The 229,460-nt window shown below is 61.5% G+C and carries 202 protein-coding genes, 8 tRNA genes and 1 other RNA gene (1 of these 211 only partly in view); 83 read left to right on the plus strand and 128 right to left on the minus strand.

All coding sequences use genetic code 11. The annotated features are described in order from the left end of the window. Nucleotides 1-16: 16 nt before the first annotated feature. On the minus strand, nucleotides 17-1,924 hold the full coding sequence (locus LNV09_RS12025) for an acyl CoA:acetate/3-ketoacid CoA transferase (protein ID WP_263557543.1): 1,908 nt from the start codon (nucleotides 1,922-1,924) through the stop codon (nucleotides 17-19). A 212-nt stretch (nucleotides 1,925-2,136) separates the two neighbouring features. Then, nucleotides 2,137-4,299 (minus strand): S46 family peptidase, encoded by a 2,163-nt coding sequence (locus tag LNV09_RS12030; RefSeq protein ID WP_263557324.1) that lies wholly within the window; start codon nucleotides 4,297-4,299, stop codon nucleotides 2,137-2,139. Between the two features lie 197 nt (nucleotides 4,300-4,496). Between LNV09_RS12030 and LNV09_RS12035 the strand changes: the two genes are divergently transcribed. Then, entirely contained in the window at nucleotides 4,497-4,760 is a 264-nt protein-coding gene (locus LNV09_RS12035) for a hypothetical protein (RefSeq protein WP_263557325.1), read from the plus strand. A 60-nt stretch (nucleotides 4,761-4,820) separates the two neighbouring features. Here LNV09_RS12035 and LNV09_RS12040 read toward each other — a convergent pair whose 3' ends face one another. The 6 genes from LNV09_RS12040 to LNV09_RS12065 form a co-directional block, all read right to left on the minus strand. After that, nucleotides 4,821-5,192, minus strand: coding sequence for a hypothetical protein (locus LNV09_RS12040; RefSeq protein WP_263557326.1), 372 nt, complete (start codon nucleotides 5,190-5,192; stop codon nucleotides 4,821-4,823). Between the two features lie 110 nt (nucleotides 5,193-5,302). Further along, entirely contained in the window at nucleotides 5,303-5,872 is a 570-nt protein-coding gene (gene dcd / locus LNV09_RS12045) for a dCTP deaminase (RefSeq protein ID WP_263557327.1), read from the minus strand. Nucleotides 5,873-5,913: 41 nt separating this feature from the next. Beyond that, a complete protein-coding gene (locus tag LNV09_RS12050) occupies nucleotides 5,914-8,973 on the minus strand; it encodes an efflux RND transporter permease subunit (RefSeq protein ID WP_263557328.1) in 3,060 nt (1,019 codons plus the stop codon). Between the two features lie 10 nt (nucleotides 8,974-8,983). Then, the gene (locus LNV09_RS12055; protein ID WP_263557329.1) at nucleotides 8,984-10,189 is read right to left on the minus strand and encodes an efflux RND transporter periplasmic adaptor subunit; all 1,206 of its coding nucleotides are present in this window, start codon (nucleotides 10,187-10,189) and stop codon (nucleotides 8,984-8,986) included. Nucleotides 10,190-10,331: 142 nt separating this feature from the next. Beyond that, entirely contained in the window at nucleotides 10,332-10,763 is a 432-nt protein-coding gene (gene rnhA, locus LNV09_RS12060; protein ID WP_263557544.1) for a ribonuclease HI, read from the minus strand. 86 nt (nucleotides 10,764-10,849) lie between these two features. Further along, nucleotides 10,850-11,635: a class I SAM-dependent methyltransferase gene (locus LNV09_RS12065; protein WP_263557330.1), complete on the minus strand. Its 786-nt coding sequence runs from the start codon at nucleotides 11,633-11,635 to the stop codon at nucleotides 10,850-10,852. Nucleotides 11,636-11,673: 38 nt separating this feature from the next. On the opposite strand from LNV09_RS12065, the gene gloB reads away from it, so the two are divergent. Then, nucleotides 11,674-12,456 (plus strand): hydroxyacylglutathione hydrolase, encoded by a 783-nt coding sequence (gene gloB / locus LNV09_RS12070; protein ID WP_263557331.1) that lies wholly within the window; start codon nucleotides 11,674-11,676, stop codon nucleotides 12,454-12,456. Nucleotides 12,457-12,467: 11 nt separating this feature from the next. Then, complete coding sequence (locus tag LNV09_RS12075) at nucleotides 12,468-14,126, plus strand: transglycosylase SLT domain-containing protein (protein ID WP_263557332.1); 1,659 nt, start codon at nucleotides 12,468-12,470, stop codon at nucleotides 14,124-14,126. Nucleotides 14,127-14,194: 68 nt separating this feature from the next. On the opposite strand, the gene LNV09_RS12080 is transcribed toward LNV09_RS12075, so the two are convergent. Genes LNV09_RS12080 through dnaX form a run of 4 tightly spaced genes read right to left on the minus strand, consistent with a single transcriptional unit; the run spans nucleotide 14,195 to nucleotide 17,671 of the window. Beyond that, on the minus strand, nucleotides 14,195-14,590 hold the full coding sequence (locus tag LNV09_RS12080) for an MAPEG family protein (protein WP_263557333.1): 396 nt from the start codon (nucleotides 14,588-14,590) through the stop codon (nucleotides 14,195-14,197). 37 nt (nucleotides 14,591-14,627) lie between these two features. Beyond that, nucleotides 14,628-15,209, minus strand: a complete 582-nt coding sequence (gene recR / locus LNV09_RS12085; protein WP_411969273.1) for a recombination mediator RecR — start codon at nucleotides 15,207-15,209, stop codon at nucleotides 14,628-14,630. 14 nt (nucleotides 15,210-15,223) lie between these two features. Then, nucleotides 15,224-15,550 carry a YbaB/EbfC family nucleoid-associated protein gene (locus LNV09_RS12090; protein ID WP_263557335.1) on the minus strand — a complete coding sequence of 109 codons (327 nt, stop codon included), beginning with the start codon at nucleotides 15,548-15,550 and terminating at the stop codon, nucleotides 15,224-15,226. Nucleotides 15,551-15,580: 30 nt separating this feature from the next. Then, nucleotides 15,581-17,671 carry a DNA polymerase III subunit gamma/tau gene (dnaX, locus tag LNV09_RS12095; protein ID WP_263557336.1) on the minus strand — a complete coding sequence of 697 codons (2,091 nt, stop codon included), beginning with the start codon at nucleotides 17,669-17,671 and terminating at the stop codon, nucleotides 15,581-15,583. A 120-nt stretch (nucleotides 17,672-17,791) separates the two neighbouring features. On the opposite strand from dnaX, the gene LNV09_RS12100 reads away from it, so the two are divergent. The 4 genes from LNV09_RS12100 to LNV09_RS12115 all read left to right on the plus strand — a co-directional run bounded on the left by LNV09_RS12100 (nucleotide 17,792) and on the right by LNV09_RS12115 (nucleotide 20,855). After that, complete coding sequence (locus tag LNV09_RS12100; RefSeq protein ID WP_263557337.1) at nucleotides 17,792-18,919, plus strand: AIR synthase-related protein; 1,128 nt, start codon at nucleotides 17,792-17,794, stop codon at nucleotides 18,917-18,919. Nucleotides 18,920-18,998: 79 nt separating this feature from the next. Then, nucleotides 18,999-19,095: signal recognition particle sRNA small type (gene ffs, locus LNV09_RS12105), an RNA gene on the plus strand. Nucleotides 19,096-19,221: 126 nt separating this feature from the next. Next, a complete protein-coding gene (locus tag LNV09_RS12110; protein ID WP_263557338.1) occupies nucleotides 19,222-19,881 on the plus strand; it encodes a class I SAM-dependent methyltransferase in 660 nt (219 codons plus the stop codon). Further along, nucleotides 19,878-20,855, plus strand: coding sequence for a GlcNAc-transferase family protein (locus LNV09_RS12115; protein ID WP_263557339.1), 978 nt, complete (start codon nucleotides 19,878-19,880; stop codon nucleotides 20,853-20,855). The genes LNV09_RS12110 and LNV09_RS12115 overlap by 4 nt, the downstream gene beginning before the upstream one ends. 30 nt (nucleotides 20,856-20,885) lie before the next feature. Here the strand turns inward: LNV09_RS12115 and LNV09_RS12120 are convergent, their stop codons facing one another. The 22 genes from LNV09_RS12120 to LNV09_RS12225 form a co-directional block, all read right to left on the minus strand. Further along, nucleotides 20,886-21,554: a hypothetical protein gene (locus LNV09_RS12120; protein WP_263557340.1), complete on the minus strand. Its 669-nt coding sequence runs from the start codon at nucleotides 21,552-21,554 to the stop codon at nucleotides 20,886-20,888. A 10-nt stretch (nucleotides 21,555-21,564) separates the two neighbouring features. Then, nucleotides 21,565-23,328, minus strand: coding sequence for a putative porin (locus tag LNV09_RS12125; RefSeq protein ID WP_263557341.1), 1,764 nt, complete (start codon nucleotides 23,326-23,328; stop codon nucleotides 21,565-21,567). A 56-nt stretch (nucleotides 23,329-23,384) separates the two neighbouring features. Then, a complete protein-coding gene (locus LNV09_RS12130; protein WP_263557342.1) occupies nucleotides 23,385-24,101 on the minus strand; it encodes a TonB C-terminal domain-containing protein in 717 nt (238 codons plus the stop codon). Between the two features lie 23 nt (nucleotides 24,102-24,124). After that, nucleotides 24,125-24,526, minus strand: coding sequence for an ExbD/TolR family protein (locus tag LNV09_RS12135; RefSeq protein ID WP_263557343.1), 402 nt, complete (start codon nucleotides 24,524-24,526; stop codon nucleotides 24,125-24,127). Between the two features lie 18 nt (nucleotides 24,527-24,544). Further along, nucleotides 24,545-24,958, minus strand: a complete 414-nt coding sequence (locus LNV09_RS12140) for an ExbD/TolR family protein (protein ID WP_263557344.1) — start codon at nucleotides 24,956-24,958, stop codon at nucleotides 24,545-24,547. 50 nt (nucleotides 24,959-25,008) lie between these two features. Then, nucleotides 25,009-26,721: a MotA/TolQ/ExbB proton channel family protein gene (locus tag LNV09_RS12145; RefSeq protein WP_263557345.1), complete on the minus strand. Its 1,713-nt coding sequence runs from the start codon at nucleotides 26,719-26,721 to the stop codon at nucleotides 25,009-25,011. A 65-nt stretch (nucleotides 26,722-26,786) separates the two neighbouring features. Then, entirely contained in the window at nucleotides 26,787-38,783 is an 11,997-nt protein-coding gene (locus tag LNV09_RS12150; protein WP_263557346.1) for a filamentous hemagglutinin family protein, read from the minus strand. Between the two features lie 85 nt (nucleotides 38,784-38,868). After that, nucleotides 38,869-40,578: a ShlB/FhaC/HecB family hemolysin secretion/activation protein gene (locus LNV09_RS12155; RefSeq protein ID WP_263557347.1), complete on the minus strand. Its 1,710-nt coding sequence runs from the start codon at nucleotides 40,576-40,578 to the stop codon at nucleotides 38,869-38,871. A gap of 110 nt (nucleotides 40,579-40,688) precedes the next feature. Then, nucleotides 40,689-41,840, minus strand: a complete 1,152-nt coding sequence (locus LNV09_RS12160) for a PEP-CTERM sorting domain-containing protein (RefSeq protein WP_263557348.1) — start codon at nucleotides 41,838-41,840, stop codon at nucleotides 40,689-40,691. Nucleotides 41,841-42,067: 227 nt separating this feature from the next. Next, nucleotides 42,068-43,552 carry a hypothetical protein gene (locus LNV09_RS12165; protein ID WP_263557349.1) on the minus strand — a complete coding sequence of 495 codons (1,485 nt, stop codon included), beginning with the start codon at nucleotides 43,550-43,552 and terminating at the stop codon, nucleotides 42,068-42,070. Between the two features lie 106 nt (nucleotides 43,553-43,658). Further along, nucleotides 43,659-44,417 carry a PEP-CTERM sorting domain-containing protein gene (locus LNV09_RS12170; protein WP_263557350.1) on the minus strand — a complete coding sequence of 253 codons (759 nt, stop codon included), beginning with the start codon at nucleotides 44,415-44,417 and terminating at the stop codon, nucleotides 43,659-43,661. A 374-nt stretch (nucleotides 44,418-44,791) separates the two neighbouring features. Then, nucleotides 44,792-45,646 carry an XrtB/PEP-CTERM-associated transcriptional regulator EpsA gene (gene epsA / locus LNV09_RS12175; RefSeq protein ID WP_263557351.1) on the minus strand — a complete coding sequence of 285 codons (855 nt, stop codon included), beginning with the start codon at nucleotides 45,644-45,646 and terminating at the stop codon, nucleotides 44,792-44,794. A 132-nt stretch (nucleotides 45,647-45,778) separates the two neighbouring features. Next, entirely contained in the window at nucleotides 45,779-46,405 is a 627-nt protein-coding gene (locus LNV09_RS12180) for a type II secretion system protein (protein ID WP_263557352.1), read from the minus strand. Then, a complete protein-coding gene (locus LNV09_RS12185; RefSeq protein WP_263557353.1) occupies nucleotides 46,392-46,784 on the minus strand; it encodes a type II secretion system protein in 393 nt (130 codons plus the stop codon). The genes LNV09_RS12180 and LNV09_RS12185 overlap by 14 nt, the downstream gene beginning before the upstream one ends. An 11-nt stretch (nucleotides 46,785-46,795) precedes the next feature. Further along, on the minus strand, nucleotides 46,796-47,275 hold the full coding sequence (locus tag LNV09_RS12190) for a type II secretion system protein (RefSeq protein ID WP_263557354.1): 480 nt from the start codon (nucleotides 47,273-47,275) through the stop codon (nucleotides 46,796-46,798). A gap of 4 nt (nucleotides 47,276-47,279) precedes the next feature. Beyond that, complete coding sequence (locus LNV09_RS12195; protein ID WP_263557355.1) at nucleotides 47,280-49,460, minus strand: secretin GspD/PilQ domain-containing protein; 2,181 nt, start codon at nucleotides 49,458-49,460, stop codon at nucleotides 47,280-47,282. Between the two features lie 53 nt (nucleotides 49,461-49,513). Further along, complete coding sequence (locus LNV09_RS12200) at nucleotides 49,514-50,080, minus strand: hypothetical protein (RefSeq protein ID WP_263557356.1); 567 nt, start codon at nucleotides 50,078-50,080, stop codon at nucleotides 49,514-49,516. After that, a complete protein-coding gene (locus LNV09_RS12205) occupies nucleotides 50,077-50,691 on the minus strand; it encodes a hypothetical protein (RefSeq protein ID WP_263557357.1) in 615 nt (204 codons plus the stop codon). The genes LNV09_RS12200 and LNV09_RS12205 overlap by 4 nt, the downstream gene beginning before the upstream one ends. Continuing rightward, nucleotides 50,688-51,344: a PilN family protein gene (locus tag LNV09_RS12210; protein WP_263557358.1), complete on the minus strand. Its 657-nt coding sequence runs from the start codon at nucleotides 51,342-51,344 to the stop codon at nucleotides 50,688-50,690. Before LNV09_RS12210 ends, LNV09_RS12205 begins: the two co-directional genes overlap by 4 nt. A gap of 8 nt (nucleotides 51,345-51,352) precedes the next feature. After that, complete coding sequence (locus tag LNV09_RS12215) at nucleotides 51,353-52,138, minus strand: hypothetical protein (protein ID WP_263557359.1); 786 nt, start codon at nucleotides 52,136-52,138, stop codon at nucleotides 51,353-51,355. Beyond that, nucleotides 52,119-53,654: a GspE/PulE family protein gene (locus LNV09_RS12220; RefSeq protein WP_263557360.1), complete on the minus strand. Its 1,536-nt coding sequence runs from the start codon at nucleotides 53,652-53,654 to the stop codon at nucleotides 52,119-52,121. Before LNV09_RS12220 ends, LNV09_RS12215 begins: the two co-directional genes overlap by 20 nt. Further along, nucleotides 53,651-54,853, minus strand: a complete 1,203-nt coding sequence (locus tag LNV09_RS12225; protein ID WP_263557361.1) for a type II secretion system F family protein — start codon at nucleotides 54,851-54,853, stop codon at nucleotides 53,651-53,653. The genes LNV09_RS12220 and LNV09_RS12225 overlap by 4 nt, the downstream gene beginning before the upstream one ends. A 236-nt stretch (nucleotides 54,854-55,089) precedes the next feature. Between LNV09_RS12225 and LNV09_RS12230 the strand changes: the two genes are divergently transcribed. After that, nucleotides 55,090-56,940: a S8 family serine peptidase gene (locus LNV09_RS12230; RefSeq protein WP_263557362.1), complete on the plus strand. Its 1,851-nt coding sequence runs from the start codon at nucleotides 55,090-55,092 to the stop codon at nucleotides 56,938-56,940. A gap of 259 nt (nucleotides 56,941-57,199) precedes the next feature. On the opposite strand, the gene LNV09_RS12235 is transcribed toward LNV09_RS12230, so the two are convergent. The 15 genes from LNV09_RS12235 to LNV09_RS12305 all read right to left on the minus strand — a co-directional run bounded on the left by LNV09_RS12235 (nucleotide 57,200) and on the right by LNV09_RS12305 (nucleotide 69,555). Further along, nucleotides 57,200-58,267, minus strand: a complete 1,068-nt coding sequence (locus LNV09_RS12235; protein ID WP_263557363.1) for a hypothetical protein — start codon at nucleotides 58,265-58,267, stop codon at nucleotides 57,200-57,202. A gap of 209 nt (nucleotides 58,268-58,476) precedes the next feature. Continuing rightward, nucleotides 58,477-58,552, minus strand: a tRNA-Lys gene (locus LNV09_RS12240). Nucleotides 58,553-58,671: 119 nt separating this feature from the next. Further along, nucleotides 58,672-58,747: transfer RNA gene (locus tag LNV09_RS12245), tRNA-Lys, on the minus strand. Between the two features lie 39 nt (nucleotides 58,748-58,786). After that, on the minus strand, nucleotides 58,787-59,590 hold the full coding sequence (locus tag LNV09_RS12250; protein ID WP_263557364.1) for a tRNA threonylcarbamoyladenosine dehydratase: 804 nt from the start codon (nucleotides 59,588-59,590) through the stop codon (nucleotides 58,787-58,789). Nucleotides 59,591-59,693: 103 nt separating this feature from the next. Continuing rightward, complete coding sequence (gene ybgF, locus LNV09_RS12255; RefSeq protein WP_318023291.1) at nucleotides 59,694-60,485, minus strand: tol-pal system protein YbgF; 792 nt, start codon at nucleotides 60,483-60,485, stop codon at nucleotides 59,694-59,696. 1 nt (nucleotide 60,486) lies between these two features. Then, on the minus strand, nucleotides 60,487-61,032 hold the full coding sequence (gene pal / locus LNV09_RS12260) for a peptidoglycan-associated lipoprotein Pal (RefSeq protein WP_411969275.1): 546 nt from the start codon (nucleotides 61,030-61,032) through the stop codon (nucleotides 60,487-60,489). 114 nt (nucleotides 61,033-61,146) lie between these two features. Then, nucleotides 61,147-62,424, minus strand: a complete 1,278-nt coding sequence (tolB, locus tag LNV09_RS12265; protein WP_263557546.1) for a Tol-Pal system beta propeller repeat protein TolB — start codon at nucleotides 62,422-62,424, stop codon at nucleotides 61,147-61,149. 126 nt (nucleotides 62,425-62,550) lie between these two features. Beyond that, the gene (rng, locus tag LNV09_RS12270; RefSeq protein WP_263557366.1) at nucleotides 62,551-64,038 is read right to left on the minus strand and encodes a ribonuclease G; all 1,488 of its coding nucleotides are present in this window, start codon (nucleotides 64,036-64,038) and stop codon (nucleotides 62,551-62,553) included. Between the two features lie 51 nt (nucleotides 64,039-64,089). Beyond that, complete coding sequence (locus LNV09_RS12275) at nucleotides 64,090-64,704, minus strand: Maf family protein (RefSeq protein WP_263557367.1); 615 nt, start codon at nucleotides 64,702-64,704, stop codon at nucleotides 64,090-64,092. 20 nt (nucleotides 64,705-64,724) lie between these two features. Continuing rightward, complete coding sequence (gene rlmH, locus LNV09_RS12280; protein ID WP_263533410.1) at nucleotides 64,725-65,192, minus strand: 23S rRNA (pseudouridine(1915)-N(3))-methyltransferase RlmH; 468 nt, start codon at nucleotides 65,190-65,192, stop codon at nucleotides 64,725-64,727. A gap of 14 nt (nucleotides 65,193-65,206) precedes the next feature. Further along, nucleotides 65,207-65,959 (minus strand): ribosome silencing factor, encoded by a 753-nt coding sequence (rsfS, locus tag LNV09_RS12285; protein ID WP_263557368.1) that lies wholly within the window; start codon nucleotides 65,957-65,959, stop codon nucleotides 65,207-65,209. Nucleotides 65,960-65,966: 7 nt separating this feature from the next. After that, nucleotides 65,967-66,590, minus strand: a complete 624-nt coding sequence (gene nadD / locus LNV09_RS12290) for a nicotinate (nicotinamide) nucleotide adenylyltransferase (protein WP_263557369.1) — start codon at nucleotides 66,588-66,590, stop codon at nucleotides 65,967-65,969. After that, nucleotides 66,581-67,516, minus strand: a complete 936-nt coding sequence (hemF, locus tag LNV09_RS12295) for an oxygen-dependent coproporphyrinogen oxidase (RefSeq protein ID WP_263557370.1) — start codon at nucleotides 67,514-67,516, stop codon at nucleotides 66,581-66,583. The genes nadD and hemF overlap by 10 nt, the downstream gene beginning before the upstream one ends. Then, nucleotides 67,513-68,793 (minus strand): phosphoribosylamine--glycine ligase, encoded by a 1,281-nt coding sequence (purD, locus tag LNV09_RS12300; RefSeq protein ID WP_263557371.1) that lies wholly within the window; start codon nucleotides 68,791-68,793, stop codon nucleotides 67,513-67,515. The genes hemF and purD overlap by 4 nt, the downstream gene beginning before the upstream one ends. A gap of 36 nt (nucleotides 68,794-68,829) precedes the next feature. Then, entirely contained in the window at nucleotides 68,830-69,555 is a 726-nt protein-coding gene (locus tag LNV09_RS12305; RefSeq protein WP_263557372.1) for a YebC/PmpR family DNA-binding transcriptional regulator, read from the minus strand. Nucleotides 69,556-69,643: 88 nt separating this feature from the next. On the opposite strand from LNV09_RS12305, the gene LNV09_RS12310 reads away from it, so the two are divergent. The 5 genes from LNV09_RS12310 (at nucleotide 69,644) to LNV09_RS12330 (ending at nucleotide 75,678) form a co-directional block, all read left to right on the plus strand. Beyond that, nucleotides 69,644-71,170, plus strand: a complete 1,527-nt coding sequence (locus LNV09_RS12310; RefSeq protein WP_263557373.1) for a helicase HerA-like domain-containing protein — start codon at nucleotides 69,644-69,646, stop codon at nucleotides 71,168-71,170. 109 nt (nucleotides 71,171-71,279) lie between these two features. Continuing rightward, nucleotides 71,280-71,807 carry a DUF6622 family protein gene (locus LNV09_RS12315; protein WP_263557374.1) on the plus strand — a complete coding sequence of 176 codons (528 nt, stop codon included), beginning with the start codon at nucleotides 71,280-71,282 and terminating at the stop codon, nucleotides 71,805-71,807. 4 nt (nucleotides 71,808-71,811) lie between these two features. After that, nucleotides 71,812-72,978, plus strand: coding sequence for a sensor histidine kinase (locus LNV09_RS12320; protein ID WP_263557375.1), 1,167 nt, complete (start codon nucleotides 71,812-71,814; stop codon nucleotides 72,976-72,978). Beyond that, the gene (locus LNV09_RS12325; protein WP_263557376.1) at nucleotides 72,975-73,802 is read left to right on the plus strand and encodes a LytR/AlgR family response regulator transcription factor; all 828 of its coding nucleotides are present in this window, start codon (nucleotides 72,975-72,977) and stop codon (nucleotides 73,800-73,802) included. Before LNV09_RS12320 ends, LNV09_RS12325 begins: the two co-directional genes overlap by 4 nt. 88 nt (nucleotides 73,803-73,890) lie before the next feature. Then, entirely contained in the window at nucleotides 73,891-75,678 is a 1,788-nt protein-coding gene (locus LNV09_RS12330) for a glutamine--tRNA ligase/YqeY domain fusion protein (RefSeq protein ID WP_263557377.1), read from the plus strand. A gap of 10 nt (nucleotides 75,679-75,688) precedes the next feature. Here the strand turns inward: LNV09_RS12330 and LNV09_RS12335 are convergent, their stop codons facing one another. From LNV09_RS12335 to LNV09_RS12375, 9 genes are all read right to left on the minus strand, one after another. Next, nucleotides 75,689-75,937: a hypothetical protein gene (locus LNV09_RS12335; protein WP_411969276.1), complete on the minus strand. Its 249-nt coding sequence runs from the start codon at nucleotides 75,935-75,937 to the stop codon at nucleotides 75,689-75,691. A gap of 176 nt (nucleotides 75,938-76,113) precedes the next feature. Further along, nucleotides 76,114-77,550: an ATP-dependent RNA helicase DbpA gene (gene dbpA, locus LNV09_RS12340; protein WP_263557378.1), complete on the minus strand. Its 1,437-nt coding sequence runs from the start codon at nucleotides 77,548-77,550 to the stop codon at nucleotides 76,114-76,116. Between the two features lie 25 nt (nucleotides 77,551-77,575). Beyond that, nucleotides 77,576-80,152, minus strand: coding sequence for an ATP-binding protein (locus tag LNV09_RS12345; protein ID WP_263557379.1), 2,577 nt, complete (start codon nucleotides 80,150-80,152; stop codon nucleotides 77,576-77,578). A gap of 14 nt (nucleotides 80,153-80,166) precedes the next feature. Beyond that, nucleotides 80,167-80,766, minus strand: a complete 600-nt coding sequence (locus LNV09_RS12350; protein WP_263557380.1) for a YfiR family protein — start codon at nucleotides 80,764-80,766, stop codon at nucleotides 80,167-80,169. Next, nucleotides 80,763-82,847, minus strand: a complete 2,085-nt coding sequence (locus tag LNV09_RS12355; RefSeq protein ID WP_263557381.1) for a TonB-dependent receptor plug domain-containing protein — start codon at nucleotides 82,845-82,847, stop codon at nucleotides 80,763-80,765. Before LNV09_RS12355 ends, LNV09_RS12350 begins: the two co-directional genes overlap by 4 nt. Nucleotides 82,848-82,969: 122 nt before the next feature. After that, nucleotides 82,970-83,362 (minus strand): translation initiation factor Sui1, encoded by a 393-nt coding sequence (locus tag LNV09_RS12360; RefSeq protein WP_263557382.1) that lies wholly within the window; start codon nucleotides 83,360-83,362, stop codon nucleotides 82,970-82,972. Next, nucleotides 83,359-84,306, minus strand: a complete 948-nt coding sequence (locus tag LNV09_RS12365; protein WP_263557383.1) for a tRNA dihydrouridine synthase — start codon at nucleotides 84,304-84,306, stop codon at nucleotides 83,359-83,361. The genes LNV09_RS12360 and LNV09_RS12365 overlap by 4 nt, the downstream gene beginning before the upstream one ends. Next, nucleotides 84,303-84,812: a M48 family metallopeptidase gene (locus tag LNV09_RS12370; protein WP_263557384.1), complete on the minus strand. Its 510-nt coding sequence runs from the start codon at nucleotides 84,810-84,812 to the stop codon at nucleotides 84,303-84,305. Before LNV09_RS12370 ends, LNV09_RS12365 begins: the two co-directional genes overlap by 4 nt. Nucleotides 84,813-84,819: 7 nt before the next feature. Next, the gene (locus LNV09_RS12375) at nucleotides 84,820-86,700 is read right to left on the minus strand and encodes a M3 family metallopeptidase (protein WP_263557385.1); all 1,881 of its coding nucleotides are present in this window, start codon (nucleotides 86,698-86,700) and stop codon (nucleotides 84,820-84,822) included. 77 nt (nucleotides 86,701-86,777) lie between these two features. On the opposite strand from LNV09_RS12375, the gene LNV09_RS12380 reads away from it, so the two are divergent. Then, nucleotides 86,778-87,068 carry a 2Fe-2S iron-sulfur cluster-binding protein gene (locus tag LNV09_RS12380; RefSeq protein WP_411969279.1) on the plus strand — a complete coding sequence of 97 codons (291 nt, stop codon included), beginning with the start codon at nucleotides 86,778-86,780 and terminating at the stop codon, nucleotides 87,066-87,068. Here LNV09_RS12380 and LNV09_RS12385 read toward each other — a convergent pair whose 3' ends face one another. From LNV09_RS12385 to LNV09_RS12395, 3 genes are read right to left on the minus strand one after another with little or no spacing between them, the layout of a single operon-like run. After that, nucleotides 87,069-88,223 carry a coiled-coil domain-containing protein gene (locus LNV09_RS12385; protein ID WP_263557387.1) on the minus strand — a complete coding sequence of 385 codons (1,155 nt, stop codon included), beginning with the start codon at nucleotides 88,221-88,223 and terminating at the stop codon, nucleotides 87,069-87,071. It lies immediately after the preceding gene. Nucleotides 88,224-88,241: 18 nt separating this feature from the next. Beyond that, nucleotides 88,242-89,150, minus strand: coding sequence for a response regulator (locus LNV09_RS12390; protein ID WP_263557388.1), 909 nt, complete (start codon nucleotides 89,148-89,150; stop codon nucleotides 88,242-88,244). A gap of 4 nt (nucleotides 89,151-89,154) precedes the next feature. Next, entirely contained in the window at nucleotides 89,155-89,688 is a 534-nt protein-coding gene (locus LNV09_RS12395; protein ID WP_263557389.1) for a hypothetical protein, read from the minus strand. Nucleotides 89,689-89,941: 253 nt separating this feature from the next. On the opposite strand from LNV09_RS12395, the gene LNV09_RS12400 reads away from it, so the two are divergent. Both LNV09_RS12400 and LNV09_RS12405 read left to right on the plus strand, forming a co-directional pair. After that, nucleotides 89,942-90,532 (plus strand): 1-acyl-sn-glycerol-3-phosphate acyltransferase, encoded by a 591-nt coding sequence (locus LNV09_RS12400; RefSeq protein ID WP_263557390.1) that lies wholly within the window; start codon nucleotides 89,942-89,944, stop codon nucleotides 90,530-90,532. Continuing rightward, nucleotides 90,529-90,780 carry a VF530 family protein gene (locus LNV09_RS12405; protein WP_263557391.1) on the plus strand — a complete coding sequence of 84 codons (252 nt, stop codon included), beginning with the start codon at nucleotides 90,529-90,531 and terminating at the stop codon, nucleotides 90,778-90,780. The genes LNV09_RS12400 and LNV09_RS12405 overlap by 4 nt, the downstream gene beginning before the upstream one ends. 2 nt (nucleotides 90,781-90,782) lie before the next feature. Here LNV09_RS12405 and minE read toward each other — a convergent pair whose 3' ends face one another. From minE to minC, 3 genes are all read right to left on the minus strand, one after another. Continuing rightward, nucleotides 90,783-91,040 carry a cell division topological specificity factor MinE gene (minE, locus tag LNV09_RS12410; RefSeq protein ID WP_263557392.1) on the minus strand — a complete coding sequence of 86 codons (258 nt, stop codon included), beginning with the start codon at nucleotides 91,038-91,040 and terminating at the stop codon, nucleotides 90,783-90,785. A 10-nt stretch (nucleotides 91,041-91,050) separates the two neighbouring features. After that, complete coding sequence (gene minD / locus LNV09_RS12415) at nucleotides 91,051-91,866, minus strand: septum site-determining protein MinD (RefSeq protein WP_263557393.1); 816 nt, start codon at nucleotides 91,864-91,866, stop codon at nucleotides 91,051-91,053. 69 nt (nucleotides 91,867-91,935) lie between these two features. Next, complete coding sequence (gene minC / locus LNV09_RS12420; protein WP_263557394.1) at nucleotides 91,936-92,799, minus strand: septum site-determining protein MinC; 864 nt, start codon at nucleotides 92,797-92,799, stop codon at nucleotides 91,936-91,938. Between the two features lie 648 nt (nucleotides 92,800-93,447). Between minC and LNV09_RS12425 the strand changes: the two genes are divergently transcribed. From LNV09_RS12425 to LNV09_RS12445, 5 genes are all read left to right on the plus strand, one after another. Then, nucleotides 93,448-93,645 (plus strand): hypothetical protein, encoded by a 198-nt coding sequence (locus tag LNV09_RS12425; RefSeq protein WP_263557395.1) that lies wholly within the window; start codon nucleotides 93,448-93,450, stop codon nucleotides 93,643-93,645. Nucleotides 93,646-93,796: 151 nt separating this feature from the next. Next, entirely contained in the window at nucleotides 93,797-95,842 is a 2,046-nt protein-coding gene (gene metG, locus LNV09_RS12430; protein ID WP_263557396.1) for a methionine--tRNA ligase, read from the plus strand. 11 nt (nucleotides 95,843-95,853) lie between these two features. After that, the gene (locus LNV09_RS12435) at nucleotides 95,854-97,545 is read left to right on the plus strand and encodes a SulP family inorganic anion transporter (RefSeq protein WP_263557397.1); all 1,692 of its coding nucleotides are present in this window, start codon (nucleotides 95,854-95,856) and stop codon (nucleotides 97,543-97,545) included. A 32-nt stretch (nucleotides 97,546-97,577) separates the two neighbouring features. Beyond that, the gene (locus LNV09_RS12440; RefSeq protein ID WP_263557398.1) at nucleotides 97,578-97,781 is read left to right on the plus strand and encodes a DUF3460 family protein; all 204 of its coding nucleotides are present in this window, start codon (nucleotides 97,578-97,580) and stop codon (nucleotides 97,779-97,781) included. Nucleotides 97,782-97,841: 60 nt separating this feature from the next. Further along, entirely contained in the window at nucleotides 97,842-98,720 is an 879-nt protein-coding gene (locus LNV09_RS12445; RefSeq protein ID WP_263557399.1) for a segregation and condensation protein A, read from the plus strand. A gap of 15 nt (nucleotides 98,721-98,735) precedes the next feature. On the opposite strand, the gene LNV09_RS12450 is transcribed toward LNV09_RS12445, so the two are convergent. Together LNV09_RS12450 and LNV09_RS12455 are read right to left on the minus strand one after the other, a co-directional pair. Beyond that, entirely contained in the window at nucleotides 98,736-99,479 is a 744-nt protein-coding gene (locus LNV09_RS12450; protein ID WP_263557400.1) for a response regulator, read from the minus strand. A gap of 168 nt (nucleotides 99,480-99,647) precedes the next feature. Beyond that, nucleotides 99,648-100,286: a nucleotide-binding protein gene (locus LNV09_RS12455; protein WP_263557401.1), complete on the minus strand. Its 639-nt coding sequence runs from the start codon at nucleotides 100,284-100,286 to the stop codon at nucleotides 99,648-99,650. A 106-nt stretch (nucleotides 100,287-100,392) separates the two neighbouring features. Between LNV09_RS12455 and LNV09_RS12460 the strand changes: the two genes are divergently transcribed. Then, nucleotides 100,393-100,827, plus strand: coding sequence for a DUF1841 family protein (locus LNV09_RS12460; protein WP_263557402.1), 435 nt, complete (start codon nucleotides 100,393-100,395; stop codon nucleotides 100,825-100,827). Nucleotides 100,828-100,866: 39 nt separating this feature from the next. On the opposite strand, the gene LNV09_RS12465 is transcribed toward LNV09_RS12460, so the two are convergent. From LNV09_RS12465 to flgA, 3 genes are all read right to left on the minus strand, one after another. Beyond that, nucleotides 100,867-101,268, minus strand: a complete 402-nt coding sequence (locus LNV09_RS12465; protein WP_263557403.1) for a hypothetical protein — start codon at nucleotides 101,266-101,268, stop codon at nucleotides 100,867-100,869. A gap of 121 nt (nucleotides 101,269-101,389) precedes the next feature. Beyond that, nucleotides 101,390-101,719 (minus strand): flagellar biosynthesis anti-sigma factor FlgM, encoded by a 330-nt coding sequence (gene flgM / locus LNV09_RS12470; protein ID WP_263557404.1) that lies wholly within the window; start codon nucleotides 101,717-101,719, stop codon nucleotides 101,390-101,392. 213 nt (nucleotides 101,720-101,932) lie between these two features. Further along, nucleotides 101,933-102,679 (minus strand): flagellar basal body P-ring formation chaperone FlgA, encoded by a 747-nt coding sequence (flgA, locus tag LNV09_RS12475; RefSeq protein ID WP_318023292.1) that lies wholly within the window; start codon nucleotides 102,677-102,679, stop codon nucleotides 101,933-101,935. A 199-nt stretch (nucleotides 102,680-102,878) separates the two neighbouring features. On the opposite strand from flgA, the gene flgB reads away from it, so the two are divergent. The 14 genes from flgB to LNV09_RS12545 all read left to right on the plus strand — a co-directional run bounded on the left by flgB (nucleotide 102,879) and on the right by LNV09_RS12545 (nucleotide 118,911). Next, the gene (gene flgB, locus LNV09_RS12480) at nucleotides 102,879-103,292 is read left to right on the plus strand and encodes a flagellar basal body rod protein FlgB (protein ID WP_263557405.1); all 414 of its coding nucleotides are present in this window, start codon (nucleotides 102,879-102,881) and stop codon (nucleotides 103,290-103,292) included. Nucleotides 103,293-103,320: 28 nt separating this feature from the next. Next, a complete protein-coding gene (gene flgC / locus LNV09_RS12485) occupies nucleotides 103,321-103,737 on the plus strand; it encodes a flagellar basal body rod protein FlgC (RefSeq protein WP_263533451.1) in 417 nt (138 codons plus the stop codon). A 22-nt stretch (nucleotides 103,738-103,759) separates the two neighbouring features. Next, on the plus strand, nucleotides 103,760-104,416 hold the full coding sequence (locus LNV09_RS12490; protein ID WP_263557406.1) for a flagellar hook assembly protein FlgD: 657 nt from the start codon (nucleotides 103,760-103,762) through the stop codon (nucleotides 104,414-104,416). Nucleotides 104,417-104,452: 36 nt separating this feature from the next. Beyond that, nucleotides 104,453-105,826 (plus strand): flagellar hook protein FlgE, encoded by a 1,374-nt coding sequence (gene flgE / locus LNV09_RS12495; protein WP_263557407.1) that lies wholly within the window; start codon nucleotides 104,453-104,455, stop codon nucleotides 105,824-105,826. A gap of 148 nt (nucleotides 105,827-105,974) precedes the next feature. Then, entirely contained in the window at nucleotides 105,975-106,700 is a 726-nt protein-coding gene (flgF, locus tag LNV09_RS12500) for a flagellar basal-body rod protein FlgF (RefSeq protein WP_263557408.1), read from the plus strand. A 24-nt stretch (nucleotides 106,701-106,724) separates the two neighbouring features. After that, nucleotides 106,725-107,507, plus strand: a complete 783-nt coding sequence (flgG, locus tag LNV09_RS12505) for a flagellar basal-body rod protein FlgG (RefSeq protein WP_263557409.1) — start codon at nucleotides 106,725-106,727, stop codon at nucleotides 107,505-107,507. Nucleotides 107,508-107,515: 8 nt separating this feature from the next. After that, entirely contained in the window at nucleotides 107,516-108,214 is a 699-nt protein-coding gene (locus LNV09_RS12510; RefSeq protein WP_263557410.1) for a flagellar basal body L-ring protein FlgH, read from the plus strand. 43 nt (nucleotides 108,215-108,257) lie between these two features. After that, complete coding sequence (locus LNV09_RS12515) at nucleotides 108,258-109,400, plus strand: flagellar basal body P-ring protein FlgI (RefSeq protein ID WP_263557411.1); 1,143 nt, start codon at nucleotides 108,258-108,260, stop codon at nucleotides 109,398-109,400. Nucleotide 109,401: 1 nt separating this feature from the next. Then, nucleotides 109,402-110,256 (plus strand): flagellar assembly peptidoglycan hydrolase FlgJ, encoded by an 855-nt coding sequence (gene flgJ, locus LNV09_RS12520; protein WP_263557412.1) that lies wholly within the window; start codon nucleotides 109,402-109,404, stop codon nucleotides 110,254-110,256. A 25-nt stretch (nucleotides 110,257-110,281) separates the two neighbouring features. Beyond that, nucleotides 110,282-112,279 carry a flagellar hook-associated protein FlgK gene (gene flgK / locus LNV09_RS12525; RefSeq protein ID WP_263557413.1) on the plus strand — a complete coding sequence of 666 codons (1,998 nt, stop codon included), beginning with the start codon at nucleotides 110,282-110,284 and terminating at the stop codon, nucleotides 112,277-112,279. Nucleotides 112,280-112,306: 27 nt separating this feature from the next. Beyond that, nucleotides 112,307-113,515: a flagellar hook-associated protein FlgL gene (gene flgL / locus LNV09_RS12530; protein ID WP_263557414.1), complete on the plus strand. Its 1,209-nt coding sequence runs from the start codon at nucleotides 112,307-112,309 to the stop codon at nucleotides 113,513-113,515. Between the two features lie 47 nt (nucleotides 113,516-113,562). Beyond that, entirely contained in the window at nucleotides 113,563-114,744 is a 1,182-nt protein-coding gene (locus tag LNV09_RS12535) for an EAL and HDOD domain-containing protein (protein ID WP_263557415.1), read from the plus strand. Nucleotides 114,745-114,782: 38 nt separating this feature from the next. Continuing rightward, nucleotides 114,783-118,202, plus strand: coding sequence for a PAS domain S-box protein (locus LNV09_RS12540; protein WP_263557416.1), 3,420 nt, complete (start codon nucleotides 114,783-114,785; stop codon nucleotides 118,200-118,202). Between the two features lie 109 nt (nucleotides 118,203-118,311). Continuing rightward, a complete protein-coding gene (locus LNV09_RS12545) occupies nucleotides 118,312-118,911 on the plus strand; it encodes a response regulator (RefSeq protein ID WP_263557417.1) in 600 nt (199 codons plus the stop codon). Here the strand turns inward: LNV09_RS12545 and LNV09_RS12550 are convergent. Beyond that, nucleotides 118,890-120,515 (minus strand): sensor histidine kinase, encoded by a 1,626-nt coding sequence (locus tag LNV09_RS12550; RefSeq protein ID WP_263557418.1) that lies wholly within the window; start codon nucleotides 120,513-120,515, stop codon nucleotides 118,890-118,892. The genes LNV09_RS12545 and LNV09_RS12550 overlap by 22 nt on opposite strands. Nucleotides 120,516-120,847: 332 nt before the next feature. On the opposite strand from LNV09_RS12550, the gene LNV09_RS12555 reads away from it, so the two are divergent. The 3 genes from LNV09_RS12555 to LNV09_RS12565 are packed head-to-tail and all read left to right on the plus strand — an operon-like array spanning nucleotide 120,848 to nucleotide 125,394. Continuing rightward, nucleotides 120,848-121,252, plus strand: a complete 405-nt coding sequence (locus tag LNV09_RS12555) for an Hpt domain-containing protein (RefSeq protein WP_263557419.1) — start codon at nucleotides 120,848-120,850, stop codon at nucleotides 121,250-121,252. Further along, nucleotides 121,249-123,501 (plus strand): putative bifunctional diguanylate cyclase/phosphodiesterase, encoded by a 2,253-nt coding sequence (locus tag LNV09_RS12560; RefSeq protein WP_263557420.1) that lies wholly within the window; start codon nucleotides 121,249-121,251, stop codon nucleotides 123,499-123,501. The genes LNV09_RS12555 and LNV09_RS12560 overlap by 4 nt, the downstream gene beginning before the upstream one ends. Nucleotides 123,502-123,510: 9 nt before the next feature. Further along, complete coding sequence (locus tag LNV09_RS12565) at nucleotides 123,511-125,394, plus strand: GGDEF domain-containing protein (protein ID WP_263557421.1); 1,884 nt, start codon at nucleotides 123,511-123,513, stop codon at nucleotides 125,392-125,394. An 18-nt stretch (nucleotides 125,395-125,412) separates the two neighbouring features. Here the strand turns inward: LNV09_RS12565 and LNV09_RS12570 are convergent, their stop codons facing one another. The 19 genes from LNV09_RS12570 to LNV09_RS12660 all read right to left on the minus strand — a co-directional run bounded on the left by LNV09_RS12570 (nucleotide 125,413) and on the right by LNV09_RS12660 (nucleotide 143,696). Then, nucleotides 125,413-126,789, minus strand: a complete 1,377-nt coding sequence (locus LNV09_RS12570) for a methyl-accepting chemotaxis protein (protein ID WP_263557422.1) — start codon at nucleotides 126,787-126,789, stop codon at nucleotides 125,413-125,415. Between the two features lie 45 nt (nucleotides 126,790-126,834). Next, nucleotides 126,835-127,548: an RNA polymerase sigma factor FliA gene (locus LNV09_RS12575; protein WP_263557423.1), complete on the minus strand. Its 714-nt coding sequence runs from the start codon at nucleotides 127,546-127,548 to the stop codon at nucleotides 126,835-126,837. An 18-nt stretch (nucleotides 127,549-127,566) separates the two neighbouring features. Further along, complete coding sequence (locus tag LNV09_RS12580; protein ID WP_263557424.1) at nucleotides 127,567-128,376, minus strand: MinD/ParA family ATP-binding protein; 810 nt, start codon at nucleotides 128,374-128,376, stop codon at nucleotides 127,567-127,569. Nucleotides 128,377-128,408: 32 nt separating this feature from the next. Continuing rightward, nucleotides 128,409-130,088: a flagellar biosynthesis GTPase FlhF gene (gene flhF, locus LNV09_RS12585; protein WP_263557425.1), complete on the minus strand. Its 1,680-nt coding sequence runs from the start codon at nucleotides 130,086-130,088 to the stop codon at nucleotides 128,409-128,411. Beyond that, on the minus strand, nucleotides 130,085-132,181 hold the full coding sequence (gene flhA, locus LNV09_RS12590; RefSeq protein ID WP_263557426.1) for a flagellar biosynthesis protein FlhA: 2,097 nt from the start codon (nucleotides 132,179-132,181) through the stop codon (nucleotides 130,085-130,087). The genes flhF and flhA overlap by 4 nt, the downstream gene beginning before the upstream one ends. Then, the gene (gene flhB / locus LNV09_RS12595; RefSeq protein WP_263557427.1) at nucleotides 132,178-133,350 is read right to left on the minus strand and encodes a flagellar biosynthesis protein FlhB; all 1,173 of its coding nucleotides are present in this window, start codon (nucleotides 133,348-133,350) and stop codon (nucleotides 132,178-132,180) included. Before flhB ends, flhA begins: the two co-directional genes overlap by 4 nt. 206 nt (nucleotides 133,351-133,556) lie before the next feature. Beyond that, nucleotides 133,557-134,192 (minus strand): protein phosphatase CheZ, encoded by a 636-nt coding sequence (locus tag LNV09_RS12600; protein WP_263557428.1) that lies wholly within the window; start codon nucleotides 134,190-134,192, stop codon nucleotides 133,557-133,559. An 18-nt stretch (nucleotides 134,193-134,210) separates the two neighbouring features. After that, on the minus strand, nucleotides 134,211-134,603 hold the full coding sequence (gene cheY / locus LNV09_RS12605; RefSeq protein ID WP_263557429.1) for a chemotaxis response regulator CheY: 393 nt from the start codon (nucleotides 134,601-134,603) through the stop codon (nucleotides 134,211-134,213). A gap of 26 nt (nucleotides 134,604-134,629) precedes the next feature. Continuing rightward, nucleotides 134,630-135,580, minus strand: a complete 951-nt coding sequence (motB, locus tag LNV09_RS12610) for a flagellar motor protein MotB (protein ID WP_263557430.1) — start codon at nucleotides 135,578-135,580, stop codon at nucleotides 134,630-134,632. Between the two features lie 267 nt (nucleotides 135,581-135,847). Then, nucleotides 135,848-136,708, minus strand: a complete 861-nt coding sequence (gene motA / locus LNV09_RS12615) for a flagellar motor stator protein MotA (RefSeq protein WP_263557431.1) — start codon at nucleotides 136,706-136,708, stop codon at nucleotides 135,848-135,850. Between the two features lie 140 nt (nucleotides 136,709-136,848). After that, nucleotides 136,849-137,607 carry a class I SAM-dependent methyltransferase gene (locus LNV09_RS12620; protein ID WP_263557432.1) on the minus strand — a complete coding sequence of 253 codons (759 nt, stop codon included), beginning with the start codon at nucleotides 137,605-137,607 and terminating at the stop codon, nucleotides 136,849-136,851. A 31-nt stretch (nucleotides 137,608-137,638) separates the two neighbouring features. Continuing rightward, nucleotides 137,639-138,175, minus strand: coding sequence for a flagellar transcriptional regulator FlhC (gene flhC, locus LNV09_RS12625; protein WP_263533479.1), 537 nt, complete (start codon nucleotides 138,173-138,175; stop codon nucleotides 137,639-137,641). A gap of 157 nt (nucleotides 138,176-138,332) precedes the next feature. Beyond that, nucleotides 138,333-138,656, minus strand: coding sequence for a flagellar transcriptional regulator FlhD (gene flhD, locus LNV09_RS12630; RefSeq protein ID WP_263533480.1), 324 nt, complete (start codon nucleotides 138,654-138,656; stop codon nucleotides 138,333-138,335). Nucleotides 138,657-138,856: 200 nt separating this feature from the next. Next, entirely contained in the window at nucleotides 138,857-140,104 is a 1,248-nt protein-coding gene (gene fliB, locus LNV09_RS12635) for a flagellin lysine-N-methylase (RefSeq protein WP_263557433.1), read from the minus strand. Between the two features lie 59 nt (nucleotides 140,105-140,163). Next, on the minus strand, nucleotides 140,164-141,213 hold the full coding sequence (locus LNV09_RS12640; RefSeq protein ID WP_263557434.1) for a tetratricopeptide repeat-containing glycosyltransferase: 1,050 nt from the start codon (nucleotides 141,211-141,213) through the stop codon (nucleotides 140,164-140,166). Between the two features lie 15 nt (nucleotides 141,214-141,228). Continuing rightward, nucleotides 141,229-141,765 carry a flagellar transcriptional regulator FlhC gene (gene flhC / locus LNV09_RS12645; RefSeq protein WP_263557435.1) on the minus strand — a complete coding sequence of 179 codons (537 nt, stop codon included), beginning with the start codon at nucleotides 141,763-141,765 and terminating at the stop codon, nucleotides 141,229-141,231. A 40-nt stretch (nucleotides 141,766-141,805) separates the two neighbouring features. After that, a complete protein-coding gene (gene flhD, locus LNV09_RS12650) occupies nucleotides 141,806-142,129 on the minus strand; it encodes a flagellar transcriptional regulator FlhD (protein WP_263557436.1) in 324 nt (107 codons plus the stop codon). Between the two features lie 208 nt (nucleotides 142,130-142,337). After that, on the minus strand, nucleotides 142,338-142,796 hold the full coding sequence (locus LNV09_RS12655) for a hypothetical protein (protein ID WP_263557437.1): 459 nt from the start codon (nucleotides 142,794-142,796) through the stop codon (nucleotides 142,338-142,340). 564 nt (nucleotides 142,797-143,360) lie between these two features. Then, the gene (locus tag LNV09_RS12660) at nucleotides 143,361-143,696 is read right to left on the minus strand and encodes a hypothetical protein (protein WP_263557552.1); all 336 of its coding nucleotides are present in this window, start codon (nucleotides 143,694-143,696) and stop codon (nucleotides 143,361-143,363) included. On the opposite strand from LNV09_RS12660, the gene LNV09_RS12665 reads away from it, so the two are divergent. The 8 genes from LNV09_RS12665 to LNV09_RS12700 all read left to right on the plus strand — a co-directional run bounded on the left by LNV09_RS12665 (nucleotide 143,611) and on the right by LNV09_RS12700 (nucleotide 152,151). After that, the gene (locus LNV09_RS12665) at nucleotides 143,611-144,450 is read left to right on the plus strand and encodes a flagellin N-terminal helical domain-containing protein (RefSeq protein WP_263557438.1); all 840 of its coding nucleotides are present in this window, start codon (nucleotides 143,611-143,613) and stop codon (nucleotides 144,448-144,450) included. The genes LNV09_RS12660 and LNV09_RS12665 overlap by 86 nt on opposite strands. Before the next feature lie 1,003 nt (nucleotides 144,451-145,453). Beyond that, entirely contained in the window at nucleotides 145,454-146,293 is an 840-nt protein-coding gene (locus tag LNV09_RS12670; protein ID WP_263557439.1) for a flagellin N-terminal helical domain-containing protein, read from the plus strand. 406 nt (nucleotides 146,294-146,699) lie between these two features. Next, nucleotides 146,700-147,545, plus strand: coding sequence for a flagellin N-terminal helical domain-containing protein (locus LNV09_RS12675; protein WP_263557440.1), 846 nt, complete (start codon nucleotides 146,700-146,702; stop codon nucleotides 147,543-147,545). 312 nt (nucleotides 147,546-147,857) lie between these two features. After that, nucleotides 147,858-148,703, plus strand: a complete 846-nt coding sequence (locus LNV09_RS12680; protein ID WP_263557441.1) for a flagellin N-terminal helical domain-containing protein — start codon at nucleotides 147,858-147,860, stop codon at nucleotides 148,701-148,703. Nucleotides 148,704-148,835: 132 nt separating this feature from the next. After that, complete coding sequence (gene fliD / locus LNV09_RS12685; protein ID WP_263557442.1) at nucleotides 148,836-150,275, plus strand: flagellar filament capping protein FliD; 1,440 nt, start codon at nucleotides 148,836-148,838, stop codon at nucleotides 150,273-150,275. Between the two features lie 275 nt (nucleotides 150,276-150,550). Further along, nucleotides 150,551-150,931, plus strand: a complete 381-nt coding sequence (gene fliS / locus LNV09_RS12690) for a flagellar export chaperone FliS (RefSeq protein WP_263557443.1) — start codon at nucleotides 150,551-150,553, stop codon at nucleotides 150,929-150,931. 65 nt (nucleotides 150,932-150,996) lie between these two features. Beyond that, nucleotides 150,997-151,296, plus strand: a complete 300-nt coding sequence (locus LNV09_RS12695) for a flagellar protein FliT (RefSeq protein WP_263557444.1) — start codon at nucleotides 150,997-150,999, stop codon at nucleotides 151,294-151,296. Between the two features lie 171 nt (nucleotides 151,297-151,467). Beyond that, nucleotides 151,468-152,151, plus strand: coding sequence for a flagellar brake protein (locus tag LNV09_RS12700; RefSeq protein ID WP_263557445.1), 684 nt, complete (start codon nucleotides 151,468-151,470; stop codon nucleotides 152,149-152,151). 35 nt (nucleotides 152,152-152,186) lie between these two features. Here LNV09_RS12700 and fliE read toward each other — a convergent pair whose 3' ends face one another. Next, nucleotides 152,187-152,510, minus strand: a complete 324-nt coding sequence (gene fliE, locus LNV09_RS12705; protein ID WP_263557446.1) for a flagellar hook-basal body complex protein FliE — start codon at nucleotides 152,508-152,510, stop codon at nucleotides 152,187-152,189. Between the two features lie 200 nt (nucleotides 152,511-152,710). Between fliE and fliF the strand changes: the two genes are divergently transcribed. From fliF to fliR, 13 genes are all read left to right on the plus strand, one after another. Next, nucleotides 152,711-154,405 carry a flagellar basal-body MS-ring/collar protein FliF gene (gene fliF, locus LNV09_RS12710; RefSeq protein ID WP_263557447.1) on the plus strand — a complete coding sequence of 565 codons (1,695 nt, stop codon included), beginning with the start codon at nucleotides 152,711-152,713 and terminating at the stop codon, nucleotides 154,403-154,405. A gap of 38 nt (nucleotides 154,406-154,443) precedes the next feature. After that, nucleotides 154,444-155,439, plus strand: a complete 996-nt coding sequence (gene fliG / locus LNV09_RS12715) for a flagellar motor switch protein FliG (RefSeq protein WP_263557448.1) — start codon at nucleotides 154,444-154,446, stop codon at nucleotides 155,437-155,439. An 18-nt stretch (nucleotides 155,440-155,457) separates the two neighbouring features. After that, on the plus strand, nucleotides 155,458-156,300 hold the full coding sequence (locus tag LNV09_RS12720) for a FliH/SctL family protein (RefSeq protein ID WP_263557449.1): 843 nt from the start codon (nucleotides 155,458-155,460) through the stop codon (nucleotides 156,298-156,300). Further along, a complete protein-coding gene (gene fliI / locus LNV09_RS12725) occupies nucleotides 156,300-157,763 on the plus strand; it encodes a flagellar protein export ATPase FliI (protein ID WP_263557549.1) in 1,464 nt (487 codons plus the stop codon). Before LNV09_RS12720 ends, fliI begins: the two co-directional genes overlap by 1 nt. 73 nt (nucleotides 157,764-157,836) lie before the next feature. Further along, entirely contained in the window at nucleotides 157,837-158,307 is a 471-nt protein-coding gene (gene fliJ, locus LNV09_RS12730; RefSeq protein ID WP_263557450.1) for a flagellar export protein FliJ, read from the plus strand. Between the two features lie 35 nt (nucleotides 158,308-158,342). Beyond that, a complete protein-coding gene (locus LNV09_RS12735) occupies nucleotides 158,343-159,779 on the plus strand; it encodes a flagellar hook-length control protein FliK (RefSeq protein WP_263557451.1) in 1,437 nt (478 codons plus the stop codon). 153 nt (nucleotides 159,780-159,932) lie between these two features. Then, the gene (locus LNV09_RS12740) at nucleotides 159,933-160,535 is read left to right on the plus strand and encodes a flagellar basal body-associated FliL family protein (protein ID WP_263557452.1); all 603 of its coding nucleotides are present in this window, start codon (nucleotides 159,933-159,935) and stop codon (nucleotides 160,533-160,535) included. Between the two features lie 28 nt (nucleotides 160,536-160,563). Then, nucleotides 160,564-161,568 carry a flagellar motor switch protein FliM gene (gene fliM, locus LNV09_RS12745; RefSeq protein WP_263557453.1) on the plus strand — a complete coding sequence of 335 codons (1,005 nt, stop codon included), beginning with the start codon at nucleotides 160,564-160,566 and terminating at the stop codon, nucleotides 161,566-161,568. Then, the gene (gene fliN / locus LNV09_RS12750; RefSeq protein ID WP_263533502.1) at nucleotides 161,558-161,995 is read left to right on the plus strand and encodes a flagellar motor switch protein FliN; all 438 of its coding nucleotides are present in this window, start codon (nucleotides 161,558-161,560) and stop codon (nucleotides 161,993-161,995) included. The genes fliM and fliN overlap by 11 nt, the downstream gene beginning before the upstream one ends. Before the next feature lie 59 nt (nucleotides 161,996-162,054). Next, the gene (gene fliO / locus LNV09_RS12755) at nucleotides 162,055-162,432 is read left to right on the plus strand and encodes a flagellar biosynthetic protein FliO (RefSeq protein WP_263557454.1); all 378 of its coding nucleotides are present in this window, start codon (nucleotides 162,055-162,057) and stop codon (nucleotides 162,430-162,432) included. 85 nt (nucleotides 162,433-162,517) lie between these two features. Then, nucleotides 162,518-163,255: a flagellar type III secretion system pore protein FliP gene (fliP, locus tag LNV09_RS12760; protein WP_411969283.1), complete on the plus strand. Its 738-nt coding sequence runs from the start codon at nucleotides 162,518-162,520 to the stop codon at nucleotides 163,253-163,255. 11 nt (nucleotides 163,256-163,266) lie between these two features. Further along, nucleotides 163,267-163,536 (plus strand): flagellar biosynthesis protein FliQ, encoded by a 270-nt coding sequence (fliQ, locus tag LNV09_RS12765; RefSeq protein WP_263557456.1) that lies wholly within the window; start codon nucleotides 163,267-163,269, stop codon nucleotides 163,534-163,536. 79 nt (nucleotides 163,537-163,615) lie between these two features. Continuing rightward, nucleotides 163,616-164,380, plus strand: a complete 765-nt coding sequence (gene fliR / locus LNV09_RS12770; RefSeq protein ID WP_263557457.1) for a flagellar biosynthetic protein FliR — start codon at nucleotides 163,616-163,618, stop codon at nucleotides 164,378-164,380. Between the two features lie 24 nt (nucleotides 164,381-164,404). On the opposite strand, the gene LNV09_RS12775 is transcribed toward fliR, so the two are convergent. From LNV09_RS12775 to LNV09_RS12830, 12 genes are all read right to left on the minus strand, one after another. After that, nucleotides 164,405-164,491, minus strand: a tRNA-Leu gene (locus tag LNV09_RS12775). A gap of 97 nt (nucleotides 164,492-164,588) precedes the next feature. After that, nucleotides 164,589-164,664 (minus strand) — tRNA-Gly (locus LNV09_RS12780). 57 nt (nucleotides 164,665-164,721) lie between these two features. Further along, nucleotides 164,722-164,797: transfer RNA gene (locus tag LNV09_RS12785), tRNA-Gly, on the minus strand. 363 nt (nucleotides 164,798-165,160) lie between these two features. Beyond that, nucleotides 165,161-165,234, minus strand: a tRNA-Cys gene (locus LNV09_RS12790). Between the two features lie 71 nt (nucleotides 165,235-165,305). Continuing rightward, nucleotides 165,306-165,381, minus strand: a tRNA-Gly gene (locus LNV09_RS12795). A 157-nt stretch (nucleotides 165,382-165,538) separates the two neighbouring features. Continuing rightward, the gene (gene lon / locus LNV09_RS12800; RefSeq protein WP_263557458.1) at nucleotides 165,539-167,947 is read right to left on the minus strand and encodes an endopeptidase La; all 2,409 of its coding nucleotides are present in this window, start codon (nucleotides 167,945-167,947) and stop codon (nucleotides 165,539-165,541) included. Between the two features lie 110 nt (nucleotides 167,948-168,057). Beyond that, nucleotides 168,058-169,326, minus strand: a complete 1,269-nt coding sequence (clpX, locus tag LNV09_RS12805; RefSeq protein ID WP_263557459.1) for an ATP-dependent Clp protease ATP-binding subunit ClpX — start codon at nucleotides 169,324-169,326, stop codon at nucleotides 168,058-168,060. Between the two features lie 146 nt (nucleotides 169,327-169,472). Next, entirely contained in the window at nucleotides 169,473-170,081 is a 609-nt protein-coding gene (gene clpP / locus LNV09_RS12810; protein ID WP_273601926.1) for an ATP-dependent Clp endopeptidase proteolytic subunit ClpP, read from the minus strand. A 215-nt stretch (nucleotides 170,082-170,296) separates the two neighbouring features. Then, nucleotides 170,297-171,610, minus strand: coding sequence for a trigger factor (tig, locus tag LNV09_RS12815; RefSeq protein WP_263557460.1), 1,314 nt, complete (start codon nucleotides 171,608-171,610; stop codon nucleotides 170,297-170,299). A gap of 23 nt (nucleotides 171,611-171,633) precedes the next feature. Next, a tRNA-Leu gene (locus tag LNV09_RS12820) sits at nucleotides 171,634-171,720 on the minus strand. 178 nt (nucleotides 171,721-171,898) lie between these two features. Beyond that, on the minus strand, nucleotides 171,899-175,054 hold the full coding sequence (locus tag LNV09_RS12825; protein WP_263557461.1) for an efflux RND transporter permease subunit: 3,156 nt from the start codon (nucleotides 175,052-175,054) through the stop codon (nucleotides 171,899-171,901). Nucleotides 175,055-175,069: 15 nt separating this feature from the next. Further along, nucleotides 175,070-176,215: an efflux RND transporter periplasmic adaptor subunit gene (locus LNV09_RS12830; protein ID WP_263557462.1), complete on the minus strand. Its 1,146-nt coding sequence runs from the start codon at nucleotides 176,213-176,215 to the stop codon at nucleotides 175,070-175,072. 260 nt (nucleotides 176,216-176,475) lie between these two features. Here LNV09_RS12830 and hpnC point away from each other — a divergent pair, with 260 nt between their 5' ends. From hpnC to hpnE, 3 genes are read left to right on the plus strand one after another with little or no spacing between them, the layout of a single operon-like run. Beyond that, nucleotides 176,476-177,348 carry a squalene synthase HpnC gene (gene hpnC / locus LNV09_RS12835; RefSeq protein ID WP_263557463.1) on the plus strand — a complete coding sequence of 291 codons (873 nt, stop codon included), beginning with the start codon at nucleotides 176,476-176,478 and terminating at the stop codon, nucleotides 177,346-177,348. Next, the gene (gene hpnD, locus LNV09_RS12840) at nucleotides 177,345-178,193 is read left to right on the plus strand and encodes a presqualene diphosphate synthase HpnD (RefSeq protein ID WP_263557464.1); all 849 of its coding nucleotides are present in this window, start codon (nucleotides 177,345-177,347) and stop codon (nucleotides 178,191-178,193) included. Before hpnC ends, hpnD begins: the two co-directional genes overlap by 4 nt. Then, nucleotides 178,190-179,476, plus strand: a complete 1,287-nt coding sequence (hpnE, locus tag LNV09_RS12845) for a hydroxysqualene dehydroxylase HpnE (protein ID WP_263557465.1) — start codon at nucleotides 178,190-178,192, stop codon at nucleotides 179,474-179,476. Before hpnD ends, hpnE begins: the two co-directional genes overlap by 4 nt. Here hpnE and LNV09_RS12850 read toward each other — a convergent pair. After that, nucleotides 179,473-180,555 (minus strand): TIGR03790 family protein, encoded by a 1,083-nt coding sequence (locus tag LNV09_RS12850; RefSeq protein ID WP_263557466.1) that lies wholly within the window; start codon nucleotides 180,553-180,555, stop codon nucleotides 179,473-179,475. The genes hpnE and LNV09_RS12850 overlap by 4 nt on opposite strands. A gap of 108 nt (nucleotides 180,556-180,663) precedes the next feature. Between LNV09_RS12850 and LNV09_RS12855 the strand changes: the two genes are divergently transcribed. Beyond that, the gene (locus tag LNV09_RS12855) at nucleotides 180,664-181,431 is read left to right on the plus strand and encodes an IclR family transcriptional regulator (protein ID WP_263557467.1); all 768 of its coding nucleotides are present in this window, start codon (nucleotides 180,664-180,666) and stop codon (nucleotides 181,429-181,431) included. A gap of 75 nt (nucleotides 181,432-181,506) precedes the next feature. Here the strand turns inward: LNV09_RS12855 and pbpG are convergent, their stop codons facing one another. The 6 genes from pbpG to LNV09_RS12885 all read right to left on the minus strand — a co-directional run bounded on the left by pbpG (nucleotide 181,507) and on the right by LNV09_RS12885 (nucleotide 188,828). Further along, nucleotides 181,507-182,526: a D-alanyl-D-alanine endopeptidase gene (gene pbpG, locus LNV09_RS12860; protein ID WP_263557468.1), complete on the minus strand. Its 1,020-nt coding sequence runs from the start codon at nucleotides 182,524-182,526 to the stop codon at nucleotides 181,507-181,509. Nucleotides 182,527-182,683: 157 nt separating this feature from the next. After that, entirely contained in the window at nucleotides 182,684-184,225 is a 1,542-nt protein-coding gene (locus LNV09_RS12865) for a 2-isopropylmalate synthase (protein ID WP_263557469.1), read from the minus strand. Between the two features lie 168 nt (nucleotides 184,226-184,393). Continuing rightward, entirely contained in the window at nucleotides 184,394-185,242 is an 849-nt protein-coding gene (gene pssA / locus LNV09_RS12870; RefSeq protein WP_411969281.1) for a CDP-diacylglycerol--serine O-phosphatidyltransferase, read from the minus strand. An 83-nt stretch (nucleotides 185,243-185,325) separates the two neighbouring features. Further along, complete coding sequence (ilvC, locus tag LNV09_RS12875; RefSeq protein ID WP_263557470.1) at nucleotides 185,326-186,342, minus strand: ketol-acid reductoisomerase; 1,017 nt, start codon at nucleotides 186,340-186,342, stop codon at nucleotides 185,326-185,328. A gap of 47 nt (nucleotides 186,343-186,389) precedes the next feature. Then, on the minus strand, nucleotides 186,390-186,881 hold the full coding sequence (ilvN, locus tag LNV09_RS12880) for an acetolactate synthase small subunit (RefSeq protein ID WP_263533520.1): 492 nt from the start codon (nucleotides 186,879-186,881) through the stop codon (nucleotides 186,390-186,392). A gap of 156 nt (nucleotides 186,882-187,037) precedes the next feature. Next, on the minus strand, nucleotides 187,038-188,828 hold the full coding sequence (locus tag LNV09_RS12885; protein WP_263557471.1) for an acetolactate synthase 3 catalytic subunit: 1,791 nt from the start codon (nucleotides 188,826-188,828) through the stop codon (nucleotides 187,038-187,040). Nucleotides 188,829-189,085: 257 nt separating this feature from the next. On the opposite strand from LNV09_RS12885, the gene LNV09_RS12890 reads away from it, so the two are divergent. The 5 genes from LNV09_RS12890 to LNV09_RS12910 all read left to right on the plus strand — a co-directional run bounded on the left by LNV09_RS12890 (nucleotide 189,086) and on the right by LNV09_RS12910 (nucleotide 191,863). Next, nucleotides 189,086-189,652, plus strand: coding sequence for an RNA polymerase sigma factor (locus LNV09_RS12890; protein WP_263533522.1), 567 nt, complete (start codon nucleotides 189,086-189,088; stop codon nucleotides 189,650-189,652). 17 nt (nucleotides 189,653-189,669) lie between these two features. Next, the gene (locus tag LNV09_RS12895; protein WP_263557472.1) at nucleotides 189,670-190,107 is read left to right on the plus strand and encodes a DUF3619 family protein; all 438 of its coding nucleotides are present in this window, start codon (nucleotides 189,670-189,672) and stop codon (nucleotides 190,105-190,107) included. Between the two features lie 132 nt (nucleotides 190,108-190,239). Beyond that, a complete protein-coding gene (locus tag LNV09_RS12900; RefSeq protein WP_263557473.1) occupies nucleotides 190,240-190,986 on the plus strand; it encodes a DUF3106 domain-containing protein in 747 nt (248 codons plus the stop codon). Continuing rightward, nucleotides 190,983-191,486: an RDD family protein gene (locus tag LNV09_RS12905; protein ID WP_263557474.1), complete on the plus strand. Its 504-nt coding sequence runs from the start codon at nucleotides 190,983-190,985 to the stop codon at nucleotides 191,484-191,486. Before LNV09_RS12900 ends, LNV09_RS12905 begins: the two co-directional genes overlap by 4 nt. Continuing rightward, nucleotides 191,483-191,863, plus strand: coding sequence for a diacylglycerol kinase (locus tag LNV09_RS12910; RefSeq protein ID WP_263557475.1), 381 nt, complete (start codon nucleotides 191,483-191,485; stop codon nucleotides 191,861-191,863). Before LNV09_RS12905 ends, LNV09_RS12910 begins: the two co-directional genes overlap by 4 nt. A gap of 6 nt (nucleotides 191,864-191,869) precedes the next feature. Here the strand turns inward: LNV09_RS12910 and LNV09_RS12915 are convergent, their stop codons facing one another. Then, the gene (locus LNV09_RS12915; RefSeq protein ID WP_124452671.1) at nucleotides 191,870-192,208 is read right to left on the minus strand and encodes a P-II family nitrogen regulator; all 339 of its coding nucleotides are present in this window, start codon (nucleotides 192,206-192,208) and stop codon (nucleotides 191,870-191,872) included. A 36-nt stretch (nucleotides 192,209-192,244) separates the two neighbouring features. Then, nucleotides 192,245-193,942 carry an NAD+ synthase gene (locus LNV09_RS12920; protein ID WP_263557476.1) on the minus strand — a complete coding sequence of 566 codons (1,698 nt, stop codon included), beginning with the start codon at nucleotides 193,940-193,942 and terminating at the stop codon, nucleotides 192,245-192,247. A 22-nt stretch (nucleotides 193,943-193,964) separates the two neighbouring features. On the opposite strand from LNV09_RS12920, the gene LNV09_RS12925 reads away from it, so the two are divergent. Continuing rightward, nucleotides 193,965-195,137 carry a GNAT family N-acetyltransferase gene (locus LNV09_RS12925; protein ID WP_263557477.1) on the plus strand — a complete coding sequence of 391 codons (1,173 nt, stop codon included), beginning with the start codon at nucleotides 193,965-193,967 and terminating at the stop codon, nucleotides 195,135-195,137. A gap of 52 nt (nucleotides 195,138-195,189) precedes the next feature. On the opposite strand, the gene ppa is transcribed toward LNV09_RS12925, so the two are convergent. Next, nucleotides 195,190-195,729, minus strand: a complete 540-nt coding sequence (ppa, locus tag LNV09_RS12930) for an inorganic diphosphatase (RefSeq protein ID WP_263557478.1) — start codon at nucleotides 195,727-195,729, stop codon at nucleotides 195,190-195,192. Between the two features lie 247 nt (nucleotides 195,730-195,976). Between ppa and LNV09_RS12935 the strand changes: the two genes are divergently transcribed. Both LNV09_RS12935 and LNV09_RS12940 read left to right on the plus strand, forming a co-directional pair. After that, complete coding sequence (locus tag LNV09_RS12935; RefSeq protein ID WP_263557479.1) at nucleotides 195,977-198,127, plus strand: sodium-translocating pyrophosphatase; 2,151 nt, start codon at nucleotides 195,977-195,979, stop codon at nucleotides 198,125-198,127. A gap of 120 nt (nucleotides 198,128-198,247) precedes the next feature. After that, on the plus strand, nucleotides 198,248-199,102 hold the full coding sequence (locus LNV09_RS12940) for a J domain-containing protein (RefSeq protein WP_263557480.1): 855 nt from the start codon (nucleotides 198,248-198,250) through the stop codon (nucleotides 199,100-199,102). A gap of 6 nt (nucleotides 199,103-199,108) precedes the next feature. On the opposite strand, the gene LNV09_RS12945 is transcribed toward LNV09_RS12940, so the two are convergent. The 6 genes from LNV09_RS12945 to LNV09_RS12970 form a co-directional block, all read right to left on the minus strand. Beyond that, entirely contained in the window at nucleotides 199,109-199,696 is a 588-nt protein-coding gene (locus tag LNV09_RS12945) for an ABC-type transport auxiliary lipoprotein family protein (RefSeq protein WP_263557481.1), read from the minus strand. Continuing rightward, the gene (locus LNV09_RS12950; RefSeq protein WP_263557482.1) at nucleotides 199,697-200,665 is read right to left on the minus strand and encodes an MlaD family protein; all 969 of its coding nucleotides are present in this window, start codon (nucleotides 200,663-200,665) and stop codon (nucleotides 199,697-199,699) included. Nucleotides 200,666-200,682: 17 nt separating this feature from the next. Continuing rightward, nucleotides 200,683-201,534 carry an ABC transporter ATP-binding protein gene (locus LNV09_RS12955; RefSeq protein WP_263557483.1) on the minus strand — a complete coding sequence of 284 codons (852 nt, stop codon included), beginning with the start codon at nucleotides 201,532-201,534 and terminating at the stop codon, nucleotides 200,683-200,685. Beyond that, the gene (locus LNV09_RS12960) at nucleotides 201,535-202,701 is read right to left on the minus strand and encodes an MlaE family ABC transporter permease (protein ID WP_263557484.1); all 1,167 of its coding nucleotides are present in this window, start codon (nucleotides 202,699-202,701) and stop codon (nucleotides 201,535-201,537) included. Between the two features lie 526 nt (nucleotides 202,702-203,227). Beyond that, on the minus strand, nucleotides 203,228-204,157 hold the full coding sequence (locus LNV09_RS12965; RefSeq protein WP_263557485.1) for an alpha/beta hydrolase: 930 nt from the start codon (nucleotides 204,155-204,157) through the stop codon (nucleotides 203,228-203,230). A gap of 107 nt (nucleotides 204,158-204,264) precedes the next feature. After that, nucleotides 204,265-205,740, minus strand: a complete 1,476-nt coding sequence (locus tag LNV09_RS12970) for a cryptochrome/photolyase family protein (protein WP_263557486.1) — start codon at nucleotides 205,738-205,740, stop codon at nucleotides 204,265-204,267. Nucleotides 205,741-205,784: 44 nt separating this feature from the next. On the opposite strand from LNV09_RS12970, the gene LNV09_RS12975 reads away from it, so the two are divergent. The 6 genes from LNV09_RS12975 (at nucleotide 205,785) to LNV09_RS13000 (ending at nucleotide 210,615) form a co-directional block, all read left to right on the plus strand. Further along, complete coding sequence (locus LNV09_RS12975) at nucleotides 205,785-206,363, plus strand: YqgE/AlgH family protein (RefSeq protein WP_263557487.1); 579 nt, start codon at nucleotides 205,785-205,787, stop codon at nucleotides 206,361-206,363. Then, nucleotides 206,360-206,761: a Holliday junction resolvase RuvX gene (ruvX, locus tag LNV09_RS12980; protein ID WP_263557488.1), complete on the plus strand. Its 402-nt coding sequence runs from the start codon at nucleotides 206,360-206,362 to the stop codon at nucleotides 206,759-206,761. The genes LNV09_RS12975 and ruvX overlap by 4 nt, the downstream gene beginning before the upstream one ends. A gap of 328 nt (nucleotides 206,762-207,089) precedes the next feature. Continuing rightward, on the plus strand, nucleotides 207,090-207,590 hold the full coding sequence (gene pyrR / locus LNV09_RS12985) for a bifunctional pyr operon transcriptional regulator/uracil phosphoribosyltransferase PyrR (protein WP_263557489.1): 501 nt from the start codon (nucleotides 207,090-207,092) through the stop codon (nucleotides 207,588-207,590). 3 nt (nucleotides 207,591-207,593) lie between these two features. Beyond that, nucleotides 207,594-208,556, plus strand: coding sequence for an aspartate carbamoyltransferase catalytic subunit (locus LNV09_RS12990; RefSeq protein WP_263557490.1), 963 nt, complete (start codon nucleotides 207,594-207,596; stop codon nucleotides 208,554-208,556). Then, entirely contained in the window at nucleotides 208,553-209,875 is a 1,323-nt protein-coding gene (locus LNV09_RS12995) for a dihydroorotase (RefSeq protein ID WP_263557491.1), read from the plus strand. The genes LNV09_RS12990 and LNV09_RS12995 overlap by 4 nt, the downstream gene beginning before the upstream one ends. Then, on the plus strand, nucleotides 209,875-210,615 hold the full coding sequence (locus LNV09_RS13000; RefSeq protein ID WP_263557492.1) for a lysophospholipid acyltransferase family protein: 741 nt from the start codon (nucleotides 209,875-209,877) through the stop codon (nucleotides 210,613-210,615). Before LNV09_RS12995 ends, LNV09_RS13000 begins: the two co-directional genes overlap by 1 nt. Nucleotides 210,616-210,636: 21 nt before the next feature. Here the strand turns inward: LNV09_RS13000 and LNV09_RS13005 are convergent, their stop codons facing one another. The 3 genes from LNV09_RS13005 to LNV09_RS13015 all read right to left on the minus strand — a co-directional run bounded on the left by LNV09_RS13005 (nucleotide 210,637) and on the right by LNV09_RS13015 (nucleotide 214,896). Further along, nucleotides 210,637-212,274, minus strand: coding sequence for a response regulator (locus tag LNV09_RS13005; RefSeq protein ID WP_263557493.1), 1,638 nt, complete (start codon nucleotides 212,272-212,274; stop codon nucleotides 210,637-210,639). 86 nt (nucleotides 212,275-212,360) lie between these two features. Beyond that, a complete protein-coding gene (locus tag LNV09_RS13010) occupies nucleotides 212,361-214,055 on the minus strand; it encodes a bifunctional metallophosphatase/5'-nucleotidase (protein WP_263557494.1) in 1,695 nt (564 codons plus the stop codon). A gap of 373 nt (nucleotides 214,056-214,428) precedes the next feature. After that, nucleotides 214,429-214,896 (minus strand): hypothetical protein, encoded by a 468-nt coding sequence (locus tag LNV09_RS13015; RefSeq protein ID WP_263557553.1) that lies wholly within the window; start codon nucleotides 214,894-214,896, stop codon nucleotides 214,429-214,431. Between LNV09_RS13015 and LNV09_RS13020 the strand changes: the two genes are divergently transcribed. Then, nucleotides 214,793-218,029, plus strand: a complete 3,237-nt coding sequence (locus LNV09_RS13020) for a TonB-dependent receptor (RefSeq protein WP_263557495.1) — start codon at nucleotides 214,793-214,795, stop codon at nucleotides 218,027-218,029. The genes LNV09_RS13015 and LNV09_RS13020 overlap by 104 nt on opposite strands. 242 nt (nucleotides 218,030-218,271) lie before the next feature. Here LNV09_RS13020 and LNV09_RS13025 read toward each other — a convergent pair whose 3' ends face one another. Further along, nucleotides 218,272-218,943 carry an energy transducer TonB gene (locus LNV09_RS13025; protein ID WP_263557496.1) on the minus strand — a complete coding sequence of 224 codons (672 nt, stop codon included), beginning with the start codon at nucleotides 218,941-218,943 and terminating at the stop codon, nucleotides 218,272-218,274. Between the two features lie 50 nt (nucleotides 218,944-218,993). After that, nucleotides 218,994-220,484, minus strand: coding sequence for an NAD-dependent succinate-semialdehyde dehydrogenase (locus LNV09_RS13030; RefSeq protein ID WP_263557497.1), 1,491 nt, complete (start codon nucleotides 220,482-220,484; stop codon nucleotides 218,994-218,996). A 150-nt stretch (nucleotides 220,485-220,634) separates the two neighbouring features. Between LNV09_RS13030 and alaS the strand changes: the two genes are divergently transcribed. Together alaS and LNV09_RS13040 are read left to right on the plus strand one after the other, a co-directional pair. Continuing rightward, entirely contained in the window at nucleotides 220,635-223,265 is a 2,631-nt protein-coding gene (gene alaS / locus LNV09_RS13035; RefSeq protein WP_263557498.1) for an alanine--tRNA ligase, read from the plus strand. 91 nt (nucleotides 223,266-223,356) lie between these two features. Next, nucleotides 223,357-224,073: a UPF0149 family protein gene (locus tag LNV09_RS13040; protein ID WP_263557499.1), complete on the plus strand. Its 717-nt coding sequence runs from the start codon at nucleotides 223,357-223,359 to the stop codon at nucleotides 224,071-224,073. Nucleotides 224,074-224,081: 8 nt separating this feature from the next. Here the strand turns inward: LNV09_RS13040 and LNV09_RS13045 are convergent, their stop codons facing one another. Then, nucleotides 224,082-224,606, minus strand: coding sequence for an SET domain-containing protein (locus LNV09_RS13045; protein WP_263557500.1), 525 nt, complete (start codon nucleotides 224,604-224,606; stop codon nucleotides 224,082-224,084). Nucleotides 224,607-224,909: 303 nt separating this feature from the next. Here LNV09_RS13045 and LNV09_RS13050 point away from each other — a divergent pair, with 303 nt between their 5' ends. Further along, nucleotides 224,910-225,434 carry a GNAT family N-acetyltransferase gene (locus LNV09_RS13050; protein WP_263557501.1) on the plus strand — a complete coding sequence of 175 codons (525 nt, stop codon included), beginning with the start codon at nucleotides 224,910-224,912 and terminating at the stop codon, nucleotides 225,432-225,434. A gap of 31 nt (nucleotides 225,435-225,465) precedes the next feature. Here LNV09_RS13050 and LNV09_RS13055 read toward each other — a convergent pair whose 3' ends face one another. The 4 genes from LNV09_RS13055 to LNV09_RS13070 all read right to left on the minus strand — a co-directional run bounded on the left by LNV09_RS13055 (nucleotide 225,466) and on the right by LNV09_RS13070 (nucleotide 228,873). Next, nucleotides 225,466-225,771: a hypothetical protein gene (locus LNV09_RS13055; protein WP_263557502.1), complete on the minus strand. Its 306-nt coding sequence runs from the start codon at nucleotides 225,769-225,771 to the stop codon at nucleotides 225,466-225,468. Between the two features lie 159 nt (nucleotides 225,772-225,930). After that, on the minus strand, nucleotides 225,931-226,941 hold the full coding sequence (locus LNV09_RS13060) for a cytochrome d ubiquinol oxidase subunit II (protein WP_263557503.1): 1,011 nt from the start codon (nucleotides 226,939-226,941) through the stop codon (nucleotides 225,931-225,933). Beyond that, complete coding sequence (locus tag LNV09_RS13065) at nucleotides 226,938-228,284, minus strand: cytochrome ubiquinol oxidase subunit I (protein WP_263557504.1); 1,347 nt, start codon at nucleotides 228,282-228,284, stop codon at nucleotides 226,938-226,940. Before LNV09_RS13065 ends, LNV09_RS13060 begins: the two co-directional genes overlap by 4 nt. Before the next feature lies 1 nt (nucleotide 228,285). Continuing rightward, the gene (locus LNV09_RS13070; RefSeq protein WP_263557505.1) at nucleotides 228,286-228,873 is read right to left on the minus strand and encodes a GbsR/MarR family transcriptional regulator; all 588 of its coding nucleotides are present in this window, start codon (nucleotides 228,871-228,873) and stop codon (nucleotides 228,286-228,288) included. 216 nt (nucleotides 228,874-229,089) lie between these two features. Between LNV09_RS13070 and LNV09_RS13075 the strand changes: the two genes are divergently transcribed. Then, nucleotides 229,090-229,460, plus strand: the 5' portion of a protein-coding gene (locus LNV09_RS13075) for a dienelactone hydrolase family protein (protein ID WP_263557506.1). The gene runs 523 nt beyond the window's last position; the window shows 371 of its 894 coding nt (coding positions 1-371); it begins with the start codon at nucleotides 229,090-229,092; its stop codon lies beyond the right edge, outside the window.

The following is a 229,460-nucleotide window of genomic DNA, read 5'->3' on the forward strand; positions in this document are numbered from 1 at the left end:
CATAGCTTGATGTCAATCAGCCCCCTTGGCCGCCAAGCTTGACCTCCAAAAACGCCTGCTCGGCCGAGTCATAGATCTGCGGCTCCACGCCACGCGCCGCCAAGGCTGCGCCCAGCAAGCTGCGATTGAAGCCGGCCGTGCCGTAGCGAGTCACGTTCTCGTAGAACTGATCACTCAACTCGCGCACCATCGCCGCATAGGCGTCGGCCACCTGCGCGTCGAGATGGAAATGGTCGTAGTTGACCACGCACCAGACGCGTTGCCCCTGCGACACCAATGGCTCAAGGCGGCGCTCTACCTCGGCCCGAATCGCTTCCACATCGTCCAAGCTGCGCACCGACAGACGCTCGAAATTGAGAAAGAACTGCCGCGTCGCCGCGTCATAGCTGAACCGGTCGGCCAGCGGCAGCATCAAGAGCCGGGCGCGCAGGCCAATTGCGGCTTCGCCGAACAAGGCGGCGTCCATGGCGCGCGGCGGGCTCGGCATCAAGGGCCTGAATCCCATCAAATCGAGCACATCACGCTGCAGATCCAGCCCCGGCGCCACTTCACTCAGGATCAAGCCCTCGGGGCCGAGCTGCAGCACGCAGCGCTCGGTCACATAGAGCACCTGCTGGCCGCGCCGGCTCGCCTCACGTCCGGAGAAGGTGCGCTGCTCCACTGCGGCCAAGAACTTGGGCTTGCCCTCGCTCAAAAAGCTGCCGACAAAGATCAGTCGCTTGGCGTTCTGGCTGATATTGATGAAGCCACCGGCGCCGGCCAGGCGCGAGCCAAAGCGGCTGACATTGACATTGCCCTGCGCGTCGGCCTGTGCCAAGCCCAGCACCGCCAGATCCAGGCCGCCGCCGTCATAGAAATCGAATTGATAGGGCTGATCGATGACGGCCTGTGTGTTGACCGCCGCGCCAAAATTCAAGCCCCCGGCCGGAATGCCGCCGATGACGCCGGGCTCGGCGGTCAGCGTGATCAGGTCGATGATGTGCTCTTCCGCCGCCACCGCCGCCACGCCTTCGGGCATACCGATCCCGAGGTTGACCACATCGTGGGTTTGTAGCTCCAGTGCCGCCCGCCGTGCAATCACCTTGCGCAGACTCAGGGCCATTGGCTCCACCGCGGCCAAGGGCACTCGCAACTCGCCGGCAAAGGCCGCGCTATAGGGCTCGACAAAGGTCTGCATATGGAATTCGGGCTTTTCCGCCAGCACCACCGCGTCGACCAAGATGCCGGGGATCTTGACTTGGCGTGGATTGAGGCTGCCACGCTCGGCCAGCCGCTCGACCTGCACGATCACAATGCCGCCGCTATTGCGCACGGCCATCGCGATGGCGAGTGAATCCAGCGTTAGCGCCTCGCGCTCCATGGTGATGTTGCCGTCGGCATCCGCCGTGGTGCCGCGCAGCAAGGCCACATCAATCGGGAAAGCCTTGTAGAACAGATAAGGCTCGCCGTCGATCTCCATCAAGCGCACCAAGGCCTCGGTGCTGCGCGCGTTGACCGCGCCGCCGCCATGGCGCGGGTCGACAAAGGTATCCAGCCCAACCCGGCTCAGATGGCCGGGCTTGCCGGCGGCGATATCGCGGTAAAGATGACTGATCACGCCTTGCGGCAGGTTCCAGGCCTCGATGTCGCCGGCGAGTGCCAGCTTTTGCAAGGCCGGCACCAGCCCCCAATGCCCGCCCACCACACGCCTGAGCAGGCCTGGGTGGCCGAAGTGATTGAGGCCGCGCTGCTTGCCGTCGCCTTGGCCCGCCGCATAGACCAGGCTCAGGTCGCGCGGCCGGCCGCTGCGCAAATAGCGCGCCTCCAGTGCCACCGCCAGGTTCTCGGCGAAGCCGATGCCGACAAAGCCCGAGGTGGCGAGGCAGTCGCCGTCGTGAATCAACGCCACCGCCTCGGCAGCGGCCACCACCTTGCCATGTTCCATGGTCTGCAGCGCATGCAACTGCGCCAGGCGCAGCGAACGTGGGCTGTCTTCGGGCGGGCTGTCTTCGGGCGGGCTTTGAACAGGCTGTGTCATCGATGCTCCGGCTGGCTGCTGGCTGCAGTGTCGCTGCCATGGCTGCAATTGGAGCCCTGCCCAAAGCCCGCCGGCCTAGGGAGTTACGCTAGCAATCTGCCGGGCCAGCACGCGGCGCCTTACAGCGCATTCATCTCCCGCAGCAAGTGCTCGGCCTTGTCCACCACCTTCATTTGCCAAAGCATATAGCGCGCATCCAGACAGATGCTGCGTGATTTCTTCAGATCGAAATCCCAGCTGTCGATGACGCTGTCCAGCGTGCCGTCAAACAGCAAGCCCACCAGTTCGGCTCGATCGTTCAAGACCGGCGAGCCGGAGTTGCCGCCGGTGGTGTCCAGCGTGGCCAGGAAGTTCACCGGCACCGAGTCCAGGCTGGCAACCGCATATTTATCGAATTGACGCGCCTTGATGGCAGCCAACTGCTGCGCCGGTGCATTGAATTCGCCCTCGCCGGTGTGCTTGACCGGGATACCGCGCAGCGTCGTGAAGGCCTGCCAATCCGAACCGTCGACCGCGCCCTTGCGGCCCTGAACATGCCCGAAAGCGACCCGCAAGGTGCCGTTGGCATCCGGGTAGACCGCCTCGCCCTTGCTGGCCTTGAAGGCAATCATGGCCTTCATCGTGCTGGTATAGGCTTGACCGAGTTGGCCGCTGATTTCCTTGTCGCGCGCCTCGCGCGCTTCGTCATCGGCGTACAGCGCCACCGCGGCTTTGATAAAGCTGTCATCACTGGCCTTGAAGGCCGCCACATCGCGCTGCAACCAGGCCATGCGCTGGGCTTGCTGGTTCAGCTGGCTGGCGCCATAGAGCTTGGCCAGGCGGGCCTTGATGGCCACCTCGTCCATGCCGGCTTGCAGGCCCAAGGCGGCCAGCAAAGGCTGGTTCAATTGCGCCGCTGGTTTGGTCAGGTACTGGGCCAAGAAATGAGCGCTCAGGCTTTTATCCACCTGCTCGTCATAGCGGCGCTGCAGGGTTTCCATGCTCTGACTCAGGCGCAAAACATCACGGCTTTGGTAGCCGGGCTTGCGCTGTGCATCGGGCAAGGCTTGCTGCTGCGCATGCTCATAGAGCGTGCGAGCAGCATCGAGCAGGCGCGGCGAGGTGTAGGCCAGCAATTGCTCGGCGCGGGCAATCTCCTGACGCTGCGCCAACAAGCTTTCAACCCGCGCCATGTCCGCGCCGTAAAGCGCTTGCCGGCCGGCGTCGGCGCTGACCCATTGCTTCAGCTCGGCAAAGGTCTGCGACTTGCGCGCCAAGATGTCGCTGCCTTCGAAGCTCGTCTGTTGACCCTGCATATTCTTGTAGTAATTGCCGATGCCGGCGACCCGGTCGGCCAGCGCAATTTCAGCGTCGCGGCGGCCGGCGGTCGCGGTCTTGATCAGCGCCAGTTGTTCGCCCATCAGTTTGATGCGACTGGGTTGCTCCCACGAGAAGGTGAAGTCCACCTCGGCCGGCAGGCGGTGCCGATTGGTGCGGCCGGGGTAGCCGGTGACCATCAAAAAATCGCCCTCTTTGAGCGGCTGGGTCGCCAGCTTGAGGTGATGCTTGGGCTCAAACGGTTTGTTGCTCGGGCTGAAATCGGCCGGTCGTCCGTCCGGGCCCACATAGGCGCGGTAAAAACTGTAGTCGCCGGTGTGGCGCGGCCACATCCAGTTGTCGGCGTCGCCGCCGAACAGGCCCACCCCCAGCGCCGGCGCATGCACCAAGCGGACATCGCGCAACTCCATCTGCTTGATCAGCTGGTACTGCAAGCCGCCATAAAAGCTGGCCACCTGGCAGCGATGTCCGGCGTCGGCCTCGCAGGCCGCCGTCAAGCGCTTTTGGCTCGCCTCGATCGCATCAAAGCGGGCCTTGCCACTGAGTGCCAGCGTCTTGGCATCCAGCACTTGCTCGCTGACATCCGTCACCGCGACCGTCACATAGACGCGGCTGCCCGGTGCTGCGGGCAACTCTTCGCTCAAGCCGGCAGCCAAAAAACCGTCTTTAAGCAAATCACGCTGCGCGCTGGAGTTGTACTGGATGCTGCCGTAAGCGCAGTGATGATTGGTCACGATCAAACCCAGCGGCGACACGAATGAAGCGGTGCAGCCGCCCAGGCTGACCACCGCCCCCATCGGGAACTCGGTCAGCTGCGACAACCGGCTGGGCTCGATCTGCAGGCCGGCGGCGCTCAGCGCCTTGGAAATTTGCGGCAATTGCTGCGGCATCCACATGCCTTCGACAGCCTGAGCGGGCAGCTGCGCTATGCAGACAAGAACCGCTGAAAGAGAGATTAACTTCATTTTTCTGATGCGCACGAGAACCCAGCCTTTTCAAAGAGGCCCGCAGCCTACACCGTGGGCAGCCCCCTGCCAAAAGTAAGGCTCTAGGGGTTTTCACAGCCGGTAGCGCGCTTCGACTGGATAAACCCCCAGCCTTGACCGATTGCCAAGCTGACATGAAACTGACAGCCACTCACCCGCATGCACGGAGGTTTGCCATGACCCTGATCCAACTGACTCAGATCAAGCGCTGGCTATTTCTGCACGGGCGCCGGCACCCGCTGGAGTTGTGTGCCTGGGACATGGTGCTGACGGCTTGGGTACTCGGCTGGGTGGCGCTGCCCGCACTGCTATTACTGCATGCTTGGCCGCTGCTGCCCTTGTGCCCGGCGGGCTTTTTACTGCCTGGCCTTTATGCCTCGTGGCGAGTCCGGCTGCACCGCAGCGGGCGCCTGCGCTGCGACTGGCTGACGGCACTTTGACGCCGGAAAGCAAAAAGCCCTCTGGCGAGGGCTTTTTTTACAAAGAAGTCGGACGCTGAATCAGTGGATCAAGCCGATCCATTCCCCGGCTTGCTGATAGCTGTTGAACATGTGCATCGCCAACTCACGCAAAGCCACATTGGCGCTGGCGTGGCCCTGGGCCAAGCGCTCGCAGGCATAGAGGCGGTCATAGAGCATGCGGGTCGGCTGCAAGGCCAAGCCTTCTTGCGCCATCAGCGCGTGAAAGCGTTGCAGATCACCGCCGTCCACCGGTCCGACAATTGGCGAGCCGAATTCGAGCGAGGACTGCGGGCGCAGCGCCGGGTCGAAAGAGTGCCCATCCAGCAGGTAGTCGGGCGAGGCTTCGCGCAGATCGAAATAGATCGGTGCGCTGATCGGCAGATCTGGATTCAGGCGGTAGACGTTGCTCATGGCTTCCTCGGCTTGGGGCTTGGATGGCTCCATGATGCCGGCCTAAGCAAAAACTTAAATTCGAAAAAGCCGGCCTTTCACCCGCTGATTCGATTCAAGTTTCCCGGCACTCAGGTCTTGGGCAGCGTCACGCCGCGCTGGCCCTGGTACTTGCCGCCGCGGTCCTTGTAGCTGGTCTCGCAGACTTCGTCGCTCTCGAAGAACAGCACTTGCGCACAGCCCTCGCCGGCGTAGATCTTGGCCGGCAGCGGCGTGGTGTTGCTGAACTCCAGCGTCACATAGCCTTCCCACTCGGGCTCAAACGGCGTCACGTTGACGATGATGCCGCAGCGCGCATAGGTGCTTTTGCCCAGGCACACCGTCAGCACATTGCGCGGAATGCGGAAATACTCGACCGTGCGCGCCAGGCAAAAACTGTTCGGCGGGATGATGCAGAAGTCCCCCTCCATGTCGACAAAGCTCTTCTCATCGAAGTTCTTCGGGTCGACGATGGAGCTGTAAACGTTGGTGAAGACCTTGAACTCGGGCGCGCAGCGGATGTCATAGCCATAGCTGGAAGTGCCGTAGCTGACGATTTTCTCGCCGGCCGCGTTGGCGCGCACCTGGCCCGGCTCAAACGGCTCGATCATGCCGTGCTGCTCGGCCATACGGCGTATCCACTTGTCGCTCTTGATAGTCATCTGAATTCCCCCGGGATTTGACGCCACATTTTAGGGGCAGCTCAAGGCGCCAAGGCCGGCGTCGTGATCTCGCCCGGCGTGCTCTTGCGCGCAAACAGCGTGTACATCGTTGGCACGACAAAGATGGTCAGCAAGGTGCCCAAGCTCATGCCGCCGACGATGACCCAGCCAATTTGCTGGCGGCTCTCGGCGCCGGCACCACTGGCCAGCGCCAAGGGCAAGGCACCCAGCACCATCGCACCAGTGGTCATCAAAATGGGTCGCAATCGCAAGGCGGCCGCCTCGATCACCGCATCGTGCACGCCGCGCCCCTGCTGACGTAACTGATTACTGAACTCGACGATCAAAATGCCGTGTTTGGTGATCAGGCCGACCAGCGTGATCAAACCGATCTGCGAATAGACGTTCAAAGTGCCACCTGACCATTGCAGCGCAGCCAAGGCGCCCACCATGGACAAGGGCACAGACAACATGATGACCAGCGGGTCGACAAAGCTCTCGAACTGCGCCGCCAAGACCAGGAAGATGAACAGCAGAGCCAACACAAACACCAGACCGAGCGCGCCGCTGCTGGATTTGAATTCGCGCGAAACGCCGTTCAATTCGGTCGCATAACCGACCGGCAAGACCTTGGTCGCCGCCTGATCCATAAAGGCCAGCGCTTCACCCAAGGCATAGCCGGGCGCCAGATTGGCGGTAAAAGCAACCGAGCGGCGCTGGTTGAAGTGATTCAACTCGCGCGGGCTGACCGCCTCGTTGACCTTGATCAGGCTGGACAAGGGCACCATGGTGTCACCCCGGCCGCGCACGAACAAGCGCTCGATCTGCTCGGGCGTGGCACGCCCCGCAGCCTCGGTCTGCACCAGCACATCGTATTGATCGGCGCCGCGCTTGTAACGGGTTACGGCCCGGCTGCCCAACATCGTCTCGACCGTGCGCGCCACAGCTTCCACTGACACACCCAGATCGGCCGCGCGCTCGCGGTCGATCTCCATGAACAGCTCGGGCTTGTTCAAGCGCAAATCATTGTCCGGCTGACTCAGACCCGGGTTCTTGCCCATCTCGGCCATCATGGCCTGCGTGACCTTGGCCAGGTTGGCATAGCTGTCGCTGGTGACCACGACGAAGTTCACCGGCCTGGCGGTAAAGCCCTGGCCCAGGCTGGCCGGCGTGGTCGGGAAGGCCTGCACACCGGGCAAATTGCTGACCTGTGGCAGCATCAAACGGGCGATTTCCTGCGTGCTGCGCTTGCGCTCGGACCAATCGACGGTACGCAAAATCGCCAGCCCCGAAGACACACCGCCGCCGCCGGAGAACAGAAATGCCCGGTCGAACTCAGGGTACTGCGCCGCGATGCGATCGACCGCATCCAGGTAACGCGCGGTAAAGGCCAGCGTGGAGCCGTCCGGCGCGCTGATCGGCATCACGATCACGCCTCTGTCCTCCATCGGCGCCAATTCGGACTTCATGGTGTTGAACAAATACCAGCTGCCCGCGCCCGATGCCAGCATCACCAGCACCACCAACCAGCGCGCTCTCAGCACATAACGCAAGACACGCGCATAGCTGTCGGACACCCAGACCAAGACCCGCTCCATGCCGCGGTCAAACCGGCTTGGATTGGCGTTATGGCGCAGCAATTTGCTGCACATCATGGGCGTCAAGGTCAGCGCCACAAAGCCGGACACGATCACCGCCCCCGCTAAGGTCAGTGCAAACTCCACAAACAAGCGGCCGGTACGCCCCGGCGTGAAGGCCAGCGGCGCGAACACCGCGGCCAGCGTCAGCGTCATCGCCAAGACCGCAAAGCCGATTTCCTTGGCGCCCTTCAGCGCCGCCTGGAACGGCTCCAAGCCCTCTTCGATATGGCGAAAAATGTTCTCCAGCACCACGATCGCATCGTCCACCACCAGGCCGATCGCCAGCACCAGCGCCAGCAAGGTCAAGGTGTTGACGGTGAAGCCGGCGGCGGCCATCAACGCGAAGGAGCCGATCAAGCTGATCGGGATCGTCACCAAAGGAATGATGGAGGCGCGCAGCGTGCGCAAGAACACAAACACCACCAGCGCCACCAAGACCACCGATTCGACAATGGTGGAGTAGACCGACTTGATCGAGCGGTCAATGAAGACCGAGTTGTCATTCGCCGGCAGCACCTTGATGCTGACCGGCAAATCGGCCTGCAGCTTGGGCATCATCTCGCGCACCGCAGCAGATACTTCCAAAGGGTTGGCCGTGGCCTGGCGAATCACGCCCAATGACACCGACAACACGCCGTTCAAGCGCACGCGCGAGCGCTCGCTGGACGCCGCTTCCTCGATCCGCGCCACGTCCTTCAGGCGCACAGCGAAGCCACCGGTCTGCTTCAGAATAACTTCGGCAAACTCGGCCACCGTGTTCAGATCGGTGCGGGCCGTCACGCTGAATTCGCGCTGCTCGCTTTCGATCCGACCGGCCGGCACTTCCAAGTTTTGCCGGCGCAACGCATCTTCAACATCCTGCACGGTCAGCTTGTAAGCAGCGAGCCGGTCCGCATCGAGCCAGATCCGCATGCCGTATTTACGGTCCCCGCCGGTCTGCACATCGGCGACGCCGGGGATGGTCTGCAAGCGCGGCTTGACCACGCGGTTGACCAGATCGGTGATCTCCAGCGGGCTCAAGGTCTCGCTGGAAAAGGCGATCCAGATGGTCGGCTGCGCATCCGCCTCGACCTTGGCCACGACCGGCTCATCGGCCGCATCGGGCAGGCGCCCACGCACCCGGGCGACGCGGTCGCGCACATCGGCGGCGGCGTCATCGGGGTTCTTTTCCAGTTTGAAGCGGGCGGTGATCTGGCTCGATTCGGTGCGTGAACTCGAGGTCAAGACCTCGATGCCGTCGATGCCGGCGATCGAATCCTCCAGCGGCTTGGTGATCTGGCTTTCGATCACTTCGCTGGAGGCGCCCACCAAACGCGTGCTGACCGTCACGACCGGCTCATCGATGCGCGGATATTCACGCAAGGAAAGGCGCCCGAAGGCCACGATGCCCACCAGGATCAAGAGCAGCGACATCACCGTCGCGAAGACCGGGCGACGGATTGAGATTTCAGAAATGCGCATCGAAGGCCTCTCAGCGGCTGGCCGCGCTGGCTGCAGTGGCCGCACTCGCCGCATTCAGCGCGTTCACTGCTTCGCGAGAAATGCCCTGCTTATCGACGTCGATGATTTTCAAGACCTGACCCTCGCCGCGCATCAGCTTGGCCTGGCCGGCCGTCACCACGCGCTCACCGGCCTTCAAACCTTCCAAGATTTCCACCTTGCCGGGCAAGCGCAGGCCCAATTTAGCCTCGATACGCTGAGCAGTCGGCGGCGCGCTGCCGTTTTCCAGCAGTTTGATCACATATTGTTTGCCGCCCTGCGGCACCAAGGCCTCCTCGGGCACCAGCAAGGCGTTTTGATGGACCGCCAGCAACACCCGCACGCGGGCGAACAGGCCGGAGCGCAGCTCGGGCGTGCCGGCGGGCAACTTGGCCCGCACCAGCAGTGAGCGGCCATTGGCATCGAGCTGGGTGTCCAAGGCAGCGATTTGCGCCGTGAAGGCCTTGCCCGGCAGCGCGTCCAGCATCACTTCGACCTGCTGACCCATCTTCAGGCGCGGCACAAAGCGTTCGGGCAGGCGGAAGTCCACCCACATCATCGAGGTATCCTCAATGCTGACCAGATCACTGCCGTCCTTGACGTAATCCCCCACATTGACGCTGCGGATACCCATCTCGCCATCAAATGGCGCGCGCACCTGCATGCGCACCAGTTGAGCCTGGCTCAAGGCCACTTGCGCCTCGGCCACTTGCAAAACCGACTGCGCCTGTTCGACCGCGCTGGCGCTGACAAAGCCCTGCGCCAGTAACTCGTTATTGCGCTTCAGGCTGGAGCGCGCGATGCTGGCCTGCGCTTGTGACTGCTGCAGTTGTGCCGCTTGCAAGCTGTCGTCGAGTTGCACCAGCAACTGGCCCTGGCGCACACGTTGACCATCGGTGAAGCCGAGCTTGACGATGCGCCCGCTGACCTCGGGTTTGAGCAAGGCCGACTGGCGCGCCTTCAAGGTGCCGACGGTTTGTGCATCGTCGGGCAGCAAAACGGACTCGACCGAGCCCACCTCGACCGGGATCGGGCCACTGGGCTCCTTGCCAGTCGCAACTCCAGGCGCTTTTGCGGTCGGCTTCGCCTCGACGGTCAACGCCTGAGTCGGCCGGTGCTGCCACCAATAAGCAGCGCCACTCAGCCCAACAAGGGCCACGAGGGCCACCACGGTGTGAAATTTTTTATGAACAGTCATGCGAGTCTCCGGCGCGCACTCTAGCGGCAGTTTGCGCACCTCGCTGGGCCAAATGGCTCGAAATACGCTTTAAGGGCTGTGAGCGACGAGGCCGGTACGCAGAACGCACAAATTCAGCCCGGACCCAGCCCGCCCGCAGACTTCAGCGTGAAGCCGCGTTGACGCCTTGGTTGGCCAGCGCGTCGGCACGCTCATTGCCGGGGTCGCCCGCATGACCCTTGACCCAGCGCCATTCAACTTGATGCAGCTTGCGCAAGGCGTCCAGGCGCTGCCAGAGGTCGGCGTTCTTGACCGGCTTGTTGTCGGCCGTCTTCCAGCCACGTCGCTGCCAGCCGGCTATCCATTCGGTCATGCCCTTGCGCACATATTCGCTGTCGGTGAAGACGGTGATGTCGCAGGTCCGCTTCAGCGAGGCCAGGGCCTCGATCACGGCCGTCAGCTCCATGCGGTTATTGGTGGTGTTGGCCTCGCCGCCGAACATTTCCTTCTCATGCCCACCGGCACTCAACCAGGCGCCCCAGCCGCCGCGACCCGGGTTGCCCTTGCAGGCGCCGTCGGTATAGATGACGACCACCGGTCTGGCGATCTTTGCTGCCGGTGCTGCCGGTGCTGCCGGTGCTGCCGGACTGGCCGAGCTAGGGGAAGGAGTCACTGCTTGATTCATGGACCTTGTTCTTTATGTTGTTGCTGCACCGCGACCGCCGGTGCAGCGCTACGCCGAGCGCTGCGCTTGCGCTCAAGCCCGATCAAGCGCATGCCGTGCACGCGCTTGACCGCTTTGATGAAATACACCGCCCCCAGCACCGGCCACCAGCGCGCGCCGATAGGTTCGACCCAGTCCCAGCGCTGCAGCCAAGCGGCCGAGCGCAGTGGCGGGCAGTAACAACCGAATTGCGCGGCCTCGACCTCGAAACTGAGTAATCGCAACCAATCACGCAAGCGCCAGTAGCCGATGAAATCACCGTCTTGTGGCAGATACAGGCGGGGGCCGCCCGGCAGCACTTGGCCGAGATTTTGCCTGAGTCCCCACAGACTGGCCGGATTGAGCCCCAAAATTACCAAGCGCCCTTCCGGCCGCAAGACCCGCTCCACCTCGCGCAGCGTTTGGTGCGGATCAGGCGCCAACTCCAGCGCGTGCGGCAGGACCACCAGGTCCAGGCTATTGCTTTCAAACGGCAGGCTGTCAAACTCGCAGTGCAGCGCCACGCCAGGTGCGCTCAAAGCCGTGGACTGCATCTGTTCGGGATGCTGCAGCGCCAGCCAGCGGTGCGGCATGCGGTTGCTGCGCAGCCCCGGCAATTCGGGCAGGCCGAGTTGCAGCGCGTGAAAGCCGAACAGATCCACCACGGCCGCATCCATTTGGGCCTGCTCCCAGGCCAGCAAATAGCGCCCGGGTGGGGTCTGGAGCCATGCGGCCAACTCTATAATCGCGGCTTCACCGGCCATGGACGTGAATGAGTGAAAACAGATCTGGGTTTGACTGCATGAAACTTGAGGCCATCGCTGCCTTTGCGGACAACTACATCTGGATGCTTCACGATGGAGCCGAAGCTCTCGTGGTCGACCCGGGTGACGCCCTCCCGGTACTGGACGCCTTGGCGGCGCGCTCGCTGCGTCTGACTGGCATTCTAGTGACGCATCACCACGGCGACCATGTCGGGGGTCTGGCCGCTTTGCTGCCGCATCTGGACGGACCAGTGTTCGGCCCAGCGCATGAACAAATGCCGGTTGCCATAACGCCCTGCCAGGATGGCGACAGCTTCAGTCTTTTGGGCCAGCAATTTCGCGTCATCGACGTGCCCGGCCATACCGCCGGCCATATTGCCTTCTATCTTGAACAAGCCAGCGACGCGGCGACGCCGCTGCTGTTTTGCGGCGACACCTTGTTTTCAGGCGGCTGCGGGCGCTTGTTCGAGGGCACGCCGGCGCAGATGTTTGCTTCTTTGCAAACGCTCGCCGGCCTGCCCGGCGCGACACGCGTCTGTTGCACGCACGAGTACACACTGGCCAATCTGCGCTTCGCACGCACGGTCGAGCCGGACAACCCAGAGCTGGCGAACTACCAGCATTGGTGCGAACAGCGCCGCCGTGATGACCTGCCCACCCTGCCCTCCAACTTGGGCCTGGAATTGCAGATCAACCCCTTTTTGCGCTGCAGGGAGCCGGCCGTGACGGCGGCCGCGCGTGCTTTCGCTGGCGACAGCCAGATCAATGACCCGGTCGCAGTGTTCACCCAATTGCGCCGATGGAAGAACGACTACCGATGATAAAAATCCAAATGCCTTCGCTGCTCGAGCGGGTGATGCCCAGAACCGTCGCGCTGCTCGTCGCCAGCCTGCTGGGCGCCTGCGCCAGCACCACGCCGCAGCAGGACCTGAGCCCCGGCACTGATCGCAATAGCCTGCCGAGAAATTGGGCCCAGGGTCCGAACCATGCCGCTGCAACTGCACCTGCATCTGGGTTCGCAGACGCTGCCAATCCCGCTGAGAAAGCCCATCCGCTGCTGCAGGACAGTCTGCAACCGGGTGTCGCCATCGATCTGAATGAGGCCCGCGCCTCGGCGGACTTGTGGGTGCGCCTGCGCAGCGGCTTCGCCATGCCCGAACTCGACAACGACGGCGTGCGCCGCGCCGAAGTCTGGTACAGCAGCAGGCCCGACTATGTGCAGCGCATGACCGAGCGTGGCGGCCGCTACCTCTATCACGTCATTGAAGAGGTCGAGAAGCGCGGCATGCCGACCGAACTGGCGCTGCTGCCCTTTGTCGAGAGTGCTTTCAACCCGCAGGCAATGTCGACCGCCAAGGCCTCGGGCATGTGGCAGTTCGTGCCGGCCACGGGCCGGGATTTCGCCTTGAAGCAAAACATCTTCCGCGATGACAGGCGCGATGTGCTCGCCTCCACCCGCGCCGCGCTCGACTATTTGGAGCGCTTGAACAAGATGTTCGGCGGCGACTGGCAACTCGCTTTGGCGGCCTATAACTGGGGCCAGGGCAATGTGCAAAAAGCCATCAACCGCAATAAGTCAGCCGGCCTGCAGACCGACTATGACAACCTGAAAATACCGGACGAAACGCGCTACTACCTGCCCAAGCTGCAGGCGGTCAAGAACATCGTGTTGGCGCCGCAGAAATTCGGCCTGAGCCTGCCGGCCATGTCCAACCACCCCTACTTCCTGAGCGTGACGCTGGACCGCGACATCGACGTCGATCTCGCGGCGCGTCTGGCCGGCATGAAGGTTGATGAGTTCAAGCAATTCAATCCGCAGATGAACAAGCCGGTGATGCTGGCGGCGGGTAGCAACCAGATGCTGCTGCCCTATGACAATGCCAAGTCCTTTGCCGACGGTTTGGCCGCGCACCGCGGCCCATTGGCGAGCTGGACCGCCTGGACCGTCACACAGACCATGAGCCCGGCCACTGCGGCCAAGCAAGTCGGCATGGACGAGGCACTGCTGCGCGAGATCAATATGATTCCGCCGCGCATGTTGGTCAAACAAGGCTCGACGCTGCTGGTGCCGCGTGCCGCTCACCGCATCGAGGATGTGTCCGAGCATATGGCCGAAAACGCTTCGATTAACTTGGCCGCCGACACGCCGCCGCTGCGCCGCGTCAGTTACAAGGCCGGCAAGGGCGATACAGTGGAGAGCATGGCGAGCCGTTACCGCGTTAGCTCAGCGCAAGTGGCCGAATGGAACAAGGTCAGCGTCAAATCCAGCTTCAAGCCCGGCCAGACCGTGGTGATGTACCAGGCCTTCGCGACCAAGCGGCTGGCGATGGCCAAGCAAAGCAATGCTGCAGGCAAACCGGCCACCGCCGCCAAGGCAACACCCAACGGCAAGGCCAACAGCAAACCCAACGGCACGCGCACGGTGGCGGCCAAGTCAGGCGGTGGTGGCTTGACATCCGGCACAGCGGTGCATCAGATGAGCAAACGCTGATTGCTGTTAAGCACGCCCCCGAGGGAGAACAAGCAAACTTGGGGCGGCCGGCGTTTACCTTTGAATGCCTAAGGGGCAATGAAAAACAGCGCCGCGCTGCAGATCACACCGATTGTCCAGATGCCCGAGCGCAAATTGGCCAAATCGGCCAGATAGGCGGCAATATAGGCTACGCGAGCCGCGATAAAGCTGAGCGCCAAGGCATCCACCAAGCCTTGGGACGCATGCATCTGCTGCGCCACCAAGACGCCCGCAATGAACAGCGGCAAGGCCTCAAAACTGTTCGCTTGAGCAGCATTGGCGCGCGCCTTGCGGCCGGTCAAATGTGCGAGCCAGGCGCGCGGATCGTGGTTGTCGTAACCCCCTTCGCGACGCGGCCGGCCAAAGCTGCCCGACTTGGCCAGTCCGGCACAAACAATCGGCAAGGCGCAAGCCACCAGAATGCAGTAATTGGCAATCGTCATCGCGAATCCTCGGTGTTAGAACGAATCAAACGGCAGCTCAGCGCCGGTCAACCAAAGCATGGGCAATCGTGCCCAAATCAACATATTCGAGCTCACTGCCGACCGGCACGCCGCGCGCCAAGCGGGTGGCGCGGATGCCGCGCGAGCGCAAAGCCTCGGCCAAGACATGCGCCGTCGCCTCACCTTCGGCCGTGAAGCTGCAAGCGAGTATCACTTCCGCCACGCCGGTTTCGGCCGCACGCAAGAGCAATTCGGCCGCGCCAATCTGAGCTACCCCGACGCCGTCCAGCGGGCTGACCCGCCCGAGTAGCACAAAGTAATAGCCCCGGTAGGAGTTGGTGCGCTCAAGCGCCGCCTGATCGGCCGGCGACTCGACCACGCACAGCAGCGCCGGATCGCGACTGACATCGGCGCAAATATTGCAAATCTCCGTCTCGCTGAAGGTGTGGCAGCGCCGGCAATGGCCGATCTGCTCGGCCGCCGCACGCAGAGCCAGCGACAAACGCGCGGCGCCATCCCGGTCATGCTGCAAGAGGTGATACGCCATGCGCTGGGCCGACTTCTGGCCCACGCCAGGCAGGCGCTTGAGCGCCTCGATCAGGGTTTCGAGTGCAGTCACCAATCAGGTCAGACTTAGAACGGGAACTTCATGCCGGGCGGCATCGGCATACCGGCGGTCAACTTGCCCATCTTTTGCGAGCTGACTTCTTCGGCGCGGCGCACCGCGTCATTGAAGGCCGCGGCGACCAGATCTTCCAGCATGTCTTTGTCGTCCGCCAGCAAGCTGGGGTCGATGGTGACGCGTTTGACGTCGTTTTTACAGGTCATCACGACCTTGACCAAGCCGGCACCCGATTGCCCCTCGACCTCGACCAGCGCCAGTTCATCCTGCGCCTTCTTCATATTGTCTTGCATCGCCTGAGCTTGTTTCATCAGACCTGCGAGTTGACCCTTCATCATCTTCGTACTCCTTTAATTTCCAAAATAGATTCAGTGAGACCGGATCGAACCCGGCACGATGCGTGCCGTTCTGAACTGGGCCAGTAATTGTTGTGCCAGCGGGTCTTGGACCACGATCTGCTCGACCGCGCGCTGCCGCGCCTGCACCTGGGCAGCGTCGCGCAGGGCCGGCGAATCATTCGCTACACCCGCTTCCAATTCGATCAGCACTGGACGCTGCAAAAATGCCGCCAGCGCCGCCTGCAATTTGTCCTTGAGCGCAGGCTGACGCAACGATTCACGCTCGACGCGCAAGCGCCAGAGCAGCACGTCGCCCTGCTCCTCCACAGCCACGCATTCCGACCTGACCGCCAGTTCCCGCGTCAGCGCCAGCAAACCCATTGGCCGGATCTGCTCGGCCCAGCGCTCACCCAGGGCGGTCGGCTGCAAGGCCACATCGGCACCGGCGGTCGAGGCATAGGCTTGACCCTGTGCGGACTGGCCTTGTGCAAGCGAGTCATCCGAATCTGCTTCGGTCTGGTCGAAATACGGCTCATCCTGGGCGAAGCTTTCAAGGCCTGCTCCGCCTTCATCGTCTGCGGGCGGCGCATCCATCCAGGGCGGCATTTCATCGCCGCTGGACTTGCTTGACTTGGCCGGCGCTGGCGCCACTGCGGGTTCAGGCTTGGCCTCGACCGCCCGGGGGCGCAGCCGGGCGCTATGGCCGCCGGCGGCGGGCTCGCGCGGCTGCGGCGCTGGGGTGGCCACTGGCGCCATCACAGGCGTCATCACGGGCGCCAGCACAGGTGCAATCACGGGCGCAATCACGGGCACCTTGACGGTCGCTATGACGGGCTTATCCACGGGCGCAGCGAGCACGCTTGGCGCTGCAGGCTCGGCTGCGACATGCTCCACCGCGAGAGCTGGCTCAGCCGCCCGCACCGGCGCACGCATGGTCGCTTGAGCAACTTGCGGCCGCAGCAAGGGCGCGCTGGACGCTGCCGCCTGTGCTTTGGGCTTACTCGGCTGCGCGCCAGCCGCCGCAAGCGGCCTGAAGCTCAACATCCGCAGCAAGACCATCAAAAGCCCCGCATATTCATCCGGCGCCAAGGCCAACTCTTGGCGGCCATGCAAAGCCATGCTGTACATCAGCTGAATTTCATCGGCAGGCAACAGCGTGGCCAAACGCTCGGCTTCAGCGGTATCCGGGTCTTGATCGTCCAAGGCGCCCGGTGCGGCTTGTGCCACCGCCATCTGCTGCAACAGACCGGCCAAATCCTCCAGCGTGCCGGCGGCCGAAAGCCCCAGGCTGCGCAAACCATCGGCCTGTGCCACCACCTCGGCGCCATTGGACGCGATCAAAGCATCCAGGATCGCGATCACATGGCCGCGGTCCACGCTGCCCAGCATCTGCCGAACACCTTCTTCGACCAGACTGCCAGCGCCAAACGCGATCGCCTGATCGGCCAAGGACAGCGCATCTCGCATCGAGCCACGCGCCGAGCGACTCAAGAGCCGCAAAGCACCTGCGTCGGCCGGCACGTTTTCGGCCTGCAGCACTTGGCGCAAATGGCTCAACACAGTTTGCGGTGCCATCGGGCGCAGATTGAACTGCAGGCAGCGCGACAAGACGGTGACCGGCACTTTTTGCGGATCGGTCGTGGCCAAGACAAACTTCAAGTAGTCAGGCGGCTCCTCCAGCGTCTTCAACATCGCATTGAAAGCGGTGTTCGAGAGCATGTGGACTTCGTCGATCATATAGACCTTGAAGCGGCCCATCACCGGCTTGTAGACCGACTGATCCAGCAACTGGGAGATCTCCTCGACGCCGCGGTTCGAGGCCGCATCGAGCTCGATGTAGTCGACGAAGCGGCCCGCATCAATGTCGCGGCAAGCATCGCAAACGCCGCATGGCGTGGCCGTGATGCCGCCCTGCCCGTCGGCGCCGGTGCAATTCAGGCTCTTGGCCAGGATGCGCGAGACCGTGGTCTTGCCGACACCTCGCGTGCCGGTAAACAGATAGGCATGATGCAGACGCTGCTGCGTCAAGGCATTGGCCAAGGCCTGCACCACATGCTCCTGACCCACCAGCTCTTCAAAACTGTGGGGGCGATATTTGCGGGCAAGGACCTGGTAGCTCATGGGCGAGGATTCTACGGTCCTCTCAACAAAGTCGTTGGCGAGATAGGCTCAGCGGCTGCTCAGAAACTATCGACAACACGCGCGGGGCGACACTCTCAGCTTGACCGATAATCCTGCCCCATGAGCACGCATGAAGCCCCCTCCTCCGCCGACACCCTCAGCTACAGCCAAGCCGGTGTCAACTACGACTTGATCGATCCTTTGAAGATCAGCGCCCAGCGCGCCGCCGCCGCCACCGGCGCTCACCTCGGCGCCCACGGCTTCACCGAAGTGCTGGCCTCGCGCGGCGAATCGGCCTATGTGGTCGACGTCGGCCCGTTCTACATTGCCTCCATCGTTGAATGCCTGGGCACCAAGACCCTGGTCGCAGACGAAATGCGCGAGCTGACCGGCAAAAGCTATTACGACAGCATCGCGCAGGACACCATCGCGATGGCGGTCAATGACCTGATTACCGTCGGCGCCACCCCCTTGGTCGTGCAGGCCTACTGGGCCGCCGGCGGCTCGGACTGGTTCGCCGACAAGCAGCGCGCGCAAAGCCTGGTCGAAGGCTGGAAGCGCGCCTGCGATACCTGCCAAGTCGCCTGGGGCGGCGGCGAGACTCCGGCCTTGGCCGGCATCGTCGAAGGCGGCCGCATCGACCTCGCGGCCTCCTGCACCGGCCTGATCAACCCGAAAGAGCGGCTGTCCGTCGGTGACAAACTCGGCGCCGGCGACGTCATCGTCTTGCTCGCCTCCAGCGGCATCCACGCCAATGGCCTAAGCTTGGCGCGCAAGCTGGTTGAGCGCCTGCCGCAGGGCTATTTGACCGAAATTGCGCCCGGCTTGACTTATGGCGACGCACTGCTCGCGCCCACCACGCTTTATTCGCCGGTCACCGAGGCGCTGTTCAAGGCCGGCATCCTGCCGCATTACTGCGCCAACATCACCGGCCATGGCTGGCGCAAACTGCTGCGCCATCAGGCTCAGTTTACTTACCGTATTCACAGCGTACCGCCCGTCACGCCGGTGCTGCGCTTCATGCAAGAGCAGGCCAAGCAAGACGACCGCGAGGCCTATTCCACGCTCAATATGGGTGCGGGCTTTGCGATCTTTGTGAAGGCCGAAGATGCGGCTCGCACGGTCGAGGTCGCCAAGGCCTGCGGCATTGATGCCATCATTGCCGGCCAACTCGAAGAGGGCCCCAAGCAGTTGCTGATCGAGCCGCTGAACATACGCTTTAGCGACGACGATTTACAGCTGCGCTGAGAGGCTGTTCAAGCCTTTTTGGAGCGGATTCCCAACAGCGAGCCAAAGCCCAAGCAAGGCATCGTTTACAATCCGCTTTGACGGGCCTCCTCGCATGGAAGCGCGGCCAACCGGGTCAGGTCGGGAACGAAGCAGCCCCAACCGTTGTGACCAGTGCCGGGGTAAGGCTCGTCAACCCTCTCATCAAGATCCAAGCCATGAAACCTGCCAACGAGCAGGTTTTTTGCTTTTAGCCGGCCTCTTTGCCGGTGTGCAAGCGCCGTCGTCAAACTGCCGTCACATGAATTGCCGACAATGATCCGATGCCCGGATCCTTTGTCGTCTTCGATTCCTTGGTGGAAAAACTCATTGCGTCGATTGCACCGCAAACTGCGCTCGACATCGGCTGCGGCGCAGGCAAATATGGCCAACTGCTGAGCCGCTTGGCACCTGACTGCAAACGCAGCGCCATCGAGGCGGAAAGCAGCTATATCGAGCGCTTCGGCCTGCGCGAGCTTTATCACGAGCTCCACATCGGCACCGCAGCCGACTGGCAGCACCAGGCGCTGGACCGCCAATACGACTTGGCGATTCTGGGTGACTGCATCGAGCACATGCCCAAGAGCGCGGGCCTCGACTTGCTCAATTTCCTCGCCTATCGCAGCGCCTACACCCTCGTCATTTCGCCTGAATTCGTGCTGCAAGGCATTGTCGACGGCGTGATCTCCGAGGCCCATGTGTCGGTCTGGAGCGAGCGCGATCTGGGCTGGCATGACCTGTGGGCCTGGGACAACTGCCGCTCGGTGTCGATTTTTCTCTTGCGCGGCTATTTGCCCGCGCCTGTGAGCCTGAAGCAATTGGTGGAGCAAATCAACGCGGACGCCGTGCCCATCCATGAGTTCCACGATCCGCAAACCCTGGTGCGGCCCGCACGTCTGCGCCTGGTCAACCACTGGCGCGAAACCGTCTACCGGCCGGCGTGAGCAATACATCCGCCGGCGCCTTGGGGCAGGACAGCATCTTCATCAGCATCGCGTCTTTTTGCGATCCGCTGTTGGAGTTCACCATCCGCAGCGCCTTGAGCCAGGCCAGCCGACCGGAGCGGGTCTTCATCGGCGTGGTCGATCAACAAATGCCCACCCTGCGCTTGCAGATCCCTGAGCATTACGCGCAGCAGCTACGCATGGTGCACCTGCATCCGCTCGAAGCCCGCGGCCCTTGCTGGGCGCGTGCGATCGCGATGTCGCTCTACCAAGGCGAGCGCTGGTTCCTGCAGGTCGACTCACACACCTGGTTCGAGCCCGGCTGGGACGAGCGCCTCGTGCGCTGGGGCCATGTCTGCCAAGCCCTCAATCCGCGCTGCCTGATCACCGCCTATCCCAACCCCTTTCAGATGCAGGACGGCCAACCAGTGGCGCAGCTGGTGTCCAAGCAAGTGCTGGCCCATGTGGTCAAGACCGATTGCGTGTTCACTGCGGACCATCCGGTGCTGTATTTCGAAGCGGTGCCAGTGGCCAGCAATCAACCGGTGCTGGGCCTGCACATCGCAGCCGGCTGCTTGTTTGCGCCGGGTGAGCTGGTGAATGCCCTGCCCTATGACCCATTTCTGTACTTCCACGGCGAGGAGCAAGCCTTCGCGTTGCGCGCCTGGACACATGGCTGGGACATCTTCCACGTACCCGCCGTGCCGCTCTATCACCACTATGTCGGCCCCGGTGGGTCGGGCCGGCCCATGCATTGGTCGCCCGAGTTGGACGCGCAGCGCCAGCAGCGCTCCGGCGTGCTCAGCGAGGCCGCCAACCACCGCCTGGCTAATTTGTTATGGCATGGCAAAGACTTGGGCGCCTATGGCTTGGGGCAAGCGCGCAGCCTGGCCGACTACGCCACCTTCAGCGGCATCGACTACAGCGCTCGCAGCATCGCGCCACTGAGTTACAAGGCGCGCTTCGGCTATTGAAGATAAAAAGCGTCGCCGAGTACGTCAGCGTCACTTCCCGTTCGCTTGCGCCGTAGTCATCACCCGCTGCGCATCCATCTGCCCACGCAACTCCTCGGCGACGTTCTCCAGGCGGATGTCATTCCAGCCAAACAGCGGATCATTGATGCCGGTGATTTCGGACGGCGTGCGGCTCAGATAGCGTTTGATCGCTTCTTCACCCACCGCAAACAGCTTGCGATTCTTGGCCTCGGCGTCTTGCAGCGCCAGCGTGCTGCGCTCCAGTAGGCGCGCGGTGACCTGCACCGCTTGCTGACGTTCACCGCTTTCGCGGCGGGCCGCTTGCAATTGCTGCTGCAACTCCTTTTCCCGCGTCCCAGCACTGGCCTCCAGCGCCGATTTCGCAGCCTCAGCGGCTTGCAAATCGGCTTGCAGCTTTTGCGTCAGCTGCTCCAGCGCCTTGAGCTTGGCAGCTTGACCCGAGACCTGCGCGCGTGCCTTGCCGGCGTCTTGCTCGGCGAGCAGTTTCTCTTGCTCCAGCTTGGCCTTCTCGGCACTCAGACTGGACTGCTGCTCTTGCGCAGATTTCAGCGCTGTTTGCGTCCGGCGCAAGGCCTCGCGTTCCTTGGAGGCCTTGGCGTCCTGGGCTTGCGCAGGCAAGGCCGCACACAGACCAGCACAGCAGGACAGTAAAAAGAGCTTCTTCAAATATGGCTTCATGCCCAACCCCTTAGAAGCGCGCATTCAGATCAAGCTGAATCACGTCGATGCGCAGCGGCGCGCTGCTCAAATTGCCGCTGACGGAAGTCGGGTCGCCCGGCACCGCCAAGAAGCGCACTTTGTCATCCAGATTGCGCGAGCTGGTCCAACGCCCGCTCAACCAGAAGTTGCGATCAAAAGCGTAGTTAGTGCCCAGCGACCAGCCCTTGTAATTGGTGCCGCCCAGATGCCAGGTGGTGTCGGTGAAGGCGTCGACCCAGGCATCACGCTCCATATAGCGGTAGGTGATGAAGCTCTGCCAGTCGCCGCGCTTGGCCAGCTTGGCGCTACCGGCTTGCACGCGCGCCTGTACGGCCAGGGTTTTGGCCTCAAGCTTGGACGATGAGTCGCTCAGGCTCATGCCGGAGCGGGCCCGGATGTCGGCCAGATCGAATGCAGTGTTTTTCACCACATCGAGATTGAAATTCAGCATCACCGGCGCCAAGGCATCCAGGCTCAGACCTGCCGTCACATTGACCGGCCGGAACTTCGGCGCCAGCCCCCAAGTCGGCGCGGCCACGCTGGTCGGGTCATTGATATTGATCAGCGTGTTGCCCTTTTGGCGCCAGCCCGCCGAGTACTGACTGCTGAAGTAATTGACCGTGCCGGCGCGTGGGCCGCTTGGCGGCGGATCGGTCTCGCGCACACCCTCGATATGTTTGAAGTCATAGATGGCCAGACCCAGTTTCAGCTGCGTGCCCTTGGCCAGCGTGAATTCGCCGCCGACCTGCGCACCCAGCAACCATTTGTCGCGGCTGCTGAGGTTCAGCTCTTCCAGCGCAAACAGCCCCGCGTTGGCGAAGAAGCCCTGCTGCGGAGAAACATAGTGCTTCATATTGGCGGCAACGCCGTCAAAGTTCAGATCATCCGACCAGGTCAGGTCGCTGCTGTAAAAGGGATTGGGCATGCGGCCAAAGTCGGCACTCAAACCCTGGAAGCCGACCGGAGGCTGCCAGTGCAACCAGGCGCGGTCCAAGGTCAAGCTGTAGCGATTGAAACCACCGCCATTGCCTCCAAGGGTTTGGCTGGTGGAGGTCGGCCCGGTCAGGCCGCCGGTCGACAAACGCATGCCTGCCTGCACCTGCTCAGACAAGAGCGCATCCACATCCAGGCGCGCACGCAAGGTCATGCGCTCGCGGTTGGTGTTGGTGTTGCTGAGATCGGGCGCCCAGGCGGGTGAGCTGGTTTGCGCGCGGTAGACCGAGGCCGGCACATTGCCGTCATCAAACATATCGCCCTGTGCACGTACGCGCATATCGCCGCCGATGCGGATGCGGCCCAGCCAGTCGGGCATCGCGCCCGGCTCACCCCAGCGCTCACTCTTGGCCTGCGCCAGCACCTCGGTCTTGATCTCGTCGCGCATTTGCTGGCGTGCGGTCTCGGGCACATAGGGCACGCGCACCACTTTTTGCGCCGCGCCCGCCCCAGCGGCCGCGCCGGCCGTGGCCGCCAACGGCGTACCCCATTGAGCAGCGCCAGGTGCCCCTTGTTGCTGCGCTTGCTTGACGATCGCGTCGGCGCGCTCGCGCGTGATCAAGCCCTGACCCACCAAGGCTTCAATCAGCGCCTGGGTGGTGGCGCGCAGCGCCGCGAGTTCTTGCTTCTCATCTGCACTGATGCTTTGTGCTTGGGACGGCAAAGCGCAGCTCAAGGCGGTGGCAAGGGCCAGCGCGGAAAGAGGCCAGACGCGGGGATTTTTTGGAGAGCACAGCGTGCTCTGCTTGGCTTTGATCATGATGGGGAACAAAAAAGGGGGAAAGAGTTTTGCTTGCAGGTATTCGTCCTCAAGCGTCAAGCTTGGGGGCGCACACTGAGTCGAAAGCGCATCGGTTGGGTCAGCGCCGGCGGCGGCGGCAGCTTGAACTGGCGGCTGGTTTCGTCCAGCGCCAATCGCATCGCGGTGTCATTGCCGTTGTCGCCGCTGGGCGTCAATTCATAACGCTGAATACTGCCGTCACGCTCCAGCCAGATGGCAAACGTGGCGGTCAGCTGCGCGGCATCGCTTTTAAGCCGACGCTCCAGTTCATCGCGCAAAAGCTGCTTGGCGCTGTTGGCATAGAAGCGCTCTTGCGCACGGTCGGAGGCTGTGGCGCCGCCGCCGGCTGGGCCGCTGGCCGGCGTGCCGCCGCTGTAGTCTTTGCCGACCGAGCCGGCCGCAAAAGCGCTCGGCCCGTCGCCGGCCGCGCCCTCCATCTTCAGCGGCTCATTGGCAGGTTTGGGCGCCTCGGCCTGTTTGATCTGCTCGTCACGCATCACCTGCTTGGGCTCGTCCTTGGGCGGCTCGGGCTTCTTCAGCTCGGGTTTTGGCGGCGGGGGTGGCGGAGGCGGGCTGTCGGGCAAGATGCTGATTTTGGCTACTTTCTGCTTGGGCGCGTCATTGCTCTTGAGCCCCTTGACGGCCCAGATGCCGGCGCCCACGACGGCCAAAAATGCCAGCGCCACGCCCAGCCTGATCAGCCATTTGCGGCTGGGCGCGTCGTCCAGATGGTCTTCTGCGAGTCCACTCATTTTTCAATCACCTCAAGTGCAGTTCAAGTACCAATACGGGCCGTCACCAAACCCATATTGACCTGCAGCTTGTTGCACAGATCGATCACCGCGACCACGCTGGCGTACTGCGTGCGTGCGTCGCCCTTGATCGCCACCGACATTTGCGCGTCGCGACCCTTGGCCGCCAGCAGTTGCGCCTCCAGCTCGTCCAGCGTGACACCCACGCCATTGATCAACACGCCGCCGCCCTCCATCACCTGCACGATTTTCAAATCATGCTTTTCGGTGCTGGGCTTGTTGCTGGGCTTGGGCATGGTGATTGACATGCCCTGCACCGAGGCGGTGGTCATCAAGATGAACACCACCAGGAGCACATAGGCCAGATCCAGCATCGGCGTGACGTTGATCGTGTCTATCGGCTTGACTTCGTTTTGTACTTGCATGGCTTGTGCTTGCTTCTTTTATTCGGGGGCGGCGCGCTTGGTGACCAGGCCAATCTCGGTGATGTCCAGCTTCTTGGCCACCTCCAAGACCTGCATCACCTTGTCGTACTGCGCCGCGGCGTCGGCCTTCAAGACCACCGGCAAAGCCGGATTGCCTGCTTTGTACTGCGCCAATGTGTCACGCAACTGATCCATGTCGACCGGGTAGGCATCTAAATACACGGCGCCATCGGCGGTGATGGTGATGGCCCGCGTTTGCGGCTTGGCCAGATTGCTGGTGGCATGCGTGGTCGGCGACTTCACCTTGACGCCTTGCACCGAGGCGGTGGTCAAAATAATGAACACCACCAGCAGCACATAGGCGAGATCCAGCATCGGCGTGACGTTGATGTCGTCATAGGGTTGGTTGTCACTTTTGACATCGGCCGACATGTTGTTTGCTCCGGATCAAGGCAAGGATGAAATCGGGGACGCGATGCAGTTCAGGGCGCGCCGTGCAGCTCGGCCACGCGGGTGATGAACTCATCGATAAAGATCTGCATGTCTGACGACACGTTCTTGATCTGCGCGGCCAGGTAGTTGTAGGCAAACAGCGCAGGGATAGCCACTGCCAAGCCCGCCACCGTGGCCAGCAAGGCCGAGGCAATGCCCGGTGCGATCGCGTTGACGTTGACGTCACCGGCGGCCGCAATCGCGGCAAACGTAATCATCACGCCGACCACCGTGCCCAGCAGGCCCAGGAATGGGCCGCCGGCAATCGCGATTGTCAGCAGCACCATATTGGAGTTCAGATGCGCGTTCTCACGCACAAAGTCGGCATCCACCGAGGCCTTCACCGCGTTCATGGCCGGGCCACTCAAGACCGGGCCACCGGCATGGCCGACCTTGCGCTTGTCCAGCTGCTCGATGCCGGCTTCATACAGACGGAACAGTGGCGAATGCTTGTGCTTGGCGGTCTGCGCCAAGGTCAGCAAGTCTTTGTCGGCAGCGCGGAAGCGCTTCAAGAAGCTCAGATTGTCCTTGGCCGCGCGGCTCACCAAGATCGCCTTGCTGACCGTGACCCAGAAGGCAACCACAAACATAATGCCCAAAATAATGATGACGATCCAGGCATCGGTGGTCAGGTTCTTGACCAAAATGGCGAAGTGCCCGGCATGTTCTTCACCGCCACTCTCGGCCGTCTCGCGTTGCGAAGCCACCAAGCGGCTCTCGGCACCTTGCGCGCCGGCCGACACCGCCAGCCACTCGGCACTGCGCAAATTGCTGGAGACCTGCAGCTCATCCAACAAGCCCACCGCGCCCTCGCCGACCTTGAGGCTGCTGCCCAGCAAGGGCGTGGCCATATCGCCCTGCGCCACTTGCACGCCGCCGACGAACAAGGTCGCCTTGCCCAAGCCCAGCCGCAGGGCCAGATGGGTCCATTTGGCGGCCGCGATCTCACCGCCCGCCAATTCGGTCTTGCCGCTACTTGCGACCAATTTGCCGCCCTTGACGTTCAGGTTCAAACCGCCCCAATTCAGGACGCCAGCACGCGTCACGTCATCGAGCTTGACCCACAGGCTGACGGTCAGCTGATTGCCGCCGTCCACAATGGTCTTATCACTCAAGGGGTAAACAATCGGCGCGCCGCTGAGCTTGGCGCTGGCCGCCAGCAAGCCGTTGGCTTCAACCGTGATGGGCAATTCCGGCTTGACGCCGCCTTGATGGTCAGCACCTGCTGGCGCCTTGTCGCTGAAGTGAAAAGCCGCCACGGTAGCCGCGTCAAAGCCGGCCGCCGCGACCGAGTCGCCCGGTTCGGCAGCGGCCTTGGCATTGCCCGCATAGACGTAGAACTGATTCTTGTCGCTGCCCGGCAGCACATTGGGCACTTGCACCCACAGCACCGCCAACTCGTTGACGCCGTCAAAGCGCTCGATGCTGAACTTCAGCGGCGTCTTGTCGTCGGCCGCGATCACGCGCAGGTCCGAGCCATCTTCCTTGGCGGCCGTGAAATCAAAGTTACCCGAGTGCAAGCGCACCGCCACGGCCACATTGCTGGCGGCCTCCTTGGTCTCGGTGCCCTGCGCCGAGGTGTTCAAAGTGATGCGGGTGCGGCCGCTCCAGTCGGCATTCCACCAGGCGTGAGCGGCGCCCGGCAAGGCGGAGCCGATCAGAGCGAGGGCCAGCAGGCCGGTACGAAAACTTGCTTTGCGCATTTTGATGATCCAGAAAAATTTGACTGAAAGCGTGACTGTGTGAATGGGGGCAGGCTGGGGCCGGCTCAGCTATTGCCGAAACCGAGGAATTCCAGCAACAGGTTGCGGCGGCTGCGGCGGCGCTTTTTCTCGTCGTCGTCCTTCTCGGCGCTGTTGAGGCCGGAGGCAGCATTGGTCACCGCGTCGCTGGCCGGCAGCGTGATCGGTGCTGCCGCGACCACCTCAGGCGCCGCACCGGAGCGTGCGCCGTCGACCTTGATGTCGTTCGCGTTGACCAGCCGCTCAGCCCCCAGGAAGGCGTTGCCCTTGGAGCGAATGCCCGCCTCGCCGGCATTGATTTCACCGGTTGGCGCGTGCAAATCAAGATCGCTGCCGGCGCTCAAGACGGCGATGCCGCTGCCGCTGAAGGAGCCCGAGGTGTCAAACACCAAGCGGCCTTCGGAGTCCAAGCGCAAGACTGGGGCGGGCGCGCCGCTGACGGTCTTGGCACCGCGACCGGCGTCGATATTGCCTGTCGAGGACCACATCAAGACATTGCCCTTGCCGAGGGTGAAGACGCGCGAGGAGTTGACCTCGAAGTTGCCGGCCACCACCGTGTTGATATCACCGCCATTGACCGTGACCAAACCCAGTTCGGTGGCGCTCTTGCCGCCCGCCTTGACCGACTTGGCCACCAGGTCCCCGGCCACCGCGCCGCCGCCCGGATTGATGACGGTGATGTCGGCCTTTTGCATGGTCTTGATTTGGCTGGACGACATGACGATGTTCGCCTTCGGTCGATCCTGCGGCAGCAAAATGTCGATAGCCATATAGGCGCTGCCATAACGGCTCCATTTCTCGTCACCTTCGAGCTGCAAGGCAGCACGGCCGGCCGAGCGCAATTCAGCCATCAGGACGCTGTTCAGCCATGGCATCTGCCGTTCGACAGGCAAGGCCTCAAAGCGTGCCAAGGCCTGCTCGGGCGCGATGGTCAAGGCCTCGCCGGTGTTGATCTGCACATAGCTGGCCAAAGCCTTCAGCTGCGCCGGATCGCCCAGAGCTTGCAAGAGCGCAGTCCGCTTTGATGCCGGCAAGGCGCTGAGCTGGGCGAGCAAGATTCGATTAACCGCATACGCGCGCTGCGTCTCGCTCAGCTCGACGCTAAACTTGAGCGCCTGAGCCGCACTGAGGTTTGACCAAGCGGGTTCGACCAAGCTGCCAACGTCTTTTAAGGCCGCATCCACCGCCGCATCGGCAACGGGCTTGCCCAGCAAGTTGGCCATGCGCAGGCGCTGTTCGGCCACATTGGGGCGCGCCGGCAAGCCGCGTACATAACTCACCAGTGCAGCGTCCATACGCGCATCGCCGAGCAGCCCGCGCAGCGCGTCCATTTGAGCCGGACTGCTCAGGCGATCGAAATCAGCCTCGGTTCCGCCGAGCAACTTGAAGGCCAAGCCCTGTTTGCCGGCTAAGCCGGATGCACCCAGCACATGGAAGCCCTGCTGCGTGGCCGCGCGGTAGTCGGCGCCATCTTCTCGCAGGCCAGCCACCACGGTCACATTGCTGCCCTGCGCGGGCAGCAAGACGCTATTGGCAAGATTGCCATTGGCGACGATGCCGGCACCGCCCCCTAAGTCGATGTCGCGACCTGCCAGCACCAAGAGTTCACCTGGGCCGGCGATATTGATGCCGGCGGTCGAGTTGCTGCTGCTGAAAGCCAGATCACGACCTGCCTTGATGACCGAGCTTTCCTGCGCCATCCCCTCAGCGGCCGGATGATGCTGGATTGAAACCTGACCGGACTGGGCAAAACGTACATCCCGACCTGCCGTCAGCTCCAAAGGCCGCGCCGAAACCAGCACACTGTCAACCCTCACATCGCCGCCACCCGAGACCAGTTGGACAGGAACTCGATTGCTCTGATCCAAAGTTGCCAACCGATTGGTATCGCGAATGAAGGTGCGCGCCTCTTGCAAACCCAGTGCCAAGCTGAGCATGTCAGAGCCGGCTATGGCAGCCTGCCCAGGCTGAGCCGCCAAGGCCAACACCTCAAATCGGCCCAAATCCAAGTCTTGCTCGGCCGCAAGTACAGTGCGGGCCTTGCCAGGGTCGGCTGCTGCGCTCCATTGCAGCGACGTGCCCATATTGACCAAGCCCTTTGGCGCCAAGATGCGCAGATCAGCCGGTAATACATAGGACACTTCATTGCCTCTGACCCCGGTTGCCCGCACCTGATCGGCACCCAGATAGTTAATCGACCCACCGGCGCTTTGCAAGAACAAGCTGGCATTGAAATCAAGCGCCGGCAGGCTCAGGTCGCGGCCCAAATTGTTGTCGGGGTTGATATAGGCATAGGCAAAGTTGCGCACGCTGGCCACGGTCGCATTGCCGCCAGTCTGCACCCGCACCTGGCCGTCCTGATAAATCAATTGCAACCCGGGATCCAGATTGGTGCTGAGCGCGGTGTCGCTGCGCACCACGCCGCCCGCCTTCAAATCCAGGCCTTGCCGCGCCGCCATGAACTGCCCGCTGATCACGTCGCGCCCAGCCAGTACGGAGACGGAGCCGCCGCCGAACTGCTGGTTGATCGCTGTCGCGCCTGCAGCTTTCATCGCAGCAGCGGCATCTGCAGACAAACCGGCATAGCCGCTGCTTGCAGCAGCCACGCGCAATTGCGATACATCACGGCCCGCCTCGGCCCTGATATTGCCGCCACCCAGCGTCGCAAAGCCCTGCTGGAACTTGTCGGCGCGGGCAAACCAGGCCCGGTTCACATCGCTGCTACGGGCACGCCACAGCCAATCGCTGACGTAGCGCTGCGACTCCACCGGTGCCGCACCCTTGATATCGCGCCCAGCCTGCAAGGTGATGCCTCGCCCACCCTGGGTGAAGGGACTGACACCGCTGCTGCCCAGATCTTGACTGATACCTTCGAGGATGAATTGATGGGTCGTGACCGGCAAGGGGTCGATGACGACTGGCGGCGTTGTTGGGCTAGGGGTGGGCGCCACGGTCGGTGACTGGGTTGGCCCGGGTGTCGGCGTCGTCGTGGGCTCCGCCGTCTGCCCCGGTACAGTCGGAGGCGCGGGAGGCTTCACATTGCCCGTGCTGTTGCCATTGCCGGTCGAGGGCTCAGTTGCGTCGCCCTCGGCCAAGATAACGGCGTTAGCGGCGGCCTGCGCGCGCAATAGCGAACCGGCGGCGGCCAAGCCCTCGGCGCCCGCATCGGACGGTGGCAGTTCGGGGCTTGTCGGATCGGTGGGTTCGACCACCACGTCCAGCACGCCGACCGGCGCGCCCAGACTCAGCACGGTAGCGCCAGGGTTCAACAACTGAATATCACGCGCAGCCGCGAGTGAAATGCGCCCGACCGTGCTGCGCAGCTTGACCGCCGCGCCGGAAGTCTGGCCAATCAAGAGCGAGCCCTTGGCTTGCGCCTGCGAGTCCAGGGCCTGGATTGCCATCGGGTCAGCGCTGCTCAAGTCGGCGCCGGCCACCAGGCGGATCGAGCCGGCGCGTTCGGACGTGCCGATCAATCCCTGACCCTCGATCGGCGAGGGCCGCAGGCCAGTGCTCAAATCTGCCTGAAGCAACAGATCTCCGGCCGCCCGCAACGTGATCGCCGCCTCGCCGGCATGTGGCGCTTGTTGAATTTGCGCCTTGCTCAAGACCGGCATGGCCCAGTTGTCTTGCAGCTTTAGATCCTCTGCCGCACGGATCTCGACACCGGGGCGCACCAGCAAGATGCGCTTCAGGTCGGTGTTGCCATTGCTGATCCGGGCAGCAATTGTTTCGGCGCTGCCAGCGTCGGTGCCCATGAAGGCGCGGTTGTCGGCCACGACCTGGCTGAGAGCCAGCATTGCTGGATCGGCCGGTGGCGTGGTCGGTTGCACGGTGGGTTGAACGGTCGGCGCCACGGTGGGACTCAGGGTAGGCGCCACCGTTGGTGCAACGGTTGGGGCAATCGTCGGTGCGACCGTGGGTGAAACAGTCGGAGTCACCGTTGGGACGACCGTTGGAGCGACTGTCGGGCCGACCGTTGGGGTCGAAGTCGGTGCGACGGTTGGGGTCGCAGTAGGAGCCACCGTCGGGCCGCCGGTTGGCGCGACGGACGGTTGGGTGGGTGGTGCCGGCGGCTTGACGTTGCCGGTCGTGCCCCCATTGCCCGCCGAGGGATCGGTCGGTGCGCTGGTTGGCGCCAAGGTAGGCAAGGTCGATGGCCCGGTCGGCGGTGCTGGCGGCTTGACGGTGCCAGTCGTACCGCCATTGCCGGCCGAGGGGCTGCTGGGTGCAGCCGTCGGTGCAACTGTCGGAGCAATGGTTGGTGCGACCGTGGGTGAAACCGTCGGGGCGACCGTTGGGGAGGTCGTCGGTGCAGCAGTCGGTTGCACAGTTGGCGCCACGGTGGGAGCCACTGTCGGAGTGACCGTTGGGCTCGCGGTTGGTGCAACAGTCGGCGCAGCCGTAGGTGCAACAGTCGGCGCAGTCGTGGGTGCAACGGTCGGCGCAGCCGTAGGTGAGGCAGTGGGCGCTACCGTCGGCCCGGTAGGTGCGGGCGGCGGCTTGGTATCCTTGGTCGTTCCTGGCGTTCCCGACGAGGGCTGGTCGCCCGAGCCGGGGACACCGGCATCGCTGGGCTGAGCGGACAGGCCGGGCGCAGGCGTTGGCGACACCGGTGGCTTTTCGTTGCCGGTCGTTGCGCCATTGCCGTCGGACGGCACAGTTGGCGGAGTTGTGGGTTCTTTGGTCGGCCCTGACGTTGGCGCCAGTGTCGGTCCCGCAGTAGGCGCCTTGGTCGGCCCCGCCGTAGGTACCAAAGTGGGCGCGAGGGTCGGCGCAGCTGTTGGCGCAACGCCGTCATACAACTGCTTGACGCCGTCATAGACCTTGAAGGCCTCAACGTCGACGCGACTGACACCGGTCAAACTGGATTGGATTGCCGAGACCCGCACATCCTGTCCCTGGCGTGCGGCGCGCAACAAGAGTTCACCGCTGCCGGTCTGGCCGGCAGCATTGGACACATCAATGCTCGCGCCGGCCTGCAAATTCAGCCAGCCTTGCTGGCTGTTCAGGCTGACCGTGCCACCCTCGCCTCCCTTGGCGCTCAGCTTGGCACCTGCCAGGACGGTAATGTCATCTCGGGCATTGAGGGCGATATAGCCCGCCTCGGCGGCAGATGCATTGCTCAGGCTACCGGCAACCGTCAAGGCCCCGCCATCCGTCGTCAGCGCAATGCGCTGGGCGCTAAAGCTTGCCGCTGTGGGCAGGATCTGAGCACCAACGCGATTGCGCACCGCAATGCTTTCGGCAAAGGCGTAGTTGCCGGCCTGCTTCAAAGCCTGACTCAAGTCCGCCAGATCCAGCGCGACGCTGCTATCCAGACTCAAACTGCCACCACGCTCGGCGGAACCCGCCGCCGCGCTCAGCTCACCGCGCAGAGTCAAGCCACCTTCCGACGCACTCAGCTCGAGCCGCCCGGCATCGCCGCCCTCGGCGCCAAATGCGCGTCCTGAGCCCGACAAATCAAACAGCGCACCGGCGCGCATTTCGATATCACCATGCTCGCTGCGAGCCGTCAGGCTGCCTGCGGCCACTTGCGCCACCGGTGCGTTAGGCGCCGTGCCTATGGCCACACTGCGGCCGGCCACATTTACTCGCGCCGAGCTGTCAAAAACCACATCAGCGTCTTGCCCAGTCGCCTGCAGGCTCAGCTGCCCCGCCGGCAAGTCAATCAAAGTGTTCAGGCCCAGCGATGCAGCCTTGATGGCCAAACGGCTGGCCACAACGGCGTCGGCCGCCGAAAGGCTCACGCTCGGCTGCGCGGGATGAGCCAAAAGACTGGCAGCACCGCGCACCTGCCAATCGGCATCGGCCAGCGCGCTGGCCTTCAGCACGGGCGTGCGCACCAGCAAGTCGCCGTCCACGTTCAGGCGGCTCTTGCCGCTGAGCAGCAAGGCGCGCTCGGCCGACACTTCAGCCTGCGCGACATGCCAACGTTGCTCGCCTGCGGCCAGCATCACGTTGCCGCGGTCCTTGCTGGCCACGACGCTCTCGCCAGCGGTCAGCAACAGCTTGCCTTGCGCTGTTTCGACCGGTGTGGGCGCCAGCAGACCCGTGCTATTGCCCAGCACCAGACCGGCGGCTTGCACGCGGCCAGCTCCGGCATTGGGATCGCCTAACACTTGCAGCAGCGGTGTATCCAGGCTCAGCTGACCCAGGCTGGCCGAACCCAGGCTGGCGCCGGCCAACAAGTCGATGCTGGAATAGCTGCGCAGCATGAGTTGATCGGCTCGGCTGACCTTGGTCAACAGAGCGCCGTCCAACAGCAGGCTGTCGCTGACCACGGCGGCAGTGCCGCCAATCTGGATGCGCGGTGCGCCAATGCCGATGTGGGATGCAGCCAGGTTCACGCCGCTGCCGAAGCTGCTGGAGAAGGTGGCATCGAGCAGCAGGCTGCCAGAGCTCGCAGTTAAGCTCACGCCATCGGCGATGCTGAGGCTACCGATCTCGCGCTTGGCCTCGCTGCGCGTCATGCCAGTGGAGGCATTGCCGCTCAGCAAAATGGCCGCACCGTCACCAGCGACGCGCCAATCCTGGCCTGCGGATGAATTAGAAGAAGTTGCGCCCTCGGGTACGAAAGCGCTGATGGTGGCGCCCTGGCCCAAGCTCAAACTGTCCTTGGCCAGCAAGAGCAGCGACTGCGTGCGCAGCGGCTGGGTGGCGTCGCTCGAAATATTGACCGTGCTGCTGCGAACGTTCAGCTTGAGCGGCTCGCTCAAACTGGCCGGTGCGGCACCCAGTACCAGGCTTTGCACGCCCAGGTCGGACAGTTGTGCCGGGCTCAGCCACAGCATATCAACGTCCTGCGCCGACGGCGTGCCGCCGACCTGGATACGATCGGCAGCAAAAAACGCCGCCCCGCCGCTGCCTTGCAAGCCTGCCTTGTTCTTGGCCGCGTCAAAGCGCATCGCCCCTTGCAAGTCAACCCGCTGAGCGGTCACCACCAGGCTGCCGGCGTCGCGGCTCAGCGCCGGTGTGACGCGGTCCTGCTTGGCCGCCAAGGCGCTGAAGAATGAGTCGGCCTCGGCCATGCGGATCTCGCTGGCCTTGCGCGCCTGCGCGGGGGTCAGGACTTGCCAGGTGCTGCTTTGAGCGTCCAGCACTTGCGTGCCGGCTACACCTAACTTCGCACCCACCAGCACCGTGCCGTCATCACGCTTGAGCGCCGTGCCCAGCGCCAGCGGCGTACCCGCTGCTGCAGGGCGCAGCAAGAACGCACCGTCCAGCAAGGCATAACGAGCCGGCAAGAGGGTGTAAGTCCCGGCAGGAACCGGGCCGCCGGTGCCGATCGTGATCTGGCGTCCAGAACTTGGCGCTGTGGATGCTTCTGTCAGTTTGACGTCGGCGTGGCCGCCGCTGGCGACGGCCGGCACGATGGCAAAAGCGCCGTCACTGCCGCTGAACACGTCGGTAGAGCCTCCGGGGCCGGGCACAAACTGCCAGGCCTGCAAGCTGCCGCCGCCGCTCAAATCAAGCTTGGCGCCGGCGTCAACCCGAACCTTGCCTTGAGCCGAGCTCAACACCAGCGACTTGGCCGGCGCGGCGCTGGCCGTCAGCACGGCCGACTCGGCACCTGGTGCAAACCATTTCTCACCCGACCAATTGCCGAACAGCAAGTCTTGGCCGGCGGCGCTGACGCTGGTCTCACTGCCGCTGAGCAAACCAACGCTCTTGGCGCCCTGCAACTCGATGCGGCCGGCGGGCGCGCGCAAGCGCCCGCCCTGCACAATCATGTCAGCCTGTGCCAGCAGCGAGCCGCCTGCGCTCCAGGGAGCGGCAGGCGTGGTTGTGCCTTGCAGGCCAAATTCAATGCTGTGGCCGCTGGCAGACAACTGGAATTGGGTATCTGTAGCGGGGAAGATTTGCGCTGCGTTCAGGCGCACATCGGCCAAGGTCGTCAAGCTGCCGAACAGCAGACCTTGTTTGTAGCTATGGCTCTGCAGCAGCAGATCACCGCCGCTGAGCAGGCTCAAATTGCCCAGACCTTGGGTGACCAGTTCGCCGTCCAAAAGCAGGCGCTCGCTGGCCTGCAATGTCAGCTTGGACGCGCCTGTGCTGGCTTGCGGCAGCGGTCGCTTACCTGCAGTGGCTTCCACGATCGCCTGGGTATTGGCCCAAACCAGATCGGCGGCAGACAAACTGGCCGCAGTGTCGCCAGACATGGCCACCACCGGCGCATCCAAACTGATGGCGCGCGCCAGATTAAGGCTAACGCCGCCATCGACGGCGATACGTTCACGCGCGCTCAGGCTCAGTTCGTCCGCCCCCGACGCTTGCAAGGCGGCGGCCGATAGAAGCGCCCTGCCCTTCAATTCGGTCGCTCCCTTCAACTGCTCGGGGCTGAGATTGGCAGAGATTTGGGTCTGTTGCTGGCCCACGCGCAACTCGCGCAGCGGCGGCAACTGATCGGTGTTGCCGGTGAGCGTGCCGAGCTCAAGCCGCACAGACACTTTGCCGCCGGCCTGATCTTTGGCGCCGGCAAAAGCGCGCAAGTCCCCTTCCAGCAACAAGTCCTGATTGGCACGCACCGTCAGGCTGCCGGCGCCACTGGCGACGGTTTGCCGCGTTAGCTGCTCGCTGCCCGCCACGCGTTGCTTGAGGTCCAGTTCTCCCACCGCCCCGCTGATATCGATCTTTCCGCCGCTCTGCCAGACAAGGCTTGAGGCCAAGCTGCCTGCGACCTCCAAATTAACGCTGCCGCCGGGCAAAACTCGACCCTGCAAGAGCCCGTCGTTGCTGGGCTGCATTTGCCGCTGGCCGGCCACATCGATGCGGCTATTGCCACCCAACCACAAATAGCGGGGGGTGTTGACGTCCTGGACATTGGTGTTGCGGCTCAGGCGCAGATTGACTTGGCCGCCGGTGGCCGTCAGGCTGCCGTCCACCATCAGGCTCGTGCCTGCAGCCAAATTCAGCTTGGCCGTCGGGGCCAGCGAGATGGCGCTGCCAGTGGCCATATTCAGCTGCCCTTCCGGACGGGCGACGCCGAGTCCACTGGAGGCCAAACTGATGTTGACAGGTTTGGCGAAGCCGGTGGTCTGCGAGCCGGCCTGCATCAGCGCTTGCACCTTGGTGCTGTCCGCCGTGCTGGCCGCCACGCGGGCCGCGGGGGAGGCCTGCCAAAGTTGCAATTGCGGCTTAAGTTGAAAGCCGCCTGCGATGGTCAGGAAGCTGCGGCCATCCAACGTGTAATTTTGAAACCCGCCCTGGCTGAAGAACTCGCTGCCAAGCTGCAGATTTGCGTCCGGCTTGCTGCCAACACCGTCCGTCAGCTGAACCGAGGCGGCAACCAGGCTCAAGCTGCCGCCCTGCGTCATCGAATATCCGCGCAGCGCAGCATTGCTCAAATCCAGCCCGCGCGCAGCCGCGTCTTCGGTAAAGCTGGCCACACCGCTGCTCAGCACAATGGCACCGGCCGCCGCGCCGCAAATGCGATCGGCGGCGCAATCGCCCAATTTGAGCGTGCCCGTCATCAAGGCCCCGCCGGACACGTCCAGCACCGCGCCTTGGCCCAGCTTGACCGAGCCACCAGACTGCAGCGTCAGGCTGCCACCGGCCAGTCCTTGTAGCGGCGCCTGCGAATCCTGCGCAGCATTGACCCACAGCCCCGACACATCGAGCTTGATCGTCGGCGCCACCTCAACCGCTCCGCTCAGGCTGCGCAGCGTCAGCGCCCCTGCCGGCGCACGCACATTGGCAGCCGCCCTGACCAAGCCTTGCTCCGACAGCAAACTCAGCTTGGCCCCACTGGCCAGCGTCAAGTCCTCACTCAAACCGACGTCTTGCTGTGCCGCCACCACCACATCGCCAAAGCCAGATGCCATCAGACGCGAGGCCGACAACCCTGACTGCGCGCTCAGCGGCGCTTGCAAATCGACGCGCAGATCAGCCCATTGCGACTCGCTCAGCCGAGCGGCGCTGGCGCCCAGCGCAAAGCGCTCAAGAATCGCGCCGTCATAGCTGCCGTCACCAAAATCACTGACATGCTTGAGCGCACCCAGGCGCAATTGCCCGGCCGCTGCCAGCGCATCCAGGCCGGCAGCCTGCCGGCGCCCAAGCACCGTGCCGCCCACCAAGCCACCGTCCAGCGTGACGCGTGGGGCGATGATGGTCAGGTTGCCGCCCGCACGGCCTTCCACATAGCCGGCCTCCAGTTGAGCCGACGACACGCTGTCAAAAGCCACCACCGCGCCCCAGCGGTCGTACTTCGCCTTGTTGACGCCGGCATTGCTGATGCCCGTGTAGAGCAGATCCTTGGGCGCATTGTTCAGCGTGTAGGCCTGGCCATTGCTGCCGAACAGCTGCGTCGGCCGGACCTCGGCTCCGACAAAGTTGACCTGCCCACCGGCCACCGATAGCGTCGACGTGGCATGGCTATAAACACCCTCGCCGGCCAGCAAACGCAGGCTGCCGCCGCTCGCCAGGCGCTCACTGGCGCCGCGCTGCACGCCCTTGCGGTAGCTTTCCAGATCGCCCAGGATGGGCGAGCTTTGGCGGATATCCAGCGTCACCTTGTTGCGGTAAAGCAGGCCTTCTTTTTGCAGCGGCGCATCTTTCAAATCATTGCTGCCCAGCAGCTCGGTGGTGACGAAGTTGCGCGCCACGCTGAGCTCGGTATCGCGGGTGCCCGAGACGTCGATACGGGCTGCAGCATCGATCACGATGCGGCCGCTTTGGTCGCTCATGTTCAGGCGCTGTGAGTCCACCAGCCCGGCCACATAGTTGGGCGTCTTCAGCGCCTGCAGTTGCGCCAACGCGCCGGGTGCAACGATCTCGGCAGCCTGGCCGATGCTGATATTGGCGCCGGCCAGATCCAGGCGCGAGCGCACAAAGGTCGCGTTGTCGTCCGCCAGCAGGGGCTTGCCGTCGGCACCCTGGCCGTCCGCCAAGATCTCGGTACGGCTGCCTGCACCTATCAGCAATTTGCCGCTGGTAGACGCGCGTTTATAGCGCGGGTCCCCGGTGCTGATGCCGTCAGCCGCCGCGTCCAGCGCGTCGCCCTGGGCCAGCAGCATGATAGAGCCGTTCTGGCTGACGCTGGTGCTGGCGCTGATGCGGCCGGACTGATTGACCGCCAGGCCGACCAGGGTGGTGTTGCCGCGCGGTGTGTTGATCACGCCGCCAGCTTTGTTGATCGCCTCACCCGCGCCGGTGGCCATGCCGGCCTTGCCCACCTCGACCAGCAAGCCACGCAAGGCCGGCACATTGGTATTCACCTCTGAGGCATAAATCGCCTCATCCTTGGGCTGCTTGTAGTACACCTCGGCGCCACCGGCCAAGACCACCTGGCCGCCTGGCGCCGTCAGCTTGCCTTCGTTGATGACCTGCTTGGCGAACAAGAAGATGCGCCCACCTTCAGCCGTCTTCAGCTCCGCGCCCGGTTCCACATGAACAAAGCTGGAATTGGCGACATAGGGAGCGCCGTCTGCGCTGTCATAGCGGAATGCCGCCGAGCCGCCGGTGATATTGCCGACAAAGCCGTTCAGATAATCTGCGTTCTTCGGGCTCAGCGTGGTGGCCAGCAAACTGCCCACATCCACGCTGGACTTGGCGCCGAACAAGATGCCATTCGGGTTGTAGATCAGCAATTCGCCGCCATTGGTGGCTTTGAGCTTGCCAAAGATCTGGCTCGGCGCCGTGCCGCCGACGCGGTTCAAGGCGCTGGCGCCCGGCTGCGCCATGTCGAAAGTGACAGAACTGGTTTCGCCGATATTGAAACTCTGCCACTTATAGATCGCGCGCTGGCTGCTTTGCTCGATGCGCATATCGCGCCCACCGAGATTGTTGTTGACGCCGACAGGAAGCCCGGCTTGGCCCTGCCCGCTGACGCGCCACCCGGCCAACGAGTTGACCGGCACCGGCAGCGCCGTTGGCAGTGGTTTAGCCTGTGCCAAGGCCTGCAGCGGCAGCGCTGTCGACAGCGCCGCTACCAGCGGATGCAGCATCCACCGGCCCCATGCGCGACTGCGCGCCGAAGCCGGTGCGGACTTGTGGTTCGGTGTCGTGATGCGTGTGGAGGCCATGGTGGGTGTCTTCTTTTTACTGCTGCTATCGATGCGTTGAATTCAAGGTGCTGGCGGATCGGCGCTGGGCGCGGGGTTCAAGCGCCTAAAAGCGCAGGCCCGCCCGCACATGCACATGCTCTGAAGACGCCGCCGGGTTGCTCGGCAGCGGCTTGTGGCGCTGCGCCCAGTCAAAGCTCAGACTCAGGCCCGGCTGCACCGCCAGACGAAAGCCCAGCCCGGCGCCCAAGAGCGGCGTGCGCCCTTGCTGGCCCGGCTCGGGGTTGTACAAATTGACCTGCGCCGCGTCGGCAAAGCCATAGAACACAATCTCGCTGAAGGCCGGCATATTGACGCCTTCAAAAGCGCTCAAAAAGCCCGGCGCCAGATTGCGGCTGCGCAACTCCATCGACGCCAACAGACCCCGGTCACCAGCCACCGCGCCCTCGTCATAACCGCGCACCGTATCGGCGCCGCCGACTGAGAACTGCTCGGCGCTGGTCAATGCCTGGTTGGCCAATTGGCCGCTTAGGCGCAGGCCCACTTCGGCCGGGCCCAAGCGCTGGGTAGCGCGCCAATCGGCGCGCAAGGTGGCGAAGCCGCCGTCGGCGCCGCGCCGCTTGCAGGCGAATTGATCGGCCTGGCCAAAGTTTCCGTCCAGCAACTGGCAGTCGTCACGAGTCTTCTGCAAGAGCGGGCGCAGGCCCAGCACCGCCGTCACGCTGAGCTGCTGCTGCAGCGTGTTGCCCCACCAAGCGCCGTTGTAGCCGGCCTGAAAAGGCATGTATTGCAGCGGCGAGGCGATCACGCCGCCGCTGGTGCGCACGTCCTCGGTGAGGTTTTTATAGTCAAATCCCAGGCTCAAGGAATGCACCGAATCGGCCAGGGGCCGATTCATGCCATAGCGAAAACCCAGCGTGGTGCCGCGGCCGAGCACGCGGGTGCCGCCCAGCGACTCGAGATCACTGCTGGAGTCAATTGCCGTGAAGTTGAGGCTGTCGCCATCGGCCAGCGGTGCGGTGTAGTTGAACACCAACACGCGCGACTCTCTAGGGCTGAGCGGCGCGCCCATCACGCTGAGCGACACCACATGGTCGCGCTGCAAGAAGTTGTCGTAATGCAGATTGACGGCCATGCGCACCGGGTCGGTGCCGACCGCCGCCGCATTGCTCATCTCGATGCTGCCGCCTATGGGCAGTTTGTCCTCAACTTTTAACTCGGCCTCGACCGTGCCGGGCGCGCGGCCGGGCTTCAGCACCGGCTGCACGCGCCGCTCGTCACCCCGGCTGACCGAGGCGATCTGCTGCTGCACGGTATTGAAGTTAGGCACCTGGCCGGGGGCCAGCTCGGTCACCGCCGCGCGGATGCGGCCTTGGGCGTAGTACTGCGAGCCGGTCACGTAAAGCGCACCGACGCGGCCCTCCAGGACCGTCAGGCGGATCACGCCGCCGTCGACGCGCTGCTCGGGCACGTCCACAAACACGGTCAGGTAGCCCGCCGTTTGATAGGCTTTCTCCAGTGCCGCGCGAGCCGCTTCGACCTCGGCCATGCCCAGCTGCGGGCCCAAAAAGGGCAAAACGGCGGCCTCGATCTGCAACTCGCTCAGGCGGGTGTTGCCATCGATCTCGAATTCAAAGATGTCGAATTTGGGGGCCACGATGGCGGGCGCAGCGGCCTGCGCTGCCGGCTGCTGCGCCTGCACGGCTGCGCCGGCCATACACAGGCCAGCCGCGCACAGCAAGGCTGCAATTGCGCGCAGCTCAAAACAAAACCGCGCCCGGTAGGGGGCGCGGATCTTTTTTAATAAGACGTCCATGAACGCAGTGTCACCAGGGCCGGTGAATCCGTTGTGAAAAGACATGAGCCGTTCGGCTCATGTCGTACCCTCTTATCTTGAGGGTCAGTGGATGACAGTCGGCGCTGCGGTCAAGCCTGGCGAGTCGCCTGACGCCTACGCCAAGCAAGCGCAGCCAAACCCAGGCCGAAGAGGCCGTAGGTGGCGGGCTCAGGCACCGCGTTGACCTGCAGGCCAGCGCTTGGCGTCCAGCCGACAAACTCATTCACTGGAGCCGTCACGCTGCGCACGCCGCCGTAGAGGGCCCAGAAATCGGTCAGATTGCGGCGAATCGCACCTTGACTTGTACTGAGCCCAGTCAAATGCGCTTCCATGTTGAAGCTGAGAATGTATTTGGGGGGGGCAGTTGGGTTGGGATCGTCTTTGACGGTCGCCATCCCCCAAAAGCCGTCATGACTCAGGTTGTCAAATTCGTCGATGTCAATCACGCCGTTCGCGCTTTCGCTCGACGGCTTCAAGCTATAGAACCAAGACGAACTGCCGACCGGGTTGAAGGTACCGAGCGTCCCACCAAGATTGCTGGGCTCACCCGATGGCGAGAAAAAGACGCCGGCGTAACTTGGGGAACTCTCGTCATCGAAACTTGAACCCTGCAAATCGTAGTTTGCTTGCGTATGTTCGGTATTCGCATTGCCATGACTATTGTTCGGGTTCGAATTGCCACCAATATTCAATTCATTCACATAGCTAACCCAGTTCGCGGCAGCATTTTGCGCAACTGCATTTTTATATTTTGTCAGCGCGTTGTATTCGGGGTTGACCACCTTGCCTGGACCGCCCGTGCTGTCGTCGACTCTCAGCGTGGTGTAAAAGTTAGTGGGTACAAAACCGATTGTGCCAACTGAGTAGCCCGCATAGACGCCCCAGACTTGTTTGGTAATGTCTGTTGATTTATCCAGGAATTTTTGGAAGTTAGGGTCCGAATTGAGCGGGTCGAAAAATTTTTGATAGCCGCCGTCCTGTTGAGCCTGAACAAAGAGATTCTTGGCGGGATCAAGCACGGGGACGCCCTCCTCCCAGGGCTTGTTAGGCGCCACAAGCAAACCCAGGTCCTTGGTATAGGAAACTCTTTTGACCGGATCAAACACCACCAGCACCAACTCCGGAAAGACGCCGGCTTCGGAGGTTCCATCACCAGAAATCAGTGCATGTGAGGCACTGGGTACCAGGATTGCCACGCTCAGAACTGTGGCTCGGAGCAGGGGTTGAGCAGGTTTTTTCATGGTCGGCAACTCGATCAGTCAATCAATCAAACAAACGGTCAGTCTTTCAAACAGTCGTTGCGATGTGGGTTTCGCATGCCGCGACCACAACACCCAAACTGTTCATTGAAGTCGAGAGCAATGACTTCAATGACGGCAAAAAAGGGGCGAGCAAAAAGCCAGGCTTGCGCTCGCCCCTGGGTTCAGATCAACTGAGCTTGTGCGGCAGTTGATCTAGCCAACAAAAATCAAAACTGAGTCGTCACTGCTGTGCAAGAAGCGGCGGACTTGCGCGAGGAGTGCGATGTGAAATCGCGCTCGGCTTTTGGCAGGTCAGCCCAAGCGCCGGTGAAGCTGGTAGGCACAGCGGCCAGACCGGCTTGGAAGTCAGGATCCAAACCAGCCAAGATCGTTGCCTTGCCCATGTTGTTGCGCAACAGTTGCAGCAAAGTCAGCTTGTCGCCGGTCGGTGCGTTGGCGCCGCTCTTGGCCCATTGCATGGTGGACTCGAACACAAACTCGTAGGAACCATCGACAACGTTGGCACGCTCAGGAGCGACGTTATTCAGCTTGACATAGCGGTAGCCCTTGTCGCCCACAACGCCATTGACGGTAGGCGTTGGGTTGTTCTCACGACCGATCACAGCCAGGCCGTATGCGCCGGCGATGTTCTGCACCGTGGTGCCCAAGCAGGTTTCAACCAAGCCAGTGCTGGTATCGGCCTTGTAGGCAGCGGAACCCAGTGCGCCCAAGACGCCGGTCGTACCACCCGTGGTGGCTGTCGGGCCAGCCACTGGATACTTGTCACCGCCGCCGCATGGGTTTTGGGAGAAGAATGCGTTTGCAGCGGCTTGCGTGCCCGAGCTGGCGGCGCGGCGGCAGACGTTGACCTTCTTGTTCACGGCATTGGCGTCAGCCGCAGCGTCGACAACCAGATTCCAGCCCTTCTTGGCAGTGGTGCTGCCCTGGAGTTGGCCGGTCAAGACACCACGCACAAATGGGATTGGCAGGCTAGGCTGCTTGGCAGCAGATTCGTCGATGGCGGTAGCAGTAGGGTCAACCAGACCCTGGGTTTTTTGCAAAGCCAGGTACAGATTCTTGTTGACGGCGACGCCGAAAATGTTCTGCACAAAGCCGACGGCTTCCAGATTGGCAACCGAGCGACCCAGGCCGCCGTTGATGGTGTTCTCCAGCAACGATGGCTCAACGTCGGACAGGCCGGCGTCAGCCAAGCCAGCAACCGTGCCTGAGCACAGGAAACCTACTTTTTGGATGTCGGTCGCTGGCGAAACGCTGCCCGCTGGTGTGGTGCAAGTTGCATCGACCTTCATGTGCGTTTGGGTCGCATCGGCCGTGATCAGCGGGCCAACGCCTTGGCCGGAACCGCCTGCATCACGCTTGGTGATCAAAACTGGTGTACCGACACCCCAGCCGCCGACGGCAGTCTTCAGCAAGAAGGAGTAAGCGCGGTGATTGGCGCCGGTGGCGTCGTTCCAGAACACGTCCAAGGACTTTTGGCCAGCCTTGGGGTGACCGTCAGGATAAACACCGGCCAAGTCAGCCTGGATGAAGCCACCCAGAGCGAAACGCAAGGCGGATGCGCCGGTGATCTTGATTTCTTTCAAGGTGCCATCATTGCGCGCGGCGACGACTTCAGCTGGGGTCAGCGCGTGGGCCGAACCGAGGGCAGCCAAAGCGGCCACGGCGATCAGGGAGCTGCGAAATTTCATCATGATGTTTGCTTCTCTATCGGGAGTTAAGTTCAGAAAAACTTGGCAAGGCTGCGCCCAAGACATGGCCAAATGGCCATGCCTCAGACTTCAAACCAGACTTGGGAAATTAAGCTTGGCGGCGGCGAGCAACGAAACCAACAGCGCACAGACCGGCGATCAACATCGCGTAGGTGCTTGGCTCTGGAACTGCAGCGGTCGCAGCAGCGGTGATGTTCGAACCGTCAAAATTAACCTTGACCGTTGTGAACGGAACCACCAGAACCTTTTGGCTGGCGAACGAGCTCGAGCTTGTCAGGTAGACGATGTCGGCAGCTTCACCGACGGCGCTGCTCGCACCGTAGGTATTGCCCAGGTTGGTGTAGCCATTGGCGTAGTCTTCGGTGCCGACCAAACCGGTCCACTCGATGTTGTTCACGCCTGCATCAAGACCGATGCCAGCGTTGTTGGCCGACAGGTCTGATTGAACGAAGAAACCAGCCAAGTTTTGCGACGCGTTGTTGAACAACGAGTTGATCAGGTTGTTGGCAACTTGGCTGCTGTTCTTGGTGATCCAAGTGTTGATTTCGTAAGGGTTGGCACCAAAGTCGTTTTGGTTGGTCGCTTGCAAAGACCAGACCGTGCCTGTGCCGCCCAGCGCTTGGAAGCGGCTGTACTCGCTGCCCAGTACGCTCACATTGAGGCCTTGAGCCAGGAATTGGTTGGTCGTGATGCCCAGATCCTTGGTGAAGGAACCCTTGTCGTTATAGGCAATGAACACCAGCTCGGCTTCACCCGTAGCGGCTTCCCAGCCGGTGGCGATAGTCGCGAATGCAGGCGAGAACGAGGCTGCAGCCAAAGCGGCCAGGGCGATTTTCTTGATTTGCATAATTTTCTCCGTTAGGAAATAAAAGAACTTCTTACAAAAAGACTGGCAGAGCAACGGGACCTTCCCGCGTCTGCCCGCTACGCCTGTGCCGCCTCCCCTGAATCGCTTTTTTTCGACCTTCTCTTAAGCAAGAAGGTCGCTGCGATTGGCGGTGACTTTGGGCGCCTGGGTCGGGTGACCCGCAAACAAAGAACGAATGAAGAGAAAGCTCGCTTCGAAAAACAGCCCTCTCAGGAACAAACAGGACTTTGACCGATCAACGTGACACCGTTTCGGTGCTTCGGTACTAATTCACAGTCCAAACGGACTAGGGTGAAGTCATGATTGAATTCAGCCCACCCCCCATTTGGGTGTTTCGATGGCTATTCGAGCCTTCAGACGGCTGCTGCAGTGGTGGTGGCCGTCTTGACCATTTCCAGCGGCGCGCGGTCCAGCAAGTTCATCGACATCGCCCGTGCAACGGCCTGTGCGCGGTTGGCGGCATTGAGCTTGCGCAAGATTTTTTGCACATGGTTCTTGACCGTCAGCGCACTGATACCCAAGACTTCGCCGACTTGTTGATTGCTCATGCCCTCGCGCAGCCAGGACAAGATTTGCCGCTCGCGCTCGGTGATGCCGGTCTGACGCGCGCCGTTGACGGGCGCCGGCTGCGGCGAGGCGTTGACCTCGCGCTCGACCACCTGCACACGCTGCCAGGTGGCATGGATATGCGGCATCATCAGCTCCAGATAGCTGCTGTGCTGGGGCAATAGCTTGGCGTTTTGCAGCGCAAAGACGAAGAAGCTCTCAATCTCGCTGGGCCGCTGCGGGCGCGACACGCCGTGCACCAACAATTCCAGAATGCCGGCCGCGCGCAGGCCGGCGAGTTGCGGCTGCAAGGCCTGACCCTCCAATTGCTCCACCGTCACGCGCACCGGCTTGCAGCGCGCCTCCAGCCACAGACCTTGCAATTGCTGCATCAGCACACAGCGCGGCGCGGTCAGACTGAGCAGCACCTCGTCGGCGATGGTGACATTGTTGAAAGCATCGAAGACCAATTCCCGCTGCGTGCGCTGATAGGCGCCGCAGATGGCGATCTGATGCGGGATCAGCAGTTGCAGATTGCTCTGCGTCCAGACGAAAAATTGGTAGCGGCGGCGCACGTCCAAAGACTGTTCGGCCGCCCGCACGATGGCTTCGATATGGCTGTTGCTCAGCAGCACAGCGTCGTTCATTTCAGAGTTGTGCATGGTGGGTTTTGCGTGGACAAGGCAAAGATAGAAAAGCGCGACCGATGAGACTTGGAGGTGCTCGGCGCGTGGACTGTAGTGAGGCCAGATGACCGGGTGTTGAAAAAAGCTTTCTTGTATGAGCCGTTCGGCTCATTCGGATGCCAGAACTTCGGTTTGGGCGGTGAATTGCAGTTCGGACACCCTGGGTTTGCGCGCCTTGGCGGGCGAACTTGCAGCCTCAGCGACACCGACTACATGGCCGGTGGCCAGCAATATCGCTCGCGAGCGGCTGCTGACGCCGACGATGCCGCTGACCATGGGCGCGCCTTGCTCCTCGCTCACGGCGGCGCTGCCCAGTTGCCCTGGCGGCCCCGGCAGCTTCTTTTTCTCCAGCGCTTCGCTCGCTGCCTCATCCTGATCCCTTGGCTTCTTGACCGCCACATGGCCAACAATGAGCTGCCAGTCGGCCCGCCCGGTGAAAGGGTCGGCGTAGAGGCGGCGCAGATGTCGCTGCACAGTGCCGCTGCGCCGGTCTTCCAACAAATCTTCGAGCCGCTGCGGCAAGCTGTTAGCTCCGGCCGGGCTCGCCCGCATATAGCCGCCAATGGCCTTGGCAATCGCCTCACCGCGAAAGCGCAGCTCGGCTTCTCGTTCACGTTGTTGGACCAGTTGCTGGCGCTGACCCAAGGCAGCCAGTGCGACACCGCCCAACGCCACCATGAAGAGCAGCCACAGATAGGTGAAGCCGCGACAGCCTGCAGGCCTACCAATCCGCATACAAGCTCCCGTCCGGCGCCCGCCCCGCCTTGCCGCTGCGCACATCGAAAACTTGCCCCGGGGTCTCTAACTCTGGCGGCGGCGTCAGCGCGAGCCAGGTCGATGCGCTGCTGGTCAGCGGGTCTTCGGGGATCAGGCGCAGATAGCGGGCATCGACCAGTTCTTGCAGTGATTCGGGGTAGCGCGCCTTGTCGGCGACGAAATGATCGATGGCACCGCGCATCACTTGCAGCGAACTGCGCAGGCTGTTCGCGCGCGCGCGCTCGACGCTGGCAAAGTAGCGCGGCGCGGCAATGCTGGCCAACAAGGCGACGATGGCCATCACCACGATCAACTCGATCAGGGTGAAGCCGTTTGTTCTAGCTGCGCGAGGGCTCATGGGTCGCACTTTCACCAGTCGCGGTAGCGCGTGCCGTCCAGGCCCAGGCCGCTGGCTTGCGAATAAACGTCGAACACATCGCGGCCAGGCTGCGGCGCGTCGGCCGGGCTGTCATAACTGCGCAAGCCCCAGGAGCGCGCGGCCGGCAGTGCCGGGTCGGCCAGCGGGTCGCGCGGCAGCCGACGCAGGAAGTAGATCTTGCGGCCCTTGGGATCTTTGGCATCGGGCACGCCCTCGACCAGTGCGCTCAAGTTCGGCGGGTAGCCGCTGGCGTCTGCCGCCACCACGATCTGCCCGTTCAGACTCGCTTGCTTGTAGGCATCCAGCGCCAGCCGCAGCGTGCGCAGGCCCTGGCGCAGCTCGCCTTCCTTGTGGCGCTTGTTCATCCAGACGCTGAGCGGCTGGGCAGCTGCGGCCAGGATCCCGACGATGGTCACCACGGCCAGCATTTCGACCAGGGTGAAGCCATATATGGCACGCACGCGCGCCATGGGCCTAGTTGCCGGTGACCGACACACCGGTATCTCCTTCAAGCTGGACCGGCAAGGCTTCGCCCTGCGCGTTGAGCGCGACCAAATTATTCAGCTCGATGTTTGAGTTTCGCCCTGCTGAGCCAGGGCGCGCGCGCAAGATGACGACTCGCTCGCCATGGCCGGCCAAGTCGAACTCAATCAAACCGTTGGCACCTGAACTGCCGGCAGACCCAGCCTCGGCCAGCATGAAAATGCTGACATCAAAGCGCATTTCGCCCCGCAGCTTCAACGCCGACTTGTTGTGCAAGGTGACCGCCAGCGTATCGCCGACCGAGGTGTTGTTGGTGGTTTGAATCTCCAGTTCACCCTGCAAAACCGGCGCATCGGCAGGCGTTTGACCGTAGGTCTTGCCGACCCCTGGCGCAGGTATCGAAACTGGCGCTGTCAGATTGATCCCACTCGCCCCGCCGCCGCCCGTCATCGGCAAGGCGACTGCCGCGGCCGGCCGCAGCCTGGCCCCCTCGGCGCCGGGGTTGCTGTCATAACCCGAAGACAAGACTGTCCGACTCGCCTCCGGCAGATTCAAATTGCGCAGCACACGCGGCGTGATCAGCAAGACGATTTCGCTCTTTTTGCGGTTGTCACCCTGCACACCGAACAAGCGCCCCAGCAGCGGCGCCTCGGACAGATAAGGCAGGCCGCTGATGCTCTTGCGATCTTCGTCGCTGATCAACCCGGCCAGCACCTGCGTCTCGCCATCGCGCAGCCGCAGCGAGGTGCTGGCCTTGCGCGAGCCGATGCGGTAGGCGCTGGTCGGCTGGGCGCCGCCCGAGCTTTCCTTCAGGCCGAGGTTGCTGACCTCCAGATTGACCTTCATCACCACCTCGTTGTCGAGCTGGATGCTGGGTTCCACCTCCAGCGTCAGGCCAACGTCGATATAGGTCACCGAGGTGGAAACGCCGACATTGGCGGTCGAGGTGCTGGTGAACACCGGCACCTTGTCGCCAATCTGGATCTTGGCTTTTTCTTTGTTGCGGGCACGCAGCTTGGGGTTGGCCAGCACATTGCTGGCGCCAGTGCCGCCTTTGAGCTTGGCCGTCAGCACCGGATTGGCCACCATACTGCGAAAGGCACTGCGCTGGCCTAGCTCCACCAAACCACTGACACCGGGCAGGCCGTAGCTGACCTCGGACGGCCATTGCAGGCCGAACTGGTCGTCGCGGTTGGTCTCGATCTCCAGCACCTCGACATCCAGCATCACCTCGGGCTCGGGCAGGTCAAGACCGGCAATCAGCTGCTCTATCATCGCGATCACCTCCGGCGTGTCGCGCGCCACCAGCAGGTTGAGGCGCTCGTCGATGAAGATGTCGCGGGTCTTGGCCATCATGCGCACCAAGGCTTGTGCCTGCTTGACGTCGGCGTTATTGAGGTAAAAGCTGCGCGTCACCAGTTCCTGATGCTCGCGCTGCTTGGCCTGGGTATTGGGGTAGATCAGCACCGATTTGTCGTTCAGCAGCTTGCGCTCGAGCTGCTGCGTGGACAGGATCACCCGCATCGCCTCGTCCAGCGTGACCTCTTTCAGGTAAATCGTGACCTTGGCGTCGCCGCGCACGTCTTTGTCGAACACGAAATTGACGCCGGCGCCGCGCCCCATCGCCTCGAACACGGTGCGCAGTGGCGCATCGCGGAACTCCAGGCTGATCGGTTTTTGAAAAGCTTCTGCCAGCGCAGAAGGCAGCGGCGGCGGCGCATATTTCTGCCGCAGCTGCTGATTCAGCGCCAGCGCGCCGGATTGGCCGGGGTCTTCGGCCAAGACCTGCTGCACCGATGCGCGCGCCAGGTCAAACTGCCCGGCCTTCAACTGCTGGCTGGCTTGGCGCACCTGTGCTTCATGCAAACGGGCGCGCTGGATCGACTGGCGCAGGCCCTTGGTCCGGGGCGACTGCGCGTCGACCATTTCCATGCGCTGCACCAGCGCCTCGGCCAGATCGAGTTGCCCGACCGCGCGGGCGGTCTCGGCTTGTGTGGCCAAGGCCAAGAGGCTGCGTTCGGTCTGGCGTGCGTAGGCCAAGCGCAAAGACATGTCCTGCGGCGCGGCCGCGCTGGCATCGCGCAACATGCGCCAAGCGGCCTCATGCTCGCCGCGCTGCAGCAGCGCCTCGGACTCGCGCAGCGCCGGCGCGGCACAAGCGGCCAAGATCATGACAAGGCTCAGGCCAGCGACATGCCGAAATGAAGGGACTGGAAACGTCATTTTTAGGGGCTCGAAAAGGCCAGGTTTTGTTTTTGTCCGCCAGGCAGCCAAAGCAGCTGTGCACCGGAGGGGTCGATGGCCACGATCCGCCATTGCTGATCGATCACTTCACCCACGCCCAGCACCAGCGTGCGCTGCGCGTTGCTCAGCACAATGCGAGGCCGGCCGGCTTCATCCATGCGGCCGACCAGGCTGTAGGCGACAGGCGGCGCTGCGGGCGGCGCTTGCTCGGCTTCAATATCGGCCTTGGCTGAGCGGGCATTGATGGGCGGCGCTGCCTCAGCAATTTGCGGCGCAGCACTGGCGGCCAGGCCCCAGCTTTGCCGAGCGATCGCGCCTGGCTCGGCCCAGGCCGGGCCCTCATGGGCCGCAGCCAACACCAGTGCAGCCGGCCAGCCGGCTGGCGCGACGTGCAAGGCCGGCTTGGCAAGCGCGGGCCGAGACGGGCCCTGGCTGCTGGGCTTGTCCGAAATCGACTCTTGCTCTTCACGGCTGGCCACCCAGGCGGTGGCAGCCAGGCTCAGGGCCAAGGCGGCCATCAGCAAGCGGCTGCGCAGCGGCGCGCTCATGGCCGCTTCTCCAACTGGGCTGAAGCCGTAGCCGTGGCCGGATGGGGCATTTGCATATGCAAGACCCAGCTCAGCTCGGCCGCCAACTCCGGCGCGCCTGGCTGCAGACGGCGCAGCTTGATCAATTCCAGACTCAGCGCCGGGTCCAAGCGCAGCGCCTCGCTGACATAACGCCTTATTTGTTCGTAATTGCCGTTCACATTCATCGCGATGCGGTATTGGGCCAGGGCCAAGCCCAGCCCCGGCTCGGCCGTGTAGCGAAACTCGCTGCGCGGCCAGGGCAGGCCCAACTCGGTGGCCAGCGCCAGCAGCGCCGCCGTGCGGGCCTGGCGCTCGCTGTCGGGCGGGAAGCTCTGCACAAAACGCTGCGGCGACTGCTGTTCGCGCCGCAACTGCTGCTGCTTGAGCCCCTGGCGCTGCGCAGTCAATTGTTCGCGCTGCTGGGCCAGTGCCCGCTCTTGCGCCGGCAAGAACCAAAGAACGCCCAACAAGGCCAAGAAACTCAGCAAAGCAGCCACAAGGCCCGGCCAGCCCAGGCGCGCGAGCAACTGCCGCGCGGGCTCCGGCAAACGATCCACTTGGGCCTGGAAAAGCAAGGCCGGGCTGCTCATGAACGCAGCCCGGTGGCACGCCGGCGCACCACTTCAAAGCGCAAGGCATTGCCAGCATCGGCTGACTCGCCCACGGCCTCGGGCCGCTGCAAACGCGTCAGCACCACCTCCTGCCTAAGGCTTGCAGCTGCGCCTGTGCCTGTGCCCGTGCCCGTGCCCGCGCCTGAGCTTGTCGCCGCAGCGGGCTGACTCGCCGCCTGCATGGCCAAGCTGTCCACCAACTGCATCACCAGATCGGCCGTGGGCGCCAGCCCTTCCAAACGCAGCGACGCACCCTCCATCTCCAGCGCCTGCATTTGCAAGCCCGCCGGCAAGGCCTGCTCGACCGCCAGCCAGCGGCTTGCCCAGTCCTCGCCCTGTTTGGGGTTGAGTTGAGCATGCAGGCCCCAGGCCCGACGCTGCAGCTCGGCCGCGTTTACAGGCGCCTCGCCGCTCGCCACCCGGCTCTCAACAGCGGCCAACTGATGCAACAGAGCGGCCTGTTCGTCCAACACGCTGCGCTGGCCTTGCAAGTCCTGCCACCGCCAGGCCAAGGCCAGCAGCATCGCGGCTGCGACCATGAGCCAAACCCACATCCACACCGCCGGGCGCTGCGGCGCGGGCATGAAGTCGGGGCGCGGCCAGCTGCTTGGGCTTGCTGATCGTTTCGCCATCCCAAACATCAGTGCAGGGCCTCCGCCGCCAACCAATGGGCGCTTTGTGGGCCTTCAGAAATCGAGTCCAGCGCCAGCTCGGCCATGCCGCCGCCCCAGCCCATCAGCTTGGGCGCGTGGCTGTTGCCGGTGGCCGGCTGCAAGCGCTGCAGCAAAGCCTGCAACTCGGTGCTGTCGCCTTGGTCCAGATAGCGCTGCTGCACATCCACCACCTGCCCGCGCGCCAAGCTCAACCAACTCAGCATGCGCCCCTCCAGCAGACCCAAGCCCGAACTCTCGGCCTGCGCCCAGACGCTGTCGGTTGCCGCAGCTTGTGCCAAGGCATGGCTCCAGGCCGGGCGCACCGACAAGATGCGCACGCCATGCGCCAGCGCTGCGCTGGTCAAGGCATTCAGGCTCAAGCCAGCCTGTTCCTGCAGCGCCACCGCATTGCGCTGCTGGCCTTGCGACCAGACCGCCAAGGGCCAGGCTTGCGCGGCTGCGCCAAAGTAATGCACGAACTGCAGGCGGGCGTAAGACCGGACAGCCTGCGCATCGGCCAGGGGCATATCGGCCGGCACGCTGACGTTGTGCACCCAGGCTCCGCCGACCCAGATGCGCACTTGCTGGCGCGGGTGCGCGGCGCACCATTGCTCGAAGTCGGGCCAGCGCTGGCCCGCGCCCTCTTGCTCATAGCTCCACAGGCCCGACTCGCCCCAGTACAGCGAAGCGACCGGCAAGCTGCGCGCAAGCTGCCAAGCCTTGAGTTTTTGCAAAAAACGGGAAAAAACGGAATCAGTCTGCAAGCGTGACACGATCGAGTTCCTCCAGGGTTGATTCGCCGCGCCGCACCAAGGCCACGGCGGCCTCGCGCAGCGTGCGCATGCCGCGCTCGCGCGCGGCCTCTTTGATGCGACTCATGGGCGCTCGCGCCGCGATCAGGTCGCGCAATTCATCGTCCAGGCAAAGCAGCTCCGAGACCGCGCGGCGGCCCTTGTAGCCGGTGCCGCGGCAATGTGCGCAGCCGCTGCCCTGCATAAAGTTGTCACCTGCCTGCGGCTGCAAATCCTGCGCTTGCAACTCGGCCAAAGTTGGGCTGACTGGGCGACGGCAATGCAGGCAATTGATGCGCATCAGGCGCTGCGCAAGCACACCGTTCAAGGCCGCCACCACGTTGTAGAGGTCCAGCCCCATATGCATGAAACGGCCGACCACGTCGAAGGCGTTGTTGGCATGCACGGTGGAAAAGACCAAGTGGCCGGTCAGCGCCGCCTGCACCGCGATCTGGGCGGTTTCGGCGTCCCGGATCTCGCCCACCATCACGCGGTCGGGGTCGTGTCGCAAGACCGAGCGCAGGCCGCGCGCGAAGGTCAGCCCCTTTTTTTCGTTGACCGGGATCTGCACCACACCGGCCAGCTGGTACTCGACCGGATCCTCGATGGTGATGATCTTGTCTTGTCCGGTGTTGACCTCGGAGATCGCCGCGTACAGCGTGGTCGTCTTGCCGCTGCCGGTTGGGCCCGTCACCAAAAGCATGCCGTGCGGCTGCCGCGCCAGCGCCCGGATGGCCAAGCGCGCCTCGGGTTCGAAGCCGAGCGAATCCAGCGTTAGCGCGCCCTGCGCCTGGATCTGCGCCCGGTCCAGCACGCGCACGACCGCGTCTTCGCCGAACACGCTGGGCATGATGGACAGGCGGAAATCAATTTCTCGGCCCTGCATGCGCAGCTTGAAGCGGCCGTCTTGCGGCAGCCGGCGCTCACCGATATCCAGCTCGGCCATCACCTTCAGGCGCGACACCAGCTGCTCGGCCGCCAAAGTGCCGTCGAGGTTCTTGATCTCCAGCATCACGCCGTCGACCCGAAAGCGTACCCGCAGGCCGCGCAGATGGGTCTCGAAATGGATGTCGCTGGCGCCGTCTTGCAGCGCGTCATACAGCGTCGCGTCGAGCAGGCGCACGACCGGGCTGGCCTGCTCGCTCAGGTTCAGTGCCGACAGCTCCTGCGCTTGCTCTTGCGCAGTGCCGTCGGCAAAGCCTTCGCCCAGGTCTTGCAGCGCACGGAAATCCTGCTCGCCGGCGCCCAGCGCCGCGTCCACATCCTCGGCCGAGCCGCTGACCCAGCGCAGCGCGCGCTGCAGCCTGGCCTCGATGCGCTGCAGCAGCATGGCGTCATGTTCACGGTCCGCCAGCAGCGCCAGCCGGCCCGCCGCCGACACCGCCAGCACCGCCCGCCAGCGCTGCGCCTCGGCCTGCGTCCATTGCTCGAAGCTAAAACCCCAGGGGGCTTCGTCGTTAGGAAGCCGACCCAGCGCCAGCGTCAATGCCGCGCTCAATTGACCTGCTCCACCAGCTGGAAGATCGGCAGGTACATCAGCACCACCACGGTGCCAATCACCAGGCCCATCAGCAACATCAAGACCGGGTTGATCAGGCGCGTGACCAGGTCACTCAAACGCGTCAACTCCTCGTCGTAGAAGGCCGCTGCCTGCGCCAGCATCGAGCCCATCTCGCCGCTGCGCTCGCCGACCCGCAGCATGCGCAGCGACACCGGCGTGCTCAGGCCCTCACGCTCCAGCGTTTGCGACAGGCGCTCGCCGGTGCACACCGAAGCGATGCAGCGGTCCAACTGCGCCTGCAAATGGCCGGCTATCACGCCGCGCGCGGTCTGCAGCGCCGGTACGACCGGCACACCGGCCAGCAACAACATCGCCAGACTCCGATAGAACTGCGCCAAGGCCAGCAAATGCAGCTTCGGCCCCAACAAGGGCAATTTCCATAAACGCGACAACAGCGCTTGGCGCAAGCCGCGCTGCCAGGCCCAGACCGGACCGGCCAGCATCAAGCAGCCCAGACCCAGCACCACCCAAGGGTTCTCGCCGCAAAACTGGCCGACGGCGATCAGCATGCGCGAAGCCCAGGGCAAGTCCCCACCCACACCTTCGAGCAAGCCGGCAAAGCGCGGCACTACAAACACCAGCAAGAACATCACCACCGCCGTGCCCGCCGCGATCAAGGTGGCTGGGTAAATGGCCGCGGCCACCAGCTTGCTGCGCAGCTGTTCGGCCCAGGCCAGGTAGTCGGCCTGCTCGGCCAGCGCATGCGCCATCTGGCCACTGCGCTCGCTCGATTCGACCACTGCAATAAAGAGCGCATCAAAGGCCTGCGGCTGGCTGCGCAAGGCAGTCGAAAAGGCCTCGCCGAGCTGGATGCGGGCGATCACGCCGTCGAGTGCTGCCGTGCTGCTGCCCCCGCCCTGCTCTTCTTTTTGTTTCAAGGTGACCAAGGCCTCCAGCAAGGGGATGCCGGCCTTCAACAAGACCGACAACTGCTGCGCGAATTGGCGCAAGGGAAAGCCCTGGCCGCTGCGTGCCTGACGCAGCTGGCTTTCGCCGCCACCGAGCGGATGCACCGAGATCAGCGCCGCCGGCGCCACACCCAACGCTGCCGCCACGGCCTGCGCATCCACGGCCGCCACCTGCGCTTGGGCAGGACGGCGGGCGGAATCGAGATAGCTGACGAGGTACTGGGGCATGGCGGACAAGAACGCTGAAAAAGGCCGACAGCAATGAGCCGAAGGAGCTACGAGTGGCGCGACTGTATTCATCTGCTGTGACTGCGCCGTGAATGACAGTGATGTGACATTGACAAGCCAATCAGCACCCGATCTGCTGTTTGTTTTTTGCCCGCCATCAGTCAAAACCAGCCAAACATGAGCCGAATGCCTCATCTGTCACAGGCCTTTCACGGCGCACCGCTAACTTGCTCGCCATGCGTACCAATACCCTCCTTCCATTGCGCGCCGCCGCCGGCCGCGCGCGTCTTCAACTGATCGCTGTTGCCGCGAGCAGCCTGCTGGGCCTCGGCGTTCAAGCGGCTTCCCCCGTCACGCCGACCCTGGCCCCGGCACAGGCGAAGCAGTTGCAAGGCTCCGGCCTGCTGCTGCAGTTGAGCGCATCGAAGGGCTCGGCCAAGCAAGTCCAGGCCTTGTTGGACGAGCTGAAGCTGGGCCTCAACTATCAGCGCAGCGTGGGCTCGGGCTGGCACTTGGTGCAAGCCCAGCAAAACTTGAGCCAAGCGCAGACCAAGGCGCTGAGCGAGCGTCTGCGCGCCGACAGCCGCGTCGCCTTTGTCACCGTCAATGCGCGCGAGCAGCGCGCCATGGTGCCGGACGACACCTTGTTCCGCGCCCCGGACGCCAAAGACGCTCAGTGGTGGCTGGATGACTACAGCGCCAGCACCAACCCGGCCGCCGCCAACTTCACCAAGGCCTGGGACATCAGCACCGGCGCGGGTTCGCCCGTCGTGGCGGTGTTGGACTCCGGCTTGGTCGATCACCCCGAACTGCCCCCGGGCAAGCTGGTGGCCGGCTACAACTTCGTCAGCAAGCCCGAGTACGCCAACAACAACGGCGTCGGCCGCAGCGCCAACACCATCGACCCCGGCGACGCGCTGACGCAGGCCGAGTTCGACGCCAACAAGGCGCTGTGGGACGGCTGTCTGGTGAACGAAAAAAGCAGCTGGCACGGCACCCTGGTGGCCGGCCAGATCGGCGCCTGGACGAATAACAAGGCCGGCTCAGCCGCCATCAACTGGAACGCACAAGTGATGCCCGTGCGGGTATCCGGCAAGTGCGGCGCGGCGGTGGGCGATATGGTCGACGGCATGCGCTGGTCGGTGGGTTTGCCCGTGAGCGGCGCGCCTGCCAATCCTCACCCGGCCAAGGTACTGGTGATCGGCTATGCCGGCCTGACCTCTTGCGACATCAACGACCCGGACAAGGATGTGGCCGCTGCTGCCAAGCTCTACAGCGACACGATTGCCGAGTTGCGCGCCAAAAACGTGTTGATCGTTGCAGCGGCCGGCAATCTGCGTGGCGCGGTCGGCCGGCCGGCCAATTGCGCCGGTGTGATGGGCGTGGCGGCCGTCAACAAGCAAGGCTTCAAGACCATTTATTCCAACTTCGGCAAACAGATTGCCTTGGCCGCGCCGGGCGGTGACCGCGACAGCGGCGCCACCTGCGACAGCTTGCTGGCCGACAGTGGCATCGTCTCAACCTACAAACCCAATCTCGCCAGCACGCCACCGTCCTATCACGCGGCCGTCAGCGGCAGCAGCTTCGCCGCACCGCAAGTCGCAGGCACGGCCGCGCTGATGTGGGGGCTGAATCCGACCTTGACACTGAACCAAATCGAAGCCGGCCTGAAAGCCAGCGCAAGGCCGCATGTACTGGCCCCCGACTTGGGCTATTGCACGGCCAGCAACAAGAGCCGCTGCACTTGCACCGCCGACACCTGCGGCGCCGGCTTGCTGGACGCCGCAGAAGCGCTGAAGTTTGCGCAAGCACCGAGCACATACGCCGCACCCAAGCGCGACGCCGTGGTCCTGAGCAGCCCGGCGCTGAAAAGCTGCGGGGCATTGCAAGGCAGCACCGCTTTCACGCCGCCCGCCCCCACACCTACGCCGACCCCAACTCCCACGCCCACGCCTACGCCAACACCGACGCCAGAGCCTGCGGCAGACGGCGGCGGCGGAGGTGCAGCCTCGCCGCTGTGGGTGGCCGGCCTGGGCTTGGCGGCATTTTTGCTGCGCCGCCGGCAAACGCCGCTGAGCAGCAGCTAGTGGCCTGGAAGATTGAGATGGGAGTTGAGGACCGCGGCAAGGCAGCTTGTATCGCTTGGACTGCAACTTCTGACTTGATGGCTACGGGTCACTCGTTCGTTCGGTCTTGACGGCAGCCTAGCGCTGCTGGCCGCACGCCACTCTGAACCCAGCTGAAACAAAAATCGCGCTGTCCATTGCTGGGTAGCGCGATTTTTTCTTGGCAGGCCTTGGCCCCAAAAGTGGCGGCAAGCCTGCTGGCCGGCCGCAGGCGATTGCCCTATAAAGCCTTCAATGTCAGTTCGCTGAGGCGCTCCGCACGGCGCACTTCCAGCGCCAGCATTTGCTCCTGCAAAGCAACCGCACGCTGCTCATGTCGATAGCTCAAGAGCAAATCGCCCGCGCCGTCGCGTTTGAGTTCGATCAGCACGCCATCAGTGCTGCGCCATTGGCCAAATGTATCGCTTTCGCTGCGCAGCGGGCTGCCATATTTCTTGCGCAAACTGTCCTGCAAGCGCTGCAGGGTTTGGCTCGCAAACGCCGCCTCCTGAATCCCGAAGCGATAAGTCACGTGAACCGGCACCAGCAATTGCGAGCCCGCCTGCTTGCCGTATTGCAAGCTCATTTGGCGCGCACCGGGCAGCATCTTGCCGAGCGCGTAGATCTCGCGTTCCGCACCGGCGCTTTGCTCTTGCTCTCGCATGCCCAACTCCGTCAGCGCACTGCGCAGTTCACCGCGACCCATGCAAAATACCGGCAAGTCGAACAGGGCAACCTGCGCATGCTCACGGCATTCCTTGCTCTGCTTGAGGCTGGCGAGCAAGACCTCGGCCTTGGCAACGCCGTCTTTTTGCGCCTCGGTCAACAAGACTTCGGCCCTATCCGGAGCGACGGCTGTGCCGTGGCCATTCAGGCCGTGATAGGCCCAAATCATCTTGCCGAGTGCATCATTGAGCTTGGCAGCGGCTTCGGCATGACGGGCACTCAAGGCCATGGCTGCGGCATCGCTGGTGTCGCGCAGCATGCTTGCAACAGCCATGCTGGAATTGGCCTTACCGGCCAAGGCTTCGGTTTGCGTGAACTCGCTGCACAGGGCTAAAGCCTTGTCGAATTGGCGCTCACGCACGGCCGACTCGCAACTGGCGGCATAGCGCTTGGTCAAGGCAGCCGTTGACTCTGGCGCGCTGCCAGCAGCAGCGACAGGCGTAGCGGGTGCCTTGGTCGCTGGGGCCGAGGCCTTGGCCTGAGTCACCCAGACGGTACCCGCGATTCCGGCCAACAATACGCCGCAGGCCACCGCGATCGGCAGTGCTGCACGACCCAACTTGTGCCCTTGCTCAAGAATCATGACGCTCTCCATTCGAGTTTCTACTGAGCCCGAACTGTCGCAATCCTCGGTGACGCCGTAATTAAGTCACGGTGCATGATGCACGCCATCCGGACTATCTCGCATGGGAGAGCTAGTGAAATACGCGGCCAATCTCTTTGAGGTGCCTGCGCAATGAAAAAAGCACTTAGAACCTTGCGGCGCTAAGTGCTTGATTTCATTCTTATTTTTGGTGGGCCCTGAGTGACTCGAACACTCGACCTACGGATTAAGAGTCCGCTGCTCTACCAACTGAGCTAAGAGCCCTACACTTTGCGTAAATCGCACAAATCAGCACGACTTACTAAGCTTCGCAGTATAGCCTATTTTTCGTACATATTAACTGTTTAGCCAATACATACTTATATTTTTAGACTTGCTAGATCTGGTGGGTCGTGCGGGACTCGAACCTGCGACCTACGGATTAAAAGTCCGCTGCTCTACCAACTGAGCTAACGACCCATCAAGCGAAGCTCACTATTCTAATCTGAATTTAGGATGTCACGCAATAGACTTATGCGGATTCTTTAAAAGAATCTTGATCAACTCTGCCGCGGCAGCCATGCCAAAACTGGCCGTGACGGCGACGCTCGATCCATAGCCGTGGCAGTTGAGGCTGCCGTCGACCGCGCAAGCCTCGGCGCCTTCGGCTGCAAAGGGGCGATGCACCGGCTCGCGCGAGAACACACAAGCAACTCCCAGCTTGCCTTTGCGCGGCGCTGCATGATGCTGCCGGAGGCGTTGGCGCAAACTGGCCAGCAAGGGGTCGTGACTGGTGTCGGACAGGTCCTCGATACTCATCAGATGCGGTTCGCGCTTACCGCCGGCCGCGCCCACCGCAACAAAGGGCAGGCGCTGCTGCATAGCCCACGCCGCCAAATGCGCCTTGGCTCGAACTTGGTCACAGGCGTCAACCAGGCCGTCGAGCGGCGTTGCGGCGCCGTCCAGCATACCGGGCCAATTTTGCTCATCAACGAACTCTTCAATTACTCGAACGCGGCAGTCGGGATGAATGTCTTGAATCCGCAAGCGCAGCGCTTCGGCTTTGGCCATACCCACCGTTGAGCCAAGAGCCTGCACTTGACGATTGATATTCGATTCGGCCACCTGATCAAAGTCGATCAGGGTCAAGGCCGCGACCCCGCTGCGCGCCAAGGCCTCAACGACCCAAGAACCCACGCCGCCCAGCCCCACGACGGCAAAGTGTGCCCCTCGCAAGCGCTGGTAATCCGCTTCACCATAGAGACGACGCAGACCACCGAAGCGCCGTTCGGCATCTGCCGTGATGGGAAAAATGTCTTGCATAGTTGGACTCGGGAGGGCCAAAGGCTGGGTGATGACCAAGGTCGCGAAGATAAAAAGGCCCCGCAAGCAGGGCCTCTTCACAAACAGACAAAAGGCTTGCGCCCTACTTCAACGCCGCCAGCCGCTCCTTGCCCGCTTGCGCAGCCTCGGTGCCAGGGTAGGCCTTGATCAGGTCTTCCAGACTACGGCGCGCCAGCTTGACGTCTTTCAACTCAATTTGGCTATTCGCCAAGGCCAGCAATGCTTCGGCAGCCTTGGGATGCTGAGGGTTGCTGGAAATAAAGGTTTTGAAAGTTGCAATTGCGTCCTTGTAGTCGCGTTTGCCATACTGTGCATTGCCGAGCCAAAAGCGCACCGAATCAACATATCCGCTGGCCGGAAAACGACGCAGAAAACCCGCCATCGCAGTCGCCGCCTCGGCAAAATCACCGCGACGAATCAAGCCCATCGCGGCCTCGTATTGCCGGCGCTCCTCGGGCTCAACTTGAAACTCTTTGCCGTCCAGCTGCACTTTTTGCGGCTCCAGCGGCTTCAAGCGCGAATCCAAAGACTGCGCCTGATCACCCAACTTGCGCTGAGTTTCCGCCAAGTCGCGGGCCAGTTGTTCGTTTTGGCCGCGTAGCTTGGCAATTTCTAGACGTAGCGTGTCGAGCTGAGCATTCAGATCGAGCATGCTGCGACGCATCGGACCCAATTGCTCCTGTGACTGTGCGGCGAGTTGCTCGACGCGAAGTCGCTGGGCGTCTTCACTTTGCTGAACCCGGTTGCGCAACTCAAGAATCGCCTTGCGTGCCTCGTCATCGTCGAACAAGGCGGCCTGCGCCGACAAGCTGAACAGCACGCTCGCCGCCATGGCCGCCAGAGTTCGGCAAAGATGCTGACGCTGCAGCCTCACTTCACTTGTCCTTCAGCTCAACGCGGCGGTTCTTAGCCCAGGCTGCTTCGTCGCTGCCTTGAGCTGCGGGCTTTTCTTTGCCGAAACTGACCGGCTCGACCTGCGCCGCGCCCACGCCCATCAGGCTCAAAGACTTGGCCACAGCCTCAGCACGACGCTGGCCCAGGGCCAGGTTGTACTCACGTCCACCGCGCTCGTCGGTGTGGCCTTCCAGGCTGAGTGCCAGCTTGCGGTCATTGGCGAGACGCTTGGCATGGGTTTCGACCAAGCCACGATATTCATCCTTGACCACATAGCTGTCGAAGTCGAACAAGACCACGCGCTGGTTGGCAACGGCAGCGGTCAGCTGAGCGCCCAGATCAACGGTCGCGACCTTGGACTCGGCCATAGGCATGCTGCTGGCACCGCTGGTTGCCGAGCTATTGGGTGCCACGGGGCGTGTTTCCACAGGCGCCGGCTCATCCAGCTTGACAGGCGAACTGCATCCGGCCATCACGGCCAGCACCACCAAGCTCATCGCAAAACGACTCATCTTCATTCGGGTCACTCCTTCAAAAACGATCACAGATCCATACCCATATGGCCCACCGCGCGCCAAGCACTCAGCGGACTACAGTGGCGATTATCCAACAAGTTAGCATCAAGGCTTGACAGCCCGCCCTCAACGGCCAAAGGGGCCCCAAGTCGGCTCGCGCACATCGGCCAAGGTCGAGATCAATTTGGCCTTGATCTTGCCGTCCAAGGTGCTGGTCATCAGCACATCTTTGCCGCCCGCCCGCGAGGCGTAGACGAGCAGCCGCCCATTCGGCGCAAAGCTCGGGCTTTCGTCATCGTGGCTATCACTGATCTGCTGCACGGTACCGGAGGCCAAGTCCATCACGCTCAGGCGAAAACTATTGCCGCCCTGCCGAGTGATAAAGGCCATGGTGCGGCCGTCCGGGCTGATGGCCGGGCTGATGTTGTAAGCGCCGTTAAACGTCACACGCTCGGCCGTGCCGCTTTGCCCGCCCACCGCCATGCGGTAGATCTGTGGTCCGCCGCCACGATCGCTGACGAAATAGATCGATCGGCCGTCGGGCGAAAACACCGACTCGGTATCGATCGCCGAGCTTTGCGTCAAGCGCCTCAAGCCGCTGCCGTCCCGGTTCATGATGAACAGTTGCGAGCCGCCTTCACGCGACAAAGTGAGTGCCACTTGCTGCCCATCGGGCGAGAAAGAAGGCGCGCTATTGGTGCCGCGGAAGTCCGCCAGCACGCGGCGTCGGCCGGTTTGCACATCCTGAATCCAGACCACCGCCTTGCGCGTCTCAAACGACACATAGGCCAGCTCTTTGCCACTCGGCGACCAGGCCGGCGAGATGATCGGGTCAGGGCTTGCCAGCGCGACTTGACCGCCTTCGCCGTCGGCGTCGGTGATGCGCAGGCTGTAGCGTCCGCCGGCCTTGGTGACATAGGCCATGCGGGTTGCAAAGATGCCGCGCTCACCTGTCAGTTTTTGATAAATCGTGTCCGAGATGCGGTGCGCGCCCAGGCGCACATCCTCGGGCGCCACCGCATGCGCCTCGCCGCCCAGGTCCTGGCCCTTGACCACATCCCAGAGCTTGTAGCGCAGATCGACCCGGCCGTCGGCCAAGCGTGCCGCGGAGCCGGCCGCCAGCGCATCGGCATTGCGCGCCCGCCACTCTGACCACACCGGCTGACTGCCCTCGAACATGCCGGTCGGGGCGTCAATGATGCGGAACTGTCCGCTGCGCTCCAGGTTAGAGCGAATGATCGCCGCGACCGGCTGAGCCGCCCGCGCTTCGTCGCGAAAATCCGGCACAGCGATCGGCATCTGAGTGCCCCCGACACCGGAAATATCGACACGGAATTGTGCGCTGGCCAGCGGGCTAAAGCCGAGCAAAGTCGCCGAACAAGCGCCGACCGTTTGCCGCAGCATGCCGCGCCGCGAATGATGATTCAGGGAGTTCTGCTCAGGCATTGTTTTCGCAATCAACAGTGGAAATTTTTCGCTGCGGCATTTTGCCTGAGCCTGCCCGGCAGCGACGCCGGCAGGCTCAGCGACTTACAGCAACACGATGTCGTAATGCTCGGTCTGATTGCTCGGCTCCGCGGTCAAGGAGATAGGCTTGCCGATGAAGTCCGACAGCCCGGCCAGATGCTGGCTTTCCTCGTCCAAAAGCATCTCCACCACATTGGCGGCGGCGACGATGCGGAACTCCTTGGGCGAGAACTGGCGCGCCTCGCGCAGGATCTCGCGCATGATGTCATAACAAACCGTTCGAGCGGTCTTGACCTGCGCCCTGCCCTCGCAGGTCGGGCAAGGCTCGCAAAGCATTCTGGACAGCGATTCACGCGTGCGCTTGCGGGTCATCTCCACCAAACCCAACTGGGTAAAACCGCCCAGCGTGACCTTGGTGCGGTCCTTGCTGAGTTGCTTGCGGAACTCGGTCAGCACCGCCGATTTGTGCTCCTCGCGCGTCATGTCGATGAAGTCAACGATGATGATGCCGCCCAGGTTGCGCAGGCGCAGCTGGCGCGTGATGGCCCCGGCCGCCTCCAGATTGGTCTTGAAAATCGTGTCGTCAAAATTGCGCGCACCGACAAACCCGCCGGTGTTGACGTCCACCGTCGTCATCGCCTCGGTTTGGTCAAATATCAGGTAGCCGCCCGACTTCAAATCGACGCGCCGCGCCAGCGCTCGGCTCAATTCAGCGTCGATATTGTTCAAATCGAAAATCGGCCGCTCGCCTTTGTAGTGCTCGAGCTTGGCGGTCGCCGCCGGCATGAACAGCTCACCGAAGCCATGCAGCACGTCGTACTGCAGCTTGGAGTCGATGCGGATCGAGCCGGTACGTTCACTGACCAGATCGCGCAAAACGCGCTCGACCAGGCTCAGGTCTTGATGCAGCAAACTGCCGGGCGGGGAATTGAAGCCCTTCTCGCGAATGGCGGCCCAGGCCTTGCGCAGATAGGCGATGTCTGAGGCCAGCTCCTCGTCACTGGCGTCCTCGGCATTGGTGCGCAAAATAAAGCCACCGCCGCCGCCCTCCTCGGGCTTGCCCACCAACACCTGCATGCGGGCGCGCAGCAACTCACGCGCCTCGGGAGAGCCGATCTTCTGCGAGATGCCGATGTGCTCATCCTGCGGCAGAAACACCAGCATGCGCCCGGCAATGCTGATCTGGGTCGACAGGCGTGCGCCTTTGGTGCCGATCGGGTCCTTGATCACCTGCACGGTCAAGGTCTGACCTTCAAACACCAGGCGCTCGATCGGGGTCGCTACACCGCCCTCGGCATGCTGGCTGCGAATATGGCTGGGCGCACCATTGACATGCAGATCGGCCACATGCAGGAATGCCGCGCGCTCCAGGCCGATATCGATAAAGGCCGACTGCATGCCCGGCAACACGCGCGCCACCTTGCCCAAGTACACATTGCCGACCAAGCCGCGCTCCAGCGCGCGCTCGACATGCAGCTCCTGCACCGAGCCGTTTTCAACCACGGCCACGCGCGTCTCCTGGGGAGACCAGTTGATCAGAATATCTTCCATGGCGCTAATCTCGAATGTTGACGCATATCGGCAGCCTGGGGCCGATATGCGTCAAAACTGAACGTTCCACTGCCGCAGCAATTGCGCCGTCTCGTACAGCGGCAAGCCCATGATGCCTGAATAGCTGCCCTCGATGCGATAAATCCAGGCTGCCGCCTGACTTTGAATCGCATACGCCCCGGCTTTGCCGAATGGCTCGCCGCTGGCGATGTACATGCGGATCTGCTCGTCGCTGAGCGGCGCAAAGTCAACCGAAGACACATTCAAGGCCACACTGCGTCGCTCTCCCAAACCCAGCGCCACGGCCGTGATGACGCGGTGGCTGCGGCCGGCCAACAAGCGCAGGGTACGAAACGCGTCATCGGCATCCAAGGGTTTACCGAGAATCTGCCGATCGACCGCTACCGTTGTGTCTGAACAAAGCACAGGCGCTTGAGCCAAGCCGCGCGCCTTCATTCTGGCCAGAGCAGCGTCGAGCTTGGCCTGGGTGACGCGCTCGACATAGACCTCGGGCGACTCCCCCGCGATCTCGTCCTCCAGCTTTTCCGCATCCTCTTCAGGACCGGCCAAAAGCAGATCGTGGCGCACACCGAGTTGCTGCAGTAGCTGGCTGCGGCGCGGGCTCTGGGAAGCGAGATAGATAAAGTCAAAAAAAGCTGCGCTCATGGGCTCAAATCACTGGCAAATCATTCACGGTGATAGGGGTGGCCCGTCATCACCGTCCAAGCGCGATACAAGCCCTCGGCCAAGAGCACGCGAGCAAATGCATGGGGCAGCGTCAAATCGGACAAACGCAAGGTTTCATCGGCGGTGGCCTTCAGCGAAGGCGCCAAGCCGTCCGGCCCGCCGATGATCAGCGCAACATCGCGGCCGTCCCCCATCCACAGCTTCATCCGCTCGGCCAACTGCATACTGGTGCGGCGCTCGCCGCGTTCATCCAGAATCAGCCGGCGCACACCGCGTGGCAAGGCCGCTTCGATGCGCAGCGCTTCGGCCGCCATCAATTGCTCGGCCGTCTTGCTGCCGCGCGTTTCGGCCTTGACGGCCTTCAACTCCAGGCGCATTTCCGGCGGAAAGCGCTTGGCGAAGTCTTCATAGGCCGTATCGGCCCAGGCCGGTTGGCGCTGGCCCACGGCCACCAAAAGCAAACGCATGCCTGAGGGTTGACTTAGGCGTCGCTGCTCTTCTTGCTGGCGGCCTTCTTGACCGCAGCCTTGACGGCCGGTTTCGGTGCTGCCCGCTTGACACCGACGGTCTTGGTGACGGCTGACTTCTTGGCGGCAGCCTTCTTCACCGCAGGCTTGGCTGCGCCAACCTTCAAGGTGCTGGTGGCGGGCGTCTTGTGATCCACCTCGCGGCTGCTGGTGGATGAGCGATCCACCGGCTTCTTGGCGGCTGGCTTCTTGACAGCAGGCTTTTCGGCCGCGGCCTTGGCGGCGACCTTTTTGCCCACGCCCGGCTTGCCCGGCAGCGAAGCGGCAACTACCTTCTTCGCTGCAGTCTTCTTGGCTGCCTTCTTGGGCGCAACGTCTTCCTCGTCATCTTCTTCCGAAGCCTTGACCAATTTGGTCTTGCCGTCGCCCAGCGCCATCTTGACGGGCTTGCCGCCCCACAGCTCTTCGAGATGGTAGTAATCACGGATCGCCGGCTGCATCACGTGCACGACGGCGGCGCCGCAGTCAACGATGATCCACTCGCCGTTTTCCTCGCCCTCGCAGCGCAGCACGTCCATGCCGCGCTCCTTGACCGTGACACGCACGGCCGAGGCCAAGGCCTTGGTCTGACGGTTGCTGGTGCCGGACGCGATGATCACGCGTTCGAACAGCGGTGTCAGGTGCTCGGTGTTGAAGACCAAAATATTTTGGGCCTTCACATCTTCCAAACCATCGACGATGGCGCGTTGCAGCTTACGAATGTCCATTCAGTACCTACTCACTGTAAAGACGGTGGAGGGCAATATACCCCGCCACCGCGTCGCCCACCAAGGGGCTTAAATCCTCGTTGCGCGAGGCCAACTCGCGCACTTGGGTGGATGAAACCTGCATCGCCGGCATCGCCAGCTTCAGCATTTTGTTGGGTTCGGCGAGGACGATTTCCATGACTTCGGCCGAACCCTGAACTTCTTGACCCGCGCGTGCCGCTACCGCCAGCGTCACCAAACCTAACAAGGCCCGCCAGTCGCGCCAGGTGTGGAAACGCTCGAATTGATCCTGGCCAATCACCAGGAACAATTGCTCACGTGGATACACGGACTGACGAGCCCGCACGGTGTCGATGGTGTAGCTCGCCCCATCGCGTTCCAACTCGCTGTCGTCAACCGAAAACCTCGGCTCGCCCGCCACCATCAACTCGGCCATGGCACGCCGGTGCAAAGGCGCGGCCAAACCGCGGCCAGTCTTTTGCCAGGGTCGCCCGGCCGGCATCCACAGCACTTGATCCAAACCCAGCTGAGTCAAGGCGCAATGCGCCAGGCTCAAATGCCCCAGATGAGGAGGATCAAAACTCCCGCCAAACAGGCCGGTGCGGCCCGTTCCGCCGAGCTTTACAGCCATAGATGGGTGGCTGCTTCATGCGCCCAATCGCGCGGCCGCAAAAAGTCGCTGTACAACTTGGCTTCTTGCGTACCGACCTCGGGCACCCACTGATAACGCCATTTTACGATGGGCGGCATCGACATCAAAATCGCCTCGGTTCGACCACCCGATTGCAGGCCAAAAAGGGTGCCACGGTCGAAGACCAGATTGAACTCGACGTAACGACCGCGCCGGTAGGCTTGGAAGTCACGCTCGCGCTCGGTATAGGCCAGACCTTGGCGGCGTTCGACGATGGGCAGATAGGCCGGCACAAAAGCATCACCGACCGAGCGCAGCATCGCAAACGCGGCCTCGAAGCCACCCTCGGCGTAATCATCAAAGAAGATGCCGCCTATGCCACGCGGCTCGTCCCGATGCTTCAGATAGAAATACTCATCACACCAGGGCTTGAAACGCCCATACAACCCGTCGCCATGCGGCATCAGCGCCGCTTCGCAAGTGCGATGGAAGTGTTGCGCGTCACGCTCAAAGCCGTAGTAAGGTGTCAGGTCCATGCCGCCTCCGAACCACACCACCGGCTCGGCATCGACGGGGAAGGCCGCGAACATGCGCACATTCATATGCACCGTCGGCACGAACGGATTGTGCGGATGGATCACCAGCGACACGCCCATCGCCTCGAACGGCGCACCGGCCAGCTCGGGGCGATGCTGGGTCGCCGAAGGGGGCAAGACCCGACCCCGCACATGGGAGAAGTTGACGCCGCCGCGCTCGAATACCGCGCCGCCTTCGATCAGACGCGACAAGCCGTCACCCTCTAGCCGGCTGCCCGGCTCGCGGGTCCAGCCGTCACTTATGAATTCGCCGCCATCAGCCGCCTGCAAGGCCGCGACAATGCGCGCCTGCAGGTCAAGCAGATAGTCACGTACGAGTTGCGTATTCAACGCTTCACCGCCCGATAACCGATGTCTTGGCGGTACTGCTTGCCTTCGAACTGGATATTGACCAGGCTCTCATAGGCCAGCGCCTGCGCCTTGCGCACCGACTCGCCCAAAGCCGTCACGCACAGCACGCGCCCACCCGAGGTCAGCAACTGACCATCGACTTCGGCGGTGCCGGCGTGGAACACCATATGGTCCTCCGCATCGGCCGGCAAGCCGCTGATCGCGTCGCCTTTGCGGGGGCTGAGTGGGTAGCCGCCGGCGGCCATCACCACGCCGAGTGCGACGCGCCGATCCCATTGCAGTTCGACCTGATCCAGCGTGCCGTCGGTGGCATGCAGCAGCACCTCGAGCAGGTCGCTTTTGAGCCGCATCATGATGGGCTGCGTTTCGGGGTCGCCCATGCGGGTATTGAACTCGACCGTCCGCGGCTGGCCGGCCGCATCGATCATCAAGCCGGCATAGAGAAAACCGGTGAAGGGGATGCCGTCACGCGCCATGCCTTGGATAGTCGGCATGATGATCTCGTGCATCGCCTTGGCATGGACATTGGGCGTTACGACCGGCGCCGGCGAATAGGCACCCATGCCGCCGGTGTTCGGGCCTTCGTCACCGTCCTTGAGGCGCTTGTGGTCCTGGCTGGTGGCCAGCGAAACGACGTTCTTGCCGTCACACAAAACGATGAAGCTGGCTTCTTCGCCTTGCAGGAACTGCTCGATCACGACCCGCGCGACGCCTTCGTTGTGCACGACACCGAGCTTGTTGTCTGCCAGAATCCAGTCGATCGCCTCATGCGCCTCGGCCAGCGTCATCGCGACGACCACGCCCTTGCCGGCGGCCAAACCGTCGGCCTTGATGACGATCGGCGCACCCTGGGCATCCACGTACGCGTGGGCTGCAGCCACATCGCTGAAGACCTCGTAGGCCGCAGTCGGGATGTTGTGGCGCTTCATGAAGTCTTTGGCGAAGGCCTTGGACGACTCCAGCTGCGCGGCAGCCTTGGTCGGCCCAAAGATGCGCAGGCCACGGGCCCGAAACTCATCGACGACGCCGGCGGCCAGATAAGCCTCCGGGCCGACCACGGTCAGCGAGACCTTTTGCTCGACAGCAAAGTCGGCCAGCGCCTTGACATCGGTGATGGCGATATTGGTCAAACGTGAGTCACGCGCGGTGCCGCCGTTGCCGGGCGCCACATAGACCTGACTGACCCGCTCACCCTGAGCCAGCTTCCAGGCCAGCGCATGTTCGCGCCCGCCATTGCCAATTACCAAAACCTTCATGCGCAGACTTCCCTTTTCATTCGATCGGTCTAACGATCATTCGTTGATGTTGGCATTGCTGTAAACGGCCTGAGCATCGTCCAGATCTTCCAACATATCCAGCAGCTTTTGCATCCGCACCGCGTCGTCACCGCTCAACTCGACGGTGTTTTCGGCCCGCATCGTCACCTCGGCCACTTCGGCCTTCAGGCCGGCGGCTTCGAGTGCGTTCTTGACAGCCTCGAAATCGGCCGGAGCGGTCAGCACCTCGATGGCGCCGTCATCATCGGTGATGACATCCTCGGCGCCGGCTTCCAGCGCCACTTCCATGATCTTGTCTTCCGAGCTGCCGGGCGCAAACACCAGCTGACCGCAATGCTTGAACTGGAAGGCCACGGCGCCCTCGGTGCCCATATTGCCACCGCATTTGCTGAAGCAATGCCGCACTTCGGCGACGGTACGCACCTTGTTGTCGGTCATCGTGTCGATGATCACCGCCGCGCCGCCGATACCGTAGCCCTCATAGCGGATTTCGTCGTAGTGGATGCCGTCCAGATTGCCGGTCGCTTTGTCGACGTTGTACTTGATGCGGTCGGCCGGCATATTCGCGCCCTTGGCCTTTTCCACCGCCAAGCGCAGGCGCGGGTTCTCCTTGATATCGCCCCCGCCCAGCCTGGCGGCGACGGTGATCTCACGGATGATGCGGGTCCAGATCTTGCCGCGCTTTTCGTCTTGGCGGCCTTTGCGATGCTGAATATTGGCCCATTTGGAATGACCAGCCATGTGGCTCTTGCTCCTGCTGGGTCTGCTTTTAAGCGACCCACATTAGTTGGATAGACTGCAATTTTAGCTTTGAGCTCAGGGAACCCTCATGTCAGACCCGATTTTGCTGGCCAGCCACGGCCAAATTGAATGCCATCTGCTGCCAGCGTTAGCAAATCGGCACGGCCTGATCACCGGCGCCACCGGCACCGGCAAGACCATCAGCCTGCAAACCCTGGCCGAGAGTTTCAGCCGCATCGGCGTGCCGGTTTTCATGGCCGATGTGAAGGGTGACCTGACCGGCATTTCGCAGGTGGGCGCCCCCAGTCCCAAGCTCTTGGCAACGCTCAAAGAGCGCGGCATCGACGCCCCTGCCCCGCTGGCATGCCCGACCACGCTGTGGGATGTGTTCGGCGAGCAAGGCCATCCGGTGCGAGCCACCATCTCCGATATGGGCCCGCTCTTGCTGGCTCGCATGCTGGCCTTGAATGAAACCCAGCAAGGCGTCCTGCAGATGGTCTTCAAGATCGCCGATGACGCCGGCCTTTTGTTGATCGACATGAAGGATTTGCGCGCGATGCTGCAGCATGTCGGCGACAACGCCGCTCAGTTCACCACCCAGTACGGCAATGTCTCGGCCGCCAGCATAGGCGCGATCCAACGCGGTCTGCTGCAGATCGAGGCTCAGGGCGGCGACAAATTTTTCGGCGAGCCTATGCTCAATATCGCCGACTTCATGCAGACCGAAGCGGGCCTGGGCGTCATCAATGTGCTGGCCGCCGACAAGCTGATGAATGCGCCGCGACTGTACGGCAGCTTCCTGCTGTGGATGTTGTCCGAGTTGTTCGAGACCCTGCCAGAGGTCGGTGATCTGGATAAGCCGAAGCTGGTGTTTTTCTTCGACGAGGCGCATCTGCTCTTCAAGGACGCGCCGGCAGCCTTGATTGAAAGAATCGAACTGGTCGTGCGCCTGGTTCGCTCCAAGGGCGTCGGCGTCTATTTTGTGACGCAAAACCCGCTCGACATTCCGGACGCCGTGCTGGGCCAACTCGGCAACCGGGTCCAGCATGCGCTGCGCGCCTTCACGCCGCGTGACCAGAAGGCCGTCAAGGCGGCGGCCGACACCATGCGGGCCAAGCCTGGGCTGGACATCGCGACGGCCATCACCGAACTCGGCGTCGGTGAGGCGCTGGTCAGCCTGCTGGACGAGAAGGGCCGGCCCAGTGTGACCGAGCGCGTGTTCGTGCTGCCGCCGGGAAGCCAGATCGGCCCAATCTCGCCCGAGCAGCGCCAGGTCTTGATCAAGAACTCCTTGGTCGCAGGCGTGTACGAGGCCTTGGTCGACCGCGAGTCGGCGTTTGAAAAACTCAAGGGCGGGCCAGCCAACACGACCGGCACGGCCGCAGCGCCGGGCGGCAGCCAGTCCGCACCAACAAGTGACGACGATGGCGGCATGCTCGGCGGCCTCAAAGACTTGCTATTTGGCACCACCGGCCCGCGCGGCGGCCACCATGCGGGCCTGGCCGAGACGGCTGCCAAATCCGCGATGCGCACCATGGGCAGCTCGGTCGGCCGCGAAATTGTGCGGGGCGTGCTGGGCAGTTTGCTGGGTGGCAGCAGCAGTCGGCGCCGCTGAGCGGCGCTTCGCGCTGAGCGGCCGCGTTTGATCGCAAGCGGCTGCCCTTGCGCTGCCGCTGACTCAACAATGCGGGCATTGCCAATACAAACCAACGCCCAGCTCAACCATGCAAACGCCTGCCATCAGTGACATCTTCAGCCACATCCCCGCCTTTGTCTGGGCCATCTTGGCCTTGATCTTGGTCATGGGCCTGCTGCAAAGCCGCGACCAATGGATGGCCAGGCGCCGCTTGATGGGGGTGCCCACGATCTGGCTGGCCTATGGTATCTGGGGCGTCGTCAGCAGCTTCGGCTATTCGGCCACTGCGGTCTTGCCCTGGGTTTTGGGTCTGCTGGCCAGTCTGTCGGTGGTGCGCCGCAGTGGCTGGCCGACGGGCAGCCGCTTCGACAGCGCCCGCGGCCAGTTCTTTGTGCCCGGCAGCTGGCTTCCCTTGGTGCTGATGATGGGCATCTTCTTGGCCAAATTTGCCGTCGGTATGAGTGCGGCCATGCATCCGGACTTGCTCGGCAGACCCGAATTCATGGCCACTTTCAGCGCCACCTTTGGGGCCTTTGGCGGCGCATTTCTAGGCCGCTCGCGCAATATCCTCAACCGAGCAACTTCATCACAAAGCGGACAACTTGAAACACCCTGACCCCATGCCGACTCAGCGTACACCTGCCCCCATCGCCAGCAGCAGCTCAATTTTCAACTTTTGTAGCTACGCTGGCAGACGCGGCGTCTGGCTGATCCGCCAAATCTTGCTGGTGCTGGGCATTGCCTTGGCCTTGACCTCGGTCTTCATGCTTGTGGAAGGTGTCACCTGGTCGCGGATAGGCCGGCAATTTGCAAACGAATTTGTCTACACCCTGATGATCAGCGCCGCTTGTTCGAGCATTATCCAGACGCTGACCCATTTGGCCTCCTTGCTTCAGGCCCGTTGGCGCGCACGCAAGGATTTGCCACCCATAGCTTGGATAGGCTGGCCGGCCATGCTGGCCATCTTGCTGTGCGGCACACTGGCCGGCTACACCCTCGGTTTGGACGCAGCCAATTGGCTGATGGGCAACAACTACAAGAATCCTTTCAGTGAAGGCCTGCACAAAGGGCTGATCATGCTGATCATCGCTCTGGTGCCAGGATTGGCGATCACGTTTTTCTTCGTCACACGAGGTCACCTGGACGCCGCCAATCTGCGTGCCCAAACCGCGCAGCGCGTCGCCGCCGAGAGCAAACTGCGCCTGCTGGAGTCGCAGCTTGAGCCGCATATGCTGTTCAACACCCTGGCCAATTTGCGGGTGCTCATCGGCATAGATCCGTTGCGCGCGCAAGCGATGCTGGATCAGCTGATCGCCTTTTTGCGCGCCACCCTGAGCGCTTCGCGCAGCGCCAGCCATTCGCTGCGCGACGAATTCGCAAGGCTGCAAGACTATCTGGCACTGATGCAGATTCGCATGGGAAGCAGGCTGCGACCAATCCTGGACTTGCCGACTGAACTCGGTGACCTGCCCATCCCGCCCTTGCTCCTGCAGCCATTGGTAGAAAACGCGATCAAACATGGGCTGGAGCCTGCGATCGACGGCGGAGAGCTGCGCATTTCGGCTCGCCGTGAGGGTCCGGTGTTGCTGCTGGTCGTGCAAGACAGCGGCGTTGGCCTGACCCAGGCGGCAAGCGCCAGCAGTTCAAACGAAAGCACGCAGTTCGGCCTGCACCAAGTGCGCGAACGCCTCGCGACCCAATATGGCGCCGCAGCCAGTTTGGCGCTTGCCCCAACCGCCGACGGCGGCACCATCGTCACCATCCAGATTCCGATCCAAATCGCATGAAACCCACTGCCCTGATTGCCGAAGACGAATCCCTGTTGGCCGAAAGCCTGCGTCAGGAACTAGCGCGCCTGTGGCCGGAGTTGCAAATCGTCGCGATGGCCCCGCATGGCCAGGCGGCATTGGACGCCGCACTGCGCCTCTTGCCCGACATCTGCTTCCTCGACATCCGCATGCCGGGCTTGAGCGGCTTGGAGGCGGCGCAGGCGATGGCCGAGGACTGGCCGCAAGAGCAGCCATTTCCCCTGCTCGTTTTCGTCACAGCCTATGACCAATATGCTCTGCAGGCCTTCGAGCGCGCCGCCGTCGACTATGTGCTCAAACCGGTGCAGCCCGAGCGCCTAGCGCTGACCTGCCAGCGTCTGCAGGCGACCCTGGCCCTGCGGCCGGCCCACAACGCGGAGCAGCCGGCACAGCAAGCTGATGACAAGATCAATCAAGCCGTCGAGCAATTGCGCCTGCTGCTCGGCGCCACAGCACCAGCTGCTGCAGCGCCGCAGCCGCCCTTGCGCTTGCTGCAAATAGCGCAAGGCAGCGTCATCAAAATGCTCCCGGTCGAAGAGGTGCTGTACTTCGAAGCGGCGGACAAATATGTGCGCGTCTTGACCGCCGAGAAAGAGCATTTGGTGCGCATATCTCTGCGCGAGCTATTGCCCCAACTCGACACCACTCGTTTCTGGCAAGTCCACCGCAGCGTGGTCGTTCGCAGCGACGCGATTGACCGGGCCGTGCGCGACGAAGCCGGCAAGCTAAGCCTGCACCTGCATGGCAGCAAAGACCGCTTGAGCGTCAGCCGCATGTACACACATTTGTTCAAAGGCATGTAGCCCTGGACGGGGCTTGACGCTTAGACCGATAAAATCGGTGCAAACCTGCCACTTTGACGGCGCAGCCCCGCTGCCCTGCCCCTACCCGATGTCTCATCCGTCCGACGACAACAAGCCCGCCCTCAGCAACAACTTCCTGCGCAGCATCATCGAGCGGGACTTGGCACAGACTGGGCAGCCTGAGCGCCACTTCGCCGGCACGCCCGGCGACGCCGCCCACCACGCGGCCGGCCCGCTGGATGCGGCCAAGATCCGCACCCGTTTCCCGCCCGAGCCGAACGGCTATCTGCACATCGGCCACGCCAAGAGCATCTGCCTGAATTTCGGCATGGCGCGGGACTATGGCGGCATCTGCCATCTGCGCTTTGATGACACCAACCCGGAAAAAGAAGAGCAGGAATATGTCGACGCGATCCAGGAGATGGTCGCCTGGTTGGGCTGGGACTGGAACGCCGGTGGCACCTCGCACCTGTTCTTCGCGAGCAATTACTTCGACTTCATGTACCGCGCGGCGGAATATCTGATCACGGCCGGCCTGGCCTATGTCGATGAGCAAACGCCCGAAGAAATGCGCGCCAACCGCGGCGACTTCGGCCGCCCCGGCGTCAACAGCCCGTTCCGCGCTCGTAGCCCGGCCGACAACCTCGCCCGCTTCCAGGAAATGCGCGACGGCAAGCATGCGGACGGCGCCATGGTTTTGCGCGCCAAGATCGATATGGCCGCGCCCAACATCAATCTGCGCGACCCGGCGCTCTACCGCATCCGCCGTGCCACCCATCACAACACGGGCGATACCTGGTGCATCTACCCGATGTACACCTTCGCGCATCCGATCGAGGACGCGCTGGAGCGCATCACGCACAGCCTGTGCACGCTGGAGTTCGAGGACCAGCGGCCGTTCTACGACTGGTTGCTTGGCCATTTGGCCGAAGGCGGCTTGTTGGCCCATCCGCTGCCGCATCAGTACGAGTTTGGCCGCCTCAACCTGACCTATGTCGTCACCTCCAAGCGCAAGCTGCGTCAATTGGTGGACGAAGGCCATGTGGACGGCTGGGACGACCCGCGCCTGCCGACCCTGGTGGGCATGCGCCGGCGCGGCTACACACCAGCGAGTATTCGCAATATGGTCGAAGCCACCGGCGTGACCAAGAGCAATGCCTGGCTCGATTACTCGGTGATGGACGGTTGCCTGCGCGCCGATCTGGAAGGCAAGGCCGCGCGCGCCTGCGCGGTGCTGGATCCGCTTAAATTGAAGTTGACGAACTGGGCCGAACTGTTCGGCAGCAGCGACCATGTGGAGCGCAGCAGCGCACCGGCACACCCGCAGCTCCCAGAGCTAGGTCAGCGTGAATTCGGTCTTGGCCATGAGGTCTGGATCGAACGCGATGACTTCATGGAAGTGCCGGTCAAGGGCTATCACCGGCTCTTCCCCGGCAACAAAACGCGGCTGAAATATGGCTATGTGATCGAGTGCACGGGCTGCGAGAAAGACGCAGCCGGCAATATCACCGCCGTGCTCGCCACTGTCGTGCCCGACACCAAGAGCGGCACACCAGGCGCCGATGCGGTCAAGGTCAAGAGTGCGATCACCTGGGTCAGCGTGCATGAGGCGGTAGCAGCGGAAGTGCGCTTGTATGACCGCCTGTTCACTGTCGAGCAACCGGACGCCGGCGACGCCGATTTCCTCAGTTTCATCAACCCGCAAAGCCGCCGCGTAGTGGCCGGCTACCTGGAGCCTTCACTGGCCCAGGTGGTGGCCGGGACTCACTTCCAGTTCGAGCGGCATGGCTATTTCGTCGCCGATCGCATCGATCATCAATCAGGCAAACCGGTCTTCAACAAGATCACCGGGCTGAAGGACGGCTGGTCGAAGTAGATCGGCTGATTCAATCCTCGCGAACCTGAATCACCGGGTTCGCGTACTCATGACCGACCACGGCACGGGCGAACAGATAGTTCTCCAGCGCCCTGGCGCTCAGCACATCCAACATCACATCGCCATGCGCGTCGCAGGGGAAGGCCAAGGCCTTGCCGGAATGAAAGAGTGACTGGAAACGCAATTCAAACTGGTCGTTAGATTGCGGAGCTTGAGCGATTTTTTGCTTGATGCTGCTTTGCATGAATTGGGTGTCCATCTTGTGTACTCCGGAGCTGTCACCATGATCTCGGTCTGCATGTTTGAAGACTAGACCCCATCTGAGGGGGTGACCATGTGCATACGTCTCGAAATAACGTCGGATGAACACTTGCGGTGGACTAGGACTTTCGCTGACAAAAAAATGTCACACAAGCGGGCAGCAAAAAAAGTCTATCAGTCGGCCAGATCGGCCAAATCAGCCATGCGGCGCACCTTGGCCTTGCGCCCCTTGATCTTGCCCTCGGACAGGCGCTTGACGGCCTCGCGGGCAATGCTGCGCTCCACCGCCACATAGCTGTGGAATTCGGTGATATTGATCTTGCCGACCTGCTCGAATTTGAACCCGGCCTCACCGGTCAGCGCACCCAAGATGTCACCAGGCCGGATTTTCTCCTTGCGCCCGCCCAGAATCTGCAGCGTGTCCATCGGCGGCTGCATGACATTGCCGGGAGCGGGGATCAAGGTATCCAGCTTTTGCCAGACGAAGGCATAACCCTGCATCTGTTCGATGCGGCCGATGCGGCCCATCTCGTCCAGGCTGGCCAGGCTCAGCGCCAGACCATCGGCGCCGGCGCGGCCGGTGCGGCCGATGCGGTGGGTGTGCACCTCCATATCGGGCGTTACTTCGACGTTGATCACACATTCCAGCTGGGCAATGTCAAGGCCGCGTGCGGCCACATCGGTCGCCACCAAGACTGAGCAGCTGCGGTTGGCAAACTGAATCAAGACCTGATCGCGGTCACGCTGCTCCAAGTCGCCGTGCAAGGCCATCGCGACGAAACCCTGACCTACCAACACATCGACCAGATCCCGGCATTGCGCCTTGGTATTGCAAAACGCGATCGTACTGGCCGGGCGGAAGTGATTCAGCAGCAACGACACCGCATGCAGGCGCTCGTCTTCCCTAACTTCAAATGCCAGCTGACGAATACTGGTCGGCGCCTGTAGCGCAGACGCATTGAGCTTGACCTCCTTGGGGTCACGCATGAACTGCGCGCTCAATTTGGCGATGCCTTCCGGGTAGGTGGCCGAGAACAGCAGGGTCTGGCGCTTCTTCGGTGCTTGTTTGGCGACCGTGACGATGTCGTCAAAAAAGCCCATGTCCAGCATGCGGTCGGCTTCGTCCAGCACCAGCGTGTTCAGCGCGCTCAAGTTGAGGCTGCCGCGCTCCAGATGGTCCATCACCCGGCCCGGCGTGCCCACCGCAATGTGGCAACCAAAGCCTAAGCTGTCCATCTGCGGCTTCATCGGCGAGCCGCCGCAAAGCGTCAGGATCTTGATATTGTCGGCGGCACGCGCCAGACGGCGGATCTCCTGCGTCACCTGATCGGCCAACTCGCGGGTTGGGCACAGCACCAAGGCCTGCACGTCAAAACGCGCCGCGTCGAGCTTGTGCAGCAGCGCCAGGGCGAAGGCGGCGGTCTTGCCGCTGCCGGTTTGGGCCTGCGCGATCAGGTCCTGCCCCGCCAGCGCGAGCGGCAGGCTGGCGGCCTGGATCGGCGTCATTTCGGTGTAGCCAAGCTGGGCCAGATTGGCCTGCATGGCGGCGCTCAAGGGAAGTTGAGCGAAGGATAGCTTATCGTTCGAGGATACGTTCAGAGGTGCGTTCATCGCCCGATTATCCCTGCTCCCCCATTCAATGCGGGAAATCCCGGTATTGCGATGCTTGAGGGGCAACGCAGGGCAGATCCAAAGTGAATTTGCAGCCCGCACCGGGCGCACTTTCAACCGAAACACGCCCGCCCAGTGACTTGGTGACCAGACTGAACACCGTATGCAGGCCCAGACCATTGCCGCCTGAACCCAAACGCGTGGTGAAGAATGGGTCGAATATGCGCGGCAGGCTTTTAGGGTCAATGCCCTGGCCGTTGTCGGCGACCACCAATTGCACCCGTTGACCGGCGTCGTACAAAGTGGCGCTGATCACCGTGCAGCCCGCTTTTTCAAGCTGATGGGCATGCACCAAGGTATTGCCGACGAGTTGGACCAAAACCCGCTCCAAGTCACCGGGCCAGCTGTCCATCACGATGCCCGCCGGGATTTCGGCAACGAGTTGGTGAGGCGTGACGCGGAACTGAGGCTGCAAGGTTTCCACCAACTCCTCCACCGTCGAGCGCAGCTCGAACTGCCGGCGCTGGCCGCTGGTTTGATCCCCCGCGATTTGTTTGAAACGGGACACCAATTCTGCCGCACGGTGCAGATTGCGCATCAACAAGGCACTGCTTTCCCTGGCCATTTCAAGATAGCTCGTCATGCTGGAGCGGCGCACCGTGCCCGCCTCGACTTCCATAGCCAGCGAGCCTGCACCGTCCTGCAGCGTCGACGCCACCACCAAGCTGTTGCCAATGGGCGTGTTCAGCTCATGCGCAACGCCGGCAACCAAGGCGCCCAGTGAGCCCAGCCGCTCATTGCGGACCAACTCGTCCTTGGTCTTCTGCAGGGTATCGAGCGTCTCGCTGAGTTGCTGATTGGCGTCGGAAAGCGCGGCCGTGCGCCGCGCCACCCGCAGCTCCAAGTCCTGGTTGAGCGAGGCCATCGCGCGCTGCGCCTGTACCCGGGTTGATATGTCAATCAAGCTGAACTGGACCAAAGTTGCGGTCTCGGAATCAAAGCGATCCAGATGCACTTCCGCGTCCCAAGGCGGCTGCCCCGCGCGCAAGAACTGCATCTCGAACACGCTGAGCTCGCCCGCCAGCGCTGCCGCTATGCGCTGCTCCAGCAAGCTTGCCGAAAGCTCGCCATCGGCCTGCTGCAAGGGCGCGACCTCGGCCGGCGTCAAGCCCAAGAGCTGCTGAGCTTGTGAAAAGCCAAAAACCTCAACCGCCACCCTGTTGCAATCAACAAAGCGCATGGTTTGCGGATCCAACACACCTTGCGGCAAACAGGACTCGCGAAACAAGAGCTTGTTATAGGCATTGCTGGAGCGCAGCAAGCGTTCGGCACGCCGGCGCCGGCTGTCGCGTTCAACCAGCGCCAGCAAATCGGCCAATTCGCCGGCCACCGCAATCTCGTCGCTGCTCCAATGCCGCCTTGCCCCGCGCTGCTCCAGGCAGACAAAGCTCAGTTGAGCGGACTGGCTGGAACCGGCCGCCACCCATAAAAATGAATGTGTGCCCTGTGCGCTCAGATCCGCGACCTGGCTGCGACTGAGCCGTGTTTCATGGGCCACATCGTTCACCTGCACATAGCGCTCGCCACCTAAGCGCCAGGCAGCCAAACCGGCCGCAGCCGCGGCCGAGCAACTGCCCGCCGGCGCCAGCAGCGCGCCGTCACAAAAAACCGCCAAAGCCAGCGGCGGCGACTCCTGTTGCGCCGACTCCGACTGTTCTGCATGCTCTGCCTGCATACACACACTGACGCAGCTTAGCGCCAAGAGCTGCGCAAAAGTCGCCGCCGCCAACTGCGCCAAAGCCTCAACATCGGCATCGTTTGCGGCGGCGGATTTCGCCAGGCTCGACAGCGCCATTTGATAGCTACGAGCGCGCTCAAAGCGGGCCAAGGCCGCGCGCCTGCCGGCCTCCAATTCGACGTTTTGTTGCTCGATGGTGTGGATCAGCAAATTGAAGGAACGCGCCAAGTCCATCAGCTCCAAGGGTCCCATCTCACCGGCTCGCAAGGCGTAATCACGCCGCACCACGATCTCGTTCGCAACGGCGCTCAACTCAGCCAAAGGTTTCGAGATCAAACCCTGCATGCGCATGGCCACCCCCAGCGCCAGCAGGGCCGCCAGCAAGACCACCCCGCCTTGCAGCTTGACTTGATACCAGATGCGCTGATGAACCGCATCCAGCGATGACTCGATCACCAGCAGCGCCAGCTTTTGATCATCCAGCTGGATCGCATATCGAACCCGCAGTGCATCCGCCTGAGAAGTCAAAACCTGCTCATCCGAAGCGACATGCACCGGGCAAGCCTGATCATGGCGACGACTGAAGCTGGCAAACAGCTCGCCCGCGTCGCCATACAAGCAGGCCGAGTTGACATGTTTGACCGCTTGCAAGGCGGCCAGATTCTCTTGCGCGGTCTTGCTGTCATCGAAGGCGATCGCTGCGGTGCTGCGATTGCCCAGCAAGGCGGCAATGCTGCTCAACTCATCGCCCAGCGCCTCACGCGCACCGCGCGCCTCGTACCAGATGTGCATCACGCTGGACAGCAGCAATGTGCCCACACATACCGCCATGATGAGCGAAACGCTCAGGCGGCTGATCGGCATTCTGGCCAGGGCCTTCAAGGCTGCTCCTTGGCACTGCCGACCAGGCGCGCGGCAACTTCCAGCAGCTTGGCACTGGGCCTCAAATTGGCCCTTCTGAGCACCTCGATGTTGATCTCCATACGCAACTTGCCGCCCTCAAGTATGAAGCCGACACCGCCGCCATAATCAACAAACTGCTCGGCAGCACTGACCGTCAGCACCGGCAGATCGGCCAGACTGCTCGCCAGCTCGGTGACGGTCTTCTTCGCTGCCGCATCGAGATAAACAATCTGGCAAGCCCTGGCTTCACGCGCAGATGCCGGGTATTGCAGCGCGATGGGCCGATTGCCATGCTGTCGGGTCGCCAGTTCACGCAGGCTTTCGCCGAAGGGATTGCTGCCCAGCACGCAAATCGTAAAGGCACTGTCCGCACCGCCCGCAGCCGGCTGCGGCCACTCGACAAACTGGCTGATGCGGTAGAGAAAAGCCGCCTTGAGCCTGTACTCGCTATAGCCGGCTTGTGCCTCTGGCGCTGCGGCCGCCGGCAGCACCGGGCAACAACACAGCCCGGCGGAAAGCAAAACACCCAGGCCGCGACGCAGGCCCTCGCGGCGGCCATCGGCGCTAAGACTCAAAACGCCATCCGGAAATCGACCCGCCATTCCCGCCCCGGCATCGGTGAGTCGCCCTGTACGGCGGTCGAATCCGTCGGCTCCGTGGCCAACGCATCCAGAGCATTTTTCAGCCCCAGGGAAGCGGACCAGGCCGCTCCCGGCGTTTGCCAACGCAGGCCCAGGTCCAGCAAGGCGTAGGCGGGCAGCTTGGCGCGCAGGTCACCGCTCTCGCGCGGCCGCGCCCCTATCCAGCGCGCTTGACCATTGAAAGTCAGCGGCGCAATCAAGCGCTGATCGAGGCTCAGATTGACGCTGTGACGCGGCGCGAACGGTGCCGCCTGACCTTGCCCGTCGCGGGCGCGTTGATAGGCGTAGTTGAAACCCAGACGAGACTGTTCGCCGGGACGCCAGTCCAATTCCAACTCGACCCCGGGTGCAGACAATTCGCCAACATTGCGGTAAACGCCTGACACCAGCCGAATCAGGTCCTTCATTTGGTAATAGAACACCGCCAGGCGCGGATTGAAGCTGGGGCCCAAGGTCCAATCGGCCTGCCATTCAATGGTGTCAACGATCTCGGGCCGCAAGGTCTTGGAGCCCAGATTGACCGGATTGGAGGCGACATATTGCTCCTTCATCGACGGCGCGCGGAAGGCACGACCATATAGCCATTTGCTCACCAGGTCGGGCGAATGCCGCCACACCAGGGACGCGCGCGGATTGACGGTGGAGCCAAAATCGCTGTAATGATCGGCCCGCACACCGACGGTCATTTCTGCCGCTTCGTTCAGACGCCAAACGTCTTGAATCGACGCATAGCGATTATTCCGGCTGAGGTCGGGCGCATACACATAAGGCGTGTCAGTGACGTCGACGACCACGCCGGCCTGACCGCCATTGCTGAAGTTCTTGGCCTCCCAAGCATGAAAGGTCTGTCGGCTCGCCCCCAGCGCCAGCCGCAGGCGGTGGCCGTCCCAGCCGGCGTAATGCGATTCCCAGTCGAGCCGGTAACTGTCTTCGCCCGAGCCCGGGTTGCCGATCACGCCGTCAACAAATTTGTACAGCTGGGTTTCGCCGGGGCCAAACAAGTCACCCCGGGCAGTGACCGGCAAAACCGCGCCGGCCGGGAAGACGCGGTACTTGGCATCGAACCAGTAATTCATCCAGGATGCCCGCAGCACCGACCGCAGCAGCTCGCTGCTGCCCGGCAACTGCCAGCGCAGCTCGCCCAGCGACTGGCGCACCTCGGTGTTGGAGCTGGGGTCCAGCGCGCCACCGGCGCCCCAGGCATTGCCCATACGGTCGGCGCGGTAGTGCCACAAGCGCAGTTGCAGATCGGGGCGCGCAAATTCGGCATGCAAATTTGTCAAGCGGTATTGGGTGTCCAAGGCACCGGGTGCCAGCGAGGCCTGGCTGCCGAAGATGGCATCAAAGTCGGTTTGCTGATCGCCGCTGACGCGTCGGCCCCGGTCGCCATCGGTGCGCTGCGTCTCGGCCGCCAGCATCACACCCCAGTCCGCAAGTTTGCTGGTCTTGCGCGCCCATGCTCCGCTGGACCCAAACGCACCGCCGTTGATGCCGGCCGCTGTTTCCGGCTCGTGCAAAGGGTCGCGCGTGACGATATTGATCACACCGGCGAACGCATCGGCGCCGAAGACGGCCGAGCCCGGTCCCCGCACAATCTCAATCCGGTCCACGCCCGCCAAGGGCATGCGCACACCGGCTCCCAAGGCGCCGGTAAACACCTGGTTGATCGGCACATCATTGAGCGTCACCAAGACCTGCGGATTGTCAAAGGTGTACATGCCGCGAATGGAGAACAGCGGCTGCCGATTCTTCGGCGAGATATGCAGGCCGGCCACGCCTTGCAGCGCCTCCTCGAGCGTCAGGGCGCCCATCGCTTCGATCTGCGCGGCGGTGACGACCGAGACGATCGCAGGCGCCTCGCGGGCCGTCATCTTGAAGCCGGTGGCGCTGCGCACTTCCAGCTGGGACAAGGCGTCGATGTCCAGATCCAGCAAAGAGGCGGCGTGAACCTGTTCTGTAGTCGTCACAGCCAGACCGAGCAAGCCGATCAACTGCAGCAATCGATGGTGCTTCATGATGGACCAACCTCGACGAAGAGCCAGAGGCCAAGTCTATAGCGCCAGCCAGCAAAGTGGTAAAAATACCTTTGAGGTCGCAGTCAGCTGCTCGGCCGAGCCCCAATGCAGGCTTGACCGCATCAACCGCCGGCGCGTTTCACCTGCCACTTGGGCTCTTTCTTCTTCAACAACTCGAGCACCCGCTCGCAGTGGTCGCCCTGCACCTCGATCACACCGTCCTTGACCGTGCCGCCGGAGCCGCAGGCCGTCTTGAGCTCTTTGCCCAAAGCCGTCAAACCGTCGGCGTCCAGTGGCACGCCCTTGACCAGGGTGACGCCTTTGCCTGCGCGGCCCTTGGTCTCGCGCGAGACGCGCACGACGCCGTCGCCTTTGGGAATGACCGGCCGGCCGCAGCGGCAATCGGCTTTGGCCTGGCGGCAGTCGGGGCAAGTGCGCCCCGCATCAGTGGAATAGACCAGGCCGCTGAGTGCGCCCAATGCGCCCAGGCCGGACAAGGTTTTGGTGGGTTTCATGGTCTTGCCTCCGCTGGCTTGCCGAACAGCTGCAGATGCAGCTCAAAGGGTGAATTGATGGTGCGCACGCGCAGATAGGCTTCTTCGGCCTCGGGGTAGCGGCGACGCAGATAGTGCAACCATTGCTTGAGCCGCCCAGCCTGATGTTTGGCCGGCATATGCACCATCACCTGACCCCAGAACAGCTGCATCAAGGGCAGCAAGGCCTGCCAGCTCAAGGCCGCTGCGCCGGGCGAGCATATTGCCAGAGCCAAGCCAGGATCGGCCACCATGCCGCGCCCCAGCATCAGGGCGTCGCAGCCGGACTGCTGCAAACAGGCTTGCGCGTCGGCCGCCGTCCAGACCTCGCCATTGGCGACCACGCTCACCGCCACACACGCCCTGACCGCATTGATGCGATCCCAGTAGGCAGGCGGCTTGTAGCCATCGGCCTTGGTGCGGGCATGGATCACCAATTCCTCGGCGCCGCCGTCCACCATCGCCTGCGCACATTCGAGCGTGCGGGAATCGTCCATATAGCCCAGCCGCATCTTGGCCGACAGCGGCATGCCCGCCGGCATCGCACGCTTGACCGCACTGACGATTTGCAAAATCAGCTCGGGCTCATCCAATAGCACCGCCCCGCCCCGATGCCGGTTGACATTCTTGGCCGGGCAGCCAAAGTTCAAATCAATCCCGGCCGGCTTGAGCGCTGCCAATTTTGCTGCGTTCTCCGCCATGCAAACCGGATCCGAACCCAGCAGCTGCGCGCGCACAGGCACACCGGCCGGCGTCAAACCACCATTCAGCAACTCGGGCACGATGCGCGTGAATACGCGGTTAGGCATCAGGCGATCGGTGATGCGAATGAACTCGGACACACAGCGGTCGATGCCGCCGACGCGCGTCAGCACATCACGCAGCATATGGTCCAGCAGGCCCTCCATCGGTGCCAACAAAATCATGTCGCCTCCTGGGCGGCAGAGATGTCTTGCTGGGTCAGATACAGGCGCAGATCGAATTCCAGCTGCCCGTAACTGGGCTCCATATGCTGGCAGAGCTGATAAAAAGCCTTGTTGTGATCGAGCTCCTTCAGATGCGCCAATTCGTGCACGACGATCATCTTCAGGAACTCGGCCGGAGCCACTTTGAACAGGCCTGCGATGCGGATTTCGCGTTTGCTCTTGAGCTTGCTGCCCTGCACCCGCGACGCGCGGGTATGCGTGCCCAGCGCATGCTGAATGACCTTGAGCTTGGCATCAAAGCAGACCTTGTTCAGCGGCTCTGCATTGCGCAAAAAACGCTGCTTCAGCTCCTGCGTGTAGTCGAACAAGGCCTTGTCGCTGCGCACGGCGTGGCCCACCGGATAGCGCCGATTCAAAACCTCGCCCAGGCGCCCTGCGTCAATCAAGGCCTGCACCTGCTGCAGCGTTTCGGCCGGGTAACCGACCAGATACTTCAAAGGCTTCACGCAGACCTCAAGTGCTTGCGGCTACCGCGTAGTTCTCGCCCACCCAGGCCTCAAAGCGCGCGCACATGGCGGCTTCACCCGCGCTGCTGTCGGCCAGCAACTGCTCGCCGTGGACGATACGAATCTGCGCATCGAGCGCCGCCGGCACCGCCTCGGGATAGTGGCGCGTCGCCGCAGCGGCCAAGCTGGCCTGCGCCTGGGCCCAGCAAGACTCGACCGACTGGTTGCAGGCCTCGGCCAGATAGCGGGCCGAGAAGCCCTCGCCGGTCAGGCTGCGCAGCGTCGCGTCATGATCGATGCTATTGCCCGGTTGCCAATAATGCTGGGCCAATTGCGGGCCAATCGCCACGTTATCGGTCAAAAAGCCATGCTCGCGCAAAAAGAAGGCTCGGGTTTGATAGACCGCCATATGGGCGAGCAAATAGCCCTGGTAGCTGGCGGCAGACTCTTGATTGAGCAGATGCGGGATCGCCAGCATCGGGCGTGGGCTGACGACACCCAAGACCCTGATCTCGGTCGCGCGAGCCAAGGCCAGCACGGCCTCGGCCGTCAATTCCTCATCAGCCATGGCATAGAGTGCGGCTTCAAAATAAGGCACGACCGCAATCGAGCGCTCATCAAATGCGCGCATCGGCTGGCTGCTGGCGATGCGGTCATGGATCAGCTGATCGGGTATGGCTTCACCGGCCGCATTCTTGGCATAACGCTTGAGCCAATCGGCGTCGCCGAGCAGGCTGTCGCAAAACATCGACTGTGTCTCGGCATAGGCCATCGAGGTTGGCGCGAACTCTTGCGAGAAGCAAGGCGAGTTCTGCGCCACATTGGCGAAATGCGCGGCATGCCCGCCCTCGTGGAACAAGGTGTTGATGGCGCGCAGCCCGCTGCCCATCTGATCGGGCTTGGCCTCGGCGGTGAAATTGATCTGGCCCGGCACCCATTCGCCCCGCTCGTTCACATAGCTGGGCACAGGGCCATGGCAAAAGCCGTTTTGATACTTGCCCTTGCGCTCCAGCAGATCCAGCTGCATGGTCGCCCCCCGGTACTGAATGCCCAGGCGCCGAAACGATTCGACCCAGCGCCGCAGTGCCGGCCCGAAAGGCATGTATTCGTCCATGCGGCGCACAACATCGCCGCTGGAATAAAAACGCAGATTCCAGGGCGCCAGCGCGCCCTCGCCATGGGCGGCCTGCAAATGACTCAGTGTGCGGGCATGCGCCTCGTCAGTGCGTGCAACAAAGTCATCCAGAATGCCTGTCAGCTGCGCCGGCGTCATGCGCTCGTTCTTGCGCAGCTTGAGTTCAAAATAGTTATCAAAGCCCAGCGCACGCGCAAAGCGATTGCGCAGTTTGACCAGCTCTAAAAAGCCATTGGCCAAGACCCAATGCTCGATCTCTTGAAATCCCGCAAAAGAGCTGCGTCGGCAGGCCTCGACCGGGTTGGTCGCCAGATTGGTGGCCAGCATGGTCAGCGAGGCCACCTCTGACTGGCCATGCTGATTCAGATGTGTAGGCTGCAACTCGCGCTTGTTGGCAAACAAGGTCGCCTCGGCTTGGATGATCTCGCTCATCAAGGCGCGCGCGGCGTCGTTGTCGATGATATTGGCCTCAAACAGCGCCAACCAGCCATTCAAACCTTTCAGCAGTTGCGGATCCTGCTCGGCCTGCGGCAGCGCTTGCAGTTGGGCGAGATGGGCCCGCGTTGCACTCAATTTGGCCGGGTCGGAGATGAAATTCTTATAGGCTTGTTCGGCCGCGGCAAAGCCAGCCTGATCAGCACTGGTGGCCATATAGGTGGCCCAAAACAAATCCTCTTTGGTCTTGTGAACCGCGTTGTAGTCGGTATTGAGTTGCTGGAAAAATGCGCGCGCTGTTTGTGGGCCGGTCTGCATGGAATCTCTGCTCTTGTGGAGTCTGCAAGGGCCGAGAGCATAGCGCCTGCGACGCCCGACCGGGCTTTTCTGAGATGATGGCCGCCATGGCAAAGGGTTTCAAAATCACGCTGGCGGGCGAATCAATCAGTTTCTGGGCCGAGCCTGGGCTGACGATCTTGCGGGCTTCTTTACGAGGTGGCGGCGGATTGCTGAGCTCCTGCCGCAACGGTACTTGCCGCGCTTGCCGCTGCCAACTGCAGGCAGGCGAGGTCAGCTATTTGATCGAATGGCCTGGCCTGAGCGCCGAAGAGAAAGCCGCGGGCTGGATCCTGCCCTGCGTCGCCCAAGCACACAGCGATCTGATTTTGCTGCGCCCCGCAGCTTAGTTAGGCGACAGGGTCAGGCTGCTGTGCCGGCGGCTGTATGGACGTTTCTTGCGCAGCAAGGCCGGCCGCCAGTGCTGCAGCTTCTTCTTCGCGCTGTTTGCGGGTTTCGGCCAGGTAGTGCTCTTCGATGAAGTTCTTTTCGACCAGGTTGCGGTGCAAGGAGTCTTCCAGCTCTTCCACCCGGCCATTCAACTTTTCGATCTCCTTCTCTAGACGCTTGCGAGCGTCTTCGAGATCACTGGGTTGGTTCTGCTCGGACGCGTCCCCATCGTGCTGTGGAGGATCGGCCGACAAGACCGCCAGGTCACGGCGCAGTTTCTCAATCGTCTCGCCGGCTTCCGCCAACTGCTCGCGCTGAGCCTTGGCTTCGCGCTCGAGCTTTTTCAAGGCGCCGGGGTCGGCAGCAGCGACCGCGGCGCTGGGCGCGGCCGCCGCCTGCGGGTTCAGGGCCAGGGTCTCCAACTCACGCTGCAAGCGAGCTGCGGTACGTTCGGCTCGCTCGGCACGGGTTTCGGCCATGCCGTGCTTCTCCTGCCACTGCTGCATTTGTGTGCGCGCTTGTTCGGCGCGCTGACGCGCGGCATTGATCTCGGCCTGGTCGTTGAGCGTTTGGCTGGTGCGGGAGCGAAAGTTATTCAACAGCCGCGAGCTTTCTTCCAGCCGCTCGCGTGCCTGCGCCAGCTCCAGCTGCACGCGGCGGCGCTGCGCCACCATGCGCTCGACCTCGTTGCGATGGCTGCGCTTGAGCGCCTCCAGGCCTTCCTCATTCATATCGCTGGCATGTTCGGGCCAGGGCAGGCGGTCCGGCCCTTCTTTGCCTGCGTCTGCGCCGTGCTCCATGCCGAAGGTATTGAGCAATTGCCGCATCAGCAATGGCAGCTCGGTCAAGCCGCGCATATCCGCCGGGGACAAAGGATCGCCGCCACCTGAGCCGCCCGAGCCCAGGCCGCGCTCGGCCGCCCGCATCAATTCATTTGAGGCCGACTTCATTGCACGGCCGGCTTCGCGGGTTTCGCGCAGCGCATTGACGATATGGATGTGGTTGCTTTCCTCGTAACGGGTCATGCGCCAATAGGTGGCTATGACCACAATGATCACAATCACATTGGCCAGAAATAGCGACAGCGCCGCGAGGTTCTCAAGCGTGAGCGACATTTAGCAAGTCTCCCGGGGTCAGATCAGCACAAAGGCGAGGCGGCCTTCGCCGTAGCCCGGTACAGAGAGGCGGTAGTCGCTGCGCCCATGGCCGCGCGCCATCAAAGTGCCCATCTTCTCGAATGGCTTGCTCATCAAATTGGCCACCTTGAGGCCTACCTCGGGCGAGTCTTTGGATTTCACCAAAAGACCAGCGGCGGAATGCATGAACTGATCGGCAAACTTCATCATCTCGGCCGTAGGGGCGCCCACCTGCATCGCCGCGCGCACCGGCGCCGGTTGCATCTGCGCGCCGCCACCACCCAAGATGCAGCAGCAGTTGACATCCAGCACACCCAGCGCATGCGGCGTTTTGTGGCCGGCCGCCACATACATGGCGAGGTTGTGAGGCAGCTTGAGATCGCTCATTTGCTGCCCTGGGGCGGCGATCAGACGAAACGGAATGTCGTGCAAAAAGGATTTGATCAAGCCACTCAAGGCCTCGACCGAGACCAGGGCCGGCGCTGGGCCGGGCGGTGCTTGCAACTCGGCAAGACGCGGCGCCAGCGCGCTTTTGACTTCGCGCAGCAAGTCCTCGTCCTTGAAGGGCTTGTTGATCACGAACAGCGCGCCATTGCTGCGCGCTTGATCCAGATGGCGGGTGGCCGTTTCGGTGGTCACAAAGCCGACCTTGATTTCATGCCGGCCAATCTGGCGCAGCGTCTGCAACAGCTCCAAGCCGCCGATCTTGGGCATATGCCAGTCCGAGATCACCAGGTCGGGCTCAAACGCGCTTACCAGGCGCAGCGCTTGCTCGCCGTCCATGGCAAGTTCGATCAACAAGGGCCCTAGACCCGCCGTCTGCAAGACCCGCTGGATGATGGCTTGTATGGCCCGACTGTCATCAACAATCAGGACACGCAGCGGAGCATGTGTGGCTGTTTGCATGGCTTTAGTTCTCGCTAGAAAGGCCGCCCGGCTGACTCAAATCACCTGTCATTGAGTCGTCCCTTTGGGCATGGATATCGGTCAACATCACGGCCAGGCGCTGCGCCTGGTCTGCGGAAACAAACAAAGCGCGCGTTTCGCCCGCATGACTGAAGGCTTGCCATTGCGGCTGGCTCAGCATCTCGGGCAGGCCAAGGCTGGTCAAGCTGGTGTCTTCCAGGCATTGCAGCAGGCAGGCGCTGAGGATATTGCACAGCTCCATGCCGGCATCTTGCACATCGGCGGCCTGCAACTGCTCACGCGGTAAGCCAAACATGGCTGCGGCGAGCGCTTGCGCATCGGCCGCACCCAGCATCAGCAACACCAAGGCATGCGGATGGCTGGAAAACCCGGTGATGCAATCGGCTATCGGCAAGGAAAAGCAGGCGTCATCGGGCCGCAAGCTCGGCAAACAAGGTGCCGCGACAAAGGGGCAGGTCTTGCCGCTCAAGCCCGCCCATACATCGGTTAATTTTGTGGCTACGACCGTTGCTTGCACGCGAACACTCCGTGGCGATACCGCACAGTGTGCACCGAATCTGAGCTCCCGCAAGCGCTAAGGAGCCGGGGCCTAGTTGGCCTGTTCATAGTTTCATGGCGCATTCGCCCACAAATACTTGAAAACACTCAATCTTTCATGAGTTGCCTGAAAAGCGCTCAGCGAGTCCGGTGAGCGCGGGATAATCCGGGGCAGTTGCGTGGCCAGCAAAGTCTTGTGGCCCCGCTGATCTGAATGCCAACAGGCTCGCTTCATGCACCGAACCATCTTCACCACGCCTGTCATCAACAGCTTGTTGCGCGCTGCATCACTGACCTTCCTCAAGCTCAAGGGCTGGAAGATCGAAGGCAGCCTGCCGCCCGGTCAGGCCAAATGTGTTTTGATCGCCGCACCGCACACCAGCAACTGGGATCTCCCCTACACCTTGATGGTGGCCTTCGCTCTACGGCTAACGCCGTATTGGATGGGCAAGAGCCAGATTTTTCGCTGGCCCTTTGGCGGCCTGATGCGCTGGTTAGGCGGCATCGCGGTGAACCGGGAGCAATCCACCAATCTGGTCGCGGCCTCGGCTGCGGCGCTGGTGGCGGCGGATGGCCAAGTGCAACTGATCGTGCCGCCAGAGGGCACGCGCAGCAAGACCCGTTACTGGAAAACCGGCTTTTATTGGATCGCCCACACCGCGCAAGTCCCTATCGTGATGGCCTATATGGACTACCCGCGCAAGCTCAGCGGCCTCGGGCCGGTGTTCAACCCGACCGGCGACATCGAAGCCGACATGGTCAGCATCAAGGCCTATTACGCGCAATTCAAGGGCAAAAACTGGCAACAGTTTGATCACCAATGAGCGAACAACAAGCCATCAAATCCAAAGACCCTTTGCACGGCCTGACGCTGGAAGCCATCGTGACCGGCTTGGTCGATTATTTCGGCTGGGAAGAATTGGGGCAGCGCATCGAGATCCGCTCCTTTGTGATCGACCCGAGCGTGGCTTCAAGCCTGAAGTTCTTGCGCAAAACACCTTGGGCGCGCGCCAAGGTGGAGAGCCTGTATTTATTCATGCTGCGCGAGCAAGCTCGCGAGCAACGCAACTAAATTCAGCGCCCGTCGGGCAGCTCGATCTTCAGCTCAAGCACATCCAGATCGCCCTGATGCTCAAGACTCACCTTGATGTCGTCCGGGTCGATCTTCATGTATTTGGAGATCACCAACAACAACTCATTTTTGAGCTGAGGCAGGTAGTCCGGGCTGGCCGTGCGGCCGTTGCGCTCATGCGCCAAGATCAGCTGTAGGCGCTCTTTGGCGACATTGGCGGTGGTCTTCTTCTCGCCCAAGAAGTAGCTTAAAAATCCCATCTCAAACTCCTCACTTGCCGCCAAACAAGCGCTTGAACAAGCTCGGCTTGATCGCCTCGACAAAACGCATCGGACGCTCCTCGCCCAGGAAGCGGCGCACCACGTCCTTGTAGGCCTCGGACACATCGCTGCCCTGCATATGAATGGCCGGCGAGCCCTGGTTGGAAGCCTGCAAGACGATCTCGGACTCCGGGATCACGCCGATCAAGGGTGTGCGCAGAATCTCGTGAATGTCTTCCAGCGACAACATATGGCCGCCCTCGACCCGGTTCGGGTTGTAGCGCGTGATCAGCAGGTGCTCCTTGACGGGCTCCTTGCCTTCGATGGCGCGCTTGGTCTTGCTATTGAGCATGCCCAGGATGCGATCGGAGTCGCGCACCGACGAAACCTCGGGGTTGGTCACGACTATCGCTTCATCGGCGAAATGCATGGCCATCAAGGCACCGGTTTCGATGCCGGCCGGCGAGTCGCAAACAATGAATTCGAAGTCCATTGCCTTGAGTTCTTCCAGCACCCGCTCGACGCCTTCAACCGACAGCGCGTCTTTGTCGCGCGTTTGCGAAGCGGCGAGGATGAAGAGCTTGTCCAGTTGCTTGTCCTTGATCAGCGCCTGGTTGAGCTTGATCTCGTCATTGATGACGTTGATCAGGTCATAGACCACACGGCGCTCGCAGCCCATGATCAGGTCCAGGTTGCGCAGGCCGACGTCAAAGTCGATCACGCAGGTCTTGTGGCCCCGCAAGGCCAAGCCGGTTGCAAAGCTGGCACTGGTGGTGGTCTTGCCTACGCCGCCCTTGCCCGAAGTCACCACGACGATTTTTGTCATCGAATCAAATCCTTAAAAAAGATATTTCCTTGAGCCGCCGAAAAATTCGGCGCCTTGATTGCATTCATCTCAAAACTTGAGCGGCTCCATCACCAACTTCTCGCCGTCGAGGCGGATCTGCGCTGGCTTGCCGAAGACTGTGTCTGGCAGCGGGTTCTCGGTTGTGCGGTAAGTGCCCGCAATCGCGATCAACTCGGCCTCCATGCTGGTGGCAAAGATGCGCGCTTCGGTATTGCCTTTGGCGCCAGCGATCGCTTTGCCGCGCAGCGGCGCGTAGACATGGATGCTGCCGTCGGCAATCACCTCGGCGCCGTGGTTGACCAGGGCCAGCACGACCAGATCGCCGCCCTTGGCATAGATCTGCTGGCCCGAGCGCAAGGGCTTGTCAATGATCATGGTCTTGGCGGCCTCCGCCGGCACCGCAACTTCACGGATCACTTCGCGGACCACCTCGACCCGCACTTCCCTGACGACTTCAGCAGGTGGAATTTGGGCCGTAGCCAGCGCCGAGTTGCCCTGCGCGAAATCAGGCTCCGGAGAGTCCGCCAAGCCCAGAGCCAAAGCCTGTGCCAACTCGGCTTCATTGGCGCCCAACACCGCCACCGGCTGCATATTGTAGGTTCGCAGCAACAGCAACAAGGCGGCCAAATCGAGCGCGGCACAGACCGGCGCCTCCTCCAAGCTCATTTGCGCCGGCACGGCAGCACCGAGCTCAAACGCCGGTTCAGCACGTACCAAATGGCTCAGGTCAATCAGCAAGGGCTCATGGTTGAACATGTTCGGCGTATCGCCCAAGCGCTCGTGCAGAGCCTCAGCCAGCACACGCAAATCCGCCGACTTCAGGACCAAGGAGAGCAGGCTCAAAGAGGCGCTCTTCAACTCGAATACATCGGCTATTTTTATCGCCGTCTTACCTTGCTGTGCCTGAGACATCGAGTGCTGCTGTTGTGCAAAGGGCGCGATTTTAGCCGTGGAGAATGCAATCACTCCTAGGCATTGCCCCCAACACGCGCAAACAAGCTGCGACAAATTCAGGCACCGCAACAAAGTGCCAACGCAATCAAGCACTTAGCGCGCCTTTGCTGCAGCAACCCACATGAATATCCACAGGCGCTGTGGAAAAAACGGTCGATTCGGCACCGGGTTTGTCACCACTTTTCGTGACATTTGCCACTGCAGCCTTGACTTATCCCCATTTCAAGCAGAGGTCAAGGGTCGGGGCAAGATTTTTGTAAGAGCCCGTAGGCACCCGGGGCAGCTCTGCTAAGTCATTGATTTATATAAGACTGCGCTCAGTGCTTCGAAAAGAGGCAGGCTAAGCCCAAGAGCCTTATTTCAAGGGCTTGGCGCCAGTCGCCCAGCCTTGTCCACAAAGTTATCCACAGCAAAAGTGGATAGCCTTTGAAGGCCTTAAAAATCATAGACTTAAGGGCCACTCCTCAACTCAAATAGGGCAATCACGGCTAAGTCAAGCGCTCCCGATAGCAGCATGCCAACAAACAATGGCCGCAGGCACAAGTCCCCGCAGCGGTTACAGTGAAGGCAAATCCGCGTCTCGCGGACTCTTGCAGGAGCACAGCATTGGCAACACCCAACTACTCATACGAAAAGCGCCAGCGCGAATTAGCCAAGAAGCGCAAGGTTGAAGAAAAACGCCAGCGCAAGATTGGCGGCAAGGTTGATGGCGATGGCCAGCCCGTCGAAGGCGGCGAAAGTAGCGAAGGCGAGGCGGGGTCCGAACCGGCCGGCAGCCCGGACACGCCGCCAGCGGCCATCTGAACGTTGGCCCTCGGCGGCAGTCAATTGGCGATTGAGGCCTGGCCCAAAGCTCGTTGGCCCGAAGTTTTAGCGCGGGCGCTCAAGGGTCATGCTTACGCAGGCCCTAAAATGCCGGCCTGCCCGGCGCTGCTGTCGGGACCGCAAAGACACCATGACCCGTAAGCTCTTCGTCACGACCGCCCTGCCCTACGCCAACGGCAACTGCCATATCGGCCACATCATGGAATGGACCCAGGCCGATATCTGGGTTCGCTTTCAGCGTATGCAGGGCCAGCAAGTGAATTTCGTCTGCGCCGATGATGCCCACGGCGCGCCCATCATGATTGCGGCCGAAAAAGCCGGCATCACGCCGCAAGCCTTTGTCGCCAATATCGCCGCCGGCCGCAAGACCTATATCGACGGCTTTCACATCAGCTTCGACAACTGGCATTCGACCGACGGGGCCGAGAACCACGAGCTGAGCCGCGATGTCTACCGTGCGCTGCGTCGCAATGAGCTGATCGATGTGAAAACCATCGATCAGTTCTTCGACCCCGAAAAGCAGATGTTCCTGCCCGACCGTTTCATCAAAGGCGAATGCCCAAAATGCGGTGCCAAGGATCAGTACGGCGACTCCTGTGAGGTCTGCGGCGCGGTCTACACGCCGACGGAGGTGAAGAACCCGTTCTCGGTGCTGTCCGGCGCTACGCCGGTGATGAAGAGCTCCGAGCATTACTTCTTCAAGCTCAGCGACCCACGCTGCGTCGCCTTCCTTGAAGAATGGACGCAGACCCCGGGGCGCTTGCAACCCGAGGTCTTCAACAAGATCAAGGAATGGTTCACCAAGGACGAGGACGGCAAGGGTGGCCTGGGTGACTGGGACATCAGCCGCGACGCGCCCTATTTCGGCATTGAAATTCCGGACGCGCCGGGCAAGTATTTCTATGTCTGGCTGGACGCGCCGATCGGCTACCTGGCCTCGCTGAAAAACTATTTCGCCAAGACCGGTGGAGATTTCGATGCCTATATGGCCGACGAGACAGTGGAGCAAATCCACTTCATCGGCAAAGACATCACCTATTTCCACACCCTGTTCTGGCCGGCGATGCTGCATTTCAGCGGCCGCAAAACGCCCAACCATGTCTATGTGCATGGTTTCATGACCGTCAACAACGGCGAGAAGATGAGCAAGAGCCGCGGCACCGGCCTCGACCCGCTGAAGTACCTGGGCCTGGGCCTGAACGCCGAATGGCTACGCTACTACATCGCGGCCAAGCTGAACGCCAAGGTCGAGGACATCGACTTCAATCCGGAAGATTTCTGCGCCCGCATCAACAGCGATCTGGTCGGCAAATACATCAATATCGCCTCGCGCGCGGCCGGTTTCCTGGCCAAGCGTTTTGACGGCCACTTGTCGGGCGACCTCGGCGTCGAGGGTCGCACGCTGCTGGACGGCTTGCGCGCGCAAGCGGGGGTGATTGCCGAGTTGTACGAGGAACGCGAGTTCGGCAAGGCACTGCGCGAGATCATGCTGCTGGCCGACCGGGTCAATGAATATGTGGACCAGAACAAGCCCTGGGACTTGGCCAAGAAAGAAGGCATGGACGCCGTGCTGCACGACGTCTGCAGCGTCTGCATCGAGGCCTTCCGCCTGCTGACGATTTACCTGAAGCCGGTCTTGCCGGAGTTGGCGGCCAAGGTCGAGGCCTTCTTGCGCATCGAGCCCTTGCAGTTCGCCGACGCTGCGCGCGCGATGGGCCCGCACCAGATCGGCAGCTACCAGCATCTGATGCAGCGCGTCGATGCCAAGTTGCTGGACGCCTTGTTTGAAGCGCCCGAGGCGCCCAAGGTGATCCCTGGCGGCGAAGAGCTGGCGCCCGAAATCAAGATTGATGATTTCAGCAAGGTCGATCTGCGCATTGCCAAGATCGTCAAGGCGGAACATGTGGAAGGCTCGGACAAGCTCTTGCGCCTGACCCTGGACGCCGGCGAGGGCCGCATGAGGAACGTCTTCAGCGGCATCAAGAGTGCCTACAAGCCGGAGCAGTTGGAAGGCAAGCTGACCGTGCTGGTGGCCAATCTGGCGCCGCGCAAGATGAAGTTCGGCATCAGCGAAGGCATGGTGCTGGCAGCCTCACACGCCGATGAAAAAACCAATCCCGGCATCTTTGTGCTGGAGCCTTTTCCCGGTGCACAACCCGGTATGCGGGTGCGCTGAAGTAGCACGTCATGCCAGAGAGCTCGGGCCGCCTGCATCATTTGCACCGCTTCCGCCCGCGCTCGCTGAGCTTGGCTGAGGGCTACTCCCGGCAAAGACTGATTGCCGATGTTGGCGCAGGATTGACGGTCGGCATTGTTGCCCTGCCCTTGGCGATCGCGTTTGCGATTGCCTCGGGCGTGAAACCCGAGCAAGGCATCTTCACCGCCATCATCGCCGGCTTTTTGATCTCCGCCCTGGGTGGCTCCAGCGTGCAAATCGGCGGGCCGGCCGGTGCTTTCATCGTCATCATCTACGGCATCGTGCAGCGTTATGGCCTGGCCAACCTGCTGATTGCGACGATCCTGTCCGGCGCACTTTTGGTTTTGATGGGCGCTTTGCGGCTCGGCGTGCTGGTGCGCTATATCCCTGTCAGCATCGTGATCGGCTTTACCAATGGCATCGCGGTCTTGATTGGTCTGTCGCAGCTGAAGGACTTTTTCGGCCTCAAGATCGCCCAGATGCCGGCCGACTTTTTCAGTCAAATTGCCGTGCTCAGCGCACATTGGCGTGAAACTGAAGCCTGGGCGCCGCTGCTTGGCGCCGCCTGCATTGGTATCGTCGTGCTGTGGCCCAAGACCTACGAGATGCAGCGCGACCAGCGCTCCTTGCGCGCACGCACGCAGCGATGGATGTCTCAACTGCCAGGCACCATGGTTGCACTGGCGGGTGCAACTGCAGCCACCTACTGGTTTTCTCTGCCGATCGAGACCATTGGCAGCCGCTTTGGCGGCATCCCGCAAGCCGTGCCTGTCTTTGCGCTGCCCGACTTCAGTTGGGCCACGGTCAAGTTGCTCTTGATCCCGACTTTGACGCTCGCCATGCTCGGTGCGATCGAATCCTTGCTCTGCGCGCGCGTTGCAGACAACCTCAGCGAACAACCCCGCCATGACCCGAACCAGGAGTTGATGGCCCAAGGCATCGCCAATATCGTGACGCCCTTCTTCGGCGGCATCCCGGCCACCGGCACCATCGCCCGCACCGTCACCAATGTGCGCGCCGGTGCAACCAGCCCTGTCGCCGGCATGGTGCATGCACTGAGCCTGCTGGTCATCATCTTGCTGGCCGCGCCCTTGGCCGCACACATTCCCTTGGCGGCCTTGGCCGGCATTTTGCTGGTGGTCGCCTGGAATATGGGGGAATGGCATGAATTCGCCCGCTTGCAGCAGTTCAACCTGCCCTACAGGACGATTTTGCTCGGCACTTTCATTCTGACCGTCGTGTTTGATTTGACAGTGGCGGTCGAGGTCGGGCTGATGCTGGCCTGTGTATTTTTCATCTACCGCATGAGCCAGCTTTTCAGGGTTGAGTCGGTGCCGCTGCTACAGCAGGCGCCCGACACGCAGGTGATGAAGCTGTATGGCTCGCTGTTTTTCGGCGCCGTCGGCAAGGTCGAAGATCTTGCCGAGCAAGTGCCCGCAGAATGCCGAAACTTGATGCTGGACATGCATTTGCTGATTTCGATCGACACCTCGGGGCTGGACGCCTTGATGCAATTGCAACGCAGCCTCGCGCGCCAGCAACGCCGGCTGCTGCTGTGCGGCATGCAAGCCCAAGTCGCCAGCCTGGTGCGCCGTGGCGGTCTGGCCGAAGCCTTGGGAGAAGACGGTATTCATGCCGATTTACAGGCCTGGCTGGCCTCGTCCAGCCCTACTCAACGGTAAACTCCTCGCTTTAACGCTTTTGACCCTACGCCATGCCATTGTTCTGGAAGCCTTACAAGTCCGAAGTCAGCAGCTTCATCGATGAGCTGAAGGCCAAAAAGCCGACGCTGGAGCAAGAACAACGCGCCGGTCGTGCGCTGCTGTGGGAAAAACCCGTGGACCGCGCCGCACAAGCCGACTTCCGCGCCGCCCGCGTGGCTCAGCAGCCTTACGTCTATCAGACCAGCGCCAAATAGGTCTCCCAACAGGTCACCCAACAGTTCGCGAAACAGTTTGCCAACAGGCCGCCCGGCTGAATGAGCGCCATGTCTGACAGCAACGTGTCGGCAGTGCTGAGTCTGCCCGCTCTCGACCCCCTGGCGCCAGCGGTGCCCGGGCTGCCAGAGACGGTAGACAGCGTCGCTGTGGCGCGCCTGTACGGCGAGCCGCTGTTTCAGATGCCGCTGGATTTGTACATCCCGCCGGACGCACTGGAAGTCTTTCTAGAAGCATTTCAAGGTCCGCTGGATCTGCTGATCTACCTGATCCGGCGCCAGAATTTCAATATTCTGGACATCCCGATGGCCGATGTGACGCGGCAATACCTGAGCTATGTCGACCAGTTGCGCAAGCACAATCTGGAGTTGGCGAGCGAGTATTTGCTGATGGCGGCGATGCTGATCGAGATCAAATCTCGCATGTTGCTGCCGCCCAAAAAGACCGACGACGGCTCGGAGCCGGAAGACCCCCGGGCCGAATTGGTGCGGCGCTTGCTGGAGTATGAGCAGATCAAGTTGGCTGCGGCTCGTTTAGGCGCATTACCAGTGGCCGGGCGCGATTTTCAGCTCGGGCAAGTGCATATCGAGCAATCACTGCAGCCCCGTTTTCCCGACGTCAATGCAAATGATTTACGCGACGCCTGGGCCGACATCCTGCGCCGCGCCAAGCTAAACCAACACCATAAGATTACCCGCGAGCAGTTGTCGGTGCGCGAACATATGAGCATCGTGCTGAGGCGCCTGCAGGGCCAAAAATTCCTGGAATTCGAGCATCTGTTCGACGTCAGCCGCGGCCAAGCCGTGCTGGTCGTGACCTTTATCGCAATGCTGGAATTGGCGCGTGAGCGCTTGCTGGAAATCACCCAGGCCGAGGCCTTCGCACCGATCTATGTGCGCCTGGCTTACAGCCCTAGCTGAGCAGCGCGCCCAGGCTCAAGACGTGGCAGCCCCGCGCCAGGTCGAGAACATCGCTTCCGGTTGGTTTTGCACCATCTGACCGACTGCCAATACCGCTTGGGTTCGCGAGCCCACGCCGAGTGCCTTCAAGACGGCGGCGACATGATCCTTGACCGTCTCAACGGTAATGCCCAATTCACGCGCAATGATCTTGTTGGGCTTGCCCTGCAACAGCAGCGCCAGCACATCGGTTTGACGTGGGGTCAAGGCCAGGCTTTCCAGCCCGGTCGTGACTTGATAGTTGGAGGACATGGCCTGCTGCTGAATTTGCACCAGTTTGGCCTGCGTGTTGCCCGCCTTGCCACTTGGAGCCGCGCCGGGCTCAACCCCTAAGTTCATCGGCGGCACATAGATGCCACCTGACATCACCAGCTTCAAGGCTTGAGAAAGCAGCTCGGTGCCGGCTCTTTTGGGCACAAAGCCCATCGCGCCTTGATCGATGGCCCGGATCACATCGCTGGCGCGGTCCGAGGCTGAAATGACGACCACGGGCAAAGCCGGGTACGCGGCGCGGAATTCATCCAGCACATCAAAGCCACTGGCGTCACCGAGCTGCAGATCCAGCAGCACCAAATCAAAATCAACGTGCTGGCCCAACTCCAGTCTGGCGGCGGCGGCACTGTCGGCGCCGATCACCTCGACGCTTTCGTCCAAACCCTCAATCACGGTCGTCAGAGCCGACAAAATCAGCGGGTGATCATCGATGAGCAAGACCTTCATGATCGCCCTTTCTGGTTGTGCATCAGTGTTTTCATATGATTGCAAATCATAGGACAGGCGAACAGCTTTTGAGTCTCGCCCTCATGGGTGATATGCAGGGCATTTGGGCCTAGCAACAGTGGCTGGTCGACAAACCCGACCTGCCTTGGCAGGCCGGCAACTACATCTTCAAGCCACGCCTTCAAGCCAAGCCGTCAACGCCTGCCATTGCTGCAAGTCCCGCTCGACGCGGCTCGGCGCCACATCCCAAATCGTCAGGCCGCGCGCGGCCAACTGCACATAGTTCTGGGTGTCACGCAACAAACCCAAAACCGGCACCGCCAATTCGGGCAAAAAGTCCTGCAGTTGCTGGACCGACAGAGTGCCCTCTTTCGCGCGCATACCGACGATGGCGACTTGCGGAACCTTGTCGGTAGCCGCGCCCTCTGCACGCAGTTCTTGCAGTCTTTGCACGAAGTCGTAGGTCGCCTGGATATCGAACAAGCTCGGCTGCAAAGGAATCAAAATCTTGTCCGCCAATTTGTAGAGCGCGCGCAATTTCTTGCCGCTCAAACCGGCCGGGCTGTCCATCACCACATGGCTGACACCCTTGGGTGGCTTGACGGTCTGCTCACCGTCGAAATCCCAGCCCTGAATCCGGGGCAAGTCGGCCGAGCGAAGCGCCAACCATCGGCGCGCTGATTGCTGCTTGTCCACATCGCCCAACATCACCGCATGACCGCGCCGGGCCAAATAACCGGCGGTATTGGTGGCGACCGTGCTTTTACCCACGCCGCCCTTGGGATTGGCGATCAAGATGACAGGCATGACAACAACTCCTTGCTTCGAATTCAGGCCGGCAATGTTAGCCGCCCCGGGGGCTGATGCGCCCGACATGCGGCTTGGCAACCTCAGACGCTGCGACAATCAGGCCATGTTTGCCCCTTCCCAACTCGACGTTCGGCGTTTTTTTTGCGCCACTTATCGCAAGCTGCGCGAGCAATTGCCCTTGATCCCCATGGAGGCGATCGCGGCCGAATGGATAGAGCAGCATCCGGAGTATCACGCGGAGCTGGCCGATGAGGCGGCGGCGCTGGCGGCCGTCTACAGTGTCGAGGACGGTCGTACCAACCCGTTTTTGCATCTATCGATGCACCTGACCATCAGCGAGCAGCAGTCGATTGATCAGCCGCACGGTATCAATCAAGCGATCAATTTGCTGGCCGCCAAACGCAACTCCTTGCATGAAGCGCAGCATGCCGCGATGGAATGTTTGGGGGAAATGATTTGGGCCTCGCAGCGCAGTGGCCTGCCGCCCGATGGCCATCAATATCTGGACTGCGTCAGCAAAAAAGCCACGCTTCGCTAGCGTGGCTTTTGAGATTGGGCCTTGCGCCCCAGGGGCAACTCAGGCTTGAATGGAGCCGCCCAGCGCCTTGCGCTCGTTCTTGCCCGTGGCCGCATACAGGCCCGTGTTTTCGCCAGGCATCAGCACATCAATGGCCCGATCCAGCGCGGCCGTAGCACGCGCCAGCGACTCGCGCTGCGCCGCTACACGCCCCCCGGCCAGCGCCAAGCGATGACGCAAGTTGGGCGGCACGGAGCCACTGCGGGCCGCGTCACTGAAGCGTGCAATCGCTTGAGCCAAGGCTTGGTGCAACTTTGCTGCATATTGTTCGATCGCGCCGGTATCACGGCGCAGCAAGGCGTCGCCGAGCAAATTCAAGCAGCTCTCCACCTCCAACAAGGGCTGTTCAAGCTGCTGGCTGACCGCCGCGGCGTTTGGATCTGAGCTGGGCAAAGCTTGCATGACAATCCCCGCCATAAGGCGTTGAGAACGCGCTGGTTCAGCGTTCAGGTCAAAGAGAAACTGGACTCAAAGTGCCAGGGCTTGAACCATGGCAAGGCCTTCAGGCGGCCTTTTTGCGACATCAATGCGGGGTCATTCGCCCAAGCATTTCTTGCGCATTGGCGATCAATTTTTCGGCAATCACATTGGCGTTCACGGTGAACTTGCCTTCCGTGATCGCCTGAGAAATGCGTCCGACCTTGGCTGCATCAAAGCTGCCGTCTTCGGGCACACCTTGCAAAAGCTGGGTCGCGTTGGTGGACAACTCAAGCTTGGCACTTGCCTCGGGAGCCTGTCTGCCCGCGATCGCCGTGCTGCCACCATTGGCCGATGTCCGTCCCGTTTTGGCCGCAGCGGGTTTGTCTACCCCCACCGGGGATGACGACACTTCAGGGCTATTACCGATCTTCATGGTGCTCTCCATAGACTTGGCAAACGCCCAAGCCTTTCCAGGTTTTGATCAAGCAAGCGCAGATTCTCTCGAAACTGAGCGGCTTTTTCGGTATATCGACACGGGAAAAGAATACTTTAGAACTTTCGACAAAATAACACCCCTGCGTCATGACAAGCAAGCCATGGCGACGAGACTGCCAAGCCGGCGGCAAAAGCTTCAGGAGTGTTGCATTCATAGCAGCATCTCCACATTGCGCTCACCGACCACCCGGCCGGAAACGATCCGGCCATTCTCAAAACGAACTTTGACGCTTTGTCCTTCCAGTCCCGCCGTCAATGCTTGGCCTTCCCTGGCCACCGTATAGCCCGAGCCCACGGCTCGCACCATCACGGTGTCACCAGCAGCAAACCACTGACGCACCTTCAAACTACTGCTGCGTACAGCTTCCCCGGCCGCCAAGGGGCGGCTGAGCGTACGTCCGACCAAGCTGCTGGCATCTGAAAATACCGCACCCGCCTCGGCCGCTATATCTATTTCGGCCGAGCTCAGCAGAGCTTGAGTCAGCAAAGCCCCTGCCGGCAAGGCGTCGGCCGCGACCAGCGCGCGAGCAAAGACCTTGATGGTCACAGGCAGGCTCACATTCCAACGCACCGCGCCGTCAAGGCAACGGATGCCGACGCGGGTTCGGCCCCACATCTGCAGACCCGGCGGCAGATAGGGCTGCGCCTGCAAACAGGGTGCGAGCTTCAACCTGGGGTCAAGCCGGCCGACCTGGACCTCGACTCGGGCTTGCGCAGGCATTCCTGCGCGGGCTCCAGCCTGGGCTATCAGTTGTACTTGCGCGGTCATTTCAGCATTCAAACCACCGGCCTCCTGGGCCTGAGCAGCAAACGAGCCGACGAGCAGCGCCACGACCATACCCGAGGCCCGGACCAAACGGTCGGCGCTCTGGGGGGAAGGTGGGCGAAGCTGGCACATGTCTGAACTTTAGACCCAGCCCCGCCCTTGCCTTACCGCGATATGCACAGCAAAGCGCCTGCTTATTTCGCTAATGTTTTCAAAGCCCGCCCAACACAATCCGTTCACATCGCCTATTCCCTCTTTCGGACTCCGACTGGAGCAAGGAATCAAGGGCCCGAGTTCAAGCTTGAGCCGACTGCGATAAAGAGGAACCAACATGCTGAACCGCCTTACTGATGGCTTGAATTTCCAGACCCAGGCACTGACCCTGCGGTCGGAGCGACAGCGCCTGCTGGCCAGCAATATCGCCAACGCCGACACGCCGGGTTTCCAGGCCAGGGACATGGACTTTGCCCGCGCCTTGCGCGAAGCAAGCTCCGAGAATGCTCAGCCTGGCGCCCTCAGCACGACCCAAAGTGGCCACATGGCGCCGCCGGCCGGTGCACGCAGCGAGTCGCAAAAACTCTACTCCACCGCAGCCCAAACCAATCTGGACAGCAATACGGTGGACATGGACCGTGAGCGCGCCAACTTTGCCGACAACTCGGTCAAGTACGAGGCGACGCTGCGCTTCATCAGCAGTTCGGTGCGCACCGCACTGGACGCGATGAAATCGCACAACGCAGCCTGATCCGGCTTTTTGAGGACAGGAGTACCCGATGTCAATGTTCCAAATCTTCAATGTCGCCGGCAGCGCGGTCAGCGCCCAAAGCCAGCGCCTCAATGTCGTCGCCAGCAACCTGGCGAATGCCGAAACCGTGGCCGGCCCCGACGGGCAGGCCTACAAAGCGCGCCAGGTGGTATTTCAGACCGCTTTGATGGGCGCTGGCAACGACCCGGCCAGCGCCGGCGTGCGCGTCAGCACCATCAGCGAAGACCAGACGCCGGGCCGCCGCGTGCATGACCCCAAACATCCCAAGGCCGATGCCGAAGGCTATGTGACCTACAGCAATGTCAACACAGTCGAAGAGATGGTCAACATGATTTCGGCCTCACGCTCCTACCAAAACAATATCGAAGTGATGAGCACAGCCAAAAGCCTGTTGCTCAAAACCCTGCAACTCGGTCAGTCCTAAGGGCTGAAACAGAAAGCACATCATGGCTGTAAGCGCTGTCACCAACACCACGACCACCAAGGCTTCCACCGATTCTCTGATGCCGCAAGGCAGCAAGAATGCGGCCGAGACGCAGGACCGTTTCATGAAGCTGCTGATCGCGCAGATGAAAAACCAAGACCCGATGAACCCGATGGACAACGCGCAGGTCACCAGTCAAATGGCGCAGATCCAGACCGTCACCGGGGTCAGCAATCTGGATACCAGCATCAAATCACTGTCCTCACAGTTCGTGCAGATGCAGGCGCTGCAAAGCGTCTCGCTGGTCGGGCGCGACGTCAGCGTCGAGGGCAATCGGCTCCAAATGGACCAAGGCACCGGCACCGGCGTATTCGAAATCGCCGCCCCCGCAGACGCCGTCAAGCTGGAGGTCCTCAGCCCGGGCGGCAATGTGATCGATACGGTGCAACTGGGCGCCCAAGGATCGGGACGCCACAACTTCGACTGGCAGTCGGGCAACAACGATCCGACCGCCAAATACAACTTCCGCATCACTGCCACCAAGGGCACCGCCGCTGTGCCCAACACCAGCTACAGCCTCGACAAGGTGATGGCCGTCAATACCAGCGGCGCCAAGCTGCAGTTGCAACTCCAAAACGCCGGCCTGGTTGACTACAGCAGCGTCAAGACCTTCGACTGATTTCACTCCCAACGCACCACAGAACAAGGAACCATCATGAGTTTCCAACAAGGTCTATCCGGCCTCAACGCCGCCGCCAAGAATCTCGATGTGATTGGCAACAATATTGCCAATGCCGGCACCTACGGCGCCAAGTCCTCGCGGGCCGAATTCAAGGAAGTTTATGCCGGCGCACTCAGCGGCGCCGGGGGCAGCCCGATCGGCATCGGTGTGACGCTGGGCTCGGTCTCCCAGCAATTCACTCAAGGCAATATCACCTCCACCGACAACCCCATGGACATGGCGATCAATGGCGGTGGCTTCTTTCAAGTCGGCGACGGCAAGAGCCCGGTGTCCTATTCCCGCAATGGGCAATTCAAAGTCAGCCAGGACGGCTTCATCGTCAACGGCGAAGGCTTCAAATTGCTGGGCTACCCGGCCGACGCCACCGGCGTGATTCAGCCCGGCCTGGCCCAAACCTTGCGGCTGCCAACAGCTGGCATCGCACCAAAGGCGACTACCGAAGTGAAGATGGAGTTCAACCTTGACTCCAGGGCCAGCTACACCGGCAAAACGGTTGACCCGGGCATCAATTTGAAAGACGCCAAGACTTACAACAATGCGACCTCGCTGACCGCGTTTGACGCCAAAGGGCAAAACGTAGCCGTCACTTTCTACTTCCAAAAAGTTCAACCGGTCACCGGGCCCTTGGCTGACCCCCCTACCGACCCCGTTGATCCCTTGGAAACCACCAAGTGGAATGTCTTCGCGACCGCCAATGGCGAGTTCTTCACCAAGGATTCCGCCGGCAACCCCATCCTCACGACACCGGCCGATCCCACCGCCATTCCTCCAACCGTGGCCAGGATGATTTCGCCCTACACCACGCTCGAGTTTGATCCCAAAGGTGGCAAGCCGATTTCACCCACCGCTGAACTGGCGCTGCAAATACCAGCTACTTCCACGGCGACAGGGTCGAGCTTGGAGATCCTCGGAATTTCATTGAATGTGCTGGGAGCCAGCGAAAACGGCTCCAGCTTTGGCGTGACAAATTTGACGCAAAACGGCTACGCCCCGGCCCAATTGGCCGGCATCGTGGTCGAAGGAACCGGCGTCGTGACGGCACGCTACTCGAACGGCCAATCCAAACCGGCCGGCCAGGTCGAATTGGCCAACTTCATCAACCCGCAAGGCCTGCAACCGTTGGGCGGCAACCGCTGGGCGCGCACCTTGACCTCGGGTGAGGCGGTGGTCGGCGTCGCCGGCGACGGAAATTTGGGTCGCATCCAATCCGGTGCCCTGGAAGAATCCAATATCGACTTGACTGCCGAACTCGTCAATATGGTGACGGCGCAGCGCGCCTACCAAGCCAGCGCCCAAACCATCAAGACGCAGGACCAGGTTCTCCAAACCATCGTCAACCTGCGTTGATCACCATGACCCACCCCCGTAGTCGCTTCGCGCCACCCCCTCAAGGGGACAGAGCCCACTGGCCCGGCAAAGCCGGTTGCAGGGGCTCGGCGCCGTCAGACCGGTGGTGCGTCGCAAGTGCACTGCCTGGTCAGACTGGAGGTCCCACATGGATCGCATGATTTACCTCTCGATGGCCGGCGCCAAGGCCTCGATGCAGCGCCAGGACGTGCTTGCCAACAACTTGGCCAATGTCTCCACCAATGGCTTTCGCGCCGAGCTACAGGCGTTTCGGGCGGTGCCGGTCAACGGCGACGGCGCCAGCACCCGCGCCTACGCACTCGAGACCACCACCGGCTACGACCCCAACGGAGGTCCGGTGCAAGCGACCGGGCGTAATCTCGACGTCGCGATGAAGGACAACGCCTGGTTGGCCGTGCAAGGCTTGGACGGCACCGAAGCCTATACCCGCGCCGGCTCACTCGACGTCAATGCCGAAGGTTTGTTGGTGATGCGCAATGGCCTGCAGGTGATCGGCGACGGCGGCCCCATCACCGTGCCGCAGAACACCGAACTGGCCATCGGCACTGACGGCACCATCAGCGCCAAAGACAGCAAGGGCAAGACCAGCACGGTCGCCAAGCTCAAACTCGTCACGCCCGAGGCACCGCTCACGCGTGGGCCGGACGGACTGTTCAGAGCTGCCGAGGGCGACTTGACCGCCAACGCGGACGCTCGGCTGCAAGACGGCGCGCTTGAAGGTTCCAACGTCAGCCCGGTCGAGACCATGGTCGGCATGATCGCCGCCGCGCGCCAGTTTGAGCAGCAGATGAAACTGCTGCAGATTGCCCAGACACAGGGCCAGCAGTCGGCCAAATTGCTCGGCTCCACCTAACGTCGATATTCAAGGACAGTCATCATGATTCGCTCCCTCTACATCTCCAAGACCGGCATGGAAGCCCAGCAGACTCAGCTGGACACCATCTCGCAGAATCTGGCCAACGTCGCGACCAATGGCTACAAGCGATCACACGCCATTTTCGAAGACTTGATGTACCAGAACCTGCGCCAAAGCGGGGCCAACACGACCGAGCAAACACAGCTGCCGACCGGCCTGCAAATCGGCCTGGGCGTGCGCCCGGTAGCCACTGCACGCATCTACAGTCAAGGCAATCTGCAGCAGACCACCAACAACTTGGACATTGCCATCAAGGGCAATGGTTTCTTCCAGATTCAGCAGCCGGATGGCACCACCGCTTATACACGCGATGGCTCCTTTCAACTCAGCGCGGCCGGCCAGATCGTCAACAACAATGGCCTCACGCTGCTGCCCGGCATCACCATACCGAGCAATGCTCAAAGCGTGACAGTCGGCAACGACGGCACGGTCAGCATCACGGTGCCCGGCAACCCGGCCGCGCAGACCGTCGGGCAGATCCAGCTGGCCAACTTCATCAATCCGGCCGGCCTGGACCCCAAGGGCCAAAACCTTTTTACCGAAACGGCTTCGTCGGGAACACCGACGAACGGCGCACCAAGCTCAGACGGATTGGGTGTGCTGCAGCAAGGCTATGTAGAAACTTCCAACGTCAATGTGGTGGAAGAACTGGTCGCGATGATTCAAACCCAGCGCGCCTATGAAATGAATTCCAAAGCGATCCAGACCTCGGACCAGATGCTGCAAAAGCTCGCACAAATTTGAGGCCCATCATGACTAACTCTCGATTCCCCCGGCGTTCGGCCAAGATCAGCCTGGCACTCGGCCTGAGCGTCGCGCTCAGCGCTTGCGGCACGCTCTACCCCGTGCCGCAGGTCGACCTGCAACCCGGCCCGGTGGTGACGCTGCCGTCCCTGCCGCAAAACAGCCCGAGCAACGGCTCAATCTACCAAGCGGCCAGCTACCGGCCGCTGTTCGAGGACCACCGCGCGCGCATCGCCGGCGACACCTTGATCGTGCAGATTGTCGAGAAAATCAGCGCCAGCCAAAGCTCGACCAGCGCCTTGAACAAGAGTGGCACGGTCAGCGGCGAGGTCACCGCCATCCCCTTTGTCAGCCCCAAGGCCTTCGCGCGTGCCTCAACCGCCGGCACCTCGGCCACCGTGGCAGCCGGCAAAGGCAGCAATGAGAACTCCAATAATTTCTCCGGCAGCATCACCGCAGTGGTGACGGCTGTGCTGCCCAATGGCCACCTTTTGATCAGCGGCGAAAAGCAGATCGGCGTCAACCATAACGTCGATGTTCTGCGCTTCTCGGGCCAGGTTGACCCGCACATGATCACGCAGGGCAACATCATCGCGTCGGCCTCGGTGGCCAATGTGCGAATCGAGCAAAAAGGCCGCGGTGCCACTTCCGACATACATGGAATAGGCTGGTTCTCGCGCTTCTTTTTAAACCTTTCGCCGATTTAAGTTTGCGCAGAATCGGTCGTAGAAGTCCCCCTTCACGACCATCATGCAAACCTCCTCAAAACCTACCTCTTTCAGCGCTTGCGGCCCGCTCCTCACGGCCCTGTTGCTGATCAGCATCCTGCTTGGCTGGCCCCATCCGGCCCAGGCAGCCCGCATCAAAGAGGTCGCCTCCGTCCAAGGCGTTCGCAGCAATGCCTTGACCGGCTATGGTTTGGTGGTGGGCCTGGACGGCACTGGTGACCAGACTACCCAGTCCCCCTACACCGGCCAAAGCCTGTCCGCCATGCTGCAACAGTTTGGCGTGACCTTGCCGCCGGGTGTGACGATTCAGCCCAAGAACGTGGCCGCCGTGATGGTGACCGCACAACTGCCGGCCTTCGCACAGCCGGGCCAGCAAATCGATATCACCGTGGCCTCGATCGGCAACTCCAAGAGCTTGCGCGGCGGCACCTTGATCTCGACGCCTTTGCGCGGTGCCGATGGCCAGGTTTACGCGATGGCACAGGGCAACCTGATCATCGCCGGCGCCGGCGCCTCGGCGGGCGGCTCCAAGGTCACCGTCAATCATCTCAGCGCCGGCCGTATTCCGGCGGGAGCCCTGGTCGAACGCAGCGTGGCCACGCCGCTGCAAAACAGCGACTTCATCCAGCTGGATCTGAACTCGATCGACTTCACCACCGCGCGCGCGGTGGCCCGAGCCATCAACAAAGCCAAGGGCGCCGGCGTTGCGCAAGCGGTGGACGGCCGCGTGGTGCGCGTGCGTGCACCGATGGACGCCGATGAGCGGGTCAACTTCATGGCCGATATGGAAAACTTGACCTTCGAACTGTCCGAACCCGCCGCCCGCATCATCATCAACGCACGCACCGGCTCGGTGGTGATCAACCAGGCCGTTACCTTGGCGGCTTGCGCGGTGGCGCATGGCAGCCTGTCGGTGACGATCAGCTCAACGCCGGTGATCAGCCAGCCCAATGCCTTGTCCGGCGGGCAAACGGTGGTCAGCGAGAAAACCGACATTGCCATCAAACAAGAACCCGGCAACTTGATCCAACTGCCGGCTGGGGCCAAATTGGCCGACGTCGTGAAGGCGCTCAACTCACTGGGTGCCACGCCGCAAGACCTGCTGGCCATTTTGCAAGCAATGAAGAGCTCGGGCGCCTTGAACGCCGAGTTGGAGGTAATTTGACATGGCCCTGTCCCCCACTTCGCTGAACGCGGGCGGCAACGACTTCCGCTCGCTCGAGGCACTGCGCGGATCGGCGGTGCGCGATCCCAAGTCAAGCATCCGCGAAACCGCCAAGCAATTTGAGTCGCTCTTCATGCAAGAGGTGATGAAGAGCATGCGAGCCGCCACCATGCCCACCGAAATGATGGACAACTCGGCCACCAAACTCGGCACCGAGATGCTGGACACCCAGTTCGCCGGCAAGATGACAGGCCTGCCCGGGGGCCTGTCGGGCGCGATCGAACGTCACCTGCAGCGCCAATTGGGCCTCAGTGAAAAGACCGCCGAAAAGCCCGCCCTGCAGCCCCTGCCCGCGCTGGCCCAAAAAGGCATCGCGCCACATGTGCAGAGCTTTATTCAAAAGCATGACAGCGCCGCCAAGGCGGCCGAGGCGCAGACCGGCATTCCGGCCAGCTTCATGCTGGCGCAAGCAGCCCACGAATCGGGTTGGGGCAAGCGTGAGATCACCGGCGCCGGCGGCACGCCCTCCTTCAATGTCTTCGGCATCAAGGCCACCTCCAGCTGGACCGGCCGCGTGACCGAAGTGCAGACCACCGAATTCGTCGACGGCAAGCCGCAAAAAGTGATGGCCAAGTTCCGCGCCTACGCCAGCTACGAGGAGAGCTTCAAGGACTACGCCAAAATGATCGGCTCCAATGAGCGCTACAGCAAAGTGGTAGCGCAGGCCCAGAGTGGCGGCGCCGAAGGCTTCGCGCGCGGCCTGCAAAAGGCCGGCTATGCGACCGACCCCGAGTACGCCCAAAAACTGGCCCGCGTCATCAACACCACGGTGCGTGTGCAACGCGCCTTGGCTTGAGACAGCGCGCTGAGGAGCACTGAGCATGGGTTCCCTGCTTTCGATCGGTATCCGCGCGATGATGGCCAACCAGGCCGCCATCCAATCGGTCGGTCAAAACATCGCCAATGCCAATACACCGGGCTATTCGCGCCAATCGGTGATCTTGACAACGCCCAACGGCCAATTCACCGGTGGTGGATTTTTCGGCCGCGGGGTCACTGTGCAAACGGTGGAGCGGGCACACAACGAATTTCTGACCAGCCGGGCCGTAAACTCCAAAGCGATAGCCCATATGGACTCCACCAGCATGGACAAGCTGTCCCAGTTGGAAAAAGTCTTCCCTCCCGGAGAGACCGGCATCGGCGCCGCTGCGGGGCAGTTTCTCAGTGCGATGGTCGACGTGACCAGTCGCCCCTCGGACCCTTCGGCGCGCCAAGTCGTGATGGGTCGGGCGACCGAGCTGGCCTCGCGCTTCTCCAGTGCTGGCCAACAGCTGGGCGAATTGCAAGCCGGCGTCATCAGCGATATGCGCACCAACGTCGATGTGGTGAACCAATTGGCCGAGCAAATCTCTTTTGCCAACCGCGAGATCTCCGGCGCCATCGGCACCGGCCACACGCCCAATGACCTGCTCGACAAGCGCGACCGCTTGATCTCGAACTTGAGCGAGTACATCCAGGTCTCAACGCTTGCGGCCAGCGACGGCTCTGTCGGCGTCTTCATCGGCGGAGGTCAAAGCCTCGTACTGGGTGCCCAGGCACAACAGCTGTCCGTCAGCGTCGACCCCTACGACGTCAAACGAGGCACGCTGAGCATTGGCGATAAAAGCGGCAGCCGTGAACTGGACGACAGCGTGCTGACCGGCGGCTCTTTGACCGCCTTGCTCAGGTTCCAGAACAATGACCTGCAAGATGCCCGCAATCTGCTGGGTCAGATGGCGGCGGCCATGTCGAGTCGGGTGAATGACCAGCAAGCCTTGGGCATGGACTTGTCCGTGCCCCCGGGCAAAGGTGTGCCGCTGTTCGCCGTTGGGGCGCCGCGCAGCCTGCCCTCCGCCACCAATGGTCGTGACGGCACGGGCCGCTTCCTCACCGATGTGAAGCTCACCATCACCAACTCCAGCCAATTGCAAGCCAGCGCCTACAAGCTGCAAACCAACTCCAGCGGCGCCCCCGGCACCTATCTGTTGACGCGCTTGAGCGACGGCTTGCAGACCAGCGTCGTTGACGGCGATACGGTGGACGGATTCAAGATGGACTTCACCTCTGGCGCGCCCGGCAACGGCGACACCTACCTGCTTGAGCCGGTCGGCCAAGCTGCGCTTGAGATGCGCCGGGTGTTGGACCAAACCTCGGGCATCGCCGCCGCCTCGCCGCTGAGTGCGGCGACCAATATTGACAACAAGGGTTCGACCACCGTCAACTCCATGTACGCCGTCAACGCCAAGCTGGACAAAACCCAGGCGCCGATGACGGTAACTTTTGGCGACCCCGACCCGCTCGACCCGGCCAAGCTGCAGTACACCTTGACCTTGGCCGATGGGTCGGTCCTGAACGGCACATGGTCGGCCGGCCAACGCATAGGCAATGAGCCCAATGCAGTACCGCCGATTGATCTGGGCTTCGAGTTGAGCCTCAACGGTGTGCCGCGCAAGGACGATACGATTTCGATCGAAGTGACCAAATATCCGGCGACCAATAACGGCAACGCCAAGGCCTTTTTGAATATTCAAACCGAGAAATTCATCGGCCAGCGACTGCAGCCCGACGGCAGCCTGGCGGTCGGCTCCACCATCAATGAGGCCTATGCATCCTCGATGAGCGAGATCGGCTCGCGTGTGCAGGGAGCCACCTACTTGTCCGGCGTTTCGGTCAGCGTCGCGGCCGAGGCCGAGGCCAGCCGCGCCGGCCAGGCCGGCGTCAACATTGACGAAGAAGCGTCGCGCCTGATGCAGTACCAGCAGGGCTATCAAGCCGCCGCCAAGGTGCTGCAGGCGGCCCAATCCATTTTTGACGAGCTGCTGAGAATCGCAGCCCGCTGAATCAGATCAGTCAAGGAGTTAGCCATCATGCGCTTGTCCACCGCCAATATGTTCGACACCAGCATCGCCACGCTGCAGCGTCGTCAGCAGCAGATGCAGAACTCGCAAACGCAGCTGACTTCAGGCAAGAAGATCGCCAATGCCAGCGACGACCCTACCGGAGCGGCGCGCTCCGAGCGAGCGATGGCCACCATCAGCCGGGTGGATGCCAATCAGCGCGCGCTGGAGGCCAGTCGCAATGGCACCACCTTGAGTGAAGCCGCTTTGGGCGACGCCAATGAGTTGCTGCAACAAATGCGCGAAACCATGGTTTCCGCCGGCAACGCCAGCTATAGCGACTCCGAACGCGTCGGGCTGGCCAATAAGATTGCAGGCCTGCGTGACCAGTTGCTGGCGATTGCCAACCGCGGCGACGGTGCCGGCGGCTTTCTGTTCTCTGGCCAAGGCTCCAGTGACCCGCCCTTCCTCGACCAAGCCGGTGGCGTACGCTTCAACGGCATGTCCGGCAGCATTCAAACCGGCAATATCGACAGCTTCCCATTGACCGTCGACGGGCGCATGGCCTTTGAGCAGGCGCGCAGCGGCAATGGCAATTTCGAGACCATTCCCAAGCCCAATTCGCTCACCGGACTGCCGCCCAAGGGCTGGATCGATGCAGGACGGGTGGCCGACCCCTCGGCGCTGACCGGCCACAGCTACCAAATCAATATCAGTGGCACGGCCCCCGGCACGACCTATGACGTGCTGGACGTCGATACCGGTGCGTCGGTCCAGTCCGGGCTCTATGCCACCGGCAAGGCCATCACCTTTGACGGTATGGCGGTCACCCTGACCGGTGCCGTGGCCGACGGGGATCAGTTCGATCTCGCGCCTTCCACCAACTCGCTCAAACTCTTTGATGTACTGGATCGAACCGTGGCCGAGCTGCGCATGCCATTGCGCGCCGGGGCCGAGATCACGCAGTCCAATTCCGGTCGGGTGCGCGATATTGATGCGGTGATGGTTAACCTGCAAAATGTACGCAGTCAGTTGGGCGAGCGGCTCAACAATCTGGACGGCACCGAGGGCCGGATGGCCGCCTTGAAGCAATACAACCAAGCCGAACGCTCGGCCGCCGAGGATCTCGATATGGTGCAAGGCATTTCCGACTTCCAAAACCAGCAAAACGGCTACGACACCGCCTTGAAGACCTACGCGATGGTGCAGAAAATGTCGCTCTTCCAATACATCAGCTAAGCCATGCGGGCGCCACCTCAACCGATCCGATCGACTAGCCAAACTCAATGAACCATCAGATTCTGGGCGCTGTTGCGCTGGGCTATACGCCCTTGATCGACCGCCAACGCATGGTCACGGCCACCCGCTTGACCGTGATTCCCTTGCGACCCGACGCCAAACTCGAAGCGGTCGACTTGCTCGCCGCAGTGGCCGAAGTTTGGCCTGCCGGTGGCACTCAGGTGATCCTCAATGTCTTGAGCGAAGACCTGCTCGAGAGCCTGTTGCGTACCGCGCCTACGGCCAATGTGATGATCGAGGTGCCGGCCTTTATGGCCACCGACGCCGTCCACGGCGAACTCTTGTTGGCTCTGAAGAAGCGCCATATAGCGCTGCTGCTCAAAGGCTTGCCGAGCACCGCGCTGGCGGCCGATATCAAGCCCTGTTTCAGCCATGTGGTGCTGGATCTGGACGACGAAAGCCGAGGTGTGAGCGACAGCACCGGCCTGCCCAAGCTGCAATCCGGCCTGCGCAGCGCAGCCGACATTGACGCGAGTTTTTCCCGTGGCGTGGCCGGCGTCATCGGTTGGCCCATGCAAGGTGCTTACGAGGCGCCTTCGGTGCCCGGCAAGACAGAAGTTCAGGCCGATTTGCAAGTCATTGTCGAGTTGATGTCACGCATCGACCAGGGCGAAGATGTCGAGCGGCTGGAACAGACCCTCAAGCGCGACCCCAGCTTGGCCTTCAAGTTGCTGCGCTATCTGAATTCGGCCGCCTTCGGCTTGCCGGTGGAAGTGGCCTCGTTCCGCCACGCCATCATGTTGCTCGGCTATGCGCGCATGAAACGCTGGTTGGCCCTGTTGCTGACAACGGCCAGCAAGGACCACGCGATGCGGCCCATCATGTTCGCGGCACTGCGGCGGGGCCTGTTGATGGAGGAACTGGCCAAGGGGATGAGCGACTCCGAACTGCGCGATGAAATGTTCATCTGCGGCTTGTTCTCATTGCTGGACCATATGTTGAAGCAACCCTTCAGCAAGCTCTTGCAGTCGATTCCTATGCCCGAACGCGTGCGCCAGGCCTTGGTCGACGAGACCGGGCCCTACCAGCCCTATCTGGAGTTGGTGCGCGCGATAGAGCATGCATCCCTCTACGACTACCGCAGTGCCGCCGAACAGCTGATGCTGGGCGCCGAGGAGGTCAATATGTGCGTGCTGCGGGCGTTGAGCAAGGCCGCGCAACTGGAGTGAACACCCCAAAGCTCGGCTGGCCCGTAAACTCGGGCCCAATGTCAGAACAGCTCTCTCTCCTGCCGCAAGATTTGGCCGCCCTGCGCGGCCTGTTTGGCTTGATCAGCGACCCGCTGATGTTGTTGAGCGAATCGCTTGATTTGCTGGAGGCCAATGCCAGCGCGCTGAACCTGCTGGAGCAGCCGCCCGGTCAGCACGCCAGCAAGGGTTTGCATGGACTGCAAACCAGCCACGGTGGGCGACTGGGTGACTGGTTGCGCCTGGCCAGTCGGGCCCTCAGCGAAGGGCGCCGCGGCCCGCCGGCTCCCAGCATCAAACTCAGCAGCGGCCAGCGAGCCCCGCTCACCTTGATGGCGCTGCCGCCGCAAGACCCGACCGATCTGGCGCGCTGGCTCTTGCACGCCCGCGTCGAGGACAAGCCGCGCGCCAAGATCGCCACAAGCCTGCAGCCCGCAGCGGCGCACTCGACCCAAGCGTTGCAACAAGCATGCAGCAACGAGGTGAGCAGCCGAGAACATGCCGAGCTGGCCCAGTGGTTCAAACTCTGCCCCCTGCCCATGGTGCTGTTCGATGCCCAAGGCTTGCTGCTGAAAAACAATGCGGCCTTTGCGGCGCTATGCCTGCAATTGCCGACCACGCTGCATGAAGCCGACCCGGCCATCCAGCAATTGCTGGGTTGGCAGGGTGGGCGACTGTCCGCAGACCTGCTGAAGCTGACAGCGCCCGAGGCAACGCTGCAAACCCAGGCCAACTTGCCTGGCTCCAATGGCCGTACACATTGGCTGCAGGGCCGTTTGCAAGCCTTCAGCGGCGGGCAAGGCGGCCTGCCTCAGCGCTATCTGGCCGTGTTGGAGGATCGCTCCGTCGAGCAAGAACGCGACCTCGCACACCAACAGCTCGACGCCTTGATGGATACCGCCGGCGTCGGTTTGGCCACTTTTCAGCAAGATGCAGGCTGGCTGCGCCCACGCGCCTCCCGAGCCGCACATCCAGGCGCCGCAGGTGCCGCACGCAACCCAATGGCCAGCCTGCAAGGCATCAGCCGGGACATCGTCGAGGCGTCATCCTTGCCCGAGTTCGAGCGCCTGCAAAAGGCGCTCAAAAAAGGCGACCGGATCGAAGTCAGATATGCGGTGCGTCACCCCGAGTTGGGCCGGCGCTGGCTGCTCACCCGGGTCGAGCCGGGCCAGCTCAAGTCGGGCCAGCGCACCACCTCGGTTGTCACGCTGGACGTGACGGCGCAGGCGCAAGCCGAGGACCGCAGCGAGCAGTTGCTGCACGAATTGACCACCATCATGGACAGCGCCAGCCTCGGTTTGGCCTATTTGCGTGGCGATCAATTGCTGCGCTGCAATCGCGGGTTCGAGCAAATGCTCGGCTTGAGCGAAGCCCAGACCGTTGGCACGGCCGTCAGCCACTTGTTTGCGGCTTTGCCTGAGTTGGCCGGGCAGGTCCAAGCGGCCTTGCCGGAGTTGCTTGAGCAGCAGACCTTCGAGGCCGAGTTCTTGCAGGTGGGCAGCGAAGAGAAGCAGCCACGCTGGCTCTCGCTGAGCTTGCGCCGCGTCAACCGGCCGATCGACCCCGCCCAGAGCTCCGAGCCGCAGCAGGTCAAGGAGAGCATTGCCGTGATCAGCGACATCAGTCGACTGAAAGCGCAACAGGCGGAGTTGGAGGCCCTGGTGCAGGACCGCGAAATGATGTTCAGCCTCTCCGACGTGGGCATCGCGATTTTGCGCAATGGCCGTGTCACGCGCGCCAATGACGCCTTGGCCCAATTGACGGGCTATCGCATCCATGAACTGAGTGGTTTGGACCATCAAGAGCTGTTCGACAGCTCCCTGGATTTCGACAATCAAAACGACGCTGTCGAAAGCGCCCTCAATACCTACGGCCTGTGGCGCGGCGAACGACGCGTGCGCCGCCAAGACGGCACGGGCCTGTGGATGCAGGTCAGCAAGCGCGTGATGCGCCCGGGCGCGCCGGATGAAGGCTTGATCGCCACCTATGTCAATGTCGATGACCGCTGGCGTGCCCAGCAATCGCTGATGTTGCAGACCGAGCGCGAACGCGCGGTGCTGGATTCGGTCCTGGTCGGCATCGTGACGGTCGGGCGCGGCGGCATCGAATGGATGAACCGCTCAGCGCGGCGCATGTTCGGCGGCGACCTGAGCGAATTCGCGGGCCAGCCGATGAGCATCGTGGCCACGCCCGCGTCCGATCACCCGTTCCGCCAAAGCCACTACCTGGACGAGCTGACCGAAGGCCAGACCGAGGCCTTCGAGTGCCGCTTGAAGGCCTGCGACGGGCGCGAGTTCTGGGTCGTCGGCAATGCCGTCGTGACCGGCGCACGCGCCACAGGGAGGCAGCTGACCTACGCCTTGCTGGACATCGACCGGCGCCGCCAAGCCGAGGCACAGACCCAGCAAGCGCAGGCCAGCCTGAGCCGCATCATCGAAGCTGCGCCCTTGGCGATCAGCTTGCACGACGCCAAGACCTTGCGGGTCGAGCAGATCAACCAAGCCGCTGCCGCGCTGGCCGGGCGCAGCGAAGCGGCCTTGATGGGCGCCAGCCCGGAAGACTTGTTTGGCCGCGAGCAGGGCGAGTTGATTCGCCGCGATATGTTGGCCGCATTGCAGGCCAGCGCCGTCACGCAGCACGAGTACCGGCTGGGCAGTGGCGAGCAAATGCGCGTCTGGGATGCCCGCTTCTTGCATTTGGCCGGCACCAGCGAGGGCTCCGAATCGGCCGAGATAGGTGCGCCGGAACAGCTGTTACTGGTTGCCAGTGATGTGACCGAGCACCGCGCCGCTGAGGAAGCGCGCCTACAGGCTGCGATCTCGCAGCGCGAGTTGCTGGTGCGCGAAGTGCATCACCGCATCAAGAACAATTTGCAGGGCGTGGCCGGCCTGCTGCAGCAAATTGCCGCGCGCCGCCCCGAAGTGGCCAGCGTCATCAATGAAGCGGTCGGGCAGGTGCATGCGATCGCGCAGGTCTATGGGCTGCAAGTCGGCGGCTCCGGGCCGCTGCGGATTCGCCGCGTGATGGATGCCATCATTGGCTCGGTGCAGCGGATGTCGGGGCGCAGCATTGCCACGCACATCGAAGGCGTCAGCGCGCCCCAAGCCAACCAGTGGGCGCTGCCCGAGGCCGAATCGATCCCGGTGGCACTGACGCTCAATGAGTTGTTGACCAATGCCATCAAACACAGCCAAGACAGCGTGGTGTCCTGCACCTTGATTTGTGGCGCCAAGAGTGTGGCGGTCGAGATCATCAATGCAGGCCGGCTGCCGGCCGATTTCAACTTGGCGCAAGTGCCCGGTGGGGTGTCGGGTTTGGGCCTGGTGCGGGCTCTATTGCCGCGTCGCAGCGCGCTGCTGACCTTGGATCAGCGCGAGGAATTTGTCGTCTGCCGGATGGAGTTGCTGGCGCCCAGCGTCAGCCTGTTGACCGAGTCCTGATGCCTTACCGAAACGGCACTCCGAACAAACGCGAAGTTTGGGCGACAATGCGGCAAACAAGGTGGGTCAGCAGCCCACCAAGACGCAGCACAGCGGGGGGCCTCCAACGGTGAGCAATGAAAAGGGCAAGATTCTTGTCGTCGACGACGATCGCTTGGTACTGGCGACCTTGACCTATGGTTTGGCGCAGGCTGGCTTCGAGGTGATTGACGCCGACAATGGCGACGACGCTATTTTGCTGGCGCGTGAACATCGGCCCGAACTGGCCTTGCTGGACATCCGCATGGAAGGGCTGAGCGGCTTCGATGTCGCCGCGTACTTGCGCGAATATCTGCACATCCCCTTTATGTTTTTGTCCGCATTTGCCGACGAAGCCACCGTCGCCAAGGTGAAAGAATTGGGAGCGGTGGCCTACCTGATCAAGCCGCTGGATATTCATCAAATTGTGCCGGCCGTAGAGGCCGCTTTTGCCAACCGCAAGCAAACTCAAACTCCGGCGCCGCCTGCGCAGGAATTGAACAAGCCGGTGTTGCATGAGTTGCTGCCGGTGGCCGTCGGGGTCTTGATGCACCGCTACTCGCTGTCACGCCAAGATGCCTTGGACAGACTGCAAAAGCTGGCCGCAGCCGAGGGCCGCGAACTGGAGCTGCAGGCCAAAATGCTGGTCGAGGCGGTCGAAATGCTGGCTCAGCCCGCGAGCGTGAAGTAGAACTGCGCGCCCTCGCCGACCACCGCCTCGGCCCAAATCTCGCCGCCGTGGCGGCGCACGATGCGACGCACCGAGGCCAAGCCAACCCCGGTGCCTTGAAATTCGCTGGCACTGTGCAGACGTTGAAAGACACCAAACAAGCGATCGGCAAATCGCATATCAAAACCCGCGCCGTTGTCGCTGACGCGGTAAATCCACTGCCCCGCCTCTTGCTGCGCTTCAAAGCGGATCAGCGGCTGCAGGCATTTGCCGCTGTACTTCCAAGCATTGCCGAGCAGGTTCTCCAGCACCATGCGCAACAGCGTCGGATCCCCCTGCACCAACATATGCGGCTGAATATGCACATGGACGCTGCGCTCAGGGCTGGAACGGGCCAACTCCTCCACCACAAACCCTGCTAGCTGGGACAAATTGACCGGTTGACGCGCCAAGGGCTGGGCCGATAACTGCGCCAGCGAGAGCAGCGAGTCAATCATGCTGTTCATGCGCGCCGCCGCACCCATCACCCGGTCTAGATGGTCATTGCCGATGCGGTCCAGCAATCGCCCATAGTCTTCTTTCAAGATGCGGGTGAAGCCCTCCACCACCCGCAGCGGCGCGCGCAAATCATGCGAGACGGTAAAACTGAAAGACTCATGCTCATGCGCCATTTGCTGCGCCTGCAAGGACGGCCCCGCCTCGGGGCGCTGCGGTGCGCTGAGCGGGGCCTGCTGTGGCCACAAGGTCAGCAACTGGTAGCTGCCGCCAGCGTCTGAAAAACTGTTTCCCAGCTCGGGCCTTGGCGACGCTTGCGCAGCCAAGGCCGCCACCACCGGCTCGGGCAAATGACTCAAACACTCGGCCCATGTCGAGCCAGCAGAGGCCGCTGCACCGCTCAATGCGGCAGCTTGCTTGTTCTGCGCCAAAACCCTTGCAAGCCCCTGCGCCGACGCGTCGTCCAAGAGCCAAGCCGGCCCCGGCAGCGCCTCCATCCAGCGATGCTCAATGCCGGTCAGCGATGCCGGCGGTAAAGCCTCAGCGCTGCCTTGATAGCCGCAAAAGCGCCCTTGCTCATCCGTGCAGGCGATGGCTCGCAGGCGCCAGCGAGCGCCGCTACCGTCGCTAGACAGAACCTGCAAGTCAAAGTGGGCGGCCTGCTCTTCAAGCCGCTGACGCAGGCTCTGAGCCCCATCATCAAGCAGATCAAAGCGCTCCCACAATGCTTGCGGCGCAGCCGCACCCGCCCACAGCGAGCTCAGTGCAGCCTGCGGCGCTTGCCAACGCACCAAGCGGTGATTGGCGTCACTCGCCCACTGGCAATGCGGCTGCAGTTGGGCCAGGGTCTGTGCATGCATGCGCGCCTCTCGCAGCGCTGCGAAAAACTGTTGGCGCGTCAATCGCACACCGATATGCCAGGCCAAAGCGGCGACCACCAACAAAACCAAGGCCGTACACAGCCCCGTCAGCAACAAGGCCAGCAGGCCTGAGCTCTCGCCCTGGCGCAACACCAGCAACAAGGCCAGCAGGCACAAGACGCCGGCCGCCAAACTCAGACCCAGCAAGAGCGCCACACCCCGACCGGGCAAGCGGCGGCTACTGAAGCGGGCATCGCTGAGACTATTCATGCCGATCATTGTAGGGATGCAAAATGTCTTTTTTCACCGCCGCCTTGCACGGCCAGGAGCGAGCAAGGCGGCAGCACTCAAGTTAACGCTGCCTGAGCCGATAGCCACACAATAGGCCGGCGCAGCCGAGCTTGCGGCATGGCCAGGCGCGCGCCACACCTTGCCGATTATTGATCCGCGCGATGAGCGCCCTAACTTGATGGACACCGGTCAGCCACTTCAAACAAGCCGCTTGCGCTGGCCAGCGATTTTTCGCACGCGCCAAACGACGACAATGCCGTAGAGATAAGCAGTTTTGACGCAAGCAATTGCCCGCCCAAGATGGAAGCCCCATGCAGTCCACACCAAACCCTGAAAACAAGCCTGCTTCCGCCGATGGCTTTCGCCTAGACGCGCAAGCCTTGGCGCGCCTGGAAGAACTCGACCCCAATGGTGCAAATAGGCTGATAGAGCGAGTAGTCACGGCCTATGTCAAGTCACTTGAACGCCTGTTGCCGGAGCTTGAAGGCGCACGCGGCGCTCAGTTGGACCTGCATGTCATTCGTCATGTCTGCCACACCTTGAAGTCATCGTCGGCCAGCTTGGGTGCACTTGATTTGGCCGAGCGCTGCGCCGAGATTGAAACAATGGCGCGGATTGGCCAAACAGATGGATTGGAGCCCTTGCTAGACGGTATGCTCGGGCAAGTGATCCAAGTCAGGCAGGCTCTGCTGAGCCTGCTGCCTAATATTCCATGAATGCCGCCCTGCCCCATCTAGAAGACGATTTACTGGAGCAGCCCAAAGTGCTGCTCGTTGACGACGACGAGGTCAACTTGCTGTTGACTGCGGTTGCCTTGCGTGCGCGCGGATTCGAAATCACCGAAGCACGCAGCGGCGGCGAAGCACTGGCCCTGATGGCGGCCATGTCGCCGGACATGATCGTGCTGGACGCGATGATGCCCGAACTCGACGGCTTTCAGACCTGCCGACAACTGCGCGAAAAGCCCGGTTTCGAGTCGACGCCGGTGCTGATGTTGACCGGCCTTGATGATGATGCTTCCATCAACCACGCTTATCAGGTCGGTGCCACGGACTTCTTCGTCAAGTCCACCCAGTGGAGCTTGCTGGCCGGGCGACTGCGCTATTTGCTGCGCTCTTCACGCACCCGCATCGAGCTCGAACGCAGCAAGGCACGCCTTGCGCGCGCGCAAGACCTGGCCCGCATGGGCAGCTTCGAGTGGCATGTGGGGGGTGGCTTCACCATGGCCGCCGAGGCCTTGCGCGTGTTCAGCCGTGGCCCCCATGAAGGCCTGGATTTCATCGGCGTGATGCGCATGGTGCCGCATGAGGAACGCGCCTTGTTCCTGCGCCTGCTGCGCGACGTGATGGCGCATAACTCGGTGCTGGTCACCGACCTCACCGTGACGCTGCTGGACGGCCGCCAGCGGGTAGTGCACATCGAGGCCGAGCCCGAATTCAACGAACTCGGCAATGCCAATGGCTATACCGGCGTGATGCAGGACGTGACCGACCGGCGTCACGCCGAAGACCGCATTCGTCAACTTGCCCACTTTGATGCCTTGACGGGTCTGCCCAATCGGCGCCAGCTGATCTGGCGGGTTGAGCGCGCCATCGAGCAAGCGCGCAAAGGTGGCCACGAGGTCGGCCTGCTCTTGATCGATCTGGACCGCTTCAAGATCATCAATGACACCCTGGGTCACGCTGCCGGCGACGAGTTGCTGGTCGAAGTGGGTCGCCGACTGCGCGGCTGCGTCAGGCATTCCGACCAGGTGATGGAGGGCATGCTGGAGACCATAGGCGGGCGCTCGCACCGCACGCTGGAAGCGGTCGGCCGACTCGGCGGCGATGAGTTTGTGGCCCTGCTGCCCGAAGTCGCCGATGAAAGCGACGCCGAGCGGGTCGCCGACCGGGTGCTGGAGGCTTTGCGGGAGCCGATCTTATTGTCCGGCCAAGAATGCTTTGTGACCGCCAGCATTGGCATCGCGCTGTTCCCAAGAGACGGCCAGACCATGGCCGATCTGCTGCGCAATTCCGACGTCGCCATGTACGCGGTCAAGTCGCAGGGTCGCAATGCCTCGGCGCTGTACACGCCCCAACTGGCCGGCCGCGGGCGCGAGAAGCTCGAGCTGGAGAGTGCGCTGCACAAGGCCTTGGAGCGCGGCGAGATCGTGCTGCATTACCAGCCCAAGGTGGATGTGCGCGGTGCGCGCATGGTCGGTGCCGAGGCGCTGATGCGCTGGAAGCGCGATGGCAAGCTGATCCCGCCCAATGACTTCATCCCCTTGGCCGAAGAAACCGGCTTGATCGTGCCGCTGTCCGAATGGGCGCTGAAAGAGGCCGCCAGGCAGGCCAAGGTTTGGCAGCTGAATTTTGGCTTTTCCGACTCGATCGCCGTGAACTTGCCCAGCCGCATGTTCGAGCGCTCCGATCTGGTCGAGCATATTCATCAATGCGTCAGCGCATATGGCGTGCCGCACCGGGCGATCCAGTTGGAGATCACCGAGAACAATTTGATGAAGGACTTGCAAAACGTCATCCCGTCCCTGCACCGGCTGAACGAGGTCGGAGTGGAGATCTCCATTGATGACTTCGGCACCGGCTACTCCTCGCTGGCCTACCTGACCACGCTGCCGATCTCCGAGGTCAAGATCGACCGCACTTTTGTGCGCGATCTGGGCATCACGCCGCAAAGCTCGGCCGTCGTCACCGCCATCATTGCACTGGCCCGTGCGATGGGGCTGCGCGTGATTGCCGAGGGTGTTGAGACCATGCGCCAGATGGATGTCTTGCACCGGCTCGGTTGCAGCTTGATGCAGGGCTTTTTGTTCAGCAAGCCGCTGCCGCCCGAAGAGGTCGAGTTGTGGCTGGCCCAAACCGTGCTGCCGCGCAAGGCGCCCTGGATTGCCCGTGCCAACGCAGATCCGGTTGCAGGCCTTGAGTTCAATCCCACCGACGCCCATCGCCCTACCGGCGGTATTCGATAGGAGTTCACGATGGATGAGCGTCGCCCCGCCTCGGCTCGAATGCCTGCTGCGCAGATTGCCAAGGCTGCATTGGTTCGTCTGGGTCAAGCGCAGTTAGAGCCGACCCCGGAGAATTACGCCCGCGCCTATGCCGTCGAGTCCGGCACCGAAGCCGCCCCTGCGGCGCTGCCCGAGCAGGTCCAGACCTTGTTGACCAAGCTCTTTGCTTTGGGCGTTAGCAGCAGCCAGAACCGCTTGGATTTGCAGGTATGCCTGCGCGAGTCTCGGTGGGCCGATGCGATTCGCCATGTTGAGACCTTGCAGCAGACTGAGGGCCCTGCAGCGCAGGCCGAAGCCTGTGCGCAAGTGATAGAGCGCTTGGTTCGTGGGCTTGAGCGCGGAGGCCGCCAATGGACCATGGCGAAAAAGAAAGATGGCTTGCAGCGGGTACTTGAAGGCAATCGCAGCGATATCCAACGTCTGCTCAAGCGCATGCGGGCTTTGGTCAGCAGCTGGGATTCAGACCTGGCCGACGCCAGCATCGACACCAGCGAAGAAGATGGCGGGGGCTCGCCCAGCCAGTTCTTTATGGGTGACGACTTCGGGCTCAGTCAATTGGATGGTGGCGATGAGCCAGACCGACCGCCAACAAAATCATCGAGTGCAACCGGTTTGGCCGGAGCAGCAAACAGCGCTTGGGTCGAGGTCGGTGCTTCACTGCACGGCACGGTCCAGCACGCACTGAAGAGCCCGGAAGGCTATGCCGACGAGTTGATGGCGGATTTGGATTTTGCCCATCGCGCCCTGCTGATCAGCGGAGCCACCCCACAGGCGGCCGAGCAGATAGAAGCCTTGTGCCAACGCGCTCGCCACATGCTCGATCACCGCCAGCATATGTTCGGCGAGCTGGGACAGCTGTGCCGCGAACTCAGCGCCAGCTTGGTCGATCTGGCCGAGGACGACTCCTGGGCGCGTGGCCAATGCGAGGCCATGAACGACACACTGGAACAGGGCCTGAGCGGCCGCGGCGTGCGCTCGGTCACCGAAATGCTGGGCGGCACCCGCGAGCGCCAGCGCCAGTTGCGTGACGAACGCAGCCGGGCGCGCGATTCGCTGAAGTCCTTGATCCATCAAATGCTGGCCGAGCTGGGCGAATTGGGTCAACACACGGATCGGTTCCAGAACAGCATCGGCCGCTACGCCGAGGTGATCGAAAAAGCCGACTCGCTGGAAAGCCTGGCCGGCGTGGTGCGCGAAATGGTCGAAGAAAGCCGCAGCGTGCAATCGCTGGTGCGTCAAACGCAAGACCGGCTGAGCCTGGAGCATGAGCGTGCCAGCAGCTTGAGCCAGAAGGTCGTGGAGCTAGAAAGTGAATTGCGCCGCATGTCCAATGAGGTGCAGACCGATCAGCTGACCCAGATCGCCAATCGGCGTGGCCTCTTAGCCGCTTTTGCGACCGAGCAGGCCAAGCTGGAGCGCGGCAGCGGCGAGGAAAGCGTCGAAGGGGCAGAGTCCGCGAAGATCGCGCTCGCTCTGCTTGACATCGACAACTTCAAGCGCCTGAATGACACCTTGGGCCACGGCGCCGGCGACATCGCCTTGAAATCGCTGGCCGAACGGGTCTCGAACGAGTTGCGGCCCGGCGACTTGGTCGCCCGCTACGGCGGCGAGGAATTTGTCTTGATGCTGCCCGCGACGCCACTCGACGAAGCCCAAGCGGTGTTGCAGCGTTTGCAGCGAGCCTTGTCGGCCAGCCTGTTCATGCATGAAGGCAAAGACGTTTTCGTCACCTTCTCGGCTGGCGTCACCCATTACCGCCGGGGTGAGACCCTGGAAGCCGCCCTCGACCGGGCCGATCTGGCCTTGTACGAAGCCAAGCACACGGGCAAGAACCGGGCTTGCGTGGCGCCTTGAGCAGCTCAGACCTTGGTGCTAGAAATTGAAGGCCAGGCGCAAGCCGCCCCAATGCTTGCCGTTGACCATGATGGGTGCGGCCACTTCTTTGAGTAGCACAAAGCGGCCGCCGCCCATATCGCGGCGGTAGGTCTGCAGCAAAAATGGTCGCTGATTGCGCGCTGAGGCCAGTCCGGTGCGGTCATTGAAAATGCGGCGGTAGCGGCTATTGGCGGTGTTCCAGACCACATCACCGGCGCGTTGAGGCTGACAGTACTTCTTGTTGTGTGTCGCCACATAACCATTGCGGTCCACGGCGATGCAATAGACCACCTTGTCACTCAAGCTCAGCAGCTTTTCCTGTATCGCCGGAAAATGGCGGTCGGCCAAGTCGACAAAGCCGGTCAGGTGTTGGGCCGGATTGGAGCCGGTAATTTCCCGGTAGTTGTCATCGAACAGCTGCGCGGGCTTGATCACACCTTGCTGCAAAGCCGTCTGCAGCAAGTTGGCTATTTCCAACGCAGCCGTCTGCGCGGCGCGGATGTATGGCGCGTCATCCACCTCCACGCCTGAACCCGCAATCTGCTCGATCAACTGTTCGGAAATCTTCAGAAAACGGTCGCTGCAAGCGAAGGCCGTATCCAGGCTGATCATCGCCTGCTGAACCTCTCGCTCCAACTCATTGGCGCGGCCAGACAAGGAATCTATGGTCAGCGCACTCTGCGAGGCCGAGGCCGCAATCCGGCCCACATCGGTCTGCACATCGGCAAATGCCTGGTGAATCAGACTTTTTTGGGTTTGCGCGGGATCATTGCGCAACTCGCGACTGAAGGTTTCAATGCGCGCATCCAAGGTTGCGACCGTACCCATGATGGACTTGGACGAATTCTCGACCTGGCCTGCCAAGGCCTTGACGGCATCGGCAACAACGCCGAAGCCTTTGCCTGCCTCGCCGGCGCGACCCGCCTCCACCGAGGCGTTGAAAGCCACCAAGCGGGTTTGCAAGGCAATCTTGGTGATCTCGGAGGCGGCATCCGACACCAGGCGCAGCGTTTGCACGATGCCACCGACCTCGTTACCCACACCTTCCAGAGCCTGGGCAGCTCGGCCGACCGCGCCGCGCGACTGTTCGGTCGAGTGGCTGATGGCCTGCTGCGCGCTGCGCACTTGAGCCAGTTCACTCGACAAAGCGCCCATCGCCTCGCATTGCGAGAGCACGATTTTCTGGGTATCTTCCAGCACACCGCGCACCTCGGCGGCGTCTTTGCCCACATTTGAAACCGCCCGAGCCACCTTACGGATCAGCTCGGTCAAACCCTCGGCCCTTATGCTGGCTGCAGTGTTCACCGCTTTTGATTCGGCCTGCTCAAGCCGACCCGCAGTTTCGGGCCGACGCTTCCACCACAGCAATGACATTGACGCTCCCGGTCCGCAAGCCACATGGGCTGCAGACGTCATGAGTTACCAGTCGCGCAGCTTAACCCGCAAACGTGCGATTGCCTGGCTGTGCAACTGACAGACACGCGATTCGGTGACCTTCAGCACAACCGCGATTTCTTTCAAATTCATATCGTGCTCGTAATACATGCTCATCATGTACTGCTCGCGTTCGGGCAGGTTCTTGATCGCCGCCACCAGCGCCTCGCGCATGCGATGGTCTTGCAGCTTAAGTAGGGGGTTATTGCTGTGGTCGGCGACATGACGATCGAGGAAGTCCTCGTCGCCCTCGTCGCCCGACATATCCTCCAGATACACCAGCTGGGTGCCGCGCACCTTGCCGAGCAGCTCTTGATACTCTTCCAGCGGCACGCCCATTTCGATGGCGATTTCGCTCTCCAGCGGCGCGCGGCCGAGCTTTTGCTCCAGCTTGCGCACAGCGCTTTCGATCTCGCGTTGTTGGCGGCGCGAGCCACGGCTCATCCAGTCGCCGCCGCGCAGCTCGTCCAGCATGGCGCCGCGAATGCGCTGGGTCGCGAAGGTCTCGAACTGCACGCCCTGACCAATATCGAAGCGGCTCAAGGCATCCGTCAAACCGATCAGACCGACCTGGATCAGGTCGTCAATTTCGATGTTGGCGGGCAATTTGGCAATCATCTGATGCGCCAAGCGGCGCACCAAAGGGCTGTATTGCCGGATCAGGGAGGAATTATCGAGGCGGCCTTTGGCGGTATACATCATCAGCTCCAGCGGCAATCAAACAGTGGCAACAGCGGCACGGTGCATCTGGGCCCGCACGGGCGGGCGCAGAGGACTGGCATTGACCGAGGCTTCCAGGGCGGCGCCGGGCGGGGCAGCCATCAAAAGCTCACGCGCCAAATGGCGAATCTCGGCGGAAATTGGAGCACTCGACGGGCTCTTGGGGTCCATGCAGGCCCAGTCGCGCAGCACCGCGCCGAGGAATCCGTCGGCACAGCTGCTGATTTGTTGGGCAATCCGGTCGGACAAACGCAGCTGTGGCGAGCAAGCCAAGAGCAGGCTATAGACCATCAATCCAGCCCGGCTGGCCAGCCATTTCATGCCGGCATAGGCGTGGGTGACGCTCATGCTGTCGGTATCGGCCAACAAGACCGGCCGCACTTCGCGCAACGCCACCACGCGCGCCAACTCGGCGGCGCTGGCGTGCAGCAGAACGACATCGGCAAACGGTGCCGCGTCGCTGACCACTTCCAGGAACTGGGCGGCCGAACCATTGGCATTGATATAGCGCATCGGCAGGCCGCGCGCCGCCAGGTAGGACACATCTTTGGACAGGCGCTCGACGCAGGCACTCAGGTCGACCGAGGCCAGCTCCGATGGGATGGGCGCGCTCTCGCCTGCGTCCACCACCAAGGTGTGAAGGCCGAGTTCGGCAAAGGCCGCGCACAGGCCTTCGAGCAGCACGCCGCCGCCCACCACATGGGGGTTGCTGACGACGGGGATGAAGCGCACCCTTGAACTGGCGAAAAGCCGGCGCAGGCCGTCGGCCTGGTCCTGCGGGGAATGTGTACGGTGAGCGTCGCGCATGATGTTGTCCTGTATCTCTTATGAAGTGGGGACTAAAAAGCACCCATGGCAGCGGGATGCTTGAGGCCAAGCGCGGGCCCCCCGGCAAAGATCAAATTCACGTCGGCGCTGTCCATGCGCCAGGCGCCGGCTGCGGCCGCGCGCAGCGCACGCTGCACCAAGGCCTGGGCCGACAGGCGGTGCCAGTCTTCGGGCACGCGTTGACCATTGGTCACGCCCAGCACCTTGAGCTTGTGGCGAATCAAGGTATCCAGCGCCGGGGCCAGCTTGACGGCCTCGTCGATCTTGGACAGCACCACGCCGTGGCAATCGCTGGCACGCCAGGCGCTGACCACATCCTCGATCGTCTCGCCCTGCTGAGCGGCATTGATGACCAGGATCTTGCGCACGCTGCGGTGCGCCAGCATGTCCAGTAGCTCGTTGGTTCGGCTGTCGCGCTGGGCCATGCCTGCCGTGTCGATCAGCACCATTTTCTTGCTGGCCAGCAGCTCCAGCAGATCTTCCAGCGAGGCCTTGTCATGCGCGGTATGCACTGGCACGCCGAGGATGCGGCCATAGGCGCGCAGCTGCTCATGGGCTCCGACCCGGTAGGCGTCCAAGGTGATCAAACCCAGATGCGCAGCGCCGTGGCGGGTGGCGAAGGCGGCGGCCAATTTGGCGGTCGTGGTGGTTTTGCCCACGCCGGTCGAGCCGATCAGCGCGAACACGCCGCCCTGCTCTTCCAGCGCCGGGCTGTGCTCGTCGGTCTGCAGATTGCGGGCCAGCACATTGGCGGCCCAGGTCGTTTCATCGGCGGCCTCACCGGGCCCACCCTTGAATTCGGCCGGGCAGCCTTCGACCAGCTTGCGCACCAAGGCGGGCGAAAAACCGATCTCCAGCAACTTCTGGGTCAAGCGGGCCTGAATCGGCTGGCGCTGCAACTTCTCCATGAAGGCCAGGGCGCCGAAGCGTTCTTCGATCATGCCCTTCATCGAGCGCAGCTCGTTCATCATGTCTTGCTGATCGCGACGGCCACGGCCGGGCATATCGTTGAGCTCGCCCGCATTGCCAATGCCGGACAAGTCAGCCATTTCACGCTGCATCGCCGGCACACGGATTTCGTCGCGCAGCACCGGCGGCGCACGGCGCTGGGCCGGGGCTGGCGGCGGTGCCACCGGTTCGGCGCGGCGTGGCTGCATTGCCTGCAAGGCGTTTTGGGCGCGCTGTTGGCGGGCTGCATTCAAGGAGCTGACGCCGGGCGCGTCTTGCGGGCGGTCCATCAGCATGGGTGGAGCAAGAGGATCAGGTACGCCGTCCAACTCGGCCTGGCGGCGCTTGAGCACGCGCTCACGCACATAGTCCTGAAAGGACAAGGTGCTCATCGCCAGCGTCTGGACGTCGTCGCCGACCTCGCTGGCTCCGGTCAACGGGTCCGAATAGCCAAAGCTCGGTTCGCTGCGCTGGCCGGTGCGGGCGGCGAAGCTGCGTGGATTGGCTGCGGCTTCGTTTTGGCTTGACACGGGGCGCGCTTGGACGCGGCTTGGGGCAGCAACGCGCGGGGCGGTGGCCGCCACGCGCTCGATCTGCGACATCCCTTCGGGCGCCATCGCCAAGACCTCGACGCCACCGGCGCAGGGCTTGTTGGACAGGACCACGGCGTCGTTGCCGAAGGCTTGGCGCACCAGCGCCATCGCTTCACGGGAGGTTTTAGCGGTAAAGCTTTTGACGTTCATGCCGTGCCTCCAATGATCGATCCAATGCGGATGGAATGAGTTTCAGGAATTTCGCTATGGCCGAGCACCTTCAGGCGCGGTGCTGCGCGTTTCAACAAACGGGCCATCGGTGCACGGATCAGGTCGGGCACCAACAAGCAGGCGGGCACACCGCGATCTTCCTGGGCCTGGGCTGTCTCGGCGGCGCTGCGGGCCAGCGTGTCGGCCACGCCGGGGTCCAGGGCCGCGCCATGCGGGGAATTCAAGGCCTGAGTGACCAGGCGCTCCAGCTCGGGCTCCAGCGCGATCACGTCCAGCTCCTTCACCGGGCCGTAAATCTGCTGCACGATGGCGGGTGAAATGTGGGTGCGGATGCGCCGGGCCAGCTCGGCCGGATCGGTCACGGTCGAATTCTCGGCCAGGCTCTCAACGATGGAACGCATGTCACGGATGTGCACGCCCTCTTCCAGCAGCAGCTGGAGAATTCTTTGCAAAGTGGCGATGCCTATCATTTTGGGAATCACATCTTCAATCAGTTGAGGCGCTTGTTTGGTCAGATGTTCAACCAGCGCCTGGGTCTCTACGCGGCCCAGCAACTTGGCTGCGTGGACCTGCATCAAGTGTGAAAGATGTGTGGCCACCACGGTCGAACAATCAACCACGGTAAATCCGGCCATTTGCGCCATTTCCTTTTGCTTGTCGTCGATCCACACCGCCGGCAGGCCAAAAGCTGGGTCGGTGGTCTGCGTGCCTATCAGTTTTTGGGTCGCCTGGCCTGGGTTGATCGCCAACCACATGCCAGGGAACGCCTCCGCCTCGCCCACCACGGCGCCGCGCAGCGACAGCCGGTACTGGCTGGGCCGCAGCTCCAGGTTGTCACGGATATGCACGGACGGCGGCAAAAAGCCCACCTCCTGTGCGAACTTGCGCCGCACGCCTTTGATGCGGCTGAGCAGGTCGCCCTCGCGGGTTTTGTCGACCAGGCTGATCAGCCGGTAGCCGACCTCCAACCCCAAGGTGTCGACCGGGATCAGGTCGTCCCAGGTCGCTTCTGAGTTCGGCTCGGCCGGCGCCAGCGCCGCAACCGCTTGCGTGGTCTTGGCCTCGCGCTCTTGCTGCTGATCCCTGACACGCAGCCACCAGGCGAGATAGCCCAGGGCCCCGGCGATGAACAAAAACACCAGGTGCGGCATGCCCGGGATCAAGCCCAGCATGCCGATCACGCCGGAAGTCACCGCCAAAGACTTGGCCGAACCAAAGACCTGGCGACCGATCTGGCTGCCGATGTCTTTGTCGGTGCCGACGCGCGACACCACCATCGCTGCCGCGACCGAAATCAGCAGCGCCGGCACTTGGGCCACCAGCGCATCACCGACCGCCAGCAAGATGTAGGAATCGGCCGCTTGGCCGGCACTCAGGCCATGTTGCGCCATGCCGATGATGAAGCCACCAATGATGTTGATGAACAGAATCAACATGCCGGCTACCGCGTCGCCGCGCACAAACTTGCTGGCACCGTCCATGGAGCCGAAAAAGTCTGCCTCGTCGCCCAGTTCGGCACGGCGGCGCTTGGCTTCTTTCTCGTCGATCAGGCCCGCGTTCAGATCGGCATCGACCGCCATCTGCTTGCCCGGCATCGCGTCCAAGGAAAAGCGCGCGCCGACCTCGGCGATACGCTCCGCACCCTTGGTGACCACGATGAAATTGATCACCACCAGAATCGCAAACACGATCAGGCCGACGGCGAAATTGCCGCCAATCAGAAAGTGGCCAAAGGCCTCGATCACCCGGCCGGCCGCGCCGGTGCCGGTGTGGCCCTCCAGCAGCACCACGCGGGTCGAGGCGACGTTGAGCGACAGGCGCAGCAAGGTGGTCAAGAGCAGGACGGTCGGGAAGGCCGCAAAGTCCAGCGGCTTGATCATGTGGGCGGCCACCATCATCACCATCACCGCCATCGCGATATTGAAGGTGAACATCAGGTCCAGCATGAAGGCCGGCAGCGGCAGCACCATCATGGACAGCACCATGATGACGGCCATCGGTGCGCCCAAAGCCCCCAGTACGCCGGCGCGCGGCCCCAACAGGGCTTGCAGTTGAGCGATCAAGGCATTCATACGGGTTCATCCTCCAGATCGCTGTCCGTCGGGACCGGCTTGTTGTGCGGATCCAGCTCCGGCGGCACCGGTGGATTGGGCATGGCGGGCTTGGCGCTGCGGTTCTTGATGGCGGCCTTCAACTGATACACATAGGCCAGCACCTGGGCCACGGCCGAGAACAACTCGACCGGAATTTCGCGGTCGACCTCGGCATGGGCATAGAGGGCCCGCGCCAACACTGGCGACTGCAAAACCGGTACCTTGCATTCGGTCGCCAGGTCACGAATCTTCATCGCCAACAGATCTGCACCCTTGGCCACCACGCGCGGCGCGGCCATGCTGGCGTCGTCATACTTCAGCGCCACCGCATAGTGGGTTGGATTCATCACGATCAGGTCCGCTGTCGGCACGGCGGCGAGCATGCGCCGGCGGCCGATCTCGCGCATCTTGGCGCGGATCTTGGCCTTGATTTCTTGGTTACCCTCGGCCTCTTTCATTTCCTGCTTGGCCTCTTCACGCGTCATGCGCATGCGGCGGTTGTAAAGCTGCTGTTGCAGCGGCACATCGATGGCGGCGAACAGCGCCAGCGCCACGCCAAGCAAGGTCATGCCGCCCATCAACTGCTGGCCGGCATAGACCAAGGCAGCCGGAAGCGGCACCGACATGATGCCGACGAAGGTCGTCATGCGGTCCTTCAAGACCATCGCCCCGATGACGCCCAGAATCAAGGCCAAGGCCACCGCCTTCAGCGCCTGCCCTACGCCCTGACCAGACACCAGCCGCCCCAGGCCGGTAAGGGGATTGAGGTTGGAGAACTTGGGTGCCAGCGGCTTCAAGGTCCAGTTCCAACCGCCCGATGCGATATTGCTGGCGATGGCGACCAGCATCAAAAAGCCGCTGACAGGCAACATCACCATCAGAAAACGCAGGGACAAGTCCCACAAACGCTCGGCCATGAAATTGGGTTGCGCCAACATGCGGGCATCAAAGCGCAGCGCCAAGCCCAGCATGTTTTGCAAGGCTTCACTGATTGCCGGCCCACCCACCATCAGCACCGCGGCGGCGGCCACCATCATCGCGAAATGAGGCAAATCCTTTGAACGCGGCAGCTGGCCTTCGGCCCGAGATCTCTCGATCTTCTTGGCTGAGGCCGGTAAATTTCTGTCTTGTGCGTCTTGGTCGGCCATGATGTATCAGGTTGGACGAGCAGGTACTCGCTCGTGCAGCCATTGTTCGCGGGCCGGCCAAAAACTTAAGGCGGAAAAGCTCGGTAAAAACAGCCGTCATCCGGCGTGAGCTTTTTCACAGATCAGAATCGGGCCGGCAAGCTCCTGACGGCCTGGGACGTAAAAAAACCCGCCAGCGGCGGGTTTGGTCCTTGCGGTCCGAGACTTTAGAAGCCCAAGCTCGCCAGCAAATCATCAACTTCACCTTGATCGGCCACCACATCGGTGCGACCCTCGGGGTTGACGACCGGGCCTTGCAGAATGTTGGGGTCAACCTTCTCTCGCTGCTCTGGCGGCACGATGGACACCAGCAGCTTGACCAGGCTGTCTTCCAGATCGTTGGCCAGCGTCACGACCTTGGCCACCACCTGACCGGTCAGATCATGGAAGTCTTGCGCCATCATGATGTCGGTCAGATGCGCATCGATGCGGGCCGTGCGGGCCTCGACTTCCTTGACGAAGTTCAAGACCGCACCGCTGGCCACCGCCTTGACCGGATCAGCCACCAAGGCCGCCGCGATCTCATTGGTGGCGTTGGTGATGTAGGCGTGGTCGACCTTGGCTTCATCGACCGAGTTCAACACCTTGTTGGCGGCGGCAGCCGTCTTGGTGGCGATATAGCTCAGCCGGCTGCGCGCATCGGGCAGGCCGTCGGTGGCGACTTGAAGCTTGGGCATCACGCCGAGTTGCTGCATGGTGTCGTGCAAAACCCGCGTGATGGTGCCAATTTGCTGGAACACTTCGGGCGAGACCGTCAGCGGATCTGTGCCCGTGTCCAATTTACTCAGTGCTTCGATTGACATATCGTGTCTCCCTGGGGATCAGGCCGCTGCGGCCAGTTTTTGCATAATTTTCTGTACTTTTTCTTCCAGGGTTGCCTTGGTGAAAGGCTTGACGATATAACCAGCCGCCCCCGATTGCGCCGCCAGCACAATGTCTTCCTTGCGCGCTTCGGCCGTCACCATCAGCACCGGCAAATGTTTGAGATTGGGGTCTTCTTTGATTGCCTTGAGCAACTCAAAGCCGGTCATATTCGGCATATTGATGTCACTGACGACGAAGTCGTACTTGGCCAGCTTGAGCATGCTGAGGGCTTCAACGCCGTCTTCAGCTTCGTCGCAGTTGTTGTAGCCGATCTCCTTCAACAAGCCGCGCACAATGCGCCGCATGGTTGAGAAATCGTCAACAACCAAAAATTTCATATCTGTGCTCATGGCTTTCCTCGCAGGGCTAGAGAGATTTATCGGGGCTTGGTGGCGGAACTTGAGGGACTTATTTCAGTGGCGGCATCAGCAGGCGCTGGCGCCGGGTCTTCTGGCGGCAAATTCTTCAATACAGCGTCTTCTGCATCGCGATTCATCACGATGATACTGATGCGGCGGTTGATCGGGCTTTCGGGCTGTTTGGGGTCCAGCAACTTGCTCGCGGCCAAACCCTGCACCCGCAGCGTACGCGCTTCCGGCAGGCCGCCAAGATTTAATTCACGCCGCGAGGCGTTGGCCCGGTCGGCCGATAGTTCCCAGTTGCTATAACCCCGATCTCCGCCGGGGAAGGGCTGGGCATCGGTGTGGCCTTCCAATGTCAATCGGTTGGGCACTTCGGACAAGACATTGCCCAACTCGCGCAGCAACTGCTTCATATAGGGCTTGACCACGGCGCTGCCGCTGTCGAACATCGGCCGCCCCTCTTCATCGGCGATTTGAATCCGCAGGCCTTCCAGCGTCATATCGAGCTTGATCTGGCCGCCCAGCGAGCTCAGCTGCGGGTTGTTGGCCAGCACTTTTGTAACCTTGTCCTTCAACTCCTCGAGGCGAGCACGTTCGGCCTTGCGTTGCTCTTCCTTCAAGGCCCGCAGATTGAAGGTGCGCTTTTGCGCCTCAACATCGCCGGATTTGACTTGCCCGGTTTCGCGCGTCAAGTCCTTGCCGCCGCCCTTGACCACCGAGGAAGAATCGCCCGAGCCCGAGCCGCCCTGCATCGCCACCTTGAGGGGCGAGCCAAAGAAGTCAGCGATGCCTTTTTTATCGCCCTCGGTGGTGGAGCCGAGCAACCACATCAGCAAGAAGAAAGCCATCATCGCCGTCACGAAGTCGGCATAGGCAATCTTCCAGGCGCCACCATGACTGGCGTGCCCGCCCTTCTTGACGCGCTTGATGATGATGGGCTGGAGCTTTTTGGCGTCACCGGCCATGTTTGCTTACCCCCACGTCGCCGAATACGGCTCCTGCCCCCATGGTCCGGAACAGGTCCATTGCATGGTCCAGGGGCGCCGTCCGTTTTGGGAGCGGCCCGGCAGCGGACTTGATTCTGTTTGCCCCCACGTCGCCGAATACGGCTCCTGCCCCCATGGTCCGGAACAGGTCCATTGCATGGTCCAGGGGCGCCGTCCGCTTTGGGAGCGGCCCGGCAGCGGACTTGTAAGCCCCCAGAAACTGCGTTTCAAGCAAGAGCAAAGGCATCACTTCTTGCCCTTCACATGAGCCTCAAGCTCGCCGAATGTGGGGCGGTCGCCGGAGAACAGCACCTTGCGGCCGAATTCGATGGCGACTTGCGGGGCGTAGCCTTGCATGCTGGCCAGGAGCGTGGTTTTGATGCATTGCAACTCTTTGCCGGCGTCCTCGACCTTTTGCTCCAGCAAACCGGCCAAGGGCTCAGCAAAAGCATAGGCCAGCAAAATGCCGAGGAAGGTACCGACCAGCGCCGAGCCGATCATGCCGCCCAGCACCGCCGGCGGCTGACCGACCGAGCCCATGGTGTTGACCACCCCGAGCACCGCCGCCACGATGCCGAAAGCCGGCAGACCGCCGGCAATGCGTTGAATCGCTGCCACGGCGGCATGCTCTTCGGCATGGTGGGTATCGATCTCGTTGTCCATCAGCGATTCAATCTCATGCGCATTGAGGTTGCCCGACACCATCATGCGAAGGTAGTCGGTGATGAATTCGGTGACATGGTGGTCATTGCCCACGGTCGGGTATTTTTGAAACAGCGCCGAACTGTGCGGATCCTCGACGTCTTTTTCAATCGACATCAGACCTTCTTTGCGGGCTTTTTGCAAGATGTCGTACATCAGCGCCAGCAACTCCAGATAGCGGGCCTTGCTGAATTTGCTGCCCTTGAAGCAGCGACCCAAGCCGGCCAGGGTGCCCTTCACCACTTTCATCTGGTTATTGGCCAGAAAGGCGCCGATGGCGGCACCAAAAATGGTGATCATCTCGAACGGCAAGGCATGCAAGATCACGCTGATATTGCCACCGTGGAATATGTAGACGCCGAAGATGCAAACCATCGCGACGGCCCAACCGATGAAGACAAACATAATGCTTTCTTTTGAGGGTTCCCTGCCCTTATCGGCGGGATCGTTGAGGCCTTGAGTGTGGCAATAGTTTTCGCGGGCGGTCTGCGCATCAAAGCGGTTTTGACGGCTCAATCGAGCCTATTGACATGGCGCTGGCTTGCTCAGCAACTGTCAGGCGCCAGCGCTTGCGGGCGATACAGCCACAGGCTGTGTCCGCGACTCAAGGGCAGCGTCGCCAACGGGATTTGCCCGCCGATCTCAAAGTCCAGGCTGACCAGATAGGCCGTGGGCCGCATCTCCCGACAGGCCTTGACCCACACCCGGTCCATGGTCTCGGGGCGTTGAAACACATAGACCAGAGCAAATCGCGCCCAATCCTGCGTCCACATATCGCCTCTTTGGATCTTGGCCCAAGGGCACCGCCAGGCGGCCAAGCGGGCCAACAGGCGGCTCCATTCGATGCCTTCAATATGAGCGTGGGGATAAACTTGGTGCAACTCCCGCAGGCCATCACCTAAGCCGCAGCCGACGTCAAGTATTGCGGAGTTCACGGGCAAGGGAGCCAGCTCGCCCAGCGCCGCCAAAGCGCCCCGTGGCGTTGGGAACCAAGGTGCATCACTCCAAGTGCGGCGTGGGTAGGCCAGGGCCAGCAAGCCCAGCGGCAAGAGCCAGCCCCAGGCAGGCAGGGCCGCAGAGCGCAGCACCACCAGCATTGACAAGGGGAATCCAAGTGCCACGATCAGGCGACGCCAGCGCGCCTGATGCAGCAGCGCCAAACCAGCGCCTACCAAGGCGCTGGCAACCATGGCCGGACCCAGGGCCAAGCCCGACGCCATCAAGCCCATGAAGCTCGCCCAAGCGGCCCCCCAACTCAGCAAAGCGGGCAGCGGCCAGCGCAGCAAATGCATCGCTTGCGGCATGGACGGGCGATGTAGCGAGCCGCGGCCGCCTTCAGTGCATCTGGATCGAACCTTGCGCCCTGCCCTTGCCGGCGCGAGCCGGCGGATTGCACATGCCGCAGACATAGTGGCGGGCAATCTCGTGCGGGTGGGTGACGAAATGGCCGCCGCAGTCCGAGCATTTCGTCATCGTCAGCATGCCGTTGTCGATGAACTTGACCAGGCGCCATGCGCGCGTGATGGACAGCATCGCTTCCAGCCCCTGCGCCTGCGTCTGCTCTTGATAGAGCTGATAGGCCTTGATGACGGCGTCAATCTCGTCCAACTCCGAGACCTTGTTCAGGTACTCATGTACGTTCAGGAACAAGGACGCGTGGATATTGGGCTGCCAGGTCATGAACCAATCGGTCGAGAACGGCAGTTGGCCTTTGGATGGGCTTTTGCCCGAAACTTCCTTGTACAGGCGCAGCAGGCGCTCGTAAGACAGGTCGGTCTCCGACTCCAACACTTGCAAGCGCGCACCCAGATTGATCAGGGTCACGGCACGGCTGATCTGCAGAGCTTCGGTGAGGATACTTTTGTTGCGCATGATGGAGTCTCGGTTCTTGGATCTGTTCAGTCTTTGCGGGGCCAGCGCCGGGCCGCCCCAAGCGGTCCCGCCGAACTGACATGAGGCGGGCACGGCCCGTTTCAGGTCAGGCCCCTTGGGGGCGCTTGCGCGTACCCGCGCAAGCGGGGTCAACAAGCTAGGCGGCTTCTTGATGACGGCCGGCCATCAGGATGCTGGCGTGCAGGCGGGAGACGCCGTCGTTGGCGGCGGTCTTGCCGTGGCTGGTCAACAGACCCCAGACCAGATCGTCATCCATGCGGAAGCGGCACAGCAAGGTGTTGCCGGAAGCGATCTTCATCAGCTGAGCTGGGCTCAAGGTGGCGATCAAGGTAGCGGTGTCCTCGGAGACACCCAAGCGGTACAGCGCTTGCTCGCGGTCGGCGCGAATCAGGTTCTGCGCCAACATCAGGTAGGACAGATTGGCTTCACGAATTTCGGCGAGGATTTGGTCTGCGTTCATGTTGAGCTCCGGGGTTTTGACTTCGTGATTCGTAACAACTTGATACGGATTGTGAAGACATGAACTGGGCTGCAACATCAGGCTATCTCCAGCGCTTGAGTCCCTTTTCTTCCCTCACCTCTGTCAGGTAACTTCCTACACGGGACAGCCTGTTTTAACGCGTCTCCCAGGAAGATCTTGTCGGTGTAGGACAAAAACTGTCAGCCAACCAGGGTGGCCAGCACTTCCATGCGCAAGGCGTCGTTATCCCGTAATGACTGCAAAACCATGGGCATAAAGCGACGGTTGTGTTCGATATTGCGGACCACAACATAGGTCACGCGCACGCACTCATCGATGCCAAAGGGCTGATCGGCGCGCGCCGCGAGGGCCTGCAAATAGAACTTGATCAGGGCGAAGCGCACAGCCAGGGCCATGAAGTCGGCTTCCAGCTCAGGGCTGCCGTTGCGCGGGAACAAGGAGACAACCATGCTGTTGACAAGATAGTTCTTCAGCACATGCGGATGCGCCGCACCAAACTCTCTGAGCCTTTCAGCACCTTGCGAGCTCTGGGCTTGCAGGCCGGCCTGGACCTCCGCGATCAAGGCGCGAAACGAAGGGCGCCCGCCGTTGTCAGCCAAGAACTTCTGCGTTGCCCCCATCAGTAACGATGCCTGCAACTCTTTCGGAATGTTCAGGCCCTCAACATGGGCGGCCGCATGCTCTAAAAAGTTCGGGTTCAGGTATTGCTCGAAAGCGTCTGACATACCCTGATCAGCGGCCAGCGCATCCCCACCCTGCGCTTGCACATCGGCGGCCACCTTGGCAACTTGGCGCAGCAAAAGACCGCACACCACCAAGGCTTGAGCCGCAGTCAGGTCGGGATGCTTGATGACCATGATCAAGGCCTCACGCAGCAGTCGGGCGTGCCGGCGCACGAGATCGGGCTCGGCCGCCGCAACCGGGCCAACGCGGCGGTTGAATGGCACCAAACTGAGGTTGGCAAAAGGCAGGGTGAAGCTATCCAACTCGACCGCATCGGCCGAGGCCAAAGCCAAGCGCGCAGCCTCTGGGCAACTCAAACTGGCCGCCACGCCCGCCTGAACACCTTCCAAGGTGTAGATGCGAGGATATTCGCTACAGGTATTGGACAAGGCCTGCGCGCCCAAGCCTGAATGGATTTGGCAAAGCCTGGCTTCGTCCAAAAAAGGACAAGCTTGCTCGGTCTTCAGGGCAATCGAGGCGTAGCTGCCGCTTACCGACACCGAGCTGGAATTCTTCTGCACATGCTGGCGCAGCAAACTCGCCAAGGGCTCGATCTTGATCGTCTGATACTTTTGATAGGTCGCCTTGTCGATGCTGACCTGCCAGCCCGTACAGCAGTTCTCAACACAGGCGGAGCCCACACATTGAAACTGCTTCAAGTAGCGCGGAGCTTGAGCGACCGGACTGAATTTACCCATCTTCATCAACCTCAAGTCCAAAAATTGCTTGTGAGCGTAACGCCTTAAAGCGGCGGCACGCGAACTCAGCCGGCAAAAGCACGGCGCAAATCTGCGGCTTCCTGAGCGCGCCCGGTGCCGTCCAGCACCAAGGCCAAGTTGTGGGCCGCCAAATAGCTGCCCCGCCCGGCCACGGCACCACTCAGATCGGGCCGCTCTCCCAACTCCAAACAACGCCGCCAGGCATCTTCGATCATCGGCAGCAAATGCGGCGCTTGCTCAGGCGTATCGGCGGCAAAGTCCAGCAGCAGATCGCCAAGCGCAAAGAAGAAGTCCGGCGACGCGGCGCAAATACCCAGCTGCGTCTGCGCGAACTGTATGGCGGCTTCATGTGCTTTGAGCTGCTTGAGCGCGAACAGACGCCGAGTCACGAGGTCAAACCACCAGCCCTGTTCGGGGTGAGGAAGTGCTGCCGCCTTCTCGAAGTACTGCTCGGCACGCGCATGTTCGTCATAGACAGCGCAGTCCTTGCCGAGTTGATACCAAAGATAGGCACGCTCAGGCTGGACCTGCAGCTCTTGCAGCAGCAGCCGCTGATTGCGGCCCCGCTTGGCCAGCAGACGATCAGGCAAATAGCCATCATGCCCAACGCTGATGTTCAAGGGCTGAATCGGCAGCGAATGATGCGGCTGCTCATGGACGCGCCCGGCATAGCGTATGTTGCCCGGCAAGACTCTCGACAGCCTCGACTGCGCGTGGCGCAATGCGCCATCCAGGAATTGATCCTGCAGAGCTATCGTGCCGACAAAGTTGGCCGGCGTTTGACGCAAAGCGGCCAAGGCTTCGCCGCCGGAGATCAACCATTCGTCGGCATCCAGCAGCACATGCCAATCGGCACCGGCAGCATCCAATGCCGCATTGCGTGCCGCCGCGAAGTCATCGCACCAGAGAAATTTTTCAAGCCGGGCGCCGCAGGCCACCGCCAGCGTCGGCGTCGCATCGACCGAGCCGGTGTCCAGCACCAGCATCTCGTCGACCCAGGGCCGCGCCGAGTTCAGCAGCCTTTCAATGCAGGCGGCTTCGTCGCGCGCGATCACCACCAGGCAAGTTCGCATCGCCAAAGCAGGGCTGGCCATCTCAGCCTCGCTTGCTCAGTGCATCTGGATCGAGCCCTGCGAGCGGCCCTTGCCGGCGCGGGCCGGCGGTTTGCACATGCCGCAGACGTAGTGACGGGCAATCTCGTGCGGATGGGTGACAAAGTGGCCACCGCATTCCGAGCATTTGGTCATCGTCAACATGCCGTTATCAATGAACTTCACCAGGCGCCATGCGCGCGTCACCGACAACATCGCCTCCAGGCCTTGCGCCTGTGTTTGCTCCTGATAGAGCTGATAAGCCTTGATGACGGCGTCGATCTCGTCCAGCTCCGACACTTTGTTCAGGTACTCATGCACGTTCAGGAACAGCGAGGCGTGGATATTGGGCTGCCAAGTCATGAACCAATCGGTCGAGAACGGCAGTTGACCCTTGGACGGGCTCTTGCCCGAGACTTCCTTGTACAAGCGCAGCAAGCGCTCGTACGACATATCGGTCTCCGACTCCAAGACCTGCAGGCGGGCGCCCAGATTGATCAAAGTAACGGCACGGTTGATCTGAACGGCTTCGGTGAGGATGCTTTTGGCGCGCATGGTGGAGGCTCGGTTGTCTGGTGAAATGGGGCGATTGAAATCAGGCGGCTTCTTGGTGGCGGCCGGCCATCAGGATGCTGGCATGCAAGCGTGAGACGCCGTCGTTGGCGGTGGTCTTGCTATGGCTGGTCAACAAGCCCCAGACCAGATCGTCATCCATACGGAAGCGGCACAACAAGGTGTTGCCGGACGCGATCTTCATCAGCTGCGCCGGGCTCAGCGTGGCGATCAGCGTCGCCGTGTCATCCGACACGCCCAGGCGATAGAGAGCCTGCTCGCGGTCGGCGCGAATCAGGTTCTGCGCCAACATCAGATAAGACAGATTGGCTTCACGAATTTCGGCGAGGATTTGGTCTGCGTTCATCTTGGGACTCCGGTTTATTTGGCTACACAACTCGTAACAACTTGATACGGATTGTGAAGACACAAACAGGGTCGCAACATCAGCCTAAATCCAGCCCTTGAGTCTGGCTTCTTCCCAGAGCCTTGTCAGGAAAACTCCTACAGCCTTGCCTGCCAGCGTTCAAGCCGCCCCAGCGCCAAGCCTGTCAGCGCGGGGGAGCCAAGTGGCATCAGCCCAAGAGTTTGTCCAGCCGCGCCAACTCGGTCTGCGCCACCGGATACAGATCCGGCGCCTCACTCATCAAGCTCAGCAAGGCCTCGCCTTGGAGAAGCTGGCGCAGCGTTTGCCTGGCCTGTAGCGCGTTGCCCTGGCCGCTTTGTGCAAAGGCCAGGGAATACAGACTTGCACCATGCTGCGCGGAAATGGCCAGGGCCTGGCGGGCATAGCTCTCGGCATGTTTAAGCTCACCCGCACTCAACAGCAAAGCCGCCATATCGCTGAGCAGGTCATGTGCCATGGGCTCTTGCTCCAGTGCATCCATCAGCACCATCAAGCCTTGTCCGACCCGCCCGTGGGCAGCCTCGGCATAGGCCGCATTGCGAGCTTGCGCCAGCAGCCAAGCCGCTTCTTCGCTGATTTCCCGAGCTTCCGGCTTGAGCGCCATGGCCTGCTGGGGGGCTTTCGTCATCGCTTGCCTGATTGCATGCATGTGATTCTCCGAGAGGTTAAGTCCAGTCATCGCCTGCGCCGTCTGGCTTGTCCATGCAACAGCTCCTTGAGAGCCGAAACACAAAAAGTAGGAAGAGCCGGGCAGTCCATTCAAGAAAAATTCGTTTGAACCAAGTCCATGCAGTCGCACGTTAGGGCCAAACAGCTTGCTGAATAAGAAGCGCGCCTGCGCGCACGTCTCGACGGCAATGGGAGGAACTTTAGGGCCGCCTGCCAGCTGCGTTCGGCAGAAAAGCGGCAGCTAGATGGCGTTTATCAAAACCTCTGTGGGAGTCAGCTGGCCGAAAACATCTCAAGGCTCGCAATACCGGATGCTCCTCCGGATTGCGCCCTGTTTCAGTAGCCCATTTACGCAAGATCCCAAGGACTCCGCAAAACCCGCCAAGCCAAACCGCTCCAGCGTCGACCTGCCCGTTCCCAAGCTATTGGCAGCTTTGCGCCCCATCCAATCCAGGACGGCGGCCGCAAATCCAAGAACAAGGCCAGATCCCCGGCGCTTATCAACCGATCAAGCCTCTTGACTTTAGTGCTCAAGTTCGCCTGTTGCTGGTCGATACCAAGATACCGGTTTTGAAACTGATGCGTGGCCCGGTAGGTCAGCCGCCAAGTCGAGTGCCTCTTCCAAGAGGCGCGACGCTGCATGGTCGGCCCAAGCCGGGCGAAGCGGGTCGAGGTCGCAAGACCAAAGGCCGGCATCTCGAAAATTCGCCTGAATATTTCGAATCACGTCGGCGCTTGGCCGGGAATCTTCGTAGCTGAAACAGGAGCACAACATGCCCGCAATCATCAATTCAAATGTCCCCTCGCTGAATGCGCAACGCAATGTTGCAACTTCACAGAACTCGCTGGCCATATCCATGCAGCGACTCTCGTCGGGTTTACGTGTCAACTCTGCAAAAGACGATGCCGCCGGCTTGTCGATCGCCGAACGCATGACCGCTCAAGTGCGCGGCATGAATGTGGCGGTTCGAAATGCCAATGACGGTATCTCTTTAGCGCAAACCGCTGAAGGCGCTTTGGGCAAGATCGGCGACTCGCTGCAGCGTATGCGTGAGCTGGGCGTGCAGGCTCGCAACGCGACCAACACCACCACTGACTTGGACTCGATCGGCAAGGAATTCGCCGAACTGGGTGCCGAAATTCAGCGGGTCGCATCCGGCACCACCTTCAACGGCAAAGCTGTCTTGGGTGGCGGCGCGGGCGCTCAACTGTTCCAAATTGGCGCCAACACCACGGCCAACGATGCGGTCACGGTCACAACCAAGAACATGGCCACCGACACCGACATCAAGGCCGTCACCGATGACAAGATCGACAATGCTTCTACAGCGGCGACATTGAAGACCACCATCGACCAGATCGACACAGCCATCAGCACGGTCAGCTCCGAACGCGCGTCACTCGGTGCCTCGCAAAACCGCTTTGATGCGGTGATTTCCAACTTGATGGTGTCGGTGGAAAACCAAACCGCATCGCGCAGCCGGATTCTGGATACCGACTATGCGACGGAGACGGCCAATCTGAGCCGAGCGCAGATCCTGCAGCAAGCAGGCACGGCAATGATTGCGCAAGCCAATCAGGCGCCGCAGCAAGTACTTTCTTTGCTTCGATGACCCCGGGCCAGCCTCGCTGGCCCCGAGTCCCAGCGCCGACGCCGGAGCGGATCGCCTCTCTCCCCCAGCACAAGCCCCCTGACACCGCCCCTTGACACCGCCCGGAATGCCGCCCTTGAGCAGCATTCCGGGCGGCGTTGTTTGAGCAAAGCCTTTGTGGGGCTCACGGCCTGTGCATGCCTCTGATGCGCTGCCATCGCGCTCACAGCCCACCCTGCACGGCATTCAAGGGTAAGCCTTCGGCCTCGGTAAGCTTTGCCCGCCTGGTGCGCCTCGCACCAGCTGAACAAGGCCCGGTCAACAAGGCCGACCGCCCCACCCCCGCGCCGCGCCAAAATCAGGGCCGGCACTGTCCATGCAATTGCGAGCTAGGCCAAGCAGCTTGGCCGATGCAATTGATCACCGTCGCCAACATCCCGGCCGCTTGAGACGACGCGTGAGGGTCGCTCACAGCCGCCATTCGCCGGATAAGCCCGCACTAGTTGGCGCTTATCAAAAGCTCTGCTTGAGCCCTGCTGCCGAAAACAAATCAGGGCACGCAAGACCGGAAGCTCCTCCGCTCTGAGCCCTGTTTCAGCACTCCAAGACCTCTAGATTCCAAGGACCCCGCCAGAACCGCAAAGCCAAAAAGCTCCAGCGCCGACCTGCCCCTTCTGCAGCATTGCGCACCCTCCAAACCAGGACGGTGACCGCGAATCCAAGAACAAGGCCAGAACCCCGGCGCTTATCAACAGATCAAGCCACTTGACAAAAGCGCTTAAGTTCGTCTTTGCGCGCGCCGATACCAATTCAACGGGTCTGGAAACAGATGCGTGGTCCGGTAGGTAAGCCGCCAAGTTGAGGACTTCATCTGATGGAGCGCAGCGCAACAACGGTTTCCAAGCGCCGGGCGAGGCGGGTCAAGGTCGCAAGACCGAAGACCCGAATCTCGGAAATTCACCCGAATGACCGAATCACGTCGGCGCCAAGCCGGGAATCTTCGTAGCTGAAACAGGAGCACATCATGCCCGCAATCATCAATTCAAATGTCCCCTCGCTGAATGCGCAACGCAACGTTGCAACTTCGCAAAACTCGCTGGCTGTATCCATGCAGCGCTTGTCCTCTGGACTGCGAGTCAACTCCGCAAAAGACGATGCCGCCGGCTTGTCGATCGCAGAACGCATGACCGCACAAGTGCGCGGCATGAATGTGGCGGTTCGGAATGCCAACGACGGCATCTCTTTGGCGCAAACCGCTGAAGGCGCTTTGGGCAAAATCGGCGACTCGCTGCAGCGCATGCGTGAGTTGGGTGTGCAGGCCCGTAACGCCACCAACACCACCACCGATTTGGACTCGATCGGCAAGGAATTCGCCGAGCTCGGCGCGGAAATCCAACGCGTTGCCTCCGGCACCACCTTCAACGGCAAAGCCATTCTGGGCGGCGGCTCTGGCGCTCAATTGTTTCAAATTGGCGCCAACACCACGGCCAATGACTCGGTCACGGTCACAACCAAGAACATGGCCACCGACACCGACATCAAGGCCGTGACCGACGACAAGATCGACAACGCTTCGGACGCAACCAGCCTGAAGACGACAATTGACCAGATCGACACGGCCATCAGCACGGTCAGCTCCGAGCGCGCTGCATTGGGCGCATCACAGAACCGCTTTGATGCGGTGATCTCCAACCTGATGGTGTCGGTTGAAAACCAGACTGCATCGCGCAGCCGGATTCTGGATACCGACTATGCAACGGAAACGGCCAATCTGAGTCGCTCGCAGATCCTGCAACAAGCCGGTACGGCGATGATTGCGCAAGCCAATCAGATGCCGCAGCAAGTCCTGTCATTGCTTCGATGACCCCGGGCCAGCCTCGCTGGCCCTGAGTACACCCGTCGGCGCAGGAACGGATAGCCTCACCCCTCCAGCACAAGCCCCTTAATGCCACCCATTCGGCAATTCATAATGCCTCAATCGAGCAGTACCACAGCCATGGGTGGCATTTTTTTGAAAGAAACTATTTAAGTCAATCCAAGGTGTCTCCGATAACAAATCAACGGGTCCGAGGAAGTGAATGGACTACGTGGTCCGGTCAACCGGCCCTGTGAAGCAACAAGCGATTGGGGCCCACAGGACAGGAGCGGACGGTGCAAAGCAGCAGAGTTTTTCTGCGTGTTTTGCTGGCAAAGCTGCTTCCTCATGCAGCCTAGTTATCGAACCGTGAGCCCGGTTTTCCGGCAAGTCATAGACACCGAAAGGATTGAAAATGCCCTCCATCATCAATACCAATATCGCTTCCCTGAACGCACAACGTAACGCGTCAGGCACACAGATTTCCCTGGCCACGTCGATGCAACGTTTGTCATCCGGCATGCGAGTCAATTCGTCCAAGGACGATGCGGCTGGCCTGGCGATCGCAGAACGCATGCAATCGCAAATCCGCGGCATGAATGTGGCGGTGCGCAATGCCAATGACGGCATCTCTTTGTCGCAAACCGCTGAAGGCGCATTGTCAAAGGTCGGCGACTCGCTGCAGCGCATGCGTGAACTGGGTGTGCAGGCCCGCAACGCCACCAACACCACCACTGACTTGGACTCCATTGGCAAGGAGTTCACCGAACTGGGTGCTGAAATTCAGCGCGTCTTGGCAGGCACCACCTTCAACGGCAAAGCCATCTTGGGAGCCAATGCAGGTGCCCAGTTGTTCCAGATTGGCGCCAACACCACCGCCAATGATTCCGTCACGGTCACGACCGTCAACATGACGGGAGACGCAGACATCACGGCGGTAACAAGCGACGTGATCGACAACACCAAGACGGCCACTGACTTGAAGACCACGATTGACAATATCGACGCGGCCATCAACACCGTCAGCTCCGAACGAGCCACCCTGGGTGCGGCTCAAAATCGCTTCGAGGCCGTCATCTCCAATTTGATGGTGTCGGTCGAGAACCAAAGTTCTGCGCGCAGCCGCATCATGGATGCAGACTATGCATCCGAGACCGCGAACCTGAGTCGCGCCAATATCCTGCAGCAAGCCGGTACGGCCATGATTTCACAGGCCAATCAAATGCCGCAACAAGTGTTGTCACTGCTGCGCGGCGGTTGATCCGCAAAACGCGCAGACTTGACCGAACAGCCCAAGTCCACAACTCCCCTCCCAGACCATGCGTCGGGCGGGGAGTTTTTTTATGGGCGATGTTTCACCCCTTTTTCGGAGCTTTGAAACAGCCAAGCACTTAGAAAATTCGCTCATCGGGTCTGGATTTTTTGCAGACCCGGCGTTCGGAACAAGCGGCGACCTTTTGAAGGCACTGCTTGAAATGGCCGGGCGGAGATGGCGACGGTAGAACCTTGGGTTCGCCGCCACCACAGGACGCCGGCTTGACCGGAAGTTAGCGAATTTAGTAGGAGTGCTCAAATGCCCCAGACCATTAACACCAATATTGCCTCGCTCAATGCGCAGCGCAATCTCAATATGTCGCAGGGTTCGCTGGCCGTGTCCATGCAGCGTCTGTCGTCGGGTATGCGTGTGAACTCCGCCAAGGATGACGCGGCCGGTTTGGCGATTGCTGAGCGGATGAACGCCCAGGTGCGAGGCATGAATGTCGCGATCCGAAACGCCAACGACGGCATTTCGCTGGCGCAAACGGCTGAAGGCGCGCTGTCCAAAGTCGGCGACACGCTGCAACGTATGCGTGAGCTCTCGGTGCAGTCGCGCAACGCTACCAACACCACCACCGACCTTGACTCGATCGGCGCTGAATTCAGCGAGTTGGCTCAAGAAATAACGCGTGTTCTGGCCGGCACGACTTTCAACGGCAAAAAGATTCTCGGCGTCGATGCGACCTTGCCACAAGAGTTCCAGGTCGGGCCCAACACCGGGGCAGAGGACACGATCGTCGTGGCCACCTCCGATCTCACGGCAGACGCGTCCATTCTCGCTGTGACGAGCTCCATCATCGGCAATGCATCGACCACGGCCGACCTCAAGATCGTCATCGACAACCTGGATGTCGCGCTCAACACCGTCAGCAGTCAGCGCGCCACCTTGGGTGCATCGCAGAATCGCTTTGAAGCGGTGATCTCCAACCTGCAGGTGTCGGTGGAAAACCAAAGCGCGGCGCGCAGCCGCATCATGGATGCCGACTATGCGTCGGAAACCTCCAACCTAAGCCGCACCCAGATTCTTCAGCAGGCCGGCAACGCGATGGTGGCGCAGGCCAACCAGCTACCCCAGCAGGTCTTGAGCCTGCTCAAAGGATAAAAGCAAGAAAAGCAGCCGACTTACAGGCTGCTTTTCGCTCAAGTTACGGATCCTATGGTCGATAGTGCTAAGGCATATCGGCCATTGGTGTTTTTGAGCGCCTGCGCCGTTGGCATTTTTTGGAGCATCATCATGCCCAGCATCACTTCTGCCGGCATCGGCAGCGGCCTCGACATTGAGTCTTTGATCAGCAAGCTGGTCGCAGTTGAACGAACCCCCATCAATCAACTGAAGACGCATACCGATGGTCTGAAGACACAGCTTTCCGCGTACGGCAAGATTCAAGGCTCGCTCGCCGCGATGCGGGATGCGGCAGCCAAGCTCACCAATCCGGATTCCTGGAGTGCCAGCTTGGGCAACTCTAGCGATGCAATGGCCGTCACCGTGACCCCAGGCCCTTCGGCACCGACCGGCAATGTGGCCGTGACGGTCAACCGCCTGGCCTCTGCTCAGTCCGTGTCGAGCAAGGTCATGGTGGCGAATCAGTCGGTGGGCCAAGGCAGCATGACAATCGAGTTGGGCAAATGGAGCGAGGCCGTTGACCCCGATTTGCCGACCTTCGACCCCAAAGCAGGCAGCAGCGCCATCAGCATCGATTTCAGCAGTGGCACGGACCAACTTGCACAGGCGCGCGACAAGATCAACGCGGCCAAAGCTGGCGTTGTAGCTTCCATCGTTACAGACAACAGCGGCCCGCGCCTGGTCATCAGGTCCAGTGAAACCGGTGCCAGCAATGGCTTTCGTATCAGCGTAGTTGACACCGATGGACAGAACGACAGCACAGGCCTATCAGCCTTGGCCTACGACCCCGGCACTGCCCAAGCACCGATGACGCGCAACCAATCGGCCGGCAACGCGGATGTCTTGCTCAATGGCCTCAGGGTCGACTCGGAGTCCAATACGCTGAAAGACTCCATCGACGGCATGACGATCAACTTGCTCAAGGCCAGCACGACCGAAATAAACCTGTCAATCGGCCCAGACAAGGACGCCATCAAAAAGACCATCAATGACTTCGCCACCGCCTACAACGCGGTCGCCACCTTGATGGCCGATCAGACCAAGTATGACACCGCCAACAAAAAGGGGGCAACGCTGCAGGGTGACTCCTCGATCGTTGGAATTCAGTTTGAAATGCGCGGACTGGCCGGTGGAACCAGCAATGTTGGCGGCAAATTCTCTCGGTTTTCCGAGATCGGTCTGGACCCCAGCACCGGCGGCGTTTTCAAAACTGACACCGGCAAACTCGACGCTGCGCTCGGCGATTTGGCCAGCCTTAAAACCCTCTTCATGGGTTCGGACAATAGCAACTCCAGCAATGTCGGTTTGGCCAAGCAGTTGCAGGCTTTGGCCGATCAAGCCCTTGGTTTCAACGGCCGCATCACCAACCGGCAGAGTGGTCTGCAAAAGTCAATCGACAACGATGGCAAGAGCGCCGAGCGACTTGAAACGAAAGTCAGCCTCACCGAAGCCCGCTTGCGAGCCCGCTATACCGCCCTGGACGTTCAGATGGGCAAGCTCAACGGTCTGTCGACCTATGTGACCCAGCAACTGAACAATATGGTCAAGTAAGCGAAAAGCCTGCCCTGCCGATAGTTGGGGTCGGGAGAGGCCAGACCGATGGCGAACTCAAATGAGTTCGCCATTTTTCATGGCGCAGGCCGGAAATTTGTCACGAGCCCAGCGCGGAAATGCGCCTACACACAGCTAAAGGGTTTACGGCAGGCTCAGATCGCTCAAGTTGGGCGCCTCAGGGTCGAAAACATAAACAACACGGCACATTCGGAAAGAATCATATGTACGGCAACGCCTCATCACCCTTTGCCTCGCGAACCCAGCGCGCTTCTATGTACCGCAAAGTGGGACTGGAGACCGATGTGCAAGGCGCCTCCCCTCACCGCTTGGTCGGCATGCTGTTTGACGGTGTCTTTGACGCCATGAGTCAAGCCCGAGCGGGCATAGAGAACGGCAATACCGAACTCAAGAATCGTTCCTTGAGCCGCGCGGTGCGGATCTTGGACGAGGGCCTGAAGGCAAGTTTGAATATGCAAGCCGGCCCCTTGGCCAACGACCTGAATGACCTCTATGCTTATCTGTGCATGCGGCTGACCAAGGCCAATCTACACGGTGATATCAGTGCCATCGAGGAATGCCAACGCATCCTCACACCCGTGCGTGATGCCTGGACGGCCATCGCTCAAGCCCCTGAAGTATTGCGCGCAGCATGAAGCCGCGCAGCAGTTCTGACCTATCCATCAGCCCATCCACCCATCAGTCTCCGGCGGACCTCGCTATGAACACCCATCTCCTGAGCTATTACGAAGCCATTGAACAAGCCAGCGCCGACATGCTGTGCGCCGCCCGCACCGGCAACTGGGACGAAGTCGTCAAACTTGAGGGTGCTTGCGTACTGCTGATCTCGCAACTCAAGCACGCCGCCTCTAGCGAGCAGTTGGCTCCCGATGAGAACAAGCTGAAGACGCGCATCATGCAGCGCATCTTGGTCAACGATGCCGAAATCCGCCACTTGGCCGAGCCTTGGCTGGATGACCTGGATCAGGTGCTGACTGGCAAAAGCAAAACCTTGCACTGAATCCTACCGGCCGGCCGCTGCACTCAGCGAACGGCCGGTGCCACGTCCAGCGTCAGCACGATCACCCTGCCCCAGCGTCTTGCCCCTATGCCCAGCAAAGCACAAGCAAACTCCGAGCCTGCACCGCGGTCGAATGAGCCCATTGAGCCCATTGAGCCGAGCGATTTTCGCGTGCGGGCAAGCAGTGAAGTTTTGAGTCTGCTGCGCACGCTGCAGACTCAAAACACCCGCGTCAGTTTGAGTTCGCCCAACGGCGCCAGCCTGAGTTGCAGCATCAGTACGATTGACCCCGACCGAGGCGCACTGAATTTCGACCTGGCAACAGCCCAGGATCAACTCCAAGCCTTGCTGAGCGCGGACGAAATCACCGCCGTCGCCTACTTGGAACAGATCCGCTTGCAGTTCGAGCTGCTCGACCCGGTGCTGATCAATGCCAGCTTGCGCTGCCAGATCCCCAGCCTGATGTACCGGTTCCAACGCCGGCAGACCTTTCGGGTTCAGTCCAATCTGAGCACACCGCAGGTGCGCATGGTCCACCCTTTGCGGCCGGAACTGGCTTTGAATCTGAGGATCTTGGACTTGAGCCTGGGCGGCGTGGCCCTGCTCTTGCCGGCTGAGGTCGAACCGTTTCCCTTGGGCTGTGAGTTGGCGTCGGCGCAGGTCATCTTGGCCCGCGACATACGGTTCAAGACCGGCTTACGTCTGCAAAATGCCCGCCCCATCGACGACAAAGGCAACCTCCAACTCGGCTGGACGTTCACCCAGCTCGACGCCGAAGCGACGCTGTTTCTGCAGCGCTACATCGATCAGACGCAAATCATGGGTCGCATATTGCGCAACAAGCAGGCCAAGTAGATCGTACCCAGCCAAGCCAAAGCTCCGGCCAAGGCTCAAACCTGCATATTCATGATTTCCGAATAGGCTGAAACCAGGCGGTTGCGCACTTGCAAGGTGGCCTGGAAGCCGATTTGCGCTTTTTGCATCGCCACCATCGTTTCTTCAAGGCTGACGTTGGGATTGTCGAGTTGCACCTCGCGCTGCAGCCGGGTCGCCTCATTCTGAGACGCACTGACACCCTTCATCGCCTGCGCCATCGCGTCGCCAAAGCTGGCGCCCTCCACTGCGCGGGTCTTGCCCAGCGGTTGACCATTGACTCCCAAACCGGCGCGCGCCGCTGCCTGGGCGAAATCAAACGGTTTGAGTTTCAGGTCCATCACTTCTCCATCACCGCAGCATGGGGCTGCGATGGGATGAATCCTAAGCTGCCGACTCGCTTGATGAAGACAGGAACTGCGACCCCTTCCTCGGCCTGTTCGCCGCTTTCTTGAGGGGCCAAAACAGAATAATTCAAGGCATCGGAAGACCTTTGAAGCTTTCCGTGACTTAGCTCACAGCCAACCTGGCCTCCTCTCCCATGGACAACGCAATCAGCCCCGCCATCACCACCCTGCCGGTCGCAGTCAATAGCGCCAACGCGGGTTTTGGCAGCCGTCTGGCCGCCATGCCCGTGCGCAGCAAATTCATGCTGGGCGGGGGCTTGGCCATCTTGGCCGGCACCGTCTTGGCCATCACCTTGTGGAGCAACCAAGGCGACTTCCGGCCGGTCTTCACCGGTTTGTCGGACAAGGACGGCGGCGCCGTCATCAATCAACTGACCACCTTGAACGTGCCTTATCGCCATGAAGCGGGCGGCACCATCTTGGTCCCTGCGGCTCAGGTCTACGACGTGCGCATGAAGCTGGCCTCGGCCGGCCTGCCCAAGGGCAGCACGGTCGGCTATGAGCTGATGGACAAAAGCTCGATCGGCCAAACCCAGTTCAACGAGCGGCTGAGCTTTCAGCGCGGCTTGGAGGGCGAGTTGACCCGCACCATTACCGCGCTGGCCGACGTCGCCGACGCCCGTATTCACCTCGCTATTCCGCAACAAAACGGTTTCTTCCGCGAGCAGCAAAAACCCAGCGCCTCGGTGATGCTGACGCTGCGCGGTGGCCGCTCGCTGGACCGCGCGCAAATCGCCGGCATCGTGCATCTGGTGTCCGCCAGCGTGCCTGAGCTGTCACCCAAGGCCGTCAGCGTGCTGGACCAAACCGGCGCCTTGCTGTCCAACACCAACAACGACGGCCTCGGCGGCAGCGGGCTGGACAGCCAACAGCTGCAGTACAAGCAGCAGATCGAGGCCAACTTCAACAAGCGCATTTACGAGCTGTTGGAACCGGTGGTGGGCCGCGAGAATTTGCGCGCCACAGTCACGGCCGATGTCGACTTCTCGCAAGTGGAAAGCACCGCCGAGGAATTCAAGCCCAACCAAGGCCAGAACGCCAGCGCCTCGGTGCGCAGCTCGCAAACCAACGAATCCAGCAACAGCACACCGGCCCCGGCCACCGGCGTGCCTGGTGCCGCGACCAACCAGCCGCCGGTGCCCGCGACCGCGCCCATCAATGGCCAAGCTGCACCGCTGCAAGCCGCAGGCGGCAACCCCAACAGCAGCAGCCGTCGCGAAGCTGTCACCAATTTCGAACTGGACAAAACCGTGCGCGTCACGCGCAACGCCACCGGTGCGGTGCGGCGCTTGAACGCGGCCGTCGTGATCAACCACCGCAGCAGCACCGATGCCAAGGGCAAAACTTCTTCGCAGCCGGTTTCACAAGAAGAATTGGACAAGCTGACCGGCTTGGTCAAGGAAACCATGGGCTTCAGCCAGGAGCGCGGCGACTCCTTGAAGATCATCAGCGCCCCCTTTATGGTGGACAAGCAAAACACCGTGGACCTGCCACTGTGGAAGCAGCCCTTCGTGCTGGACATGGTGCGTGCCGCTGCCCTGCCCTTGGCCTTGGTGGCGATCGCCATGATCGCCGTCTTCGGCATGGTGCGCCCAGCCATTCTTGCCGCGCGTCCGCTGCCACCCGTCGAGCCTGAGGCCAATTCGCAATTGAATGCCGTGGTCGATGACGAGAACGACTTGCCTGTGGTGCTCGGCCCTGGCGGTCTGCCCGCCCTCGCCGGCCCGCTGGTGAACGAGAAATTGGAGCGCGCGCGGCTCTTGGCACGCGAGAACCCGATCGCTGTCGCCAACATCATGCGCGGTTGGATCGCCGGCGAAGTCGCCTGATCCCGGCCACAACCCTGCTCATCTAGAGAACCGAAATCATGGACGACAAAGGTGTTGAAGACGCTGCCATCTTGCTGATGTCCCTGGGCGAAGAAGAGGCGTCCGAGGTATTCAAGCATCTGGCACCCAAGGAAGTACAAAAGCTCGGCGAAACCATCGCCAAGCTGAAGGTGGTCGGCCGCGACAAGGTCGAGCAGGTTTTGACACGCTTTGATGCGGTCGCGGAGACGCAAAGTACCCTGGTGTCGGACACCGACGAATATGTCCGCCAAGTGCTGCGCAAGGCACTCGGTGAAGACAAGGCTAACTTGTTGCTTGACCGCATCCTGCAAGGCAGCGACGTCTCCAGCATCGAAAGCCTGAAGTGGATGGACGCGGCCTCGGTGGCCGAGTTGCTGCGCAATGAACACCCGCAGATCATTGCTGCCATCCTGGCGCATCTGGACTATGACCAGACCAGCTCGGTGCTGCGCGTCTTCACCGAGCGTCAGCGCAACGAAGTGCTGGTGCGTATCGCCACGCTGGACGGCATCCAGCCCATGGCTTTGAAGGACCTCAACGAGGTCATGAGCCAGGTCTTGGCCGGCGGCGAGCGCATGCGCAAGAGCAGCTTGGGTGGCGTGAAAACTGCGGCCGAAATCATCAATATGCTGGGCTCCAGCGTCGAGGCCTCGGTGCTGGACTACATCCGCGAAGCCGACGCCGACCTGGCCCAGAAGATCATGGACAACATGTTCACCTTCGACGATCTGGACAAGATCGACGACAAGGGCATACAGGCCGTGCTGAAGGAAGTTCAGTCCGAATCTTTGGTGGTGGCCTTGAAAGGTGCCAGCGCCGAGTTGCGCGAAAAGATTCTGCGCAATATGTCCACCCGCGCCGCCGAAACGCTGCGCGAGGACCTCGAGTCACGCGGGCCGGTACGGCTGTCCGAGGTCGAGGGCGAGCAGAAGGAAATGCTCAAGATCGTGCGCCGTCTGGTCGACGAAGGCACGATTGTGATGGCCGGCGGCGGCGACGATCAGTTCGTCTGACTCTAGGTGCAAAACATCATGAGTCCACGTCCACCTCGTCAAGTGCCGCCTCCTACACGCGAGGAAGGTGCCCAGCGCACCAGCAGCTATAGCCGCTTCATCCCTCGTGAAGAGTTGCAGGGCTTTGCGGCTTGGAACCCGGACTCGCTGCAAGGGGCGTCGACCGCTCAGCGGCCGCCGATCAGCGCACCAGCGTCGGCAACTTCGGCCGCAGCCGCCGCGGCACAAGCAAAGCAAAGCGCTCCGGCTCCCGCGCCTGAGCCCGAGCCCAGCCTGCAAGAGCAACTCCACGCGGCGCGCCAAGCTGGCTATCAAGATGGCTACAGGGACGGCTTGTCGGCCTTGGATGCCTTCAAGCACAGCTTCGCGCAGCAAATGACCGCCCAGATCGGTACCCTGGTGCGTAGCTTTGACGCTGACTTCCGCGCGCTGGAAGGCGAGATGGCGCAAGCGCTGGCCCGCAGCGCCGTCGAGTTGGCTCGTCAAGTCGTGCGCAGCGAAATCAAACAGCGGCCCGAGCATATTGCCAAGGTCGCACATGACGCGGTCGAGGCCCTGCAGTTGTCAGCCCGCCATGTGAGGGTGCGCGTCAACCCGAGTGACTATCCCTTGGTGATTGAAGGTGCCGGCGAGGAAATGCGCGCACGTGAGGCCCAGGTGTTGCCTGACGCCGATGTGCCGCGCGGCGGCTGCAAGGTCGACTCCGACATCAGCAGCGTTGACGCCAGCTTGGCCACCCGCTGGCAGCAAGCCGTCGCCTCCATGGGCCAAGCCTCGCTGTGGGAAGACCGCCGCAGCAATGCGGCCGAGGCCAGCGCTGCCGCAAGCGCAACGGTCCAGGGCAAGGACGACCAATCATGATGGATATCGGTGCCTCAGCAATGGAGCAAGAAGCTCGTGCCGACACGCGCCAGGGGCGCTGGCAGCAATACCTTGAGGACTTGCAAGCCTTTGCCAGTACTGCCGTGCCGCTGGAGTCGCAGGGCAAGCTGGTGCGGGTGGCCGGCTTGGTGCTGGAGGCCACCGGCGTCAAAGTGCCGGTCGGCTCGGTCTGTGAGATTCACATGCCCAGCTCTAACTCCAATCCTCAGCGTGGCCTGCGCCCGGTCAATGCCGAGGTAGTCGGCTTCTCGGGTGACCGGGCCTACCTGATGCCGACCGATGAAATTCAAGGACTGTCAAGCGGCGCGATGGTGATCCCGCGCGCCCTGCCTTTGATGGCGCCGGTCTTGGGCAAGGCGATGCAGCGCTGGCGCCGCGACGAAGACCGCGGCCTGCACCTGCCCATGGGGGACGGCCTGCTGGGCCGCGTGGTCGACTCCCACGGCAACCCGCTCGACCGCCGTGGCCCGCTGCAAATGACGCATGCCGAGCCGATGGTGCGCCGCCCCATCAACGCGATGGACCGCGACCCGGTCCGCACGCCGCTGGACACCGGCGTGCGGGCCATCAACGCGATGCTGACGGTCGGCCGTGGTCAGCGCCTGGGCCTGTTCGCCGGCACCGGTGTCGGCAAATCTGTGCTCTTGGGCATGATGGCGCGCTACACCCAAGCCGATGTGATCGTGGTCGGGCTGATTGGTGAGCGCGGTCGCGAAGTCAAAGAATTCATCGAAGACATCCTCGGCGACGACGGCCTGCAGCGCTCTGTCGTCGTGGCTGCCCCGGCCGATGCACCGCCGCTGGTGCGCATGCAAGGTGCGCATTACGCGACCGCGATTGCCGAGAATTTCCGCGACCGCGGCCAGCATGTCTTGCTGCTGATGGACTCGCTGACTCGCTATGCGATGGCACAGCGCGAGATCGCGCTGGCGATCGGCGAACCCCCGGCCACCAAGGGCTATCCACCAAGCTGCTTTGCCAAACTGCCGCAATTGGTAGAGCGCAGCGGCAACGGCCTGCCCGGCGAAGGCTCCATCACAGCTTTTTATACCGTGCTGAGCGAAGGCGATGACCAGCAAGATCCGATCGCCGATGCGGCACGCGGCATCTTGGACGGCCACATCGTCTTGAGCCGTGAGTTGGCCGAAGCCGGCCATTACCCGGCGATTGATATCGAGCGCTCGATCAGCCGCGTGATGACCAATGTCGCCAAGCAGCCGCATATCGACGCGGCGCGGCGCTGCCGCCAACTGCTCGCCAAATACAACAAGGCGCGCGATCTGATTCAGTTGGGCGCTTACGCCCCGGGCCATGACGCCGAACTGGATTTGGCCGTGCGCCTGCATCCGGACATCAACCGCTTGCTGCAACAAGACATGCACAGCCCGGCTGTGCTGGAAGAAAGCCTCAAACAACTCTCAAGCGCCATCAAGGACGCTTGAAAGCTGCCGATACACCCAGAGTCAACGTCCCAAATCGCGTTGACTCACCAGATGCCGAGACGGAGTACGCTGTATGAACGCTAACAATTTACAGGTTCTGAGCATCCTGCTGGAACGCGCCGAGAGCGAGCGCGACGAAGGCCGCAAGCAAATGCAAGAGGCCCAGGCGCGCGCCGCTCAAGCCCGCGCTCAACACGGCGACTTGGCGCAATACCGCAATGACTATCAGCAGCGCTGGGGCCAGCAGTTCGCCGACCGCGGCACGATGGATATCGTGGTTTGCTACCAAACCTTCGGCGGCCGGCTTGATCAGGCCATCACGAGCCAAACGCAGGTAGCGGACTATGCGGACCAAAGGCTTGAGCATGCCCGGGCACGTTTGCAAGAGCTGGAAATGCGTGTGGCCTCGATCTCCAAGCTGATGGAGCGCCGCCGCCTGGAAATCATGCGCGCCGGCCAACGCCAAGAGCAAAAGGCCACCGATGAGCAAGCCGCCCGTGCCTCGCTCAGCGCCTTCAATCCCTTGATGCGCTTGTCGGCCTGAAGCGCGTTCGTCAACCCGCCCAGCCCAGTATCGCCATGAGTTCGACCTCCTCCAATTCACTCATCAGCGCCAACTTCACGCAGGCAGCTCGCGCTGAAGGCAGCTTGTCCGGCCTGACGCGCAACAACAAGTCGGGCGCCGACGCCAGCGAGCGCTTCGCCCAATTGATGAAGAGCTACGGCGGCGCTCAGGCCACGCCCCCGAAGCCCGAAACTAGCCTGCCGGCTGCAGCAGCTGAGTCAGCAGCAAAGCCCAATGTCCCGCCTCCGGTTCACCAGCCTGCCCAAGACAAATCAGAGCAACAGCGCCAGGAAGAAAAGCTGACCCAAAAGAAGATCACGCTGAACAGCGAAGCCAAGCCGCGACCGCCAGTACCAGGCCAGGCTCAAAAGGGCAAGGCCAATATGGCGGTCAGCGGCGCCGCCGAGAATCGGCAAACCGCGTCGACCGGACCAAGCTCGACCGCGGCTTCGTCAGAGAGCACCGAGCAGGCCCAGCCCAACAAGTCGAAAAGCTGCGACTTGAGCGGCAACTCGGTGGCTGCAGACGCAACTGCTGCGGCGGCGGCCCAGCAAGCGTCAATTGGTGCGGCCCTGATCGATACAGCGAGCTCAGACGCAGTTGGCGCTGCCGCAGGCCTAAGCCAGGCGAGTCAAGGTGCGGAAGAAAAGAGCATTCAAAGTCAAGCGCTGCTGGCCGCGACCGATTCCGACGCTATCAAGGATCAATCCGGGACTGCGCCAGGGGCAAAACCAATGGCCACAGGCCCCGCGCGCACGGCGCTTCACGCGCAACAGACCGCAGGCTCGGGGGCCCTGCAAGCCAAACAAGCCGGAGAGGGTCCAACAACCGAGATGGCTCCAGGCAGCTCCAGCAACTTCAGCCGCGAACTGCAGACTGCCCAGACTAACTTGGTCAACGGCCAAGCCGAGCCAAGATCAGAAGGCTTTTCGCTCAGCGGACTGGTGACTGCAGCCGGCATCGCAGCGCCCGCCACGTTTGAGGCCCGCAGCGAAAGACCGAATGAAGCTCAACTCTCCTTCAGCCAGCCATTGACCGATCCTGGCTTCGCACCGGAGATGGCGGCAAGGCTCAGCGTGCTGGCGGCGGACGGCGTGCAAGAGGCCAGGCTGCATTTGAATCCGGCTGAAATGGGGCCGGTTTCGGTACAGATCATTGTTGAGGGGCAGCAGGCTCAAGTGTCTTTTCACGCCGAGCACGAGCAGACCCGCGCCGTGTTGGAGCAAAGCCTGCCGGACTTGGCCGCTGCATTGCGAGACTCCGGCCTGACTTTGAGCGGCGGCGGCGTGTTTCAACAGCCCGGTGATCAAAATCGACAGCCACAGCCAGGCGCCGAAGCAGCAACTGAACGCAGCTCAGGCTTTGGCAATAACCTCAGCCTTGGCGCCAGCAGCCCAGCCGCTGCGGCGCAGATCAGACCAGCCCGCGGCGTGGTGGATTTGTACGCCTGATTTCAGCTTTGAATAGCCAAGCCCCTGCCCTGCTTTTCCCGGCTTGATCGGCGAGTGCTGAGTCAATAATGGAATCCAGATTGGCTCTTCAGGGTTGACGGCTGTGGCGCTGCGGCGTCGCGTCGACTCGGGCCGAAAAATACAGGAGTTCAAATGTCAGCACCAGCACCCGCTGCCGCAGCCGAAGCCCCAAAAGGCGGCGGCAAAAAGAAACTCATCATCATCATTGCAGCTGTCCTGGTCTTGGTCTTGGGCGGCGGCGGCGCGGCGCTGATGCTGATGAAGAAAAAGGCCCCGGTCGATGGCGAAGAAGACGGCGCTGAAACTGCGCACGAGGCCGCCCCGGCCCACGCGCCACCAAAGCCAGGCACGCCGCCGGTGTTCGTACCTCTCGACCCGTTCACCGTCAATCTGTCCGACAAAGATGTCGACCGTTTTGCTCAAATCGGCATCACGCTGGAAGTCATGGACGCGCATACCGCCGACCAGATCAAGGCCTATCTGCCTGCGATCCGCAGCAATGTGCTGATGGTGCTGTCGCACAAAACCTCGGGCGAATTGCTGACTCGCGAGGGCAAAGAAAAGCTCGCCCGCGAAGTGCTGCGTGAATCAGTTCGCCCCATGGGTATCGAACTCGACGATGAGGACGAAGAAGAGCCTCCCGCTGATGCACCCAAGAAAAAGAAGAAGAAGAAAAAGGCGCATGTGGAGAGCCCGGTCACCAAAGTCTTGTTCTCGACCTTTATCGTCCAGTGAGCCCGCTGCCCCGGCCGGTTAAGTCAGCATGAATCAGCAAATCCTCTCGCAAGACGAAGTCGACGCCCTGCTGCAAGGTATCACCGGCGAAAGCCAGAAGCTTGATGCCGAAGAAGAACAGGTCGGCGGCATACGCGACTACAACCTGGCCAGCCAGGAACGGATCGTGCGTGGGCGCATGCCCACGATGGAAATCATCAACGAGCGCTTCGCCCGCAATATCCGAGTCGGCTTGTTCAACTTCATCCGCAAAAGCCCAGAAGTCGCCATCGGTGGCATCAAGGTGCAGAAATACAGCGCCTTTTTGCGTGAAATCGTCGTCCCTACCAATTTCAATATCGTCTCGGTCAAGCCGCTGCGCGGCTCAGGGCTCATCGTCTGCGATCCAACGCTGGTGTTCGCCGTGATTGACTCCCTGTTTGGCGGCATCGGCAAATTCCATGCGCGTATCGAAGGGCGGGATTTTTCTGCCACCGAACAGCGCGTGATCTTGCGCTTGGTTGAGGTGATCACGGCTGAATATCACAAGGCCTGGAAGGGCATCTACCCGCTGGAGCTGGAGTTTCAGCGCTCGGAGATGCAGCCGCAATTCGCCAATATCGCCACGCCCAGCGAGATCGTCGTATCGACCTCGTTCACGCTGGAGATCGGCGAGACCAGCGGCACGGTCTATTTTTGCATTCCATATGCAACCCTGGAACCAATTCGCGATGTGCTGTATTCGACCACCGTCGGTGACTCAACCGAACCAGACCGGCGCTGGGTCAATTTGCTCAAACACCAGATTCAAGATGCCAAGGTCGAACTGGTGGCCGAACTCGGAACCGCACCGGCCACCGTCGAGCAACTGCTGGCCTTCAAACCGGGCGACTTCATCGAGTTGGATCTAGAAACCATGATCAAGGCCAAGATTGACGGCGTACCCGTCTATGACTGCCACTACGGCACATCCAATGGCAAGTACGCCATCAAAGTCGAACAAATGCTGACCAGCCCCGACCAGGGTTGGCTGGGAGCCCGCAATGTCACCTGATACCCCCTCCTCCGACGAACAAGACGCAATGGCGGCCGAATGGGCTGCTGCCTTGGCCGAAAGTCAACCAAGCTCGGTTGCCGAAGAAGTTCAAACCGTCTCAGAGCAGGTCGCCCCCGCCAGCTTCGCCAACTTCTCGCCCACGCCGAACAATATGCCGGGCGGCGACATCAATATGATTCTGGACATTCCCGTCCAGCTGACTGTCGAGTTAGGTCGCACACGCATTCCGATCAAGAACATCTTGCAACTGGCCCAGGGCTCGGTGGTGGAACTGGATGCTTTGGCGGGTGAACCGATGGATGTATTGGTCAACGGTTACCTGATCGCGCAGGGCGAAGTGGTGGTGGTGAATGACAAGTTTGGTATCCGACTCACCGACATCGTCACGCCTTCGGAGCGCATGCGCCGGCTCTCTAAGGGCTGACACCAAAACTCAGCGCAGCAAGACCTGACACCGGCTTCGGCTCGGGCGACAATCAAGCCATGAACACGCCCCTTTTGCCTATTCTCTGGTTCCTGGCCATCCTGTGCCTGATTCCGCTGGTTCTGTGGTTGCTCAAGCGAACGCCTCTGGGAGCTTCAAACGCAAGCGGCGTGATGCGGGTGGTGGCGCAATTGTCGATCGCCCCCAATCAGAGACTGCTGACGGTGGAGGTGGGCCAAGGAGAGGAAAAGCGTTGGCTTGTGCTCGGAGTGACGGGTCAGCAGATCAGCACCTTGCATGTGATGCCTCCGCAGCCCGAAGCGCAGCTTTCCAAGGACGGCCCGGCCTTTGCACAAATGTTGAGCGCTCGCATGAGCGGCAAAAGCATCGACACCGCCTCGGTGCAAAGCCAAACCGGGGATCACCGTGCGAGCTGAACCCAACACATCGGCCACTCTTGCCCATTCCTCGCCATTCAGGAACTTGCTCGCTCTGTTTTTTCGGCTCAAATCTTCGACCCGACTGGTGCTTGTCTTAGCGCTTGTTTCGGTGTTTTCTGCTGCCGCTGTAGCTCAAAATGCCCCACCCGCGAGCTTGCCTTTGCTGCTGGGGCAAGGCCCAGCAGGCAATAGTTTTTCCGTCCCGATTCAGACACTGCTGTTCTTCACGGCGCTGGGTTTTTTGCCCGCCGTGCTGCTGATGATGACGGGCTTCACACGCATCGTCATCGTGCTATCGCTGATGCGCCAAGCACTGGGCACACAGGCGGCGCCACCCAATCAAGTGATTGTGGGCTTGTCGCTCTTCCTGACCTTCTTTGTGATGAGTCCAACTTTGGACAAGGTCTATGCCGACGCCTGGATGCCTTATAGCAGTGGTCAGATCGCCTTCGAAGAAGCACTCAAACGCGCCGAGCCACCCATGCGCAGCTTCATGCTCAAGCAGACCCGGCAGGCCGATGTCGCCTTGTTCTCTCGCCTGGCCAAGTTGGATGCAAGCATCAAGCCGGAAGATGTGCCCTTCAAGGTCTTGGTGCCCTCCTTTGTGACCAGCGAATTGAAGAGCGCTTTTCAGATCGCTTTCCTGATCTTTATCCCATTTCTGGTCATTGACATGATCGTCAGCAGCGTGTTGATGAGCTTGGGCATGATGATGCTGTCGCCGGTGCTGGTAGCACTGCCCTTCAAGCTGATGTTGTTTGTGTTGGCCGATGGTTGGAACCTCTTGCTGGGTTCGCTGGCGGCAAGCTTTGTGACCTAAGGATTTATCGCATGGACGCACAACAAGTCTTCACCTTCGGCCAACAAGGCCTCTATATCCTGATGCTAGTAGCAGCTCCGACATTGATCACCGTGCTGGTGGTCGGCGTGTTGGTCAGTGTGTTTCAGGCCGCCACCCAGATCAATGAGGCCACCTTGAGTTTTGTACCCAAGGTGATCGCGGCAGTCCTCGTACTGTCCATCACCGGCCCATGGATGGTGAGCACCTTGGTCGACTACATTCGCCGCACCTTGATGGCCATCCCGCAAGTCGTCGGCTAGTGATGGTGCCCCCACGCTCGCTTCATTCACTGCCCCCCAAGGGGGCACTCGCCCACTTGGGGCGGACCGGCGCGGGCTCATGATTACAGTCACCGAAGCGCAGCTGCTGAGCTGGCTCAATCCGCTGCTGTGGCCGTTTATTCGCATGCTGGCCTTGTTCGCCGGCATGCCCGTCTTCAGCCAGCGAAATGTGCCCATGCGCGTGCGCGTGGGTCTGGCGCTATTCATTTCGATGGCCGCTCAAGCCAGCCTGCCGGCCATGCCCTTGGCTCCCCTGGATTCATTGCCCATGCTCTTGCTGTTGCTCGCACAACAGTTATTGATCGGGCTGTCGATGGGGTTCGCCGTGCGTCTGGTGTTCGCTTCTTTGGAGTTTGCAGGAGAGTTGATCGGCCTGCAAATGGGCTTGAATTTTGCCGGTTTTTTTGACCCTGCCACCGGCAGCCAAGGCACAGCAACGGCCAGGTTCTTTGGCAGCATGGTGGCTTTTCTTTTCATTGCCATCAATGGCCATTTGCTGCTGATCAATGCCTTGATTCAGAGCTTCCACGTCTTCCCCGTTGGCGATGAACCCTTCCATTTTCTACGTGTCGCCAAGCCTCAAAGCTGGGGGGCAGAGATATTCAAAATGGGCCTATGGATTGCCTTGCCGCTGATCACCATGCTGATGTTCGTCAACTTGGTCATGGGCGTGATCTCACGCGTGGCGTCGCAAATCAATGTGTTCTCGGTGGGCTTCCCGCTCACCATCAGTATCGGCTTGGTCGGCATGGTTGCGACGCTGCCGCTGATGCAAACTCCGTTCATGGTGGTGTTGGAGCGCATGCTGGCCGCCTTCACATAAAGCGCCGCCAAGTAAATTTGCCTTTGGTGCCCAGGACGGGACTTGAACCCGTACGACGATTAAGTCGGCGGATTTTAAGTCCGCTGCGTCTACCAATTCCACCACCCGGGCGGCACATCATCGCGAGAGCATTATCTATCGCTCGCAGCGCCAACTCATCAGCGCACAAACAAGAAAGGGAAGCCGATCGGCTTCCCTTCTATAAATTTGGAGCGGGAAAAGAGGCTCGAACTCTCGACCTCGACCTTGGCAAGGTCGCGCTCTACCAACTGAGCTATTCCCGCATCGCTTTGGCATTGAATATTCATTCAAACCAAGCTTGGCAAAGGTAACTGACATATTGGAGCGGGAAAAGAGGCTCGAACTCTCGACCTCGACCTTGGCAAGGTCGCGCTCTACCAACTGAGCTATTCCCGCATATGTCTTTCAATACCAACGATCTGCTTTCAATGGATTCTACAAACTTCTACAGCATCCAAGCAAACCATCAATATTTGCTTCAACGACCATAATCCCTGTTACCAAGAACCAGACGCATCCGCATACCTTTTCTTCGCCGCTTTAACCTTTGCAGGTTAAATCAACTGATCGCTTCTTAGCCGGTGCCACCCGGCGTTACGATCTGCCTTTCAGCGAAGAGCGCTATTCTATACTGAAATTATTCTCACATGCAAGATGTTTCGAATATTTTTCACTACATCAAAGAACGCATATTCAACAAACCAGCCCCAAACGATCTAATCGTGCCAGTGTTCACCGGCCAAATCAAACCAACTAAGCTGGAGGCGCGACCCAGAGTCGAACTGGGCTAACCGGATTTGCAATCCGGGGCATAACCGATTTGCTATCGCGCCGTATTCCGCCCGCCAACGCCCAAATCGCAGCATTGACGGAAAAGGGAAGCCCGGGGGCTTCCCTTTCAATTTGGAGCGGGAAAAGAGGCTCGAACTCTCGACCTCGACCTTGGCAAGGTCGCGCTCTACCAACTGAGCTATTCCCGCATATTTCGCTGCTCGGCTCGCAAGGTCCAAAACCGAAGTTTTGTGCATTGCGCAATACATGCCGTTTGCGCCGAAAGTCAAATTCTATACCAAATTTCGGATGCTTTGCAAGCCCTGCGCCCGCACATTTGATTCACAAAGCATCCGAACAACTCGGTCAATGTGTGGCCGGCTGTGCAGCGGGAACAGGTTCTGTCTTGGCCGCCAGCACCGGATCCTCATCCGGCAAAGGCACCGGCATCGACTCCAAAGCCACCTCCAGCACTCGGTCGATCCAACGGACAGGCACGATCTCAAGTTGATTCTTGACGTTCTCGGGGATGTCTTGCAAGTCTTTGACGTTGTCCTCGGGGATCATCACCGTCTTGATGCCGCCACGATGCGCCGCCAACAGCTTCTCTTTCAAGCCACCAATCGCCGTGACTTCGCCACGCAAGGTAATTTCACCGGTCATCGCCACATCGGCACGCACTGGAATACCGGTCAGCGCAGACACAAATGCAGTTGTCATCGCAGCGCCAGCGCTCGGGCCGTCCTTGGGCGTCGCGCCGTCGGGCACGTGAACGTGCACGTCGCGCTTCTCGAACAACTCGTCCTTGATGCCCAGCATGCGCGCGCGTGAGCGCACCACCGTGCGAGCCGCCTCGACCGACTCCTTCATCACATCGCCGAGCGAGCCGGTGCGGATGATATTGCCCTTGCCTGGCATGGCGGTCGCCTCAATGGTCAGCAGATCGCCGCCCACTTCGGTCCATGCCAAGCCAACCACTTGACCGACCTGATTCTTCTTCTCGGCTCGGCCAAAGTCGTACTTGCGCACACCCAGGAAGTCATTGAGATTGTCTTCGTTGACAACGGCCTTGCCTTCAAAGGTTTTCAAAGCAATGCCTTTGACGACCTTACGGCAAATCTTCGAGATCTCGCGCTCAAGTGAGCGCACGCCGGCTTCACGGGTGTAGTAACGGATGATGCCGCGAATCGCCGACTCGAGGACTTCCATCTCCTCTTCCTTGACGCCATTGTTCTTGCACTGCTTGGGCAAGAGATAGCGCTGGGCGATATTGACCTTCTCGTCCTCGGTGTAGCCCGACAGGCGAATCACTTCCATCCGGTCCAGCAGCGCCGGCGGGATATTCATCGAGTTCGATGTGGCGATGAACATCACATCGGACAGGTCGAAATCAACCTCGACATAGTGGTCGCCGAAGGTGTGGTTTTGCTCCGGATCCAGCACCTCCAACAAGGCCGAAGAAGGGTCGCCTCGGAAGTCCATGCCGAGTTTGTCGATCTCATCCAGCAAGAACAGTGGATTGCGCGTCCCCACTTTGGACAAACTCTGCAACACCTTGCCCGGCATCGACCCGATATAGGTGCGGCGATGGCCACGAATCTCGGCCTCGTCGCGCACGCCACCCAAGGCCATGCGCACGAACTTGCGCCCTGTGGCACGCGCCACCGACTGACCCAGCGAGGTCTTGCCCACGCCAGGAGGGCCAACCAGGCACAGAATCGGCGCCTTGACCTTGTCCACGCGTTGCTGCACCGCGAGGTACTCGACGATACGGTCCTTGACCTTGTCCAGGCCATAGTGATCTTCGTTCAAGACATCGACGGCATTGGCCAGATCAAACTTGATCTTGGTCTTTTTGCTCCAAGGCAGATTGACCAAGGTCTCAATATAGTTGCGCACCACGGTCGCTTCGGCCGACATCGGCGACATCAGCTTGAGCTTCTTCAGCTCCCCGTCGGCCTTCTTCTTGGCCTCCTTGGGCATGCGCGCGGCTTGGATCTTCTTATCCAACTCCTCGAGGTCCGCGCCCTCCTCGCCGTCGCCCAATTCCTTCTGAATGGCCTTGACCTGTTCGTTCAGGTAGTACTCGCGCTGACTCTTCTCCATCTGCCGTTTGACACGGCCACGGATGCGCTTTTCCACTTGCAAGATGTCGACTTCATGCTCGAGCAGGTCGAGCAAGGTTTCCAGACGCTTGCCAATCTCGGACAAATTGAGCACCGATTGCTTGGCATCGAGCTTCAATGGCAGGTGCGCAGCAATGGTGTCGGCCAGGCGACCGGCATCATCGATGCCGGCAATCGAGGTCAAAATTTCAGGCGGGATCTTTTTGTTCAGCTTGACGTACTGGTCAAACTGCTGAGTCACCGCGCGACGCAGCGCCTCAACTTCGGGCTTGGCATCGGCCTCGGGAGGGATCGGCATTACCTCGGCGATGAAATGCTCTTCACCGTCGGTGATGCTGTGCGTATTGGCGCGCTGCAAGCCTTCAACCAAGACCTTGACGGTGCCGTCGGGCAGCTTGAGCATCTGCAAAATGCTCGAAACGCAACCCACCTCGAACATATCGTCCGACTTGGGCTCGTCCTTGCCGGCGGCTTTTTGCGCCACCAGCATGATCTGACGGCCGGCTTCCATCGCGGCTTCCAGCGCCTTGATGGACTTGGGGCGACCCACAAACAGCGGGATCACCATATGCGGGAATACGACCACATCACGCAGCGGCAGCAGCGGCAAGGTGATGATTTCTGCAGGCAAAACAGGATGACCGGACATGAAAACCTCTCTTTCTCAGACCTAAATGCGGCCTGAGGGGGTAAATGCAAGACGCCGCAATGATTCAATCAGCCGGGCTATTCCAACCCAGTCCGGCCCATTAAAACAAATCAGGCGCTAGCCTTGGCCTGCTCGCGATACACCAGCAGGGGCTTGGCGTTGTCATCAATGTTGTGCTCATCAAGTACAACCTTGGCCACGCCCTCGAGAGCGGGCAATTCAAACATCGTGTCGATCAAGGACGACTCCATGATCGAGCGCAGTCCGCGCGCGCCGATCTTGCGCGCCAAGGCCTTGCGGGCAATCGCTAGCAAGGCCGAGGGGCGAACTTCCAATTCCACACCGTCCATCGCGAACAACTGCTGATACTGTTTGAGCAAAGCGTTCTTGGGCTCGGTGAGAATCTGTACCAGCGCGTCTTCGGTCAATTCGCCCAGCGTCGCCACGACCGGCAAGCGGCCGACCAACTCGGGAATGATGCCGAACTTGATCAAGTCATCCGGCTCGACTTCGCGGAAAATCTCCGAGACACGGCGCTCGGACTTGGTCTTCACCGACGCTCCGAAGCCAATGCCGGATTTTTCCGAACGGTTCTGGATGACTTTTTCCAGTCCATCAAAGGCACCACCACAGATGAACAAGATATTGGTCGTGTCGATCTGCAAGAAGTCCTGATTCGGATGCTTGCGGCCGCCCTGCGGCGGCACCGATGCCATCGTGCCTTCGACCAGCTTCAGCAGCGCCTGTTGCACGCCCTCACCCGACACATCGCGGGTGATCGAAGGGTTATCAGCTTTGCGAGAAATCTTGTCGATCTCGTCGATATAGACAATACCGCGCTGAGCCCGCTCAACATCGTAGTTACAGTTCTGCAGCAACTTCTGGATGATGTTTTCGACGTCCTCACCCACATAGCCGGCTTCGGTCAAGGTGGTGGCGTCGGCGATCACAAACGGCACATTCAACAAACGAGCTAAGGTCTGCGCTAACAGCGTTTTGCCGGAGCCCGTCGGGCCAATCAGCAAAATATTGCTTTTCGACAGTTCCACCGAATCTTTGGTGCCGGCCATATGGCGCAGACGCTTGTAGTGGTTATAGACCGCCACAGCCAAGGTGCGCTTTGCCACGTCTTGGCCAATCACATACTGATCGAGACTGGCTTTGATTTCGCTGGGCACCGGCAAGTCGGACTTGCTGGCACGCCCCTGAGGGGTATCCGCGGGCACTTCATCGCGCACGATGTCATTGCAGAGCTCAATGCACTCATCGCAAATGAAGACGGACGGGCCAGCAATAAGCTTCTTGACCTCATGCTGGCTTTTGCCGCAGAAGGAGCAATACAAAACTTTTTCGCTGGAATTGCCTTTTTTCTCGGCCATGGATCTGCTTGTCGGTTCAGGCGTTAATGCCTACTGGGATGATAGTTCAAACGCACAAGGGGCCCTTCGGTGAATAAGGGCCCCGTTCCGCGCCCTGTTGGGCTTGGCCGCCTTGAGCTATGACGCTCGGCAGACAAAGCCAGCGCTTAAGCCCGCTTTTCGTGGACCTGGTCAATCAGGCCGTAAGCCTGTGCTTCAGCGGCGGACATGTAGTAATCGCGCTCGGTGTCGACCTGGATCTTCTCAATGCTCTGGCCGCAACGCTCGGCCAGGATGCGGTTCAGTTGCTCGCGCGTCTTGAGAATCTCACGGGCATGAATCTCAATGTCGGTGGCCTGGCCCTGGGTGCCGCCGAGCGGCTGATGAATCATGATCTTGGCGTTCGGCAGTGCAAAGCGCTTGCCCTTGGCGCCAGCGGCCAACAAAAAGGCACCCATACTGGCGGCCATGCCCATGCAAAGCGTAGACACCTGCGGCTTGATGAATTGCATGGTGTCAAAAATCGACATGCCGGCCGACACGCTGCCGCCGGGAGAGTTGATGTAGAAGTGAATGTCCTTGTCCGGATTTTCACTCTCCAAGAACAGCATTTGCGCGACGACCAAATTCGCCACCGCGTCATTGACGGGCCCGACCAAAAAGATGATGCGCTCGCGCAGCAGACGGCTGTAAATGTCATAGGCGCGCTCACCGCGGCCCGACTGCTCGATGACGATGGGCACCATGCCCAGATTGTTGATTTCCAGCGCGCTCATGAAGAATCCTCTGAATAAATTCGCTAACCCGCCAAAAGAGCGGCACCAGCATCGTCCCGCTTGCAGACCTATTCTGCAAACCTATCGCCGCAACGATTCCTCGCCACAAGCTATATGTATGGGGGCTGATTATGGCGTGTCAAGCCCGTGACACTTAAATAGAAAAGGCGCCGACCTTGCGGCACGGCGCCCTTGACTCACAGCGTTGCTGTAGATCAGCCGGCTGTCGCCATCAGCTCATCGAACGGCAAGGCCTTTTCGCTCACCTTGGCCTGGGCCAAGACGAAGTCGGTGACGTTGTTTTCAACCACAACAGCCTCGACTTCAGCCAAACGGGCGCGGTCGCTCAAATACCAGCGCACCACTTCGGCGGGCTTCTCATAGCTCTGTGCCAGCTCTTCGATATGCGCTTGCAGTTGCTCAGGCTTGGCTTGCAGATTGTTGGCGCGAACCAACTCTGCAACCACCAGGCCCAAACGCACACGGCGCTCGGCTTGTGGCTTGAAGATTTCAGCCGGAATCGGCGCCTTGTCGGCATCTTTCACGCCACGCTTCTTCAGATCTTCACGGGCAGCCGCAATCATGCGCTCGGACTCACCGTCCACCAAGGCAGTCGGTACATCCAACTCAGCGTTAGCCACCAGAGCGTCCATCACGGCGCCCTTGTTGCGAGCCAAGACGCGGAACTTGACTTCGCGCTCGAGGTTCTTCTTGATGTCGGCGCGCAATGCCTCGATGCTGGCATCAGGGATACCCAGCGACTTGGCGAATGCCTCGTTAACTTCTGGCAGATGCTGAGCTTCGATCTTCTTCAGCGTGACTAGGAAATCGGCTTCCTTGCCGGCCACGTCCTTGCCGTGGTAATCCTCAGGGAACGCCAAGGGGAAAGTCTTGGAGTCACCGGCCTTCATGCCGCGCACAGCCTTCTCGAAAGCCTCAAGCATCTGGCCTTCGCCGATGATGAACTGGAAACCATCGGCTTTGCCGCCCTGGAAGGGCTCGCCGTCCAACTTGCCTTCGAAATCGATCGTCACGCGGTCGTCATCGGCGGCCACTTCGGTGGCGGCACGCTGGGCGAAACTGCGGCGCTGCTTGCGCAGAATCTCGACGGTCTTGTCGATCGCAACATCGGTCACATCGCTGGCGACGCGCTCGACATCGGCGGCCGACAAATCACCAATCTTGACTTCAGGATAGACCTCGAAGGTCGCATCAAAAGCCATTTGGCCTTCAGGCGATTCGTCCTTCTGTGCGATCTTCGGAGCACCGGCGACGCGCAATTTTGCTTCGTTGGCGGCGCTGGAGAAGGCCTCGCCCAACTTGTCATTCATGACGTCGTACTGGACGGAGTAGGCGTAACGCTGAGCAACAACACTCATAGGCACTTTGCCCGGACGGAAGCCATCGGCCTTGACGGTGCGGGCCAATTTCTTGAGACGTGTCTCGACTTCGCTGTTGATGTCAGCGGCCGCCAGCGTGAGCGTGATGCGGCGTTCGAGCTTTTCTAGGGTTTCGACGGTGACAGCCATTTTTGACTCAATACAAAGTTATCTGGTGCGCGGGGCCGGACTCGAACCGGCACGCCGGTGAAGGCGTCAGGACCTAAACCTGGTGCGTCTACCAATTTCGCCACCCGCGCTAAGTGGATCAGGCTTGTTTGATTGGATTCAAAAGAACCCGCCTCATTCAAGCCCGTGGTAATTCGGAGAACCGTGGATTGTAGCCACTTGCAAGTCCGAAATTTGGAAGAAGGGGAAAACCCCTGCTCCCGTGCAATTCAAGCCCGTGCATTCTAAATGCAGCGGACGCCCGCCCCATCAGAAGCGGGATTGAGACTCCGGCCGCTTGACACGAAACCAAGCCGCATACATCGCGGGCAAGGCCAGCAAAGTCAAGGCCGTGGCGACGATCAAGCCCCCCATGATGGCCACCGCCATTGGACCCCAGAACACGCTGCGAGACAGCGGGATCATCGCCAGCACGGCGGCAGCGGCCGTCAACACAATCGGCCGGAAGCGGCGCACTGCGGACTCGACAATGGCCGACCATGCCGGCACTCCCCGCGCCCGGTCTTGCTCGATCTGATCGATCAGGATGACTGAATTGCGCATGATCATGCCCATCAAAGCGACCACACCCAGCAAGGCCACAAAGCCAAACGGCTTATTCATCAGCATCAAGGCAGCGGCGACGCCGGCAATGCCCAGCGGCCCGGTCAGGAACACCAGCATGGCACGCGAGAAACTCTGCAACTGCAGCATCAGCAAGGTGAAGGTGATGAACAGCATCATCGGCAAGCCGGCCGCAATCGAGCCCTGCCCCTTGCTGCTTTCCTCCACCGCGCCCGCCACCGAAATCGAATAGCCGGCCGGCATCTTGGCCTGCAACTCCTGCAACTTGGGCCAAACTTGCGCCGTCACGGTCGCGCCTTGCAGGCCTTCGGCCACATCACCCTGCACGGTCACCGCATAGGCCCGGCCTTCGCGCCACATCACACCCGGCTCCCAGTCGAAAGTGACCTTGGCCACCTGCGTCAATGGCACCGAACGGCCGCTCGAAGTGTTGACATAGGCGCTGCCGATGTCGGTAATGGCGTTGCGCTCGTCCAGTGGTTGGCGCAACACGATGTCGATCAACTTGTCGGCCTCGCGGTACTGCCCGATGGTGCTGCCCGACAGCAAGGTGCGCGAAGCCTGCGCCAAACTCTGGCTGCTGACACCCAAGGCCCGCGCCTTGTCTTGATCAACTTCGAGTTTGAGCACCTTGATCGGCTCATTCCAGTTGTCATTGACGCCGCGCATATTTGGGTTGGCGCTCAGGATCGCCTTGGCTTGATCGGCCCAAAGCCTGACGACTTCGGGCTTCTCGCCCGCGACACGAAACTGCACCGGATAAGGCACCGGCGGGCCATTGGGCAAGAGCTTGATGCGAGCCCTGACCTCCGGGAATTCTGCCGCCATCAAGGCCGGCAGGCGCCTTCTCAAAGCTTCGCGCTCGGTCAGATTTTTCGGCAATACGATCGCTTGGCTGACGCTGGGCTGCTGAAACACCACATCCAGGGGCAAGTAAAAACGTGGCACACCGCTGCCGATCCAGGTGCTGACAGAAGCGACGCCGGACTCGGCCATCATGCGCGCCTCAAAGCGCTTGGCCACTTCCGCACTTTGTTGAATCGTTGAGCCCTCCGGCAACCACAGATCGACCAGAATTTCAGGCCGGCTCGAGTCAGGGAAGAACTGCTGCTGCACGCGCCCCATCCCGACCAGCCCCAAGGCAAAGACCAGCAAGGTCATGGCGATCGTCTTCCAGCGGTTCTCCACACACCAGCGCACCAGACTTCGAAAGCGGTTGTAAAACGGCGTATCGAACAATTCATGCGCCTCGCCGTCATTGGATGCGTGGGTGCGCAGCAAAAGCGAGCCCAGATAGGGCACAAAATACACCGACACCACCCAGGAAATCATCAGCGCTGCAGCCGTCACCGCAAAGATCGCAAAGGTGTATTCGCCGGTCGCCGACTTGGCCATACCGATAGGCAAAAATCCCACCGCCGTGATCAAAGTACCCGTCAACATCGGCATTGCCGTTGCGTCATAGGCGAAGGTAGCCGCGTGCATCTTGTCGTAGCCCTCCTCCAGCTTGCGCACCATCATCTCGACCGCAATGATGGCGTCATCGACCAACAGCCCCAAGGCGATGATCAAGGAGCCGAGCGAAATCTTGTGCAGGCCGACGCCCCAATAGAACATCGTCACAAACGTAATCGCCAGCACCAGCGGAATGGTGATGCCCACCACCAAGCCGGGCCAGATATCCAGGCGCAGCGGCCGGGTGTGCAGCCCCAAGGCGATAAAACTGACCAGGAGCACGATCACGATCGCCTCGATCAAGACATGCACAAACTCGTTCACCGAGCGCGTCACCGCCTGCGGCTGGTCTTGAATCTGTGCCAAGTCGATGCCGGCCGGCAAATCGCGGCGAATCATCTCGGCGGCCTTCTGCAGCGACTTGCCCATCGCAACAATGTCGCCCCCTTTGGTCATCGACACACCCAAGGCAATCACGTCTTTGCCTTGATGGCGGACCATGATGGCGGGCGGGTCGACATAGTCGCGTTGAATCTCGGCGATATCCGATAAACGCAAAGAACTCGCCACGCCGGTGACAGGATTGACGGCGCGGATTGGGAAGTCCTTCAAGGCTTGCACCGAATTGAACTGCCCCTGCACGCGCACCTGCAAATTGCCGCTGCCAGCATTCATCACGCCGGCACCCTCAACTGCGTTTTGGGCCCCGAGTTGATTGATGACCTGGCCAAAGTCCAAGCCAAGGTTGGCTAGGCGCTTTTGCGAAATTTCAATGAAGAGCTTCTCGGCCTGAGCGCCAAAAACTTCCACCTTGGCGACATCTGGCAATTTAAGTAGCACAGAGCGCGCGCGCTCGGCGTGTTCTCGCAGTTCTTCACGACTGAAACCATCGGCCGATAGCGCAAAAATCGAACCGTATACATCCCCGAATTGATCATTGAAGACAGGCCCGATGACGCCCTGCGGCAAGGTGTTGCGCATATCGCCGACGCGCTTGCGGACCTGATACCAGACGTCGCTGACTTCCTTGCCCGGCGTGCTGTCCTTGAGCTGAAAAATAGTCAGCGACTCGCCAGGTTTGGTGTAGCTGCGGATCTTGTCGGAGTGAGGCACCTCCTGCAGCGTTTTCTCGATCTTGTCGGTGACTTGTTCGGCCATTTGCTGCGCAGTAGCACCCGGCCAAAAGGCTTGCACCACCATCAAGCGGAAAGTGAACGGCGGGTCCTCATCTTGGCCGAGCTGAAAATAGGCGGCGAAGCCCATCAACATCAACACCACCATCAAGTAACGGGTCAGCGCCGGGTGCTCCAGCGCCCAGCGAGAAATATTGAATCGACTGCCGACTTGGCGGTCGGGCGACTGCGAGGGCTTGCTGTTGAGGCTCATGGTGCGGCTCCAAGCTCAGCGCGAGGCGGCGGAAGCGGCCGCAGGGGCGGCTATCGCGGCCGCATTGGCTTGGTACCGCTGCACTTTTTGACCCGCCTTCAGCACATGCACGCCCGCCACCACCACCTCTTGCCCAGGGCTCAGGCCCGCAGCAATCACCACCTCATTGCCATCTGCGCCGGCAATCTGAATCGGCTGCGCCTTCAGCGTCATCTGTGCGGGATCGAGCACCCAGACCGAGGACTGTCCCTGCTGCTGCAACACGGCCGCCAGCGGCAGTTTGATGACTTGGGTTTGGCGCGGCGCCTCGAGCCTGACCGTGGCGGTTTGGCCAAGTTTGGCATCCAGGCCGGCCACTTCGGCCTTGGCCAAAAAGGTTCGCGTGACAGGATCGGCCGAGGCCGCGACCTCGCGCAATTTAGCCGGCAAGCCGACTGGCCCTCCCGCGCCACCCCACAATTTGACGCTCAGGCCGCCGGGCTTGGCCGCATGCGCCTGCAAGCGGCCCAGTTGATCTTCGGGCACCGAAAACACCACATCGCGCGGCCCATCGTTGGCAATGCGCACGATGGGCATGCCGGCCGCAACCACCATGCCCGGCTCAGCCTCCACCGCCGTGACCACGCCGGCTACATCGGACTGCAGCTGCGCATAGGTGGACTGATTGCTTTGCGAGCTGGCTTGTGCACGGCTCTGCTCAAGCGCCGCCTGCGAGGCCTTGAAGGCCGTGTCGCGCCGCTCGAGCTCGGCCGCACTGATGAAGCCTTGGTCGCGCAATTCAATAAAGCGTTTGAAATCCGACCCCAGTTGGTCACGATTGGCACGAGCGGCCAATACGCCGGCCTTGGCGGCCTCTTGCGCCAGCATCAAGTCCTGCGGGTCCAATTGCGCCAAGACCTGCCCGGGCCGCACTGCGTCACCCAAGTTGACCTTGCGGGCCAGAATCTTGCCGCCCACACGGAAGGACAGGCGCGACTCGGTGCGGGCCTTGATTTCACCCGCGTATTCATGGCTCTGCCCTGCAGAATCGGCACTCAAAACCAGCGTGCGCACCGAACGAACCGGCTCCGGTGGCGCCTCTTGCCTTCCGCAGCCGGACAAAACGCTCAGCGAGGCGAACAAGGGCAAAAGAAGCGCGGTTCGAATAAGGCTTTGAGGCATGAGAAATCCTGAAAATTCAATTCCAATGACGGTGCACTGACAGTAGTCCGGGGCCTGCTCACGCCATCAAGCGCTGCATTCGCAAATTACTGACCGATTGGTCAGTAATGTATTCAAGCCCTCGCGGGCTGTCAAACCCGCAGCCTTTTGCCAAACCATTTAGCCAAACCATTTAGCCAAGCCTTGTCGCCAAGGCATTTCGCCAAACCTTTTGGTCGACTTGGTCCGGCGCCGCCGGCAAAGGGCTGACAATCCCGCCCGTGAGCATAGAACACTACGAAAACTTTCCCGTCGCCTCTTGGCTTTGCCCCCGACACTTGCGGCCGGCCGTTGCCGCCGTCTACCACTTTGCACGCACCGCGGACGATTTGGCCGACGAGGGTGAGGCCAGTACCGCTCAGCGCCAAACCGATTTGCAGCATTACCGGGCCGACTTAATGGCAGTCGCAGGCGGTCAAGCCCCGTCAGACCGCTGGGCCGCAGCTGTTTTCACACCGCTGCGCGCTGTCTTGGATCAATATCGACTCCCGGTTCCGTTGCTGAATGACCTGATCTGCGCTTTTGAACAGGATCTGCACAAAAAGGAATACCGGGACCGCACGGAACTGCTCGACTATTGCAGCCGCTCTGCCAACCCGGTCGGCCGCTTGCTGCTGCATTTGTACGGCGTGAACCAGCCGCTCGCCTTGCGCCGCTCCGATGCCATTTGCAGCAGCCTGCAGCTGATCAATTTCTGGCAAGACTTCAGCCGCGACGGCCCCCTCGGCCGCGTCTACGCGCCGCAAAGTGATCTGGCCTCGCTCGGCCTCAACAGCAGCGACCTACTGAGCTGCCGAGACAGCCGAGCCGCCCGCGCCTTGGTCAAAGACCTGTGTGACTGGGCCGAACATTTGATGCGGGAGGGAGCGCCGCTGGTGTTCCAGATACCGGGTCGCGCAGGCTGGGAATTGCGCCTGGTGGTACAAGGCGGCCTGCGAATTCTTGCGAAAATCGGCGCCATGGACTACGCAAGCCTGTTACACCGCCCAGCGCTTGGCCGCTTGGACGCACCCGCACTGCTGTGGGGGGCGCTGCGTATGCAAAGAAATGAATCTGAAACAACCATGAATGGCCAGCGAGAGGAGAGTTTGTGAGTCCCGAGCAGTATGTGCAGGACAAGGCAGCCAAGAGCGGATCGAGCTTTTACTACGCCTTCCTCTTCCTGCCGGCGCCGCGTCGCGCCGCCATCACCGCTTTCTACGCCTTCTGTCGCGAAGTCGATGACGTGGTGGACGAAATCAGCGACCCCAGCGTCGCGGCGGTCAAGCTGGCCTGGTGGCGCAAAGAAGCCAGCAGCGCCTTCGCCGGCCAGCCTCAGCACCCGGTCATGCTGGCTTTGATGCCGCATTGCGCGACCTACGACATCCGCCTCGAACATCTCACGGCCGTGATCGACGGCTGCCAGATGGACCTGGAGCAAACCCGCTTCCTCGACTATCCCGGCCTGCAGCGCTACTGCCATTTGGTCGCCGGCGTGGTCGGCGAGGTGGCCTCGGGCATCTTTGGTCGCACGCATGCCGACAGCATCAAATACGCCCACACCTTGGGGCAGGCGATGCAGCTGACCAACATCATCCGCGACGTCGGCGACGATGCCCGGCGTGGCCGCATCTACCTGCCGATCTCGGAGTTGCAGCAGTTCGACGTCAAGGCGCATGAAGTCCTGCTGCGCAAAAGTCCTTGGGGTTATAGCGAGCGCTTCACCGCTTTGATGAAGTTCCAGGCCGAGCGCGCGCACCGGCTCTACGACGAGGCCTTTGCCCTGCTGCCTGAGGCTGACCGCCGCGCGCAAAAACCCGGCCTGATGATGGCCAATATCTACCGCGCCCTGCTGCGCGAAATCGAGGCCGAGAACTTCCGTGTGCTGGAGCAACGCATTGCACTGACCCCGCTGAGAAAGCTCTGGATCGCGATGCGCACCAATTGGGCCGGGCATTGAACCTCAGCGCGCCTAAGGGTGTCGCGGTCATAGGCGGCGGCTGGGCTGGGCTCGCCGCCGCGGTCAAGGCCAGTCAGCTGGGTTACCAAATTACCTTGTTTGAAATGGCCCCGCATTTGGGCGGGCGAGCCCGCAGCTTGGCGCCAACCGACACGGGTCCGCGCTTGGACAACGGCCAGCACATCCTGATTGGCGCCTACCAAGCAAGCTTGAGCTTGCTGGAAACGGTCGGCGTCGAGCTTTCGCAGAGTTTTCTGCGCATGCCGCTGCGTCTGCGCTACCCCCATCATGAGGGCCTTCACTTGCCGCCGGGGCCGCCGCTGCTGAGCTTTGTGCGCGGCATCCTTGCCTACCGCGCCTGGCCTTTGGCGGCGCGCTTGAGTTTGCTGCTGACCGCTACCGGCTGGCTGCTGCGGCGCTTTGACTGCGCATCAACACTCAGCGTGAGCACTTTGACTGCCGGTCTGCCGGCCATCGTGCGCCAGGAACTGATCGAGCCGCTGTGCGTGGCCGCGCTGAACACGCCGGCAGATCAAGCCAGCGCCAAGGTCTTTCTGCGCGTGCTGTGCGACGCCCTGTTCAGCGGCCGGGGCAGCGCTGATTTGCTGCTGCCAAAACTGCCCCTGAGCGCCTTGCTGGCCGAGCCGGCGGCCGTTTGGCTGAGCGCTCGCGGCGTTGATATCCGTTTGAACACAAGAGTCCAGGTGCTGGCCCAATGCTCAGGAGGCTGGTGCGTCGACGGCCAAGCGTTTGAGCAAGTCCTTCTCGCCTGCAGCTCGGCCCAAGCGGCGAGTCTGTGCGCCGAGATCGCGCCGGCTTGGGCCCTTCAAGCCGGCTCACTGCACTATCAACCGATCGTGACCGTCTATGTGAACAGTCCCGGATCTCGATTGCCCGCAGCCATGGTGGCCTTGCAGGAGGGCGATGGATCACCGGCTCAGTTCGCCTTCGATCTGGGGCAACTCGGCCATGCGCCGGGCTTGTTTGCCTTCGTTGTCAGCGGCGCGGCAAGTTGGGTTGAACGAGGTTTGGCCGCCACCGGCGAGGCCGCGCTACGGCAAGCCTTGGCCGAATTCTCTTGGAACACGCCACCCCAAGTCCACCGCGTGCTGGCCGAGAAGCGCGCCACCTTTGCCTGTACGCCGGGCCTGCAGCGCCCGCCCGCAAGCATCAAGCCGGAGCTATGGGCAGCAGGGGACTATGTCGACGGGCCTTATCCGGCCACCCTGGAGGGGGCGGTGAGGTCGGGTTTTCGCGCCGCCAACAATCTCGGCCCCGTCTAACGCGGTCCAAATTTGGGTGAAAACGGCGCCGCCAGCGGTTCCCCCACAAACAAGCCCTGGCCTGGCCAAGCGACGCTGTGCCAATAGGCCTCCAGCGCTGTCACGCCTTGCAGATAGAAGAGCAGCAGCAATTGCGGATGTGGGAACTTCTGCCGGTGGTTGCAGGGCTCACTGACCGTGCCATAACTGGCCGTGGCCCCTGACTGCAGCCAATCCAACACACTCATCTGGCCGCTCGGCGACACAGCGTCCAATTGCCCGCCAAACGAGGTCAGATGATCGGCCAAGGCGCCGGGCAGCCAGTCCACAGACGCCAGCCCTTCAACCCGCACCAGGCCGGTCATATAGATCAGAGTGCGCTGCAGCGCAGGCAGCGCTTGGCTGGATTCGCGCCGCACATCAACACCCCATGGCTTTAGAAACGTCGCTGGCGGAAACAGCGTCGCCCGCACATTTCGAGCCGCATCGGGCGTGCTGACAAAGTAAGCATTGCTGTTTGCGAATGAAGGCAGGCTTTGATCGGCCTCGATTCCGCGCGCTATCAAGGCCTGCGCGGCCTCGACACTGCGCGAGGCCAACATCATGGCGGGCCTGAGCCCCAAGTCGGTGTAGGGCCGCGCGCCGGTGTACGTGAAGTAGGGGCTGAGTTTGCTCGGCCCGCAACTGTTCTGGCAAAGCTCAGGCTGAAAGCCCAGGCCCAAAGCACCGGTGATGGAATTACATTCGACCGCGTAAGGCAGATTCCAGGCCAGGGCCAGGGCCTGCACTTGCGGACCTAGCTTTTCTTGCACCTGCACCTGCAAGGCCGCAAATTCAGCCGCGCTCAGGCTCGCTTTGACCGGCAAGACCACGCGAGCAATATTGGCCTCAGGAATGCCGCGCTGGCTCGCGTAAGACTCGCCGACGGCGACCGAATAGGGATCGGCCGTATTGATCAGCAGGCCAAGGTCGGCCGCCGTCAGTCGCCCCGCCAGGCGCGGCACTCGCAACCAGGTCGGCGCTGCCGGCGCAGAAGCTACCGGCTGTGACGCATGCGCCGCAGCAGCAGCCGTGGCCGCCTCCTCCGCCTTGGCAGGCATGACCAGCAGCGCGGCAATCGCCCAAGCTGTTGCGGCGCGGAAACCATTTCGACCGATGAATCTAATTTTCGCAATGCAAAACAAAAAAATCTCCAGCACAATCAAGGCATGAAAAACAAAGAGGATCAAACGCCGGCGATTCAGGTCTTGGAGCGCATGTTTTCGCTGCTGGATGTGCTGGCCAGCCATCAGGATCCGGTCTCACTGAAGGAAATCAGCGCCAGCACAGGCCTGCACCCGTCGACCGCGCACCGTATTCTGAACGACTTGACCCTGGGTCGCTTCGTGGACCGCCCCGAGGCGGGCAGCTACCGCCTGGGCATGCGCATGCTGGAGTTGGGCAATCTGGTCAAAGCACGCCTGGATGTGCGTGACGCCGCCCTCGGGCCGATGCGCGACCTGCACAAATTCACGCTGCAGCCAGTCAATTTGTCGGTGCGCCAGGGTGATGAGATTGTCTACATCGAACGCACCTACAGCGAGCGCTCTGGCATGCAGGTCGTGCGTGCGGTGGGTGGACGCGCGCCCTTGCACCTGACCTCGGTCGGCAAGCTTTTCCTGGCCAGCGATGAATCGCAGCGGGTGCGCGCTTACGCCACCCGTACCGGTCTGGCCGGTCACACCCGCAATAGCCTGACCGACATCACAGCGCTTGAGCGTGAACTGGCGCTGATACGCCAACGCGGGGTGTCGCGTGACGACGAAGAGTTGGAATTGGGCGTGCGCTGCATGGCGGCTGGTATCTATGACGATCAGGCCAAGCTGATCGCTGGGCTGTCGATTTCGGCACCGGCCGACCGACTGGAGGAGTCTTGGCTGCAGCGGCTCAAGGACACAGTCGCACAGATCTCGCAAGCGCTGGGCTACCGAGGCTGAAGCGCTGAAGTCACTCGCATAAAAAAAGCGCTCGATGAGCGCTTTTTTGTTGGGAGTCGCAAACTTGGCGCTTGCTCAGAGCACAGCCTTCAAGGGCGGAGTCAAAGCAGCCGGGTTGCTGAGCACCCATTTACGCACTCGCTCGGCATCACCAATCCGCGAATATTTGCCGGTCGAATCGAGCAAGACCATGATCACTTTGCGGCCCGCCATGCGCGCCTGCATCACCAAGCAGCGACCAGCCTCATTGATGAAGCCGGTCTTTTGCAAACCAATATCCCAAGACTTGCTGCTGAGCAAGCCATTCGTGCTGTGAAACTGCACCTGGCGCCTGCCCAGCGCGACCTGGTGTTCACGGGACGTGGACAACTCCCGCAGCAAGGGCACCTCATGCGCAACCTTGACCAAGGCCGCCAAATCATTGGCGCTGGACTGGTTGCGGCTCGATAAACCGGTCGGCTCGACGTAATGGGTATCGCGCATGCCCAAGGCTTGTGCTTTTTGATTCATCGCGGCCACAAAGACCTCCAAGCCGCCCGGGTAGTGGCGACCCAGGGCATTGGCGGCGCGGTTTTCCGACGACATCAAGGCCAGATGCATCATCTCGCCGCGTGTCAGCGTCGTGCCCACCACCAAGCGTGAGCGCGTGCCCTTCTCGGTATCGATATCCTCGTCACTGATGGTCAACTTCTCGTCCAAGGACTGGCCGGCCTCCACGACCACCAGTGCCGTCATCAGCTTGGTGATCGACGCGATAGGCAAAACGGCCTGCGAATTCTTGGAAAACAAGACTTCATTGGTGTCCTGGTCCATCACCAAGGCCACGCTGGACTTCAAATCCAAGGGATCGGCCGCAGCGTGCAGGCCGTAGAGCTGCCCAAAGGTTGGCTTGGCCGCCACCTCCACGACCGAAGCCACGGCTTTACGTGGGATGCGCGAGGCCGGTTTGACCTTGCGAACTTCCTTTGCCACTTGCTTTTGCGCAGATTTTTTTACGGGCTTGCTTGTTGTAGCCGCAGTCGCAGCCGCAGCCTCTTGCACCGGCAAGGCCAAGCAAGTGACGGCGAACGCGGCCAAAACCGTCCGCAAAGTCATGCCTGTCAAACATTTGGAAAAATTCTTCAATCCGCGCCCCAGCTACTGTTGTGCAGTTTAGATGAAAGGAAAAATACTAGCAAGATCAAATGCTTACAAGCGGCTCTTCAAGCTCCGCTTTGCGTTAAAAAATGGCGGATTGGGCGTCAGACAATGCTCAACCCTGTGCTGCCACCCGCTCGATCTTGCTGTGCAATTTATTCAAGGCACTCAAGTAAGCCTTGGCCGAGGCCACAACGATATCGGGGTCTGCCCCAACGCCGTTGACGACGCGCCCGCCAAATTGCAGCCGCACCGTCACCTCGCCCTGCGATTCTGTGCTGCCGCTGGTGATGGCATTGACCGAATAGAGCAACATCTCGGCGCCACTTTGCGCGGCCAACTCGATGGCTCTTAGAACTGCATCGACGGGACCGTTGCCATCGCTCTCCATCCGGTGCTCGACCGCACCGGCCGCGAACACCACGCTGGCATGCGGCCGCTCACCCATCTCCGAGTGCTGCGCCAAGGCGATCAGGCGGTAATGCTCATTCTCGGCAGTGACAGATTCGTCCATCACCAAGGCGATGATGTCCTCGTCAAAGATCTCGTTCTTGCGATCGGCCAAATCCTTGAAACGCACAAAGGCTGCGTTCACTTCGGCTTCGGACTCAAGCGCAATGCCCAACTCCTGCAGCCGCTGCTTGAAGGCGTTACGTCCACTGAGTTTGCCCAGCACGATTTTGTTGGCGCTCCAGCCCACATCTTCGGCGCGCATGATCTCGTAGGTGTCGCGCGCCTTGAGCACGCCGTCCTGATGAATGCCCGAGGCATGGGCAAACGCATTGGCGCCGACCACCGCCTTGTTCGGCTGCACCACAAAACCGGTGGTCTGCGAGACCAAGCGGGAGGCCGACAGAATCTGCGTCGCATCGATGTTGACGTCAAGCCCGAAGTAATCGCGCCGCGTCTTGACCGCCATCACCACTTCTTCCAGCGAGCAATTGCCGGCCCGCTCGCCCAGGCCATTGATCGTGCACTCGATCTGGCGCGCGCCGCCGATTTGCACGCCGGCCAGCGAGTTGGCGACCGCCATGCCCAGGTCGTTATGGCAATGCACGGACCAGATCGCCTGATCTGAATTTGGCACGCGCTCACGCAAGGTCTTGATGAAGTTGCCGTACAACTCGGGGATCGCATAGCCGACCGTGTCGGGGATATTGATGGTGCGAGCCCCCTCCTTGATCACCGCCTCGACCACGCGGGCCAAAAAGTCCGGGTCGGAGCGGTAGCCGTCTTCGGGCGAGAACTCGATGTCGCCGCTCAAGTTACGCGCAAAGCGGACGGCTTGAATCGCTTGCTCCAACACCTGCTCGCGCGTCATGCGCAGTTTTTTCTCCATATGCAACTCGCTGGTGGCAATGAAGGTGTGAATGCGCGAGCGCGCCGCGCCCTTGAGCGCCTCGGCGGCACGGGCGATGTCGCGGTCATTGGCACGTGCCAGCGAACAAATCGTGCTTTCGCGCACCGCATCGGCAATCGCCTTGACCGCCTCGAAGTCACCGTTGCTGGAGGCCGCAAAACCGGCCTCGATCACATCCACTCGCAGGCGCTCCAACTGGCGCGCAATGCGCAGCTTTTCGTCCTTGGTCATCGAGGCGCCGGGGCTTTGCTCGCCGTCACGCAAGGTGGTGTCAAAGATGATCAATTGGTCGGCCACGGTGAACTCCAGAAGAAAAGGATTGAAAAAAAGCCCGCGAAGCGTTTGCTTGGCGGGCTGTGATGCAGAAAGCTATTGACGTGAGCGATCAGCGAACCCGGAAGGTTCCTAGTAGTAGCAGGCTGATCGCGGTCGCAAAGTTCATAAGGTTCAATATAGCACGCCAATTCAGCGGTGCAGGCCCTGTTCATCGGGATCATGGGTCGAGGTCGCGATCATGCTGACCGGCCGGCCCTTGGCCTTGCGCCAAAAGTAAATCACATAACCCGACAGACCATAGGCGCAGAAGATCGCAAACAGGCCCAGCGGCGGGTTCTGGCTGATCAGCACAATGGCCAGGGCGATCGCGACCAGCACCACAAAAGGCACGGTGCGGCGAGCGCCGACGACCTTGAAGCTGTAGAACGGCGCATTGGTCACCATCGACAGGCCGGCAAACAAGGTCATGCCAAAGGCGGTCCACACCACCCAAGGCAAATTCGTCACCCGTTGAAATCCGTAATCATCAAAGGCCCAGATCATGCCGATCACAATGGCCGCGGCCGCCGGACTGGGCAGCCCCTGGAAAAAGCGCTTGTCGACCACGCCGATATTGACGTTGAAACGCGCCAGCCGCAGCGCCGCCCCGGCGATATAAACAAAGCTTGGAATCCAGCCCAGCTTGCCCATGTCCTTGAAGGCCCAGATATAGACGATCAGCGCCGGCGCGGCGCCAAAGCTGACCATGTCCGAGAGGCTGTCCATCTGCTCGCCGAAAGCACTTTGCGCATTCGTCATGCGTGCCACGCGGCCGTCCAAGCTGTCGAGCACGGCGGAGCAGAAGATCGCAATGCACGCGACTTCGAAGCGGCCATTCATCGCCATCACGATGGCATAAAAGCCCGAGAACAGCGCTGCCAGCGTGATGGCATTAGGCAAGACATAAATGCCCTTGCGGCGCGGGCGCGGTACGTCGTGCGCACCCTCGTCATCATCGTCGGACATATCGGCCTGGGTCTTTTTCTTGAGATCGGTCATGGGGCGAAAGGATACAGCACACAGGCAACGAAAAAAGCCGCGCGGCCGTCAGGCAACGCGGCTTTCATTGTTCCGTGGTCCTATCAGTTTTTCGACTGATCAACCAGACGGTTCGCCTTGATCCAAGGCATCATCGCGCGCAGCTTCTCGCCGACTTGCTCGATCGGATGCTCGGCGGTCAGGCGGCGGCGGCTCAGCAGCGTGGGCGCGCCGGCCTTGTTCTCAAGGATGAAGCTCTTCGCGTATTCGCCGGTCTGGATGTCCTTCAGGCATTGGCGCATCGCGTCCTTGGTGGCGGAAGTCACAACCTTGGGGCCGGTCACATACTCACCATACTCGGCGTTATTGGAGATCGAGTAATTCATGTTGGCGATGCCGCCTTCATAGATCAGATCAACAATCAGCTTGAGTTCGTGCAAGCACTCGAAGTAGGCCATTTCGGGCGCGTAACCGGCTTCGGTCAGCGTCTCGAACCCGGCCTTGATCAGTTCCACCGCGCCGCCGCACAGAACAGCCTGCTCGCCGAACAGATCGGTTTCGGTTTCTTCACGGAAGTTGGTTTCGATGATGCCGGCCTTGCCGCCGCCATTGGCCGAGGCGTAGCTCAGGGCCAGATCACGCGCCTTGCCCGACTTGTCGGCGTAGACGGCGATCAGGTGAGGCACGCCGCCGCCCTGGGCGTAGGTGCCGCGCACGGTGTGGCCAGGGGCCTTGGGCGCGACCATCCAGACGTCCAGATCGTCGCGCGGTGTGACTTGACCGTAATGGACATTGAAGCCGTGGGCGAAGGCCAGCGAAGCGCCCTGCTTGATATTGGGCTCGACCTCGTTCTTGTAGACCTCGGCGATTTGCTCGTCGGGCAGCAAGATCATCACCACGTCGGCGGCCTTGACGGCGTCGGCGATCTCAGCAACCTTCAAGCCGGCGTTCTCGGCCTTGGCCCAGGACGCGCCACTGCGGCGTAGACCGACGGTCACTTTGCAGCCGCTGTCGTTCAGGTTCAGTGCGTGGGCATGGCCTTGTGAGCCGTAGCCGATGATGGTGACGTTCTTGCCCTTGATCAGGCTCAGGTCAGCGTCCTTGTCATAAAAAACGTTCATATCGTGCTCCAGGAAAAATTCAGTACGGGGTGTGTGAGGAAGAAAACTTAGACGCGCAGAATGCGCTCGCCGCGGCCGATGCCGCTGGTGCCGGTGCGCACCGTCTCCAGAATCGAAGCCCGGTCGATCGAATCGATGAAGGCATCCAGCTTGGATGAATCTCCGGTCAACTCGATCGTGTAGGTCTTCTCGGTCACATCGATGATGCGGCCGCGGAAGATGTCGGCGGTGCGCTTCATTTCTTCGCGCTCCTTGCCGACGGCGCGAACCTTGATCAGCATCAGTTCGCGCTCGGTGTAATTGCCTTCGGTCAGATCGACCACCTTGACCACCTCAATCAGGCGGTTCAGATGCTTGGTGATCTGCTCGATCACTTCGTCCGAGCCGGTGGTGACGATGGTCATGCGCGACAGCGAGGGGTCCTCGGTCGGCGCCACGGTCAGGCTCTCGATGTTGTAGCCACGCGCCGAGAACAGCGCCACCACGCGCGACAGCGCGCCCGGCTCGTTCTCGATCAGCAATGCAATGATGTGCTTCATTTTTTCTCGTCCTTCGCGCTCTTCAAACCGGCAGCGGTAACTGACGGTTCTTGGCCACGCTATTCGATTTAAGGGAGTGGGTACTACTTCTTGCTGACTTCACAAGGCCACTGACCGCGCGCGGTAACGCAACGGCCCCGGCCCTGCTCGGTCAACTCAAAGGTCTTCGGACCCCAGGCGCATTTCCGAGATGCCCTTGCCCGTCTGAACCATGGGCCAGACGTTCTCGGTCGGATCGGTGCGGATGTCCAGAAAGACCGTGCGGTCCTTCAGGCGGATCGCTTCGCGCAGCGCGCCTTCGACATCGCCGGGCTGCTCGACCACCAGGCCGATGTGGCCATAGGCCTCGGCCAGCTTGACGAAGTCGGGCAGCGCTTCCATATAGCTGTGCGAGTAGCGCTTGCCGTAGTCCAGCTCCTGCCACTGCCGCACCATGCCGAGATAGCGGTTGTTCAGCGACAAGATCTTCACCGGCGTCTCGTACTGCTTGCAGGTCGAGAGCTCCTGGATATTCATCTGGATCGAGCCGTCACCGGTGATGCAAAACACATCTGCCTTGGGTCGCGCCATCTTGATGCCCATGGCGTAGGGCAAGCCCACGCCCATGGTGCCCAGGCCGCCGGAGTTGATCCAGCGGCGCGGCTGCTCAAAGCGGTAGAACTGCGCCGCCCACATCTGGTGCTGGCCGACGTCCGAGGTGATGTAAGCGTCGCTGTCCTTGGTCAACTTCCACAGGGTTTCGACCACCATCTGCGGCTTGATCACATCGCTTGAGGTCTTGTAGACCAGACACTCGCGGCGGCGCCATTCATTGATCTGGCTCCACCAAGCGTTGATGGACGCAGCATCCGGTTTAGCCTGCGCTTCCTTGATCTGAAAAATCAATTCCTGCAGCACGTCTTTCACATCACCGACGATGGGGATATCGACCCGCACCCGCTTGGAGATCGACGAAGGGTCGATGTCCACATGGATGATCTTGCGTTCGACCTGAGCGAAATGCTTGGGGTTGCCGATCACGCGGTCATCAAAGCGCGCGCCCACGGCCAGCAGCACATCGCAGTGCTGCATGGTCATATTCGCCTCGTAAGTGCCGTGCATGCCCAGCATACCGAGGAACTTGGGGTCGCTGGCGGCAATCGCGCCCAGGCCCATCAAGGTGTTGGTGCAGGGATAGCCGAGCAAATTGGTCAGCTCGCGCAACTCGGCCGAGGCCTCGCCCAGAATGACGCCGCCGCCCGAATAGATGTAGGGCCGCTTGGCCTGCAAAAGCAGTTGCACCGCCTTGCGGATCTGGCCGGTGTGACCCTTGCGCGCCGGGTTGTAGGAGCGCATTTCCACATGCTTGGGGTACTCGAACGTGCTGCCCAGCTTGGCCATCGAGACATCCTTGGGAATGTCCACCACCACCGGGCCGGGGCGACCGGTACGGGCGATGTGAAAGGCCTTTTTCATCGTCATTGCCAGATCGCGCACATCCTTGACCAGGAAGTTGTGCTTGACGATGGGGCGGGTGATGCCGACGGTGTCGCATTCCTGGAAGGCATCGAGCCCGATCGCCGGCGTAGGCACCTGGCCGGTCACGATCACCATCGGGATCGAGTCCATATAGGCGGTGGCGATGCCGGTGACGGCATTGGTGACGCCGGGGCCGGAGGTAACGAGCGCGACGCCTACATCACCGGTGGCGCGGGCATAGCCGTCAGCGGCATGCACGGCGGCCTGCTCGTGACGCACCAGCACATGCTGAATGGTCTCTTGTTTGTACAGTGCGTCGTAGATGTACAGCACCGCGCCACCTGGGTAGCCCCAAAGGAATTGAACACCTTCGGCCTGCAGGCAGCGAACCAGGATCTCGGAGCCATTCAGCTCGGAGGAAGAATTTTGTGTTTGGGAATTTAGCGGTGCCGAACCGGCACGCTTGACATCCGCGCTTGACATATCCATTTAGAACCTTTGTGAATTTCTCTAACGAAAAACCATTGGTGTTCCTACTCGTGCCCTCGTGAGGCGGACTCGGAACCTGCGCGATCAAAAAGGTGGTGCCCCGGTCGGGCTGCCAGCTGAAGACCAGAATTTTCTTTGTGCGAAGCAGCATTATGCACTGGACTTGAGGCCAAGCCGACATGGCAAATAGAGAACGCTCTCGCAATGCGATACTTCGCGCTGTTTTGCCAGCATCGGGTTCAGTCCCTCTCCTCTCCTTGGCCACCGACAAAGAACTCAATGATTTCCTGCGTGCCGTCGACCGGCGCGCCTTCAAGCGCACCGCTTATATGGTGCGTGACGATGACGCGGCCCTGGACATCGTGCAAGACGCCATGATCAAGCTGGCGGAAAAATACTTCGACCGTCCGGCGGCCGAATTGCCACTGTTGTTTCAGCGCATCTTGTCGAACGCGACGATGGATTACTTCCGTCGCAAGAAGACTCGCAATGCGGTCATGCAAAATATGTCGGACTTTGAGTCCAGCGATCCGGATGGCGATTTCAACCTGCTGGAGGTGCTTGAAGCGCAAGAAGGCACACTGGGCGCATTAAGTGCTGCCGATGAGGTTTCCAGGGGCCAAATCTTGCAAGCCATCGACGCCGAAGTGGCTGAATTGCCCGCACGTCAACGGGAAGCCTTCCTGCTGCGTTACTGGGAGGAAATGGATGTCGCTGAAACCGCGATCGTCATGGGTTGCTCGGAAGGCAGCGTGAAAACGCACTGCTCCCGCGCCACGCATGCATTGGCAAAATCGCTGAAGGCCAAGGGGATTACTTTATGAACAAGTCGCAATTCGGAATGGATCATGCATCCAATGAGGACGCGCGCGTCGCCCGCTTTGGCCTGCGCGTCGCTGCCGGCCTGAACGAGCAGGCGCAGACCTTGCCCGCCAACGTTGCTGAGCGCCTCAGTTTTGCACGCGAGCAAGCGCTGATGAAGGCGCGCAATGCCCGTGTGGCCCAGGCGCAAGCCGCGCCGGCCTCGGTCTTCGTGCGCTCCGGCTCGGCCTTGAGCCTTGGCCGGGGTGGCGACTCGCCGCGCTGGTTGAAACTGACATCCTTGCTGCCCTTGATCTTGCTGGTGCTGGGCTTGGCTGTCATTCAGCACAGCCAGTGGTATGAGCAAATTTTGGCTGCGGCAGAGATTGACACAGGCCTGTTGTCGGACAAATTACCGCCAGCGGCTTACGGTGATCCGGGCTTCAAGGAATATTTGAGCGATGAGCAAACGGAGTAATCTGAGCCCATGAAGAGACTCGCGCGCGACTCCATTTCAACCTGCCGCCAGCGTCAGTTCGCTCGCTTGTCTGTTGCGGCAATAGCCTTGTTTGCCCTTCAAGCAGTCACTGCCCAAGGCCAGGCGCCGGCAGTGCTTGAAAGCACAGCTTTGGCGGCTTCCGGCCCCACTTTGGCAGCCTCGGCCGCAGCTGAGCCCCTGCAGCGCATCAGCCCAAACAAAATCGCCGCACCGAATGCACTCTTGCCTGCCCCTGGCTGGGCCAAGCTGAACGGTGCACAAAAAATCGCGCTACAACCTTTGGAGCATGACTGGGACGGACTTGACACTGCCCGCAAAAGCCAATGGCTGGAAGTTGCAACGCGTTTTTCTGCCCTCCCTGCAGAAGAACAGTGGCGCTTGCAAGAGCGCATGCGTGAATGGGCAAGACTGAGCCCGGCCGAGCGTCAGCAAGCAAGAATTGGCTTCCAAGGCGCCAAGAAAATAGGCGCTGACGAACGTCAAGCCAAATGGCAAGCCTATCAAGCACTGCCCGCAGAACAACGCCAGCAGTTGGCCGACAAGGCGGCGAAAAAATTAGAAACACAGTCTGCCAAGATGACTGGCATCACCCCTTCGGGCCTCAGCACTCAAAGCAACAACGCGCCACAAGCGAAGTCCAACCGAGTACCCGCAGCAGTTCCGGACCTGGCGCCCAAGGCCGTTGCGGCCTCCTTGCTGCAAGCCAAACCAGGCGCGACCACCGTGTTGATTACTCAAGACAAGCTCATTCCCGCGCACCAGCAGGCCGGCAACACCAAGGTACTGGCCAACCCTGATCTGGTCGACAGCAAAACCTTGCTGCCCAAACGCCAAGCGAGCGGCGCTTCAGCGCCATGACTGACGCCAGCCTAGAGCGGCCAAGCCTGAAGCGGCGCATGGCGGCGTTTGTCTATGAAGGCGTGGTCCTGTTCGGTGTGGTCTTCGCCACCGCCTTCTTGTTCGGCACCTTGACCCAGCAGCGACACGCCATGCAGGGACAACATGCGCTGCAAGCCGTTTTATTTGTCGTGTTGGGTGTCTATTTTTGCTGGTTTTGGACCCGTGGCGGCCAAACCGTGGCGATGAAGGCTTGGCATATTCGCCTCGTTGACCTGCAAGGCCGTCCCTTGAGCCGCCTGCGGGCGCTGATGCGTTACTGTTTGAGCTGGCTTTGGTTTGCGCCTGCCCTGCTGAGCGTCTGGATGATAGGCGTGCGCAGCACAGGCGCCATCTTCAGCACCCTGCTGGCGGGAGTCGCCGCCTACGCCTTGCTGAGTCGCCTGCACCCAAGTGGGCAATTCCTGCACGACGTGATTTGTGGCACGCAATTGATCACCCAAAAACCCCTCAAGCGATGAGCAACCCCTACAAAGGCAAGACCGGTCTGGCCCGCATACTGCACGCGACTGGCTACTCCTTGGCCGGGCTGCGCGCAGCCTATACCGGCGAAAGCGCCTTCCGGCAAGAAGTCTGGCTGCTGGTGATCGCCACGCCCGCAGCCTTCTGGCTCGGCCAGGGCTGGGTACAAACCGCGCTCTTGCTGGGTTCGCTGATGCTGGTTTTGATTGTCGAGTTGCTGAATTCAGGCATCGAAGCAGCGATCGACCGGGTCTCGTTCGAACTGCACGACCTCTCCAAACGGGCCAAAGACTTGGCCAGCGCGGCAGTGCTGCTATCGCTATTGCTCAGCGCCGGGATTTGGGGCGCGGCGCTGTGGCAACGCTTCTGCAGTTGAAACGACTCAGACTGCTTCTTCGTCGGTTTCGCCGGTGCGGATGCGCACCACCTGCTCCACCGGCGTGACAAAGATCTTGCCGTCGCCGATTTTGCCGGTCTTGGCGGCCTTCAGGATTGCGTCGATGCAGCGCTCGACATCTTCATCCTTGACCACCACCTCAACCTTCACCTTGGGCAGGAAGTCGACCACATATTCGGCCCCCCGGTACAACTCGGTGTGACCCTTTTGGCGACCGAAGCCCTTCACCTCGGTCACCGTCAAGCCCGACGCCCCCACTTCGGCCAAAGACTCGCGGACTTCGTCCAGCTTGAAGGGCTTGATGATGGCGGTGATTTGCTTCATGGACTTTGACTCCAAAACAGGTGAGATTGCTGTGATTTAAGCACGGAACTTCGACGTAATCGGATAGCGCCAGTCGCGCCCGAAAGCGCGGTGCGTGATGCGTATGCCGATCGGCGCTTGGCGGCGCTTGTATTCATTGATTTTGATCAGCCGAGTGACTCGCTCGACATCGGCCACCTCGAATCCGCCCGCCACAATCTCGGCCAGCGACTGATCGTCTTCCATATAGCGGGCCAAGATGGCATCCAAGACTTCGTAGGGCGGCAGGCTGTCTTGATCCTTCTGGTCGGGTCGCAGCTCGGCCGACGGTGGACGGGTGATGATGCGCTCAGGGATGATAGGCGCCGTCGTCAACACCGTGCCGTCTGGGCGCAGCGTAGGCTGTTCGTTACGCCAACGCGCCAGCCTGAACACCAATGTTTTGGCGACATCCTTGATCACCGCAAAACCGCCCGCCATATCGCCGTACAGCGTGCAGTAGCCGGTCGCCATCTCGCTCTTATTGCCGGTGGTCAGCACGATGGACCCGAACTTGTTTGACAAGGCCATCAGCAAAGTGCCGCGAATACGGGCCTGGATGTTCTCTTCGGTCGCATCCAGCGGCAAATCCTTGAACTCGTCCGCCAGGCTGGCATTGAAGGCGTCGAACATCGGCGAGATCGACTTCTCGTCATAACGCACGCCGAGCCGCTCGGCCATATCACGCGCATCGATCCAGGAGATATCGGCCGTGTAGGGCGACGGCATCATCACGGTGCGGACCTTGTCGGCGCCCAGCGCATCGACCGCGACCGCCAAGACCAAGGCTGAATCGATACCGCCCGACAGGCCCAGCAACACACCGGGAAAACCGTTCTTGCCCACATAGTCGCGCACGCCAGTGACCAGGGCGGCCCAGACCTGCGCCTCCAAACTTGGCAAAGGCAGAACTTGCCCCTTGGCCTCGCCCGCCGCGTCGATCTCCAGCAGCGTCAACGTTTCCTCAAAAAATGGCGCCCGCGCGGCTAACTCGCCATTCGCATTGAGTGCAAAGGACGCGCCGTCAAACACCACCTCGTCTTGCCCACCGACCAGATGGGCGTAAAGCAGCGGCAGCCCCACATCGCGCGCCCGCTCGGCCATACGCTGCTCGCGCTCCTCAGCTTTGCCGACATGGAAAGGCGAGGCGTTCAGCACGCACAGCACCTGCGCGCCAGCCGCCTTGGCCGCCCGCGCCGGTTCGTCAAACCAAGCGTCTTCGCAGATATTCAAACCAAAGCGCAGGCCGCCGACCTCGAACACGCCCGCAGGCTCGCCGGCATCGCGCCCTGAGACAAAGTAGCGTCGCTCGTCAAAGACCTGATAGTTGGGCAACTCCCGCTTGCAGTAGGTCAGCAAGACTTGACCCCCTTGCAACACCGAAGCCGCATTGAAGCGCGCCGGCACGGATCGGCTCTTGGACCTAAGATCGCGCTGACCAGATTGTTGAAACGGATGACCGACCACCACGGTCAATCCTTCGCAGTTGGCCAAGTCCGTGGCAATGCTCTGTAAAGCTGCGTCGCAAGCCTGCATAAAGGCATGGCGCAAGAGCAGGTCTTCGGGCGGGTAGCCGCACAGACTCAGCTCGGGCGTCAGCAGCAGTTTGGCGCCAGCCGCATGGGCGCGCCGCCCATATTCGACGATCTTTTTTGCATTGCCTTCAAGATCACCCACGGTGACATTTATTTGCGCGAGCGCGACGATCACAGACATGGATTTCACCGATGGAATACAGATGGAAATAGCAGCAGCCGATTATGTCATCCGCGTATTTGAAGACCCTCGTCAACTCGCTCGGGCCGATTGGAATGCGCTCTTGGCCGCACAGTCACAGCCGACGCCCTTTATGCGGCACGAGTACCTGTGCGCTTTGCATGAGTCCGGCAGCGCCACCGCCACGACCGGCTGGCAGCCTCAGTTCATCAGCCTGTGGCTGCAAGACCAATTGCTTGCGGCCTGCCCCGCCTACCTAAAGAGCCATTCCTACGGCGAATATGTGTTCGACTGGGCCTGGGCCGATGCCTACCAAAGGCATGGCCTCAAGTACTACCCCAAACTGCTGGTGGCCGTGCCCTTCACACCAGTCCCTGGCAGCCGTTTGTTGGCGGTCAATGCCGAGGCCCGCACGCTCTTGATGCGAGGCCTGCAAGCCCTGGCAGGCCAGCAGGGCTTGAGCTCGGCCCACCTCTTGTTCGGCGACTCGGCAGACTTTGATGCCGCCCAAGAACAGGGCTGGATGCAGCGCCATGGCGTGCAGTTTCACTGGCAAAACTGCTCGCCTGAGCCCTATGCCTCCTTCGAAGAGTTCCTCGCCTCGATGCAGCGCGAAAAGCGCAAAAAGATCCAACAAGAGCAACGTCGGGTGCGCGAAGCCGAAATTCATTTCGAGGTCCGCCAAGGTGCACAGATCGGTGAAGCCGACTGGGATTTTTTCTATCACTGCTACCAGCTGACCTACCGGGCCCACCGCAGCACGCCTTATCTGACGCGGGAATTTTTTCGCTTGATGAGCCAAGACATGGCAGAGAACTGGTTGCTCTTCACCGCCAAACGCGGAGCAGAGGCCATCGCCAGCTCACTGGTCGCGCTGGACCCCGAGAGAGGTCACGCCTATGGCCGCTACTGGGGCGCGGTCGAGACCGTGTCATGCCTGCATTTCGATGCCTGCTATTACCAGCCGCTGGCCTGGTGCATCGCCAATGGCTACCGGCGCTTCGAAGGGGGCGCGCAGGGCGAACACAAGATGGCACGCGGCCTGCTTCCCGTCAGCACCCATTCCAGTCACTGGTTGGCACACCCGGACTTCAGCAATGCGGTGGCCAACTTTCTGGCGCAGGAGGGTCAGGCCATGCGCGGCTACGTCAACGAATTGGAAGATCACCAACCCTTCAAATCAAGCGCGCAATAAAAAAGCGCCCGGCTTTCGCAGGGCGCCTGTTGGCGTCAAAAACCAAGCAAGATCAGCCTTGCTTGGCCTTGTTGTAAGCCTCGATGCCGGAGACGATTTCGGCCTTGGCGGCTTCCGGGCCTTCCCAGCCTTGCACCTTGACCCACTTGTTCGGCTCCAGATCTTTGTAATGCTCAAAGAAATGCTGGATTGCGTTGAGGCGCATCTTGTTGACGTCCTCGGGCTTTTGCCAATGCTCGTACATGGGCAAAATCTTGTCGATGGGCACGGCCAGCAGCTTGGCGTCGCCGCCGGCTTCATCTTCCATCTTCAAGACGCCGACTGCGCGGCAGGTGATCACCACGCCGGGGGTCAGCGGGTAAGGCGTTACGACCAGCACATCCACCGGGTCACCGTCGTCCGACAGCGTTTGCGGGATGTAGCCGTAGTTGCAGGGGTAGTGCATCGCGGTTGTCATGAAACGGTCGACAAACATCGCGCCGGTTTCCTTGTCAACCTCGTACTTGATCGGGTCCGCATTCATCGGGATTTCGATGATGACGTTGAACTGTTCGGGCGCTTTGGCGCCGGGGGTGACGTTATGCAGGCTCATGATTATCCGTAAGTCGACAGGGGGAAACCCGCATTCTAAGGGCAGGCCTTGCCGCCAGCTGACGGCAGCGGCATCGATCGCCTCCCATCGTTTACCCGCAAACCTTGGGTAAACACCCAAGGTTTGCGCCCTCTCCTTCTCGTAGCATCAATTTGGGCGACCTGACCCTCATGTTCCACTCACGTTCAGAGGTGCCGGGCCTAAGTTTTTCCTCCAACTGCAGATAGAAACGTTAGGAGACATCTACATGTCGACGAGTTTGGCGCTGTATTTCGCTTTGGCCTGCGGCCTAGCGGCTGTGTTGTACGGCTTCATACAAAGAAGCTGGATCTTGAGTCAAGACGCGGGCAACGCTCGCATGCAGGAGATTGCCTCCGCCATTCAACAAGGAGCTGCCGCTTATTTGGCCCGTCAGTACAAGACGATTGCGGCGGTCGGCATCGTGTTGGCGATCCTGATCGCGGTCTTTCTGGACAGCATGTCGGCGATCGGCTTCGTGCTCGGCGCGGTGCTCTCGGGTGCCTGCGGCTTCATCGGCATGAATGTGTCGGTGCGGGCCAATGTGCGCACCGCACAGGCCGCGACCAAGGGCATTGGCCCTGCGCTGGACGTTGCCTTCAAGGGCGGCGCCATCACCGGCATGCTGGTGGTGGGCTTGGGGCTCTTGGGTGTGAGCCTGTTCTTCTGGTTTTTGAGTGGCGGCGAAAAAATTGATGCCGCCACACTCAAGCCGCTGCTGGGCTTCGCTTTCGGCTCGTCGCTGATCTCGATCTTCGCCCGTCTGGGCGGCGGCATCTTCACCAAGGGCGCTGACGTCGGCGCCGATCTGGTCGGCAAGGTGGAAGCCGGCATCCCCGAGGATGACCCGCGCAACCCGGCCGTGATTGCCGACAACGTCGGAGACAACGTCGGTGACTGCGCCGGCATGGCCGCCGATCTGTTCGAGACCTACGCCGTGACGCTGATCGCCACCATGGCGCTGGGCGCGTTGGTGGTGACTTCAGCACCGATGGCCGCCATCCTCTATCCGCTGATGCTGGGTGGCGTATCCATCATCGCGTCCATCATCGGCTGCTACTTCGTCAAGGCCTCGCCGGGCATGAAGAACGTGATGCCGGCGCTCTACAAGGGCCTGGCCGTGGCCGGCGTGCTGTCACTGATCGCCTTCTACTTTGTCACCCACGCGGTGATGCCGGATGATGCGTTAGGTGCAGGCACCCGCATGCGCCTGTTCGGCGCGTGCGCCGTCGGTCTGGTTTTGACTGCCGCGCTGGTCTGGGTCACCGAGTTCTACACCGGCACGCAATATGCGCCGGTCAAGCACATCGCTCAGGCCTCGACCACCGGTCACGGCACCAACATCATCGCCGGCCTCGGCGTGTCTATGCGTTCGACCGCCTGGCCGGTGTTGTTCGTCTGCCTGGCGATCTTGGCGTCCTACCAACTCGGCGGTTTGTACGGCATCGCTACCGCAGCCACCTCGATGCTGAGCATGGCCGGCATCGTGGTTGCCCTGGACGCCTATGGCCCGATCACCGACAACGCCGGCGGCATCGCCGAAATGGCCGAGCTGCCCGCCAGCGTGCGCGATGTGACCGACCCGCTGGACGCCGTCGGCAACACCACCAAGGCGGTCACCAAGGGCTATGCGATTGGTTCGGCCGGTCTGGCGGCGTTGGTCTTGTTTGCCGACTACACCCACTCGCTCGAAGCTCGCGGCATGCATGTGTCGTTTGACCTGAGTGATCCGAAAGTGATCGTTGGCCTCTTCATCGGTGGCCTGATCCCCTACCTGTTTGGTGCGATGGCAATGGAAGCCGTTGGCCGCGCAGCCGGCTCCGTCGTGGTGGAAGTGCGCCGCCAGTTCGCCGACGGCCTGATCATGGCCGGCAAGCGCAAGCCTGACTACAGCGCTGCCGTCGATATGCTGACGAGCGCCGCGATCAAGGAAATGATCATCCCTTCGCTGCTGCCGGTGATCGTGCCGGTGGTGGTGGGCCTCTTGCTCGGCCCAGCAGCCTTGGGTGGCTTGCTGATGGGCACCATCGTCACCGGTCTGTTCGTAGCGATTTCGATGTGTACCGGCGGCGGCGCCTGGGATAACGCCAAGAAGTACATCGAAGACGGCCATCACGGCGGCAAGGGCAGCGAAGCCCACAAGGCCGCCGTGACCGGCGACACCGTCGGCGACCCCTACAAGGACACAGCCGGCCCGGCCGTCAACCCGCTGATCAAGATCATCAATATCGTGGCGCTCTTGATCGTGCCCTTGCTGCCGATGCAACTCACGCCGGCCACGGCGTCCACAGCGCTACACGCCGTAGAGCCCACACCTGTGGTGGAGACCGTGGCAACGCCTGCTGCATCCGAACCATTGAAGGCGGCATCACAGCCTTGAGCTTGGTCGCTGAAGACAAAGCCTGGAGATAAAACAGCCCGCATGCGGGCTGTTTTCGCTTTGACTGTGACTGCATGCGGGCCACAATAGCGGCCAGGCAACGGGGGAATTCAAACTGCCATGACGAACACAGCGATCTCACGGCACGGCCTGGAGCGGCGGCGGTCGCAGTTGAGCGATCTGCGTCGCTATTTGGCGACTCAGGAGCATGAATTCGAAACTCTGCGCTCACAGGTGCAAGGCTTTGTGCTTCGCTACGTGGATACCTTGGGCGAGCTCTATCTGGAGCTGGACGCGCTGGAGTCACAGCTGCACAGTGCGACCAGTGGCTTGGCCGAGGCGCTGCGCAGCAGCGGCGTCGATGCCCGCTCACCATTGGCTCCCCAGGCCACTTCGCTGCCGGTCTTGCCGCAATTGCCACCCGCTGCTGCATTGCCGCCCGAGCCACTGAGTGGCTTGGTCGAGATGGCGCCGCCCACGCTGAAAACACTCTACCGTCGCGCCGCAATGCGCTTGCATCCCGACTTTGCCGCCAACGAGGCGGACCGGCGCGCCCGCGAGCAAAGCATGATGCTGGTGAACGAAGCCTATGCAGCGTCCAACCGCAATCAGCTGGAAATGCTGCTGCTGGCGGCTGGTGAAGATCCGGTGCGCGTCAGCGGCGGCAATGCTGACGCGCTGCGCAATTGGTTGAGTCGCTGCGAGCAAATGGTGCAGGGGCGCTTGCGCGTGGTGCAAGCCCATCTGGCTTTGCTGACCGTGCACCCGATGCACCGGCTTTGGCTGGCGATCGCACAGGCCGAGCTCAAAGGCCTGGACCCCTTGAGCGTGATGGCCAATCGCCTGCGTAGCCAGATCAGCGAGCGCCGCCAGGAGCTCTATATCGGCCAGCGTCTGCAGCCGCAATCGAGCTTGGCGCAGGCCTTCTTGCACAGGCGCATCGAGCGCATGGGTGCGGCTGCAAGCGCCAGCTAAGTCGGTCTATGGCTTAGCGGTGGCGGTGAGCGCGGCCCAAGCCAATATCTGCGTCAATACCTCGTCGCTGGCCTCGCTGAAGGCCCGTACTGCACCCGCAGCGTCGCCACTGCGGCTGGGTTTTACCGCCTCGAAAGTCTGCGTGATGCCAGCGCCCTCACCCAAACGCGCCCGCAAGCTAACTCGGACTTCAGACTGCGTGGGCGAGCTGAAGCGCTGCTCAAACTCCACCAGCTCCAGGCGCAGCACGACAGGCTTGCTGCCGGCGCCCCTCGGTGCCAGCGCCAACTTTTGCCGCAGCCGCTCACTCAAGAGCGCGGCCGGCGGCGCTGTCCAGCGGCTGTCACGGTAGAACTGGGGCTGAAACTCATTTTGGTACGCCAAGCGATAGGCAATGCCTGAGCCAGCCAACCAAGGCGGCGCGCTCATTTCGCTCAATTGCAAGTCTGGCACCGGCGCTACAGCCTGGCTGGACATCGGACCTAAATCGAACAGAGAAGGTGCCGTGCCCTTGTTGCCACTCAAGGCACAGGCGCTCAAGACAAAGGCCGCGGCGCTCGCCAGCAGCAGGACTTTCACGGATTCACGCCTCATTTAGTTTGCCTTTCTGGCCCTGTCATCAAATCCTGCTTCACCCGGCCCGGCCGGCGCCGGCTGCGGCCCGAACAGGAAACTCTGCGGCTGCTCGCCGATTTGGCTGGCCGTGCGCTCGATCGCCCGCCCGCTCTGACTCCAGACGTCGACCAGCGACTGACTGCGCGGCCCTCTATTCGTGCCGACCAGGGCCATATCGAGACGCTGGGCCGTCAGCTGCACTTGCGCGGAGGCTTGGCCGATACGATCAAGTAATTCGGCACGCTGGCGCAGCTCCTGCGCCAGCAGTGTCGATTCCGCGACCAGGCCGTCGACCCGCTGTAGCGTGGTGCTGCCACCCGCCATCATTTGCTTTGTCTGAGCAAGCAAAGGCGGCAGCGCCGCAGCGGTCGGCGCCAAGGCCTTGCTCAAGGCCGCGACTTGGCTTGCCGCTTCTCCAAACTGACCCAAGCTGCGGCTGAAGGCCTGCTGATTGGCGTCGCCCAGCAAGGTGTTGACCCGCACTGCCGCCTCGCTGACCCGCGCCAACAACTGCGGCCCGGCGCTGCTGAGCTGATCCAGCATCGAGGCTTGCAACTCGATGGGCGCGCCGCCCGCTGCCAATGGCGGCGAAGCCTGTGCTCCTTCGGGCTCGGAGAGATCGATATAGCTCAAGCCCGTGATGCCTTGATAGCCGAGCCTGGCCACCGTGGCCTGCGTCAAGGGGGCGCTCTTGGCCACCCGAATACCGATCAAAATCCGCTGACTGTCGCTCTTGTCAAAGCCGATCGATTCGACCTTGCCCACCAAGACGCCGCGCAGCTTTACCGGCGCCTTCAGGTTCAGCCCCGACACGCCGCTGCGCGCCACGATGGTGAAATCATTCTTCTCGCCTTGATCACCCTGAAACCAGGCTGCCACCAAGGCCAGCACGCCGCCTAAAAAGAGGATAAAGATGCCGGTGGCCAGGGCATGTGCGCGGTTTTCCATATGCTTGAACACTCCATCTATTTTGAGTCGGCTGCTGCCGGTGCTGCCATGGACCCTTGACGCAAGCTGCTGCGGTAACTTTGAATGTAGTCGTCATTGCATTGCGATGCATGACCAAGAAAGAACTCCTGAATAAAGGGCTGCGGCTGCTTGGCGACCTCGCTCAAGGGCCCGATGCCGACCAGACGCCGATCGGCCAGCACCGCCACCCGGTCCGCCAGCGCGAACAAGGTATCCACATCATGCGTGACCATCACCACGGTGAGGCTCATTTCGCTGCGCAAATCCTCGATCAGACGAACGAAACGCTTGCTGCTGGCGGGATCCAAGCCGGCGGTAGGCTCATCCAGGAACAGCAGGACCGGATCGAGAATCAAGGCCCGCGCCAAAGCGACGCGCTTGATCATGCCGCCGGACAATTCGGCCGGCTTTTTCAAGGCGTCGGCCGGACTCAAGCCCACCTGGCTCAATTTGAGCAGCACCAATTCGGACATCAAGCGTTTGGGGATGTCCTTCAATTCACGCAGTGGCAAGGCAATATTGTCAAACACGGTCAGCGCTGAAAACAGCGCGCCCTGCTGGAACAGTACACCCCAGCGATTGCGCACTTGCGCCAAATCGGCGGCCTCGCAATTGCCCAGCTGATGGCCAAAGATGCTGACCGTGCCGGCAGCAGGACGCTGCAGCCCCAGCATCAAACGCAGCAAGGTGGTCTTGCCACTGCCCGAACCACCAATGATGGCCAGCACCTCGCCGGACATGACGTCCAGACTCAAGCCGCGATGAATCACCGCACGCCCCAAGACCGTCGTGACGGCGTCTATTTCGATCACCGGGATGCGTCGCTCGGCAGTTTGCAGCGTCGCCATCTAAATACCCACGCTCTGGAAAATGATCGCAAAAGCCGCGTCGGCAATGATGACGACGGTGATGGAACTGACGACCGAACTGGTCGTGCCCACGGCCAAGCTCTCACTATTGGGTTTGATTCGTAGGCCGAAATAGCAGGCCACGAACGCAATCAGCATGCCGAACACATGGGCCTTGCCCAGGCCCAACCATAAATTGGCTTCGGGCACCGCCGCCGGTATGCCATGCAAAAACTGCACATAGTCCAGCCCCAGCGTCGCGCGGGCAGCCACCATGCCGCCGGCCAAGACCATGCAGCTGGTCCATAGAGCCACCAAAGGCATCGCCAGCCCGAGCGCAAAAATCTTCGGCAAGACCAGGCGTATCGTGTGTGAGATCCCCATCACCGACAGCGCATCGAGTTCCTGAGTTACCCGCATAACGCCGAGTTGCGCCGTCATCGCCGAGCCACTGCGCCCCGCCACCAGAATCGCCGCCAGCAAAGGGCCCAGCTCGCGCCAGACGCTCAAGCCGAGGATGTTGATGACGTAGATGTCGGCACCAAACAGGCGCAGTTGGCGCGAGGTCAGGTAAGACAGCGTGACCCCGACCAGAAAGCCGACCAGCGCGGTGATGCCCATGGCCTGCGCTCCGGTGCGGTAGATATTGACCGAGATATCCCGCCATGCGATCAGGCCGGGAGACTTCAGCAAATGCCAGCAGTCAATCGCCAACTGTCCCAGCAGGCGTGTGGCGGCCACCAGATGCTCGATCATCAAGAACAGATCGCCGCCAAAAGCGGTCACGCCGGCAGGCATGCGGCCACGCCGCGCCGTCGGTAGCTTGGGAACATTCAGCTTCGCAAACATCGCTTGATGCTCGGGCAGCCATACGACCTCGCCCGCCATGCGCTGACCCCAGGCATCCCACAGCATCATCGCGCCGGCATTGTCCAGGCGTTGCAAGGAGCAAAGATCCCAGGCCACACCTTGGCGCCAAAGTTCGGCCGCCTGCGCGCTCAGCGCCTCGAAATGCCCACGCAAGGGCAGCAAACTCCAGTCTCCTTCCAGGCGCGCAACACCTGGACCAGCGGGGTCGCCTTCATTCGGTCGATGCACGATACGCGGCAGCACCGCCGTACCGTCTTGCTCTGCTGGTTCGCCCACCGCCATCGTGCCTGTACTCATTGTGTGTGGTGATGCATCAGCATCGTGCGCTTGCGAGCAGCCATTCCGCTCGAACTCGCGCGCGATGGTCGAGGTCGAGGTAGACGTAAAGGCTCCATGGCTCTAGCCTCGGCCCAATGGCGCAAGTCCTGCGTTTTCAATACCCTCAGCGGCATGCGGTCTTCCATGCTCAAGCTTGAATACTGCGTTTCCATGCTCGCTGTGCCCGTCGTCATTGATCTTGTTGCACATCAGTTTAGAGCCCGCGCGGCCTTCTAACGCCGAGGATTTTTCGCAGGCAGTCATTGAGCAGGCTTTCGATACGGGCCAGGGCTTGAGGCCTCAGCTTGCAGCCATTGATCTGCGTCAACAACATTAAGCGTTCGTTCTGAGGTGAATCACAGTATCGATACTTCGTATCCGCTTGGCCACTTCGCCGAGTCCGATGTAGTGCTGGACTTAAGCGACAGCGAGCGCAGGCCAGCGGACCGCGACATAAGCCAAGCTGTGCGCCGCTCAAGCTGGGCCATTGCCAGAAGACTTCTCGCTAGGGCCTGCGCAACAAGAACTCAAGCGGGATATCCAGCCGTGCGGCCCAGGCATTTTCGTTGTGTCCACTGCCTTCGAAAACCCGCGTCTCGAAATTGAGGCCATCCACATAGCCACGCTCGCGCGCCAGCTCATTCACCATCACCTGGTAGGGTGCATACAGCGCGTCGAGTTCGGTCGTGCCGTGGTCCTGGTAAAGCCGGTGAGTCTCGGGCGAAGCGAGGTGCGTGCGCAGATAGTTGAAGGCCGCCAAGGGGATCGCCGCGTTGGGCTTGGAGATACCAACCCAATGCGTCGACAAGCCGGCAGCGCCGCCGAAAACCTGCGGATACTCATTCATCGCATAGACCGAGATCAGCCCGCCCATGCTGGAGCCCATCAGGAAGGTGCTGGCGGGCTCGGGCCGGGTCGTGTATTTGGCATCGATGACCGGTTTGAGTTCCTCGACCAAGAAGCGTAGATAGGCATCGGACTGCGGCTTGTTGAGCAAGCGTTCAGTGATCAAACGCTCGCGTTGCGGGGCGGGCATCAGTGCGAGGTATTTCTGCGGAAAATACTCGCTGTGGCGGTACTTGCCGTTATTCCAGATGCCGACGATCAGGGTCTGAGGAATGCGCCCCGCCGCGACCAAGCGCGCCACGCTCAAGTGCACATCCCAAGCCTGCTGGTTCCATGTTCTGCTGGCGTCGAACAGCATCTGGCCATCATGCATATAAAGCACTTGGTAGCGCTTGTCAGCCGAATAGCCCTCAGGCACCCAGACATCCACATGGCGCGCATCCACCCATTTGGACGGGAAGTTGGCCAAGCGCTCAATGCGGCCCAGGCTGACCAGGGGAAGCGCTTGCGTGCCCTCGGCGCTCTCAACTGGCGCCCCTGCCCCGGAGCCCTGAGCTCCCGCAGCACCCACCGAAATGGCCAAACTCATGGCAGCCATTGCCCTGCTGTAAATCGATTTCATGGTTTTTTTGATTTTCATTGAGTGGCGCTTGCCCGGCAGTGGCGTGGCAGGTGGGCGGCGGGCCTGACCAAAGCTTAGTCAATTTCGGGCTTGGCGATGTCAGCGCTCTTGACCACACCATAGCGTGCCAGGGTCAGGCGGCGAGCCTCATCATGGTTGATGAGGGGCCAAGGGTAGTCCGTCCCCAAGCTCAAACCACAAGCTTGCAAGGCCAAGGGTTTGGCGGTCCAAGGTGCGTGAATCAGCTTAGGCGGCAGCTTGGCCAATTGCGGCAAATAGCGCTTGATGAATTTGCCCTCCGCGTCGAACTTCTCACTCTGGGTGACCGGGTTGAAGATACGGAAATAGGGCTGTGCGTCGCAACCGCTGGAGGATGCCCATTGCCAGCCGCCGTTATTGGCGGCGAGGTCGAAGTCCAGCAACTGCTGGGCGAAATAGGCCTCGCCACGGCGCCAATCAAGGCCCAAGTCCTTGATCAAAAAGCAGGCCGTCACCATGCGCAACCGGTTGTGCATATAGCCGCTTTGATTGAGCTGCAGCATCGCCGCATCGACCAGCGGATAGCCTGTCGCACCCGCGCACCAGGCCTCAAACAGACGATCCGCGTCCGGGCCAGTCTCCCACTGGATAGCGTCATAGGCCGGGCGGAAGGCGCTGCTCATCGCATGCGGATGGTGGTGCATGATCTGGTGATAAAAATCGCGCCAGATCAACTCGGACAGCCAGACTTCGGCACCATGCTGGCCCGCTTGCATGCGCTGCCAGGCTTCGCTCGCCAACTGCCGGATCGATACGGTGCCAAAGCGCAGGTGCACGCTGAGGTAACTGGGCCCTTTGACGGCAGGGAAATTGCGGCTGTCGTCATAACGATCAATGCGCTGCAAAAAGTCATCCAGCAGTTCTTGCGCACCGGCGCTGCCGCAACCCAGATGAGGGCTCAAATTGGACCGCTCAAAACCGATCTCCGCCAAGCTGGGCACGCCGTCTGCGAGCGCAGTGCTGGCCAATGCGTCGGCATATGGAGCCACAGGGTAGGCGCGCAAATAAAAGGGCTCCAGCTTGCGCAGCCAAGCGTTCTTATAGGGCGTGAACACGCTGTAGGGCTTGCCCACGGCCGTCAGCACCTCGCTGCGCTCGAAGATGACATGGTCCTTGAAGCTCTTGAAACAACAGCCAAAGCTCGCCAGGCGCTCGCACACCTGCGCGTCGCGGGCCAGCGCGGCGGGTTCATCATCATGGTTGCAGAACACCGCTTGAATCTGCAACTCGGCCGCCAGCTTCGGGATCAGGTCGATGGGGCGGCCCTGCCGGACGATCAAGCCGGCCCCGGGTTTGAGGCTGCGCAGGTCGCCATCCAGAGCAGCCAAGGCACGCCAGATGAACTCGACCCGGCGGTCCTGGCGCGGCAGCGGGTCCAGGATGTCGCTGTCGAGCACAAAGACACAGAACACTTGCTCGGCCGACTTCAGGGCGTGGTGCAAAGCAGCTTGATCGCTGGCGCGCAGGTCCCGCCTGAACCAGATCAGCGCGCGTTTGAATTTCTTTTCCATCGCACTAGTGTCGCCGCTTGCTTGCGGGCGAATAAAATGCCGCCATGTCACAAACCCGCATCGTTCTCACCAACCAGTTTTTGATCGCCATGCCCGGCATGCTTGATGAAGGCTTCAAAGGTGCCGTGATCTATATGTGCGAGCACAACGAGAACGGCGCCCTGGGTCTGGTCATCAACCGGCCGATGGCGATGACGCTGGGCAATCTATTCGAAAAAGTCGATCTGACCCCGCCCAAAGATGCGCTGGCCGACAGACCCGTTTTTTACGGCGGCCCGGTGCAACCGGAACGCGGCTTCGTCTTGCACGCGCCGCTGGACGCCGCCGGCAACCATTACAACGCCACCATGATCGTGCCCGGCGGCCTGGAGATGACCACCAGCCGCGATGTGCTCGAAGCCTTGTCCAACGGTGCCGGTCCCAAGCGGGTCTTCGTCACGCTGGGCTATAGCGGTTGGGCAGCGGGTCAGTTAGAGGAAGAAATCGGCCGCAATGGCTGGCTCACCGTCGAGGCGACGAAAGAGATCATTTTCGACACACCGGTTGAGCTGCGCTATGAACGCGCACTGGGTCTGCTCGGTGTCGATCCGCGCATGCTGAGCCAAGAGGCCGGCCACGCATGATCACATCGGCGAGCTCCGCGCAGTCCCTGCTGGCTTTCGACTTCGGCATCAAACGCGTCGGCGTCGCCAACGGCAGCCGCTTCACCGGCCGGGGCGAGCCGCTCAAGCACATTGCCATGGAGGGCGAGGCGCGTTTTTTGGCCATCGCCAAGCTGATCAAGGAATGGCAGCCCGATGCACTGGTGATTGGCGTGCCTTTTCATCCCGACGGTGCCGAGCATGAGATCACCCAGCGCGCGCGCCGCTTTGGCCGCCAGCTCAAAGGGCGCTTCAATTTGCCGGTGTTCGAGGTCGATGAGCGCTACACCAGCGTCGAGGCGGAGAGTTATGGCGTGCGTGATGTCGACTCCACCGCTGCCGCCCTGATTCTTGAACAATTTTTTAATGAAAACCCATGACTAGCCCCCAGCAAACCTTGTTTGCAGCCCCCCACGGGGGCTCCGTCCTTTCTTGGGGCGGTCCGGCGAAAGGACTTGTATGACGACCCCCACGCAAACCTTGTTTGCTGCCCCCCGAGAGGGCGCAGTCCTTTCTTGGGGCGGCCCGGCGAAAGGACTTTTATGACGACCCCCACGCAAACTTTGTTTGCTGCCCCCCGAGAGGGCGCAGTCCTTTCTTGGGGCGGCCCGGCGAAAGGACTTTTATGACGACCCCCACGCAAACTTTGTTTGCTGCCCCCCGAGAGGGCGCAGTCCTTTCTTGGGGCGGCCCGGCGAAAGGACTCGCATGAGCACCCTCCTACTTGATGCCGAGGCCATCTACGCCGATCTTTTGAAGGGCGTGCAAAAGTTGCTCAGGCCCGAGGCCGCGCTGGTGGGCATCTGGTCCGGCGGCGCCTGGCTGGCCGAGCGCTTGCAGGCCGATCTGGGCCTGCCCGGCAGTGCCGGCGTGATCTCCAGCTCGCTGCACCGCGACGACTTCGGTTCACGCGGCATGTCAGCCAGCGCAGACCATACCAAGCTGCCGTTTGACGTCAGCGCTAGGCACATCTTGCTGATCGACGATGTGCTGTTCACCGGTCGCACCACCCGCGCGGTGATCAACGAGCTGTTCGACTTTGGCCGCCCGGCTAGCGTGACGCTGGCGGTGTTGGTGGACCGAGGCGGGCGCGAGCTGCCGATCGAGCCGGCCTTCTCGGCCGCGCGCATCCATCTGGCCGCCGAGCAACGCGTGCGACTGGCCAAGAGTGCCGACGGCCGCTTCAGCTTCGACCTCAAAGGAGATTGACCGATGCTCAGCAAACGCAATCCGCAACTGAACAAACACGGCGAGCTGGTCCACCTGCTTTCCATCGAAGGTCTGCCGCAGGCCAATATCCAGCAAATTCTGGACACTGCCGGCAGCTTTCTCTCGGTCAATGACCGCGAGGTCAAGAAGGTGCCGCTGCTCCGCGGCAAGTCGGTATTCAATCTCTTCTTCGAGAACAGCACGCGTACCCGCACGACTTTTGAGATCGCCGCCAAGCGGCTGTCGGCCGATGTCTTGAATCTGGACATCGCACGCAGCTCCACGGCCAAGGGCGAGACCCTGCTCGACACCGTGGCCAATCTGTCGGCCATGCACGCGGATATGTTCGTCGTGCGCCACAGCGAGAGCGGCGCGCCCTACCTGATCGCCCAGCATTGCGCGCCGCATGTGCATGTGGTCAACGCCGGTGACGGCCGCCACGCGCACCCGACGCAGGGTCTGCTGGACATGTACACGATCCGGCATTTCAAAAAGGACTTCCGCAATCTGACGGTGGCCATCGTCGGCGACATCGTCCATTCGCGCGTGGCCCGCTCGGACATCCATGCGCTGAACATCCTCGGCGTGCCCGAGATTCGCGCTGTTGGCCCCAAGACCTTGGTGCCCGGCGATCTGCGGGAGATGGGCGTGAGGGTCTGTCACGATATGGCCGAGGGCGTGCGCGGCGCCGACGTGATCATCATGCTGCGCCTGCAAAACGAGCGCATGAACGGCGGCATGCTGCCCAGCGCCGGTGAGTTCTTCAAGAACTTCGGCCTGACGCCGGAGAAGCTGGCGCTGGCCAAGCCCGACGCGATCGTGATGCACCCGGGGCCAATCAACCGCGGCGTGGAAATCTCGTCCACGGTGGCCGACGGCGCACAAAGCGTGATCCTGCCGCAAGTGACCTTTGGTATCGCGGTGCGGATGGCCGTGATGTCTATCTTGGCTGGAAACGAAGCATGAAGATATTGATCAAGAACGGTCGATTGATCGACCCCGCCTCGGGCCTGGACCGCAGCGGCGATCTGGCGATTGCCAATGGCCGCATCGTGGGCTTGGGTGAGCCTAGCGACTTCGCCGCCGACCGCGTCATTGACGCGACAGGCCTGATCGTCGCACCCGGCCTAGTCGATCTGGCCGCACGCCTGCGCGAGCCCGGCCATGAGCACGAAGGCATGTTGGACAGCGAGCTGGCTGCAGCCGCGGCCGGTGGTGTCACCAGCCTGGTCTGCCCGCCCGACACCGAGCCGGTGCTCGACGAGCCCGGCCTGGTCGAGATGCTGAAGTTTCGCGCCCGCAAGCTCAGCCGCTGCCGCCTGTTTCCACTCGGCGCCTTGACGCAGGGCTTGGCGGGTCAGGCCTTGACCGAAATGGCCGAGCTGACCGAAGCCGGCTGCATCGGTTTCTCGCAGGCCGAAGTGCCGGTGCGCGACACCTTGGTGCTGGCACGCGCCCTGCTCTATGCGGCAACCTATGACTACCAGGTCTGGCTACGCCCGCAGGACGCTTACCTCGGCGGCGGAGTGGCGGCCAGTGGCGCGATGGCGACGCGCTTGGGCCTGAGCGGCGTGCCGGTGATGGCCGAGACGGTCGCGCTGCACACGATTTTCGAGCTGATGCGCTCGACCGGCGCGCGGGTTCATCTGTGCCGCATCTCCAGCGCGGCCGGCGTCGAGCTGGTGCGCGCCGCCAAGCGCGAGGGGCTGAAGCTGACCGCCGATGTGTCGATCAACTCGCTGCACCTGACCGATGTGGACATTGGTTATTTCAACCCCGCGATGCGGCTCACGCCGCCACTGCGCCAGGGCCGCGACCGCGACGCGCTGCGCGCCGGCCTGGCCGACGGCACGCTGGACGCCTTGGTCAGCGACCATATGCCGGTCACCGCCGACGAAAAGAACGTGCCGTTCGCCGAAGCCACACCGGGTGCGACCGGACTGGAATTGCTCTTAAGCCTGGCGCTGCGCTGGGCCGCCGACGAAGGCTTGCCCGTGGCGCGTGCGCTGGAGGTCGTCACCGCCAAGCCGGTGCAGGTTTTGGGCGTCGCCTTGGGGTCGCTGGGTGCCAGCGCCGGCCGCTTGGTGGTGGGCGGCGTCGCCGATGTCTGCGTGTTCGACCCGGCAGCCAGCTGGGCCGTCACACCAGAACTATTGAGCAGCCAGGGCAAGCACACACCGTTTGCGTTCGAGACCAGCGGTTTCGAGTTGCCGGCACGGGTGCGCTACACCTTGGTGGCCGGGCATATGGCGTTCGAATCCAGCCAAGAGGCGGCTAGCGCTTGATGAGAAATTTGCTGGCGGTCTATCGGTTCTTTCGTTTCAGTCTGCATGTGCTTTACGGCTTGGCGCTGATCAAGCTGCGCTTTGGCAGCTTGGATTTGGCGGCACGGCAGCTTCATATCAAACGCTGGTCCGGCAAGATGCTGGCCATTTTCGGGGTGCAACTCGAAGTGTCAGGTCTTGCCGGAAGACCTGGCGCCAAGCTTCTGGTCGCCAATCACATCTCCTGGCTGGATATCGCCGCCGTCCATGCTGTGCTGCCTGAAGCACGCTTTGTCTCCAAGGCCGACGTCAAACATTGGCCGGTGGTGGGCTTGCTGGTGGACGGCGTCGGCACGCTCTTCATCGAGCGCGCCAGCAAGCGCGACGCGCTGCGGGTCGTGCATCAGACGGCCGATGCTTTGAAGGCCGGCGACACGGTGGCGGTCTTCCCTGAGGGCACGACCAGTGCTGGGCCTGAGTTACTCCCCTTTCACGGCAATCTGCTGCAAGCGGCGATCTCGACCGAGACGCCGATTCAGCCCCTGGTCTTGCGCTGGTTCGAGCCGGGCGAGCGTTTCAGCTCCTCCGCCCGTTTCATTGGCGACACCACCCTGGTGCAAAGCCTTTGGAGCGTGTTGACCGCCAAGGGCTTGAGCGTCAAAGTGGAAGTGTTGCCGGCAATGGCGACGGCACATGCCGACCGGCGCTTGCTGGCCGAACATGTGCGGGATGCAATTCAACAAGCCTTGGATCGAAGCTGAGCCCGCATTGACTGAAGCGACTCACTCGCTTCGCTCGACGATGCGACGGCCACCGTCCACATAGCGCTGTTGCAAGTCGTCCAGGCTCTCGGCCATGCGCTGCGCAACTTCCGCCGCCAGATGACGGCCATGATGCGTCAGCGTCGCCTGAGCCAGCTTGATGATGCGTGAATTCAAACTGCGCCCGGCCAGCTCCAGCAAGGCCTCCAAGGTGCGTTGATGCTGTTTGCTGACCAGATGCGTCATCGCGTCGCGTGCGGCTTCATTGATGCCCGCCGCCGCATTGCGCACCACCGTTTCCAGTGAAGGGAGTTGCCCTGCGGCCATTTCCAGCAAGCGAGTGCGAGGCTTGGAGATGGCAAAGCGCTGCGCCGCCAATTCGGCCCAACGCATCGCACCGGGCACGCGTTGATTGCGGGCGCAACGAGACAAGAGCTGCAAAAGATTGCAGGCCATCTCGAACGTGAATTCAGCTTGGTCGAGTTGCGCAGCCATTTGCCCCAGCGCAGCCAATGCCGCCTCTTGGCGGCGCAAGAGCAAACTCATTGCCGTCTCCAAGGCCACGGACAGCAATTGCAGACGAAAGCTGTAGGCTGGGTAACGGGCAATGGCGTCCTGCAGGCATTTTTGTGCGCGGTCGCAGCCGTCCTCGTCGCCAATATCCAGGCAAGCAATACCAAGCGCCACCACGCCTTGAAAGTCGAGCGCGCGCGAATGCAAGCCAATCGTCAGCGCCGCACCCAAATTTCTGGCCGCACTCTCACTGTCACCGACGAAAAGCTGCAAGGAGCCCAGCTTTTGCAGCCGCGCCACGTTGCCGGGCGTGATCTGCACGGCCTTGGCCAGCATCTCGACGGCGGGCTCAAACTTCATCTCTTCCAGCAAGGCCCGCCCATAGACATCGTAGGCATCCACATAGGCCGGGTTGTCGGCCAGCAGGGTTTCCAGCGTGCGGCAGGCGGTCGCTGAGTCCGCATTGGCGAGCTCGATTTTTGCCAGCCCTAAGCGCGCCCAGGGCACCGCCTTGGTCGCCAGCAAGGCCTCGAACATACGTTTGGCAGCGTCGATTTGACCCAGGCGCAAATACAGCTCGGAGCCGATTCGTGCGGCATACACACGGTAGGTGGCGCTGGCCGCGAACATGGCCTCGCACAGGCTGGCAGCCTGCCCGAATTCGCCGGCATCGATGGCCTCGAAAACCTCCCGCAGCGCATGTTTGCGCTCAAGAATCACCCGCAATCGCTCATCGAATTGGCGCGCATTGAAGGGCTTGAGCAGGTAGTCATCGAGCGCGCCCTCGACGGCGTCGGCCACATGCTGATAGCGCGCCTCATCGGTCACCATGATGAAGGCGGTTTGCATCGGCAGGCCGCGCGCTTGGCGCAGCTCATCGAGCAAGTCCTGGCCGGTCAAATCATGCGAGCTTTGCGGCGTGAAATGGAAGTCGGTGATGATGATGTCATACGCAGGTGAGGCGTTCTTGATCATGCTGCGCGCGGCTTCCGGCCGACGCGCGGAATGCACGGTCGGCACCCCCATATCGCGCAGCATATTGCTGAGCACCGAGCGCGAAAGCTCGCCCTCATCAATGATCAAGGCCCTCATCCGACTTGGATCGAGGCCGCCGGACAAGCCGCGCAGCCGTTTGTGCTCCAACATCCCACCCCTTCGATTACGCCTCGCGACACAGCCGCTAGCGTAACCCTTGTTGCAGCGCTTGCATGCTTGGGCGGGTCAGCAATCGCTCATTCGCGGCGGATTCGGCCCGACGCGATTTGCGTCACCACTTCCGGGTTTTCGCTCAGCAACTCGACCATGGCATCGATATCCACACCGACACTGACCCGCTCGGTGCCTTGGCGCAGCACGCTCTGCCCATCGCCCCCTTCGGCCATGAAGTTATTCACCACCAAACGGTACTTGCGTTGATCATTCAGCGGCTGCCCACCTACGCTGACTGCGCCGAGTTTCGCTTGTCCGTCGGCGCCCACGCTGTATTGGTAACGCAGGCTGCCCGAGACCTGCAAAAGCCGCGGCGACGCATCGTCCTTCGGTAGTTGACGCTGCAAGAGCTCGCGCAGCTGCGCGCCGCTGATCGTCATTACTACCAATTCGTTCGCGAAGGGCTGGATCGCAAACAAATCACTCATGGTGACCGGCCGGCCAGGCTCGACCGTCAAATCTGCGCGGATGCCGCCGGTATTCATCAAGGCCAGATCGGCGGACCCGCGCTTCTTGGCGTAAGCCAGTTGGGAATCAGCGATCAAATTACCCAGCGTTGAGTCCCCAAAAGGCGCTTGCACGCTGCGCTGCGCGCCTTGCTTCAACTCAGCCACCGGCTTGTTGCGCACCGCCGCCGTCAACGCGGCCGCGCGCTGCACCAAGGCGACAAAAGCCGGGTTGGGCGTGTAGGCGGACTGCAAAACCGGGTGATTCACCGACTGCGCATCGAGCACTTTGCCACTGGCATCCAGCGTCAGTCGGCTCTCTGTCACCCAGCCGCCATAACTTCCCGCCTGCACGAGCAGGCGGCCATTGATCTTGCAGGTATAGGCCTGATGGGTGTGGCCGCTGATGATGATGGCGTAGGCGGGGTCGAGCCGGCGAGCAATGTCTACACCCCGCCCTTGCAGGCCCGGGCATTCGTAGCTGGGATCATTGGCGCCGCCGGAATGACTCGCACCTTCATGCATCACCGCGACCAATACTTGTGCACCTTCGGCCCGCAATTGGGGCAGCAAGGCGTTGAGCGTGTCCGCCTCGTCCGCAAAACGCAGGCCGACGATGGACTTCGGGATCACGACCATAGGCGTATCGCGCGTGACCGCACCGACAAACGCGACCTTGAAGCCGGCCACTTCCTTGATGATGTGGGTCGCCAAAATCGGCTTGCCGGTCTGCGCATCCAACATATTGGCCGCCAGGTAGGGGAAGCCCGGGCCTTTGTAATCGGGCCAGGCACAGCCAAGCGCGGGGCACTCGCCATTGGCCTTGCGCTTGAGTTCCATCAGGCCTGCGTCCAACTCATGATTGCCCAAAGCACTGGCGACCAGATCGAGTTCGCCCAAAGCGGCCAGGCTGGGCTCATCTTTGAGCAAGGACGAATAGAGCGGCGAGGCGCCGATCAAGTCACCCGCTGCGACAAAGACGGCGTGCGCTCGCCCGGCACGCAGCTTGCTCATCGCCGCCGCCAGATAGGCGATGCCGCCGGCCGCTTGCGCCTTGATCTCCCCGGTCTGCGCATCGGGCAAGCGCGGCATCAAGGGCGTCGGTGACTTGGCTTGGATATGACCGTGGAAGTCATTGATCGAGAAGATGCTCAACTCGCGCGGGGCGGATTTTGCGTCCACCGGTGTCGCTTGCTCAACCTGCCCAGCCAGCATGGGCCGTGCGGTGGAGCATGCCGCCAGCACCGTGGCGACCAGCGCGGTGGCCAGCATATTCAAAGCCGCCTTCGGCCGGGCGCTTGAAGTTCGAGCCCAAAGATGCGCAAGGCGAAGGGAATAAGTGGACGGCATCACGACAGGCTCCAAAAAACGAAATTTGCACCCTGAGCAAGTTCAGGGCGGCGGATCTTAACGCCGGGATCGGTCGCCGCCCGGGTCGGGCGCGACCGGGCCGGCGCACGCGTCATGTCGCGGCAACGCGACAAAATCCAAGTCAATCCACAACTGTCACACAGCATGCACATTTGAATTGCAAACTGCCGCCCTGCTTTTGGGAATTTTGGCTTTTCGTGCTTGCTGCGCCGATGAGCTGCTGCCCACTCTAGCATCTGCTCTCAGAGCAGCCTGCCTGGCTCCATGCATCCATTTAGACTTGCCCGCCCAATTGCGAAAGAAACAGCAAAGCAGGCATAAAAATTGCGCAAGTCGAATGGCGCAAACGTTTACTGGATCGACAAATCGACTTTTCGTTGAAATTGCCCGGGGCTGCAGGCTCTTGCACAAGAGCGGCATTTTGGCAAGACGTGCTTTCTTCAATGTGGCGATAGCGCGCATTTACGCAGCAAGTAGAGGTTTGCGCTAAACGTTTGCGCGCTTCTTCGATGTACATTTTTGTTAACGGTTTTTTTCGCATTTTTGCGTTTTTTTGAGGAGTTTTCACGATGAGCAATAGGTCCTGGTCGGAGTTTTCAAGGACGGCGATTTGCGCTGCCATTTCAACGATTGCCATCGTGGCAACGGCGCCCGCTTTGGCGCAAAACACGACTTCAGCAATCAGCGGCCGCATCACCACAGCCGAGGGTAAACCCGTCGCTGGCGCAAACGTTGTCGTCACGCACCAGGAATCTGGCTCTGTCAACAATTTGCTCACCGACGCCGACGGCCGCTACTCGGTGCGTGGCTTGCGCGTGGGTGGCCCCTACACCATCACCGTGATCAAAGGCGAGGACAAGGCAATCCGCGAAGCGGTCTATTTGCAACTGGCCGAAAACCAGGCCATCGACCTGACGCTGGGCGCCCAGCAACTGAGCACCGTGGTGATCGCCGGCACAGCGGCTTCGAGCCGCTTCAACTCGGCCTCCATGGGTGCAGGCACCAGCATCGGCCGCAAAGAGCTGGAAGCGCAAGCCTCGATCGCGCGCAATTTGCAAGACTACGCCCGCGCCGACCCACGCGTGGCACAGACCGATAAAGAGCGCGGCGAAATATCGGCCCTGGGCCAGAACACCCGTTTCAACTCGCTGACCATCGACGGTGTGCGCACCAACGACACCTTCGGCCTCGAAGCCAACAATATGCCGACGGCCAAGCAGCCGATCTCGATCGATGCGATCCAGGCGGTGCAGGTCAACATCTCTAACTACGATGTCACCCAGCAGGGTTACACCGGCGCCAACATCAATGCGGTGACCAAGTCCGGCACCAATGAATTCAAGGGCAGCGTCTACTACGTTTACCGTGATGACAATATGGCCGGCCAGCGCTACAACCGCGTCCGGGACACCTTCTTCGACCCGCCAAGCTTCAAGGAAGATACCAAGGGCTTCACTTTGGGCGGCCCCATCATCAAGGACACGCTGTTCTTCTTCGGCAGCTATGAGGAGCTGAAGAGCACTCGCGCCGCGCCGGCCTATGGCCCGGTCGGCAGTGCCATGACCAATGTGGGCATCACGCCCGCGCAAATCGCTGCGGCCCAGAAGGTCGCCAAGGACAAATACGGCATCGATATCGGCAGCTCCGACATCCCGGCCGGCACCGAGTTGGCAGTCAAGGACTATCTGCTGAAGCTGGACTGGAACATCAACGCCCAGCACCGCGCCAACTTGCGCTATGCCAAGACCGAGCAGGCCGAGCCGACCTTTGCCGGCTTCGGCTCGACGGCACTGTCAATGAGCAGCTACTGGTGGAGCCAGAAGAAGGAGATCGAAACCGTCGTCGGACAATGGTTCGCCGACTGGACGCCGGACTTCTCGACCGAGTTCAAGCTGTCCAACCGCAAGTACGACAGCACGCCGACCAATAACGCCAATCTTCCGCAGATCGCACTGGTCTACCCGGGCGATCCAAAGGCCGGCGGCATCTACCAAAACGACCGCACGCTGTTCTTCGGCACCGAGAACAGCCGTCATTTCAACGAGTTGCACACCAAGACGCTGGACGCCTATCTGGCCGGCAACTGGATCAAGGGCGAACATGAGATGAAGTTCGGCGGCGACTACTCGTCCAACGACACTTTTAACGCCTTCTTGCAAAACACCAAGGGCACTTACAGCTTCCGTGGCACCGACCCGGCCGCTTTGTGGAGCGCCGGTGTGCCCTCGTCCTACAGCGTGCAGTTGCCTTTGAACGGCAACACAATCGACAGCGGCGCGGCCAACTGGTCGCTGCAAAACATCGGCCTGTTCGCGCAAGACACCTGGACGGTCAGCGATCAGCTGACCGTCACCGGCGGCGTGCGCTTGGACATGGCCAAGACCGGCGACAGCCCCCTGTTCAATCAAGCGGCGCTGACAAAGTTTGGCTATGACAACCGCCAGACCATTGATGGGCAAACCTTGTTCCAACCCCGCGTTGGCTTTAACTATGCCTTTGCCGGCCTGGAGAAGAAGAAGGCACAACTGCGCGGCGGCTTCGGTTTGTTCCAAGGTGCGGCGGCCAATGTCTGGCTGTCCAACCCCTTCTCGAACACCGGTATGGCGACGGCCAGCTTCAGCTGCGGCGCGACCACCGTTGCTTGCAACACGGTCAAGTTCAATGCGGACCCGGCCAAGCAGCAAGAGATCACCGGTGTACCACCGGCAGCCAATATCGACTTCATCTCCAGCGAGCTGAAGCAGCCTTCGGTCTGGAAAATGAATCTGGCCCTGGACACCGAGCTGCCATGGGCTGGCCTGGTGGCAGGCGCCGAATGGCTGCACACCAAGACGCAAGATGCCATTTTCTACAAGCATCTGAATCTGGGCGCACCAAGTGCCGTCAAGGGTGTCGACGGCCGCGAGCTGTACTACGACGCCAAGGGCTTGAGCACTGGCTGCTGGACGGCCGGTGGTTCCACCGTGACGACCGGTTGCGGCGCCAATTCCAAGGCTTTGCGTGACACCAAGTGGGGCAATGTCTTGCTGGCCGATCGCACATCGCAAGGCGGCGGCGACGCTCTGACCTTGAGCTTGTCGCAGCAAAATCTGGGCTGGGGCTGGCAAGCCGCTTACACCCGCACCAACGCCAAGGAAGTCAGCCCGCTGACCTCCTCGACCTCGGGTTCCAACTATTCCAACCGTGCGGTCTTCAACCCGAACGAGGAAGTCAACTCGACCTCTTCATCCTTGATCAAAGACCGTTTCAACGGCTCGCTGAACTGGTCGCAGGCCCTGGTCGGCAAGTACCGCACGACCTTCGGCGTTTTCTATGAAGGTCGTGCCGGCAAGCCCTACAGCTGGACCTTCAAGAACGATATGAACGGTGATGGCTACAGCGGCAATGACCTGATGTACATCCCCAAGGCTCCAGGTTCGGGTGAGGTGCTGTTCCGCCTGCCTGGCCAAACCGTGGCCGCGTCCGGCGCTGCCGCCGAAGCCAAGTTCTGGGAAGTCGTGGACGGCAACTCGGACCTCAGCTCGGCCAAGGGTGGCGTGATCGGCCGCAATACGGCCAAGTCCAAGTTCGCCAATACCTTTGACTTGCGCCTGAGCCAAGAAGTGCCCGGCTTCTTCGGCAACCAGAAGGGTGTGTTCACCGTCGACATGCTGAACTTCGGCAATTTGCTGAACAAGAACTGGGGCCATATCGACGAAATCCCGTTCACTGCCGGTGGCGGCGCAGGCGGCAATCGTCGCGGCTTCGTCAACTTCGCCGGCATGGAAAACGGTAAGTATGTCTACAGCGTCGTTGGGGCCGATGACTACGAAACCCGTCAGACCAAGGGCGAGTCGCAGTGGGCGGTTCAAGTCACGCTGCGCTACGAGTTCTGAGGTCGCGCCCAAGTACCGGGAGGTACTTGGGGCTACCGAAGGCCTAGGCGCGATTCAAGCGACGGGGCTGAGCTCGCACACAAATGCCGGAAGGCATTTGTGGCTAGCGAAGGAAGCCGCAGGACTGACGACCTTCGAACAGAGACCGCCCCGGTGGCTGGCAGCAAAAAAAGGCCCCTCGTGGGGCCTTTTTTTTTACGGCAACATGTTTGTGGGTAGGTCTGTGTCCCCACCGAAACCCACTAGCGCCCCAGCAAAACCCGATCGAACTTCGGGACACGGAAATCGACCGGCATCGCATCGACGGTGCTGAGCTGAACACTCATGATGTATTCCCCTTCGACTGCCCGGCCATTGAGCTCTTGTGGCTCAAAGACCCATTTCTCCAGCGAGGATTTAGCAAAACGGCGCACCGAATCCGGCATCCCGGGCAAGGCCTCCACCTGGATAGCCGAGCAGACACCGGTGATGCCGACCGTGCAGATGGCCCTGACCTGCCCCTCCCAGCCGCCGACCCTGCCGATGTCATCGGGATAGCTTGCAAAATAGCGCTGCAGCGGCAGCGGTTCCACATTCAAACTTTGAATTTTGACGGTGGCACCGGCCTCATTCGGGCTGATTAACATCTCCAGTCGCACACCGGTCCGGAAGGTCGCCGGACTTCTGCCCTCAAATTGAGGCGGAATACGGGCATTTACAAAGCGCGACTTGATGCCTTGTAGGAACTGCGGCGGCAAGGTCTCTTCATCCAAGACATTGAATTCACGGGCCCTGCCGTCAACATCGAACAAAACCGTGGCCATGACGGTGACCGGATAGGGTTCCTTGCTAGGTTCTCCCGACCAGACCGGCACGGCCAGCAAAGTCAACAACAAGGGCAAGCCGCGGCGGACAGAATTCAGGCGAATTTTCATGGTCTATTTATCAACATGGAGCGGTGCGGCGGGCCATCAACGCTGATCGTTTAGCGCTGGATATCGCCCAGACACAAATATTTGATCTCCACATAGTCATCCACACCCTGGTGCGCGCCCTCGCGGCCCAAGCCGCTTTGCTTGACACCGCCAAAGGGCACTTCGGCCGTGGCGATCAGGCCGGTGTTGATACCGACCATGCCGTACTCCAAGGCCTCGCCGACGCGGAAAACGCGGCCGATATCGCGGCTGTAGAAATAGCTGGCCAGACCGAACTCGGTGTTATTCGCCAAGGCGATCACCTCGGCTTCGGTCGTGAACTTGAACACCGGCGCCACCGGGCCGAAGGTTTCTTCACGCGAGCACAACATCGCCGGCGTGACGTCGGCGAGCAGGGTCGGCTCAAAGAATTGCGCCCCCTGTGTGACCGAGCGCTGCCCGCCGGCCACCAAGCGAGCGCCCAGCGCCAGCGCGTCGGCCACATGGGACTCAACCTTGGCCATTGCCGCCTCATCGATCAAGGGGCCGACATTGACGCCGGCCTCGAAGCCATTGCCCAGCTTCAAGCCGCCCACCTTGGCGGCCAGTTTCTCGATGAAAGCGTCATACACGCCAGCCTGCACGTAGAAGCGATTGGCGCAGACGCAGGTCTGGCCGGCATTGCGGTATTTGCTGGCGATGGCACCCTCGACCGCGCTGTCCAGATCGGCGTCATCGAACACGATGAAGGGCGCATTGCCGCCCAACTCCAGGGACAGCTTCTTGACCGTCTGCGCACATTGGCGGGCCAGAATGCGGCCGACCTCGGTCGAGCCGGTGAAGGACAAATGCCGCACCACATCGCTGTCGCACAGCACATGACCGATGGCCACAGAGTTGTCGGCATCGGCCGTCAGCACATTCAAGACCCCGGCAGGCATGCCGGCGCGCTGCGCCAACTCGGCCACGGCCAGCGCCGACAGCGGCGTTGCCTCGGCCGGCTTGATCACCACCGTGCATCCTGCGGCCAAGGCCGGCGCCACTTTGCGCGTGATCATCGCGACGGGAAAGTTCCAGGGCGTGATCGCCGCGCAAACCCCCATCGCCTGCTTGATGACGAGGTAGCGTTTGTTGTTGTCGGTGGTCGGGATGGTCTCGCCGTAGATGCGCTTGCCTTCCTCGGCAAACCATTCGATGAAGCTGGCGCCGTAGACCACCTCGCCGCGCGCTTCGGCCAGCGGCTTGCCTTGCTCGGCCGTCATGATGCGGGCCAGGTCATCGGCATGCTTGATCAGCAATTGCTGCCAACGCATCAGGATGGCGCCGCGCTCCTTGGCCGTCTTGGCGCGCCAAGGGCCCAGTGCATTGTTGGCGGCTGAAATCGCGGCTTCGGCCTCCGCCCCGCCAAGATTGGCCACCTCGGCCAGCAAAGCACCGGTGGCCGGGTCGGTGACGGCGAACTGGGCACTGCCGGCGACCCATTCGCCATTGATCAGCGCCTGCGTGCGCAAAAGGCTGGCGTCATCCAGGCTGGCCAGCGGGGAAGTCGTGTTGCTTGTCATCTGTTCATCTCCAACTTGAGTCCGCACTCTAACCGCTCTTCAAGCTCGCGCTGTCTCAGCGAAGCCACCCCCCGCCCTTATAATCAAAAGCTCCAAAAATCAAGCATTTACTGCACTCACCCGTGCAGTCACAGCAGAAAGCCCCCGGGAATGAAAGCAGCAGAAATCCGTTCGACCTTTCTGAAGTTCTTCGAGAGCAAGGGTCACCAGATCGTCGCCTCCAGCCCGGTCGTGCCCGGCGATGATCCGACGCTGCTGTTCACCAACGCCGGCATGAACCAGTTCAAGGACGTGTTCCTGGGCTTCGACAAGCGCGCCTACAGCCGCGCCACCACCAGCCAGAAGTGCATCCGCGCCGGCGGCAAGCACAACGACCTCGATAACGTCGGCTACACCGCCCGCCACCACACCTTCTTCGAGATGCTGGGCAACTTCAGCTTCGGCGACTATTTCAAGGAAGACGCGATCGCTTTTGCGTGGGAGTTGCTGACCGAGCACTTCCACCTGCCGGCCGAAAAGCTTTGGGTGACGGTCTACGCCGAGGACGACGAGGCCTACGAGATTTGGAACAAGAAGGTCGGCATCCCGGCCGAGCGCATCGTGCGCATCGGCGACAACAAGGGCGGCCGCTACCTGAGCGACAACTTCTGGATGATGGGCGACACCGGCCCTTGCGGCCCTTGCACCGAAATCTTCTTCGACCATGGCCCCGAAGTGGCCGGCGGCCCTCCCGGCAGCCCGGACGAAAACGGCGACCGCTATATCGAGATCTGGAACAACGTCTTCATGCAGTTCAACCGCACCGAAGACGGCGTGATGCACAAGCTGCCCAAGCCCTCGGTCGACACCGGCATGGGCCTGGAGCGCTTGGCGGCGGTGTTGCAACATGTGCACTCGAACTATTCGATCGACACCTTCTCCGCACTGCTCGAAGCGGCCAAGAAGGCCGTGGACGAAGCAGGTGCCTTGGACTGCGACAAAGACAGCGCCTCGCTGAAGGTCATCGCCGACCATATTCGCGCCTGCTCCTTCACCATCGTCGACGGCATCATCCCGGGCAATGAAGGTCGCGGTTATGTGCTGCGCCGCATTGCACGGCGCGCCATCCGCCACGGCTACAAGCTCGGCGCCCGCACCACCTTCTTCCACAAGATCGTGGGCGAGTTGGTCAACCAGATGGGCGACGCTTACCCCGAGTTGCGTCAGGCGCAGGCCCGCGTGACCGAAGTGTTACGCCAGGAAGAAGAGCGCTTCTTCCAGACCATTGCCAATGGCATGGAGATTCTGGAAGCTGCCCTGACACCGGGCCTCAAGCAACTCGACGGCGAGCTGGCCTTCAAGTTGCACGACACCTTCGGCTTCCCCGTTGACCTGACCGCCGATGTCTGCAGAGAGCGCGACGTCACGGTGGACCAGGCCGGCTTTGACGCCGCGATGGCACGCCAGCGCACACAGGCTCGCGCGGCCGGCAAGTTCAAGATGGCGCAAGGCCTCGCCTATGCCGGTGTGCCGACGGCCTTCCACGGCTACGAGCACCTGGTCTGCGAGACGTCAAAGGTGACGGCGGTCTATATCGACGGCGTCAGCGTGCCCGCAGCCAAGGCCGGCGACGACGCGGTCGTTGTGCTGGATCACACGCCTTTTTATGCCGAGAGCGGCGGCCAGGCTGGTGACGCGGGCGAGCTGCGCAACCCGACGAGCCGCTTCGCCGTGGAAGACACGCTGAAGATCCAGGCCGATGTGTTCGGCCACCATGGCCGGGTGCTCGAAGGCACGGTCACGGTCGGTGATGTGTTCACCGCCAAGGTTGACGCCGACTTGCGAGTGAAGAGCGTGCGCAACCACAGCGCCACCCACCTGATGCACAAGGCCTTGCGCGAAGTGCTGGGCAGCCACGTGCAGCAAAAAGGCTCGCTGGTGAATGCCGAGCGCACCCGCTTTGACTTTGCGCACAACTCGCCCGTGACGGCTGAGGAGATCGCCAAGATCGAAGCCATCGTCAACGCCGAGGTGCTGGCCAATGCTGCGGCCAGCGCCGAAGTGATGGCGCTGGACGACGCGCAGAAGAGTGGTGCCATGATGCTGTTCGGCGAGAAGTACGGCGAGACCGTGCGTGTGTTGACGATTGGCAGCTCGAAGGAACTCTGCGGTGGCACGCATGTCAAGGCCAGCGGCGACATCGGTCTGTTCAAGATCGTCAGCGAAGGCGGCGTCGCCGCCGGCGTGCGCCGGATTGAAGCTGTCACCGGCGACAATGCGCTGGCTTATTGCCAGGAACTGGAAAACACCGTCGGCCGCGCCGCGCAGGCCTTGAAGACCGCGCCGGCCGAGTTGGAAACGCGCCTGCACGCTGTGCTGGATCAGGTCAAATCGCTGGAGAAAGACCTCGCCGCCGCCAAGAGCCGCTTGGCCTCGGCACAGAGCAATGAATTGCTGAGCCAAGCCGTGGACGTTCAAGGCGTGAAAGTGCTGACGGCGACCTTGAGCGGCGCCGACGCCAAGACCTTGCGCGAAACCATCGACAAGTTGCGCGACAAGATGCAGTCGGCCGTGATCGTGCTGGGCGCGGTCGATGGCGACAAGGTCAACTTGGCGGCCGGCGTCACGGCCGACCACATGGCCAAAGGCTTCAAGGCCGGCGAGCTGGTCAATTTTGTCGCCCAGCAGTGCGGCGGCAAGGGTGGCGGCAAGGCCGATCTGGCGATGGCCGGCGGCACACAGCCGAGTGCCTTAGCGGCCGCATTGGCCAGCGTCAGCACCTGGGTAGCTGGCAAACTCTGATTTAAGTACCATGCATCTGACAAGGGCCCTCGGGAACTACCCCAAGGGCCCTTTTTCTACTTCGTTGTTTTTCCCTTTTCAGGAGTCCGCCATGAGCGACACCACCACGATTGACCACGCCAACGCCGAACGCCTGGCTGCCCTCTTGCAAATGTTGGCCGCCAACACGCCGGAAGACGAGGACGCGGTGCCGATCGACACGCTGGACGGCTACCTGACCGCCTTGATCGTCGGCCCAACCGACGCCGGCCCACTGGAGGCGATGGACGCCTTGTTCGGCGACGACTGGGCCGATGAGCTCGACGAGCAAGACGTCACCGAAGAGTTCATGACCGTGCTGCATGAGCGTTGGAACGAGATCACGCTGAGCCTGGAGCCGGTCGCACTCGGCGCCGACCCGGAAGCGATGATGATCGAGCCGCTGATCACCGAGTTTGACGAAGCCACCAAGGCCGGTCTGCTGAGCCAGGGCGTGCTGACGGCCGAGCAAATCGAGCAGTTGCCTCCGAACGGCCTGATGTGGGTCGAAGGCTTTATGCAGGCGGTTGAGGACAATGAGGCCGACTGGTATGTGTTCGACGAAGACAGCGACGATGGCCAGATGCTGGACGCCATGCTGATGGGCGTGGCGGCAGTGGCGATGCCTCCGGGCGATCAACTCGAAGCCTATATCGACGAGCAATACGACGAAGACGAAGAGGTCGACCAGGACGTCTTGCTCGACGACGCGCTGTTCTCAGTGCAAGACTTGCGCACCTTCTGGCTGCAGCAAAAGCTGGCGCAACAAGCGCCAAACTTGGCTTCCTAAGCGGCCATCTATAGCTTGCCGCTGCAGTTCGCAGCGCCGCAGCGGCAGCTGAGCCGCCCCTCATGGTGGCTTTCACCGTAATGGCAAGTTAGTTCTTCACCGGCTGCGATATCTCGCAGCGCATAAAACTCGACCCGCCCCTGGCTGATGCGCAGCACGGCATTCGGTGCACAGCAATGGTTGATATTGCGCAGCGCGGTGAGCGAGTCGGTCGCATCGACTGCGCGGGTTTCCGACACTTCGACGATATGGATGCGCGCCCTTCCCCTGGCGCGCCGCCGCGCTTCGCGTACCGAGATCGATTCACCGCGCAACTCGCCAATCTTGCGCCGCGCGGGAATTGCCTCCTCGGCAAACACGCCCAGCCCATCGATCGGGCTTGCAGCCACCCGCAAAGCAAAGCGCTCGGCTGGCTGCAACTCGCGTTTTTTGGGCTTGGCGAATGCCAGCGATGCGTCGGGCTGAGCCGTTGGGTCAACTGGGCAGAGGACTGGGCTGAGGACTGGGCTGAGGATAGGACTGAGTCTGGGCATGATGGGGTGATTGTCGTTGGCGCGCCGCAAATTTCAATAGCGCTTGACCGAGCCTCGCCAGGGCCTGCATACTGAGCCGATGCAAGCCCTTCAAGCATCTCTAACTTCAATCATCAGCGCGCTGATGTGCGCGGCGCTGGGCGGTCTATTTATGGCCCCTCAGCAGCCCGAGCTCGGTCAGCAGCGGCAGACCTAAGTTCCAGAGATCAGAAAAATTCCCCTTCCAAAAGCCCGCTGCCTCAGCGGGCTTTTTTGTTTTATGCGTCCCTTCTCACCATCTGCCATCAAACCAGGAGAACTCCCATGCAGATCACCATCCGCCGCGCCCAAGTCAGCGATGCCGCAGCCTTCGCCGAGATGATGGCTCACCCCGAGGTGTTCTCGGGTCTGCTGCAAAACCCGTTTCCTAGCGAAGAACAATGGCGTCAGCGCCTGCAGGAAGGTGCCGCGCCAGGCAAGGCTGATTTACACCTTGTGGCGATCAACGAAGAAGGCCGACTGCTGGGCAGCTCCGGCCTGCACGCAGCCGGTGCCGCCTTGCGCCGCCGCCATGTAGCGAGCCTGGGCGTGAGCATTGCGCAATCAGCACAGGGTCAGGGTGTGGGTACCGCCCTGCTGGCGGCACTGCTGGACTATGCGGACAACTGGGCACAGGTCTTGCGCGTCGAGTTGACGGTCTACGCGGACAACGCCCGCGCAATCAAGCTCTATGAGAAATTCGGCTTCGAGCCTGAGGGCCGCATGAAGGGCTATGCGCTGCGGGCCGGCGCTTATGTGGACACTCTGGCGATGGCCCGCTTGCACCCGAAGCCGCCGAGCTGGAACTGAAAGGCTCAAACGTAGAGCGGACCAAGCCGACTCAGATCGGATGGAATTGCGCCCGTTTGCTCTCTGGCACGCGCAAGAGTACGACTTGCTTCTCGCCTTGCTGGCTCTCGCTTTGCCCCTGCACCACCACACGTGGCAATTGCTCTGCCACAACGCGGTGCTGGGGCATCGCGCTGAGGCGCTTGCCGGTGATCACCAAACGAGCGAGCTTGACGACTTCGCTGGCCTCGGCCGGCGTGCTTGGCAGCAGACTTGAGCCAAGCACCGCAAGAGTGAGGCACAAGGTCGAGGCGAGCAAGCGGCCCTTTTTTTTGCAGTCCTCTTTGCTGAACAACATCTGCGAACTCCCCGCCCCCCAAGGGGGCAATATTTGTGATCGGAGTATCGCGAGATCGTCACGCGCCCTCCAGCGCTGAGTGACGAACTGCAGTTTTCAGCGCTCCAAGCGCAGCGCCGTGGGGTGAGAGTCAGCTTGCATCAGTTCCGCGTCGTCCATTCAGGCGTACTTCAGCGCGCCCGACTTGCCCCAGAACACCCGGTAGGCGAATACCGTGTAAATCAGAATGGCCGGCACCGTTGCGGCCACGCCCCAGAGAATGAACTGCAGGGACTTGGGCGCGGCCGCCGCCTGCCAGACCGTCAACTGGTCGATCAGCACATAGGGATAAAGGCTGTAGGCCAGGCCCAAGAAGCTCATCAGCATCACCACCACCATCAGCGCAAATGGCAGCCAGCACAGCTTGCCCAGCACCCGGTGTGAGTTCAAGAGCGCCCGCAAGGCCAGCAAGGCCAGCGCGGTCGACAAGGGAATGGGCAGCAGCGCGATCAGCTCCGGCATCCGGAACCAGCGCTCACTGACGGTCTGGCTCAGCAATGGCGTCGTGATGGACACCAAGGCCAGGCCCAGCACCACCGCCGGCCAAGCCAGCTTGGCGCGCCGCACTGCCAGAGCCTGCAAGCTGCCCTCGCCCTTCATGATCAACCAGGCCGCACCCAGCAAGGCATAGGCGGCAGCCAGCGCCAGCGCGATCAAAAGGGCAAACAAGGTGTAGCCCCAGCCCTGCGCAAAGCCGGTGATATAGCGTGCCAGCATCCAGCCTTGCGACAGCGCAGCGAGCGCGGATCCGGCCATGAAGGCGCGGTTCCACAGCGGCTGCCAGCGCGTCTGCGCCTTGACGCGGAAGTCAAACGCCACACCGCGCAGCGTCAGACCCAAAAGCATCAGCGCCACCGGCAAATAGAGCGCCTGCAGGATCACGCCATGCGCCTTGGGGAAGGCGACCAGCAAGATGCCCACGCCCAGCACCAGCCAGGTTTCATTCGCGTCCCAGAACGGGCCGATCGAGGCCACCATCTGGTCTTTGTGCTCGCCGCTGGCGCCCAGCATCAAGAGCCCGACACCGAGGTCATAACCATCCAGCACCACATACACCAGCAGCGCCAGCCCCATCAGACCCAGGAAGACCAGCGGCATCCAGCCATCGGCACTCATCAGCGCCGCGTTCATGCTGCGCTCCCGGCGAGCTTGGGCTCCGCTTGCGGCACAGGCTCGCTTTTCTCGGCCATGTACTTGATCACCGACACATAGGCAATGATCAACGCCAGGTAGAGGGTGATGTAGCCGGCCAGGGTGGCGGCGATCATCGGTGCCGGCGTGGCGGAGGCCACATCGGCGGTACGCAACAAGCCGTAAACGATGAAGGGTTGGCGGCCGATTTCGGTCACATACCAGCCGGCAATCGTGGCCAGCCAGCCGGAGAAAGTCATCCAGGACAGGCCGATCAATAAAGCTCGGGGTAGGCTTTCAGCAGCCCAATGCCGGTGCCGGAACAGCCACAAGCCGCCCCAGCTGAAGGCCAGCATCAAGAGCCCCGTGCCGACCATGATGCGAAAGCCAAAGAACAAGGGCGCGACGGGAGGATGGGCTCCTTTGAACTCATCCAAGCCCTTGATCTCACCGTCGGCATGATGCGTCAGCACCAGGCTGGCTAGCTTGGGGATGCCGATCTCGAAATCATTGCTGCGCGTCTTGGCGTTCGGCCAGGCGAATAGCAGCAGCGGCGCGCCGCGTTCGGTCTGCCAGACCCCTTCCATCGCCGCGATCTTGGCCGGCTGGTATTTCAAGGTGTTGAGCCCATGCATATCGCCGACCAGGATCTGCAGCGGGATCAGCACGGCAGCCAGCGTCAGGCCGACCCGCAATACCCGCGCCGTGTGTGGCTGCACCTTGCCCTTGAGCAGCTGCCAGGCGCTGACGCCGGCCAGCAAAAAGCTGACCGTCAAGCCCGAGGCCAGCAATTTATGCGTCAAACGGTAGGGGAAGGACGGATTGAAGACCACCGCCCACCAATCCACGGCATGGAACTCGCCGTTGATGATCTCGAAGCCTTGCGGCGTGTGCATCCAGGAATTCAGACTCAAGATCCAGAAGGCGCTCAGCGTGGTGCCGAAGGCCACCATCACCGTGGCAGCCAGGTGCACGCGTTCGCTGACCCGGCCATGGCCGAACAGCATCACACCCAGGAAGCTGGCTTCCAAAAAGAAGGCCGTCAGCACCTCATAGCCCAGCAGGGGGCCGGCGATATTGCCGGCCTTCTCCATAAAGCCAGGCCAGTTGGTGCCGAACTGAAAGCTCATCGTGATGCCGCTGACCACACCCAGGGCAAAGCTCAAGGCAAAAACCTTGGTCCAAAAGCGGTAAGCACTCAACCAAGCTGCCTCATGTGTGAGCAACCAGCGCGCGCGGAAGAACAGCAACACCCAGGCCAGGGCGATGTTGATGGTGGGGAACAGAATATGAAAAGTAATATTGGCGGCAAACTGCATGCGGGCCAGAACGATTGCGTCCATCTCATTCACCTTCAGCTTGATTTGACCGGCCACTGACCGCACGCCCCATTCGCCCAATTCGCCCGGGCAGCTCCAGCATCTTTTGCACCTTGGAGCCCATCTTCATCAGCTGGCCCAGGGTCTGCGAGTCCATCTTCTGGATGTCATCAAACCAGGTCGTCATCAGCTCGATCAGGTCGTGCATGCCGCGCATGCGCTCCTGCGCCACGCGGTCTTCTTCGCAAGTGGGCGTCTCCAGCAAGGCATTGCGCAGCATCGACAGCGTCGGCTCGATCTCGCGTCGGCGCCGCTCTTCAGCCAGCGTGCGGAAAATCTCCCAGGCGTCGCTGGGCGCTTCGAAATACTCGCGCCTGTCGCCGCTCAGGTGGCGCAGCTTGACCAAGCGCCAGGCCTGCAACTCCTTCAAACCCATGGACACATTAGAGCGACTGAACTCCAGGCCTTCGGCGATGTCATCGGCGTTGAGGGCCTGCGGCGAAACGAAAATCAAAGCGTAGATTTGGCCCACCGTACGGTTGATGCCCCAGCGGCTACCCATCTCGCCAAAGTGAGCGACAAAGCTGCGGACCAGCGGACTCATTGCATTCATCAATCAAACTCCTTGCCTGGCATTGCCAGACATTGCCCGACCTTGCTTTGGCGCAAACAAAAGCGACAGCGCTTTTGACTTGGCGCAAGTTTATCCAATTTTCAGTAATTACTGAAAATTCAGCAAAAACAATAAACAGGGCATGGGGATTGCCGATCGACTCAAGCACGTCTGCACAACGGAGGTGCCCCATGAGCAGGATCAATAATCGCGCCCATGCGCAATTTCCAAACATCTTTTCCGAAGCTTGGCCGGGGCGTACTCCTGGCCACGCTGCTGACCCTTGCCGCCGGCGCTGCGCGGGCCGAGCCAGTGCAGATCCCAAGTCTTGATCAGCACGGCGGCCAACCCTTGGCCTTGCTCGGCCACTGGTTCCCAGTCAAGGCCTCGCCCAAGCCCGCGCCCGCCGTCTTGCTGCTGCATGGCTGCGGCGGCCCTTACGACAAAAAAGGCGCTCTGTCCGAGCGCCTGCTGAATTACGTCAGCGTGCTCAACGCCGAAGGCTGGCATGCCTTGGTGCTGGACTCGCTGACGCCACGCGGCGAAAAAGAGTTGTGCACGCAGAAAATCGGCACGCGCGCCGTCAC

This window comes from Paucibacter sp. B2R-40 (assembly GCF_025717555.1).
Lineage (GTDB): Bacteria > Pseudomonadota > Gammaproteobacteria > Burkholderiales > Burkholderiaceae_C > Paucibacter_A.

Excerpts from the sequence above, each read along its gene's own strand:
- LNV09_RS12025 (WP_263557543.1), bottom strand. The coding sequence starts at position 1,924 with ATGGAACATGGCAAGGTGGTGGCCGCTGCCGAGGCGGTGGCGTTGATT.
- LNV09_RS12030 (WP_263557324.1), bottom strand. The coding sequence starts at position 4,299 with ATGAAGTTAATCTCTCTTTCAGCGGTTCTTGTCTGCATAGCGCAGCTG.
- LNV09_RS12035 (WP_263557325.1), top strand. The coding sequence starts at position 4,497 with ATGACCCTGATCCAACTGACTCAGATCAAGCGCTGGCTATTTCTGCAC.
- LNV09_RS12040 (WP_263557326.1), bottom strand. The coding sequence starts at position 5,192 with ATGAGCAACGTCTACCGCCTGAATCCAGATCTGCCGATCAGCGCACCG.
- dcd (WP_263557327.1), bottom strand. The coding sequence starts at position 5,872 with ATGACTATCAAGAGCGACAAGTGGATACGCCGTATGGCCGAGCAGCAC.
- LNV09_RS12050 (WP_263557328.1), bottom strand. The coding sequence starts at position 8,973 with ATGCGCATTTCTGAAATCTCAATCCGTCGCCCGGTCTTCGCGACGGTG.
- LNV09_RS12055 (WP_263557329.1), bottom strand. The coding sequence starts at position 10,189 with ATGACTGTTCATAAAAAATTTCACACCGTGGTGGCCCTCGTGGCCCTT.
- LNV09_RS12065 (WP_263557330.1), bottom strand. The coding sequence starts at position 11,635 with ATGGCCGGTGAAGCCGCGATTATAGAGTTGGCCGCATGGCTCCAGACC.
- gloB (WP_263557331.1), top strand. The coding sequence starts at position 11,674 with ATGAAACTTGAGGCCATCGCTGCCTTTGCGGACAACTACATCTGGATG.
- LNV09_RS12075 (WP_263557332.1), top strand. The coding sequence starts at position 12,468 with ATGCCTTCGCTGCTCGAGCGGGTGATGCCCAGAACCGTCGCGCTGCTC.
- LNV09_RS12080 (WP_263557333.1), bottom strand. The coding sequence starts at position 14,590 with ATGACGATTGCCAATTACTGCATTCTGGTGGCTTGCGCCTTGCCGATT.
- LNV09_RS12090 (WP_263557335.1), bottom strand. The coding sequence starts at position 15,550 with ATGATGAAGGGTCAACTCGCAGGTCTGATGAAACAAGCTCAGGCGATG.
- dnaX (WP_263557336.1), bottom strand. The coding sequence starts at position 17,671 with ATGAGCTACCAGGTCCTTGCCCGCAAATATCGCCCCCACAGTTTTGAA.
- LNV09_RS12100 (WP_263557337.1), top strand. The coding sequence starts at position 17,792 with ATGAGCACGCATGAAGCCCCCTCCTCCGCCGACACCCTCAGCTACAGC.
- LNV09_RS12110 (WP_263557338.1), top strand. The coding sequence starts at position 19,222 with ATGCCCGGATCCTTTGTCGTCTTCGATTCCTTGGTGGAAAAACTCATT.
- LNV09_RS12120 (WP_263557340.1), bottom strand. The coding sequence starts at position 21,554 with ATGAAGCCATATTTGAAGAAGCTCTTTTTACTGTCCTGCTGTGCTGGT.
- LNV09_RS12125 (WP_263557341.1), bottom strand. The coding sequence starts at position 23,328 with ATGATCAAAGCCAAGCAGAGCACGCTGTGCTCTCCAAAAAATCCCCGC.
- LNV09_RS12130 (WP_263557342.1), bottom strand. The coding sequence starts at position 24,101 with ATGAGTGGACTCGCAGAAGACCATCTGGACGACGCGCCCAGCCGCAAA.
- LNV09_RS12135 (WP_263557343.1), bottom strand. The coding sequence starts at position 24,526 with ATGCAAGTACAAAACGAAGTCAAGCCGATAGACACGATCAACGTCACG.
- LNV09_RS12140 (WP_263557344.1), bottom strand. The coding sequence starts at position 24,958 with ATGTCGGCCGATGTCAAAAGTGACAACCAACCCTATGACGACATCAAC.
- LNV09_RS12145 (WP_263557345.1), bottom strand. The coding sequence starts at position 26,721 with ATGCGCAAAGCAAGTTTTCGTACCGGCCTGCTGGCCCTCGCTCTGATC.
- LNV09_RS12150 (WP_263557346.1), bottom strand. The coding sequence starts at position 38,783 with ATGGCCTCCACACGCATCACGACACCGAACCACAAGTCCGCACCGGCT.
- LNV09_RS12155 (WP_263557347.1), bottom strand. The coding sequence starts at position 40,578 with ATGGACGTCTTATTAAAAAAGATCCGCGCCCCCTACCGGGCGCGGTTT.
- LNV09_RS12160 (WP_263557348.1), bottom strand. The coding sequence starts at position 41,840 with ATGAAAAAACCTGCTCAACCCCTGCTCCGAGCCACAGTTCTGAGCGTG.
- LNV09_RS12165 (WP_263557349.1), bottom strand. The coding sequence starts at position 43,552 with ATGATGAAATTTCGCAGCTCCCTGATCGCCGTGGCCGCTTTGGCTGCC.
- LNV09_RS12170 (WP_263557350.1), bottom strand. The coding sequence starts at position 44,417 with ATGCAAATCAAGAAAATCGCCCTGGCCGCTTTGGCTGCAGCCTCGTTC.
- epsA (WP_263557351.1), bottom strand. The coding sequence starts at position 45,646 with ATGCACAACTCTGAAATGAACGACGCTGTGCTGCTGAGCAACAGCCAT.
- LNV09_RS12180 (WP_263557352.1), bottom strand. The coding sequence starts at position 46,405 with ATGCGGATTGGTAGGCCTGCAGGCTGTCGCGGCTTCACCTATCTGTGG.
- LNV09_RS12185 (WP_263557353.1), bottom strand. The coding sequence starts at position 46,784 with ATGAGCCCTCGCGCAGCTAGAACAAACGGCTTCACCCTGATCGAGTTG.
- LNV09_RS12190 (WP_263557354.1), bottom strand. The coding sequence starts at position 47,275 with ATGGCGCGCGTGCGTGCCATATATGGCTTCACCCTGGTCGAAATGCTG.
- LNV09_RS12195 (WP_263557355.1), bottom strand. The coding sequence starts at position 49,460 with ATGATCTTGGCCGCTTGTGCCGCGCCGGCGCTGCGCGAGTCCGAGGCG.
- LNV09_RS12200 (WP_263557356.1), bottom strand. The coding sequence starts at position 50,080 with ATGAGCGCGCCGCTGCGCAGCCGCTTGCTGATGGCCGCCTTGGCCCTG.
- LNV09_RS12205 (WP_263557357.1), bottom strand. The coding sequence starts at position 50,691 with ATGAGCAGCCCGGCCTTGCTTTTCCAGGCCCAAGTGGATCGTTTGCCG.
- LNV09_RS12210 (WP_263557358.1), bottom strand. The coding sequence starts at position 51,344 with ATGGCGAAACGATCAGCAAGCCCAAGCAGCTGGCCGCGCCCCGACTTC.
- LNV09_RS12225 (WP_263557361.1), bottom strand. The coding sequence starts at position 54,853 with ATGCCCCAGTACCTCGTCAGCTATCTCGATTCCGCCCGCCGTCCTGCC.
- LNV09_RS12230 (WP_263557362.1), top strand. The coding sequence starts at position 55,090 with ATGCGTACCAATACCCTCCTTCCATTGCGCGCCGCCGCCGGCCGCGCG.
- LNV09_RS12235 (WP_263557363.1), bottom strand. The coding sequence starts at position 58,267 with ATGATTCTTGAGCAAGGGCACAAGTTGGGTCGTGCAGCACTGCCGATC.
- LNV09_RS12250 (WP_263557364.1), bottom strand. The coding sequence starts at position 59,590 with ATGCAAGACATTTTTCCCATCACGGCAGATGCCGAACGGCGCTTCGGT.
- tolB (WP_263557546.1), bottom strand. The coding sequence starts at position 62,424 with ATGCTGCGGCAAACGGTCGGCGCTTGTTCGGCGACTTTGCTCGGCTTT.
- rng (WP_263557366.1), bottom strand. The coding sequence starts at position 64,038 with ATGGAAGATATTCTGATCAACTGGTCTCCCCAGGAGACGCGCGTGGCC.
- LNV09_RS12275 (WP_263557367.1), bottom strand. The coding sequence starts at position 64,704 with ATGAGCGCAGCTTTTTTTGACTTTATCTATCTCGCTTCCCAGAGCCCG.
- rlmH (WP_263533410.1), bottom strand. The coding sequence starts at position 65,192 with ATGCGTTTGCTTTTGGTGGCCGTGGGCCAGCGCCAACCGGCCTGGGCC.
- rsfS (WP_263557368.1), bottom strand. The coding sequence starts at position 65,959 with ATGGACATTCGTAAGCTGCAACGCGCCATCGTCGATGGTTTGGAAGAT.
- nadD (WP_263557369.1), bottom strand. The coding sequence starts at position 66,590 with ATGGCTGTAAAGCTCGGCGGAACGGGCCGCACCGGCCTGTTTGGCGGG.
- purD (WP_263557371.1), bottom strand. The coding sequence starts at position 68,793 with ATGAAGGTTTTGGTAATTGGCAATGGCGGGCGCGAACATGCGCTGGCC.
- LNV09_RS12305 (WP_263557372.1), bottom strand. The coding sequence starts at position 69,555 with ATGGCTGGTCATTCCAAATGGGCCAATATTCAGCATCGCAAAGGCCGC.
- LNV09_RS12310 (WP_263557373.1), top strand. The coding sequence starts at position 69,644 with ATGTCAGACCCGATTTTGCTGGCCAGCCACGGCCAAATTGAATGCCAT.
- LNV09_RS12315 (WP_263557374.1), top strand. The coding sequence starts at position 71,280 with ATGCAAACGCCTGCCATCAGTGACATCTTCAGCCACATCCCCGCCTTT.
- LNV09_RS12320 (WP_263557375.1), top strand. The coding sequence starts at position 71,812 with ATGCCGACTCAGCGTACACCTGCCCCCATCGCCAGCAGCAGCTCAATT.
- LNV09_RS12325 (WP_263557376.1), top strand. The coding sequence starts at position 72,975 with ATGAAACCCACTGCCCTGATTGCCGAAGACGAATCCCTGTTGGCCGAA.
- LNV09_RS12330 (WP_263557377.1), top strand. The coding sequence starts at position 73,891 with ATGTCTCATCCGTCCGACGACAACAAGCCCGCCCTCAGCAACAACTTC.
- LNV09_RS12335 (WP_411969276.1), bottom strand. The coding sequence starts at position 75,937 with ATGGACACCCAATTCATGCAAAGCAGCATCAAGCAAAAAATCGCTCAA.
- dbpA (WP_263557378.1), bottom strand. The coding sequence starts at position 77,550 with ATGAACGCACCTCTGAACGTATCCTCGAACGATAAGCTATCCTTCGCT.
- LNV09_RS12345 (WP_263557379.1), bottom strand. The coding sequence starts at position 80,152 with ATGCCGATCAGCCGCCTGAGCGTTTCGCTCATCATGGCGGTATGTGTG.
- LNV09_RS12355 (WP_263557381.1), bottom strand. The coding sequence starts at position 82,847 with ATGAAGCACCATCGATTGCTGCAGTTGATCGGCTTGCTCGGTCTGGCT.
- LNV09_RS12360 (WP_263557382.1), bottom strand. The coding sequence starts at position 83,362 with ATGAAACCCACCAAAACCTTGTCCGGCCTGGGCGCATTGGGCGCACTC.
- LNV09_RS12365 (WP_263557383.1), bottom strand. The coding sequence starts at position 84,306 with ATGATTTTGTTGGCACCGATGGAGGGCCTGCTGGACCATATGCTGCGT.
- LNV09_RS12375 (WP_263557385.1), bottom strand. The coding sequence starts at position 86,700 with ATGCAGACCGGCCCACAAACAGCGCGCGCATTTTTCCAGCAACTCAAT.
- LNV09_RS12380 (WP_411969279.1), top strand. The coding sequence starts at position 86,778 with ATGGCCGCCATGGCAAAGGGTTTCAAAATCACGCTGGCGGGCGAATCA.
- LNV09_RS12385 (WP_263557387.1), bottom strand. The coding sequence starts at position 88,223 with ATGTCGCTCACGCTTGAGAACCTCGCGGCGCTGTCGCTATTTCTGGCC.
- LNV09_RS12390 (WP_263557388.1), bottom strand. The coding sequence starts at position 89,150 with ATGCAAACAGCCACACATGCTCCGCTGCGTGTCCTGATTGTTGATGAC.
- LNV09_RS12400 (WP_263557390.1), top strand. The coding sequence starts at position 89,942 with ATGCACCGAACCATCTTCACCACGCCTGTCATCAACAGCTTGTTGCGC.
- LNV09_RS12405 (WP_263557391.1), top strand. The coding sequence starts at position 90,529 with ATGAGCGAACAACAAGCCATCAAATCCAAAGACCCTTTGCACGGCCTG.
- minE (WP_263557392.1), bottom strand. The coding sequence starts at position 91,040 with ATGGGATTTTTAAGCTACTTCTTGGGCGAGAAGAAGACCACCGCCAAT.
- minD (WP_263557393.1), bottom strand. The coding sequence starts at position 91,866 with ATGACAAAAATCGTCGTGGTGACTTCGGGCAAGGGCGGCGTAGGCAAG.
- minC (WP_263557394.1), bottom strand. The coding sequence starts at position 92,799 with ATGTCTCAGGCACAGCAAGGTAAGACGGCGATAAAAATAGCCGATGTA.
- metG (WP_263557396.1), top strand. The coding sequence starts at position 93,797 with ATGACCCGTAAGCTCTTCGTCACGACCGCCCTGCCCTACGCCAACGGC.
- LNV09_RS12435 (WP_263557397.1), top strand. The coding sequence starts at position 95,854 with ATGCCAGAGAGCTCGGGCCGCCTGCATCATTTGCACCGCTTCCGCCCG.
- LNV09_RS12440 (WP_263557398.1), top strand. The coding sequence starts at position 97,578 with ATGCCATTGTTCTGGAAGCCTTACAAGTCCGAAGTCAGCAGCTTCATC.
- LNV09_RS12445 (WP_263557399.1), top strand. The coding sequence starts at position 97,842 with ATGAGCGCCATGTCTGACAGCAACGTGTCGGCAGTGCTGAGTCTGCCC.
- LNV09_RS12450 (WP_263557400.1), bottom strand. The coding sequence starts at position 99,479 with ATGAAGGTCTTGCTCATCGATGATCACCCGCTGATTTTGTCGGCTCTG.
- LNV09_RS12455 (WP_263557401.1), bottom strand. The coding sequence starts at position 100,286 with ATGCCTGTCATCTTGATCGCCAATCCCAAGGGCGGCGTGGGTAAAAGC.
- LNV09_RS12460 (WP_263557402.1), top strand. The coding sequence starts at position 100,393 with ATGTTTGCCCCTTCCCAACTCGACGTTCGGCGTTTTTTTTGCGCCACT.
- LNV09_RS12465 (WP_263557403.1), bottom strand. The coding sequence starts at position 101,268 with ATGCAAGCTTTGCCCAGCTCAGATCCAAACGCCGCGGCGGTCAGCCAG.
- flgM (WP_263557404.1), bottom strand. The coding sequence starts at position 101,719 with ATGAAGATCGGTAATAGCCCTGAAGTGTCGTCATCCCCGGTGGGGGTA.
- flgA (WP_318023292.1), bottom strand. The coding sequence starts at position 102,679 with ATGTGCCAGCTTCGCCCACCTTCCCCCCAGAGCGCCGACCGTTTGGTC.
- flgB (WP_263557405.1), top strand. The coding sequence starts at position 102,879 with ATGCTGAACCGCCTTACTGATGGCTTGAATTTCCAGACCCAGGCACTG.
- flgC (WP_263533451.1), top strand. The coding sequence starts at position 103,321 with ATGTCAATGTTCCAAATCTTCAATGTCGCCGGCAGCGCGGTCAGCGCC.
- LNV09_RS12490 (WP_263557406.1), top strand. The coding sequence starts at position 103,760 with ATGGCTGTAAGCGCTGTCACCAACACCACGACCACCAAGGCTTCCACC.
- flgE (WP_263557407.1), top strand. The coding sequence starts at position 104,453 with ATGAGTTTCCAACAAGGTCTATCCGGCCTCAACGCCGCCGCCAAGAAT.
- flgF (WP_263557408.1), top strand. The coding sequence starts at position 105,975 with ATGGATCGCATGATTTACCTCTCGATGGCCGGCGCCAAGGCCTCGATG.
- flgG (WP_263557409.1), top strand. The coding sequence starts at position 106,725 with ATGATTCGCTCCCTCTACATCTCCAAGACCGGCATGGAAGCCCAGCAG.
- LNV09_RS12510 (WP_263557410.1), top strand. The coding sequence starts at position 107,516 with ATGACTAACTCTCGATTCCCCCGGCGTTCGGCCAAGATCAGCCTGGCA.
- LNV09_RS12515 (WP_263557411.1), top strand. The coding sequence starts at position 108,258 with ATGCAAACCTCCTCAAAACCTACCTCTTTCAGCGCTTGCGGCCCGCTC.
- flgJ (WP_263557412.1), top strand. The coding sequence starts at position 109,402 with ATGGCCCTGTCCCCCACTTCGCTGAACGCGGGCGGCAACGACTTCCGC.
- flgK (WP_263557413.1), top strand. The coding sequence starts at position 110,282 with ATGGGTTCCCTGCTTTCGATCGGTATCCGCGCGATGATGGCCAACCAG.
- flgL (WP_263557414.1), top strand. The coding sequence starts at position 112,307 with ATGCGCTTGTCCACCGCCAATATGTTCGACACCAGCATCGCCACGCTG.
- LNV09_RS12535 (WP_263557415.1), top strand. The coding sequence starts at position 113,563 with ATGAACCATCAGATTCTGGGCGCTGTTGCGCTGGGCTATACGCCCTTG.
- LNV09_RS12540 (WP_263557416.1), top strand. The coding sequence starts at position 114,783 with ATGTCAGAACAGCTCTCTCTCCTGCCGCAAGATTTGGCCGCCCTGCGC.
- LNV09_RS12550 (WP_263557418.1), bottom strand. The coding sequence starts at position 120,515 with ATGAATAGTCTCAGCGATGCCCGCTTCAGTAGCCGCCGCTTGCCCGGT.
- LNV09_RS12555 (WP_263557419.1), top strand. The coding sequence starts at position 120,848 with ATGCAGTCCACACCAAACCCTGAAAACAAGCCTGCTTCCGCCGATGGC.
- LNV09_RS12560 (WP_263557420.1), top strand. The coding sequence starts at position 121,249 with ATGAATGCCGCCCTGCCCCATCTAGAAGACGATTTACTGGAGCAGCCC.
- LNV09_RS12565 (WP_263557421.1), top strand. The coding sequence starts at position 123,511 with ATGGATGAGCGTCGCCCCGCCTCGGCTCGAATGCCTGCTGCGCAGATT.
- LNV09_RS12570 (WP_263557422.1), bottom strand. The coding sequence starts at position 126,789 with ATGTCATTGCTGTGGTGGAAGCGTCGGCCCGAAACTGCGGGTCGGCTT.
- LNV09_RS12575 (WP_263557423.1), bottom strand. The coding sequence starts at position 127,548 with ATGTATACCGCCAAAGGCCGCCTCGATAATTCCTCCCTGATCCGGCAA.
- LNV09_RS12580 (WP_263557424.1), bottom strand. The coding sequence starts at position 128,376 with ATGCGCGACGCTCACCGTACACATTCCCCGCAGGACCAGGCCGACGGC.
- flhF (WP_263557425.1), bottom strand. The coding sequence starts at position 130,088 with ATGAACGTCAAAAGCTTTACCGCTAAAACCTCCCGTGAAGCGATGGCG.
- flhA (WP_263557426.1), bottom strand. The coding sequence starts at position 132,181 with ATGAATGCCTTGATCGCTCAACTGCAAGCCCTGTTGGGGCCGCGCGCC.
- flhB (WP_263557427.1), bottom strand. The coding sequence starts at position 133,350 with ATGGCCGACCAAGACGCACAAGACAGAAATTTACCGGCCTCAGCCAAG.
- LNV09_RS12600 (WP_263557428.1), bottom strand. The coding sequence starts at position 134,192 with ATGTCAATCGAAGCACTGAGTAAATTGGACACGGGCACAGATCCGCTG.
- cheY (WP_263557429.1), bottom strand. The coding sequence starts at position 134,603 with ATGAGCACAGATATGAAATTTTTGGTTGTTGACGATTTCTCAACCATG.
- motB (WP_263557430.1), bottom strand. The coding sequence starts at position 135,580 with ATGGCCGGTGACGCCAAAAAGCTCCAGCCCATCATCATCAAGCGCGTC.
- motA (WP_263557431.1), bottom strand. The coding sequence starts at position 136,708 with ATGTTTGTCTTCATCGGTTGGGCCGTCGCGATGGTTTGCATCTTCGGC.
- LNV09_RS12620 (WP_263557432.1), bottom strand. The coding sequence starts at position 137,607 with ATGCCGCAAGCGATGCATTTGCTGCGCTGGCCGCTGCCCGCTTTGCTG.
- flhC (WP_263533479.1), bottom strand. The coding sequence starts at position 138,175 with ATGCGCAACAAAAGTATCCTCACCGAAGCTCTGCAGATCAGCCGTGCC.
- flhD (WP_263533480.1), bottom strand. The coding sequence starts at position 138,656 with ATGAACGCAGACCAAATCCTCGCCGAAATTCGTGAAGCCAATCTGTCC.
- fliB (WP_263557433.1), bottom strand. The coding sequence starts at position 140,104 with ATGAAGATGGGTAAATTCAGTCCGGTCGCTCAAGCTCCGCGCTACTTG.
- LNV09_RS12640 (WP_263557434.1), bottom strand. The coding sequence starts at position 141,213 with ATGGCCAGCCCTGCTTTGGCGATGCGAACTTGCCTGGTGGTGATCGCG.
- flhC (WP_263557435.1), bottom strand. The coding sequence starts at position 141,765 with ATGCGCGCCAAAAGCATCCTCACCGAAGCCGTTCAGATCAACCGTGCC.
- flhD (WP_263557436.1), bottom strand. The coding sequence starts at position 142,129 with ATGAACGCAGACCAAATCCTCGCCGAAATTCGTGAAGCCAATCTGTCT.
- LNV09_RS12655 (WP_263557437.1), bottom strand. The coding sequence starts at position 142,796 with ATGACGAAAGCCCCCCAGCAGGCCATGGCGCTCAAGCCGGAAGCTCGG.
- LNV09_RS12665 (WP_263557438.1), top strand. The coding sequence starts at position 143,611 with ATGCCCGCAATCATCAATTCAAATGTCCCCTCGCTGAATGCGCAACGC.
- LNV09_RS12660 (WP_263557552.1), bottom strand. The coding sequence starts at position 143,696 with ATGGATATGGCCAGCGAGTTCTGTGAAGTTGCAACATTGCGTTGCGCA.
- LNV09_RS12670 (WP_263557439.1), top strand. The coding sequence starts at position 145,454 with ATGCCCGCAATCATCAATTCAAATGTCCCCTCGCTGAATGCGCAACGC.
- LNV09_RS12675 (WP_263557440.1), top strand. The coding sequence starts at position 146,700 with ATGCCCTCCATCATCAATACCAATATCGCTTCCCTGAACGCACAACGT.
- LNV09_RS12680 (WP_263557441.1), top strand. The coding sequence starts at position 147,858 with ATGCCCCAGACCATTAACACCAATATTGCCTCGCTCAATGCGCAGCGC.
- fliD (WP_263557442.1), top strand. The coding sequence starts at position 148,836 with ATGCCCAGCATCACTTCTGCCGGCATCGGCAGCGGCCTCGACATTGAG.
- fliS (WP_263557443.1), top strand. The coding sequence starts at position 150,551 with ATGTACCGCAAAGTGGGACTGGAGACCGATGTGCAAGGCGCCTCCCCT.
- LNV09_RS12695 (WP_263557444.1), top strand. The coding sequence starts at position 150,997 with ATGAACACCCATCTCCTGAGCTATTACGAAGCCATTGAACAAGCCAGC.
- fliE (WP_263557446.1), bottom strand. The coding sequence starts at position 152,510 with ATGGACCTGAAACTCAAACCGTTTGATTTCGCCCAGGCAGCGGCGCGC.
- fliF (WP_263557447.1), top strand. The coding sequence starts at position 152,711 with ATGGACAACGCAATCAGCCCCGCCATCACCACCCTGCCGGTCGCAGTC.
- fliG (WP_263557448.1), top strand. The coding sequence starts at position 154,444 with ATGGACGACAAAGGTGTTGAAGACGCTGCCATCTTGCTGATGTCCCTG.
- LNV09_RS12720 (WP_263557449.1), top strand. The coding sequence starts at position 155,458 with ATGAGTCCACGTCCACCTCGTCAAGTGCCGCCTCCTACACGCGAGGAA.
- fliI (WP_263557549.1), top strand. The coding sequence starts at position 156,300 with ATGGATATCGGTGCCTCAGCAATGGAGCAAGAAGCTCGTGCCGACACG.
- fliJ (WP_263557450.1), top strand. The coding sequence starts at position 157,837 with ATGAACGCTAACAATTTACAGGTTCTGAGCATCCTGCTGGAACGCGCC.
- LNV09_RS12735 (WP_263557451.1), top strand. The coding sequence starts at position 158,343 with ATGAGTTCGACCTCCTCCAATTCACTCATCAGCGCCAACTTCACGCAG.
- LNV09_RS12740 (WP_263557452.1), top strand. The coding sequence starts at position 159,933 with ATGTCAGCACCAGCACCCGCTGCCGCAGCCGAAGCCCCAAAAGGCGGC.
- fliM (WP_263557453.1), top strand. The coding sequence starts at position 160,564 with ATGAATCAGCAAATCCTCTCGCAAGACGAAGTCGACGCCCTGCTGCAA.
- fliN (WP_263533502.1), top strand. The coding sequence starts at position 161,558 with ATGTCACCTGATACCCCCTCCTCCGACGAACAAGACGCAATGGCGGCC.
- fliO (WP_263557454.1), top strand. The coding sequence starts at position 162,055 with ATGAACACGCCCCTTTTGCCTATTCTCTGGTTCCTGGCCATCCTGTGC.
- fliQ (WP_263557456.1), top strand. The coding sequence starts at position 163,267 with ATGGACGCACAACAAGTCTTCACCTTCGGCCAACAAGGCCTCTATATC.
- fliR (WP_263557457.1), top strand. The coding sequence starts at position 163,616 with ATGATTACAGTCACCGAAGCGCAGCTGCTGAGCTGGCTCAATCCGCTG.
- lon (WP_263557458.1), bottom strand. The coding sequence starts at position 167,947 with ATGTCCGGTCATCCTGTTTTGCCTGCAGAAATCATCACCTTGCCGCTG.
- clpX (WP_263557459.1), bottom strand. The coding sequence starts at position 169,326 with ATGGCCGAGAAAAAAGGCAATTCCAGCGAAAAAGTTTTGTATTGCTCC.
- clpP (WP_273601926.1), bottom strand. The coding sequence starts at position 170,081 with ATGAGCGCGCTGGAAATCAACAATCTGGGCATGGTGCCCATCGTCATC.
- tig (WP_263557460.1), bottom strand. The coding sequence starts at position 171,610 with ATGGCTGTCACCGTCGAAACCCTAGAAAAGCTCGAACGCCGCATCACG.
- LNV09_RS12825 (WP_263557461.1), bottom strand. The coding sequence starts at position 175,054 with ATGAGCCTCAACAGCAAGCCCTCGCAGTCGCCCGACCGCCAAGTCGGC.
- LNV09_RS12830 (WP_263557462.1), bottom strand. The coding sequence starts at position 176,215 with ATGCCTCAAAGCCTTATTCGAACCGCGCTTCTTTTGCCCTTGTTCGCC.
- LNV09_RS12850 (WP_263557466.1), bottom strand. The coding sequence starts at position 180,555 with ATGCCTGCCAAGGCGGAGGAGGCGGCCACGGCTGCTGCTGCGGCGCAT.
- LNV09_RS12855 (WP_263557467.1), top strand. The coding sequence starts at position 180,664 with ATGAAAAACAAAGAGGATCAAACGCCGGCGATTCAGGTCTTGGAGCGC.
- pbpG (WP_263557468.1), bottom strand. The coding sequence starts at position 182,526 with ATGACTTTGCGGACGGTTTTGGCCGCGTTCGCCGTCACTTGCTTGGCC.
- pssA (WP_411969281.1), bottom strand. The coding sequence starts at position 185,242 with ATGACCGATCTCAAGAAAAAGACCCAGGCCGATATGTCCGACGATGAT.
- ilvC (WP_263557470.1), bottom strand. The coding sequence starts at position 186,342 with ATGAACGTTTTTTATGACAAGGACGCTGACCTGAGCCTGATCAAGGGC.
- ilvN (WP_263533520.1), bottom strand. The coding sequence starts at position 186,881 with ATGAAGCACATCATTGCATTGCTGATCGAGAACGAGCCGGGCGCGCTG.
- LNV09_RS12885 (WP_263557471.1), bottom strand. The coding sequence starts at position 188,828 with ATGGATATGTCAAGCGCGGATGTCAAGCGTGCCGGTTCGGCACCGCTA.
- LNV09_RS12895 (WP_263557472.1), top strand. The coding sequence starts at position 189,670 with ATGGATCATGCATCCAATGAGGACGCGCGCGTCGCCCGCTTTGGCCTG.
- LNV09_RS12905 (WP_263557474.1), top strand. The coding sequence starts at position 190,983 with ATGACTGACGCCAGCCTAGAGCGGCCAAGCCTGAAGCGGCGCATGGCG.
- LNV09_RS12910 (WP_263557475.1), top strand. The coding sequence starts at position 191,483 with ATGAGCAACCCCTACAAAGGCAAGACCGGTCTGGCCCGCATACTGCAC.
- LNV09_RS12915 (WP_124452671.1), bottom strand. The coding sequence starts at position 192,208 with ATGAAGCAAATCACCGCCATCATCAAGCCCTTCAAGCTGGACGAAGTC.
- LNV09_RS12920 (WP_263557476.1), bottom strand. The coding sequence starts at position 193,942 with ATGTCTGTGATCGTCGCGCTCGCGCAAATAAATGTCACCGTGGGTGAT.
- LNV09_RS12925 (WP_263557477.1), top strand. The coding sequence starts at position 193,965 with ATGGAAATAGCAGCAGCCGATTATGTCATCCGCGTATTTGAAGACCCT.
- ppa (WP_263557478.1), bottom strand. The coding sequence starts at position 195,729 with ATGAGCCTGCATAACGTCACCCCCGGCGCCAAAGCGCCCGAACAGTTC.
- LNV09_RS12935 (WP_263557479.1), top strand. The coding sequence starts at position 195,977 with ATGTCGACGAGTTTGGCGCTGTATTTCGCTTTGGCCTGCGGCCTAGCG.
- LNV09_RS12940 (WP_263557480.1), top strand. The coding sequence starts at position 198,248 with ATGACGAACACAGCGATCTCACGGCACGGCCTGGAGCGGCGGCGGTCG.
- LNV09_RS12945 (WP_263557481.1), bottom strand. The coding sequence starts at position 199,696 with ATGAGGCGTGAATCCGTGAAAGTCCTGCTGCTGGCGAGCGCCGCGGCC.
- LNV09_RS12950 (WP_263557482.1), bottom strand. The coding sequence starts at position 200,665 with ATGGAAAACCGCGCACATGCCCTGGCCACCGGCATCTTTATCCTCTTT.
- LNV09_RS12955 (WP_263557483.1), bottom strand. The coding sequence starts at position 201,534 with ATGGCGACGCTGCAAACTGCCGAGCGACGCATCCCGGTGATCGAAATA.
- LNV09_RS12960 (WP_263557484.1), bottom strand. The coding sequence starts at position 202,701 with ATGAGTACAGGCACGATGGCGGTGGGCGAACCAGCAGAGCAAGACGGT.
- LNV09_RS12965 (WP_263557485.1), bottom strand. The coding sequence starts at position 204,157 with ATGAGTTTGGCCATTTCGGTGGGTGCTGCGGGAGCTCAGGGCTCCGGG.
- LNV09_RS12970 (WP_263557486.1), bottom strand. The coding sequence starts at position 205,740 with ATGGAAAAGAAATTCAAACGCGCGCTGATCTGGTTCAGGCGGGACCTG.
- LNV09_RS12975 (WP_263557487.1), top strand. The coding sequence starts at position 205,785 with ATGTCACAAACCCGCATCGTTCTCACCAACCAGTTTTTGATCGCCATG.
- ruvX (WP_263557488.1), top strand. The coding sequence starts at position 206,360 with ATGATCACATCGGCGAGCTCCGCGCAGTCCCTGCTGGCTTTCGACTTC.
- pyrR (WP_263557489.1), top strand. The coding sequence starts at position 207,090 with ATGAGCACCCTCCTACTTGATGCCGAGGCCATCTACGCCGATCTTTTG.
- LNV09_RS12990 (WP_263557490.1), top strand. The coding sequence starts at position 207,594 with ATGCTCAGCAAACGCAATCCGCAACTGAACAAACACGGCGAGCTGGTC.
- LNV09_RS12995 (WP_263557491.1), top strand. The coding sequence starts at position 208,553 with ATGAAGATATTGATCAAGAACGGTCGATTGATCGACCCCGCCTCGGGC.
- LNV09_RS13000 (WP_263557492.1), top strand. The coding sequence starts at position 209,875 with ATGAGAAATTTGCTGGCGGTCTATCGGTTCTTTCGTTTCAGTCTGCAT.
- LNV09_RS13005 (WP_263557493.1), bottom strand. The coding sequence starts at position 212,274 with ATGTTGGAGCACAAACGGCTGCGCGGCTTGTCCGGCGGCCTCGATCCA.
- LNV09_RS13010 (WP_263557494.1), bottom strand. The coding sequence starts at position 214,055 with ATGCTGGCCACCGCGCTGGTCGCCACGGTGCTGGCGGCATGCTCCACC.
- LNV09_RS13025 (WP_263557496.1), bottom strand. The coding sequence starts at position 218,943 with ATGAAAATTCGCCTGAATTCTGTCCGCCGCGGCTTGCCCTTGTTGTTG.
- LNV09_RS13030 (WP_263557497.1), bottom strand. The coding sequence starts at position 220,484 with ATGACAAGCAACACGACTTCCCCGCTGGCCAGCCTGGATGACGCCAGC.
- alaS (WP_263557498.1), top strand. The coding sequence starts at position 220,635 with ATGAAAGCAGCAGAAATCCGTTCGACCTTTCTGAAGTTCTTCGAGAGC.
- LNV09_RS13040 (WP_263557499.1), top strand. The coding sequence starts at position 223,357 with ATGAGCGACACCACCACGATTGACCACGCCAACGCCGAACGCCTGGCT.
- LNV09_RS13045 (WP_263557500.1), bottom strand. The coding sequence starts at position 224,606 with ATGCCCAGACTCAGTCCTATCCTCAGCCCAGTCCTCAGCCCAGTCCTC.
- LNV09_RS13050 (WP_263557501.1), top strand. The coding sequence starts at position 224,910 with ATGCAGATCACCATCCGCCGCGCCCAAGTCAGCGATGCCGCAGCCTTC.
- LNV09_RS13055 (WP_263557502.1), bottom strand. The coding sequence starts at position 225,771 with ATGTTGTTCAGCAAAGAGGACTGCAAAAAAAAGGGCCGCTTGCTCGCC.
- LNV09_RS13060 (WP_263557503.1), bottom strand. The coding sequence starts at position 226,941 with ATGAACGCGGCGCTGATGAGTGCCGATGGCTGGATGCCGCTGGTCTTC.
- LNV09_RS13065 (WP_263557504.1), bottom strand. The coding sequence starts at position 228,284 with ATGGACGCAATCGTTCTGGCCCGCATGCAGTTTGCCGCCAATATTACT.
- LNV09_RS13070 (WP_263557505.1), bottom strand. The coding sequence starts at position 228,873 with ATGAATGCAATGAGTCCGCTGGTCCGCAGCTTTGTCGCTCACTTTGGC.